The organism is Roseibium sp. SCP15 (assembly GCF_040329435.1).
Classification (GTDB): Bacteria; Pseudomonadota; Alphaproteobacteria; order Rhizobiales; family Stappiaceae; genus Roseibium.
In genome coordinates, this window is the sequence record NZ_JBDZYI010000001.1 from 399,084 (window position 1) to 626,360 (window position 227,277).

209 protein-coding genes, 2 tRNA genes and 1 riboswitch (2 of these 212 running past the window's edge) are annotated in these 227,277 nt (G+C 55.3%); of the genes, 108 read left to right on the plus strand and 103 right to left on the minus strand.

Going from position 1 to position 227,277, the window contains the following annotated elements:
- The 4 genes from ABLO27_RS01800 to hemB form a co-directional block, all read right to left on the minus strand.
- Positions 1-438, minus strand: the 5' portion of a protein-coding gene (locus ABLO27_RS01800; RefSeq protein WP_353030070.1) for an arginyltransferase. The gene continues 333 nt to the left of window position 1, outside the view; the window shows 438 of its 771 coding nt (coding positions 1-438); the start codon lies at positions 436-438; its stop codon lies beyond the left edge, outside the window.
- Between the two features lie 33 nt (positions 439-471).
- On the minus strand, positions 472-2,307 hold the full coding sequence (locus ABLO27_RS01805; protein WP_353030071.1) for an SLC13 family permease: 1,836 nt from the start codon (positions 2,305-2,307) through the stop codon (positions 472-474).
- 162 nt (positions 2,308-2,469) lie between these two features.
- Positions 2,470-2,982, minus strand: coding sequence for an RDD family protein (locus ABLO27_RS01810; RefSeq protein ID WP_353030072.1), 513 nt, complete (start codon positions 2,980-2,982; stop codon positions 2,470-2,472).
- Between the two features lie 245 nt (positions 2,983-3,227).
- Entirely contained in the window at positions 3,228-4,226 is a 999-nt protein-coding gene (gene hemB, locus ABLO27_RS01815) for a porphobilinogen synthase (protein ID WP_353031671.1), read from the minus strand.
- 273 nt (positions 4,227-4,499) lie between these two features.
- Between hemB and ABLO27_RS01820 the strand changes: the two genes are divergently transcribed.
- The 16 genes from ABLO27_RS01820 (at position 4,500) to ABLO27_RS01895 (ending at position 20,752) form a co-directional block, all read left to right on the plus strand.
- Positions 4,500-5,639, plus strand: coding sequence for an isobutyryl-CoA dehydrogenase (locus tag ABLO27_RS01820; RefSeq protein WP_353030073.1), 1,140 nt, complete (start codon positions 4,500-4,502; stop codon positions 5,637-5,639).
- Positions 5,640-5,694: 55 nt separating this feature from the next.
- Positions 5,695-6,729, plus strand: a complete 1,035-nt coding sequence (locus ABLO27_RS01825) for an enoyl-CoA hydratase/isomerase family protein (protein WP_353030074.1) — start codon at positions 5,695-5,697, stop codon at positions 6,727-6,729.
- A 35-nt stretch (positions 6,730-6,764) separates the two neighbouring features.
- Positions 6,765-7,184 carry a DUF6163 family protein gene (locus tag ABLO27_RS01830; RefSeq protein WP_353030075.1) on the plus strand — a complete coding sequence of 140 codons (420 nt, stop codon included), beginning with the start codon at positions 6,765-6,767 and terminating at the stop codon, positions 7,182-7,184.
- A 45-nt stretch (positions 7,185-7,229) separates the two neighbouring features.
- Positions 7,230-8,174: a 3-hydroxyisobutyrate dehydrogenase gene (mmsB, locus tag ABLO27_RS01835; RefSeq protein ID WP_353031673.1), complete on the plus strand. Its 945-nt coding sequence runs from the start codon at positions 7,230-7,232 to the stop codon at positions 8,172-8,174.
- A 157-nt stretch (positions 8,175-8,331) separates the two neighbouring features.
- The gene (ldtR, locus tag ABLO27_RS01840) at positions 8,332-8,847 is read left to right on the plus strand and encodes a transcriptional regulator LdtR (protein WP_352938899.1); all 516 of its coding nucleotides are present in this window, start codon (positions 8,332-8,334) and stop codon (positions 8,845-8,847) included.
- Positions 8,848-9,188: 341 nt separating this feature from the next.
- Positions 9,189-10,496, plus strand: coding sequence for a L,D-transpeptidase family protein (locus ABLO27_RS01845; protein ID WP_353030076.1), 1,308 nt, complete (start codon positions 9,189-9,191; stop codon positions 10,494-10,496).
- A 106-nt stretch (positions 10,497-10,602) separates the two neighbouring features.
- Entirely contained in the window at positions 10,603-10,830 is a 228-nt protein-coding gene (locus ABLO27_RS01850; protein WP_353030077.1) for a DUF6898 family protein, read from the plus strand.
- 523 nt (positions 10,831-11,353) lie between these two features.
- Complete coding sequence (gene glyA, locus ABLO27_RS01855; RefSeq protein WP_417714748.1) at positions 11,354-12,655, plus strand: serine hydroxymethyltransferase; 1,302 nt, start codon at positions 11,354-11,356, stop codon at positions 12,653-12,655.
- Positions 12,656-12,684: 29 nt separating this feature from the next.
- Positions 12,685-13,161 carry a transcriptional regulator NrdR gene (nrdR, locus tag ABLO27_RS01860; protein WP_353030079.1) on the plus strand — a complete coding sequence of 159 codons (477 nt, stop codon included), beginning with the start codon at positions 12,685-12,687 and terminating at the stop codon, positions 13,159-13,161.
- 18 nt (positions 13,162-13,179) lie between these two features.
- Positions 13,180-14,304, plus strand: a complete 1,125-nt coding sequence (gene ribD, locus ABLO27_RS01865) for a bifunctional diaminohydroxyphosphoribosylaminopyrimidine deaminase/5-amino-6-(5-phosphoribosylamino)uracil reductase RibD (RefSeq protein ID WP_353030080.1) — start codon at positions 13,180-13,182, stop codon at positions 14,302-14,304.
- Position 14,305: 1 nt separating this feature from the next.
- The gene (locus tag ABLO27_RS01870) at positions 14,306-14,917 is read left to right on the plus strand and encodes a riboflavin synthase (RefSeq protein ID WP_353030081.1); all 612 of its coding nucleotides are present in this window, start codon (positions 14,306-14,308) and stop codon (positions 14,915-14,917) included.
- Positions 14,918-15,074: 157 nt separating this feature from the next.
- The gene (ribH, locus tag ABLO27_RS01875; RefSeq protein WP_353030082.1) at positions 15,075-15,524 is read left to right on the plus strand and encodes a 6,7-dimethyl-8-ribityllumazine synthase; all 450 of its coding nucleotides are present in this window, start codon (positions 15,075-15,077) and stop codon (positions 15,522-15,524) included.
- A 5-nt stretch (positions 15,525-15,529) separates the two neighbouring features.
- On the plus strand, positions 15,530-16,051 hold the full coding sequence (gene nusB, locus ABLO27_RS01880) for a transcription antitermination factor NusB (protein WP_353030083.1): 522 nt from the start codon (positions 15,530-15,532) through the stop codon (positions 16,049-16,051).
- Positions 16,052-16,053: 2 nt separating this feature from the next.
- The gene (gene thiL / locus ABLO27_RS01885; protein WP_353030084.1) at positions 16,054-17,052 is read left to right on the plus strand and encodes a thiamine-phosphate kinase; all 999 of its coding nucleotides are present in this window, start codon (positions 16,054-16,056) and stop codon (positions 17,050-17,052) included.
- Between the two features lie 118 nt (positions 17,053-17,170).
- Positions 17,171-18,394, plus strand: a complete 1,224-nt coding sequence (locus ABLO27_RS01890; protein ID WP_353030085.1) for an MFS transporter — start codon at positions 17,171-17,173, stop codon at positions 18,392-18,394.
- Positions 18,395-18,613: 219 nt separating this feature from the next.
- A complete protein-coding gene (locus ABLO27_RS01895; RefSeq protein WP_353030086.1) occupies positions 18,614-20,752 on the plus strand; it encodes a sodium-translocating pyrophosphatase in 2,139 nt (712 codons plus the stop codon).
- Between the two features lie 152 nt (positions 20,753-20,904).
- Here the strand turns inward: ABLO27_RS01895 and ABLO27_RS01900 are convergent, their stop codons facing one another.
- The gene (locus ABLO27_RS01900) at positions 20,905-21,777 is read right to left on the minus strand and encodes a CPBP family intramembrane glutamic endopeptidase (RefSeq protein WP_353030087.1); all 873 of its coding nucleotides are present in this window, start codon (positions 21,775-21,777) and stop codon (positions 20,905-20,907) included.
- 92 nt (positions 21,778-21,869) lie between these two features.
- Positions 21,870-22,307, minus strand: a complete 438-nt coding sequence (locus tag ABLO27_RS01905) for an outer membrane protein assembly factor BamE (protein WP_352938863.1) — start codon at positions 22,305-22,307, stop codon at positions 21,870-21,872.
- Between the two features lie 125 nt (positions 22,308-22,432).
- On the opposite strand from ABLO27_RS01905, the gene ABLO27_RS01910 reads away from it, so the two are divergent.
- From ABLO27_RS01910 to ABLO27_RS01935, 6 genes are all read left to right on the plus strand, one after another.
- A complete protein-coding gene (locus tag ABLO27_RS01910; RefSeq protein ID WP_353030088.1) occupies positions 22,433-22,981 on the plus strand; it encodes a ubiquinol-cytochrome C chaperone family protein in 549 nt (182 codons plus the stop codon).
- A gap of 33 nt (positions 22,982-23,014) precedes the next feature.
- Positions 23,015-23,587 carry a YceD family protein gene (locus ABLO27_RS01915; protein WP_353030089.1) on the plus strand — a complete coding sequence of 191 codons (573 nt, stop codon included), beginning with the start codon at positions 23,015-23,017 and terminating at the stop codon, positions 23,585-23,587.
- Between the two features lie 213 nt (positions 23,588-23,800).
- A complete protein-coding gene (gene plsX / locus ABLO27_RS01920) occupies positions 23,801-24,865 on the plus strand; it encodes a phosphate acyltransferase PlsX (RefSeq protein WP_353030090.1) in 1,065 nt (354 codons plus the stop codon).
- The gene (locus ABLO27_RS01925) at positions 24,862-25,839 is read left to right on the plus strand and encodes a beta-ketoacyl-ACP synthase III (protein ID WP_353030091.1); all 978 of its coding nucleotides are present in this window, start codon (positions 24,862-24,864) and stop codon (positions 25,837-25,839) included. Before plsX ends, ABLO27_RS01925 begins: the two co-directional genes overlap by 4 nt.
- Positions 25,840-25,983: 144 nt before the next feature.
- The gene (locus ABLO27_RS01930) at positions 25,984-26,298 is read left to right on the plus strand and encodes an integration host factor subunit alpha (protein WP_023003819.1); all 315 of its coding nucleotides are present in this window, start codon (positions 25,984-25,986) and stop codon (positions 26,296-26,298) included.
- Positions 26,299-26,307: 9 nt separating this feature from the next.
- A complete protein-coding gene (locus ABLO27_RS01935; RefSeq protein WP_353030092.1) occupies positions 26,308-26,913 on the plus strand; it encodes a MerR family transcriptional regulator in 606 nt (201 codons plus the stop codon).
- Between the two features lie 76 nt (positions 26,914-26,989).
- Here the strand turns inward: ABLO27_RS01935 and ABLO27_RS01940 are convergent, their stop codons facing one another.
- Together ABLO27_RS01940 and ABLO27_RS01945 are read right to left on the minus strand one after the other, a co-directional pair.
- Complete coding sequence (locus ABLO27_RS01940; RefSeq protein WP_353030093.1) at positions 26,990-28,183, minus strand: glycerophosphodiester phosphodiesterase family protein; 1,194 nt, start codon at positions 28,181-28,183, stop codon at positions 26,990-26,992.
- An 81-nt stretch (positions 28,184-28,264) separates the two neighbouring features.
- Positions 28,265-29,500, minus strand: coding sequence for a cytochrome P450 (locus ABLO27_RS01945; RefSeq protein ID WP_353030094.1), 1,236 nt, complete (start codon positions 29,498-29,500; stop codon positions 28,265-28,267).
- A 676-nt stretch (positions 29,501-30,176) separates the two neighbouring features.
- On the opposite strand from ABLO27_RS01945, the gene ABLO27_RS01950 reads away from it, so the two are divergent.
- Positions 30,177-30,941: a hypothetical protein gene (locus ABLO27_RS01950; protein ID WP_353030095.1), complete on the plus strand. Its 765-nt coding sequence runs from the start codon at positions 30,177-30,179 to the stop codon at positions 30,939-30,941.
- A 604-nt stretch (positions 30,942-31,545) separates the two neighbouring features.
- On the opposite strand, the gene ABLO27_RS01955 is transcribed toward ABLO27_RS01950, so the two are convergent.
- The 9 genes from ABLO27_RS01955 to ABLO27_RS01995 form a co-directional block, all read right to left on the minus strand.
- Positions 31,546-31,749, minus strand: coding sequence for a hypothetical protein (locus ABLO27_RS01955; protein WP_353030096.1), 204 nt, complete (start codon positions 31,747-31,749; stop codon positions 31,546-31,548).
- A gap of 283 nt (positions 31,750-32,032) precedes the next feature.
- Entirely contained in the window at positions 32,033-32,941 is a 909-nt protein-coding gene (locus tag ABLO27_RS01960; RefSeq protein WP_353030097.1) for a DMT family transporter, read from the minus strand.
- A gap of 92 nt (positions 32,942-33,033) precedes the next feature.
- The gene (locus tag ABLO27_RS01965) at positions 33,034-33,840 is read right to left on the minus strand and encodes a glycosyltransferase family 2 protein (RefSeq protein WP_353030098.1); all 807 of its coding nucleotides are present in this window, start codon (positions 33,838-33,840) and stop codon (positions 33,034-33,036) included.
- Positions 33,837-35,075 (minus strand): oligosaccharide flippase family protein, encoded by a 1,239-nt coding sequence (locus ABLO27_RS01970; protein ID WP_353030099.1) that lies wholly within the window; start codon positions 35,073-35,075, stop codon positions 33,837-33,839. The genes ABLO27_RS01965 and ABLO27_RS01970 overlap by 4 nt, the downstream gene beginning before the upstream one ends.
- A gap of 498 nt (positions 35,076-35,573) precedes the next feature.
- Positions 35,574-35,650: transfer RNA gene (locus ABLO27_RS01975), tRNA-Pro, on the minus strand.
- A gap of 83 nt (positions 35,651-35,733) precedes the next feature.
- On the minus strand, positions 35,734-36,990 hold the full coding sequence (locus ABLO27_RS01980) for an O-antigen ligase family protein (protein WP_353031675.1): 1,257 nt from the start codon (positions 36,988-36,990) through the stop codon (positions 35,734-35,736).
- 5 nt (positions 36,991-36,995) lie between these two features.
- On the minus strand, positions 36,996-38,603 hold the full coding sequence (locus tag ABLO27_RS01985) for an undecaprenyl-phosphate glucose phosphotransferase (protein ID WP_353030100.1): 1,608 nt from the start codon (positions 38,601-38,603) through the stop codon (positions 36,996-36,998).
- On the minus strand, positions 38,603-39,832 hold the full coding sequence (locus ABLO27_RS01990; RefSeq protein WP_353030101.1) for a glycosyltransferase: 1,230 nt from the start codon (positions 39,830-39,832) through the stop codon (positions 38,603-38,605). Before ABLO27_RS01990 ends, ABLO27_RS01985 begins: the two co-directional genes overlap by 1 nt.
- Before the next feature lie 107 nt (positions 39,833-39,939).
- The gene (locus ABLO27_RS01995; protein ID WP_353030102.1) at positions 39,940-40,497 is read right to left on the minus strand and encodes a polysaccharide biosynthesis/export family protein; all 558 of its coding nucleotides are present in this window, start codon (positions 40,495-40,497) and stop codon (positions 39,940-39,942) included.
- Between the two features lie 197 nt (positions 40,498-40,694).
- Between ABLO27_RS01995 and ABLO27_RS02000 the strand changes: the two genes are divergently transcribed.
- Positions 40,695-43,121: an exopolysaccharide transport family protein gene (locus tag ABLO27_RS02000; protein ID WP_353030103.1), complete on the plus strand. Its 2,427-nt coding sequence runs from the start codon at positions 40,695-40,697 to the stop codon at positions 43,119-43,121.
- Between the two features lie 45 nt (positions 43,122-43,166).
- Here ABLO27_RS02000 and ABLO27_RS02005 read toward each other — a convergent pair whose 3' ends face one another.
- Positions 43,167-44,411: a GNAT family N-acetyltransferase gene (locus tag ABLO27_RS02005; RefSeq protein WP_353030104.1), complete on the minus strand. Its 1,245-nt coding sequence runs from the start codon at positions 44,409-44,411 to the stop codon at positions 43,167-43,169.
- Between the two features lie 117 nt (positions 44,412-44,528).
- On the opposite strand from ABLO27_RS02005, the gene ABLO27_RS02010 reads away from it, so the two are divergent.
- On the plus strand, positions 44,529-45,629 hold the full coding sequence (locus tag ABLO27_RS02010; protein ID WP_353030105.1) for a polysaccharide deacetylase family protein: 1,101 nt from the start codon (positions 44,529-44,531) through the stop codon (positions 45,627-45,629).
- Here the strand turns inward: ABLO27_RS02010 and ABLO27_RS02015 are convergent.
- A complete protein-coding gene (locus tag ABLO27_RS02015; protein ID WP_353030106.1) occupies positions 45,589-45,804 on the minus strand; it encodes a DUF2842 domain-containing protein in 216 nt (71 codons plus the stop codon). The genes ABLO27_RS02010 and ABLO27_RS02015 overlap by 41 nt on opposite strands.
- 196 nt (positions 45,805-46,000) lie before the next feature.
- Here ABLO27_RS02015 and ABLO27_RS02020 point away from each other — a divergent pair, with 196 nt between their 5' ends.
- On the plus strand, positions 46,001-47,101 hold the full coding sequence (locus ABLO27_RS02020; RefSeq protein ID WP_353030107.1) for a COX15/CtaA family protein: 1,101 nt from the start codon (positions 46,001-46,003) through the stop codon (positions 47,099-47,101).
- A gap of 55 nt (positions 47,102-47,156) precedes the next feature.
- On the opposite strand, the gene ABLO27_RS02025 is transcribed toward ABLO27_RS02020, so the two are convergent.
- From ABLO27_RS02025 to ABLO27_RS02035, 3 genes are all read right to left on the minus strand, one after another.
- Positions 47,157-48,437 carry an O-acetylhomoserine aminocarboxypropyltransferase gene (locus ABLO27_RS02025; RefSeq protein WP_353030108.1) on the minus strand — a complete coding sequence of 427 codons (1,281 nt, stop codon included), beginning with the start codon at positions 48,435-48,437 and terminating at the stop codon, positions 47,157-47,159.
- Positions 48,438-48,729: 292 nt separating this feature from the next.
- Positions 48,730-48,915: a hypothetical protein gene (locus ABLO27_RS02030; protein ID WP_353030109.1), complete on the minus strand. Its 186-nt coding sequence runs from the start codon at positions 48,913-48,915 to the stop codon at positions 48,730-48,732.
- 119 nt (positions 48,916-49,034) lie between these two features.
- A complete protein-coding gene (locus ABLO27_RS02035) occupies positions 49,035-49,571 on the minus strand; it encodes a CoA-binding protein (RefSeq protein ID WP_353030110.1) in 537 nt (178 codons plus the stop codon).
- A 177-nt stretch (positions 49,572-49,748) separates the two neighbouring features.
- Between ABLO27_RS02035 and ABLO27_RS02040 the strand changes: the two genes are divergently transcribed.
- Entirely contained in the window at positions 49,749-50,621 is an 873-nt protein-coding gene (locus ABLO27_RS02040) for an AraC family transcriptional regulator (protein ID WP_353030111.1), read from the plus strand.
- A gap of 41 nt (positions 50,622-50,662) precedes the next feature.
- Here the strand turns inward: ABLO27_RS02040 and ABLO27_RS02045 are convergent, their stop codons facing one another.
- Both ABLO27_RS02045 and ABLO27_RS02050 read right to left on the minus strand, forming a co-directional pair.
- Positions 50,663-51,127: a hypothetical protein gene (locus tag ABLO27_RS02045; protein WP_353030112.1), complete on the minus strand. Its 465-nt coding sequence runs from the start codon at positions 51,125-51,127 to the stop codon at positions 50,663-50,665.
- A gap of 53 nt (positions 51,128-51,180) precedes the next feature.
- A complete protein-coding gene (locus ABLO27_RS02050) occupies positions 51,181-52,002 on the minus strand; it encodes an enoyl-CoA hydratase (RefSeq protein ID WP_353030113.1) in 822 nt (273 codons plus the stop codon).
- 251 nt (positions 52,003-52,253) lie between these two features.
- Between ABLO27_RS02050 and ABLO27_RS02055 the strand changes: the two genes are divergently transcribed.
- Positions 52,254-52,994 carry a DUF1194 domain-containing protein gene (locus ABLO27_RS02055; RefSeq protein WP_353030114.1) on the plus strand — a complete coding sequence of 247 codons (741 nt, stop codon included), beginning with the start codon at positions 52,254-52,256 and terminating at the stop codon, positions 52,992-52,994.
- 173 nt (positions 52,995-53,167) lie between these two features.
- On the opposite strand, the gene ABLO27_RS02060 is transcribed toward ABLO27_RS02055, so the two are convergent.
- A complete protein-coding gene (locus tag ABLO27_RS02060; protein WP_353030115.1) occupies positions 53,168-53,701 on the minus strand; it encodes a hypothetical protein in 534 nt (177 codons plus the stop codon).
- A gap of 61 nt (positions 53,702-53,762) precedes the next feature.
- On the opposite strand from ABLO27_RS02060, the gene ABLO27_RS02065 reads away from it, so the two are divergent.
- The 4 genes from ABLO27_RS02065 (at position 53,763) to ABLO27_RS02080 (ending at position 56,784) form a co-directional block, all read left to right on the plus strand.
- Entirely contained in the window at positions 53,763-54,653 is an 891-nt protein-coding gene (locus ABLO27_RS02065) for a LysR family transcriptional regulator (RefSeq protein ID WP_353030116.1), read from the plus strand.
- Between the two features lie 943 nt (positions 54,654-55,596).
- Positions 55,597-55,929: an ArsR/SmtB family transcription factor gene (locus ABLO27_RS02070; protein WP_353030117.1), complete on the plus strand. Its 333-nt coding sequence runs from the start codon at positions 55,597-55,599 to the stop codon at positions 55,927-55,929.
- Positions 55,907-56,386, plus strand: a complete 480-nt coding sequence (locus tag ABLO27_RS02075; protein ID WP_353030119.1) for an SRPBCC family protein — start codon at positions 55,907-55,909, stop codon at positions 56,384-56,386. Before ABLO27_RS02070 ends, ABLO27_RS02075 begins: the two co-directional genes overlap by 23 nt.
- On the plus strand, positions 56,383-56,784 hold the full coding sequence (locus ABLO27_RS02080; RefSeq protein ID WP_353030120.1) for a GFA family protein: 402 nt from the start codon (positions 56,383-56,385) through the stop codon (positions 56,782-56,784). The genes ABLO27_RS02075 and ABLO27_RS02080 overlap by 4 nt, the downstream gene beginning before the upstream one ends.
- Before the next feature lie 135 nt (positions 56,785-56,919).
- Here ABLO27_RS02080 and ABLO27_RS02085 read toward each other — a convergent pair whose 3' ends face one another.
- Positions 56,920-58,320: an amidase family protein gene (locus tag ABLO27_RS02085; RefSeq protein WP_353030121.1), complete on the minus strand. Its 1,401-nt coding sequence runs from the start codon at positions 58,318-58,320 to the stop codon at positions 56,920-56,922.
- Positions 58,321-58,487: 167 nt separating this feature from the next.
- Positions 58,488-58,958, minus strand: a complete 471-nt coding sequence (locus tag ABLO27_RS02090) for an Lrp/AsnC family transcriptional regulator (protein WP_353030123.1) — start codon at positions 58,956-58,958, stop codon at positions 58,488-58,490.
- A gap of 91 nt (positions 58,959-59,049) precedes the next feature.
- On the opposite strand from ABLO27_RS02090, the gene ABLO27_RS02095 reads away from it, so the two are divergent.
- From ABLO27_RS02095 to ABLO27_RS02105, 3 genes are all read left to right on the plus strand, one after another.
- Positions 59,050-60,099 (plus strand): diaminopropionate ammonia-lyase, encoded by a 1,050-nt coding sequence (locus tag ABLO27_RS02095; RefSeq protein ID WP_353030124.1) that lies wholly within the window; start codon positions 59,050-59,052, stop codon positions 60,097-60,099.
- A gap of 18 nt (positions 60,100-60,117) precedes the next feature.
- A complete protein-coding gene (locus tag ABLO27_RS02100) occupies positions 60,118-61,335 on the plus strand; it encodes a Zn-dependent hydrolase (protein WP_353030126.1) in 1,218 nt (405 codons plus the stop codon).
- Positions 61,336-61,666: 331 nt separating this feature from the next.
- A complete protein-coding gene (locus ABLO27_RS02105; RefSeq protein WP_353030127.1) occupies positions 61,667-62,764 on the plus strand; it encodes a thioesterase domain-containing protein in 1,098 nt (365 codons plus the stop codon).
- Positions 62,765-62,804: 40 nt separating this feature from the next.
- Here the strand turns inward: ABLO27_RS02105 and ABLO27_RS02110 are convergent, their stop codons facing one another.
- The 6 genes from ABLO27_RS02110 to ABLO27_RS02135 all read right to left on the minus strand — a co-directional run bounded on the left by ABLO27_RS02110 (position 62,805) and on the right by ABLO27_RS02135 (position 68,609).
- Positions 62,805-64,838, minus strand: coding sequence for an ASKHA domain-containing protein (locus ABLO27_RS02110; protein WP_353030128.1), 2,034 nt, complete (start codon positions 64,836-64,838; stop codon positions 62,805-62,807).
- Positions 64,839-64,962: 124 nt separating this feature from the next.
- Complete coding sequence (locus ABLO27_RS02115; protein WP_353030130.1) at positions 64,963-65,919, minus strand: methyltetrahydrofolate cobalamin methyltransferase; 957 nt, start codon at positions 65,917-65,919, stop codon at positions 64,963-64,965.
- Entirely contained in the window at positions 65,920-66,810 is an 891-nt protein-coding gene (locus ABLO27_RS02120) for a methylenetetrahydrofolate reductase (RefSeq protein ID WP_353030131.1), read from the minus strand.
- Positions 66,803-67,105 carry a virulence factor gene (locus ABLO27_RS02125; protein ID WP_353030132.1) on the minus strand — a complete coding sequence of 101 codons (303 nt, stop codon included), beginning with the start codon at positions 67,103-67,105 and terminating at the stop codon, positions 66,803-66,805. Before ABLO27_RS02125 ends, ABLO27_RS02120 begins: the two co-directional genes overlap by 8 nt.
- 131 nt (positions 67,106-67,236) lie before the next feature.
- A complete protein-coding gene (locus ABLO27_RS02130) occupies positions 67,237-67,878 on the minus strand; it encodes a DUF1638 domain-containing protein (protein ID WP_353030133.1) in 642 nt (213 codons plus the stop codon).
- A 26-nt stretch (positions 67,879-67,904) separates the two neighbouring features.
- Entirely contained in the window at positions 67,905-68,609 is a 705-nt protein-coding gene (locus tag ABLO27_RS02135) for a corrinoid protein (RefSeq protein WP_353030134.1), read from the minus strand.
- 205 nt (positions 68,610-68,814) lie between these two features.
- On the opposite strand from ABLO27_RS02135, the gene ABLO27_RS02140 reads away from it, so the two are divergent.
- From ABLO27_RS02140 to tcuA, 5 genes are all read left to right on the plus strand, one after another.
- Positions 68,815-69,303, plus strand: coding sequence for a hypothetical protein (locus ABLO27_RS02140; protein WP_353030135.1), 489 nt, complete (start codon positions 68,815-68,817; stop codon positions 69,301-69,303).
- Between the two features lie 249 nt (positions 69,304-69,552).
- Positions 69,553-70,917: a hypothetical protein gene (locus ABLO27_RS02145; protein ID WP_353030136.1), complete on the plus strand. Its 1,365-nt coding sequence runs from the start codon at positions 69,553-69,555 to the stop codon at positions 70,915-70,917.
- Positions 70,918-71,056: 139 nt separating this feature from the next.
- Positions 71,057-72,436, plus strand: coding sequence for an MFS transporter (locus ABLO27_RS02150; RefSeq protein WP_353030137.1), 1,380 nt, complete (start codon positions 71,057-71,059; stop codon positions 72,434-72,436).
- Between the two features lie 262 nt (positions 72,437-72,698).
- Positions 72,699-73,127 (plus strand): hypothetical protein, encoded by a 429-nt coding sequence (locus ABLO27_RS02155; protein ID WP_353030138.1) that lies wholly within the window; start codon positions 72,699-72,701, stop codon positions 73,125-73,127.
- An 8-nt stretch (positions 73,128-73,135) separates the two neighbouring features.
- The gene (tcuA, locus tag ABLO27_RS02160; RefSeq protein WP_353030139.1) at positions 73,136-74,620 is read left to right on the plus strand and encodes an FAD-dependent tricarballylate dehydrogenase TcuA; all 1,485 of its coding nucleotides are present in this window, start codon (positions 73,136-73,138) and stop codon (positions 74,618-74,620) included.
- Between the two features lie 107 nt (positions 74,621-74,727).
- Here tcuA and ABLO27_RS02165 read toward each other — a convergent pair whose 3' ends face one another.
- Positions 74,728-76,398 (minus strand): formate--tetrahydrofolate ligase, encoded by a 1,671-nt coding sequence (locus ABLO27_RS02165; protein ID WP_353030140.1) that lies wholly within the window; start codon positions 76,396-76,398, stop codon positions 74,728-74,730.
- A gap of 285 nt (positions 76,399-76,683) precedes the next feature.
- Between ABLO27_RS02165 and ABLO27_RS02170 the strand changes: the two genes are divergently transcribed.
- Positions 76,684-77,244 carry a helix-turn-helix domain-containing protein gene (locus ABLO27_RS02170; RefSeq protein WP_353030141.1) on the plus strand — a complete coding sequence of 187 codons (561 nt, stop codon included), beginning with the start codon at positions 76,684-76,686 and terminating at the stop codon, positions 77,242-77,244.
- Between the two features lie 9 nt (positions 77,245-77,253).
- On the opposite strand, the gene ABLO27_RS02175 is transcribed toward ABLO27_RS02170, so the two are convergent.
- Positions 77,254-77,958 (minus strand): Crp/Fnr family transcriptional regulator, encoded by a 705-nt coding sequence (locus tag ABLO27_RS02175; RefSeq protein ID WP_353030142.1) that lies wholly within the window; start codon positions 77,956-77,958, stop codon positions 77,254-77,256.
- Positions 77,959-78,670: 712 nt separating this feature from the next.
- Between ABLO27_RS02175 and ABLO27_RS02180 the strand changes: the two genes are divergently transcribed.
- Both ABLO27_RS02180 and tdh read left to right on the plus strand, forming a co-directional pair.
- Positions 78,671-79,855 (plus strand): glycine C-acetyltransferase, encoded by a 1,185-nt coding sequence (locus ABLO27_RS02180; RefSeq protein ID WP_353030143.1) that lies wholly within the window; start codon positions 78,671-78,673, stop codon positions 79,853-79,855.
- Complete coding sequence (gene tdh / locus ABLO27_RS02185) at positions 79,855-80,895, plus strand: L-threonine 3-dehydrogenase (RefSeq protein ID WP_353030144.1); 1,041 nt, start codon at positions 79,855-79,857, stop codon at positions 80,893-80,895. The genes ABLO27_RS02180 and tdh overlap by 1 nt, the downstream gene beginning before the upstream one ends.
- Before the next feature lie 280 nt (positions 80,896-81,175).
- Here the strand turns inward: tdh and ABLO27_RS02190 are convergent, their stop codons facing one another.
- Positions 81,176-81,379, minus strand: a complete 204-nt coding sequence (locus tag ABLO27_RS02190; RefSeq protein WP_353030145.1) for a YgaP-like transmembrane domain — start codon at positions 81,377-81,379, stop codon at positions 81,176-81,178.
- A gap of 256 nt (positions 81,380-81,635) precedes the next feature.
- Between ABLO27_RS02190 and ABLO27_RS02195 the strand changes: the two genes are divergently transcribed.
- Both ABLO27_RS02195 and ABLO27_RS02200 read left to right on the plus strand, forming a co-directional pair.
- On the plus strand, positions 81,636-82,484 hold the full coding sequence (locus tag ABLO27_RS02195) for an oxidoreductase (RefSeq protein ID WP_353030146.1): 849 nt from the start codon (positions 81,636-81,638) through the stop codon (positions 82,482-82,484).
- Positions 82,485-83,486: an AraC family transcriptional regulator gene (locus tag ABLO27_RS02200; RefSeq protein ID WP_353030147.1), complete on the plus strand. Its 1,002-nt coding sequence runs from the start codon at positions 82,485-82,487 to the stop codon at positions 83,484-83,486. It abuts the gene before it with no gap.
- Positions 83,487-83,564: 78 nt separating this feature from the next.
- On the opposite strand, the gene ABLO27_RS02205 is transcribed toward ABLO27_RS02200, so the two are convergent.
- A complete protein-coding gene (locus tag ABLO27_RS02205) occupies positions 83,565-84,290 on the minus strand; it encodes a hypothetical protein (protein ID WP_353030148.1) in 726 nt (241 codons plus the stop codon).
- 291 nt (positions 84,291-84,581) lie between these two features.
- Between ABLO27_RS02205 and ABLO27_RS02210 the strand changes: the two genes are divergently transcribed.
- Entirely contained in the window at positions 84,582-85,646 is a 1,065-nt protein-coding gene (locus tag ABLO27_RS02210) for an NUDIX domain-containing protein (protein WP_353030149.1), read from the plus strand.
- Positions 85,647-85,705: 59 nt separating this feature from the next.
- Entirely contained in the window at positions 85,706-87,112 is a 1,407-nt protein-coding gene (locus tag ABLO27_RS02215; RefSeq protein ID WP_353030150.1) for a nicotinate phosphoribosyltransferase, read from the plus strand.
- A 26-nt stretch (positions 87,113-87,138) separates the two neighbouring features.
- On the opposite strand, the gene ABLO27_RS02220 is transcribed toward ABLO27_RS02215, so the two are convergent.
- The gene (locus tag ABLO27_RS02220; RefSeq protein WP_353030151.1) at positions 87,139-88,353 is read right to left on the minus strand and encodes a winged helix-turn-helix domain-containing protein; all 1,215 of its coding nucleotides are present in this window, start codon (positions 88,351-88,353) and stop codon (positions 87,139-87,141) included.
- A gap of 240 nt (positions 88,354-88,593) precedes the next feature.
- Here ABLO27_RS02220 and ABLO27_RS02225 point away from each other — a divergent pair, with 240 nt between their 5' ends.
- The gene (locus ABLO27_RS02225) at positions 88,594-89,355 is read left to right on the plus strand and encodes a sulfite exporter TauE/SafE family protein (RefSeq protein ID WP_353031677.1); all 762 of its coding nucleotides are present in this window, start codon (positions 88,594-88,596) and stop codon (positions 89,353-89,355) included.
- A 51-nt stretch (positions 89,356-89,406) separates the two neighbouring features.
- On the opposite strand, the gene ABLO27_RS02230 is transcribed toward ABLO27_RS02225, so the two are convergent.
- Positions 89,407-90,441, minus strand: coding sequence for a GlxA family transcriptional regulator (locus ABLO27_RS02230; RefSeq protein WP_352938715.1), 1,035 nt, complete (start codon positions 90,439-90,441; stop codon positions 89,407-89,409).
- Between the two features lie 618 nt (positions 90,442-91,059).
- On the opposite strand from ABLO27_RS02230, the gene ABLO27_RS02235 reads away from it, so the two are divergent.
- Positions 91,060-91,872 (plus strand): ferredoxin--NADP reductase, encoded by an 813-nt coding sequence (locus ABLO27_RS02235; protein WP_353030152.1) that lies wholly within the window; start codon positions 91,060-91,062, stop codon positions 91,870-91,872.
- A 243-nt stretch (positions 91,873-92,115) separates the two neighbouring features.
- Positions 92,116-93,012: an N-acetylneuraminate synthase family protein gene (locus ABLO27_RS02240; RefSeq protein WP_353030153.1), complete on the plus strand. Its 897-nt coding sequence runs from the start codon at positions 92,116-92,118 to the stop codon at positions 93,010-93,012.
- On the opposite strand, the gene ABLO27_RS02245 is transcribed toward ABLO27_RS02240, so the two are convergent.
- A complete protein-coding gene (locus ABLO27_RS02245) occupies positions 93,009-93,914 on the minus strand; it encodes a class I SAM-dependent methyltransferase (protein WP_353030154.1) in 906 nt (301 codons plus the stop codon). The genes ABLO27_RS02240 and ABLO27_RS02245 overlap by 4 nt on opposite strands.
- A 241-nt stretch (positions 93,915-94,155) precedes the next feature.
- On the opposite strand from ABLO27_RS02245, the gene ABLO27_RS02250 reads away from it, so the two are divergent.
- The gene (locus tag ABLO27_RS02250) at positions 94,156-94,887 is read left to right on the plus strand and encodes an acylneuraminate cytidylyltransferase family protein (RefSeq protein WP_353030156.1); all 732 of its coding nucleotides are present in this window, start codon (positions 94,156-94,158) and stop codon (positions 94,885-94,887) included.
- On the plus strand, positions 94,884-96,020 hold the full coding sequence (locus ABLO27_RS02255; RefSeq protein WP_353030158.1) for a polysaccharide pyruvyl transferase family protein: 1,137 nt from the start codon (positions 94,884-94,886) through the stop codon (positions 96,018-96,020). Before ABLO27_RS02250 ends, ABLO27_RS02255 begins: the two co-directional genes overlap by 4 nt.
- A gap of 54 nt (positions 96,021-96,074) precedes the next feature.
- On the opposite strand, the gene ABLO27_RS02260 is transcribed toward ABLO27_RS02255, so the two are convergent.
- On the minus strand, positions 96,075-97,937 hold the full coding sequence (locus tag ABLO27_RS02260) for a tetratricopeptide repeat protein (protein WP_353030160.1): 1,863 nt from the start codon (positions 97,935-97,937) through the stop codon (positions 96,075-96,077).
- Between the two features lie 392 nt (positions 97,938-98,329).
- Here ABLO27_RS02260 and ABLO27_RS02265 point away from each other — a divergent pair, with 392 nt between their 5' ends.
- On the plus strand, positions 98,330-99,256 hold the full coding sequence (locus tag ABLO27_RS02265; RefSeq protein ID WP_353030161.1) for a heparin lyase I family protein: 927 nt from the start codon (positions 98,330-98,332) through the stop codon (positions 99,254-99,256).
- Positions 99,257-99,467: 211 nt separating this feature from the next.
- Positions 99,468-99,794, plus strand: coding sequence for a GYD domain-containing protein (locus ABLO27_RS02270; RefSeq protein WP_353030163.1), 327 nt, complete (start codon positions 99,468-99,470; stop codon positions 99,792-99,794).
- Positions 99,795-99,939: 145 nt separating this feature from the next.
- Here the strand turns inward: ABLO27_RS02270 and ABLO27_RS02275 are convergent.
- The 3 genes from ABLO27_RS02275 to ABLO27_RS02285 all read right to left on the minus strand — a co-directional run bounded on the left by ABLO27_RS02275 (position 99,940) and on the right by ABLO27_RS02285 (position 102,707).
- Positions 99,940-100,014: transfer RNA gene (locus tag ABLO27_RS02275), tRNA-Val, on the minus strand.
- 82 nt (positions 100,015-100,096) lie between these two features.
- The gene (gene gph / locus ABLO27_RS02280) at positions 100,097-100,783 is read right to left on the minus strand and encodes a phosphoglycolate phosphatase (RefSeq protein ID WP_353030165.1); all 687 of its coding nucleotides are present in this window, start codon (positions 100,781-100,783) and stop codon (positions 100,097-100,099) included.
- 145 nt (positions 100,784-100,928) lie between these two features.
- Complete coding sequence (locus tag ABLO27_RS02285; protein WP_353030167.1) at positions 100,929-102,707, minus strand: methyl-accepting chemotaxis protein; 1,779 nt, start codon at positions 102,705-102,707, stop codon at positions 100,929-100,931.
- 223 nt (positions 102,708-102,930) lie between these two features.
- On the opposite strand from ABLO27_RS02285, the gene rpiA reads away from it, so the two are divergent.
- The 3 genes from rpiA (at position 102,931) to gor (ending at position 105,811) form a co-directional block, all read left to right on the plus strand.
- The gene (gene rpiA / locus ABLO27_RS02290) at positions 102,931-103,623 is read left to right on the plus strand and encodes a ribose-5-phosphate isomerase RpiA (RefSeq protein ID WP_353030169.1); all 693 of its coding nucleotides are present in this window, start codon (positions 102,931-102,933) and stop codon (positions 103,621-103,623) included.
- 54 nt (positions 103,624-103,677) lie between these two features.
- Positions 103,678-104,190, plus strand: a complete 513-nt coding sequence (locus ABLO27_RS02295; RefSeq protein WP_353030170.1) for a DUF2059 domain-containing protein — start codon at positions 103,678-103,680, stop codon at positions 104,188-104,190.
- 244 nt (positions 104,191-104,434) lie between these two features.
- Positions 104,435-105,811, plus strand: coding sequence for a glutathione-disulfide reductase (gor, locus tag ABLO27_RS02300; protein WP_353030172.1), 1,377 nt, complete (start codon positions 104,435-104,437; stop codon positions 105,809-105,811).
- A 65-nt stretch (positions 105,812-105,876) separates the two neighbouring features.
- Here the strand turns inward: gor and ABLO27_RS02305 are convergent, their stop codons facing one another.
- The 3 genes from ABLO27_RS02305 to ABLO27_RS02315 all read right to left on the minus strand — a co-directional run bounded on the left by ABLO27_RS02305 (position 105,877) and on the right by ABLO27_RS02315 (position 110,416).
- Positions 105,877-107,412 (minus strand): sensor domain-containing diguanylate cyclase, encoded by a 1,536-nt coding sequence (locus ABLO27_RS02305; protein ID WP_353030174.1) that lies wholly within the window; start codon positions 107,410-107,412, stop codon positions 105,877-105,879.
- A gap of 204 nt (positions 107,413-107,616) precedes the next feature.
- Complete coding sequence (locus ABLO27_RS02310) at positions 107,617-109,137, minus strand: sensor domain-containing diguanylate cyclase (protein WP_353030175.1); 1,521 nt, start codon at positions 109,135-109,137, stop codon at positions 107,617-107,619.
- 85 nt (positions 109,138-109,222) lie between these two features.
- Complete coding sequence (locus tag ABLO27_RS02315) at positions 109,223-110,416, minus strand: aminotransferase class V-fold PLP-dependent enzyme (protein WP_353030177.1); 1,194 nt, start codon at positions 110,414-110,416, stop codon at positions 109,223-109,225.
- 53 nt (positions 110,417-110,469) lie between these two features.
- Between ABLO27_RS02315 and ABLO27_RS02320 the strand changes: the two genes are divergently transcribed.
- A complete protein-coding gene (locus ABLO27_RS02320) occupies positions 110,470-111,063 on the plus strand; it encodes a gamma-glutamylcyclotransferase family protein (protein ID WP_353030178.1) in 594 nt (197 codons plus the stop codon).
- Positions 111,064-111,091: 28 nt separating this feature from the next.
- Here ABLO27_RS02320 and ABLO27_RS02325 read toward each other — a convergent pair whose 3' ends face one another.
- Positions 111,092-111,823: a VIT1/CCC1 transporter family protein gene (locus tag ABLO27_RS02325; RefSeq protein WP_353030180.1), complete on the minus strand. Its 732-nt coding sequence runs from the start codon at positions 111,821-111,823 to the stop codon at positions 111,092-111,094.
- A gap of 276 nt (positions 111,824-112,099) precedes the next feature.
- On the opposite strand from ABLO27_RS02325, the gene ABLO27_RS02330 reads away from it, so the two are divergent.
- The 5 genes from ABLO27_RS02330 to gltX all read left to right on the plus strand — a co-directional run bounded on the left by ABLO27_RS02330 (position 112,100) and on the right by gltX (position 118,677).
- A complete protein-coding gene (locus ABLO27_RS02330) occupies positions 112,100-113,482 on the plus strand; it encodes a class II 3-deoxy-7-phosphoheptulonate synthase (protein WP_353030181.1) in 1,383 nt (460 codons plus the stop codon).
- A gap of 161 nt (positions 113,483-113,643) precedes the next feature.
- Entirely contained in the window at positions 113,644-114,189 is a 546-nt protein-coding gene (locus ABLO27_RS02335) for a response regulator (protein ID WP_353030183.1), read from the plus strand.
- 132 nt (positions 114,190-114,321) lie between these two features.
- Entirely contained in the window at positions 114,322-115,989 is a 1,668-nt protein-coding gene (locus tag ABLO27_RS02340) for an NAD+ synthase (RefSeq protein ID WP_353030185.1), read from the plus strand.
- A gap of 57 nt (positions 115,990-116,046) precedes the next feature.
- The gene (locus ABLO27_RS02345) at positions 116,047-117,249 is read left to right on the plus strand and encodes an MFS transporter (protein WP_353030187.1); all 1,203 of its coding nucleotides are present in this window, start codon (positions 116,047-116,049) and stop codon (positions 117,247-117,249) included.
- 66 nt (positions 117,250-117,315) lie between these two features.
- The gene (gltX, locus tag ABLO27_RS02350) at positions 117,316-118,677 is read left to right on the plus strand and encodes a glutamate--tRNA ligase (protein ID WP_353030189.1); all 1,362 of its coding nucleotides are present in this window, start codon (positions 117,316-117,318) and stop codon (positions 118,675-118,677) included.
- On the opposite strand, the gene ABLO27_RS02355 is transcribed toward gltX, so the two are convergent.
- A complete protein-coding gene (locus ABLO27_RS02355) occupies positions 118,640-119,986 on the minus strand; it encodes a DUF2865 domain-containing protein (RefSeq protein ID WP_353030191.1) in 1,347 nt (448 codons plus the stop codon). The genes gltX and ABLO27_RS02355 overlap by 38 nt on opposite strands.
- A gap of 132 nt (positions 119,987-120,118) precedes the next feature.
- Positions 120,119-120,619, minus strand: coding sequence for a MarR family winged helix-turn-helix transcriptional regulator (locus ABLO27_RS02360; RefSeq protein ID WP_353030193.1), 501 nt, complete (start codon positions 120,617-120,619; stop codon positions 120,119-120,121).
- 373 nt (positions 120,620-120,992) lie between these two features.
- Between ABLO27_RS02360 and ABLO27_RS02365 the strand changes: the two genes are divergently transcribed.
- Both ABLO27_RS02365 and ABLO27_RS02370 read left to right on the plus strand, forming a co-directional pair.
- Positions 120,993-122,282 (plus strand): MBL fold metallo-hydrolase, encoded by a 1,290-nt coding sequence (locus ABLO27_RS02365; protein ID WP_353030195.1) that lies wholly within the window; start codon positions 120,993-120,995, stop codon positions 122,280-122,282.
- A gap of 143 nt (positions 122,283-122,425) precedes the next feature.
- Positions 122,426-122,941 (plus strand): CreA family protein, encoded by a 516-nt coding sequence (locus tag ABLO27_RS02370; RefSeq protein WP_353031679.1) that lies wholly within the window; start codon positions 122,426-122,428, stop codon positions 122,939-122,941.
- A gap of 59 nt (positions 122,942-123,000) precedes the next feature.
- Here ABLO27_RS02370 and ABLO27_RS02375 read toward each other — a convergent pair whose 3' ends face one another.
- From ABLO27_RS02375 to ABLO27_RS02385, 3 genes are all read right to left on the minus strand, one after another.
- Positions 123,001-123,342 (minus strand): ArsR/SmtB family transcription factor, encoded by a 342-nt coding sequence (locus ABLO27_RS02375; RefSeq protein WP_352938653.1) that lies wholly within the window; start codon positions 123,340-123,342, stop codon positions 123,001-123,003.
- Between the two features lie 68 nt (positions 123,343-123,410).
- Positions 123,411-123,599, minus strand: coding sequence for a sugar transporter (locus ABLO27_RS02380; protein ID WP_352938651.1), 189 nt, complete (start codon positions 123,597-123,599; stop codon positions 123,411-123,413).
- 140 nt (positions 123,600-123,739) lie between these two features.
- Positions 123,740-125,344, minus strand: a complete 1,605-nt coding sequence (locus ABLO27_RS02385) for a L,D-transpeptidase family protein (RefSeq protein ID WP_353030196.1) — start codon at positions 125,342-125,344, stop codon at positions 123,740-123,742.
- A gap of 345 nt (positions 125,345-125,689) precedes the next feature.
- Here ABLO27_RS02385 and cysS point away from each other — a divergent pair, with 345 nt between their 5' ends.
- The 4 genes from cysS to rarD all read left to right on the plus strand — a co-directional run bounded on the left by cysS (position 125,690) and on the right by rarD (position 130,324).
- Entirely contained in the window at positions 125,690-127,105 is a 1,416-nt protein-coding gene (gene cysS / locus ABLO27_RS02390) for a cysteine--tRNA ligase (RefSeq protein ID WP_353030198.1), read from the plus strand.
- Positions 127,106-127,232: 127 nt separating this feature from the next.
- Positions 127,233-127,739, plus strand: coding sequence for a GFA family protein (locus ABLO27_RS02395; RefSeq protein ID WP_353030200.1), 507 nt, complete (start codon positions 127,233-127,235; stop codon positions 127,737-127,739).
- Positions 127,740-127,770: 31 nt separating this feature from the next.
- Positions 127,771-129,375, plus strand: coding sequence for a citramalate synthase (gene cimA, locus ABLO27_RS02400; RefSeq protein WP_353030201.1), 1,605 nt, complete (start codon positions 127,771-127,773; stop codon positions 129,373-129,375).
- A gap of 19 nt (positions 129,376-129,394) precedes the next feature.
- Positions 129,395-130,324, plus strand: coding sequence for an EamA family transporter RarD (gene rarD, locus ABLO27_RS02405; protein WP_353030203.1), 930 nt, complete (start codon positions 129,395-129,397; stop codon positions 130,322-130,324).
- Between the two features lie 6 nt (positions 130,325-130,330).
- Here rarD and ABLO27_RS02410 read toward each other — a convergent pair whose 3' ends face one another.
- Together ABLO27_RS02410 and ABLO27_RS02415 are read right to left on the minus strand one after the other, a co-directional pair.
- Complete coding sequence (locus ABLO27_RS02410; RefSeq protein WP_353030205.1) at positions 130,331-131,584, minus strand: GGDEF domain-containing response regulator; 1,254 nt, start codon at positions 131,582-131,584, stop codon at positions 130,331-130,333.
- A 249-nt stretch (positions 131,585-131,833) separates the two neighbouring features.
- The gene (locus ABLO27_RS02415; protein ID WP_353030207.1) at positions 131,834-132,451 is read right to left on the minus strand and encodes a TIGR00730 family Rossman fold protein; all 618 of its coding nucleotides are present in this window, start codon (positions 132,449-132,451) and stop codon (positions 131,834-131,836) included.
- A 226-nt stretch (positions 132,452-132,677) separates the two neighbouring features.
- On the opposite strand from ABLO27_RS02415, the gene ABLO27_RS02420 reads away from it, so the two are divergent.
- From ABLO27_RS02420 to ABLO27_RS02430, 3 genes are all read left to right on the plus strand, one after another.
- The gene (locus ABLO27_RS02420; protein ID WP_353030209.1) at positions 132,678-134,309 is read left to right on the plus strand and encodes a LysM peptidoglycan-binding domain-containing protein; all 1,632 of its coding nucleotides are present in this window, start codon (positions 132,678-132,680) and stop codon (positions 134,307-134,309) included.
- 138 nt (positions 134,310-134,447) lie between these two features.
- Complete coding sequence (locus ABLO27_RS02425) at positions 134,448-134,873, plus strand: ArsR/SmtB family transcription factor (protein ID WP_353030211.1); 426 nt, start codon at positions 134,448-134,450, stop codon at positions 134,871-134,873.
- Positions 134,874-134,995: 122 nt separating this feature from the next.
- The gene (locus tag ABLO27_RS02430) at positions 134,996-136,834 is read left to right on the plus strand and encodes an ABCB family ABC transporter ATP-binding protein/permease (RefSeq protein WP_353031681.1); all 1,839 of its coding nucleotides are present in this window, start codon (positions 134,996-134,998) and stop codon (positions 136,832-136,834) included.
- Between the two features lie 42 nt (positions 136,835-136,876).
- On the opposite strand, the gene ABLO27_RS02435 is transcribed toward ABLO27_RS02430, so the two are convergent.
- On the minus strand, positions 136,877-137,311 hold the full coding sequence (locus ABLO27_RS02435) for a 6,7-dimethyl-8-ribityllumazine synthase (protein WP_353030212.1): 435 nt from the start codon (positions 137,309-137,311) through the stop codon (positions 136,877-136,879).
- Between the two features lie 73 nt (positions 137,312-137,384).
- Positions 137,385-137,532, minus strand: a riboswitch (FMN riboswitch).
- Positions 137,533-137,951: 419 nt separating this feature from the next.
- On the opposite strand from ABLO27_RS02435, the gene ABLO27_RS02440 reads away from it, so the two are divergent.
- The 5 genes from ABLO27_RS02440 to ABLO27_RS02460 all read left to right on the plus strand — a co-directional run bounded on the left by ABLO27_RS02440 (position 137,952) and on the right by ABLO27_RS02460 (position 142,118).
- A complete protein-coding gene (locus ABLO27_RS02440; RefSeq protein ID WP_353030213.1) occupies positions 137,952-138,902 on the plus strand; it encodes a LysR family transcriptional regulator in 951 nt (316 codons plus the stop codon).
- A 157-nt stretch (positions 138,903-139,059) separates the two neighbouring features.
- A complete protein-coding gene (locus ABLO27_RS02445) occupies positions 139,060-139,764 on the plus strand; it encodes a phosphatidylserine decarboxylase (RefSeq protein ID WP_353030215.1) in 705 nt (234 codons plus the stop codon).
- Positions 139,765-139,781: 17 nt separating this feature from the next.
- On the plus strand, positions 139,782-140,645 hold the full coding sequence (locus tag ABLO27_RS02450) for a CDP-alcohol phosphatidyltransferase family protein (protein WP_353031683.1): 864 nt from the start codon (positions 139,782-139,784) through the stop codon (positions 140,643-140,645).
- 86 nt (positions 140,646-140,731) lie between these two features.
- Positions 140,732-141,481 (plus strand): SDR family oxidoreductase, encoded by a 750-nt coding sequence (locus tag ABLO27_RS02455; protein ID WP_353030217.1) that lies wholly within the window; start codon positions 140,732-140,734, stop codon positions 141,479-141,481.
- 124 nt (positions 141,482-141,605) lie between these two features.
- Positions 141,606-142,118: a GNAT family N-acetyltransferase gene (locus ABLO27_RS02460; protein WP_353030219.1), complete on the plus strand. Its 513-nt coding sequence runs from the start codon at positions 141,606-141,608 to the stop codon at positions 142,116-142,118.
- 10 nt (positions 142,119-142,128) lie between these two features.
- Here the strand turns inward: ABLO27_RS02460 and ABLO27_RS02465 are convergent, their stop codons facing one another.
- The 5 genes from ABLO27_RS02465 to ABLO27_RS02485 form a co-directional block, all read right to left on the minus strand.
- Positions 142,129-143,076 carry a bifunctional helix-turn-helix transcriptional regulator/GNAT family N-acetyltransferase gene (locus tag ABLO27_RS02465; RefSeq protein ID WP_353030220.1) on the minus strand — a complete coding sequence of 316 codons (948 nt, stop codon included), beginning with the start codon at positions 143,074-143,076 and terminating at the stop codon, positions 142,129-142,131.
- Between the two features lie 129 nt (positions 143,077-143,205).
- A complete protein-coding gene (locus tag ABLO27_RS02470) occupies positions 143,206-144,123 on the minus strand; it encodes a fatty acid desaturase (RefSeq protein WP_353030221.1) in 918 nt (305 codons plus the stop codon).
- 148 nt (positions 144,124-144,271) lie between these two features.
- The gene (locus ABLO27_RS02475) at positions 144,272-148,234 is read right to left on the minus strand and encodes an efflux RND transporter permease subunit (protein WP_353030222.1); all 3,963 of its coding nucleotides are present in this window, start codon (positions 148,232-148,234) and stop codon (positions 144,272-144,274) included.
- On the minus strand, positions 148,231-149,334 hold the full coding sequence (locus ABLO27_RS02480) for an efflux RND transporter periplasmic adaptor subunit (RefSeq protein ID WP_353030223.1): 1,104 nt from the start codon (positions 149,332-149,334) through the stop codon (positions 148,231-148,233). The genes ABLO27_RS02475 and ABLO27_RS02480 overlap by 4 nt, the downstream gene beginning before the upstream one ends.
- Before the next feature lie 25 nt (positions 149,335-149,359).
- On the minus strand, positions 149,360-149,920 hold the full coding sequence (locus tag ABLO27_RS02485; protein WP_353030224.1) for a helix-turn-helix transcriptional regulator: 561 nt from the start codon (positions 149,918-149,920) through the stop codon (positions 149,360-149,362).
- 329 nt (positions 149,921-150,249) lie between these two features.
- On the opposite strand from ABLO27_RS02485, the gene ABLO27_RS02490 reads away from it, so the two are divergent.
- Complete coding sequence (locus ABLO27_RS02490; RefSeq protein ID WP_353030225.1) at positions 150,250-150,588, plus strand: hypothetical protein; 339 nt, start codon at positions 150,250-150,252, stop codon at positions 150,586-150,588.
- Positions 150,589-150,630: 42 nt separating this feature from the next.
- Here ABLO27_RS02490 and ABLO27_RS02495 read toward each other — a convergent pair whose 3' ends face one another.
- Positions 150,631-150,780: a hypothetical protein gene (locus ABLO27_RS02495; protein ID WP_353030226.1), complete on the minus strand. Its 150-nt coding sequence runs from the start codon at positions 150,778-150,780 to the stop codon at positions 150,631-150,633.
- A 281-nt stretch (positions 150,781-151,061) separates the two neighbouring features.
- Here ABLO27_RS02495 and ABLO27_RS02500 point away from each other — a divergent pair, with 281 nt between their 5' ends.
- Positions 151,062-151,496: a hypothetical protein gene (locus ABLO27_RS02500; protein WP_353030227.1), complete on the plus strand. Its 435-nt coding sequence runs from the start codon at positions 151,062-151,064 to the stop codon at positions 151,494-151,496.
- 4 nt (positions 151,497-151,500) lie between these two features.
- Here the strand turns inward: ABLO27_RS02500 and pcaF are convergent, their stop codons facing one another.
- On the minus strand, positions 151,501-152,706 hold the full coding sequence (gene pcaF, locus ABLO27_RS02505; protein WP_353030228.1) for a 3-oxoadipyl-CoA thiolase: 1,206 nt from the start codon (positions 152,704-152,706) through the stop codon (positions 151,501-151,503).
- Between the two features lie 129 nt (positions 152,707-152,835).
- Positions 152,836-154,233: a mannose-1-phosphate guanylyltransferase/mannose-6-phosphate isomerase gene (locus ABLO27_RS02510; RefSeq protein WP_353030229.1), complete on the minus strand. Its 1,398-nt coding sequence runs from the start codon at positions 154,231-154,233 to the stop codon at positions 152,836-152,838.
- A gap of 171 nt (positions 154,234-154,404) precedes the next feature.
- On the opposite strand from ABLO27_RS02510, the gene ABLO27_RS02515 reads away from it, so the two are divergent.
- From ABLO27_RS02515 to ABLO27_RS02550, 8 genes are all read left to right on the plus strand, one after another.
- Entirely contained in the window at positions 154,405-155,244 is an 840-nt protein-coding gene (locus ABLO27_RS02515; RefSeq protein ID WP_353030231.1) for a metal ABC transporter ATP-binding protein, read from the plus strand.
- Positions 155,234-156,061, plus strand: coding sequence for a metal ABC transporter permease (locus tag ABLO27_RS02520; protein WP_353030233.1), 828 nt, complete (start codon positions 155,234-155,236; stop codon positions 156,059-156,061). The genes ABLO27_RS02515 and ABLO27_RS02520 overlap by 11 nt, the downstream gene beginning before the upstream one ends.
- Positions 156,058-156,468, plus strand: coding sequence for a Fur family transcriptional regulator (locus tag ABLO27_RS02525; protein ID WP_353030234.1), 411 nt, complete (start codon positions 156,058-156,060; stop codon positions 156,466-156,468). Before ABLO27_RS02520 ends, ABLO27_RS02525 begins: the two co-directional genes overlap by 4 nt.
- 233 nt (positions 156,469-156,701) lie before the next feature.
- Positions 156,702-157,283, plus strand: coding sequence for an NnrU family protein (locus tag ABLO27_RS02530; protein ID WP_353030236.1), 582 nt, complete (start codon positions 156,702-156,704; stop codon positions 157,281-157,283).
- A gap of 199 nt (positions 157,284-157,482) precedes the next feature.
- Positions 157,483-158,166, plus strand: coding sequence for a tetratricopeptide repeat protein (locus ABLO27_RS02535; RefSeq protein WP_353030237.1), 684 nt, complete (start codon positions 157,483-157,485; stop codon positions 158,164-158,166).
- Positions 158,163-159,515 carry a PQQ-binding-like beta-propeller repeat protein gene (locus ABLO27_RS02540; protein WP_353030238.1) on the plus strand — a complete coding sequence of 451 codons (1,353 nt, stop codon included), beginning with the start codon at positions 158,163-158,165 and terminating at the stop codon, positions 159,513-159,515. The genes ABLO27_RS02535 and ABLO27_RS02540 overlap by 4 nt, the downstream gene beginning before the upstream one ends.
- Before the next feature lie 196 nt (positions 159,516-159,711).
- Positions 159,712-161,139, plus strand: a complete 1,428-nt coding sequence (gene der / locus ABLO27_RS02545) for a ribosome biogenesis GTPase Der (RefSeq protein WP_353030239.1) — start codon at positions 159,712-159,714, stop codon at positions 161,137-161,139.
- A gap of 92 nt (positions 161,140-161,231) precedes the next feature.
- Positions 161,232-162,029, plus strand: coding sequence for an inositol monophosphatase family protein (locus ABLO27_RS02550; RefSeq protein WP_353030240.1), 798 nt, complete (start codon positions 161,232-161,234; stop codon positions 162,027-162,029).
- 49 nt (positions 162,030-162,078) lie between these two features.
- On the opposite strand, the gene ABLO27_RS02555 is transcribed toward ABLO27_RS02550, so the two are convergent.
- The 14 genes from ABLO27_RS02555 to ABLO27_RS02620 form a co-directional block, all read right to left on the minus strand.
- Positions 162,079-164,664: a DUF4132 domain-containing protein gene (locus ABLO27_RS02555; protein ID WP_353030242.1), complete on the minus strand. Its 2,586-nt coding sequence runs from the start codon at positions 164,662-164,664 to the stop codon at positions 162,079-162,081.
- Positions 164,665-164,750: 86 nt separating this feature from the next.
- The gene (locus ABLO27_RS02560; protein WP_353030244.1) at positions 164,751-165,224 is read right to left on the minus strand and encodes a hypothetical protein; all 474 of its coding nucleotides are present in this window, start codon (positions 165,222-165,224) and stop codon (positions 164,751-164,753) included.
- 75 nt (positions 165,225-165,299) lie between these two features.
- Positions 165,300-165,671, minus strand: coding sequence for a VOC family protein (locus ABLO27_RS02565; protein WP_353030245.1), 372 nt, complete (start codon positions 165,669-165,671; stop codon positions 165,300-165,302).
- 43 nt (positions 165,672-165,714) lie between these two features.
- Entirely contained in the window at positions 165,715-166,329 is a 615-nt protein-coding gene (locus ABLO27_RS02570; RefSeq protein WP_353030247.1) for an HAD family hydrolase, read from the minus strand.
- Between the two features lie 67 nt (positions 166,330-166,396).
- A complete protein-coding gene (locus ABLO27_RS02575) occupies positions 166,397-167,125 on the minus strand; it encodes an SDR family NAD(P)-dependent oxidoreductase (protein ID WP_353030248.1) in 729 nt (242 codons plus the stop codon).
- A 20-nt stretch (positions 167,126-167,145) separates the two neighbouring features.
- Positions 167,146-168,618 carry an amidophosphoribosyltransferase gene (gene purF, locus ABLO27_RS02580; protein WP_353030249.1) on the minus strand — a complete coding sequence of 491 codons (1,473 nt, stop codon included), beginning with the start codon at positions 168,616-168,618 and terminating at the stop codon, positions 167,146-167,148.
- 178 nt (positions 168,619-168,796) lie between these two features.
- Positions 168,797-169,411 carry a CvpA family protein gene (locus ABLO27_RS02585; RefSeq protein ID WP_353030250.1) on the minus strand — a complete coding sequence of 205 codons (615 nt, stop codon included), beginning with the start codon at positions 169,409-169,411 and terminating at the stop codon, positions 168,797-168,799.
- 72 nt (positions 169,412-169,483) lie between these two features.
- A complete protein-coding gene (radA, locus tag ABLO27_RS02590) occupies positions 169,484-170,878 on the minus strand; it encodes a DNA repair protein RadA (protein WP_353030251.1) in 1,395 nt (464 codons plus the stop codon).
- A gap of 15 nt (positions 170,879-170,893) precedes the next feature.
- The gene (gene alr, locus ABLO27_RS02595) at positions 170,894-172,036 is read right to left on the minus strand and encodes an alanine racemase (RefSeq protein ID WP_353030252.1); all 1,143 of its coding nucleotides are present in this window, start codon (positions 172,034-172,036) and stop codon (positions 170,894-170,896) included.
- 170 nt (positions 172,037-172,206) lie between these two features.
- Entirely contained in the window at positions 172,207-173,691 is a 1,485-nt protein-coding gene (locus ABLO27_RS02600; protein WP_353030253.1) for a replicative DNA helicase, read from the minus strand.
- 365 nt (positions 173,692-174,056) lie between these two features.
- A complete protein-coding gene (gene rplI / locus ABLO27_RS02605; protein WP_353030254.1) occupies positions 174,057-174,659 on the minus strand; it encodes a 50S ribosomal protein L9 in 603 nt (200 codons plus the stop codon).
- Positions 174,660-174,769: 110 nt separating this feature from the next.
- Positions 174,770-175,018, minus strand: a complete 249-nt coding sequence (gene rpsR, locus ABLO27_RS02610) for a 30S ribosomal protein S18 (protein WP_029066450.1) — start codon at positions 175,016-175,018, stop codon at positions 174,770-174,772.
- A gap of 5 nt (positions 175,019-175,023) precedes the next feature.
- On the minus strand, positions 175,024-175,425 hold the full coding sequence (gene rpsF / locus ABLO27_RS02615; protein ID WP_353030255.1) for a 30S ribosomal protein S6: 402 nt from the start codon (positions 175,423-175,425) through the stop codon (positions 175,024-175,026).
- 349 nt (positions 175,426-175,774) lie between these two features.
- On the minus strand, positions 175,775-176,314 hold the full coding sequence (locus ABLO27_RS02620) for a hypothetical protein (protein WP_353030256.1): 540 nt from the start codon (positions 176,312-176,314) through the stop codon (positions 175,775-175,777).
- A 514-nt stretch (positions 176,315-176,828) separates the two neighbouring features.
- Between ABLO27_RS02620 and fabD the strand changes: the two genes are divergently transcribed.
- The 7 genes from fabD to gmk all read left to right on the plus strand — a co-directional run bounded on the left by fabD (position 176,829) and on the right by gmk (position 183,326).
- A complete protein-coding gene (gene fabD, locus ABLO27_RS02625) occupies positions 176,829-177,773 on the plus strand; it encodes an ACP S-malonyltransferase (protein ID WP_353030257.1) in 945 nt (314 codons plus the stop codon).
- Positions 177,774-177,842: 69 nt separating this feature from the next.
- A complete protein-coding gene (gene fabG / locus ABLO27_RS02630) occupies positions 177,843-178,580 on the plus strand; it encodes a 3-oxoacyl-[acyl-carrier-protein] reductase (protein ID WP_352938535.1) in 738 nt (245 codons plus the stop codon).
- 246 nt (positions 178,581-178,826) lie between these two features.
- Positions 178,827-179,060 (plus strand): acyl carrier protein, encoded by a 234-nt coding sequence (locus ABLO27_RS02635; protein WP_008194310.1) that lies wholly within the window; start codon positions 178,827-178,829, stop codon positions 179,058-179,060.
- Positions 179,061-179,148: 88 nt separating this feature from the next.
- On the plus strand, positions 179,149-180,414 hold the full coding sequence (fabF, locus tag ABLO27_RS02640; RefSeq protein ID WP_353030258.1) for a beta-ketoacyl-ACP synthase II: 1,266 nt from the start codon (positions 179,149-179,151) through the stop codon (positions 180,412-180,414).
- A 122-nt stretch (positions 180,415-180,536) separates the two neighbouring features.
- Complete coding sequence (gene mltG, locus ABLO27_RS02645; RefSeq protein ID WP_353030259.1) at positions 180,537-181,667, plus strand: endolytic transglycosylase MltG; 1,131 nt, start codon at positions 180,537-180,539, stop codon at positions 181,665-181,667.
- A 51-nt stretch (positions 181,668-181,718) separates the two neighbouring features.
- Positions 181,719-182,612: a YicC/YloC family endoribonuclease gene (locus tag ABLO27_RS02650; RefSeq protein WP_353030260.1), complete on the plus strand. Its 894-nt coding sequence runs from the start codon at positions 181,719-181,721 to the stop codon at positions 182,610-182,612.
- Between the two features lie 6 nt (positions 182,613-182,618).
- Positions 182,619-183,326 (plus strand): guanylate kinase, encoded by a 708-nt coding sequence (gene gmk, locus ABLO27_RS02655; RefSeq protein ID WP_353030261.1) that lies wholly within the window; start codon positions 182,619-182,621, stop codon positions 183,324-183,326.
- 198 nt (positions 183,327-183,524) lie between these two features.
- Here the strand turns inward: gmk and ABLO27_RS02660 are convergent, their stop codons facing one another.
- Positions 183,525-184,427 carry a LysR family transcriptional regulator gene (locus ABLO27_RS02660; RefSeq protein ID WP_353030262.1) on the minus strand — a complete coding sequence of 301 codons (903 nt, stop codon included), beginning with the start codon at positions 184,425-184,427 and terminating at the stop codon, positions 183,525-183,527.
- A 114-nt stretch (positions 184,428-184,541) separates the two neighbouring features.
- Between ABLO27_RS02660 and ABLO27_RS02665 the strand changes: the two genes are divergently transcribed.
- On the plus strand, positions 184,542-184,775 hold the full coding sequence (locus ABLO27_RS02665) for a hypothetical protein (RefSeq protein ID WP_353030263.1): 234 nt from the start codon (positions 184,542-184,544) through the stop codon (positions 184,773-184,775).
- Here ABLO27_RS02665 and ABLO27_RS02670 read toward each other — a convergent pair.
- The 7 genes from ABLO27_RS02670 to lptF all read right to left on the minus strand — a co-directional run bounded on the left by ABLO27_RS02670 (position 184,772) and on the right by lptF (position 193,576).
- The gene (locus ABLO27_RS02670; protein ID WP_353030264.1) at positions 184,772-185,653 is read right to left on the minus strand and encodes a LysR family transcriptional regulator; all 882 of its coding nucleotides are present in this window, start codon (positions 185,651-185,653) and stop codon (positions 184,772-184,774) included. The genes ABLO27_RS02665 and ABLO27_RS02670 overlap by 4 nt on opposite strands.
- Positions 185,654-185,941: 288 nt before the next feature.
- Positions 185,942-186,793, minus strand: coding sequence for a 16S rRNA (adenine(1518)-N(6)/adenine(1519)-N(6))-dimethyltransferase RsmA (gene rsmA / locus ABLO27_RS02675; protein WP_353030265.1), 852 nt, complete (start codon positions 186,791-186,793; stop codon positions 185,942-185,944).
- Positions 186,794-186,808: 15 nt separating this feature from the next.
- The gene (pdxA, locus tag ABLO27_RS02680) at positions 186,809-187,828 is read right to left on the minus strand and encodes a 4-hydroxythreonine-4-phosphate dehydrogenase PdxA (protein WP_353030266.1); all 1,020 of its coding nucleotides are present in this window, start codon (positions 187,826-187,828) and stop codon (positions 186,809-186,811) included.
- Positions 187,829-187,834: 6 nt separating this feature from the next.
- Complete coding sequence (locus tag ABLO27_RS02685; protein ID WP_353030267.1) at positions 187,835-188,755, minus strand: peptidylprolyl isomerase; 921 nt, start codon at positions 188,753-188,755, stop codon at positions 187,835-187,837.
- A gap of 164 nt (positions 188,756-188,919) precedes the next feature.
- On the minus strand, positions 188,920-191,241 hold the full coding sequence (locus ABLO27_RS02690; protein WP_353030268.1) for an LPS-assembly protein LptD: 2,322 nt from the start codon (positions 191,239-191,241) through the stop codon (positions 188,920-188,922).
- Between the two features lie 59 nt (positions 191,242-191,300).
- Entirely contained in the window at positions 191,301-192,395 is a 1,095-nt protein-coding gene (gene lptG, locus ABLO27_RS02695; protein WP_353030269.1) for an LPS export ABC transporter permease LptG, read from the minus strand.
- Positions 192,392-193,576, minus strand: coding sequence for an LPS export ABC transporter permease LptF (gene lptF / locus ABLO27_RS02700; RefSeq protein ID WP_353030271.1), 1,185 nt, complete (start codon positions 193,574-193,576; stop codon positions 192,392-192,394). Before lptF ends, lptG begins: the two co-directional genes overlap by 4 nt.
- Before the next feature lie 237 nt (positions 193,577-193,813).
- Between lptF and ABLO27_RS02705 the strand changes: the two genes are divergently transcribed.
- The 3 genes from ABLO27_RS02705 to ABLO27_RS02715 all read left to right on the plus strand — a co-directional run bounded on the left by ABLO27_RS02705 (position 193,814) and on the right by ABLO27_RS02715 (position 196,654).
- The gene (locus ABLO27_RS02705; RefSeq protein WP_353030272.1) at positions 193,814-195,313 is read left to right on the plus strand and encodes a leucyl aminopeptidase; all 1,500 of its coding nucleotides are present in this window, start codon (positions 193,814-193,816) and stop codon (positions 195,311-195,313) included.
- Positions 195,314-195,779: 466 nt separating this feature from the next.
- Complete coding sequence (locus ABLO27_RS02710) at positions 195,780-196,232, plus strand: DNA polymerase III subunit chi (protein WP_353030273.1); 453 nt, start codon at positions 195,780-195,782, stop codon at positions 196,230-196,232.
- 29 nt (positions 196,233-196,261) lie between these two features.
- Positions 196,262-196,654 carry a rhodanese-like domain-containing protein gene (locus tag ABLO27_RS02715; RefSeq protein WP_353030274.1) on the plus strand — a complete coding sequence of 131 codons (393 nt, stop codon included), beginning with the start codon at positions 196,262-196,264 and terminating at the stop codon, positions 196,652-196,654.
- Positions 196,655-196,675: 21 nt separating this feature from the next.
- Here ABLO27_RS02715 and ABLO27_RS02720 read toward each other — a convergent pair whose 3' ends face one another.
- The 4 genes from ABLO27_RS02720 to ABLO27_RS02735 form a co-directional block, all read right to left on the minus strand.
- Positions 196,676-197,929: a hypothetical protein gene (locus ABLO27_RS02720; protein ID WP_353030276.1), complete on the minus strand. Its 1,254-nt coding sequence runs from the start codon at positions 197,927-197,929 to the stop codon at positions 196,676-196,678.
- Between the two features lie 121 nt (positions 197,930-198,050).
- Positions 198,051-198,749 (minus strand): HAD family hydrolase, encoded by a 699-nt coding sequence (locus ABLO27_RS02725; RefSeq protein ID WP_353030277.1) that lies wholly within the window; start codon positions 198,747-198,749, stop codon positions 198,051-198,053.
- Positions 198,749-200,635: an ABC-F family ATP-binding cassette domain-containing protein gene (locus ABLO27_RS02730; protein ID WP_353030278.1), complete on the minus strand. Its 1,887-nt coding sequence runs from the start codon at positions 200,633-200,635 to the stop codon at positions 198,749-198,751. The genes ABLO27_RS02725 and ABLO27_RS02730 overlap by 1 nt, the downstream gene beginning before the upstream one ends.
- 112 nt (positions 200,636-200,747) lie before the next feature.
- Positions 200,748-201,833, minus strand: a complete 1,086-nt coding sequence (locus ABLO27_RS02735; protein WP_353030279.1) for an alpha/beta hydrolase family protein — start codon at positions 201,831-201,833, stop codon at positions 200,748-200,750.
- Between the two features lie 140 nt (positions 201,834-201,973).
- On the opposite strand from ABLO27_RS02735, the gene ABLO27_RS02740 reads away from it, so the two are divergent.
- The gene (locus ABLO27_RS02740; protein ID WP_353030280.1) at positions 201,974-203,017 is read left to right on the plus strand and encodes a helix-turn-helix transcriptional regulator; all 1,044 of its coding nucleotides are present in this window, start codon (positions 201,974-201,976) and stop codon (positions 203,015-203,017) included.
- On the opposite strand, the gene ABLO27_RS02745 is transcribed toward ABLO27_RS02740, so the two are convergent.
- Positions 202,987-203,856, minus strand: a complete 870-nt coding sequence (locus ABLO27_RS02745; RefSeq protein WP_353030282.1) for a DUF4344 domain-containing metallopeptidase — start codon at positions 203,854-203,856, stop codon at positions 202,987-202,989. The two genes, ABLO27_RS02740 and ABLO27_RS02745, sit on opposite strands and share 31 nt — an antisense overlap.
- 243 nt (positions 203,857-204,099) lie before the next feature.
- Here ABLO27_RS02745 and ndk point away from each other — a divergent pair, with 243 nt between their 5' ends.
- From ndk to ABLO27_RS02765, 4 genes are all read left to right on the plus strand, one after another.
- Entirely contained in the window at positions 204,100-204,522 is a 423-nt protein-coding gene (gene ndk / locus ABLO27_RS02750) for a nucleoside-diphosphate kinase (RefSeq protein WP_353030284.1), read from the plus strand.
- 170 nt (positions 204,523-204,692) lie between these two features.
- A complete protein-coding gene (locus ABLO27_RS02755; protein ID WP_353030285.1) occupies positions 204,693-205,808 on the plus strand; it encodes a YHYH protein in 1,116 nt (371 codons plus the stop codon).
- A gap of 100 nt (positions 205,809-205,908) precedes the next feature.
- Positions 205,909-208,008, plus strand: a complete 2,100-nt coding sequence (locus ABLO27_RS02760) for a molybdopterin-containing oxidoreductase family protein (RefSeq protein WP_353030287.1) — start codon at positions 205,909-205,911, stop codon at positions 208,006-208,008.
- Positions 208,009-208,100: 92 nt separating this feature from the next.
- The gene (locus tag ABLO27_RS02765; protein WP_353030288.1) at positions 208,101-208,769 is read left to right on the plus strand and encodes a hypothetical protein; all 669 of its coding nucleotides are present in this window, start codon (positions 208,101-208,103) and stop codon (positions 208,767-208,769) included.
- 63 nt (positions 208,770-208,832) lie between these two features.
- On the opposite strand, the gene ABLO27_RS02770 is transcribed toward ABLO27_RS02765, so the two are convergent.
- Complete coding sequence (locus ABLO27_RS02770; RefSeq protein ID WP_353030289.1) at positions 208,833-209,264, minus strand: DUF2000 domain-containing protein; 432 nt, start codon at positions 209,262-209,264, stop codon at positions 208,833-208,835.
- A 146-nt stretch (positions 209,265-209,410) separates the two neighbouring features.
- Here ABLO27_RS02770 and ABLO27_RS02775 point away from each other — a divergent pair, with 146 nt between their 5' ends.
- Positions 209,411-209,878: an Lrp/AsnC family transcriptional regulator gene (locus tag ABLO27_RS02775; RefSeq protein ID WP_353030290.1), complete on the plus strand. Its 468-nt coding sequence runs from the start codon at positions 209,411-209,413 to the stop codon at positions 209,876-209,878.
- 120 nt (positions 209,879-209,998) lie between these two features.
- On the opposite strand, the gene ABLO27_RS02780 is transcribed toward ABLO27_RS02775, so the two are convergent.
- The 3 genes from ABLO27_RS02780 to ABLO27_RS02790 form a co-directional block, all read right to left on the minus strand.
- Positions 209,999-210,406: a DUF983 domain-containing protein gene (locus ABLO27_RS02780; RefSeq protein WP_353030291.1), complete on the minus strand. Its 408-nt coding sequence runs from the start codon at positions 210,404-210,406 to the stop codon at positions 209,999-210,001.
- A 136-nt stretch (positions 210,407-210,542) separates the two neighbouring features.
- Complete coding sequence (locus tag ABLO27_RS02785; RefSeq protein ID WP_353030293.1) at positions 210,543-211,934, minus strand: PLP-dependent aminotransferase family protein; 1,392 nt, start codon at positions 211,932-211,934, stop codon at positions 210,543-210,545.
- Between the two features lie 129 nt (positions 211,935-212,063).
- A complete protein-coding gene (locus tag ABLO27_RS02790; RefSeq protein ID WP_353030294.1) occupies positions 212,064-213,224 on the minus strand; it encodes a WD40/YVTN/BNR-like repeat-containing protein in 1,161 nt (386 codons plus the stop codon).
- A 192-nt stretch (positions 213,225-213,416) separates the two neighbouring features.
- Here ABLO27_RS02790 and ABLO27_RS02795 point away from each other — a divergent pair, with 192 nt between their 5' ends.
- From ABLO27_RS02795 to ABLO27_RS02805, 3 genes are all read left to right on the plus strand, one after another.
- The gene (locus ABLO27_RS02795) at positions 213,417-214,322 is read left to right on the plus strand and encodes an amidohydrolase family protein (RefSeq protein ID WP_353030295.1); all 906 of its coding nucleotides are present in this window, start codon (positions 213,417-213,419) and stop codon (positions 214,320-214,322) included.
- 413 nt (positions 214,323-214,735) lie between these two features.
- Positions 214,736-215,539 (plus strand): DUF2189 domain-containing protein, encoded by an 804-nt coding sequence (locus ABLO27_RS02800; protein ID WP_353030296.1) that lies wholly within the window; start codon positions 214,736-214,738, stop codon positions 215,537-215,539.
- 406 nt (positions 215,540-215,945) lie between these two features.
- Positions 215,946-216,458: a DinB family protein gene (locus ABLO27_RS02805; protein WP_353030297.1), complete on the plus strand. Its 513-nt coding sequence runs from the start codon at positions 215,946-215,948 to the stop codon at positions 216,456-216,458.
- 517 nt (positions 216,459-216,975) lie between these two features.
- Here the strand turns inward: ABLO27_RS02805 and ABLO27_RS02810 are convergent.
- The 7 genes from ABLO27_RS02810 to ABLO27_RS02840 all read right to left on the minus strand — a co-directional run bounded on the left by ABLO27_RS02810 (position 216,976) and on the right by ABLO27_RS02840 (position 225,530).
- Positions 216,976-217,296, minus strand: a complete 321-nt coding sequence (locus ABLO27_RS02810; RefSeq protein ID WP_353031685.1) for a cytochrome C oxidase subunit IV family protein — start codon at positions 217,294-217,296, stop codon at positions 216,976-216,978.
- A 78-nt stretch (positions 217,297-217,374) separates the two neighbouring features.
- Entirely contained in the window at positions 217,375-218,091 is a 717-nt protein-coding gene (locus tag ABLO27_RS02815) for a heme-copper oxidase subunit III family protein (protein ID WP_353030298.1), read from the minus strand.
- A gap of 12 nt (positions 218,092-218,103) precedes the next feature.
- On the minus strand, positions 218,104-218,808 hold the full coding sequence (locus ABLO27_RS02820) for a cytochrome c oxidase subunit 3 (RefSeq protein ID WP_353030300.1): 705 nt from the start codon (positions 218,806-218,808) through the stop codon (positions 218,104-218,106).
- Complete coding sequence (locus ABLO27_RS02825; protein WP_353030302.1) at positions 218,805-220,580, minus strand: cbb3-type cytochrome c oxidase subunit I; 1,776 nt, start codon at positions 220,578-220,580, stop codon at positions 218,805-218,807. Before ABLO27_RS02825 ends, ABLO27_RS02820 begins: the two co-directional genes overlap by 4 nt.
- A 93-nt stretch (positions 220,581-220,673) precedes the next feature.
- On the minus strand, positions 220,674-221,501 hold the full coding sequence (locus tag ABLO27_RS02830; RefSeq protein ID WP_353030303.1) for a cytochrome c oxidase subunit II: 828 nt from the start codon (positions 221,499-221,501) through the stop codon (positions 220,674-220,676).
- 176 nt (positions 221,502-221,677) lie between these two features.
- Positions 221,678-223,381 carry an enterochelin esterase gene (gene fes / locus ABLO27_RS02835; RefSeq protein ID WP_353030304.1) on the minus strand — a complete coding sequence of 568 codons (1,704 nt, stop codon included), beginning with the start codon at positions 223,379-223,381 and terminating at the stop codon, positions 221,678-221,680.
- Between the two features lie 4 nt (positions 223,382-223,385).
- Positions 223,386-225,530 carry a TonB-dependent siderophore receptor gene (locus ABLO27_RS02840; protein WP_353030305.1) on the minus strand — a complete coding sequence of 715 codons (2,145 nt, stop codon included), beginning with the start codon at positions 225,528-225,530 and terminating at the stop codon, positions 223,386-223,388.
- A gap of 193 nt (positions 225,531-225,723) precedes the next feature.
- On the opposite strand from ABLO27_RS02840, the gene ABLO27_RS02845 reads away from it, so the two are divergent.
- A complete protein-coding gene (locus ABLO27_RS02845) occupies positions 225,724-226,623 on the plus strand; it encodes an AraC family transcriptional regulator (protein ID WP_353030306.1) in 900 nt (299 codons plus the stop codon).
- 16 nt (positions 226,624-226,639) lie between these two features.
- On the opposite strand, the gene purN is transcribed toward ABLO27_RS02845, so the two are convergent.
- On the minus strand, positions 226,640-227,277 hold the 3' portion of the coding sequence (gene purN / locus ABLO27_RS02850) for a phosphoribosylglycinamide formyltransferase (protein ID WP_353030307.1). 10 nt of this gene lie beyond the right edge of the window; only the last 638 of its 648 coding nucleotides appear in the window; its start codon lies off the right edge, out of view; the stop codon is at positions 226,640-226,642.

Sequence of the window (227,277 nt, forward strand, 5' to 3'; positions counted from 1 at the left end):
CACAAGGGTCTCCACATGGGTATCCTCAACCATCATCGCATAGTCGAGCACACTCATTTCCGTCATGCCGCCATTTTCATGTCGGGCTTCCAGATAATCCCTGAAGAGGTCGTATTGCTCGGCGGAAGGACTGGCAGGAAGCCGTGCGCCGACGATCTCGGAGCCTGCTTTCCAGACGCGCTTGAATGATTTGCTCCATTTGAAGTCGTCAACTCTGACACGTACGGACACACAGGCCTGGCACTGCTCGCAGGCCGGGCGATATGCAATATTCTGGCTTCTTCTGAAGCCACCCTGCGTGAGTACCTCGTTCAGAGCAGGCGCCCCGTGCCCGACAAGATGCGTGAAAACCTTGCGTTCCTGTTTTCCATCCAAATAAGGGCAGGGCGCTGGCGCCGTGAGATAGAACTGCGGATGATCTGTTGGGTGCCGTGTCACCTTGTTATTTCCCGCGATCCCTCAAAACTTGTCCTACAATCCGTAATACCATGGGGCCACTATCGAGAAGGTCAACCATAAAATAAGCGCGAGCGGTGCGCCAGCCCGCATGAAGTCGATAAATCGATAGTGACCTGGTCCCATGACGATCAGGTTGGTCTGGTAGCCGACCGGGGTCGCAAAGGATGTGTTCGCCGCAATAATCAGACAGACGACAAATGCTTCCGGTTTTTGGCCGATCTGAGTGGCCAGGTTGATCGCAATCGGGGTGAACAGAACCGCCGCTGCATTGTTGGACAGGAAATTGGTCAGGATCATCACGATGAAGAAGAGAGCCGACAGGATAACCGGTGGCGAAGCGCCCTTGAGCATATAGACCAGAGCTGACGCAATCGCTGTTGCGCCGCCGGTCGCCTCCAGCGCTACGGCGCCGGCAAGGGACGCTCCTACCAGCATGAAAATCCGGCTGTCGATTGCGCGCATTGCCTGACGGATGTTGAGGCATCCCGAGGCGATCATCGCGAAAGTACCGGCCACTGCCGCGGACACGATCGGCACAAGCCCGGATGCTGCCAATGCAACGACACATGCGAAAATAGCAAGAGCCCTCGGAGCATAGCGTTTTCGCGGAACCTCGGTTGTGGACCAGTCCAACAGCAGAACATCGCGGTTGCCGCGCAAACGCGCGATCTCGTCTTCGCTTCCTGCGACGAGCAAGACATCGCCGGCTTCAAGGCGGATGTCGTTCATGGCCATGCGCGGCATCCGGCTACGTCTTTGGATACCCATCACCAGACAACCGGTTTCGGTGTAAAAGCCGGATTGCGGCAAGGTTCGCCCCATGAGCCGTGATGCTGGAGCAACCACAACCTCGGCAAGACTGAGAGAACCGGGTTGTGCAGCCTGGTTTTCTCGTCCCGGCGTATTGGCGTCGGACTCCGCTTCCATCAGGGGCTGGCGCCGGGCGAGGGCGTTTGCAAGCGCAGTACGTGTGGCCGCTACAATGACCGTGTCGCCGGGAGACAGAACGACGTTCTCAAATGGAGGGAGAATCGGCTTCTGGCCGCGCTGAACCAGGCGTACCGTCATGTCCTTCAGCTTGGGGAACATGCCGGACACTGCTTCCACTCCGACCAGCGGGTGGCCATAGGTGATTTCAATCTGTGCGATGAACTGCTTGCCGGACGTTGCCTGGAACTCTTCCGCCATGGTTTTGCGGTTCTTCATCAAATGCGGCATGACGAAGAACACGTAAACGGCACCGACGCTCGCAATGATCAGTCCGATTGGCGTGAAGCTGAAAAACGAGAGCTTCAGATCAGAGCTCTGTGCGGCGTAGTTGGCGACGAGCAAGTTGGTGGATGAGCCGATGAGCGTGGTCATGCCGCCCAGGATCGCGATGAACGAAAGCGGCATCAAAACGCGGGCGGGAGCTTGCCCGACTGTCGCGGCAACAGCAGTCAGGATGGGCAGAAACATCACCACAACGGGAGTGTTGTTCAAAAACGCACTGAGAACGGCGACCGCGATGAGAATGGGAATGGTCGCGCGTTGAGAGCGGCCGCGTGTCATCTTGACAATCGATTTGGCAGGCCCTTCCAGGGCATCGGTTTGAAACAGGCCCTGGCCGATAATCAGCAGGCAAATGACGGTGATCAGCGCAGGGTTGGCAAAGCCCGCCAAAAAATCGGCTGTTGTGACCGCTTGCCCGTCGGCGATTGTAACCGGAAAAATCGAGAAGATGACGATAAAAGCGGATACCGATCCGAGTGCGACTGCTTCAATCGAATATCGCTCGAGGGCGTAGAGGACGACTGTCGACGCAATCACAACAAAGGTGAGCGCCATTGCAATATCAATTGAGTGCATTCACCTGCCCAAAGCCACCGTGGCCAATCATACGAAGGCGCACTTTAAAACAGGCGATCGCGTGAATGGAAGAGCTTTAAGGCGAGTTTGCCGTTGATATCGTGCAGCGCGTCAAAACTAACGTGCTGCAATCATTCCTTTTTTGAACAGGTGGTCAGGGAATTACCCCTGGCCGTGCCCATCGATATATTGCCGGTGATAGGCGGAATTGATCACCACAACACCAAGAACGATGTCATGGAGCAGACGTTTGCGGTCCGAAAACAGCGACACCAGCAGGATCAGCGGCGTCAGCAGCGATACTGAGAACCAGAACAGGATCGCATGTACGGCCGCCAGTAGCGGGTATGGCTTGGCCCCGTACCAAAGCCTCATCTCAAGTCCCATTGCGCGCATTCCGAGCGTGGACGCCTGCGGTCCACCAAGTGTGAAGGCGACATAGAGAAGAGCGACGGCAGTCGGCAGGATCGCATAAAGCAGGAACCCGAGGCCGAGCGTGAAAATACCGAGGAAAAACACCAGTATGCCGGCACCGAAAGTCAGCAGCGCGATGACGATCACGTCAATGAAAAAGGCAAAAACCCGCCGGCTGCGAACCCCCTCGAACAGCTCGGGATTGCGCACGGGATCAAAGACATCCTCGCGTGCGTAGTCCGAGGTGGTTTCTGCTGACATGGTCCGGCTCCTGAAATTGTGATGGATCTCATGTGGTGATTGTGAGACCAATTCGCAAATCCCGGTTGCGGGATCAATCCGTTCGCCCGCTGTTGGTTCTGCGCATCGAACGCGTTCATCAGTGTCATGGGAGCATGGATTTGGCGAGCAGGGGCAGTTGATTTGCTGGCGGGGTGCACACCTTAATCCTTGCGGTAGTCGACCGCCCCCGTGAACCTTGTAATTCTGGTATTTGACGAGCGGAGTTACTTCTTGCCGCCTGCCAGCATTTCCGCGACTTTTGGTGCGAAATAGGTCAGGATACCGTCCGCTCCGGCGCGTTTGAATGCGAGCAAGCTTTCCAGCATCGCCTTGTCGCCATCCAGCCAGCCGTTGGCACTTGCTGCCTTGATCATCGCGTACTCGCCGGACACCTGATAGGCGTAGGTCGGTACCTGGAACTCATCTTTGAGGCGGCGGACAATGTCGAGATAAGGCATGCCCGGTTTCACCATGATCATGTCAGCGCCCTCGGTAATGTCGAGTTCAGCTTCACGCAGCGCTTCGTCCGTATTGGCCGGATCCATCTGATAGGTGCGCTTGTCCCCCTTGAGTGTGCCGGAGGAACCAACTGCATCGCGGAACGGGCCATAGAATGCGGAAGCGTATTTGGCGGAGTAGGCCATGATCTGAGTCCCACGGAAACCCTGACTATCGAGAGACTGACGGATTGCTCCAATGCGTCCATCCATCATGTCCGAAGGAGCAATCACATCTGATCCGGCTTCAGCCTGAACAAGAGCCTGACGGCACAGCTGATCGACTGTTTCGTCATTCAGAATCGTATCTCCATCCATCAAACCGTCATGGCCATGACTGGTATAGGGATCGAGTGCGACATCTGTCATCAGGCCGACATTCAAACCTTCCGCCTTGATCGCCCTCAGCGCGCGGCAGGTCAGGTTCTGTGAATTCAGGGCCTCGGTTCCCGATTCATCGCGAAGATCCGGATCCGTGTAGGGGAAGAGCGCAAGAGCGGGAATACCGAGTTCAGCAGCCCGAGCCGCTTCCCGCACAGCTTCGTCAACCGACAGGCGAAACACTTCCGGCATCGATGGAACCGGCTCGCGAACCGAATTGCCATCCACCAGAAAGATCGGCCAGATCAGGTCGTTGGTTGTAAGTGCGTTTTCACGAACAAGGCGACGTGACCAATCCGTCTGACGATTGCGGCGCATTCGAGTGCCGGCCAGCAATGTGTCCATATGGTCTGAGGTGATTTGCGGAAGCTTTGATTTGGACGGCATGGAACGAGCCTGTTCGATATGAATGATGTGGGATTTGCATTCGCACAGAAGTGAGGCGCCAATCTATCACGCAGATTGACGCATTCCAACATTCTGTAAAATAACTGAAATTAAAAACAAAAAAGAGATTGTTTGACGTTTGCGTCAAATATGTTTTAGTGCTGCCGCAATGGCTGAGAGCAGACTTGCGCGACAAGGGAGCAACGAGTCGCCGCAAACGGGAGGACGATTGTGGACTTTTCACTGAATGAAGATCAGCGCGCCTTCAAGGATATGGCAGCAAGCTTTTCGCGTGACGAACTGGCTCCGAATGCCAAGGAATGGGATGAGCAGAGCATTTTTCCGATTCCGACGCTGCGAAAGGCTGCCGAGCTTGGCTTTGGCGGTATCTATGTCAGAGAGGATGTCGGCGGATCGGCATTGACGCGGCTGGATGCCACTTTGATTTTTGAAGAACTGTCCAAGGGCTGCACGTCCACGGCAGCTTACATCTCCATTCACAACATGGTCGCCTGGATCATCGATAACTTTGCATCCGAAGAATTGCGTCAGAAGTATCTGAGCAGGCTTTGCACCATGGAACTGTTGACCAGCTATTGCCTGACCGAGCCAGGTTCGGGCTCCGATGCCGCAAGTTTGCGCACCTCTGCGAAAGACGATGGCGATCATTATATTCTGAATGGTTCCAAGGCGTTTATTTCAGGCGGCGGTGTCAGCGATTTATATGCAGTCATGGTTCGCACCGGTGGCGATGGGCCATCAGGTGTATCTTGCCTGCTCGTTGAAAAAGGAACGCCCGGCCTCAGTTTCGGCGCCAACGAAGTCAAGCTTGGCTGGAAGAGCCAGCCGACAGCGCAGGTGAACTTTCAAGATTGCCGTGTTCCGAAAGCCAACCTGGTCGGTGAAGAAGGGCAGGGTTTCAAGATCGCCATGTCCGCGCTGGACGGCGGTCGTCTCAATATCGGTGCATGCTCCATTGGGGCTGCTCAGGCCTGCCTTGAACACGCCCTTTCTTATGTGCAGGAACGCAAGCAGTTCGGTAAGCCCATCGGCGACTTCCAGGCTCTTCAGTTCCGCATTGCCGATATGGCGACCGAACTGGAAGCTGCCCGTCTGCTCCTGCACAAGGCCGCCGGTGCAGTCGACATGAAATCGCCCGACGCAACCAGGCTGGCAGCTATGGCCAAACGGCTTGCGACGGATACCGGGTTCAAGGTCGTCAATGAAGCACTGCAGCTTCATGGTGGCTACGGCTATCTGCGCGACTATCCGATTGAGCGGTTCTTCCGAGACGTGCGCGTGCACCAGATCCTTGAGGGCACAAATGAAATCATGCGGTTGATCATTGCCCGTCAGTTGTTGAAGGACTGAATGAAGCCTGTCTGTTTATCCGTTGAAACGACTCTTCTTTTGCGAGGCGCCTCCAGTGAGCGACGAAATCCTTTTTGAAAAACGTGGCAAAGCCGGTTTTGTGACCTTGAATCGCCCCAAGGCGTTGAACGCACTGAGCCACGCCATGGTGAAAGAGCTTGAAAATCAGCTGACGATCTGGGCTGGCGATCCTGCGATTGCACACGTCGTGATTACGGGGGCAGGTGACAAGGCGTTTTGTGCAGGCGGCGACATCCGCAGCATCTACGATGCGAGGCTGGAAGGTAAACTGGACGGACTGAGCACTTTCTTTCGGGAAGAATATACGCTGAATGCTCAGATAAAGGCCTTTCCCAAACCGTATGTCGCTCTGATTGACGGCATTGTCATGGGGGGCGGTGTCGGCGTTTCGGTGCATGGCAGTCATCGGGTTGGAACCGAAAGGACCTTGTTCTCAATGCCCGAGACGGGAATTGGCTTCTTCCCGGATGTTGGTGGAACCTTCTTTCTGCCGCTCATGCCGTGGCACAGCGGTGTCTACTGCGCCCTGAGTGCCGGGCGGCTGAAGCAGGGGGATGCGCTTGCTACAGGTGTTCTGACCCACGCGGTTGCTTCCTCGGATCTCGTCGACCTGGAAAGAGCGCTCGAAACTGCTGACGACGTCGATGCCGTTCTTTCTTCCTATCTGGTCGAACCGGATGAAGGTCCACTGGTAAAGAACAAGGACGTGATCGATCATGCTTTCGCAGCAGGATCGGTTTCTGAAATTCTTGAGCACCTCGAGGCATCGACGAACGAGTTCGCCCAAAAAGCGGCGCAGGCCATTCGCCAGAAGTCGCCCACCAGTGTTCTGATCGCTTTTGAGCAGATGAAACAGGGCGGAGAACTCACATTCAATGAATGCATGAAGCTGGAATACAGGATTGTTTCGCGGATTCTTCAGGGTGAAGACTTCTTCGAAGGCATTCGAGCAGTCCTGGTCGACAAGGATCATGCACCGAAATGGAACCCCTCTCAGTTTGGTCAAGTAGACAGCGCGGATCTGGCGTCGTATTTCGAAGAGCCTGCTGACGGAGATCTGCCTCTATAGGTCTTCGTTTAACCGAACGCGAAACCGGACCGATCATGATCACCAGCTTTCAGGACCTTATCGACGCACGACCTCCCTGGAGTACCGTGCTGACCTGGTACTTGCGCGGGATTGCGATCATTCTGATTGGTGGCGGTGTGATCTATTGGGCGCGCATTGTCGGCATTGTTGAATGGCGCGGTTTGTGGTTCTGGGACATGCCAATCTCGCTTCAGGGAGCCATTGTCTTCTTTGCTGTCCTTGACCTGGTTGCCGCCACCGGCCTGTGGCTGACGGTTTCCTGGGGCACTGTGATGTGGCTCTTCCGCTGCTTTTGCCAGATCGTCATGCATACCGCGTTCTCAGACCTGTATGGCCGCAGGCCCTACGAGATTTCGTTCTACCTTCTCACAATCGCGATTTATGCCGTGCTGGCGTATCTGATGGAGAAGGAAAACCGGGCCAAATCACCCTAAGGCCTGTCTGAATCAGTTTCTGAAGCCTTTTCTGCGGTGCTTCAACTGGCACGTTCAACAGATTCAAGATCAACACAAAATTCCACTCGGGAGGTAATCATGACGAGCACTGTTGGGTTCATAGGACTTGGCAACATGGGCGGGCCGATGGCCATCAACCTGGTCAAGGCCGGTCACAAGGTCCTTGGGTTCGATTTGTCCGATGCAGCTGTCGCCGCGCACATCGAAGCAGGCGGTGAGAAAGCCTCCAGCGTCGCTGAACTGGCCGCCGCGGCCGATGTCATCGTTACAATGCTCCCGGCCGGCAAACATGTCCGCCAGATCTATCAGGGTGAGGGGGGCATTCTGGAGAATGCGAAGCCCGGAACGCTTTTCATCGATTCCTCCACGATCGACGTCGACAGTGCGCGCGTCGTCAGCGCTGCTGCAGCCGAACAGGGCATGCAGATGGTCGACGCGCCGGTTTCAGGTGGTGTTGCGGGAGCCGCTGGCGGGACGCTCACTTTCATGGTCGGCGGTCCGGACGAAGCTTTTGCCGCGGCCAAGCCGTTCCTTGATGTCATGGGCAAAACGATTGTTCATGCCGGCGGCGCCGGAAATGGGCAGGCTGCCAAAATCTGTAACAACATGATCCTCGGTATTTCCATGATAGGTGTGTCCGAGGCGTTCGTGCTCGCGGAGAAGCTGGGTCTGGACGCGCAGAAGTTGTATGATATTTCCTCAACGGCATCCGGACAGTGCTGGTCGCTTACTTCCTATTGCCCGGTTCCCGGACCGCTGCCGTCTTCGCCGGCCAACCGAGACTATGCACCAGGATTTGCTGCGGCGATGATGTTGAAGGATCTGAAACTGGCGCAGGAAGCTGCAAATTCTTCCGGTGCGGCGACGCCGCTTGGCGCAGAAGCAGCGGCGCTTTACTCGCTATTCTGTAATTCTGGTGGTGAAGGCCAGGATTTCTCAGGAATTATCAAGTTTCTGCGCGGGTCATGATGAACAAATACTAAACAGCGCCAATAAAACGCCCTTAAAAAGTTTACGGATGATTCAGCGTATCTCTTAAGTGGTTTTTAGAAACACTCGGGTAGATTGCGTATCAAGGCGGGAAAAATATCCGTCGAACGACAGGTACTATAAGAGGCGCAATCAAATGATCACCGCAAGTAGGGCAGTCGACGCTGTAGCACCAAGTGAAGGGGAAGAAGTGGACATCAAGCCACTCTACCTCGAAGCTCTTACGCTCGTTGAGCGGCTGCACCGTCGTCTTCTTGACGTTATCAAGGATGAGTTTGATCGGATGGGACGCTCCGATGTCAACAGCGTGCAGGCTTTGCTGCTGTTCAACATCGGGGACTCCGAGCTGACCGCAGGTGAACTGCGGACCCGTGGCTATTACCTCGGTTCGAACGTTTCCTACAACCTGAAGAAACTGGTTGAAACCGGCTACATTCACCATCAGCGCTCCCGCATGGACCGTCGGTCCGTTCGCGTCAGCCTGACGGACAAGGGCCAGGAAGTGGCAAAGATCGTCAACGATCTTTATGAGCGTCACATCCTGTCTGTTGAACAGGTCGGTGAAATCGGTCCTGAGGACTTTGTTGCTCTCAACAAGTCTCTGCGCCGTCTCGAGCGCTTCTGGACTGACCAGATTCTTTACCGCCTTTAAAGAATTCGCGGTACATCCGGATGACAAGGCACCGCCCAGTGGGCGGTGCTTTCTTTTTGTCTTCACGTAAATTTGCCTTCCGGTTTCTTCCGAATTGCCCGAAACAGGAATGACGCAGATGGGGAGTAATTTCTGGCGACCCGCTGCTGACATCTTGTGGTCACATTGGAATGGCTTTGTGCGCAACTCCAGGCGACATGTTGGTTAAGAAATCGAGCGATTTATTAACTCCCTTCCGTTACGAATGGGAACTGGAACAACTGGTGCGGTAATTTTTGAGTGGCCACACCACAAGTAAAACCAGAATTTTAACGCGTGAAACGCAGCACATGGGGTCGGCAATGAACCTTTTATCCGGACCGTTCGGGAAAAAACTGAACCTGAATTGGACTACTGGAAAAACGCTGAAAAGCGTGTGTGCGTTGGGAATTTCAGCATTTCTTTTTGAAAGCGGCCCGGCAACAGCCCAAACAGCTCTGCAATCTCTGCAGCAAAACCGCCAAAACGTCGAGTGGGCGGACAATTTCGATATCGCGACGGAAAACATCACCGAGGTGAAGTCATCGGCACCAACTCTGTCTCCTCAGACCGCTGATTACATTGCCGTTGCGATTGACCGGTATCAGCGCATCGTCCAGGCAGGCGGCTGGGGAACGGTTTCTGGTGGTGGCAAGGCGCTTCGAATCGGCGCGAAGGATCCACGCGTGGTCGAATTGCGCCGTCGCCTGATTGCTTCAGGTGACCTGGAACAGCACGCCGGCCTGTCAGACACGTTTGATTCTTATGTGGATGCAGCCTTGCGGCGCTTCCAACTCCGGCACGGCCTTATTCCTGACGGTGTCATGGGCGAGGGGACGGTCGCAGCCCTCAATATTCCGGCGGATGTCCGGCTGCGCCAGCTTGAAACCAATATGGTGCGCATGAGGTCCATGTCCGGTTTCCTCGGAGACCGGTATGTGATGGTCAACGTGCCGGCTGCCGAGATTGAGGCCGTGGAAAACGGCCGGGTCCGGTCCCGGCATACGGCTGTGGTCGGCAAGGTTGACCGGCAGACACCGATTTTGAACAGCAAGATCTACGAACTGAACTTCAATCCCTACTGGACGGTTCCTGTTTCCATCATCCGCAAGGATCTGATCCCGAAGATGAAGGAAGATCCTCAATATCTTGCCAAGAACAAAATCCGGATCTTTGACTGGAGCGGCAATGAAATGTCGTGGCAGCAGATCGACTGGAACACCGATGAGGCAACGCAGTATCGCTTCACTCAGGATCCTGGTACGGAAAATTCGCTCGGCTCCGTCCGGATCAACTTCCACAACAAGCATCAGGTCTACCTGCACGACACGCCGTCAAAGACTTTGTTTGGTGAAGGGTACCGGTTCCATTCCTCCGGGTGCGTCCGCGTTCAGAACGTGCGTGAACTTGTGACCTGGCTGCTGCAGTCGACCACGCCGGACTGGAACCGATCCAAGGTCGATTCCGTCATCCGGACTGGCGAACGTGAAGATGTGAAGCTGAAAAAGTCGATCCCACTCTACATGACCTATGTGACGGCCTGGGCCAATGCAGACGGTGTCGTCCATTTCCGGGAAGACATCTACAATCGGGACGACATTTACGGCACGGGAACCCAGGCGCGTCTCTGACCCGTTCCCGCATTCCGCAATACTGATGAGTTCGATGAAACGCCGGCCTTGCTAAGGTCGGCGTTTCGTGTCTTCTACCTAACCGTAGTCAATTGGGAGGTCTGCAATGAGTCGCGAACCGCGGCATGGAGAAATCTATCTCGAATTCCGGTCGGTGGGGCAGCAGGTCAAGGTGACTGCCATCGACGCAGCGACGGGGATAGAGGTCTCTACATTCGGACCGACATCGGCAGCACAGGAAGATCTGAAACGCATCGCGGTTCGAAAACTGCAACGCCGTCTGGAACAGGAAGTTGCCAATACTTCTGCAAGGACCGACACAAACTTGTACTGACGGCTGTTGCATTGTGACCCCAGTGACCGGCTGCCAGTTGTCTTTTCCAAGTTGTCGGCGCAGCAATTCTTGGCAGGCACTCACTAAACGCACTCAGGATTGGCGAATCTCCGCGCTAGAGATCACCTGATGAAACAATCACAGCAAAGTCTGGCAACTTTTGAAACTAAGTAATTAGTTCTTATTTTGTTGAAATAAAATTTTCTCTCGAATTATTTCCGGGAATAAAAATCCCCTTTCAAGGATAGTCCAAGACTGACTTTCATTTGTTCAGTTGAGTGGTGGCGAAAATATTTTCGTTGCTGCTCAGCTTGACGAAATTTGTTTTGCAACACGGAGCCGGTCATAGAGTAAGCATAGAACAAAGTTGTCGCATACACGTATCGGCGCGTCGGTATAGACCTTGGTTCTTCCAAATGGGTGTGTTACTCCCTCGCTCAAATCGGCATGGCGATCAGCCTCGAAACTGCGCGAGATGCCTCAAACTCTTTCATGTGAATACAAGGATAGTGCGATGTCTTTGATGGAAAGCTCCAGTCAGTCCCAGCAGTCTGGTTTCTTTACCCGCAGCCTTGCAGAGGTTGATGCGGATATTTTTGGCACCATCGAGAATGAGCTGGGCCGTCAGCAGCACGAAATCGAGCTGATTGCATCAGAGAACATCGTTTCCCGCGCAGTGCTTGAGGCCCAGGGATCGATCTTCACCAACAAGTACGCCGAAGGCTATCCTGGAAAACGTTACTACGGCGGCTGTGAATTTGCCGATGTTGCCGAAACCCTTGCAATCGAGCGGGCTAAGGAGCTGTTCGGCTGCCAGTTCGCCAACGTTCAGCCGAACTCCGGCAGCCAGATGAACCAGGCGGTGTTCCTGGCACTGCTGCAGCCGGGTGACACTTTCATGGGACTGGACCTGAACTCTGGCGGTCACCTCACTCACGGCTCGCCTGTCAACATGTCCGGCAAGTGGTTCAATGTCGTTTCCTATGGTGTTCGCAAGGAAGACCACCTGCTCGACATGGACGAGGTTGAGCGCCTCGCCAACGAACACAAGCCGAAACTGATCCTGGCCGGTGGTACCGCGTATTCCCGTATCTGGGACTGGCAGCGGTTCCGCGAGATTGCCGACAGCATCGGCGCTTACCTGATGGTCGACATGGCCCACATCGCAGGTCTTGTTGCAGGTGGTGTGCATCCGTCGCCGGTTCCGCATGCGCATGTTGTTACCAGCACGACGCACAAGTCGTTGCGTGGTCCGCGTGGTGGCCTGATCCTGTCCAATGACGAGGCAATTGCCAAGAAGATCAACTCCGCTGTTTTCCCGGGGCTGCAGGGCGGTCCGCTGATGCACGTGATCGCTGCCAAGGCAGTTGCCTTCAAGGAAGCGCTGCAGCCGGAGTTCAAGGCTTATGCACGCGCAGTTACGGACAACGCCAAGGCACTGGCCGAAACCCTCAAGGAGCAAGGTCTTGATATCGTTTCCGGTGGTACCGACAACCACCTGATGCTGGTTGACCTTCGTCCGAAAAACGCGACCGGAAAATCCGCCGAAAAGGCCCTCGGCCGTGCGAACATCACGTGTAACAAGAACGGTATTCCGTTCGACCCTGAAAAACCTTTCGTAACTTCCGGTATCCGCCTTGGTACTCCGGCTGCCACGACACGTGGTTTCGGTATCGCCGAATTCCGCGAAGTCGGGCAGTTGATCACGGAAGTGTTGGACGGTTTGAAGGCCGCAAACAGTGAAGAGGGCAATGCAGCGGTTGAAGCCGCGGTCAAAGCCAAGGTAGAAGCACTGACAGGCCGGTTCCCGATCTACGGGGGATAACACACCGGCTCGATCAGGAGCTTTGAGAAATGAGATGTCCGTTTTGCGGTGGCGAGGAAACACAGGTCAAGGATTCCCGCCCAACCGAGGACAACACCGCCATTCGCCGCCGCAGGATCTGCAACACCTGCGGCGGCCGATTTACGACTTTTGAGCGTGTTCAGCTGCGCGAACTGATGGTTCTGAAGCGCGCGGGCCGCCGGGTTCCCTTCGATCGTGAAAAACTGATGCGTTCGGTCCAGATTGCCGTCCGCAAGCGCCCCGTTGATCCGGATCGGATCGAGCGCATGGTCAGCGGCATCGTGCGCCAGCTTGAAAGCTCCGGTGAGAGTGAAATTACCGCGGAAACCATCGGCAATCACGTCATGGAAGGCCTGAAGGGCATTGACGATGTAGCCTATGTCCGCTTTGCCTCTGTCTATAAAAATTTCAGAGAAGCCAAGGATTTTGAAGCGCTTCTGGATGAGCTGAGCGACACTGAAGGTCAGCCGATTGAAGACAATTGATTTTGTGATTGAGTCCTGATGCCAGCGAATTCCGATCTCGATAAGCGTTTCATGGCGGCTGCCGAGCGCTTGGCCCGGCGCGGCCTCGGGCGTGTGTGGCCAAACCCGTCCGTTGCGGCTTTGATCGTCAAGGATGAGGGGAGTGGTCCGGTTCTTGTGGGGCGAGGAGTTACCTCACGCCCGGGAATGGCTCATGCGGAGGTGAACGCCCTTCGCGAAGCGGGAAAGAAAGCGGAAGGTGCAACCTGTTACGTAACCCTTGAGCCGTGTTCTCATTACGGCCGGACGCCTCCATGCGCTCTCGCACTGACCGACGCCGGTGTCAAACGTGTCGTCGTCGGAATGCTGGACCCGAATCCACGGGTAGCAGGTCGAGGCGTAAAAATGCTTGAAGACGCTGGTATCGAAGTGTCGATCGGCGTCCGTGAAAAGGAAATGCGGGTCCTCTATCACGGGTTCATGCTTCGCCAATTGCGACAGCGCCCGCATGTGTTCCTGAAGCTGGCAGTTTCGAAGGACGGTTTCATTGGCCGTGAAGGCGAGGGGCAGGTGAAGATCTCCGGACCACTCTCGATGCAGAAGGTTCACGGGTTCCGCGCCGAGCATGACGCAATTCTCGTAGGGACCGGGACGGCGCTTGCGGATGATCCTCAACTGACCTGCCGTTTGCCGGGGCTCAGCGAGCGATCGCCGGTCCGCGTCATCATTGACCGGTGCGCGCGTCTCCCATTGGAAACGAAGCTTGTGCGGACATGCGTCGACGTTCCCGTCTGGCTCGTCTGTGGCAATGACGCCGACCCGGAAAAGCTGGAAGTTCTGGCTGCTGCTGGGGTCAAAGTCATCCGTGTTCCGGCAGACGAATGCAGCATAAAACCCTCGGTGATCCTCAGCGCACTGGCAACCCGGGGCATAACACGTGTCATGGTGGAAGGCGGTGCCCGCATGGCATCATCCTTCCTGACGGCGGATCTTGTCGACGACATGTGTGTCGTGACAGGTGACATTGTGATCGGCGAAGAAGGAATACCGGCCCTGCACGATTATGACCTTGCAGATGTGCTGCAAGACCCCAAATTCGAACGGGTTGACGCGGGCAAGTTCGGCCCCGACAGCTATATCTACCTCAGACGGCGTGGAGCCTGACATGTTTACCGGTATTGTGACCGACCTCGGCGAAATTCTTTCCATTGATGACATACCGGCAGGCAAGCGGACCCGGATCCGCACCGCATATGACACGGAGACGTTCGATATCGGCGCTTCAATCGCCTGCGCCGGCGTCTGTCACACGGTGACTTCCAAGGCAAACAGCAGCAACGGGAACTGGTTCGAAGTGGAATCGGCCGCCGAAACGCTCGCGCTGACGACAGTTTCCGATTGGACGGCCGGCCAGCAGATCAACCTGGAACGTTCCCTGACCATGGGAGCCGAACTTGGCGGTCATCTGGTGCTTGGACATGTCGATGGCCTGGCAACCGTCACCAAGCGTGAAGATCATCCCGATTCAGTCTATTTTCAGTTCGAGGCCACGGAAGAGACCGCACCTTTCATCGCCAAGAAAGGATCGATTGCGCTCGACGGCACGTCGTTGACGGTGAATGAAGTGGATGGGTTGCTGTTCTCGGTGTTCCTCATTCCGCACACACTGGAAGTTACCACCTGGTCGGAGCGCCATGTCGGAGACAAGATCAATCTGGAAGTGGATATGATGGCCCGCTATGCGGCGCGTCTTGCGGAATTCTCCAAGACCGGGTAGGGGACGGTCCCAACACCTTCGAAAAGAGCTATCATCACGGATCGCATCTGCCGGGTGGCGCAATTGTCACCGGGTCCTTGTGGTCTCGTACGAATGAGACTGGACAAACCGAGACAGACATGGTTCCTGTCGCGGCCTTGAATAGGATTGAAGACCCATGAGCGCTGCACCGAAACTGCTGATCATCGAAGCCCGCTTCTACGACGACCTGGCTGACGCTCTTGCCGATGGTGCGACCAAAACGCTCGAAGCCGCAGGTGCTACCTATGACCGGATCGCCGTTCCGGGTGTTCTGGAAATTCCTGCGGCACTTTCCATGGCCATGACCGCCATGGAAGGAGAAGGTGTTTTTTATGACGGGTTCGTTCTGCTGGGTGTTGTGATCCGTGGGGAAACCACGCACTACGACATTGTGGCAAATGAATCCAACCGTGTGATCATGGATCTGATTGTTGATGCGGATCTGGCGGTCGGAAATGGTATTCTGACCGTGGAAAACGATGAACAGGCATGGGCCCGGGCAAAAGCCGACGACAAGAACAAGGGTGGAGCGGCAGCTCAGGCAGCCCTTGACATGATCGCGCTGCGCCAACGGCTTGGAGTATAAGAAAAATGACCGGAAAGGCCGACCCGGATAAACCGGCTGCTAAAACTGTGCGTCCTGCAAACAAACGTGGCGTGGCGCGCCTTGCCGCTGTGCAGGCTCTCTATCAGATGGATGTGGGAGATGCACCACTGACAAGCGTTGTCAGCGAATTCACTGCCTTCCGTCTCGGCAAGGAGATCGATGGCGCGCAATATCGCGATGCCGACGAACAGTGGTTCAAGCAGATCCTGGCTGGAGTTGTCGAGGACCAGAAGTTCCTGGACCCGTATATCCACACCGCACTGACCGAAGATTGGCCCCTCAAGCGGATCGACAGCCTGCTCAGGGCAATTCTGCGGTCCGGTTCGTACGAACTTCTGCGTCGCAGGGACGTCCCGGCAAAGGTCATCATTTCCGAATACATCGATGTCGCGAAGGCATTCTTTGAAGATGATGAACCGGGGCTTGTGAACGGCGTGCTCGACCGGCTTGCGCACGAGCTTCGCGACTCGGAGCTTGGCGACAAGAAACCGGGCGGCGCTTCCTGATCATGGGAACGGACCGCCCCGGCGAGTTTGAACTCATCAAGACGTATTTTGCTCCGCTGGCGAAGGACCCGGGCAGTCTCGGACTGACGGACGATGCTGCTGTCCTGTCGCCGCGAGAGGGCTATGACCTTGTCCTGACCAAGGATGTCCTGGCTGCCAACATCCACTTTTTCGCAGACGATGCGCCTGAAGCGATTGCTGCCAAGGCTCTGCGGGTCAATCTCTCTGATCTTGCGGCCAAAGGAGCCAGGCCGAGAGGGTATCTCCTCGGCCTAGCGTTGCACTCCGACTGGACAAGTGAGTGGCTTCGCCGCTTCTGTGACGGACTTGCGGCGGACCAATCCGCCTTTGATGTTCAGCTGCTCGGCGGCGATACGATCCGCTCTGGCAACGGACTTCAAGTTTCCATCACGGCCATTGGTGAGGTCCAGGCAGGTCAGGCGGTGCGCCGGTCCGGAGCCCGGACAGGAGACAAGATCTTTGTTTCGGGAACGATCGGGGATGCTGCTGCGGGTCTCAAAGCCAGACTGGAAACTGGCTTTGTTGCCAAACACGGTTTTTCCCATACCGACGAACGGCATGTTCTCGACCGCTATCTTCTGCCGAGACCGCGAACACGGCTTGCAGACGCCATCTCGGTATCGAGCAATGCCGCAATGGACATTTCCGATGGGTTGATTGCCGATTGCCGCCATATGGCTGGCGCCTCTGGCGTTGACATCATCATTGATCCGGAAAAGATTCCCCTGTCTGACGCCCTGCGACGTCTCAAGGCAACTGCGCCGGATGTTTTTGCTCAGTGCATCAATGGCGGCGACGACTACGAAATCCTGGCCTCCGTTGACGTGGAAAATCAAAGCGACTTCGTCAGGCTGGCTGCAAATGCCGGGTGTCCGGTGGCTGAAATCGGTATTGTCAGGGAAGGTACCGGACAAGTACGTCTTTGCAAGAACGGCAGGCCGGTCGACATGAAACTGGAAGACGGCTTTCGGCATTTTTGAAACTTCTGCAAGAAGGGCTTGAGCTTCCAGCAGCTGTCGGGTTTAAGAAAGCGGCCGACCATGTACCGGACTCGGATTTCCCGACCGGACATTTACCTGCCAAGTATGAGAAACGCCCATGACTGCAGTAACCGCAGATGTCTTTGTTGACGATCGTCTGGCGAGACGGAATGCCCTTCTGCTTGCATTTGCCCAATCGCTTGGCGGAGCTTCGGCATCCATCGTGATCGCGACGGGACCTCTTGTCGGCTACATGATGCTGGAACAGGACAAGTCGCTCGCCACGCTCCCTGTCTCGGCCATGGTTCTGGGGACGGCCTTCGGAACGATCCCGGCAGGTATGATCATGCGGCGGTTCGGCCGAAGGACCGGGTTTGCAGGGGCGGCGATTTTGGGCATGTGCTCAGGACTGCTGGCTTCTTTTGCGGTGTTTCAGGATCAGTTCCTGCTGTTCGCGCTGGCATGTTGCCTTGGCGGATTTGCCGGAGCATTCGTGCAACAGTATCGGTTTGCGGCTGCAGATACCGCAAGTGACGCGTTCAAGCCGAAAGCGATTTCGTGGGTCCTGGCAGGGGGAATTCTGGCGGGGATTGTCGGTCCCCAGACGGTGATTGCCACCAAGGACATGTTCGAGCCGATCCTGTTTGCAGGTACCTATCTGGCCCAGGCCGGTCTGGCCCTGATTTCGTTCTTCCTGCTGCTGTTCATCAAGATTCCCAAGCCTCCTCGTCTCAGCCATGCCAAAGCGGGCGGTCGGCCCCTGCGCCAGATCATGTCCCAGCCGCGGTTCATTGTCGCGGCGGCCTGCGGTATCTGCTCCTACGCCTTGATGAGCCTGGTGATGACCGCAACGCCACTGGCGATGATCGCCTGCGGCTTGAGCGAAACCGATGCGGCGCTTGGAATTCAATGGCACGTCCTTGCCATGTTCGGACCGAGTTTTTTCACCGGAAGTCTGATTGCCCGCTTCGGCAAGGAACGGATCGTTTCGATCGGTCTGGCGCTGCTTGCCGGGTGTTCGATCGTGGCTCTGATGGGTATCGAACTCGCCCATTTCTGGACTGCCCTGGTTCTGCTTGGACTTGGCTGGAACTTTGGGTTTATCGGGGCTACGGCCATGCTGACGGATACGTACAGGCCGGAAGAACGGAATCTTGTGCAGGCCGTCAACGACTTTTTGGTGTTCGGATTCGTTGCTGCCGCATCTTTTTCGTCCGGCGCTCTGTTGAACGTATTTGGCTGGGGAACCGTGAACGTTCTCGTTTTCCCGTTTGTCGTCCTTTGCCTTGGATTGCTCGCCTGGCTCGTGCTGGCTGAAAGGAAAGCAGTTACAACTGCTTAAAGTGAACGCGAGAATCCTATTCGTCGGTGCAGCAAATTTACTGCGCCGCATCATATGATGCCGCTACGGAAGTCTTGAATTAAACAATGTGAGAGCTTGACGAGCTGCTCTGATTTGCTGCTATCGTGTGCTTGCTTCACGCTGCGGAATTGCCGTGACGTGCTCTTTTGGGGGGTAAAACTACAAGAAAATCAGCCCGCCTCAATTTTCGGAGGAAGCATGATCGAACTTGTTGTCATCATTGTTTGTGGCCTCTTGTCCATCGCCTATGGCGCCTGGGCAATTCAATCCGTCATGGCGGCGGATGCGGGCAACGCCCGTATGCAGGAGATCGCCGGGGCGATCCAGGAAGGGGCCAGCGCTTATCTCAACCGTCAGTATACGACTATTGCGATTGTTGGGGCTGTCGTTTTTGTTCTTGCGTGGATTTTGCTTTCCGGTCCTGCCGCAATCGGATTTGCCATCGGGGCCGTCCTCTCGGGAGCGGCCGGTTATATCGGAATGATGGTTTCTGTCCGGGCCAATGTGCGCACTGCACAAGCCGCGAGCCAAAGCCTCGGGGCAGGGTTGGAAATCGCTTTCAAGGCCGGTGCCGTCACCGGCCTTTTGGTTGCCGGGCTCGCGCTGCTCGGTGTTGCCGTCTATTTCTCGATCCTGACAGGAATGATGGGATATGAGCCGACGGACAGGACCGTGATCGACGCATTGGTCGCGCTCGGCTTCGGGGCGTCCCTGATTTCCATCTTCGCCCGTCTGGGCGGCGGTATCTTCACCAAGGGGGCCGATGTTGGTGGTGACCTTGTCGGCAAGGTCGAAGCCGGAATTCCCGAAGACGATCCGCGCAACCCGGCAACGATCGCGGACAATGTCGGCGACAATGTCGGCGATTGTGCCGGCATGGCTGCCGACCTGTTCGAGACCTACGCGGTGACCGTGGTGGCAACCATGGTTCTGTCGTCGATCTTCTTCACGGGAGCGCAGGCACACGAACTCATGATGCTGCCACTTCTGATCGGCGCAAGCTGTGTCGTGACATCCATTATCGGAACGTTCTTCGTCAAGCTTGGCGAGAACAACTCGATCATGGGAGCTCTCTACAAGGGCTTCATCGCAACAGCCGTCCTTTCGGCTGTGGCGCTTGCGGTCATCGTCTTCGGATGGCTCGGGGCCGGAACGGAATACACCACATCGGGTGGGACGACGTTCAGCGGTTTCGATCTGTTCGTCTGCGGCCTTGTTGGTCTTGTCGTGACCGGTTTGATCATCTGGGTGACAGAGTACTACACCGGTACGGAATATCGTCCGGTCAGGTCGATCGCCCAGGCATCTGTGACCGGACACGGCACAAACGTCATCCAGGGTCTTGCGGTTTCTTTGGAAGCAACGGCACTTCCGGCAATCATCATCATCGCTGGCATTCTCGTGACATACAGCTTTGCCGGTCTGTTCGGCATTGCAATCGCGGTCACCACAATGCTCGCGCTGGCTGGGATGGTTGTCGCGCTGGATGCCTTCGGACCGGTTACGGATAATGCCGGGGGGATTGCCGAAATGGCGGACCTGCCGGCAGAAGTGCGCACAACGACAGATGCTCTTGATGCTGTCGGCAACACCACCAAGGCGGTTACCAAGGGCTATGCAATTGGTTCTGCAGGACTTGGCGCTCTTGTCCTGTTTGCGGCCTATACGGAGGATCTGAAATACTTCTCCAGCACTGCGCAGGAAGGTTCGATCTTCGCCGGGATTGACGTGAACACGCTGTTCTCGCTTTCCAATCCCTACGTGGTTGCAGGACTTTTGTTCGGTGGATTGCTGCCTTATCTCTTCGGTGGCATTTCCATGACCGCAGTTGGGCGTGCAGCCGGATCAGTGGTTGAGGAAGTCCGTCGCCAGTTCAAGGAAAAGCCTGGCATCATGCAGGGCACGGAAAAGCCGGACTATGGCAGAGCCGTGGATATGCTGACGAAGGCGGCCATCAAGGAAATGGTTATTCCATCCCTGCTACCGGTGCTGTCGCCGATCGTCGTGTTCTTCGTGGTCCGCGCAGTCGCAACACCTGCCGATGCCTTTGCGGCTCTGGGGGCCATGCTGCTCGGCGTTATCGTGACCGGGCTGTTCGTGGCGATCTCCATGACAGCCGGTGGCGGTGCCTGGGACAACGCGAAGAAGTCCTTTGAAGACGGTTTCACGGACAAGGACGGAGTGACCCACCAGAAAGGTGGAGAAGCTCACAAGGCTTCCGTGACCGGCGATACGGTTGGTGACCCCTACAAGGACACCGCAGGCCCTGCAGTGAACCCGATGATCAAGATCACCAACATCGTGGCTTTGCTGCTGTTGGCAATCCTGGCTCACTGACCAAAAGGTCTCTGGCCGATTATTGGCGGCCCCGTTTCGGGGCCGCTTTTTTGTTCACGGGAACGATTGGATGGCAGACTTTGCTCATCAAAGGCGTCTTGCTTGAGCTTGGCTGATCGGAGAGGAAATGTCTTCGCGACCCGCTGCCTCGGTTACTGGAGGCCAACGGATGTGGCAAGGAATGGGTAGGTGAAAAACAGGATGTGGGTCAGGTTGACCAGAAAGTGGACGAGAATCGCAACCTCGACCCTGTTCGTTCTCAAATAGGCAGCGCCGTAGCAAAGCCCGGCCACAAGTGAAAAACCGGCAAAAAGCAACCCGCCATTCAGATGGTAATAGGCAAAGAAGAGAGAGGAGAGGATCAGGGCGATAGCGTTTCTGATCCGCTCAGAACCGGCGTGTTTCCCTAATTCCGCCAAAACGAAACGGCGAAAGAACGCTTCTTCTGCGACGCAGGTAATCAAAAGGTTCGAAAAGATCCAGACCGGCAGGAACGATGGAATCTTTGGATCGAAAACAACCAATCCGGCGAGATAGGCAAGCAGGATCAGCAAGCCTGCGGTTGGCGCAAACCAGGTCGCTGCAGCTCTGACGCAAGCGTTCAGCTCTGAACGGGACTTCAGTGGTTCGGCTGCAAACAGCACAAGAAAGAAACCAAGCACCGCCTTGTCGAAGTTCAGATACATCGAATAGGGGATGCCATTCGGACTAACCTGAACACCCGAAAGGACCTTGAGATTGTCAAAGCCCGGCAACGCATGGATCATCACCAGGTGCCCGGTGACAAGAAGCAGGACCGTGGAAACCAGGCGCACTTGCCTGTTGGGCGCTTTGCCGAACACAAGAAAGGTGAGGACGCCGATCAGCAGGATTGAGACGGCTGCAGAGACATGCAGCAGCCCGGCCAAAAGACCAAGTGCGCAGGCTATGGAAAATGCCACCAGCGCTATGGGACTGGACCTGAGCGTCAAAGCCAGGACAATTGCAAGCGCAAGAACCGCATATGCTGACGAAGTGAGAAACATGCGCAACCGACCAGCAAAAGATGCCAGCCTCGCCTTCGATCCAAAAAGAAAGCTCCGGCTGGGTCAGCCGGAGCTTTTTGAATGAGGGGGCGCTAGAGGCCGAGGCTTGGGTTTGTTGCACCGCGCAGGATCTGGGTCAGGAAGCCATAGTCGGCGCCGCCCGTCCGGGTCTTGCGAGTGACGATATCGACAATCTTGCCATCTTCGAGGGTGTAGTTGCCGAGATCCTGAACGAATCCGTCCTGATCGAAATAAACGGCAACGACTCGCTGCTCAACGATGTCCGGTGCCAGAAAGGCTGTCGTCGCTGTTTTTTGCGAGATGTAGTAGTAGGCATCACCATTCAGACTGGACGTCGTTGAGGGTGAACCCAGAACCAACTCCACCTGTTCACGGCTGGACCCAACCTGAACCTGGCTGAGCATATCGTTGGTAACAACATGCCCGTGTGTGTAAGTGGTGGTGAAACAGCCGCCGAGCGGTAACGTGGCCAGAAGCGGAATGATCAGGGCGCTTGCCTTGAAGTTCATTTAAGAAGTCCCGTTTCGCCAGATTGTTCTGGCAGCTTTTGAATTTCGTTGCTTGGCAAAGTCAGTATCGTGGGATAGGGCACAAGGCAACACCTGAGTTACTTCTCGTCCCTAAGGAGACGGTCATGATTTTCAGTCTGTTCCGCCGCCGGTCCCGTGATGCCGAGCACAAGGTTTATTGTGAAATCGTGGCTCAAGCGCGGCAACCAGTTTTTTACACGGACTTTCTCGTGCCTGACACGATTGATGGCCGCTTTGATCTCATCGTTGCTCATGCCGTTCTCTATTTTCGGCGAATGCGCAATGAGGGGAGAGAAGTCTCCGAGTTCACGCAGAATGTATTCGACCTGTTCTTTCAGGACATGGACGCTTCATTGAGAGAAATGGGTGTCAGTGACACACGCGTTCCCAAGAAAGTGAAAGTCATGGGCGAAGCCTTTTATGGGCGCGCGGATGTCTATATTCCGGCAATTGACAACAATGATGTCGATGCGCTTGCCGAAGCGATCGGTCGAAACATCTATCCGGAGTCACCCGAACCGGTCGCTCAAACCCGTCTTGCGCACTATATGCTTGCGGCTGCAAAGCTTCTGACCGGGCAATCTGCCGAAGACCTGATGACCGGAAAACTGACCTGGCCGGATCCGGACACCTTCAAGGCAATCGCCGTTTGATACCTGCCGATCAAGAAAAGAAGAAAGAAGATTATGGCAACTGAGAGTTTCCCTTATTCGTTCACGGTCAACGCCGCCAGAGTCATCGACAAGGATGAAAAGATCGTCGTGGAGCCTGATGCTGCGGGTTTGAAGGCAATTGCCGCCACCTACGATCTGGACGGCATCAGCGCGCTCAAGGCCGAATTCACCTTGAAACCCTATCGTAAGGCCGGTGTTCGGGTTGTAGGGCCGATATTCGCGACCATTCAACAGACTTGCGTCGTCTCTCTTGAGCCGTTCGAAAGTGATGTCAGGCTGGACGTGGACAGGACTTTCGAACCACATTCCAGCAAATCGCGCAAGGTCAGGGATCTGAACGAAGATGGGGAGATCGAGATTGATCTGGAATCGCTCGATCCGCCGGATGTCATTCTGGATGGCGTTCTAGACCTGGGGGCTGTCATTTGCGAAGAACTTGCGCTTTCCCTGGATCCGTTTCCTCGCAAACCGGGTGTGGAATTTGAAGGCAGCCCCGAGCAGGAAGACGAAGCTGAAGAAGAACCTGAGGAAAAGCCGTCTCCTTTTGCTGCATTGCAAGCCTTGAAAAACAAGAACGACGACTGAAATAAATGTTCGTCAAAGTCAATTTGAGTGGACGAAAAGTATCTTTCGGGCGAGTTTTCAACGCTCCATCCGTCAACAGATAGGAAAACGGTTGTCAGTCCGTCCAAAACCGTTATGTTCGCGCCCGTTCTGGGCCCCGCTGCAATGGCGGGAAAAGTGTGGGTGCACCATTCGGTGTTGTTCTAGGTAGAGAAACGTCAAAAGACCTTTTAAATGGCGAAAACAATCCCGATTTCCTTGGATGCGATGGGCGGTGATCACGGGGCAGAAGTTGTCATCCCCGGAGCCGAGATTGCGCTGGTCCGTCATCCAGAGATACGTTTCCTTCTTTACGGCAACGAAGAAGTCCTTCGTCCGCTCCTGGAGCAGTATCCGCGAGTGCGGGATGCATCGACCCTGCATCATTGCGAAGTTTCGATCGCAATGGACACCAGGCCTAGTCAGGCTCTGCGCCAGGGCCGGTGGCGCTCAAGCATGTGGCGCGCTATCGAGGCGGTAAAGACGGGCGAAGCCTCTGTTGCGGTGTCTGCCGGCAATACCGGCGCCCTTATGGCGATGTCCAAATTCTGCTTGCGCACGATGGCCAATATCGAACGACCGGCCATCGCGGCGATTTGGCCGACGACACGTGGCGAATCTGTTGTTCTGGATGTCGGTGCAACAATTGGCGCGGATGCCCAACAGTTGATCGACTTTGCCATTCTTGGCGGTGCGATGGCACGTGCGCTGCTGGGCGTACAGCGACCAAGCGTAGGCTTGTTGAATATCGGTGTTGAAGAGGTCAAAGGGCTGGAAGAGGTTCGCACAGCGGGCCGGCTCTTGCGGGAAACGCCGCTGCGTTCACTGGAATATGCCGGTTTCGTCGAAGGCGACGACATCGGAAAGGGCACCGTGGATGTTGTTGTGACAGAAGGTTTCGCAGGCAACATTGCGTTGAAGACGGCCGAAGGAACAGCCAAGCAGATTGGCAGTTACTTGCGCTCCGCAATGAATCGCACCTTTATGTCCAAGATTGGGTATCTCTTTGCCAAAGGAGCCTTTGATCTGCTGCGCGAGAAAATGGATCCGCGCAAGGTCAATGGTGGTGTGTTCCTGGGACTGAACGGCATTGTGATCAAAAGCCATGGCGGAACCGATGCGGAAGGCTATGCCTCTGCGATTGATTTGGCCTATGACATGGTTAAAAACGAACTGACACACAAGATCGCTCAGGATCTTGTGCATTACCATCGTGGCCGCTTCGCCGAAGCCGCGCCGACATCGGAAGGTGATTTGTGAGCGTAATCCGTTCAACTGTGACCGGTAGTGGAAGCTTTCTGCCGGAAAGAATTCTGACCAACGACGATCTTGCAAAGATGGTCGACACGTCTGACGAATGGATCGTTCAGCGCACAGGCATTCAGCAGCGGCACATAGCGGCCAAAGGGCAGGTCACGTCCGATCTGGCCCTGGAAGCGGCAAAACGGGCTCTTGAGAGCGCTGGTCGTGAAGCCTCCGATATCGATACGATTATTCTGGCAACGGCAACCCCGGACAATACTTTTCCGGCTTCCGCTGTCACCGTTCAGGCTAAACTTGGAATCACCCATGGCTGCGCCTTCGATGTGCATGCGGTCTGTTCTGGCTTCGTTTATGCTCTGACCACTGCAGACGCTTACATTCGCGCAGGCATTTCCAAACGGTGCCTTGTCATTGGCGCGGAGACATTCTCCAGGATCCTGGACTGGGAGGACCGTACGACCTGCGTTTTGTTCGGAGATGGAGCCGGCGCTGTTGTTCTGGAAGCCTCGGAGGGCGAGGGCACCAATGACGACAACGGCATTCTGACATCGCATCTGCGCTCAGACGGGCGCCACAAGGAAAAACTCTTCGTCGACGGCGGGCCTTCGGCCACCCAGACGGTCGGTCACTTGCGTATGGAGGGCCGGGAGGTCTTCAAGCACGCGGTTGGTATGATCACCGATGTGATCGAGGATGCCTACAAGGCGACCGGATTTACGTCCGACGACCTCAACTGGTTCATTCCGCATCAAGCGAACAAGCGCATCATCGACGCCAGCGCAAAGAAACTGGGGATCGCTCCAGAGAAGGTCGTGACCACCGTACAGTGGCATGGCAACACGTCTGCTGCTTCCATTCCGTTGGCACTCGATACGGCTGTGCATGACGGCCGGGTCCAGAAAAACGATCTGATAATGCTGGAAGCCATGGGTGGCGGATTTACCTGGGGATCAGTTCTGCTGCGCTGGTGAGAGCCGCTACGGCAATTAGCCCACAAATCTTATCTAGATGGCGAGTACCTGTTGACCGACCCGCAATGAGGCCGTACCGTAGGGTCTTGCATTGGAGTTCTCTTGCAAAATCAGCCAGATCGCTGGCATCGTTGTGGAGGGGTTATGGGCAATCGGACTATTACCCGTGCGGATCTGTGTGAAGCCGTTTATCAAAAAGTAGGCTTGTCGCGGACCGAGTCATCAGAATTGGTCGAACGAGTACTTTCTGAAATTTCTGACTGTCTTGTGACCGGAGAATCGGTAAAATTATCGAGCTTCGGTTCGTTTGTGGTCCGCTCCAAGGGAGAGCGTATCGGACGAAATCCGAAGACCGGCGAGGAAGTACCGATTTCACCGCGCCGTGTGATGGTATTCAAGCCGTCCAATGTGTTGAAGCAGCGGATCAACGATGCGCTCACAGGACAGGCCAGCAAATAACAAGACCGGATGAGCTCGCAGGACAAAAGCCCGGACGCGTTTCGAACAATCAGCGAAGTCGCTGAAGATCTCGACTTGCCTCAACACGTGTTGCGGTTTTGGGAAACACGCTTTTCCCAGATCAAACCACTGAAGAGAGGCGGCGGCCGCCGCTATTACCGTCCGGATGATGTTGAGTTGCTGAAAGGCATTCGTCACCTTCTTTACGGCGAAGGCTACACAATCAAGGGTGTTCAGCGGATCCTGAAAGAGCAGGGGCCACGCTTTGTCATGCAGATCTGGCGTGACGATGCTTCACCTATGCAACCAGCAGGGCATTCAGAACCTGTAGCAGTAGCCCAACCTGCTCCGGAGCCTGTTCCGACAGCTGAGCCCGTTCAAAATGGCCAGCAGGAGCCGTTACCAAGCGGGGTGCTGGCCGACGATGCGCCTGGAAACGCGGCAAGCAGCTCTTCGGGTGGTCTGAATATTCTGAGCAGACTTCGGGGTGAAAAGCCCGGCACTGCACCCGGAACCTCATCGCAGGCCGCAGTCTCCAAAGAAGACATCAGACGGTTGCAGGCGACACTGTTCGAATTGTTGGAATGCAAGAGGACATTGGATCAGGCTCGCTGATCAATTTTGAAGCTGCCAAATTAACAACGCCGCCCGATGAACAGGCGGCGTTTTCGTTTCTTGAGAGTTGAATTTTTCAGTTCAGTCCCATGCAGGAGGCGTAGAAGCTGGTGGTCGCCGGCCAATCCGAGAATATTCCCTTTACGCCGACGTCCTGCGCAAGCACATCGACGACTTCCAGCATTTTGCCATCGCCATCAATGACCGGCCCAACGGTTTGATAGTACCATCCGCCGCCAGTTGTGAGGGGTCCTGAGCGCTCCAAGGTCCAGGTGATGATGTCGAGGCCCGCCTCCTTGGCCGCCTTGGCATAAGCAGAAGGGACGATCTTGCCGTCTTGGACAGCAAGGAGAACCCAAAGCGGTGGAGCGATGAAGTTGACGCCCATTTCCTTAAGCTCAGTCATGGATGGTGAGAACGTTGACGGATCTGCCGGGTCGATGTTGCGCCGTCCGTCCAGGTAAACGGCCTGCTTACCGAATTCGGGTTCATTCTCGATCCAGTAGAGCACGTCTTCCAAACTAAAAGATTGTGGGAAGACGTCGGCGGGAGAAACTCCAGCTTCCTTGTAGTCGTCGATGAGTTTTTGCGCATAGTCCGCCTGAGAAAGTCCATCGTGAGGCATATCGACTTTGGGCGCCTTCAGTTCCGGCGTGAACTTCACTCCAAGATCCTTGAAGAGTGCAATGGACTCCTTGTGGGTCATCAAGGTGCCGGTTCCGCCATATAGCTCTGTGCGCCAGGGAGCCGTGCCGTTCATGTAGGCCTCGACACTTGTCGCCGCCTTGTTCGCGCTGTCCATTTTTCCGCGCAAGGACTTGAATTCTGCGAGAGTAAGATCCGATGTCCGGCATTCTGCCGATGCCGGCGTTTCGCCCTTGGCAGGGGTGAATGCTGTTGTGCACTTTGCGGCAAGGTCCGTTGCCAGAATGTTGGTGGTTGTGTGCAGATCATTCTGCGAATGCCGGCAAACCAGTTCCTTGTCCTTGGTGAACGTCACATCGCATTCCAGAATTCCGGCACCCATGAGGGCGCCAGCGCGATAACCTTCTTCCGTATGTTCAGGAAACTGCAGTGGAGCGCCCCGGTGGGAAATGGAAAAGTCCGTGCGTTTGGTCGGTTGGCCTATGCAGGCAGCAAGCCGGTCTTTCAGGGCGCCCTCGGACATCTGTTGAACCAGATAGGCAGGGCGGGGCCCTAGTTCGACCTCCGTGGCAAGGCTGGCTGTTGAAACTGTGAGCCCCAGTAGGGCAAGAGAGGCAATACGCATGATTGGTTCCCGGATAAGGAAAAACGAGGCGAGGCGAATTTAGATAGCGGATCGGCAATTCAGAGCAAGGGCAGCAGGTCCTTAATTACGCTTCCAGGCAATCTTGAGAGCTTCAGGACCCCTCACTGACAGGCCGCGCTTGTAGGCGGGATATTCTTCTGCGAGTTCGATCGTCTCGAAACGGTCGAGCAGTGTTGAGAAGATGATATCCATATCCAGCCGCGCGAGATGGTTGCCGAGGCAGAAGTGTGCGCCGCGACCGAAAGCAATGTGCCAGTTTGGCGATCGTCCGACATCGAACATGTCGGCATTGGGAAACTGCTTCGGATCCCGGTTGGCCGATCCATATAGAACGCCGAACTTGGTTCCGCTCGGGAATGTCTGGCCGCAAATTTCCACCTCTTCGGTGCAATATCGGTGAAAAAACGGCAGCGGGGACTCGTAGCGGAACATTTCCTGCACCGCGGTTTTCATCAGGCCGGGTTCGGTTCGCAGCCGCGCCAGCTGATCTGGAAACTTGAGCAACGCGTGCATGCCGCTGCCCAGGACATCGATGGTCGATCCGTGCCCTGCCATGAGAATCAGCATCGCTGTCGAGAAGAATTCGTCATGGTTCATGTGCCCCTGACGCTCTGCCTCTATCATCAATGACATCAGATCATCTGTTGGCGCTTTTTCTCTCGTGGCCTTGAGGTCCAGGAGATAGTGATAGAACTCGGTTGTGTTTCTCTCGGCCAATGCCTTGCGTTCGTCCGACCGGTCGATGTCGAAGAACTGAACGATGTTTTCCGACCAGACGCGCAGTTGCGGACAGTCTTCGTCCGGAACCCCTAGAATACGGCCGATGATGTGACCGGGGACATGGGCCGCAAGATCTTCGATGAAGTCTACTTCATCGCGCTCAGCGAGACTGTCGACGAGCGTGTCCACATAGGCCTGAATGCTGTCGCGCAGCTTGTTGACCATCACAGGCGTGAACAGCTTGAAGACCTGCTTGCGCAGTCGGTCATGGACCTCGCCATCACTGTCGAGCAACGAGAACTGAACGAAACGCGAATGATGTGGCATGTCGTGCCAGTTGCCGGCGCGCTTCTGTTGAGCAATTTCTGCATCACTTGCGATGTGCTCCATGGAGCGCACCATCTTCTCGTGCATAACGACCTGGGACACATCATCGAAGCGAGCCGCAAGCCAGACGTCGAAATCCTTGAAATAGGTCAACCCTTCCTTGGCGCGCAATGCAGCGTAGTAAGGGTGTGGGTCCTGTGCGAATGCATCCGAAAGAGGTTCGAAGGGAAGATCGTTGGATAGGCTCATGAAGTGTACTTTTTTTGTTGTCTCATGATGGAAGTGGTGTGCTGTTCGGCAGGGTCGGGGATTTCCCACGTTGAATGCAAGAGGAAAGCAGGTCGAGGATGGTTTTATCGGCATTTTTCCGACAATTCCTCACGACGTTGCTGCGAAGCGAGCGCGCATGACCCATTGAGGCCTTCCTCGCGAGTGGAGATTGGGTTGCGGGAGTTAGATGAGCAATCGGGGGTAAGGTTTTTGTAGGTTAGGATCGAATTTTATCAGCACCAAATAGCAACTACTATTTGATGTGGTTCAAGATATGAGCAACCTGATGTGTAAGGTCACCTGTGTTTGCTAGGCGTCATTATGAATGCGTCAATAAATTCATTAAAATATGACAGAATTAATGGTTGAATAGTTTGCTCTTTTGATTTGATTGATTGTTAAATTCATCAATATTTCTAGGAAAAGGCGCTTGAACTGGCTAGTATCCCAACCGTAGGGCGCTGCTGTCGAAGTGTTAATATCGGCATCTCGTTCAGGCGATCTTCATAGGGTTACCCACTTCACCATGACTTGAATTTGTCTTTAAGCCGGAAGAGAGCACCCATCTGACTGTGTTCGGATTCAGGCGTGTTATGGGTGAAGCGAAATATGCCTTTCTCGGTCGCACAGCTTCACGAACGAATGACCAGGGCCAATGGGGGAATTCTTGGGACCTGAAGACGTTTCAATCCTGTTCAATGCCTATTCAGCGTGCCGTTCGAAGCTTTACGAACTCGGATGTACTGTTCGGGTTCTGCGCGATTTCAATGAAGTGACACCTGCACTCGAAGCCTGCGGCAAGGAAGTGACGCCCTTTTTTCAAGGCAGGTTTTTCGACTTCAATGGCCATAATGGTTTCTGTCACGTGGCAATGGCAAAGGGGGAGCCGGTCTCGTTCTATTGCAGCCAGCTTTTTGACACGGGCGCGTTAAGTTACCTGGAGTTTCATCGTGCGCAGTTGACGAGGATTTACGGACCGGAACACCCCATAGACCGTCAATGGACTTGCCCGCCCATGCAGGAAATTCAGGGCCAGATCATCTATTCCGGGGACGCCTTGAACGTTCCAGGGCAGGGGTCAGTCCGGCAATCACTTGAGCGACTGGCTTTGATCTCGAGAATGAACCTGTACCTGGGGCTGGCAACCTGGAAAGAGGCGACCGCATGTGTCGGGTTGGCGCGAGCGGCAAGGGTCAGGAAAGCACTGGGAGAAGTTTACGGGGCGCTGCACACCTATCCCTACGCCACGAAATGGCACAATCCGCCAATCGACCGGAAGCAGGACGACGTGTTCCTGTTCAATTGGGCCAAAGATGTGCTTTATCTAGCAAGAATTGATGCTCATGAAACTGCGCAGATGTCGGCAGAGTCAGGTTCACTAGAACAGGACTCGGAGTCCCGAGCCATAGACGATCAATAAGACGATAGTAGCTGACAGGAACGCTGGCCAGAGCGCCCGGGGGCGTGACTTCCATCTCGACCAGTTCGAAAACCCTGTCTCCTTGCGCGGCTCGGGCAAAGCCACCGGCAACGACTGTGTCGAATTGCGGATCTTGGTTCCGGATCACCGACGCGAAATCACCGCCATACTGGCCTTCCATCACTTCCTTGATGTAACTGCGACTGCCGACATAGCCAATTTGCGGGATATGGTCGCCGCTTGCTGTTGAAGACGTGAAAACGAGACGGTCGAACACTGGAATGTTCGGCCTGAACACACCATCGGTGTGCCGCAGGAAGGCATCAAGCTCCTGGATGTATTGGCCCGCCAAACCTTTCATGTTTGTCGGATCAATGCGCTTGATGTGCATCAGTCTCTTTCCGCCTCCATCAGGAGTTCAATCATTCTGTGACAGTTCAATATGATTTCGTTTCGTTCGTTCGCAGTAAAGTCCCGCCAGTCAGATTTTCCATCATAACTATCTATCACGGTTCTGACGAACCCTCTTATGACGAACCCTCCCTGGAACAAATCGGCGTAAGTGTCTGCTTCTTTGTTTAAAAAGGCTTGAACATCCATGTTTCTAATTGCCTTCTCTCAACACTCGGAAAGCGCGCAGGACAACAAATGTATAGACTTCCATGGATAGAGAGTCGTCAGCAGCTTCCAGTATTGCATCGAGCTGTTTGCGAAGGTCAGTCAGCAACTCTTCATCGCTGATTGATTTATGCAAACCTGCCCCCATCCTCCGGCAGCTCTCTGTCAGCTCATTGATCATCTCTTCCATGGGCGAGAAAAAGTCCCCATTTCAGTTTCTCCCATTCGCCCAAATTACCCAAGGTGAGAGGTGCTGCAAACAAAACCATCGGAAAAACTAACAATTGTTTTCCGGCCCACTTAGCTTGGCATCGTCAAAGGGATGGTGTTCAAGCGGGCAGGCACCTGGTAACCGGAGTGTGACAAACGCACTCACAAACACATCCAGGTTAAGAATTTGCTTAAACAGTGACCGAATGTCAGGCGCGGTAATCCGGTTTCTGACGTAGCCTTCAAAAAGTGCAGCATAGTCTTCACGCGGAAGACGATATCTCTTTTGCGTTCCTTCCGGAGAAAGCCATGAGGCATCCCGCGGTCAGGATGACGGCAATGCCGGCGACTGCAAGGCTGTTTGTCTGAATGTCCCATAGCAAGACGGACCATAGGCAGGCAAAGATCAGGAACGAATATTCAAACACGGCCACGACGGCTGGTGCACCGACCCGGTAAGCCTGTGCAATCAGTGTAACAGCCACAATTGCTCCGACGGCCTGGAAAAGGGTCAACCACAGAAAGCGCGGCGTCGGGGGCACGTATGGTTGGGAGAGGAAAGTCTCGCCTGGCCAGATCGAGGTGATCGTCAGCATCACGGCGCTGACGGCCCCGATCGTCAGAAAAACGCCGAGGGCGAGAACAAGTGGACTTTCCCGCCCGCACCAGATTCCAGTCAACATCATCCCCAGACCATAAAAAAGACCTGCGGCAAGCGGCATGAGTGAAAGAAAGGAAAGGGTGCTGGGATCCGGTTGCAACAACATCAAAGCACCCGCGAACCCCACGAAAACTGCAACCCAACGAGTTGCGCCGAGTTTCAGACCGAACAATATGATCGATAGAATGGCGACCCAGAGCGGTGCAGAGAACAAACCGGCTCCAGCCTGCGCAACGGGCAGGGTTCCCAGGGCGGCGAAGTAGATCAACAATCCGGCTGAAACCGTGAGACTGCGCACTGCAATTGTCTTGAAATTCTGCGGCCTCAAGCGGGTGCGTGTCACGAGTGCAATCAAAAGAAAAATTGGCACCGCAAATGCTGTGCGGAAAACGTGAAACTGCCAAAGGCCAGCTTCCTGACCGACAGCAGCAACAAAGTTATCGATGAAGCTTAAGATGGCGGAAGCGGCCAGGGCGAGGCCGGCAGCAGCCATGTTGTGACTGGATTGCATTTCGGCAGATGATGTCAATTCGACGGGAACGTCAATATCCTATTGCGGATCGTAAATAGAGAAGGGCGCCGCGGGTTCCACGGGGACATTTGCTACCGGCCCGCAAACATGCCCTGCATGCGCCTGAACACAAATTTCATGAGCGAGAAACTGCTGGCCGCATACAGCTGCGACATTGAAATTCTGTGTTTCTGCCGGAGTTCCCGGAAAATGCCCTGCTTGCTCTTCTCCATTTTTACCACGGCAGAACTCAAACTGTTCGGGGCCTCTTCCGGTCCCGACAGGCTGCTTAGCGGCAAATCCAGGTAAACGAAACTGTTGCCCGCAAACAGTATCTCGAACCAGAGTTGCAGATCCTCGCAGTAACGCATGCCCGGGCGAAACCGGAAACCGGGTTGGTTCTTCAGCATGACCGCAGACGTGACAATCCTGTTTCTGAACAGCAGTTCGCTGGTGCTGATCGATATTTCCTGCGGCGTCCCATTCGCTTCGTCATACAAGCCAGGCAGGTTGGGCGAGCGCCGGTGCGACGAGCCGAAACAATCTTGCTCACGCATCACCGCAACCTGGAACTCGAGCTTCTGCGGATGCCAGAAATCGTCGGAATCGAGGAAGGCGACATAGTCACCCTTGGCAAGATCCCAGCCATGATTGCGCGCGCTGCCGGGTCCGTCATTTTCGGGCATGCGTTCGATCCTGACCGATTGCTGGCTGAACTCGCCGGCGAAAGATTTTATAACTTCAATGGTTCCGTCTTGACTGCAATCGTCCACGCAAATGATTTCAAGCGGCCGCTGACTTTGCTGAACCACAGAAAGCAGGGCATTGCGGATGGTCCGCTCCGAGTTGTAGCAGGGAATGATGACGCTGACAGGCACAGTCATAGAATTACCGGTCACAGCTTACCCTCCCGCGTTTTCAGGGCTCGCAGCATTGCTCCAAAGAAGAGCAGGCACATGCATGCATCGGCAAGGATCATCGAAAGAGCTGCCCCAGATGCTCCGCTTTGAGGGATGAGCACATAACAAAAACCGACATTCACCAAAATTACGGCAGACAGCAATTTGAGCCTGAGGTTGATGTGACCTCCAATGAACAGGACAGAACCGAAACACAGGCTCAGCGACCGCAGCGGTATGGTCCATTTCACTATCTGTAGCGTTTCGGCGAGTTTTTCCGGTGATTCATGAAAAAAGAATGCAGCGATGAAGTCCGCAGCGAACCAGATTACCGCGACGCTGACAAAGCCAAGGGCCGCGAACAGAAGCGCACTCTTCTTGAGGACTGAATGCAACATTGGCCTGTCCTGGTAATACCAGCGGTGCATCTTGGGTATCAGAACCTTTTCGAATGCCATGTTCGGCAGCAGAAGGAAGGCGGTAATTACGAGGAATGCAACATTGTAATAGGCGGCCTGTTCGTCGTTTCCCCAGTACTTCACCAGCACCGTATTCATCTGGACATAGACCAGATAGAAAAACCCGGCGATGCCGAAGGGGAGCGAGGATCGCACCACATCGCCCAGGCCCGCGCGCTCGGTTGTAGTGCTGCTTTCAGGCGACGGGCCATGCCCTTTTAGCTGCAAATTTCCGGACAAACGCGCATTCAGAATGGCAATGCCCACGAGCACGACCACAACTGATACCATGAAATAGGCCGTTAGCGCCGATAGGAGATAGGCATCGAACAGCGGGAAAAACAGAAAGATTACAAGCAGGCTCAACCGGGCCAGGTGCGGTGAAAACTGCCAGAACGAGAAATAGTTATAGTTTTCTTCCAGCTGAAAGACGACACCCACCAGCTCCATGAGGATCTGGCTCAGGACGAACACCGAAAGCGCAAGAATGACCATTTCGGTTCGGGCGTCGTGCGGTCCCCAATGTGCCCAGGCCGCGAGTGCGATCATTACGAACAGGGCTGAGAACAGAACATAGACCAGAGAATTGCGGATCCAGCGGTAGGCGCCCCAGCCTTCCTGGCCAAAGACCCTGAGCCAAAAACTGCCGATCCCGAAACAGGCCATTGGCGCCATGATGGTCACCAAGCTGAGACCCGCGGAAAACCGGCCATAGTCGGCCGCGCTCATCTGTCTTGCGAGCAGCGTTTGTACAAGAAACGCCAGCAAGGCAGCCATTGCCGATGCGGATCCCAGTTTCAGAAACGGTGAGATTTTCCGGATCAGGGGACTGAGCGTATTTAATGCGATTTGCGACACGATCGGGACTTTGGTGACCTCAAAAGCATAGCTTCATATCTGTGTTGCACTTAAACAAAAGAAAATTGAAAAAGCATAACCAAAGGAAGGAGCTATTCGTTCCAGGTATCACTTTTTCAAGTTGTGCCGATGGAGAAATATCGCTGTGCAACTAATGATTTGCAATGAATACTTGTGAAAATGCCGTTTGCGCAGAGCTCTAACAAGAGGCTGTGTGGAGGCGCCTCCGGGAGTTGGAGGGAGCAGAGATTGCAGCCCGCTTCGAACGTTCGCCCACCAAGTCTCAGCCCGATCGACAAAGTCATACCTGCCTGTGAGCAGTTACGGCCGCTCGATCCGACGCAGTTGCGCAGGAAGGTTTCGCGGTGATTTCCAGAGAAGTTAGTCGGAAGTGTTCGAGACCGACCATGATAGTCATGGTCGGGCAGGCCGGATTTGAACCGACGACCCCTTCACCCCCAGTGAAGTGCGCTACCAGGCTGCGCTACTGCCCGAACGGACCCTACCTAGCTTGTTCGCTTTCCAAGCGCAAGCGGCTTGTTGCGTTGAGGCTGATAGTTTGCCCAGGCTTTTCCGGTCAGAAAACGGATTGCCCGTTGACTGGCGAAGCTCGGCGCTTGCGCTCTATCTTGTCGGTGGCAATCAATCCCCAGGCAAGGCCATATAGCAGATACATGTGCCGCCAGTGATCGGTGTCGATGATAACTGACAGGATCAAATGCGCGATGAAGACCGCAAAGACACAATGTGTGAAAGCTGTCCATGGCCGGTGTTTGAAAAGCAGGGGAACCAGCGCGCAGATTGTCCAGACCACCAGAACCAGATAAACGGTGCCGCCCAGCCAGCCATAGGTCGTGAAACCCTTGAGATAGACGTTATGCTCGTCTTCCGGGAAGTACTTGTTGAACTCCAGCGGGCCGATGCCAAGCGGGTACTCCATGACCATCTGGAAACCGAGTGAATAGCGTGCAAAGCGTCCCAGCCGCGAACCGTCATAGTCCTGCACCAGTTTGGCGCGCTGAGCGAACATGTCGGAAACGGTGTCGATGGAAAGGGCAATGGCCAGCATCGCGACAACCGCAAGGAGGCCGCCGACGCCGAGCAGGACAAGCCGACCGCGCCTTCTTGCGTTTCGCTCCGTAATCAGTGCCAGAAAATAGACAATGAGAACCGAGGCGAACAGCACTCCCCAGGCCCCGCGAGAAAAGCTCAGGAAAACCCCGAGCAACAAAATTGCAAGCGGCACAAGAACATGCAGGTTTTTCAGAACCGAGTTCTTGAAGAAGACCTGTATCAACAACAAGGTAGGCAGGACCAGAAAGGGACCGAAGACGTTTGGATCCTGAAACGTCCCGCGTGCGCGTCCATACCGCATGAAGTATTCCGATGAAGGAATAAGATTGAAATAGGCTGCAACCCCGATTGCCGACACCAGAACGGCGCTGATCGTGTATCCGTTCTGAATGATCCGGAACCGGTTTGGATTATCGGCCAGGATAGCTGCGTAGAAGATAGCCGTCATGGCGAGAAAGCCAGTGACGGCGATGTACATGACGGCATCACCGAACTTCTGCGCCAACGGAATGGAAGCCAGCCCTCCGGCAACATAAAGGATCATGCAGATGATCAGGGGACCGAATTCCGGCCGGAGTTTCAGCCCGCATGCAAACCAGACAAGGGCGAGAAGCGCCATATAGAGTTCGTAAGGTGCAGGCTCCTCGATGACGAAGCCGGAGAGAAAGGCCGCAAGCCAAAGGGCGCCATCGCCCAGGCTTTTCACTGAGAGACCGTGTGGCCGGCGCGTAAAGGTAGCGCCGCCATATGGTTCACTCATGACGGTCAATAGGCGTTCTCCGTATTGAGCAGCCGGAAAGGGGTCAGGAACAGGATCTTGAGATCAAACAGGATCGACCAGTTCTCAATGTAGTAGACATCGCATTCGACACGGTTCTGAATTTTCTCCGGAGTGTCGACTTCACCGCGCCAGCCGTTGATCTGGGCCCAACCGGTAACCCCAGGCTTCACCTTGTGGCGGGCAAAATAACCGTCAACCACATCGTCCCAGGTCTTGTTGTCGGTATGAGCGTTTACAGCGTGTGGGCGCGGACCCACCAGTGACAGGCTTCCTGCAAGCACGTTGAACAGCTGAGGCAGTTCATCAATGGAGGTCTTGCGGATAAATTTTCCGACTTTCGTGACGCGCGGGTCTCCCTTGGTCACGACCTGTTTTGCGTCCGGATCAGCCATTTCCGTGTACATGGAACGGAACTTCAAAATCTCAATGACTTCATTGTTGAAGCCGTAGCGTTTCTGTCTGAACAGAACAGGGCCCTTGCTGTCGAGCTTGATGGCGATCGCTGCCGCGATCATGACCGGAAACAATCCAATGATGGCGAGTGATGCAAACACCAGATCGAAGATCCGTTTTGCAACCATGTCCCAATCCGCAATCGGCTTTTCAATGACATCGACGAAGGGAACCGTACCGATAAAGGAGGCCCCACGGTCGCGGAACCGAACCTTGTCCGTATGCGCCGAAAGGCGGATGTCTACCGGGAGGACCCAGAGTTTCTTGAGAAGTTCCAGAACCCGCTTTTCCGCCCGCAAAGGAATGCTGACGATCAGCATGTCGATACGCGCAAGCCGGGCGAACTCGACCAGGGCATTGATGTTGCCCAACTTGGGATATCCGGCGACAACTGGGGGAGAACGGTCGTTGGATCGATCATCGAAAATGCCGCAGATCCGAATGTCGTTGTCCGGTTGGGCTTCCAGGTCATGGATCAGCTCCGCAGCAGCCGTACCGCCGCCGACGATGATTGCGCGTCGCTCCAGGCTTCCGGACTTCATCCAGCGACGAACGAGCCCATAGACGACCAGGCGTACAGCGCAAAGTCCGGTCAATCCGAGCGCATACCACGGGCCAATCCAGCCATCGGACAATCCTGTTCCAATGTTCGTCGTCGACAAAAGAACAACGAAAATGGCGAAGACCATTGTCCAGCCAGCCGCAACCCGGCCAAGTTGAGACAATCCCCGCCGCATGACGGAGACCTGATAGACATCAGCGGCCTGAAGGAACGCGAGTGTAAAAAGGATTGCCGCGGCGGTGGTAAATATCTGGGTGAGCGAAATTCCGGCTGTTTCCGGGCCGGCAATCGCGGCAAAAAGTGCGGCACCTGCAATCACCAAAACGTCTGCCAAACGAACAAAGCCGGCCAGGACGGTCGCGGAAACACCCTTGCCGCCAAGATTGCGCGCTATTTCCAGAGCGCCTGCGGAAAGGCCGTTCTGTCCGGGAACGAGGGTTTCGACCACTGGTTGACCCGTCGCACTTTGAACCGTCTGCTTGAACTGTTTCTCCAGTTTCTGGCGAATACCGGAGTCGTCTTCAGCAAGCGGTTTCGGATCAAATTGCTCGTTTTGCTTGAAGGCAGGATTGCTCATTATCGGTTACTCGATCTGGCAAAAATGGATTGTGCCCGCGAGGCGGCAGAAGCTTTGCTCGCTGTTCCCGGAGCCGATGCCTCACTTGGTGCAAGGCCTCTCAGCTCCTGGTAGAGAGTGGTAATACGGTCGCCCATGAGCTCCACCGAAAAGGTTTCTGCCAGACAACCACGCAGTTCCTCGGCCTGCCGGTCCATCGTGGCGGGCGCTTCGAGTGCCGCTTCCATGGCAAGGGTCAGTTTGCCGATGTGTCCCGGCTCGACAAGGCGGTGAGCATACCGGCCAAAGATTTCCGGAATGCCTCCGACGCGGGTCGCGATGAGGGGGCGCTGAGCGGCCACCGTTTCCAGAATGATGTAAGGCATCGCTTCCGCCCGTGATGGAACCACCACGTTCTTGGCCAGTTTGAATGCCTCGCGTGCGGGAAGGGCGCCATGGAATGTTATGGCGTTTTCCATGTCGAGCTTCTTGACCATGTTGCGGTAGCGCTCTTCGTCCGGGCCCTCTCCAACGATATGGGCCGTCGGTGCAACACCGTTCTTCAGGCGTATGTTGTAAAGTGCCTCGATGAAGAGGTCCGGTCCCTTCAGGTCGCGCAGCATTCCAATATACAGGAAGTCTGCAGCGTCTTCGTTCGCCGAAACCGGAGTGAATTCCTCTGGCGTCAACCCGTTATAGACGATCCGGGTCACCGCCCTCGGATGTCCGATCTTGCTTTCATACGCAGCGGATTCGTAATCGGAGACGAAAATGAGACCGTCCGTCAGGCGCCCGAGAAACGCCTCCAGCTGGTGATAGATGCGGCCTTCTATCCTGTTCGGGTCGTAGTGAAGGCTCCCGCCATGAGGGCAATAGACCCGCGAAACCTTTTGTCCGGTCACGTTCAGGACCGTGCCTATCAGGCGCGCATACGCGCCGCCCTTCGCCCCATGCCCGTGAAGAATGTCAGGCTTCAGATCACGCATGTGACGATAAAGGGCAAAGGTCGCGGACAAATCCTTGAAGGTCAGCTGCCGCTGCATGGGAAAGCGTGCCACGCCAAGTGCGAGCTTCGGCTCGAGCTCGGCCACGAGCTCGTTGTCGAAAGCGCTGCCCGTGCTGCTGTCGCAGATTAGTCCAACATCGTGTCCCGCTTCCGCCTGGGTTGTCGCCAAGTCCCGGATATGACGGAATATCCCGCCGATAGGCGAGCGGACACAATGTACGATCCGCATGGGAGTCGTAGTCATGGTGCAGTTTCCCTGTTACTGCCCCCCGGTTTCTTTATTGAACCAGTGAAGCACTGAAACAGCACACTAACAAAGGGAGATGAGTCCGCAGTTAACTCAGCGGCGGTCTAAAAGTAGCGTTCCCGGACGTAAATCGTGTCTCCAGGTCGAATCGGGTCCGAAATGGGCACACGGCCGTTTAGAATTTCACCATTGATCTGACGGGTGATATCGACGTCGATTTGTTGGGCTCTGGAGCTGAAGCCGCCCGCGGTCGCGATGGCATTCTGCACGGTCATGCCTGCTACGTAGTTGTATTGGCCTGCATTTTGCACTTCACCCATGATGAAGATTGGACGGTAGGTGTCCACTTCCACCGAAACATCTGGATCGCGGATGTATCCCTGCTTCAGTTTGGTGGCAATCTCCGAAGCCAGACCTTGTTGGGTTTTGCCGCGTGCCGCAACACTGCCGATCAGAGGAAACGAAATATACCCTGCTTGATCAACTACATAGGTGTTAGAGAGATCGTCCTGACCAAAAACGATGATACGCAGTCTGTCGCTTGAATCCAAGCGATATGGCTGCGTTAGCGTTTCATGAAATGCTGTGGGCGGCTGTCTGTACCCGCTGCATGCAGCAAGGCCCAGGCATAGGCCCAGGACAACAAGCGCTCTCATTCGCATCAACGACTCTCCTACAATTCGGAGACAGCATCGCGTGTTATGGTTAATTGAGGGTGAAGAGCTCACAAGGTAGGAATTGGGGGGGCTGTCAAATCCGTGTATGCAATGATTAACGGACGCCGCGTCACGTTTGGAGGTAATTTAACCGATCGCTTACCCTAATTCGACATAGTTTGCCGGAACTGGAGTTTCGAACGATGAATGCTGAGCGGCAGACGCACACTGATGAGGACATGGCACTGGACCTTGGAGGTCTCTTGCGCGCAATCGGGCGGTCCCTTGGGTGGTTGCTACCACTCACGCTGATCGTGACTGTCGGCGTCTTTCTTGGGCTGCAATTTGTGGCGCCAAAGTACAGAGCCGAAGCGCGCGTCCTTATCGAAAGCACGGACAACAAGTTTCCGGGGGCGACGCGAGGTGCCGAGGGGGAGAGAGCGCTTCTCGATTCCGAAGGTGTTGCCAGCCAGGTGCAATTGCTGATGTCGGCGGATCTTGCGCGGCGGGTTGCAAATAAACTCAACCTGGCATCCATTCCCGAATTTGACGCCGAAGGTGGCGGCTCTTTGGTAGGCAGCCTTCTGTCCCTGATTGGATTGGGAGAGAGCACACCCGACAACAGTGCCGAAGAACGTGTCCTCAAGCACTTTTACAAGAATCTGGACATCTATCGACTGGAAGGGTCCCGCGTTATCGCGGTTGACTATACCGCCGAGCATCCGGTTCTGGCTGCTGAAGTGGCAAACACCATCGTAGATGAATATCTGGCTGTGCAATCGAGCGCCAAGCGGCAGACGACGGAACAGGCTTCCGCCGTTCTGGAGCCACAGATCCAGGAGCTGCGTAAGGAAGTGCAGGCTGCCCGCCAGGCCGTCGCGGATTTTCGGGCGCGTGCGGATCTGCTGATTGGCGCGGACAACATCCCGCTGAACCAACAGCAGTTGGCGGAAACCAGCAGCGACTATTCAGCTGCGCAGGCCGCAAAGGCTGAATCGCAGGCCAAGGCTGATCTGATCAGGGAACTGCTCCAGTCCGGAGGGTCGCTGGAAACAGCCAGTGACGTTTTGAACTCCACTCTCATACAAAGGCTTCGTGAGCGTCAGGTCGAGATCCAGTCGAATATAGCCGAACTCTCCATTACGTTGCTGCCGAGCCATCCTCAGCTGAAGGCGCTTCAGTCGCAGCTCGGTGACTATGACCGGCAGATCAGGACTGAGGCCCGCAAGATCCTTCAGGGACTGGAAAACGATGCGAAAGTTGCTAACCAACAGGCGCTCGCATTGGAAAAGCGCCTTGAAGATTTGAAGACCGCCGCAGCCAAGTCCAATGCCGATCAGGCACGACTGAGCGAGCTTGAAAGGGAAGCCAATGCCAAAGCAGCGCAGCTCGACCAACTGCTCCTGAGTTATCAGGAAGCCGACTCCAGACTTCGCGCACAGGTTCTACCGGCCGACGCCCGGATCATTTCACGCGCTTCTGTGCCGGCGGAACCCTTTTCACCCAAGATCATTTCCAGCACGATCATTGCAGCGCTGGTCACTTTTCTTTTGGGATGCGCTTTTGTGATTATGCGCGAATTCCTGAGCGGCAATGCGCTGACCCGGATCGAAGACAACCAGATGGACTACCCGCTCACCGGAGCCGGGACAGACCGAGCGACGGTTGAAGGTGGTCGCTCATATGCTTCTGCAGGGTTAGGACACCAGATCTCAGCCGGTTCGTTCGACCAGAAAGATACATTGGGTTGGGAGAGAGGCTATAATCCTCGGGTCACCAGCTACCGCATGGATGCCGATTTCGCGGAAGATGAGCCGGAAGCGCAGGACTTTATCGAAAGAGCAAGCTCAGTTGAAAATGAAGATGCGGTTGCTAATCCTGACGCGCGCGTTTCCGAGAGCCAGGATCAGGATAGTGACACGAAGCCCCGATACGATCAGGACTTTGCGCCGGACTGGGTCGGAGACTTGCGTGGCCCGGGAAGTGATCGTGAGCCGGAGTATGTTGCTGAAGAACCGCAAGTGGAAGAGGCTGCAGAAGAAAATTCGTATGCTGCAACTGCAACGACATACGCGCAGGATATTGAAGCCAGAGGCCGCATTGTCGTTTTGAGCGTCGATGATGAAGCCCTGTCTCATGATTTGACATTCGACCTGGCACGCAAGGCCGCCGAGGCCGGAAAATCAGCTCTGATCATGGAAGTCTTTCCTGAACAGTCAGACAGCAAGGCCGCGGAAGGGTTTTCCGACGTTGTTGCCGGACAGGCTCCATTTGCGAAAGTCGTCTACCGCGATGCTGGTTCCAAAGCGCACATTATTGAAGCAGGGCGCATTACCATCACCGACGATATGGCGGATGGGGAACGTTTCAAACATGCCCTGGATGCGATCAAGTCTACATATGACACTATCGTCGTGGACCTCGGTGCGATCGATGGAACGCTGGCAAGTGCTCGCATGCTAAGTTTTGCCGATCGGGTGTTGATCGCGGCAAGTGCACCAGATCACAGTCATGAACTGCAAAGCGCCGCAAATCTCCTTGCTCACAACACCGGAGCCAAAGTTGAAGTGGTCATCGCAGGTGACGACGGACCGGGCCCACGGCAAAGCGACGATGGACACGCCGCGTAAAGATCAATCTGAGATATGGTGTGACTTGAAACTCGGTTCGATCCGTCAGGTTGAACTGCCCAGTCCTGCCTTCCATTTCCGCAGTTTTCGAACCAGTGGCCAAAGGGTCTTGGAATTGCGGATGGCGGCTTTCACCTGTGTCCGCGCATTATCAACGCGCATCTTCAAACTGCCCTTCCAGGAATGAGCCAGGGAACAATCGACCAGGGGTACAGGCTCCGTCCATGCGGTCTTGTACCGTTCTTCTCCCAATCCGAGATCCAGTGTCTCGATTGTTGGCGAAGAACACGCATAGTCGATGATTTCCTTGATCAGGACCAGGCCAGGACTGTTGGGCAGCATTTCGTCATGAGCGACACTATTGCTGTAGGCGTATAGGGTCCGGCTCTGTTCAACACAAAGATAGGTGGATCGGATGACGCCTCCGGCCTCCAGATACCAGAGCTCCATCGGGCATGTTTTGCTGTCCGTGTTGTCGGGGTCAAGGCCAAGAAGGCGGGAAAGAAACTCGCGAGAAGGTGCATTGGAAAAGACGTTTGGGATTCCCGCGGCTTCGGATCGCCTTGCACGCTGATCCAGAAATGCCAACAGGCCTCGCTCGATTTCGGCGTTTGTCAGCGCTTTGGCGACCTTGTAGCCTTCTGCGGACTGCAGATGGCGTTGTTTGCGCAACAAGTTCTTGCGCGCGGATTTGTTATGGGTCCGCTTGAACAACTCGTCGAAATCGTCAGGCAGGACTTGGGTAAAAATCGGGCTGGGGCTGGATGTTGATTCCGTTAAGGCAAGAGGATGCCGGCGGCCATTCCAGGTTTCAGGAATGTTCGTCAAGCTGATAACATCTGCGCCGGATTTTCGGCAGATCTCCATCAGAAACGCGCGGATCTGATCTTGTGCCGCTTTTTCGTAGTATGATGGGTCCCAAAGGCCTGTGTTCTGATTGCCGTTTTGGTGTCCCAGAAAAGAGAGTGTTCGGATTCCCGAAAGGCGCTGCAGCCCTAAAGGCAGCAGGACCATTGGGGTGCAGTTGACCCGGCCGACGGCAACAAGCGCTTCCACTTGAAGGGAAGCGCCCAGAGTATCTTGCCAGGCCTTGAGCCAATCGAATGACTGATAGGGATTGCTGTTGCTTGCTCGCTCCAGTTGCTGCCAATCGTTGCCTGCTTCCTCCAGACTGGAGAAAACAGTGACGTCCAGAGCATCGGCGCCCATTTTGGCAGCAGCGGTATCCATCGGTCCCGTTACGGTCTGAGCCGTGGTGTGAACATCAGATAAACCATTTTCGATGATCATTGCGAAAAGACCCGGAGAGGCGCTGGCAGATCGGAACAAGTCTCGATAGATTTAGCAGCAATTATTAAAGAAACCGTGCGTTACTGGTACTTTCTTAAAGAGTAGGCGTTCAGCCATATGGGCATTCGGCAAAAGGCAGTCACACGTGCATTCAGCGTTCTGAAAGGAACGGGACTGGGCCGATTGATGGCGCCGATCACCCAGGGCTGCGGGGCCATTTTCATGATGCATCACGTTCGCCCTGCCAGAGCGGACGCGTTTCAGCCCAACCGACATCTTGAAATCACCCCCGAGTTTCTGCGCCTGGCGGTTGAGCGGATCAGGGCCAATGGCTATGAAATCATAGCCTTGGATGAAGCCGTTGATCTGCTCAAATCCGGCTATGGCCACCATCGATATGCCGTTCTCACATTTGACGACGGCTATAGAGATAACCTCGAAGTTGCCTATCCGATCCTGAAAGAGCTTGGAGCGCCATTCACCGTTTTCGTTTCTACGGGCCTGGTAGATCGTACGAGCGAGCTCTGGTGGCTGGCTCTGGAAAGGGTGATCGCGCAAAACGATGAAGTCATCTTCACAAGATCCGGTGCTTCCGATGGCATCAGCAGCAAGTCTGTAGCGGAAAAGATCGCCTGCTTCGAAAAGATTGTCGATTACCTGACATTGGAAGTTGGCGAGTTGGATCAGCGCAAGATAGTCCGAGCTCTTGCGGAAAAATATGGCATTGATCTCAAAGAGCTCGCGGATGAGCTCGTAATGAGCTGGGACGAACTGCGGCAGCTTGCGGCCGATCCGCTGGTGACGGTCGGTGCACATACTCATGATCACTACGCCATGGCGCGGCTGGATGCCTCAGCAGCACGGGTAGATGTTACCCATGGCTTGAAGCGTCTGGAAGAAGAGCTTGATCGCCGGCCCAAGCATTTCGCCTATCCTTATGGAAAGTCCCATGCTGTCAGCATGCGCGATGCTGAGATTTTGCGTGATATCGGGTTTGCTTCCTCGGTGACGACATTGCCGGGCGTGCTGCAGTCGGCCAACGCGCGGGATCCGATGATGCTTCCACGTGTGTCTCTGAACGGTCGCTTTCAGGACCCGGCCGTGGTCGATCAATATCTGACCGGAGCGCCGTTTGCCCTTTATCGAGTTGCCCGGTGGGCTGCATCCGGATTTGGCGTCAGGTCCGGTTTTTCCCGCCTCTTTCCATCCACCAAATGATGGCTCCAGCCGGGATTACCCAGATCAGTCCTGCAATCGCAAAGTAGATAAGCCGCACGATCGTAGAGGATTGCTGCAACGTCATGTCACCGATCACCATGGCGGTGAATGCGTAGACAACCACGAAGATCACCAATGCGATCATGCCGATAAATTTGCGGAAGGAAGGAACCATTTTCAGTTGATGTCCGTTGACTGTTTTTGAGCGACAGCAGAATTCGAAGTGGCCGGGCACATAAGCCCGTGGTTCGAAAGTCCTAATTCACTTTTTCCGAACCAGCCTCTTTTCACTGCTTGCCGTATTGTCCTTGCACCTATATCTCCCCAAGCCAAAGGTCAAATCCAAGAAGTGCGAATTCCGGTATCGGTCCATGACAGCATCCGCAGACATTGCAAAAGGAACGCAAAACCCAATTCTGCCGGCCAGGCTGGAGAGAATCAGGCGCAGCAGAACCCTGATCCGCTGGTGGCTCTATTTTGTGTGTGCCTTGATCCTGGCAATGGTTGTTGTTGGCGGGGCGACTCGACTGACGGAGTCCGGCCTTTCGATCACCGAATGGAAACCCATCCACGGCGTGATTCCCCCGCTGAACGAAGCGGAATGGGAGGAGGAGCTGGAAAAGTACCGGCAGATTCCCGAATACCAGCTCATCAACAAAGGCATGAGCCTTGATGAGTTCAAGTTCATCTTCTGGTGGGAGTGGGGACACAGGCTGCTTGGCCGGTTCATCGGGGTCGCGTTTTTCGTTCCCATGGTTGCCTTCTGGGCAGCAGGACGGATCGAACCCTGGCTCAAACCCAAATTGCTGATCGGTCTGGCGCTCGGTGGTCTGCAGGGCTTTGTCGGCTGGTGGATGGTTGCATCAGGACTGGTCGACAGGGTCGATGTCAGTCAGTACCGGCTTGCAACACACCTGACACTTGCGCTGATAATTTTTGCGTATCTGTTCTGGATAGCCCGCCGATTGACGCCCCTGACGGAGCCATTGCCAGCTGAGCAGGCCAAGTTGACAGGATTGAGCGTTCTGTTGCTGGTTCTTGTTTTTGTTCAGATTTTCCTGGGTGGCCTTGTTGCTGGTCTGAACGCCGGTCTCACATTCAATACCTGGCCACTGATGGATGGTCAGCTCATCCCTGGTGGTCTGCTTGTCATGGAACCAGCCTGGCTGAACTTCTTTGAGAACGTTCTGACCGTGCAGTTTCAGCATCGCATGACGGCCTACCTTCTGGTTGTTGTTGCGCTCATTCTCATGATGACCACGTTCAAGGTCAGTCAGCGCAAGGAGCTTCGTCGGGCAGGGGGCCATGTCGGGGCATTTGTGCTGCTTCAGGCAGTCTTTGGCGTATTGACGCTGATCTGGCATGTGCCGTTGTCCGTCGCGCTCGTGCATCAGGGATTTGCCGTGGTTGTTCTGGCAGCGTCTGTGGATCACCTCGCAGTGCTGAAAGGGGCTTATCCGATACGAGGATAGGCCACAAAAAAAGCCCGCCATTCGGCGGGCTTCTTACTATCTCTGGAAGCTGATCTTAACCGGCGAGCGCCTGGTCGAGATCTGCAATGATGTCTTCGACATCTTCAATGCCGACAGAAATCCGCACGACATCAGGGCCGGCTCCAGCTGCAGTTTTTTGCTCGTCTGAGAGCTGGCGGTGCGTGGTGGATGCCGGGTGAATGATCAGACTTCTCGTGTCGCCGATATTCGCCAGGTGCGAGAACAACTGCACCTTGGAAACAAGATCGACGCCGGCGTCATAACCGCCTTCGACACCGAAGGTGAAGACTGCGCCTGCACCCTTGGGCATATATTTCTGCTGAAGCGCGTGATGCTTGTCTTCCGGCAGAGCCGCGTAGGACACCCATTTGACCTTGTCGTGCCCAGAAAGGTGCAAGGCAACCTTCTTGGCATTGTCGGAGTGCCGTTGCATGCGTAGGGGCAGGGTTTCCGTCCCGGTCAGGATCATGAATGCGTTGAACGGCGAGATGGCCGGGCCGAGGTCGCGCAGCCCCAGAACACGGCAGGCAATCGCAAAGGCAAAGTTGCCGAAAGTCTCATGCAGCACGATGCCCTGGTATTCGGGACGAGGCTCGGAGAGGAGCGGGTAGTTGCCGCTTGCGGACCAGTCGAAGCTGCCACCATCCACGATGATGCCACCCATGGAATTGCCGTGACCGCCCATGAACTTGGTCAGTGAATGCAGGACGATATCGGCGCCATGTTCGATCGGACGGCACAGATACGGCGTTGCCATCGTGTTGTCGACGACGAGCGGAATGCCCTTTGCTTTTGCCAGCGCGGCGATGGCTTCGATGTCCATCACGATGCCACCTGGATTGGCGAGGCTTTCGATGAAGATCGCGCGGGTCTTGTCGTCTATTGCAGCTTCAAAGGAATTGATGTCGGAAGGGTCAGCCCACTTCACGCCCCAGCCAAAGCTCTTGAAGGAATGATTGAGCTGGTTGATCGAGCCGCCATAAAGCTTGTTTGCCGCAACGATGTTATCGCCGGGCTGCATCAGAGTATGGAAGCACAGGAGCTGGGCCGAGTGCCCGGAAGCAGTTGCCAGCGCAGCCGTACCGCCTTCAAGTGCGGCAACGCGCTCTTCAAGCACGGCGGTCGTCGGGTTGGTGATACGAGTGTAGATGTTGCCAAAGGCCTGAAGGCCAAAAAGGGAGGCGGCGTGATCGACATCGTCAAAGACGAACGATGTGGTTTGGTAAATCGGCGTTGCCCTCGCACCGGTTGAAGGGTCAGGTGACGCACCCGCATGAATGGCAAGGGTGGAAAAACCCGGAATATTTTCGCTCATAAAAGAACCTCCCGTTTGGAATGGCGGCCAGTTTGGCCGATGGGACTGAGGAGGTCAAAGCAGGATTTTCCTGATTTGGCAATGGGAGGAAAAATTTTTGATGTCAGGGGCTTAGGTCGAAGTCGTCGATTTCAGATCGGTGAAGATACCGGCAACAAGCCACATGCAGCAGCACGTTTTTGCAAGTGCCGCTGGCCCGATCCCGTCATGAACCGGTCAAGCGGGCATTCTGCGCCTTGCTAAAAGCACCGAAGGATTGGTCGTTCTTCGAGAAAGGCTTCGGAATGAAATCCTAGTGTTTTTCGGGTGACCGCTGCTTGGCGGTGACATCGTCCGGATACCAGTTTTCGTCCCGTTCCGAAAAAGGCGAACCTGGCTCCGCGCGATGAACCACCGCGAACAAAACAAGGCAAATCAACACAGCCATGGCCAACAACACCCACTCAAACGCGGTAAACAGGGTCGGGTCCTGGGTCATCTTACTCTCTGCACTACTCTCAACCGGACGGGTACAACGTCATTTAACACTCGGTTAACGAACTAGCAGGAGAGCATTGTGTGAAGCTGGTGTGAAGTAAAAAAATCTCTCAACACATTTCAGTCGCTGTTTGCGGGGTCTTTTGTCAGGCCGCGGTGTTGAAAACCACTCTTGAGGGCAGGGCGTTTGGAAGAAAGTGTCCTGGAATTGACCCCCGCCCAACCGATTTCACCCGATAACCGGCCGTACTCGATCTTGGGACAGCGATCCATGACCATCTTGATACCGGCATCTTCAGCGCGTTTTGCCGCCGCGTCGTGCCGGACGGTCAATTGCATCCAGATTACTTTGGGCAAATTGCCGCTCGCGATGACTTCATCGACAATTTTCCCGGCAGCATCCGAATTCCGGAAAATGTCGATCATGTCAGGTGTTCCCGGCAGATCGTCCAGCGAGGCATAGACCGTCTGTCCAAGAATTTCCTTGCCGGCCTGTCCGGGGTTGATCGGCCAGACTTCATAACCTTTGGAAAGAAGATATTTCAGTACGAAATAGGACGGGCGCACATTGTTGGCACTGGCACCGACCATGGCGACGGTTTTTACCTCGTCCAGAATGCCCTTGATGTAAGTATCGGAATAGGTGTCGTGATTCATGCTTTGAAAATCCTTGCCCTTGCCGCGCTATCCAAGGCGAAACGGGTTTCGGCTGCAAGTGCTTCCTTTGCCCAATTCGGTCACAAACGAAAAAGAGCACATACGGTCAGGCAATCGATGCGAGACTTTCCTAGACAGGAGCTGCCAGACGGATTTCTTCATGAAAGGAAACAGTGCATGAACAGGTTACGCCAGCGCTTCGCAAGGGTTCTCGAAAGGATCGAAATCACTTTGGAGGAGCCGTTGGACATGGCGGCGCTTGCTTCGTCGGCCTCCTGTTCAATGTTTCATTTTCAACGCCAGTTCTCCGCATTCGCGGGCTTGAGTGTTTCGGACTACAGCCGTTTGCTCCGGTTGAAGCGCGCCGGGCAGCAGCTCGCATTCCGCCAGAACCTTCCCATCACGGGAATTGCTTTCGATGCGGGCTACGAAAATCTGGAGAGTTTTTCCCGGGCCTTCAAGCGCACATTTGGTCAAAGCCCTTCGGAATTTCGCAAAGCTGCGGACTGGTCCCTCTGGCATCAAACCTATGATCCGCTCATCGAGCTGAAAGGAAGTTTCATGCCTGAACACAGAATTGCCCCCGACAGTGTTCAGATTGTCGAGTTTCCCAAAACCCTCATTGCTGTCCTGGAGCACAAGGGTCCTCAGGCCGGGCTGACGGCAAGTGCCCGGAAATTCATCGCCTGGCGTAAGGAGTTGGGGCTCTCACCCGCGAAAAGCGCCACCTTCAACATTCTTTATGATGATCCCAAAACGACGGCCCCGGAAGAGTTCCGCTTCGATTTTTGCTGTGAAGTTACTGCCCCGGTATCGCAGAACGCTGCAGGTGTGGTGACGAAAACCATTCCGGGTGGCCCCTGCGCCGTTTTGCGTCACCAGGGTTCCCTGGATTTTGCCGAAGGAAAAATCCGTTCGCTTTACAGGGACTGGCAGCCGGAGAGTGGCCGCGAGCTGCGCGACTTTCCTCTGTTCGTCAAGAGATTGACGTTTTATCCGGATGTTCCGGAGCATGAGGCCGAAGCTGAGATTTTCCTGCCATTGCGGTAGAACCTGCCGTCCTGGCCTGGACCGCGCCTGACAATATCGCGTTACTGGTCTCTTAGGTCCGCAAGGTCGAGGACTTTGAGACGGCTCTCATGCTCTTTCCTCAATTCCTTGCGGATCACCAGTTTTAACCCTGACCACACTGAATCAACGGCACATACCTTCACATCCACCAGACCCATTGGCAGGCAGATTTCCCGCACAACGTCTTCCGTGACCGTCGTCGGCACTTTGCTGGATTTCTTCGGCCATGAAACCCAGATCATTCCATCCGAAGCCAGAAGGCCGCGGAGCCGCTCCAACAGAATGGAAAGGTCTTCGCGTTCTTTGATGAATATGTGCGCAAAACCCAATCCGGCGGCCGGGGTGGGCTGAAGCAACTGACCCGGCTCTTGCAGGTCGAGCAAAGCAGCAATGTCCTCAGGCATTTCATGACGCCAGCAAGTCATGCCCGGTTTCAGCCCGAGTTTTGCCGACAATGGACGGCCGGAGTAGCCTGCTTGCGCCAATTCTCCCTCCAGGTCTTTGTTGTTGGACTTGATTGCTCAAGCGAGAGGCAAGGTCAGCTGTCGGTCCATTCCGGCTTGCGTTTTTGCAGGAAGGCCGAAATGCCTTCTTCCGCGTCTTTTGCCATCATGTTCTCGACCATTGTCTGGGCCGCGAAGTCGTAGGCCTCGGACAGAGGCATCTCAAGCTGGCGATAGAATGCCTCTTTGCCGATCTTGAGGGTTTTTGCAGACTTGGAGGCAATGCTCTCTGCATATTTCTGGACGACCTGTTCCAGGTAATCGCGCGGAACGATGCGGTTTATGAGACCGAATTCCTTTGCGGTCGATGCATCGATGCTTTCACCCGTCAAAAGCATCTCCATCGCCTGTTTCGGCGCAACGTTTCGGGAAAGGGCAACCATGGGAGTGGAGCAGAAAAGACCAATATTGACGCCAGGCGTACAGAAGGTTGCCGTGTCGGTGGCAATCGCGAGGTCACATGAGGCCACCAGCTGGCACCCGGCAGCCGTCGCAACACCTGTGACCACGGCGATAACGGGTTTCGGAAGTCGAACGATCTGCTGCATCAGATCGGAACAATGCCGCATGACCCGTTCATAGGTCGCCTTGCCTCCATCGGCTTCGGCACGGGCTGAAGTCAGTTCCTTCAGATCGTGGCCGGCACAGAAAACCTTGCCTTCGGCCCCCAGAAGGACAACCCGGATGTTCGGGTCTTCTGCAGCTCTTTCAAGTTGCTTAGAGAGCGCCGTCATCATCTCTGTCGAGAGGGCATTCATGCGGTCCGGGCGCTGCATCACGATCCGGTAGACACCTTCATGCAGGAGAGTGGCGAGCAGTGGTTTTTGAGCATCATCGTTGGCAGCGGTGTCGGACATGAACCATTTCCTGAATTGTCAGCTTTGGCGCTGTTATAGCTGATGAAGTGGGGGATGCGATAGACCGCAAGAAGTGCTCCTGAGTGCATCGCTCACAGATCGTTTATCTATCCATTTGCGCGCTTTGCTGGCGCAATTGAAGATTTCAGCTATCCTTTTTCGCTATGTGGAGGCTCATTCATCTTCGGTGTCTGATTTTCACAGTGCTCGCGGCGCTGGTGCCTGCGTCAATCTCGGCCGCAGAAACGAAGGTGGATGTTGCACTTGTTCTCGCGGTTGACGTTTCGCGATCAATGTCACCTGAAGAACTTCAGATCCAGCGCAAGGGATATGCAGCGGCTATTTCCAGTCCGGAAGTTGTGCAGGCCATCGAACTCGGTGCCCACGGACGCATCGCCTTGATGATGTTCGAGTGGGCGAACGACACGCACGCCCGCCTCATCGTTGACTGGTCTCTTATCGAAGATCAGTCAGATGCTGAAAGGTTTGCGGAACAGGTCCTGGAGGACAGTTCCTTTGGTCAGCGCAGGACATCTATTTCCGGCGCAATCCGTCGGGCAGCATCCTTGCTGGCGGAAGTTCCTTACGATGCCGGCCGCCGGGTGATTGATATTTCAGGCGATGGACCCAACAACCACGGTTCCCCAGTGACATTCGCCAGGGATGAGGCTGTTGCAAATGGCATCGTCATCAACGGTCTCCCTCTGATGACGAGAGGAGGCGTCGGTTTTCAGTTCAATATACCGGATCTGGACGTCTACTACCGGCGCTGTGTTACCGGTGGTCCTACAAGTTTCGTCATTCCGGTCACCGATTGGGAGCAGTTTCCAGATGCTGTCCGGCGAAAACTGATACTGGAAATTGGTGGCAGAACACCACCCGCCCAACCCAGGATCATCCCGGCACAGATCACCTTCGAAGAGCCCTATGATTGCCTGGTCGGCGAGAAAATCTGGCGACGCATGCGAGACCAGTACTTCTGGGATCCTTAGAACCTTCTGATATTGAAGTAATTCTCTCAACCAGTTGGATTATGTCTCCTCGCAAGGGATTGGGGCGATTAGTGGAGTTTGTTGCCCGCTTCAAATGACTTGTTGTTCAAGCGAGGGCGTGAGTTCGAACAACACATAAGTGGTTTCGTGCCCGGTAGGCGAGCGCTTCCTTCCTAGAATGCGAAGCGGAAAACCATGGTTGCCAGTGCAAGAACCCACAGGATCTGAATCACCCGATCCCAGCGTCCAATTTGAGTGGCAATTGCTTCCAGCTCACATTGTTTTCCCCCGGCTGCTCTCCTTTTTGCGAGTCGGTCCCAACCGCGTCCAACCAAGAGGGCTCCGATCAGAACAATCGCAATGGCAAGGCCGAAGCCAGCGGAGATGGTCCAAGGCACGGCTTCGAACCCGCCGGTCAGCGAAATCAACCAAAGCCCGGAGGCGATGGTCGAGAGACCCACGAAGGACCCGACCACTGAAGCCCTCCTGAGATAGATCTCTGGCCGAGCAGCCTTCTGAAGATCCTCACGTGCAAACCAGATTGCTTTCTGACGACCGCTTACAGTCAGGCCGAACCAAGTTGCTGCAAGGAGGATGTGTAAAAATCGTGCTGTCAGATAGAGATCCATGAGTGCCTCTCGATAGGTGAGGGATCCACCGCTTTGGAGTCCGACGGTGGAGACCCTGTTTCGAGAGTGGTCTATCATTGCTTATTTTCTGCACGAACTGATAATGTTGAACACTGGATGTCAAAAAAATGGACGTATCATGTCGCGTTTCCCTAGCGCAGACCGATTGCTCGAGTTCAAGGCAATCGTCGAATGCGGAAGCATCAACGCAGCTGCGGAACACCTTCAGTTGACAAGACCCACGCTCAGCCGCCGGCTGGCTGAACTTGAAACTCAGCTGAGCGTTCGTTTGCTGCAAAGAACCACCCGGGAACTGTTTCCGACACCGGCAGGAAACGAGCTCTATCTTCGGGCTGTTCGTATCGCTGCAGATGTGGAGGCGACATGGTGTGCGTTGCAACAGCTTGACGACGAGCCGAGTGGCCCGTTGAGAATCTCGGTGCCGGAAAGCGAATTGGCGGCGGTGCCTTTGTTCACCGACTACGCTGCAGAGTTTCCAAAGGTCGATCTTGACGTCGTGGTGACAAACAACAAATCAGATTTGCGTGCAGCAGGTGTGGATGTTGCGTTGGTGTTTGGAGAAATCCGGGATCCATCGCTGATTGCCAAGCGCATTTACACAAGTCGAAACATTGCTATGGCAACTCAAGCCTATCTCGACCAACACGGGATGCCAGAGACACTCGAGCAGCTTGGACAGCATGAGTGCATTGTGCTCAGGAACTCCGATGGAGTACCTGAAACCCGGTGGCCAAGATCCGACGGTGGCCACGTTGAAGTGCAACCTCGGCTGCTTACTTCGGGATTTCGCCTGATGGTTCAGGCCGTTCATGCGGGTCTTGGAATCGGCCTCCTGCCTGAGCGAGAGCTTCTGAAGAACTCCGATTTGGTCAGCCTGTTTCCAAACATCGTTCAAAGAGACGATCAGTTCAGTCTGGTCTATGTCGAGCGTGAATTTCAGTTACCGCACGTTCGCGCCTTTATTGAACGATCAAACGTTTTCTGGCGACACTGGCTGATGAACTGGTGAAACCGTTCAGACAAGAGGCCTTTGTTCGTTGTGTTGACAGGTCAGCGCGTTATCTGGACCCGCCGACCAGAGTCAGGGGAGGGGGAGCAACTTGACCTGAATTTCCAACTACTGTCGCCTGCGGTTGTTGGATCGAGGAGGGTGTGGTTCTCGATAGATTGCTCCACGAGACGGTGCGGGTGCCAAATTCTCGTGCAAGTTTCCGAGAAAACTTGTGAGCGATACGTTGAGAAATGCGTCCGAAACTGCGCTCGGGACTATAATAACTTGCCAGATCAAAGGCTTCACCGAGACCAGGCGAACCATCATCAGATCCAGAGAATCTGAATTTCCACGGTCCTGCCTGCATTTTTCCTTTGAGACTACTGCGCCCCAACAAGAAGGGGCCGTTTGGTGCTACGTATTTTACCGTGTCGAGCCGTACGACCAGATCATAGGCAGGAGCCGCTGGATCGACCTGCTGGTTTATGTCGGCGGCAATAACCTGAAGCCTGGATCTGAGCTGCATGGCGGCAACAGATCCGTAACTGTTGTTGCCCGGGTCAACAACGACCCGATTAATTCGGTACGCGGAGCTGCCTGTCTGTTGGTGTTGACAGGCAGAAAACAACACCAAGAGAAAAAAGCTCAACCAAATTTTACACATACTAACCCCGGAAGAACGAGCAGGCCTCAAATCGGGAAGAACCTAAAGACGCAGCGGTTGCGAGGCGGTTAATTGACAACTTTAATTCGTTTCCGAAAATCGAGATATCTTCTGATCTTCAAGCATTTTTGTGTCTTGCCCTGCGAGGTGCTTGAAGTTTGATCGTGTATGCGGCGGTAGCGGTGGTTTCTTGCGAAAGTTGAGTTCTCCAGTTCGCAACCCTGTACCAACGCCGATCTTGACAAGGTAAGGTCATTTTATTTAGAAAAATCTAAATAGTATAGGATATTCTAAACAATGACTGATCTCAACTCGACCTTCACGGCTCTCGCCAACCCGGTTCGTCGACAGATGCTGGACGAGCTGCTTCGTGGCAGCAGGACAGTCAAGGAACTGGGGGCTCATCATGACATGACACCGGGCGCGATTTCTCAGCACCTCAAAGTTCTGGAGGATGCCCAACTGATCAAGCGGACGGTCAAAGGTCGGGAACATCATTGCGAATTGTCACCGGCAGGTTTGGATCCGGCTCTTGAATGGGTTGAGCGACATCGGGCGTTCTGGCGACAGAAATTGGCGTCATTCGGTGCGTTTGTTGAAGGTCGCAATGATGGTGATCGAAATGATTGAGGTTACTGGCACCGGCTACGTTGTCCGCGAAAGCATGTGGTTTGCCACGGACCTTGAGACGGCATTTGCCGGTTGGACAAACTCAGAGGCCATTGCCAGCTGGTTTGGACCACCTGGCTACAGGGCCGAAGTTCTGGAACTCGATCTTGTGCCGGGAGGTCGTTGGCGTTTTCGGATGGTTCCTGAAGTGGGGCAGCCGTCACATCATGGCGGGCTGTATGTGGAAATCTGCCGGCCGGAGAGACTGGTCTTCACCTGGGAAAGTGAAGAAGACAAGCATCTGACAAACGGACGCGAAACTCTGGTCACCGTGACATTCACAGAAGAAGCCGATGGTGTCCGGGTCGGTATTCTGCACGAGCGACTGCCCACGCAAGGTGCAGTCGATGCCCTGTCCCAAGGATGGGGAAGAGGGATTAAACGTTTCAATGACTGGCTAGGGGGGCTGGAGGCATGACAGATCAGATTTCCGGTGGATGCGCGTGTGGAGCAGTGCGATACGAAGCGGCAGCAGAAATTGAGTTTTCGTTCAATTGCCACTGCCGCAAGTGCCAGCGATCCACCGGGACCGGGCATTCCAGCGCTTTCGCCCTGCCGAAAACGAGGCTGCAAATTCAAGGAGAAATAAGGGAGTACAAAGGTGGAAGCGATGCTGGTGCAGAAACCTACTCAGGCTTCTGTCCCGTTTGCGGCTCGCCTTTGACCAGTCGCACCGCAAGGTTTCCAGAGCGGATCTATGTGCATGCTGCGACACTAGACGATCCCGGCATGTTCGCCCCGACGTTCAACGTCTTTGAGGAGTGTGCCCAACCGTGGGATCCCCCGCGCAGTGATCTTGCAACAGCTCCACGCTAACAGTCTGCTGCACGGCCGACTATCCTCTCGTTGGTGGCGGAAAGAGAAGGGGCAACACCCGCATACACCGGAAACGCTGCAAGGATTGGAGTTCCTCGCTGAAACGGTGTCATGACAGGATATCGTTCTGGTACTTCAGTTCCAATCAGGATCGGCAACTGAAATCGGCTCGCTTGCCTTTTCAAGGTCTTTGCCTGCGGCCAACAGGATGTCTTCGCGAAATCTCGAAGCGACAAGCTGAACTCCGACAGGGCGATCGCGTACTTCACCTGTGGCAACCGACAGCGAAGGTACACCAATCACTGGCAGCGCTCTTTGCGTCAGTTGTGCTTCGAACACGTTAGCGAATGCTTCTTTCGAACTGACATCCAGTTGTTGGGAAAACGGCAGCTCGCCCGACACAGGGCAGATAAACAGCGGATAGTTCTGCAAAAACAGTTCCCATTGCCTGATCAGCCCCACACGTTCCTGCAGCGCGCCCATGAGGCTCTCAAGTCCAACGGTTCCAGCATCTAGCGACATTTGCTCGAAGACAAATTGGGAGTCGGGTTCTGCTTCGCGTTCGATCAGGTCTTTCTGGCCGAACTGGGTGTCTGCCATCCAAAGCCTCGCATTGACATTGGCGGCACGGCGCATGGGCGGGCAGTCTACTTCTTCAATCGTCCAGCCGGCGGATTTCAGTTTGTCCGCCGCTTCGACCAAGGCTGTGCGCACGTCCGGATCGATTGACATTCCGTCCGGCGCGAGTGTCAGTGCCGCCCGTTTTGGAAAGTCATCTCCGTTCATGGGAGAAGCCCGATACCACGGGTCTCTCATTTCCGTTGCTGACATGGCTGCAAGAGAGATTTCCAGGTCGGAAATGCTTCTGGCAATCGGTCCGGAAACTGCCATCAATTGTGCGCCGATATATCGATCGGGCGCACTGGCATTATAGGCCGGAATCCTCCCGAATGTCGTACGCAGGCCATGCAGACCGCAGGCATAAGCGGGGTAACGAATGGACCCTGCGATGTCCGTGCCATGACCCATTGCACAAATGCCCGCTGCAACGGCTGCCGAGGCGCCCCCCGACGACCCTCCCGGGGTGATATTTTTGTTTCGTGGGTTCAGAGTTTGCCCGTGCAGGCTGTTTTTGGTGAACCAGCGGAGCGAGAATGCGGGCGTGTTCGTACGCCCGACAATGACGCCACCGGCCTTGCGAATGTTGGTAACGACCGGGCTGTCGTCCTGCGCCACAAGGTCTTTCAGCAAACGAACACCATTGGTGGAGGCGTGTCCCTTTTGGTCGACATTCACCTTGACGGTTACCGGCACACCGCAAAGAACCCCGGGATCTTCTCCTCGCGCAATCGCATCATCAACCTGTTGCGCCGCCAGCAGTGCTTCTTCAGGAAATTCCTGTACGACCGCGTTTATCTTCGGATTGACCTCATCCATGCGTGCCAGATGGGCTTTGGTAACTTCGGTTGCGGATAACTTCTTAGAACGAACTGCATCGGATATTTCGCTTGCAGTCATTTTCCAGAATTCTTGCATCACTTGCGTCCCGTCGAATCCACCTTTGAGTGGAGGTTCGCACCGCTTTCTCCGAAAGTCGAGCAAGGTGTTGAAATCAGAAGACCGAATTCGCTTGGGACGACAATCCTTGGTCCGATTAACTTGCTACCAGCCTGCAATTGCTCTGCGGTAGCGAGACATTCTTTTCACTCTTTGCATGGGATCGACAGACCAACCTTGGAGCGATCCATCACCACTGAAGTCCGGAACCTTCGTACATTGCCGTCGTTGAAGAACAGCCGATGCGTCAGTTGTTCAAAATCCTGCATGTCACGGGCTGTGCAGATAAGAGTGAAATCTGCTTCGCCGGTCACATAGTAACATTGCTGGACTTGGAGTTCTGCCTGCGCACGTTTGCGAAAGGCATCAAGCTGATGCAGTGTTTCGCGCTCAAGCTCGACCATAACGATGAAAGTCATGCCAAAGCCCAGGCTTGTGGGATCGACAAGCGCAATTTCCTTGCTGATCACGCCCGTATCTCGCAACCGTTTCAAACGTCTTTGAACGGATGGAACCGAGAGGCCGCATTTATCCGCAAGAATATCCAGCCCGATACGGCTGTTGTCCTGGACCAGGTCGAGGATCAGTCGATCCGCATTATCAATTTGCGCTGCCATTTATCGAGTTTTCGAACTTTTTTGAGAAAAGTAATCGCGGTTGGAGTGTATCACGAAAATTAGCCTTATCCATTTCTGTTATGCTCAAGGCATGAAAACGACAGATGAACTGACCTTCGAGCCGGACTTCCTGCGCGCCATCGAATATTTTCGAGAGCAAGAGGTCTACCGTCCCTCACCATTGCGAGAGGTGCCTGGTCCTGGTGGCGTGACAGTCTGGGCAAAGGATGAAACCTCCCGGATGGGACTTGGTGCCTTCAAGGCGCTCGGTGGACCATACGCTGTTGCCCGGCTGCTTATGCGGAGTTGGAAGGCGGAGACCGGCGAGGACATTGACGCTGCCCGTTTGAAGGATGCGGATCTGCGCGCCTTTGCTTCCAGGCAGACATTCGTGTGTGCCAGTGCCGGCAATCATGGCCTGGGAGTGGCCGCCGGGGCACAGGCTCTTGGCGCCAGCGCGCGGATCTTTCTGGCAAAAACGGTTCCGCACAGTTTTGATGACCGTCTGGCTGAACGCGGGGCCGAAGTCGTCCGGGCTGGCGAAACCTATGATGACAGCGTCGCTGAAGCTATTGCCGATGCCGACCGCACAGGGGCAACCCTTCTGGCTGACGGGACGTGGCCCGGATACACGGACATCCCGAAACTGGTGATGGAAGGCTACACGGTCATTGCCGAAGAGTTGCGTTCGAGGTTTGAAGAGACCGGTATCTGGCCCAGCCATGTCTACCTGCAGGCCGGTGTTGGCGGACTTGCTGCCGCAATGGCTCACATGATCCGTAAGAACTGGGCGGAGCAGCCGGAAATCATCGTCGTTGAACCCGAAGCCGCACCTTGTCTGATTGAAAGTCACAAGGCAGGCAAGCCGGTTCGGGCAGACGGTCCTGACAGCAACATGGGCCGTCTTGATTGCAAGGAACCTTCGATTGTTGCCTGGAATACGCTGGAAAAGTGCGACGTCCGCTTCGTGACCCTGACAGAGAACGAAGGAGAGGCCGCAGCACGAGCTGTGACGGAGCTGGGCATTGCCACGACCCCGTCTGGAGCCGCCGGATATGCCGCACTTTGTAGGCAAATTCAGGAAGGTGTTTCAGGAGCCGGGTTCCGGCCGTTGGTGATCGTTTCCGAAGGTCCTGCCTGAGTGATGAAAGAGAACAAGATGACTGTGACGATCGACGCTGAACGGTTGCTCTCACGCCTGAACGTGCTTGGCAACATTGGGCGGGAAGAGGGGCGTCTGACGCGTCTTGCCGCCTCTGACGCGGATAAGGCGGGGCGCGATCAGTTGGTCGACTGGTTTGAAGAGGCAGGGCTTGAAGTCCGCATTGACAGGATTGGCAATGTCTTTGGTATCTGGAATGTTCCCGGAGACACCTCTCCGTTGATGATGGGCAGTCACATCGACACCGTGATCAACGCCGGAATACTTGATGGCTGTTATGGCGTTTTGTCGGCCCTTTCGGTCATTGAGGCCATGCGCTCAGCCGACGTTGAGCCGGATCGATCAGTGATTGTCGGTGCATTCACGAATGAAGAAGGGGTGCGCTATGCCCCTGATATGATGGGCTCCCTGGTTTATGCAGGCGGCATGGACACTGATGCCGCATTGGCAGTGACCGGCCATGACGACACCGTTCTAGGTGAAGAACTGGCGCGTATCGGATATGCCGGTGACATGGAGCCCGGCAGCATCGTGCCCTCAGCCTTTATTGAGGCGCATATTGAGCAGGGACCGGTGCTGGAGGCGGAAAACAAGCTGATGGGCGCTGTCGCCAACCTGCAGGGCATCTCCTGGCAGAAGGTGACAATCAGAGGAGAGGCCAACCACGCCGGAACAACGCCCACCTATTTACGCAAGGATGCGGGTCTGGCAGCCGCCAGGGTCATCACCTATCTCCGCCAGTTGGTCGAGGGCTCTGACAGCGTTGCCACGGTCGGAACAATCAGGTTCGAGCCAAATGCGATCAATGTCATTCCCGATTTTGCGGAGTTCACGATTGACCTGCGTGACCCGGATGAAGCGACATTGAAGGCACGAGAGGCAGCGCTGGCTGACTATCTGGCTGAGTTGGAGACGCAAGACGGTGTCAGGATAGAGACGGAGCCGTTGGCGCGTTTTGAACCCGTGGTCTTTGACCCGGAGATTGTCGGCTTAATTGAAGATTGTGCTGCAGCCCGGCAGCTGTCCTGCAGGAAAATGACATCCGGGGCAGGTCACGATGCTCAAATGATGGCACGGATCTGCCCGACCGCGATGATCTTCGTTCCAAGCCGCAAGGGCATAAGCCATAATCCGCTGGAGCACACGGACGACGCATCTCTTGTTGCTGGCGCTCAGGTGTTGCTGGATACGGCGGTGCGCATCGTGGTGCGGTAGTTTTGCCGATTTCCCGCCCAACCGTGTGCGGTTGCCATGGAAAGAGGTGGGATCTTCTCAATCGCGGCCGAAGTTTCTGTGTGATGCTTGCGGCAGAAACATCTGAGGTCTCTGCGGATTCGTCGGCGATCCCGCGAGCCACGCGACATGACCAGGGACATGTCACCTTCATCCGTTCAATCCGCACGCATCGACCTTCCGAAATATTCAGAAACCATGAAGTCTGGTTCACATGGACTAGATGTTTTCTTTACCCATTGCAGCTATCAATTGGATCAGGTTTTGCGGAAGCAGTAATTTCTTTGCCGGACGCACTGATTAAGGTGGCTAGATGTCAGTCCACATTGAAACGCTGTTATTGGACGAAGCTTCGGCTATTGCAGGTCGCGAAATTTCCAGTGACGAAGAGCTGCATGAATATTTCAACATCAATAAGCTTCTGACATTTATACAGAAAATTCATCAGAAGCTGGGTGCCGAACTTAACGTCAACAGTCTTTATATTTGCCAGACAGTTGGAACGCTCGCCAAGGCGATCGAGCAGCAACGCCACAACAACGTGCCAAAGTTGCTGCAGATCAAGGAAGGCGATAGCCGCCGACCGTTGATCATTTTCGCTGGAGGAGTGAGCTGCTTTCTTGAGATCAAGCATATTCTGAATGGCCTGAGCGAAAACTGTGCGGTCTTTGGCATGAACTTGACCAAGTTCGACAGACCTCGGACGGACCCGGCTGTTGTGGCGGATGAAGTCAGGTCCTGCATGGAAGAGCTCGAGAGTCAGGGAATTTCAGGCCCGGTCAGCCTGCTTGGATACTCGTTCGGCGGTATATTTGCGTTGGAACTGGCAAGAGCACTTCGATCGAATGGGAAAGAGGTCGAGTTTCTCGGTCTGATAGACACTCCGCAAAGCGAACATGCCTGGCCATTGCCGACATGGGTCGGCTTTCTGCTGCACCGCATCCGCCGTAAATCACGAAGGATCGTGTCCGGATTGCGCGCTGCAAGGTCCATGTCATCAGATGCTGACAAATCGCCTTGCAAAACAAGGCAGCGCCCGCTGCTCTATAGCTTACGCCCGCTCCTGTTTCGATTTTGCCACCCTTCAATGGAGGGGTATCCGGAACTTGCACCTGAATGGGTGGACGGCAACACACCGGATTACGAACGTGCGGGACGACAGCTTCTGCGTATGAAAGGTCTGTATAGGCCGAGCATGTATGATGGCGACCTGGTCTTCTACCGCGCGATGGGAGGATCTCCCAATGATTGCGATCCGCGGAAAGTCTGGACGCGCCATTTGCCCAACGCGGAATGGGTCGACGTCCGTGGCAACCATCTGAGCGTTATTGTCGGCAAAAACGGCGAAGCCATCGGGCGTGACATCAGCCGACGCATGAATGAACTCAGCCCTGAAGTGTGTTCAGGCTGATAAAAGGCAGCTGCAAGATTTCAGGCAGCTGCTTCGTGCATCAACCGCGGCGGCGTCTGCGTCGTCGCTCGCCTCCGGAGCTGTCCTGATCGGCAAGCTGCTTCGGTTCGGGTAGTTCCACCTTCGAGCGCAGGTTCGGGAACGGGTCGACCTTGTTGGGCAGAGCCATCGCATTGACGAAATGCTCCTGAAACTTCGGCTCCAGAGCAGTTTCTATTTTCTCAATGTCCCGGACCGTCTGTTCGATCTCGCGCCGGTAGCCCCTGTTGAGAAGGGCCATGCGCGCACCGGTTCCCGCCGCATTGCCGACGCCTGAAACGCCATCGAGCGGACAATCGGGAATAAGGCCGAGAATCATTGCGTATTTGGGATCGATGTAACTGCCGAAGGCTCCGGCAAGCCGGATCCGGTCCAGTTCATAGGTGCCCAGCTTGTCCTGAAGCAGTTTGACACCGGCATATAGCGCGCCCTTGGCGAGCTGGATTGCGCGGATGTCCGTTTGCAGAATGGAAATTTCCACCCCGTCGTCTGCAATCAGATAGGAAAATGTCCGCCCCTGAGACTGTATGCGCGACGTGCGGTTCGCCATCGAGCCGTCGATGACACCGTCTTCGGTGATCAGTCCCGCAAGATACATCTCGGCGACTGCTTCAATGATGCCGGAGCCGCAAATGCCGGTAACCCCGACACTCTCGACCTTTTCCGCAAAGCCGTCTTCGTCTGACCATTCATCGACGCCAATGACCTTGAAGCGCGGTTCAAGCGTTTCCTTGTCGACACGGATGCGCTCGATTGCACCAGGTGCTGCTCGCTGACCGGAGGAAATTTCCGCGCCCTCAAATGCGGGACCGGTCGGGGATGAGGCTGCCAGAAGACGGTTCTTGTTGCCGAGCACGATTTCTGCATTGGTGCCGACATCCACCAGCAGCGTGATCTCATCATGAGAGTAGGGGCTTTCGGAAAGTGTTGCGGCTGCAGCGTCTGCGCCGACATGTCCCGCAATGCATGGCAGCATGTAGACCCTAGCCCCCGGATTGAGCTCCAGGTCCAGATCTCGCGCATGCAATTCCATCGCATCGGAAACCGCCAACGCAAAGGGAGCGCCGCCAAGCTCGATCGGGTCAATCCCGAGGAACAGGTGATGCATCACCGGGTTGCCGACGAAAGTGGCGTCCAGAACATCGCTGCGCTCAGCTCCGACATCCGCAACGAGTTTTCCGATCAATGCGTTGATCGCATCGCGTACGGCCTTGGTCAGGTCGGGCAGTTTCGAAGGGTTCATCTGTACATAGGACACCCGCGACATCAGATCTTCGCCGAAGCGGATCTGTGGGTTGGATGTGCCGGCAGAAGAGACGGTTCGCCCGTTTCTGAGGTTGCACAGATGTGCAGCGATCGTTGTTGAGCCGATGTCAACGGCCAGACCATAGGCCACTTTCTTTTCGCCCGGCCATAGGGCGACGAGAGCAGGCGTCTGGAGGGCATCATTGTAAATTGCTGCGGTGACTGTCCACTGACCTTTGCGCAAGATCGCCTGAACCCGAGGCAGCAGGACCGGGTCGACCGCGAGGTCCGGCAGCCCGGTCTCCTGGCTCAAGGCCTCACGCAGACGATCAACATCGCCGCGCGGAGTTTCCATGTCGGGTTCGGTCAAGGTGAGTGTGATCAGAGAGACAGCGCTGTCCGCGTCGATATGCTTGGCTTCTGCTCGCTTGCGCACGACCTGGCGGTTGGTTTGCGCGTCCGTTGGCACGTCCACGACCAAATCGCCCAGGATCCTGGCCTGACAGGAAAGTCGCCGGTCAGCAGACAGCTTGCGCAATGTCGCATAGCGCGTTTCGGCCTCGGTCGCCTCTTCCAGATTTTCGGCGGCGCTGGTCAGGTTCTCCTTGGCAAAATTGCCTTCAGAAACGGAGATTTGACAACGCCCGCAGATACCGCGTCCGCCACAGACCGATTCCACATAGACGCCAAGCGACCGGGCCGCATCAAGCAGCGGCGTTCCGACCGCGAAAGTGCCCCTTCGTCCGCTGGGCTGAAAAACGACTTTGGCGAGTTTGGTCTCTTCGGTCATCTGGTCCGGTAGCTCGGTTTAAATGTCGCTTCCTGAAGCGCAAAACCCCTCCCCAACGGGGAGGGGATCGCGTTTGAGAGTTCATGCCCGGGCAGGGAGGATGCCCGTCACTTTCTCTCAGTTTTTATCCTGCAGATCTTCTTGCGGCACGTCCACCACGTCGGCGCCCGCCAGCCGCGGCCGCACCATCTGCCGGGGCAGCGGTCGAACCGGCCGCCGCAGGCTGATGATCACGGTAAGTCATGATCCATTCCTGGCAGTTCGGGTCGGTTCCGTTGAGGACATTGGCCGCCCGCACAGCTTCCATTTCCTGCGGCCGGCACGGGTTCATGATCGCCGAGGTCATGCCAGCGCCGATCACCATCGGAATGAAGCCGGCATTGATGCCGTGACGGTGTGGCAGACCGAAGGAAATGTTGGAAAGACCGCAGGTTGTGTTGACCTTCAGTTCTTCACGCAACCGACGCAGCAGCTGAAACACCTGCTGGCCGGCCGTGCCCATTGCGCCGATCGGCATGACAAGCGGATCCACGACAATATCGTGCGCGGGGATGCCGTAGTCGGCGGCACGCTCAACAATTTTCTTGGCAACCGCAAACCGGACATCGGGATCTTCCGAAATACCGGTTTCGTCATTTGAGATCGCGACCACAGGCACGTCGTATTTCTTGACCAATGGCAGAATGGCTTCGAGTTTTTCTTCTTCGCCCGTTACCGAGTTGACCAGAGGGCGGCCCTTGGCAACCTCAAGACCTGCCTTGATCGCTTCGGAGACAGATGAATCGATTGCTAATGGAACGTCCGTAAGCTCTTGAACAATCTCAAGAGTTTTGACCATGAGCGGCGGTTCGGTTTCGTTCGGATTAACAGCGGTGACACCGGCGTTGATGTCGAGCATGGTCGCGCCTGCGGCAACCTGAGCGATTGCATCGGCCTTGACGGTTTCGAAGTTGCCTTCAACCATTTCGGCTGCAAGTTTCTTGCGGCCGGTCGGGTTGATCCGCTCACCGATGACGCAGAACGGCTGGTCAAAACCGATTACGATTTCCTTGGTTGCGGATGCGACGACAGTACGGGTCATTTATGCGCTCTCGTTGGCGGTCATTGTTGATTGGGTTTGAAAGGACCAGCTCCCACGGCTATGCAGCCAGTCCGCAGTCTTTTGGATGCCACCGAACGGGTAGACATGGATTTGCTCGAGCTGCGATGTCGGCTGGCTGGTCACACGGGTTTCCAGAGGCTCCACCATCGTGTTCGGGTCATAGCCGGACAACATGGAGACCACCGCACCGCCGCGCTTCTTCAGGAAGTTCAGCGAATTCTCGACACCAGCAAAGGCTGCATATTTCAACAGCGTTGTCATTTTCGCGGGACCGGCAACACCGATGTGAACGGGGAACTGATTGCCCCATTCGCGCAGCTCATCGAGCCACAGGCTGACCCGGTGCGGATCAAAGCCGAACTGTGTGACAAGCCGGAATTCGGCGTCGCTGTTGGCTGCGATTTCGTGCTTGCGCTGAAGAAAGGCCTTGATCACATCCGGTTTGATATCCGGGGCACCTTCCGGGTGGCCGGCAACGGCTATCTTGTTGATGCCGAGCTTGTCGAAAAGACCGGTTTCCAAGAGTGCAACGGAAGAGGTGAGTGGGCCTGCCTTCTCCGCTTCACCGGCAATGGTAAGCACTTCGGTCACACCAGCTTCCTGAACAAGGCGGGTAATGCGGCGCTCAAACGCTTCCATGGAAGGATAACGACGCGCGGCCATATGGGGCACTGCCGTGAGTTTTGCGTCTCTCAAAACTCGCGCCGCCGAGACAATCGTGTCTTCGGAGGCATTTCCGAGATCGGTCACGTAAACCTGCGTGCCAGCCGGAATATTGGCCAGCAGTTCGGTCTTTTCGACCACCTGCTTTGGCGACATTTCGGTAGAGGCGGCCAGCCGCCCATTCGCCAACAGGCGTTGTTCAGTCATTCTCCGTGCCTCCACTTGCAAGCAGCGTTTTCAGTCTTTCCTTCGGATATGCGGCAACGAGTTCTTCAAGTGCCGCTTCCGCTTCCGTTTCCAGGTCGTCCGAAACCTCTATAGGGTCGGCACGGCGCCACTCCGCCATATAGGCGTCGCTGTCCTTTGCCCCGACCCGCATGGCACATGCGTCAATTGCTTCCATGAACACGGGCGGCATTTCCCTGCGTGCGGACTTGCGTCCTTTCTTCACCAGGATCTGTGCCGGAATATCCCGCCAGTACACGATGATCTTTTGAGCCATGGTTTCTCGCTCCTCTTGAAAACCATGATTGCCGGATAAGCCCGAATTCAAGTCGCCTGATAGCGGCATCGGCAAGTGAAATTCCGACCTGTCCGAAGGCGATTTCGAGGCACGTGATCCCGAAAGCTGATTCAGGTTTTGCTTTCCAGGAACGGGTCGAGCATTCCGTACCCCGTACGCCGCATTTCAAATGGCAGATCGAGCCGTTTCGCAGCCTCGCGTGCGGCTTCTTCAAGCTTTGGATCGTCCGTCTGCGCCAGGTAAAGCAGCCGCGTATAATGTTCAAAATACATGTCCCGCAAATGCGGGTGCCAATCGAGGCCAAGCGGTTCTATGACCATCGTTTGAAAATGACGGGCAAGGAAATCGGTCAGGTAGAAAGTCCCCAGCTGATCATCTTCCAGCTTATCAAATTCCTCAAGGCCTGTGAAAAAGGCATAGCAATGAGCGCCTTCGATCCGCCTTGCTCCGGTTTCTTCCAGAACCTTGTCCAGGAGGCCACCGGTTCCGCAGTCGCCATAGGCAACCAGGATATCGGAATAGACATCCCGGTGCAGCATGATCGTGCGGCGAACTTCTTCGGGAATCTTGTCGGGAGTGTTGTGGAGTTTGGCCGGCAGGCAGGTGAGGTCGATGTGATCGAGGCCGTTCTGGTCGCGAAGTGCGACGATTTCCCGTGCCAGTGCACCGCAGGCAATGACAAGAACGCGACCGATTTTGTCGTTCGCGTTCTCATCCGTTTCAATCGGAAAAAGAGGTTCGCCCGCCTGCATGTCGGCAGCCCCCTCCCACACTTGTATCAGCCTTTGCCGGCCAGCTGGTTGTGACGGCGGGCAATCAGATCCTTCGCCATCTCAACCGCAACAGCCGCATCCCGGCAGTATCCATCAGCACCGACCGCTTCACCAAATTCTTCGTTCAGCGGTGCGCCGCCGACAAGAACGATGTAGTCGTCACGGATACCCTTTGCCTTCATCTCGTCGATGACGACCTTCATGTAAGGCATGGTCGTGGTCAGAAGGGCAGACATGCCGAGGATCTCTGGCTGGTGCTCTTCGAGGGCCGCCAGATAGTTTTCGACCGGATTGTTGATACCGATGTCGATCACTTCGAAGCCAGCACCTTCCATCATCATGGAAACGAGGTTCTTGCCGATGTCGTGAATGTCACCTTTCACGGTGCCGATCACCATCTTGCCGACCTTTGGTGCGCCGGTTTCGGCAAGCAGCGGACGCAGGATGCCCATGCCGGCCTTCATGGCGTTTGCAGAGAGCAGCACTTCCGGCACGAACAGGATGCCATCACGGAAGTCGACACCGACGATCCGCATGCCTTCAACCAATGCCTTGGTCAGGACATCGTAAGGGACCCAGCCGCGCTCCAGCAGGATATTAACGGCATCTTCGATTTCTTCCTGAAGACCGTCATAGAGGTCATCATGCATCTGCTCGACAAGTTCGTCGTCGGAGAGGGAGGCGAGATCGATATCTTCTTCATCGGACATTGGCAGCTCCAACAGGCGCAAAGAGAGTTCAACTTAGTGAAAAACCTTATGCCTCAAGCGGGATTTGCCGATATCTTCAAAGCGACACCGCCAGTCGTTTACGCGACAGGGAGGTAACGCTTGCGGGAGATGGATCAGGAATCGTTTATTGCATGCAGAAATCAGGTGTAATTAGATCGACTTGTACCATAGATGGAAAACAGCAATGACGGGTCGGGTTTCAATCGCCGCATGTTTGGTCTCGGCCTTTGCCCTGAGCGCCTGCCAGTCGCTGGGCGGCAGCGTCGAGGTGGTTCACAAGACCGGATCGACCCTCGCACAGCGGCAGGGGGTGATAGACGCATGCCAGGTTGCAGCTCTCAAGGATGTGCCGCCGGCATACGAGACGCGCATTGTTGGAGGTTATGGCGGCGGTTTTGGCCCGCGCTATTGTGCCGGCTGGGCGTGTTACGGTTATCGCGGTTACGCCGGACCTCCGACAACAGTCAGCTTTGATCCGAATGATCCCTTGAGGGCAAGGCAGTTTCAGCTCTGTTTGCGCAACAAGGGTTACAGCCTGATAACGCGTCCGGTTTGCACGACCGAACAGGAAACAAGCGCCTACCTCAATGAGAAACGGCAAGCGCCTGCCGCCGGAATTTCCTGCGTCGCAGGCGAGCCCCGGCTGCAGCGCAGGTGGGTCAGAACCCAGTAGATGGCGTTGAATGGAAATGGGCTATGGATCCTGGGAACAGCCCTGAACACATGTAGGCAGTCAGATGCGCAGGATGAGCAAGATCAGAAATCGTTCATCGTCAATTGGGTATACTGAAATGTGACAAGCAGAGAATGAAGCCAAAAGACAAGCATGCGGCAGCAGATTTCTGGGGTTGTGCACGCTAAGATGCTGTTTTGGTTTCAGTTTTGAGCAAACTTGATTCTGGCCTCCTATCGGGAGACGCGTATGGACTTTCGTTCGATTTTCGACGTCGCGGCAAATATGTCCGAGCTTGCCGTTGCAACGCCTGATAAATACTCTCACCTGAAAACGTCGTTTGCCCGGGATCTGGAGCAAATTGATCCGTTTTTTGGCAAAGCAGGAACACAACCTTGTCCGATCTGTTTTCGTGTCGACCAAGTGGTGCAGCTGAAAAAACTTGCTGAGACTCTTCACGGAATCATCGAAACCGTTACGCAGATGTACGTGAACGGAAATGCCGAACTTCTTGAGTTGTTTTCTCAATACGCGATCTACAAACCCTTCATGATCCGGCAACTCGAGCATTTCCAGGTCTATGGACGGTATGATTTTCTGGTGAATACCCAGGGGAACATTGTTTTTCTTGAAACCAATTCAGCGATGCCTGGTGGTTTTATTCCTGTCGGGATCACAAATGATCGATTTGCCAACCGTATTTCGGGAGAGTTCGAAGTTCCCCACTGTCGAGGCGAGTACAGCGATCCTGGGGCAGAGCTGGGAGGCAGCATCAAGCGTATGATGCGCAAGTTCTCAACCGCTTCAGGCGCGATTGCAATCGTTACAGATGAAAATCAAAAATATAATGAAATCAATCTAATAAGGGGCGCACTGGAAGGGGCTGGTTTAACCGTCTACGTCGGTCCGGTCGATGAATTGCAACATCGAATTGGCTATCGGATGTCCGGTGAAGGAGAAGCCGTGACAGCGCTTTACAACAAGATGCGGCTGTTCGGAAGCAAGCACAGCTGGAAAGCTGGCGCACTTTCACACCATCACGGGTTTCTGGAAGCCGTATCTGACAACAATGTTCTGTTGATCAACAACGTCGCTGCCATGACCATCACTGAAGACAAGGCGATATTTGCTGCCTTCCGGTTGCCGTCCGTCCGGGCGGCACTTTCAGATGAAGAAAATGCATTCATCGACGCGCACACACCAGAGTCTTTCCTGTTGGATCAACATTCGTTCGATGGCGAATACCGGGGAATTTTTGAGGAAGTCCTGTCTGACCCGGAAGAGTGGATTGTGAAACCGCGCAATGATTACCAGGGGCTTGGTGCATCCAGTGGCCGCGACCACACGAAGGATAGTTGGACAGACCTGGTCCGGTCGCTCGCCAAAGGGGACGTTCCGTACCTTGCGCAAAGGCGTGTCGATTCATTCCTGTACAACTCTGCTCAAGTCGGCTCCACAGGCGCTGTTTCAATAGATCAAGCCAGGTTGGCTGGCGGGATTTATTATCGAAACGGCAAATTCGGAAACATTGTTGGCCGCGCGTCGACGGCAGAAATCGCGAATGTGAGTTCAGGTGCGGCTTATCTTGTGCCTGTAGTCTACGAGGTGACTTGATTGACGGGCCTCAATGGATTGCGGTTCAAAAAGCGCACGGCTCAGGTGAAACGTGTTTGAAGACGTGCGGCAATCACAAAGTCACAAAAGCGCTCACCCGGTGAAATTGGAACGGACGACAATCTTTGTTGTGGCGGCGATGAGCCTCGCGCAAGGGATGGTCTTTTATGATATTTCGGCAATCGGCATTGCGCTGCCGGAAATGCGGAGCGCCCTGGATCTGAGTTCGGCAACGCTTCCCTGGGTGGTTAACGCTTACATCGTCTCTTATGCGGCCTGCGTCGCGGTTGCAGGTCGGCTTGGAGACGCTATCGGCACGCGTGCAACATTCTGTATGGGGGTCGGTTTTTTTCTGCTTGGTTCCGCGCTGGCAGGTGCAACGCCTCATCTTGAGCATCAATCAGCCAGTTGGATCTTGACTGCGCGGGTCATCCAGGGAGTTGGCGGTGCATTGATCATGCCCACGTCACTGGCAATCGTTCTGAAGCTTGTACCCAGGGAAAGGCGTGGGCGTATTGTCGGATATGTCGTGAGCGGCGCCCAGGCAATTTTTGTCATGGGGCCGTTGTTGGGTGGAATTCTGGCACAGCATGTTTCCTGGCGCAGTGTATTTTACCTGGCTCTTCCTGCCGGGATTGCGGCATTGGTCATTGTCGGTAGTATCTCTTGGTCGGAGCAACGATCCGGAAAAAGCAAAGCCGAATTGTCCGGCTACGTCGGATTAAGTGCTGTACTGGCATCCGGGCTCGCCCTGCTTGTATTTGGTCTTCAAGACACAAGCGGAGCTTCCCATATCGGTGTTTTGCCTCTCGCGGCCATCGCAATCGGCGTCAGTCTTCTTTTCGTATTCGCTGTGCTGAACCGACAGGCACAACACCAGCTTCTGCCACTGAAATTGTTTGGAGCATCCAGGTACCGGCATTTTTCCTTTGCGGTTGCCTGCACGCAGATGTTTGCAGTCGCAGTTTGTGTTTTCGTTCCTCAAGCTCTGCAGATTGAATTTCAACTCTCTCCTTCGGTCGCCGGGTTTGTTTTGCTTGCCTTTGTCGGTGGATGGATTGTTGTCGTACCGGTGACGGGGCGAGTGTTCGACAGGTTCGGCCCTTATCACCTCCTCCTTTTGGGGCCTTCGATCACATTGGCCGGGTTTGTTGTGTTCGACGCGGGGTCCTATCGCGGCAGTCTGTTCTATTCCGTTTTGGGGCTGTTCATGGCGGGGGTGGGGACAGGATTGACGGTTCTGCCCTCTTACGTGAGCGCCGTGGCTGTTGGAGATGACAGCGAACGCGGCAGCGTTGTTGGGCTCACCCAGACAATACGTCAGGTCGCCGGAAGCCTTTCAATCGCGCTGCTATCAGGTGTGTTTGTCTTTTCCGCGCATACGGCACCGAAGGGATATGCAGCTGTCGGGCCAGGCTATCGCTGGATGATCCTGCTACTTCTGTTCAGTGTTGTTATGAACGCAGTCTTTTACCTGGTGCACCGCAGAGAAACAAAAAAGGGGGCCGAAAAAGAATGATGAGTGGGATCTGTGTTTGATTGTTCGAAACTCACCCGCCAGCAGACTGGGCAATTTGTCGAAAGCTGCGATGAATTTCGAGTTGGTACTCCAGCATTTTCATGCTGCGTTGAGAATGAGGCACCGCCAAAACCTTGCCGACTAGAGGTATCTTATGACTGATGATTTGCTTCCGATTGAACGTTACGAGCCACCGCACTCTCCACAGCTTCTTGACGATTTGGGCAGGCTTCGCGTGAGAGCCTGGAGCCAGGAGAGCGGCGTGAGCGAGAAAATCAGAACCTCAGGAAAATGGCTCGACGAAAAGGACGAAAACGCCTTCCACTACGTGTTGAAAGACGCTTCCTCATCTTTGGTTGGCGCGGCACGGATGAACTTGTTCGAAACCAAGGACAAGGCAGACTACGTTTCGAATTTTACCTTCCGAAGACCTGTTGTCGGCCGTGTCGCCGTTGTTTCCAGACTGGTGCTATTACGTGAATTTCATCACCGGGGACTTTGGCACGATTTCGATATGATCCGTATCAGAGAAATCAAGGCCATGGATGTCAACGCTATCCTGGCGATCTGCGGAACTTACCGCCTGGAAAAACTCAAGGGGGAGGGTTTTGAGCAAGCCGGTGAGCCGTTCACGGAAAAGGAGCTGCCCGATCATGTCGCGTATCCGATCTGTCATTATTTGGAAACGTGAGGTGATCCATGGACGATTTGTCGAAAGAGTTTGATGTCGTCGTAGTGGGGGGTGGCAACGCAGGCTACTCGGCTGCAAGTGCGGCGGCCGAGGCAGGAGCGAATGTGCTGCTGTTGGAAAAAGCTCCCGAGCAATGGGAAGGGGGCAATAGTGGTTTCATTGCAGGGTTTTTGTTTGCCTACGACACCGTCGATGATCTGAAGGCCATTGTAGATTTCTCACCTGAAGATGAGAGTTCTGTCATTTCTCCGTATCCCAAGGAAAGTTTTCGTCAGGATATGTTGAATGCCAGCGACGGGCGCTCTGATCCGGAGTTGCTCGAAATCCTCGTGGATGAATCTTTGGACGCGATGAATTGGTTGAGACGTCGCGGATTTAGTTTCCGTCTGAACCGGGAACGCATGGCTCACAAGATTGACGGACGTCACGTCTATTGGGGCGGTGCGCTTGTCGGCCCTGCAGAACGTGGCCGTGGATTGATGCGCGAGCACAGGCAATCCGCGCAAAGGGCTGGCGTTACAATTTGTCTCGGCGCTCCGGCAACCGGACTTGTTTCGCAAGCCGGGCGCATTTGTGGTGTTACCGTTGACCGGAACGGTGAAACATCTGAAATTCGTGCGACCAGTGTCATTCTTGCATGCGGCGGATTTGAAGCCAGCAGTTCACTTCGGGCACGCTTTCTCGGAGAAATCTGGCGGGATGTGAAGGTGCGCGGCACCCCGTACAACACCGGAGACGGATTTCACTTCGGTGAATCAGTCAAAGCTGCGTTCAAAGGGGATCTGGCAGGGTGTCATGCAACCGGATGGGCCTATGAAGCTCCAGATATCGGAGATCTCGAACTCACCAATCGTCACAGCCGTAACTTTTACGTTTTCGGGGTCGTGGTCAACAATGAGGGCGAACGGTTCATTGACGAGGGAAAGGATATTCGAACCCACACCTATGTCGAGATGGGTCATAGCATTGCAGCGCAACCGGATCAGATTGCTTATCAGGTGTTCGATGCCAAATCCTTTGAGCTCCTCAATCCGCTGGAATACGGGGAACCCGCCAAGTTCGTAGAGGCGGAAACCCTGGAAGAGCTTGCGCGGAAAGCCGATCTCCCAGTTGAAAGTTTTCTCAAAACGATATCCAGATACAATGATGCGATCGTGGATGGTTCCTTTAATCCCTCTGCGCTGGACGATTGTAAAACAAAGGATCTGGATCCGCCCAAGAGCCACTGGGCGCGCAAAATCGACACGCCCCCATACAAGCTTTTCAAGCTCACTGCAGGGATAACTTTCACCTTTGGGGGGCTCAGTGTAGACACCGACATGCGAGTGAAATCGGAAGCCGGGCCTCCCATTGAGGGGCTCTATGCGGTCGGCGAAATGGTCGGTGGTCTGCACTATGGCAACTATGCAGGCGGGAGCGGCATAACCTTTGGTGTCGTGTCGGGACGACGAGCCGGGACACATGCTGCGGGCCGCGCACGAGGTGTCGTTTGACAGAAACCGTGCGCGGCAACTTCTTTATGTGTCAATCGCTGCGTCAGCAACGACCGATTGGTGTTTCGTGCTCACCACGGTGAGCACGAAAATCACTCATCCAGCAATTAGAACAGTCCTTCGATCTGACCGTTTTCGTCCAGCTTGATGTGGTTTGCGGACGGGACACGCGGCAGACCCGGCATGGTCATGATCTCACCGCAGATCACCACGATGAACCCGGCACCAGCCGACAGGCGAACTTCACGAACCGGCAGGCTGTGGCCAGTCGGCGCGCCGCGAAGTTGCGGATCGGTGGTGAAGGAGTACTGCGTCTTGGCCATGCAGACCGGAAGATCGCCAAAGCCATCGGCTTCCCAGCGCTTCAGCTGGTCCCGGACGGACTTGTCCGCCAGAACTTCGTCTGCGCGGTAAATCCGCTTGGCAACAGTTTCGATCTTTTCGAACAACGACAGGCCGTCTTCGTAGAGCGGAGCAAACTGTGCAGCGCCGCTTTCGGCAAGCTCAACAACGCGGTTTGCCAGTTCCTCGGTTCCGGCAGAGCCGTTGGCCCAGTGTGTTGCCAGGATCGCGTCGACGCCGAGCTCTGCGCAGTAGTCCTTGACTGCCTGTACTTCAGCTTCGGTGTCAGCAGTGAAGTGGTTGATCGCGACAACAGCCGGAACACCGAACTGCTTGACGTTCTCGATGTGACGGCCAAGGTTGGCACAACCGCTCACGACCGCTTCGACGTTTTCGCTGCCCAGGTCTTCCTTCGCCACTCCACCGTTCATCTTCAGCGCCTTGATGGTGGCGACGATGACAACGGCATCAGGGGACAGCCCGGCCTTGCGGCACTTGATGTCGAAGAACTTCTCAGCGCCAAGGTCGGCACCGAAACCGGCTTCGGTGACCACATAGTCCGACAGTTTCAATGCGGTCTGGGTGGCCACAACCGAGTTACAGCCGTGCGCAATGTTGGCGAACGGGCCGCCATGAATGAACGCCGGGTTGTTTTCCAGGGTCTGGACCAGGTTCGGCTGCAGCGCTTCTTTGAGGAGAACGGTCATTGCGCCGTCTGCTTCCAGATCACGTGCCCGGATCGGGGAACGGTCGCGGCGATAGGCAACGATGATGTCACCGAGGCGCTTCTGCAGGTCTTCCAGATCGGTCGCCAGGCAGAGGATCGCCATGATTTCGGAGGCAACGGTGATGTCAAATCCGCCTTCGCGCGGGAAGCCGTTGGCAACGCCACCGAGCGAGCAGACAATCGAACGCAGGGCACGGTCGTTCATGTCGAGCACGCGGCGCCAGGTCACGCGGCGCTGGTCGATGCCAAGCTCGTTGCCCCAGTAGATGTGGTTCTCGATCAGGGCGGACAGAAGGTTATGAGCGGAGGTGATTGCGTGGAAGTCGCCTGTGAAGTGCAGGTTGATGTCTTCCATCGGAACGACCTGGGCGTAACCGCCACCGGCAGCACCACCCTTCATGCCGAAGCAAGGGCCAAGGGACGGTTCCCGCAAACAGATCATTGCGTTCTTGCCGATACGGTTTAGGCCGTCACCCAGGCCAACGGTTGTGGTCGTCTTGCCTTCACCTGCCGGGGTCGGGTTGATCGCTGTTACGAGGATCAGTTTGCCGTTGTTCTTGCCGTCGAGGCTTTCGATGAAGTCGGCAGAGATTTTGGCTTTGGTGCGGCCGTAAGGCAGCAGAGATTCGTCTGAAATGTTCAGTTTGGCACCGATTTCCTGAATCGGTTTCATCTTCGCTGCGCGAGCAATTTCAATATCGCTTGCCATTTGCTTTCTCCGGGGCGTTTCCAAAAAATAGGGCGTCAAACCAGCGGGATTGCACCGTCTCGACGTTGGCGAAACGCTATTTGAGAAGGCGGTGCAACAAGTGTTCCGAATACGACAGGATGCGCCTAGGAAGCGACGGGCGGGGCCAACAAGGGAAACCGGCTGATCCGATTGCCGAATTTGTGAAATTATTGCTTTTCAAATCGGGCGGTTCACAATTGTCGGAATTCACATCTGGACAAAAGAAAAATTGCAAAATCCGAGCAAACGGATTTTAGTTCCGTGATGACAGATTCAGATATCCTTTCCCGTCTCCCTGAGCGTTTGAAGAAAGCGCGTCGCGCACAAGGCCTCTCCCTGGAGGCTGTTGAAAAGCTTTCTGGCGTTTCTCGGTCCATGGTCAGCCAGATCGAGCGAGGTGAATCCAACCCAACCGTGGCAACGCTGCTCAATCTCACAAGAGCGCTCAACGTCGACTTTGCCGGATTGCTGGGAGAGGAGACTGCGGAGGATCGGGTCGAAATTCTGCATGAACATCAGACGCCGACACTCGACCGCGCCGGAGATGGCTGCAAGATCCGTATCCTGTCGCCTCCTCAGGACACTGGGCGCCTGGAAGTTTATGAGCTGATCTTCTCGGAAGGCGGCAAACTGGAGAGCAAGCCGCATGAACGCGGGACGCGCGAGCAACTGATCGCAGAAGACGGGCGATTGCAGGTTACATCCGGCGTTGCAAAAGGCGTCATCAGCAAGGGAGACACTGCCAGATATGCGGCCGACGTCCCGCATTGCATTGAAGCGATCGACGGGCCGGCAAAGGCGGTGCTGATGGTGGTGAAACTCTGACCAGACCTTTCAGACACTCTCACAGTGAGCCAGCAATGCTGCCCGGTTGATGACACGCATCCGTCCGTTTGCGGCTTCGACCCATCCGTTGTCCAAAAAGGGGCGTATCACGCGGCGTACGGTCGGGTAAGAGATTCCGGTCATTTCGGCCAGTGACTTCTGCGTCAGGACAAACCAGGGCGCTGGGTCGCTGCCGTCGTCGTGAATGAGCAATCGCATGACGATCGCACGTGTGTTCTGGCTCGCCGACAGGGAGCTGATCAGGCGAAGAGCCAATCGGACATTCTGGTAGGTCAGGCGATAAAAGTCGGTGATCAGCGTCGGATGCTGTTTGAGCAGATAGTAGATGGCAGAAGCGTCCAGATGCAGCAGGACGGCATCTGTGACGGTGCTGATCGTAATCAGTCTTTCCTTCTGGGCAAGGTGGGCCAGGTCACCGATCCAGTATCCGGGCTCAACCTGGTGAAAGGCGACCATCTCGCCCAGTTCATTGGGATGGGTGAGTTCAACCACGCCCTGCAGGACACCATACAAACCGTCAGACATCTCTCCGGCGCTATAGACCGCAGACTTGGCCTTGAAGGTTTTGATCTTGCCGAAATTCAGAATCGCTTCCCGCTTGTCTTCGCGGATTTCGGATGCCCAGCCGGATTGGCGGAAAATATCAAGTTGATCGTGTTTACGGGAAAAGTTTTTTTGGCGTTCAGTGCTCATATGATCAATCGTGGTCAGCATATAACGTTTAGGTAAATATGCATGAGTGTACACGTATTCCAAGGGAGGAGCCTTCTGAATCGTGTTTAGTTTCAGGCGGCATTTTTCTTTGCTTCCTTTAGGTTTTCAATTGTTGATTTGAATTATGGCCAGCCGCGTGGGGCAGCGCGGAAAATTGTTGAGTTTGCAAGCGTATCCGGAAAAGAAAGCGTCACCGCTTCTAAGTGAAGTGTCTGACGGGATGGGTTCGGGCTGATGTTGCGCAGAACACATGTGTAACGGGTCCTGATCGATGTCAGAGACGAGCCGGATGTCGACGTGCAGATACAGATAAACAGCTGCGGTTTCGATTGATAGATCGCTTATCCGGACAGGATTTGCCTCTCTGTGAGGTGAAGGTTTCCCAGCGTCGCAGCGCCATAGCAAAAGAACCTAAGCTGCCGGTCGCCCGATCCGGCGCTTGCTCGGGCAGAGGTTGGACCCCACTCCAATCCAGCCCGAGTTTTTTGCCTTGGCGCGTCTGCGGCTCCAGTGCAGCGGCCTTCACGGGCCGCTGCACTGGCCAAATGTCATCGCCCGGGTAAGGCCATCGACTTGGGTAAGGTATTGCTGGTCGAATTATAATTTTCCGTAATGTTGGATGAGTGTTCTTTTATCGTGAACAAAAATCCAGTATAGTGGAGTGAGTTTCCATTTTGCTGGAGAGAACCACTTGTCCGACGCTTTTTTGTCCCACATTTCGAATACGCTGAAAGAGATCGAAGCCGAAGGGCTATACAAACGCGAGCGCCTGATCACTTCACCCCAAGGCGGTCTGATCACCGTTGGCGGACGGGAAGTCATCAATCTGTGCGCCAACAATTATCTCGGGTTGGCCGATCATCCTGCGCTGATAGAGGCGGCAAGAAACGCACTGGAGCCGAAAGGCTACGGTATGGCCTCCGTGAGGTTCATCTGCGGGACGCAAGACATTCACAGAGTGCTTGAGAAGCGTATCGCAAAGTTCCTCGGCAAGGACGACTCGATCCTGTTTGCTGCATGTTTTGATGCAAATGGCGGGCTTTTCGAGCCGCTCCTTGGGCCTGAGGATGCGATTATATCGGATGCGCTTAATCATGCCTCGATCATTGACGGCATCCGTCTTTGCAAGGCCAAACGGTTTCGCTACGCCAATTCCGATATGACGGATCTGGAAGCCAAGCTGAAGGAAGCGCGCGAGGCGGGAAGCCGCCACATCATGATCGCGACCGACGGTGTTTTTTCAATGGATGGCTATCTCGCCAAACTGCCGGAGATTACCGCTCTGGCGAAGAAATACGATGCGATCGTCATGGTGGATGATTGCCATGCAACCGGCTTCATGGGGCCGAAGGGGGAGGGAACTCCGGCGCACTTCGGTGTAGATGTCGATATTCTGACCGGTACGCTGGGCAAGGCACTGGGCGGCGGTATCGGCGGCTACATCGCCGGACCGCAACCGGTCATCGACCTGCTGCGCCAACGTGCACGACCTTATCTCTTCTCCAATTCGCTGCCACCGGCAGTGGTCATGAGCGGTCTTGAAGCGATCCGGTTGGCTGAGGAAGGTGACGAACTGCGCCGGAATCTTTTTGAGAACACCAAATACTGGCGGAGCGGACTGGAAAGCCTCGGCTTCACCCTCTTGCCGGGAGAACATCCGATTGTTCCGGTCATGCTTGGTGAAGCCAAGTTGGCGCAGTCGATGGCAGCCCAGTTGTTCGAAGAAGGTGTTTACGTATCCGGTTTCTTTTTCCCGGTCGTTCCGCGCGGGCAGGCACGTATCAGAACCCAAATGAACGCTGCTTTGACCAGAAACGACCTGGATCGTGCGCTGGAGGCCTTTGAGAAAGCAGGCAAGGTGACGGGAGTTTTGTGATGGCCAGCAATCAGATGAAAGCACTCTGCAAGTCCGAGCCGAGAGAGGGGCTCTGGATGACCCGCGCGCCCGTGCCTGAAATCGGACCGGACGATGTTCTGGTCAAGATCAACAAGACAGGTATCTGCGGGACGGATATTCACATCTGGAACTGGGATGACTGGGCCGCAAAAACGGTGCCGGTCCCCTTGATCACCGGTCACGAGTTCGCAGGCGAGATTGTCGAGGTCGGCAAGAATGTCTCTGAGTTTGAAATCGGCCAGCGATGCTCCGGCGAGGGGCATCTGATCGGCAAACAGTCCCGCCAGTCTCGGGCAGGCAAGTTTCACCTGGACCCTGAAACGAGAGGCATCGGTGTCAACGAGCAAGGTGCCTTTGCCGAATATCTGCGCCTGCCGGCTTTCAACGTCGTTCCCCTTCCGGATGAAATCGATGATGAAATCGGTGCCATTCTCGATCCACTGGGCAATGCGGTTCACACAGCCCTCAGCTTCGATCTGGTTGGTGAAGATGTTCTGATAACCGGTGCCGGTCCGATCGGTATCATGGCCGCTGCCGTTGCTCGTCATGTTGGTGCGCGCAATGTGGTCATCACGGACGTCAATCAGGCACGCCTGGATCTGGCAACAAAGGTTGCTGACGTTGTACCGGTTAACGTTGCAAAGGAAGATCTTGAAGGCATCGAGCAGAAGCTGGGGATGCAGGAAGGATTTGACGTCGGCCTGGAAATGTCCGGAAATCAGATCGCGCTCGACCAGATGGTCGAAAACCTTGTCATGGGTGGGCGGATCGCTCTTCTTGGAATTCCGCCCGGCAAATCTCCCGTCGACTGGTCCCGCATTGTGTTCAAGGCGATCACGATCAAGGGTGTCTATGGCCGTGAGATTTTTGAAACCTGGTACAAGATGATTGCCATGCTTCAAAATGGCCTGGATGTGCGCAACGTCATCACCCATCGCTTCGACGTTGATGAGTTTGAAGACGGATTTGCGGCCATGAAGTCGGGAGAAGCCGGAAAAGTTGTGCTCAACTGGACCTGAGCGATCCAAAATGATCGAGACCCATCGATATGGCTGAAACGGCTGCCTTTCAGACAGTGCGCTGTAAGGAGACGCGTAGGCTTTCGAGCATTGCGCGCGGCGGCCAACGTACAGAACGCTGCAGATAAGGTGTCCGGAACGGATAAGACCAGGCAGCTCTGTGGCAGCTGAGCGGGCTGGTCCGCACCATTTCAACCAAATGAATGGGTCTCGAACTCACCTCAGGCGCGTCTCTCGCGCGCCGGGAAGATCGGAAGAGGTTTCCGACAAATGGTCGGCGTCAGGCAAAACCGGATTTCTGTGGCAGTCCCATCTTCTTGAGGATCATGACCACTGGGCAAAGCCCGGTGATCGAAGCCTGGACGAGCTGGGCTCCCAAAAGACCGGTCAGCCAGAGCCAGTTGAGATTGACGTAGACCGCAAGTAGCACCGAAACAACGATCACAGCGCCGACGACAAGAAGCATAGCTCGTTCGACAGTCATGTTCGTACCTTTGTTTGTTATTTTCGAAATAATGAAACTATTACGCGTTCGATCAAAAAATCCAGACCACTTGTCGATGAAAGTGATCTGTACACCTGCGGCATTTTCGCATGATGGAGACGCGCTGATGCTGAGGAGATGACGCCTATTGCGATAGATTGGCGTCATTTGCGCCGGTTTGTCGCGATCTGCCAGCGTGATTGAGCAACAAGTTACCTATTCTCCAACTCAAATGAGTGGATTGGAGACAAGAAACATGGCTTCCCGTTTTCGCAAGACGGCTTTGGTTACAGGTGCTTCCTCCGGAATGGGAAAGGATACCGCCTTCAGGCTGATCAACGAGGGATACACGGTTTTTGCCGCTGCCCGGCGGGTGGAAAAGATGCGGGATCTGGAAGAAGCGGGTGCCACGCTGATCGAGATGGACATATCCCGCAAGGAGAACATCAGATCAGCTGTTGAAAGGATCATGAACGAGAGCGGCGGTGTTGGCGTCCTGATCAACAACGCCGGCTTTGGCATGTTCGGCGCCATAGAAGAAACGGAGATTGATGACGCGCGCTACCACTTTGAAGTGAATCTCTTTGGGCTTGCGCATTTGACACAACTGCTCTTGCCGGCAATGCGCTCCCATAAGTTCGGAAAGATCATCAATTTCAGCTCTGTGGGCGGCAAGATCTATTCTCCCATGGGAGCGTGGTATCACGCGACCAAACATGCCCTTGAAGGCTGGTCCGACTGTTTGCGTATCGAAGTCGAGCAATTCGGCATTGATGTTGTCATCATCGAGCCGGGTCTGATCCAGACCGAGTTTGGTGATGTTATGAGTGGTCCAATGCTTGAACGCTCAGGGACAGGTCCGTATGCAGCCATGGCTAAGGCAAGTGCGGATGCAGTTGGCAATGCCTATGAAGATGGTGTTGGATCTCACCCGCGGGTGATCACCAAGCTGGTGATCAAGGCTCTCAAATCGTCAAAACCAAGGACGCGCTATCACGGCGGCAAGATGGCCAGTATGTTGTTGCTCTGCCGGCGCTGGCTATCGGACCGTGCTTTTGACGGTTTGATCATGAGCCAGGTCAGGCGGATGGTGAAAGGGGTATAGATGAAGCAACCTGCGGCCAAATTCACAATCGACATTGCGTGGACCGGCCTGATGGAAACCATCGGAGTGAGTGCCGAGGACCTGTTGCGCCATGCAGAATTGCCTCTGGGCCTATTTTCCCAGACTTCGCCGGAACTCGACATCGATTCATACTTCCGTCTCTGGCACAGCCTGGAAGTGTTGATTGGCGATCCGTTGTTCCCTCTGACTTTGGGAAAGGCCCTGACACCCGATGCGTTCAGCCCACCGCTTTTTGCCGCGTATTGCAGTCCCAATCTCAAGATCGCATTGGAACGCTTGAGCGCCTACAAGCCGATCATTTGCCCGATGACCATGGAACTGGACCAGGTGGACGAAGGATTGGCACTGACCCTGAAGATGCCGAGACACTGGGAATTACCGACCACCTTTGTGTTGATGGAGATGGTGTTCATCGTAAATCTTGCCAGAACGGCAACGAGACAGAACATCAATCCTGTGAAGGTGATATCAAAGTGTCCGCCAAACGAGATTACGGCGTATCGCAGTTTCTTCGGCATTCCGGTCGCCACTGGTGACGAAAACAGGATCATCTTCAGCAGGGCCGACACCGATATTCCGTTCCTGTCGGTCAACAACGCAATGTTTCAGGTCTTTGAGCCGGTCTTGAAAAAGAGGTTGGCAGAGCTTGAAAGAGACTCAACGCTGAGCGACCGGGTCAGAACATGTCTGGCGGAGATGATGGCAAGTGGCCTGACCGGAATTGGCGACGTTGCTGACAGGCTGGCCATGAGCCCGCGCACATTGCAGCGAAAACTTGCCCAGGAAGACACCAGTTTTCAGACCATCCTCAATCAGGTGCGCACGGACATCGCCAAGGTCTACCTGCAGAAAACCCACTACTCGAATGCGGAGATCGCGTTTTTGCTCGGCTACGATGACCCGAATTCATTCATTCGTGCCTACCATTCCTGGACCGGCGCAACGCCGGAGGCCAGCCGCCAGGCAATGCTTGCATCGTGAAGGGGGAGTGGTGTTCGCGCAGCAGGTGGCGTTCCGCCGTCCAGGAAAACCGACCTTGGAAGAAAGTTCTGGTTGCGCCTAGTGGAGGATCATCTGGCGGAAGTAGTTGCGGTTCTCCGGGCATCTGAGGGCTTCAAAAAACTGTTCCACTACGGGCTCTGAAACCTTGATGGGCGAAGGGCCGTAGGTTTCGTATTTGTCGGAGAGTCTTTTGTTGACCGCATTCGAGAAGTTCACGAAATCGATATGCTCTGAAGGAAAAGCAGCGCAGGCCCGTTTGACGATTTCCTGAATGGATTTGTCATTGGCAATCGTGATCGCGGTGATCGCATTGCCCTTCGATTTGGCGAGTTTCCGATACGCGCCGGACAAGTCTTCCGTAAAGCCGGCGTAGGATGAGCGGCAAATATAGGTGCCGAACGCGTGCAGGAACTCTATTTCCCAGCTTGCGTCGGTGCGTTTGATCTGAGGGTCAAACACCTTGCGAAGAATGTCGAAGCTCAAGAAACGCAGCACCGACATTGCAAAGAAGTCTTTGTTGGCGCCGACAAAGGGCTGCTTCTTGTGTATCCGTCCGCAGGCCTCATAATTGCTGCGGTAGATGTCAAACAGATCCGGCGATTCAGACAGAAAGTCGAACACGGCGGCAATGTCGGCCTTGCAGAGCTTGCCATTGCGCAGGTCCGCCGCACTGAGAAGGCTTTTGCGGGCGAGCTCAAGCGCCTGCTGCCCAGCGCCGACACAAATATGCGGTCCACTGAGCTTGGGCCAGGAAACAGCCTTGTTCTTGTCGGTGGGACGCATAGCCAACCTCGTTGCTCAAGCACTCAGAATGCGGCGGATTGGTTAGAATTTTTTAAACGCAACAAGATGTTTTGGACGATTTTTCAAGCGACCTGTCAGGATTCACGATACCGCGCCCACCCCCGAAAATACCTGCATGAGCAGTCATTGCAGCACTGATTGGAGAGAGAATACCTTAACCAAAAGAACGTCTTCGGTTACTTCATGGGTTGAAAATGCTCAAAGTGAGTATTAGTGTCTTCTTCAGCCGAGGAGTTCGGCTTTCATTCCAACAATTCGGGGGAGCCTCGAATGTCCCGTTACGACTATGGCGTTTTTATCGGCCGTTTTCAGCCGCTGCACATCGGACATGAAGCTGTTGTTCGCGCGGCCCTGGAGGAAGTCGATACACTGATCGTCTTGATCGGATCAGCAGCGAAAGCGCGCGATCCGCGAAACCCATTTACCTATTCAGAGCGAGCCGACATGTTCGGCAAGGTCTTCAAGCACGAGCTTGCAACGGGTCGCCTGATTCTCAAGCCAATTGCTGACCATCCCTATTCGGACACCGCCTGGTGCGCCGACGTTCAACGCGCGGTAAATGAGATCGTTCTTGAGCATTTCAACAAGGGCGGAGTGGTTCTGCACGGCCTGAAGGATATCAGGATCGCACTTGCCGGTTACGGCAAGGACCATACCAGCTATTACCTCAAGCTCTTCCCAGAATGGGGAAATGTGCAGCTCGCCAGTCAATATGGCACTTTCTCGTCGGCCGACGTGCGAAAGCAGCTGTTCCAGCGCATTCCAGTCATCTCACGCACCGTCCTGTCAGAGGAGGTCGCCGATTGGCTGAACGTCTTTGCTCTGAGCGAAACTTTCCGCAGTCTGCTGGATGAGGCTGAATATCTTCAAGCTTACCCGAAAGAGTGGGGCCAGGGGCCATTCGTGACCGTTGATGCGGTCGTGATTCAGTCAGGCAACATTCTCCTGGTCGAGCGCGGGCGCGCTCCCGGAAAGGGACTACTGGCGCTGCCTGGTGGATTTCTGGACCCGCGTGAAAGCATTCGAGACGCGGCGATACGTGAATTGAAGGAAGAAACAGCCATCAGTGACCATAGAGGAGAAATCCCGCCCGCGATGCTTGGATCCTTCATCGATAGCGCAAAGACCCGGGTGTTCGATCACCCGGATCGGTCGTTGCGGGGGCGTGTCATCACGCATGCATTCCTGTTCCGGTTGCCGGAGCGGCGCGAGCTGTTTTCGGTAACGGGTGGAGACGATGCGAGAACCGCCAACTGGTACCGGCTCGGCGATTTGCAACCGGAGCAGTTTTTCGAAGATCACTGGTCCATCATCGATGTCATGGCTGACCTGTGACATTACCCCGCAAGGGAGCCTTGCGGGAAAAGTAAGTCCTGTCGCGTGAGGAGTTCACAATGACAAATCCGCTTTTGGCGACTGACAGTTACAAGCAGTCGCACTTCAAACAGTATCCTCCTGAAGCAAGAAAGGTGTCCGCCTACGTCGAGGCGAGAAAAAACTCCTTTTCGGATGATGTTCTGTTTTTCGGTCTTCAGGCTTATCTGAAAAACGTTCTGTTGAAGCCGATCACAGCTGAAGATATCGAGCAGGCAGAAAGGATCTGTCTCGCCCATGGTGTCCCTTTCAACCGGTTAGGCTGGTTCCAGATCCTCGACGAACATGGCGGATTGTTTCCGCTGGAAATCAAGGCCTTGCCCGAGGGAACTCTGGCTCCGAGCGGAGTTGCCCTTGTTCAGGTGAACAACACGGATGAACGCATGCCCTGGCTGACGACCTGGGTGGAAACGGCATTGCTGCGTGCTGTCTGGTATCCGTCAACGGTTGCGACCCTGTCCTTCAAGTGCAAGCAGGTGATCTATCGCGGATTGCTTGAAACATCCGATGATCCAGACGCACAGGTTCCCTTCAAGCTGCATGATTTCGGCGCGCGAGGTGTTTCTTCCGCGGAAAGTGCGGCGCTTGGCGGATTGGCGCATCTGGTCAATTTTGCCGGAACGGACACAATGGAAGCCCTGGAAGCCGGTATGGATTTCTATAATGCTGATGTGGCCGGATTTTCGATCCCGGCGGCAGAGCACTCTACAATGACCAGCTGGGGCCCTGACCGGGAACGCGAAGCGTTCTCGAACATGCTCACGCAGTTTGCTGGTGAAGGAAAACTGGTTGCCGTTGTTTCCGACAGTTACGACCTCGACAATGCGGTAGAAAACCTCTGGGGCAACCAGCTGAAGGAGCAGGTCTTGCAGTCTGGGGCAACCGTTGTCGTCCGGCCTGATTCAGGTGACCCGGTCGCAACGCCCCTGCGCGTCCTTGCCACACTTTGGGATCATTACGGCGGCAGCCGAAACAGCAAGGGAGCGAAGGTGCTCAACCCGGCTATCCGGATCATTCAGGGTGACGGAATGACGTTGGAAGCGATCGGACAGCTGGTCGGCCAGATGATCGAAGGCGAGTGGTCTCTCGACAATATTGCCTTTGGCATGGGGGCAGGCCTGTTGCAAAAGGTCAACCGGGACACGATGGGATTTGCCATGAAAGCAAACGCCATGAAAACCTCGGAAGGTGTCTGGCAGGACATTTACAAGAAGCCTGCCACCGATCCCGCCAAAGCATCCAAGGCAGGCCGGCAGGCCGTCATACTGGACAACGGACGCCTGTGTGCGAAACGACTGGACGAAATCGATCCAGACGAGGACCAGCTTCAGGTGGTTTATCGGAACGGCGAACTGCTTGTTGACTGGAGCCTGGAAGATGTGCGAGCGCGCGCTGCAAATCATCTGCAGGAAACGCTCCAGCGTTAGAAATGAGAATTGAGGACGGCCACCCGCTAGGCCGTCTTCAGCCAGTCGGTTTCGAACGTGACGTCTGAACAGCCCGAAAAGCGGGCCATGCGGTCGAGTTCCGCCTGCAACTTGGTCAGACGCCCTTTTGATGGCTTAACGCCATTTTCCGGCCAGAAGGCGCGGACATGCAGGCGGCTTTCGTTTCTGAGCGACTTCATATCGATCCGGCCGATCAACCTGTTACCCTCCATCACCGGAAAAACGTAATAGCCGTATTGCCGTTTGGGTTCGGGGACAAAGATCTCGATCCTGTAAAAGAAGCCGAACAGTCTCTCCGCCCGTTTGCGGTCACGAAGCGCCGGATCAAACGGGGACAGGATTCGGACCCTGGAAGGTGGAGCCGGTAGCGCTTCCAGTGTGTCGAGCGTATCGGGATACAGAAAAACCTTGCGACAGGCGCCGCCAACACATTCGATTTCGACCTCGAGGATTTCTCCGGAGGCAAGTGCTCTTTGACACCAGTCCTTTGCTTCCTGTGGTGTGATCAGATCCCAGAACGCAGCAATTTCCCCTGAAGTTGCAAAGCCCAGGCGGTCAAGGGCGGAGCGGGCGGCCCAATCAATGGTTTCTGCATCATCAGGGGATTGGTCCCGTTGGAGCGCGGGAATGACACGCTCTGTCAGGTCGTAGACCTTTTGAAAGCCCTCACGTCTACAAACCGAGAGTTTTCCCGTACGCCAAAGAAACTCCAGTGCGGTTTTTGATGGATGCCAGTCCCACCAGCCACCGTTGGAGCGTTTCTCGTCTTCACCGACGGTCGCCGATGTAACGGGGCCATGATCGCTGATCTGCTTCAGCACGTCTTCAAACTTTTGCTCAAAGCCGTTGCGGCGCCAATCGCGCCAACGGCCAATGAGCCGGTCCCGATCCCGTTTGAAACGAAGCTGCCAGTGCGGGAAAAACTCGGTCGGTATGACCGAGGCATCATGTGTCCAGTGTTCGAACAGGAGACGATCCCGCTCCAGATGATGCTTGAGGTTCTTTTCCTTGTAGGCCGGGCGCCTTGCGGCCAGAATCATGTGATGTGCACGCGCGACCGTGTTGATGCTGTCCACCTGGACGAATCCAAGCTGGTCGATCACATCCGACAGGTCTGCACCTTTGCCGCTTCCTTTCGGAGCCGCGCAAAGGCCATGTTTTTGCAGAAACAGGTGTCGCGCTTGAACGTTCGACAACCTGGGCAGGGCGGGTTTCGTCATGACCGGACGTTACCATCTTCACCGCGCACGTAAAATGCGAATTGAAGGGCAACTGACAGTTCCTGCAAGGCAGGGTTTTGTCATCAGGAAGTGCAATGGTGTTTGCAAGGGGGCGAGGAAAGTCTTTTACGGCTCTTCAAAAAAGGCGTATTCAGGCCGTTCGTCCTTGGCGATCTGAAACGGGTCGCACTTTCACGCCGGAAGCGGCAAGCCAGGGGGCAAGGCAACGATTTGACGGAGATGTTGGCAGTTGGGCCTGGCCTGATTCTGATTTCGATTCTCGTGTTTCTGATTGCCGGGTTTGTCAAAGGCCTGGTCGGCCTTGGCTTGCCGACAATCGGACTGGGGTTGATGACCGTATTTGTCGGAGTGGAAAAGGCGATGGTGCTGATCCTGTGGCCTGCCTTTCTCACCAATCTCTGGCAGGCGCTATCAGGCGGCTACCTGAAAGCACTCGTTCAACGCCTCTGGCCGTTTCTGACCGCCGCTGTGCTGATGCTTGCCCTTGGTACTTTCATCCTGACTCAACTGCCGGAAGGGGCTGCTGACTTGCTCCTCGGGCTCCTTATGGTGGCATATGCCACGCCTATGCTGGTTGGCGTGTCGCTCTCCATTCCGGATCAGATGGTTACGCCAATCGGCATTATTGTAGGGCTCATCAACGGCGTCATGTCCGGACTGACAGGGTCATATAGCGTGCCCGGAGTTATGTACCTTCAGGCACTCGGACTGCCGAGAGACCAGCTGATCCAAGCCATGGGGCTGCTGTTCCTGTTGTCGACAATTGCGCTGGGCGCTTCTCTTGGCGGATTTGGCCTGATGGGCGGACGTGAGGCTCTCGCGTCGCTGCTTCTTCTGGTTCCTGCACTGTCCGGCGTCTGGATTGGTCAGTCGATCCGCAAGAATGTATCGGAAGCAGCTTTCCGCCGCTTGATCCTGGCCGCCATTCTGGCCCTCGGCCTCTATCTGATTCCCTTGGGAATCTGGCGCCTGATACAATAAAAGCGCCGCGAAAGTTCGCGGCGCTTTCGGCTCATTTCTGATGTTATGGAGTTATTTGGCCACCAGCCGCATCGGGGTTGCTGTGCCAACGCCCGAAGTCGGCTTGGTGTTAGCCCATTGGTACGACTGGCGTTCCTCTGTCGGCGTACACAGGAAGCGCTCGCGATAGCACTTGGTGAAGTGCGAAGTGGAGGCAAACCCGCATGCAAGTGCAACATCCAGCACCGGCCGGCTGGTGCGGCGCAGTAGGTCGCGCGCGGTCTCAAGACGCAAACGCAGATAGTACTGGCCCGGCGTGCAATTGAAATGGCGGCGGAACAGCCGCTCAAGCTGGCGCGGTGACAGGTTGACCGTCATGGCCAGCTGCTGGCAGCTGAGCGGGTCTTCAATGTGAAGATCCATGATCCGGATCGCATCGAGGATCTTGGCATTCGAAATTCCCGTGCGGGCTTCGATGTCATGTCGCTGTGCAGATTCGCCGGAACGCATGTTCTGATACAGCGCCACTTCAGCGACTTCATGGGCCAGGTAGGCGCCATGCTGGATCGCAATGAGTCTCAGCATCATGTCGAGCGATGCCATGCCACCTGCGCAGGTGATGCAGTTCCGATCGATTGCAAAGATATCCGATGTGACTTCTACGTCCGGGAACTCCTCGCGCAGTGAACGCAGGTTTTCCCAATGGATGGTGCAGCGGCGGCCATCAAGGAGATTGTACCGGGCAAGCAGGTAAGCACCCGTGCAGATGGCTCCAAAGGTGCGTCCCATCGCATTCAGGCGGCGCAGCTTGTTTCCAAGGTCCGGATCCAGCGGCAGACGCTCAACGTCTATACCAGTACAAAGAAGTGTTACATCCGCGTCTATCAGTTCACGAATAGACTTATTCACCAGAACTTCGCAGCCGTTGCTGGCGACAACTGAATTTCCGTCAAGGGAGTAAGTTGTCCAAACGTAATACTCACGGCCAAGAAGCCGATTTGCTAATCGCAACGGCTCTATCACGCTGGTAAATGCATTCATGGAAAACCGGTCCATCAATACAAATGCTATGGATTGGCCTGTTTCTTCGTGCGCGCGTCCGGACATTTACTTTGCCTCATTGGAAGGTTTTATTACGCGTTTTTCCGCTTTGTCAGTAATTGTTGCAAACTGTATTTATCTGTCAAATAAAAAAAATTAGATCGAAGATAATTCTTGAAATTGTCACAATTGAACAGCGCTGAAGGCTCAACCCCACATATTGGTCGCAGGTGAGAGGGCAAATGGAAGTTGCGGCTTTTATTGCGATGCACAAATAGTTTGGGTTTTGCCGGTGGAAAAGAATGGAGGTGTGAGCGCGAGTGGCGCATCAGGGGAGGGCAGTGCAGAAATGCAGTGCGCTGGCAATCAATCTTCAACCGTATTTCTGCCGGATGCTGCAAGGGCTGACAGCTCAGGAGAATGCAGGTGCAGTTTGGCTCACGACCCAAGGTCTGAACCTCTGTAAATGACCTGTGCGGTGATGGCGTTCTACCTATCGGCAATAGACGCGGCGCATCTTTCAGGTACAGTTTGCTGCTGTCACCCTTTAAACTTGACCATTTTTAGAAAGATTTTTTTGCAATTTCACGGTTTCGTGGTTCTGAGTTGCTTCAAGTCAAGGCGGAAGTGGTGATACATGAGGCACAACTCAAATTGTGCGATGACCTACGGACTTCGATTCAAATGAACGTACTTGCCAAACCTGCCGATCTGGAAGCCGCTGCGCCGGCCAATGTTTTCGTTGAAGAAGTGAAAACCGTCCAGCATTACACGGACCGCTTGTTCCGTTTCCGCATGACGCGTCCGACGAGCTTCCGTTTCCGCTCTGGTGAATTTGTCATGATCGGCCTGATGGTCGACGGCAAACCAATCTACAGAGCCTATTCGATTGCAAGCCCGGCCTGGGATGAAGAGCTCGAGTTCTTCTCCATTAAGGTGCCGGACGGCCCGCTGACGTCCCACCTCCAGAAGATCCAGCCAGGTGACGCGGTCCTGATGAAGAAAAAGCCGACGGGCACGCTGGTGAACGATGCTCTCGTTCCCGGCAAACGCGTCTACATGTTCTCCACCGGCACGGGCATTGCTCCCTTTGCCAGCCTGATCCGTGATCCGGACACATACGAGAAGTTCGATCAGGTCATCCTGACCCACACCTGCCGCGAAGTGGCCGAGCTGAAATACGGTGAAGATCTCGTCCAGGAAACGATCAACGACCCGCTGATCGGCGAATTCGCGAAAGACAAGCTGGTTCACTACACTTCCGTGACCCGTGAAGACTTCCCGCGCCAGGGCCGGATCACCGACCTGATCAAGTCGGGCAAGCTGTTCGAAGATCTCGGCGTACCGCCTCTCGATCCTGCGATTGACCGTGGCATGATTTGCGGTTCCATGGACATGATCCGTGACACCAAGGCCCTTCTCGAAGAAGCCGGTCTCAATGAAGGCGCCAACAACAAGCCGGCCGAGTTCGTCGTTGAACGGGCGTTTGTGGGTTAGATCCACCAAAACAACAGGGTGTCCGGTTTTACCGAACAGACAATCAGGGCTCGCGAGGTTGCGGGCCCTGTTTGATTCGGCGAAACGTTTTTGGGTTTTCCAAAGAAAGCACACAACAAGTGCACTGGATGTCTGCTGTCGGGTGGACAGGCTTTGTCTCCAGTGGCAAGAGAGTGGTTAGACAACGAGAACAAACGAGAAGCGTTGAATGCGCGGTCTCAAAGGGAAGCTAAGGGATTGGCCATGATCTCCGACAACGGAATTTACGTGATCGCCGAAATCGGTATCAATCACAACGGTGACATCGAAAAAGCCCTGGAGATGATCCGCAGCGCAAAAGCTTCAGGCTGCGACGCGGTCAAATTTCAGAAACGAACGATCGATGTCGTCTATTCCGAAGTCGAGCTGGCCAAGCCACGTGACAACGTTTTCGGCCCGACCAACGGCGATCTCAAGCGTGGCCTAGAATTCGGCAAGGTTGAATATGATGCGATCGATGCACTCGCAAAAGACCTGAAGATCGATTGGTTCGCGTCTCCCTGGGATGAAGCCTCAACTGATTTCCTGATGCAGTACGATTCGCCTTATCTGAAAGTCGCATCCGCCATGGTCATGGATCGCGACTTCTTGATTCATTGCGCGAAGACACAAAGGCCGCTTCTTGTTTCAACCGGTATGTGTGACTTGCCGATGATAACGCGTGCAGTTGATGCGATTGAAAGTGCGGGCGGGAAAATAGCCTGCCTTTACCACTGCACTTCTACCTATCCGACGGTAGATGAAGAGATCAATCTCCAGGGAATAAGAACCTTACAACGAACTTTTCCGCATCTACGAATTGGTTTTTCCGGTCACGAGACGGGAATCATGCCAAGTGTCTGTGCTGCCGCAATGGGAGCTGTTTCCGTTGAGCGTCATCTAACATTGGACCGGTCCGACTGGGGGTCGGATCAGAAGGCGTCTTTGGAAGTTGACGAATTGGCCGAACTCATCGAGCAGTTGCGGCGTTTCGAAATTGTTCAGGGTGATGGCAATCTTCGCTTCTATGAGGATGAAAAGCCCATTGCGCAAAAACTGAGGCGCAATGATACACTTGAGACAGGAAGCTTCGATTTTGCAACTAAACTGGCTTCGGCCTAAGGGCGCACAGCAACTGCAACAAGCGTATCGGTTTTGTCGCGATTGATAAGATTCTGCCTGTAGGCCGCATCGGTTTTTTCATCGACCAGATGGGAATAGTGTTCATGGCCGCCCGGTTTGCCGTGCTGTAACCAGTACATGTGGTTTGCCAAACCGTATCGCTGAAATCCCGTGACCGAGACATCGACAAAACCTGCGTGCCGCAAAAAAGTTTCAAGGCTTTTTTTGGTATGTAATACCAAGTGTTCGCTCCAATAGGTAAAGTCGCAATAAGCAGCCGATTGCACTTCTTCTGTCAGGAAGTCGCGTGCGTGCGGTACTTCCACAAACACACGTCCTCCCGGAGCTAGCTGGCTGAGGATCGACTTTAGTACTCCGATTTGATCTGGAATGTGCTCAAGCACATGGAACAGAGTAACGATATCAAATGGATTGGAAGCTAACGATATGTCGGAGTAAACAGGTACGCTGGAACCGAGCCGGTTCAGGATCAAGTCACGCAGGTCCTGACGTATTTCAACACCACTTACTTGGTCAGCAATTGAAACTGCTTTATCCAAATACAATCCACGACCTGTTCCGAAATCGCAGACGCTTCGACCGTTGATATAGTCCTTTGTCTGTTCGAAGCGTCTATCAAGGTCGTCGTTTCGCCTGAGGGTGAGTAGACCTTCTCTGGTTTGGACCTCTGCTTCTGTTTTTTTGCTGAATGTCTTGCTTTCGTAGTGAGCTTGTAGGTCAGGCATATGCTCAAGAAAAACGACGCCGCTTTGCTCGTCGCGCATCACCTTGATTTCGCTATCGCGGGTGCGTGGCCAGTGAATGGTCGTTGTCTCTTTTGAAGTAAGCTCAAGTTCCCTTAACTGCTGCTGGTGAATGGGAAGTGAGGAGAGCTCTGGCATAAGTTCGACCTTTTGAGCTTGGGGTTGATCAAGTGCCACCCAACATAGCTAGGCGTTTCAGAGTTGAATCGACTAATTGAGTGATATTTATGCTTGGAAGTATTTTTCGATAACTTGTTGAAAATCTAGTATTCCCTGGTTGGTTTGTTGATAGTTGATCACCTTTAGTTGAAGAGTGGAGGGGAGTTGAAAATGCAGGGGGATTGACTTTGATAAAGCATTATCACGCAACTGGTGCAGTATGAACTGCATTGCGGTGATCCCTGCACGTGGAGGGTCCAAAGCCGTCCCGGGAAAAAACTTGAAGGAACTGGCAGGCAAACCTCTGATTGCTTGGACCCTTGAGGAAACCTCGAAGGTTTCCGCAGTGAGCGAAGTTGTGGTTTCCACAGATGATCGGAGAATCGCGGATGTTGCAGCCGATTACGGAGCTGCTGTTCCCTTTATGCGTCCGGCAGAATTTGCAAACGACAATGTTCATGCCATCCATGTCATTCTGCATTTCATTTCCTGGCTAGAAGAACAGGGACGTCAACTTCCCGATGCAATAGCCATGCTTCTTCCTACCTCTCCCTTGAGGCGTAACTGGCACGTGGAAAAGGCGCTAGCAAAATTTGCAGAAGATCCCTCGCGACCGGTGATTTCTGTCTATCGAAGCCTGACGCCACTGATTAGCCTGCGTTGGGTGGAGGACGACACGCTTCAGCCAGTTTTGGAGGGTGTTAATCCGAATACACAACGGCAGAACATCAAGCCTGTCTTTGGTGTGAACGGCAGTATATACATAGCATCCCCGGCTGTTCTTAAAGAAAAGAAGACGTTCCACACAGAGGACGCGCGCCCGTTTGTGATGGACAGGCTGCACTCTTTGGACATCAATTCACTCGACGACTTTGCAATGGCCGAACATTTTTTGAAAGCACCGGGTTTTGATTTGGACGTAAGCTTGGTGAACGGAGGTATGGAGCAGTGATCCGTATAGCGCATGTTGGCGGTTGGAGCCGGAATTACGGCGATCTTGCTCTTCAGCAAGGACAGATGCGGGTTCTGCGCGAAGATTCTTCCAAGCCTCTGGACTTTCTTCCAATCCATTGCCAGCAAACGGTTTTTCACACGGATCTGATTGATAGGATCAATGAAACCTGCGATTTGCTTGTTCTGGGCGGCGGCGGAATGATCTTCCATCGACCGGAAGACAGCAGCCAGTCAGGATGGCAATTCAACATTAGCCGTGAAAATCTGGACCGCCTCAAGATACCCGTTGCAACCTACGGAATTGGTTACAACGCCTTTCATTTCGATCAAATGAAACTGTTGCCCGTAGCAATGGAACACTTGAAAGCGACACAAGATAAAGCCTCGCTTTTCAGCGTACGGAATCAGGGAAGCAAGGATGCTCTTGTCGCAGGTGGTCTGGATGAAGGCAGGATAGATGTAATTCCCGATCCTGGTATGTATGTGTCCCCTTACCGTTTCAAGCTTCCGGGAGCTGACGACGCCGGGCTCAAAATTGGGTTGAACTGGGCAGGAGATCGGCCTCACTTTCGTTTTTCTGAACCTTGGGAAAAGAACAGACAGGCACTCATCGAGGCATTGTGCGATGCGTTCGAAGAGATGAAAGCAGCCTCTCCGAGTTTGAAAGTGTTTTTCATACCGCATTTGGTGGATCGGATTGATAGCGATGTGTGGCAGCTTTTCTCCGATCGTCTTGGAGAGACCATTGTAAACTTGGAGGACAGTGCATCTCACATTTACCCTCCGTCGTTTGCTCAAGCAGCCTTTCTGGCGGATACCTATCGACAGATGGACATAACCGTCGGAATGCGCGGGCATGCCAACATCATCCCTTTCGGAATGAATACTGTTACGGTGGGCTTGGGAAGTCACGACAAGGTCGGCTTTTTCCTCAAAGAAGCGGGACTGGAAAGCAATTGGCTTTCAACCCAACACGAACCGGATGCCGGCGGAGGCGCCAAAATTGCGGAAAAACTTCAGAAACTGCTCGATAGAAAAGAAAAGGAAGAGGCTTTGATGGCTGAGCGATTGTCTGAGTTCCGCGAAGTAACACGCTCGTATAACCAGAGACTGTTGGCTCTCGTCGACTGATTCAATCAGATCCACGTCGATAGCAGATCAATTTTTGTTGTTGACGGCTAGCGATTAGATGCTGAGCCCCAGTCGTTCCAGTCTCGGTGTCATATCCACGTTCTTTGCCCAGTCAGACAGGTCACTTTGAAGTGTCGGCACAACATCAGTTGCACGTTGATCGGGTTGAATTCTGTAGTAATTGGTCGACGGATACCAAGGCGGATTCTGTTGCCCGAGCAGTATGACCGTGGATACTGATCCAAAGCGCCAACATGGGATGTCCAGTGCACCAGCCAGGTCGCCGACGCTGGTATTTGCTGTTATCACCAAATCCACACAGGCCGTAGCCGCGGCCGCACTTTCCAAGTCGTCCCGCAAGTCCACATCTTCCCATGTATGCAAATCGAGCTTTTTTTCATGTTGCAGCCAATCGAGCTCCTTCTCGAGTGCCCCGTACTGCAAGTTAACAAACGTAATATCGGGAGTTTCCAGGATCGGGCTGAAGTCTGGAAGGCTTAGATACCAGCGCGCGCGCCAGGGAGCGAGGTTGCTTGACCTCCATGAAACGCCAACGATTGGTTTTTTCGCTTTATCTCCAAGGCGATTGTGCAACTGGACAGCCTTGGTCTTGTCAAAGCTTAAAAACGGCGCTCGACCTTTCTTGAAATCGGAAGGGGTTTTGCGGAAAAATCGGACCAAATCCGTAACGCAGCAATGAACGTCGTAATCAGAAACAGTAGGTTCGAAGGTCTCGGTGTCGAATTGACTGGTTCTGACGAATGCATCAGGAAAACTACGTTTGAAAAGTGGATAAAGTTTCACAGGAGCTTCGAAAATTACATCTTCATGATTTTCCAGAACGCAGTGAACGAGCGAAGCATTTTTGATTGCGTCGCCAATTCCCTGGTCGTTCCAGATCATGATTTTTTTTCCGTCCAGAGGTTCTCCATTCCATTCAGGAACTTCGAATTTTCTACAAACCACTGTGGAAAGCGTATCTTCAAAGCGCGCGCCGTGAAGGGCCCAGGCTTCTTCCAGTCGCCCCATCGCCATGTAGCTCAAAGATAGGTTCCATTCTGCGGTTGGAAGTGGCGCCGAAGATAAGTTTTTCGCAGTCTCAAGGGCATTGATTGCTTCTTCAAAGTTTCCCACACTGTATTGAATTACTCCGAGAGTAATTCTGCGATGTGGATTAGACGGAAGATCTTCAATTGCCTTCGATGCATATTCAAGTCCATCTTGTATTTCACCCACCTTGAAGCAAAGCCTTGCATATTCGTGGCACAACTCACCATTGTCAGGAAATTTATGAAGAGCGTTTCTCAGTTCCTTTAACGAGGTCTTGAAGTCTTCGAGTTCGAGCCTGCAGCGGGCGCGCTCTACATAGTTTACCGCATTCTCCGGCAGTTCCTGGATTGCCCGATTTAGAAAAACCAATGCCTTTTCGTAGTCTTTGTTCTTTCTGAGAAGCAGTCCAAAATTCTGAAAAGCGTCCGGAAAACTTGGATGGCTTACCAGAAGGTTTTTAAATACCTCCTCTGCCTCTTCCAGTTTTTCCTGATTGGTTAGCGCAATTCCTTTGATGTTCAGCGCTTCTCTTTCTTTCGGATTGAGTTGCAGGGCTTTGTTGCAGACTGCCAGAAGACTCTCTGGATCAGTGCCGACATCCAACATTGCTCGCGCTAGATTGGCATAAAACGGTGATTGATTTGCGTTCGAGGCAATGGCCTTCTGGATGTATTCGATCGCTCGTTTCGGAAAACCCATTTGTCTGTAAGTGACGCCCAGCAGGTTAAGTGCATCTGGATTGTTCGGAGCTTTCTTCAGAACCTGTTTGTAACAGCGCTGTGCTTTCTCGATCTCACCGGATTGCTGGTAGGAGAGGCCCTTCAGGAGCTTTTCGCGGACCGGATTTTGCGCGGTTTGCGTTGTCATCTTTGTCTCAACGTTCAAGGAATCACACAAGAAAGATTAGCAGGACTGCATTCAGTTCGCAGGCACAGCAGACGCATCCGACAATTCCCTTGGGGATTGCACAAGATTTAGTGAATTCGAAGCCCGGGATGATCGATCAGTGCAGCGACACGGACTTGATCACTTATCTCACAGTAAACGGATTTTTGGGTAGTGATCGTTGTTTAACTGTGGTGTCATCAACTTGCGCCGATTATTGAAGAGTTGCGATTTGTTAAATCTACAACTACCAAAGAGTGTCGTCGCAAACCTGTTCATTGAACAAGCGTAACAGTTGCCGGTATGTGAGTTGTCTCCAGCTGCACCGATTGTTAGGCTCTGCCTGAAAAACGCTCAGGTGTGGAGGGAAACGGATGCGACACAGCAACGGATCGACCACAGAAAACGCGGTGTCGGTTTTCGCCAGAAATGGAAAAGCCGCCGTCGGCATTATTGCTGGTCTGATGGTGTTCGCCGGAAGTTCCTCTTCCGCTCAGACCGCGGGCGAAATCGAGATCGATGGCAAGATGCTGGTGGTTGAAGAAAGGTCCATCAAGTGTGATGGAAAGTCCGATGATTTTCCCGATTACATAAGTACCGAGCGGTTGGTGAACTGCGACTCCGGCAAGATTGTTACCTTTGACGGCAAACCGGACCTCGGACGGCTGATCCAGTTCACTATCAAACCCGGCGACAAGAAGCTGTTCGGTGGAACACGGGCAGAACTGGCTGATACTCGCATTGTAAAGAACGGGGAGGAGGCTTGGTATCGGATCTCAACTCTGATCCCGAATGATTTCCCTATCGACTCTCCGCACCGACTTGTTCTGGCCCAATGGCACGAGTTGGACCAGCCAGGCAAACCGTTCCACCGGCCGCCGCTGTCCCATCGCTTGTGGGGGAAGAAGTTTGCCGTGGAACTGTTCAACAGGCAGATTATAGAAAAGCTCGGAGACGAGCACGATGGTGAGATCCTGTACTCGGCTCCGCAGCTGGAACCGGGGCTTTTGCATGAGTTCGTCTACAAAATCGGTTGGGCTCCGGACGAGAGTGGGGCAATTCAGGCCTGGCGGCGAAAATGCGATGAGCTGAAACCCGATGACTGTACGGCCGAATGGACACAATTCATTCAGTACAAAGGATCCACCGGTTACGAGAACGATGCGATCCAGGGTTATTATTTCAAGTTCGGGCTCTATACGACGACGAAATTCGAAGCGGCGTTTACGGCCTATCATACGGGTTATCGCAGTGGAAAGTCGGCCGCCGATCTCGGACTGAATGACCCTTTGTTCAAGTGACACCGTTCAGTTGACGTTGCGGCCGGGCTGAATGAGAGCCCGAGAGCTTTTCGAAAACCGGTCAGATCTGCGTCAGGGGCTTTGCGCACAATGACAAGTAGTATTGAGGCGGAAACTTGCGTACAGTTTACGTGGGGGAAATGCTGGCCACTTTGCCGGGCATTATCTCGCCTGGGGTGGCTCATGTTTTAGCACCCTCAGGGAGGTTTCTATGCCAAGATATATCGTTACCGGAAATTATACTGCTTCTGCCATGCAGGCGATGGTTGCCAATCCCAGCGACCGGGAATCTGCCGTTCGCGCCATTGTTGAAGCTGTCGGAGGGAAGTTGGAGAGCTTTCATCTGACAACAGGCGATACTGATTTTTTAGTTCACGTTACCGCAAACAACACCACGGACCTGATTGCCGGATTGATGGCAACAGGGGCTAGTGGCGCGGTATGCAATCTCAAGACCGTCCAGGCTTTCACATCCGAAGAATTTGTCGCGATGCAAAGAAAAGCGGGAGAGGTCGCGAAATCCTTCAAGGCCCCCTGAGTATCATCAATGAGGGCGTCAAGGCGGAACTCCTGTCGCTTTGACGCCCGATGCAGTGACCATGCTGGTTCGCTGGATGCATTCAGACATCCGGCCACGGAAAGGCTTGGCCTGTGAGGTGCAAGATACTGAGTTCAAAGGAAAATGGTGGGCGATACTGGGATTGAACCAGTGACCCCTCCCGTGTGAAGGGAGTGCTCTCCCGCTGAGCTAATCGCCCGATAATTCGGATTGCGGCTGTCTAGAAGATTGGACTTCTGTTGACAAGGGGAATTGAGATTTATCCCCTTGTCTGGTACCGGTCACGCAATGGCTTTGTTGACCTCGTTGATGGCAGCCGCCAGTTCGTCAAAATGCGAGATAATCTTGTCCGGGCCAAGCTCTGTTACCGGAACGGGCGTGTAGCCGAAATCCACGGCGATTACCGGAATGCCTGCATTGCGGGCCGCGTCGATATCGGTGCCACTGTCTCCGATCATGATGGAGCCGGCGACCGTTCCTCCAGCGCGCTGAATGGCGCCATGGATCGGATCTGCATGCGGTTTGGAAACCGCAAAAGTATCCCCACCAACAATTGAATCGAAGTGTCTGGTCAGATCCAGTTCTGCCAGCAGCGGCAAGGTAAGACGTTCCGCCTTGTTTGTGCAGACCGCTAGCTTCCAGCCTTCCTTCCGGAACATTTCCAGAGCAGACACAACACCATCAAAGGGTTTGGTGTGAACTGCTATATTGGCCGCATAATGTTCCAGAAAGCGCTCAAAGAGGGGGGCGATGGTTTCTTCCGTCCAGTCGATTCCGTTGAAGTCCAGTGCGCGCTGAATGAGCACCTTGGCGCCCATGCCAACCATGTGTGCAATATCCTTCTCAGGTATTGCTGCATATCCTGCTTCGGTCATCACCACGTTGAGTGTGGCAACCAGATCTTCCATCGAAGACACAAGCGTGCCGTCCAGATCAAAAACGAGAACCGACATTGAACCCTCAGCCATTGGCATATTCAGGAAAGGTGAACCCGGCCTTCATTCGTGAATTCCGGTTTTCCGCAAACCCCAGAGCTCCCCTGCCTAAACATTTAAAAAGGAAGCTGCAAGCTTTGCGAAAGCAAATGAATCCTAATTTTACGGCAAACACACGTCAGAGTTTGTAAGCCGTTCGCAGTCCTCCCCAGTGACGCCCCTGAACAATGATCGGGGCATCAACTTCCTTCATCCAGACAATGTTCCCACCGCCCATGTCGCGAGCGTAAGACTGGATCAGGAAGGGACGCGTGTTTCGCGCGGCGCTAAGTCCGGCCCGGTCGTCGAAGATCCTCTTGTTCCGGCAATTGGCCGTGTTCCATGCTGGATCATCCGGCCGCTGGGTTTGGGAATAAATCAGGTTGTGAACAGGCAGGTAGCCGTTCCGGTCGACAGTCGCGCAAAATGCCATGCCCTCGGACTGGCAGTTCGAAAGTACTTCTTCCTGTATCTCCGGCAGGATCTTCTCCAGCTCCTGCAAAGCCCGGGTCGAAACCTGTTGAGGGTTTGTGCCCGGGAGCGATTGATAGTCGGTGTCGAACAGGTCATCGGGTGAAAGCCGTCCTTCGGCAATCAAACGCTCCATAGCTGCTGAAACTCGTTCCGCGGCGTTTTGCGCGCGATCAACCTCCTGCGCGTGGGAGGAATGGATCGAAGCGATTTTCCTCAAGAGAGCGTCACGGAAGGCGTCGCTTTGGTTGACGAAACAGCAGTGAAAGCCGAAGTCGGAGACTGCCACGACCTTGATTTCGCAAGAGCCGATCCCTTGCAGATCGAGCACCGCGTTGCGTCCTGGTCCAAGAGAGCTTTCATTCTCAGGCTTGAGCAGCAGACCGCCTTCGGAAATGTCATGGGTTTCAAACCGGGTGGTGACAGATCCGGCGGAAACGGATCCCGTCAGTTTAGCGGGCAGACGGTCATGTCTGCGCCGGTCACCCAGTTCCGTTTGCCGTATCATCATCGTGAAGCGCGCCTGCAGCGACCTGGTTGCAGCGCTCATCTCAGCTCCGGTCTCGCGTGCCAGCGTTCCACCTTCTTCAGCAGCAACAGCAGACTGTGAAATGGTCTGTGCACATTGAACCACTTGTTGAACGAAGCTGGCGGTCTGATTGGCCTGGTCGCCGATACGGCTTGTCGTTTCGACCTGGGCCTGAACGGCATCCTCAACAGCGGCAAAGCTAGGTCTGACCTTGCCAATAACATCAATGATTTTGGCAACGGAACCAAGGTTCTGTTCGGCGGACCGATTGAGCCGGTCAATATTGGCAACGATCTGTTCGGTTGCCGACTGAGTTTCCACCGAAAGCGCTTTCACTTCACTGGCGACAACCGAAAAACCCTTTCCTGCTTCGCCTGCTCTTGCCGCCTCAATCGTGGCATTCAAGGCCAGAAGGTTCGTCTGCTTGGCGATATCCGATATGAGACTGACCACATTGGCAATGTCATCGATTGCGCCTTTGAGTTCCAGAACGCCATTATTGACCTGGTCCGCGACGTCACGGGCTTCCAGCGCCAGTTCATTGGATATGCCAACCTGTTTGCCGATTTCGCTGCTGGAAGAGGACAGTTCCCGTATGGACGTTGCTAGGTCGGTGGCATTTTCATCCGCCAGTGCAGCCTGATCTGCTATGGAGCGACTGTCGTCCCGGATCTTTTCCAACCTTTGCAGTTGGGTTTCGAGACGGTCCTGAACCTTTTCCGCATCGAGGTTGATGGACTTGGCTGCAACCTGAAGATCGTCTTCAAGGCTGTCCAGTACAAAGCTCATACGATCTTGCGACGGAGGTTCGTCCGCCAGTGCCCGTCCCGGGATACTGTCTTCCTCAAGGGGAGGAGAGTTGTCGTCGATGGTGGGCGTTGTTTTTTCTTGCCAGGTATTAAGTCGAAAAAGGTTCATCGGATTTTGCGCTTTCCAAACCTTGGGCAACTTCTAGAATTATCGAGCTGCAATCTAAAATGATGGTTAACGAATTCCTGAAACCTGAGGGAAGCTCTGGTTTCCAACTGCGAATGAGGAATGTCACTGGACCGGCGGTCACTGCCCATGTTAAGCACCCGGCTGCTGAAACGAGATGACCGGTCCTGTCTGTCCGATCGGGTGGTGACTGGAGGAATGAGCGATGAGCGATCAATTCAAAAAAGAAGCCGCAGAACGCGCCGCTGACGATGTCTCATCTGGTATGCGTCTTGGGATCGGTACGGGTTCAACGGCCGAATTTTTCGTGCATGCGCTCGCCAATCGCGTCAAGGACGGCCTCGATGTGATCGGGGTTCCGACCTCCGAGCGCACAAGGGAACTTGCATCTGAACTCGGCATTCGCCTCACGACACTCGATGAATTGCCGAAACTCGACCTGACCGTCGATGGAGCGGACGAGCTGGATCCCAGCCTGGCGCTCATCAAGGGTGGCGGCGGAGCGCTTCTGCGCGAAAAGATCGTCGCTTGCGCCTCCGAACGCATGATCGTGATTGCCGATGGCAGCAAGGAAGTGGCAACGCTCGGACGGTTTCCACTGCCAATCGAAGTTAATCCATTCGGACTGGAGGCAACCAGGCTTGCGATCCTGGATCTCCTGAGTGAGCTGAGCCTCCCTCAGAAACTGGTCTTGAGAGGCGGTGCTGAGGCGCCGTTCGTCACCGATGGCGGCCATTACATATTGGACGCACATCTGGAGGCGATTGCCGACGTCAAAACCCTTGGCTCGCGCCTGGTCGCAATTCCAGGTGTTGTCGAGCATGGTCTTTTCATCGAAATCGCAACAAAAGCTTACGTGGCCGGCGCGGATGGGGTAAAGACCGTTTTGCCCATCTAAGTGGTGTGAATTTGGCTTTCCAGGCATCAATGGAAGCCGCCTAGGAGTAGAAAAATGAAACTTATCAAAACGTTCCAGCGGGCAGCTGTATTGGGCGCAGCCATGATTACCGCAGGTTTCCTGACGACGGCCGCAATGGCACAGGACATTTCTGAAAGCCACCTTGCAGCAGCAAAGAAGGTTGCGGTGGCAACGAAAGTGCTTGAGCCTTTCGACGATATTCTTCCGATCCTTGCCGAGCAGACCCGGACCGCTTTCATTCAGTCCGATCCGACCCGTGCCGAAGAAGTCATCGAAATCACTCAGAATGTTGCACTGAAGCTGGCACCACGCCGCTCGGAGTTGAACAATCTGGTTTACAATGCCTGGGCGCAGGGCTTCTCGGAAGCTGAACTCAACCAGCTTGCTGATTTCTACAACACAGAGCTCGGCCAGAAACTGACCAGCACCATTCCGGCAATCACCCAGTTCTCCGTTGGTGCGGCGCGCGAATGGCAGGACAAGATCTCCACCGAGATGGTGACGATGGTTCAGGAAGAACTTGCCAAGAAAAACGACGCTCAGTGAGTTAGATCGGTTCCGCGGGCGCGCAATTGCTTGGGAACACGAACTGAACACAAACATTTGAGGCCGGTAAACCACCGGCTTCGGGGCCGCATCAGCGGCCCAATTCATTTGCGGAGGCGGATTCCCGCGGGAACCGCCGGCCACATTCTTGTTGCTGATGGGCTTGCATGAAACCCGAGACAGCTTATGTCGGGGCTGGTTCACATCACCATCGGGCAAATACGAGGCAGAGATAGAGGCGACAATGGCGGATTTTGACTACGATCTTTTTGTGATTGGCGGTGGCTCCGGTGGTGTCCGTGCAGCGCGGATTGCGGCAACACACGGCGCACGCGTCGGTATTGCCGAGGAATACAGATACGGCGGTACCTGTGTCATTCGGGGTTGCGTACCGAAGAAACTCTTTGTCTATGCCTCCAAATTTTCGGAAGAATTTGAGGATGCGGAAGGCTTCGGTTGGTCAGTAGGTGAGCGTAACTTCAACTGGCAGAAGCTTGTGGCGGCAAAGGATCAGGAGATCACCCGCCTTGAAGGCCTTTACCGGCGGAACCTTGAGCGGACCGATGTCGAGGCATTCGACAGCCGCGCCGTGATTGAAGATGCTCACACAGTACGACTGCTCTCCACCGGACAGACAATTTCCGCCAAATACATTCTGGTGGCTGTGGGCGCATCGCCGAATGTGGACACTTCCATTCCGGGCATTGAGCACGTCGTCACCTCCAACGAGGCGTTCCATATGGAGGAGCTGCCGAACAGTGTAGTGGTGGCCGGCGGTGGATACATCGCGGTAGAATTTGCGGGGATCTTCAACGGACTTGGTGTCGACACCACGCTGATTTATCGCGGCGAAGAAATCCTGCGCGGGTTCGACATGGATCTGCGGACGACGGTGCGCCAGGAAATGGAGAAAAAGGGCATCAAGGTTATTCTTGGCGATACCTTCACGGAGATCGAGAAGAAGTCCGACGGTGCGGTGGTTGGTCATACCAAGGGCGGCAAGGCACTCGCTGCAGACCAGATCATGTTCGCAATCGGCAGAAATCCCCACACCAAGGATCTCGGGTTGGAAAATGCCGGTGTCGAAATGGACAGATCAGGCGCTATCAAGGTCAGTGCCGATTCCCGGACCAGTGTGGATTCCATCTATGCCGTCGGCGACGTGACCAACCGGGCAAATCTGACGCCGGTTGCGATCCGGGAAGGTCATGCGTTTGCCGATACCGTGTTCGGAAACAAGCCATGGACTGTAGACCACAGCCTGATCGCGACTGCGGTGTTTTCACAGCCGGAGATGGGCACCGTTGGCCTGACGCAGGAGCAGGCGCTTGAAAGGACCCCAAATCTCGACATTTACAAATCCGCTTTCAGGCCCATGAAGCACACCTTGTCCGGAAGGGACGAGAAGATGCTCATGAAAATGATCGTGGATGCCGATACCCAAAAGGTACTTGGGGTGCACGTCGTGGGACCGGACGCTGGTGAGCTTGCTCAGATCCTCGGCGTCACGTTGCAGATGGGGGCGACCAAGGCCGACTTCGACCGGACAATTGCGGTTCACCCGACTGCCGCCGAGGAATTGGTAACAATGCGCGAACCGACCGAACAGCTGCGCGGATAACTGCGAGTTTGAAAAGTCAGTAGATCGAGCCGCCGGACGCCAGAACCGCGTTCGGCGGCTTTGCTTTAACCTCCGCGTGCCTGGCGCTGAAAATGCCCGGGCATTTGTGCGAGCAACTTTGGTTCGGATGAGGACTCTTGAAGGTCCGAATAGAAGGACACCTGTCCACGTCCCATGATCTTGGACTGATATAGCGCCTGATCGGAACGCCCCACTAGGATCTCGGCTGTTGCCCCGTCGCCTGGTGCTCGTGCAATGCCAACACTAAGTCCAACGTTGACCGTGTCCTTCTCGGACACAGCGATCGGGCCGCAGACGCTGGCGATCAGGGTTGTGCCCAATCTTGTCAGGTGCGCCTTGTTGATTGGTCCATGATAGATGATCATGAACTCATCGCCACCGACGCGGCTGACCAGACCTTTCTCTCCAACTGCATCCTTCAGTCGCGTGGCCACATTCCTGATCACCAGATCGCCTGTTGCGTGACCAAATGTGTCGTTCACCGGTTTGAAGTTGTCCAGGTCGCAATGCAGAACCGCAAAGGGACTTGCCGGAAGCGAACTGACAGCATTTTCCAGCATCCTGTTGAAATGCAGTCTGTTTGAAAGGCCGGAGAGACTGTCATGCAGTGCAAGATAGCGGTTCTGCCGCTCACTTGATTGAAGCGAGGTCGTCAGCTGGCCAATCCTCCAGGCAATGCCGAATGCAAGGGCCGCCAACGCTATGCTCAATACGGCAATGACAGGGATAATGGTTGGCCAGATCGACGTGCTGATAGTCTTGCTGTCCCACTGGAAAATGCCGATCGGGTCTCCAAATTGATCGAGGACCGGATGGAAAGGCCCGTTTTCCCGGTCCCTTGGTCCACTTACAAAGGCGAGTGAAGAAAAATTGAGCTGTCTGTTGAGGCGCTTGAGCAGCTTGCCTTCGATGTATCTTGCTGAAAGCAGAATTGTGGGAGGCCCGTCCGGCTGGGTGACCGCGTGATCGTCGGGTACTATCGGCATGGCGCCGAAGAGAGCAGGCCTTCCGTCAATTTGAAGAAAGCCCATGATTGCATATTCACTCTGGTCAATGCCACGCAAGGATCGGTGACCAAATCCGCCTGGGACGCGGACGCGGTTTCGCCGGTACATGACCTTCAGTTTTTCGACAATAACTTCCAGCCCGGGGGTTTCTGCCACCGGCCTCTCAATGATGTGGGTGTAGTCCTCGAAAGTTTCGGCAAGTACCCGATCGCCTCCCGATATCAGCATGACTTTGCTGAGGCGGTGTTCAGACCAAAGGTCTTCAAAACTCTTGCGGACGAATTCCGGATTGAATTGGCGGACCAGATTTTGAACCGACCGGTCTGAAGACGTCAGGCTGATCTGATCTCGAACAATCGCGCGCAGGCGGTCGGAAAGCGTGCTGCGAAACAGACGCTCTTCGTTGGCGACGGCCTGCTGCGTTGAGGCTCGGGAGGCGATGAAACCAACAAACACCAGTGAAACGGAGGTAACGGCTATCAGAAGTCCAGCAAGTAGAAACGCAAGGCGAGAGATATGTTGCCGCGGTCTTTTCGCGTTTTCGTCAATATATCCCTGCTTCTTATCGTTCAAGTTGAGTTCTCTTGCGGTTCGTCGAATCGAAAATAAAGATAAGTAAATAGTGTTTCGAGAATATTAGGGGGGTAAAACTTAATGGATTGTATTTTTATTACAAAATGTGAAGTGATTGTTTGGGTGTTATCGAATTAACAAGTTGGAAACTGTATTTCTTGCGATGGTTGATTGAATGGCACGGCGCAATGCCATGTTCGTTGTTCAATAGGTGGCAGTGCCTGCCAGCTCGGGTTGAGAACTCGAGCTTTCAGCAAACTCGAAGGCATTGCGTCCATTTTCCTTGGCGCGGTAAAGAGCTAAGTCTGCCTTTCGGATCAGCTCCCGTTCGGTTGAACCACAATCCGGAGCTGCCGCAATCCCGATGCTGACACCGATTGTCACTTCCGCTTCGTCGCCGGTGTCGATGGGGCGGGAAGCGCCGATCTGAATCTGCTCCGCAAGCCGTTCCAATTCGAAGAGTTCGTCAAAATTAGTTACCAGTATGAGGAACTCATCACCACCAATCCGGCTGACTGTTCCGGATTTGCCAACAATCGTTCGAAGCCGGTCACCCACACAGCACAGCACCCTGTCACCGACTTCGTGGCCATAGGTGTCGTTCACCGGTTTGAACCTGTCCAGGTCGCAAGCGAAAATCGCAAACCTTTTGTGGGGCAGATTGTCGAGACAATACGAAAGACTGTCGTGGAAGTGATGTCGGTTTGGAAGACCGGTCAATGGGTCATGGCGAGCGAAATGGCGGTTCTTTCGTTCACTTTCCTCCAGCGAAGCAGACAATCGGCTGATCCTGTTGGCAGCTGCGAAGGCGACCACGGCAATGATTGTCGCCATCAGGATGACAAGGGGGAGGGCGGTGATCCAGATCTCCCGGCCGGGTTTTGCATGGTCCCAACGGAAATAGCCAAAAACCTCACCATCTTCAGACCTGACTAGATGATTTGTCGGATGCTCCCGTTCCGGCGCGCCTTGATAGAAACGAAAGTCCCCGAAGGACAGTTGATCGTTGAGTTCGGCAGTCCAGTCATCGTTGAAATAGATCGCGCTGACCATGATCGCCGGATACTCCTGATCCAGCGAAACCTGTCCTTCATCGGGCAGGATGGGTACGGCACTCAGGAATGCATGTGTGCCGTCGATGATTGCGAAGTCGAAAACGGCGATATCAAGCAGGGAGGACTGCGGCATGTACCAGCGTGCAAAGGCCGAGGTTGAATTTTCCTGCCGTTTGTTGAACGCGTTGCGCGATTTTTTCGCAATGCGCCTGATCGGGTGCATTGGAGCCAGTTGTCGGGAACCGAAATGAGTTTCGTCTTCGATTGCCTGAGCAATCAGGTTTCCGCTGGGGTCAATTATGAAGGTTCTGTCCAGTCCGAATTCTTCCCAGATGACTTCCATAAGTTCGGTATCGATGAAAGTTTCGTCAATCGGCCTCTGGACGGCCTCGAATGTCTGGTCCCATTGAGACATCGAAATCTGGTCGCGAGCAATCTCGCGATGCGCATCATTGAGTGTCCTTGCAAGACGCAGTTGCTCGCTCTCCAATGCGCGCCGGTCGCCTTCGCGCCAGGCCATATAGGCAATGAACGTCAGTGAGGCAGTGGATAGAACGATTAGAAGCGCAGCAAGTCCATAGACCCACAAGGTAATGCGGCGGCCGGTACCTGATCCCGGCACGTCCGGACCGTTCCCATTCGCTTCGCTGTTCTTTTCTCCGCGCAACATGCAACCCGCTTCTGCAAAAACAAAACGGTGGTAAGCCCGGGAGGCTTAACACCGTGTTCTTGTCGGGTTGGATGTAAGCCGAACGCTAGTTCAATTTGCCGAGAGCCTTAACAAACAGTTCTATTTCTTCTTCAGTATTGAACGCATGAAGAGATGCACGCACGATGGCGTCCAGTCCGCGATGTGGCAGATCGATGCGTGCAGACCCGGCGTTGCTGATCGACACGTTTATCCGGGCTGCCGCCAAACGTTCTTTGGTTTGCTCCGGACGTTCACCTTCAACGGTAAAGGTGACGATCCCGCCCTTGCGAGCACCTTTGTCATGCAAGATGACCCCTGAAAGACCTGAAAGTTCGGATCTCATCTGGGCACCCAGCGCGCAGACCCGGTTGCCGATCCGCTCCATCCCGAAACCGATCGCGTAGGTCACCGCAACTCCAAGGCCGATCTGGCCCGCCACATATCGCTCCCAGGTTTCAAACCTTTGTGCATGCGGCACAAGCTCATATGAGTTCTCGTCTATCCAGTTTGCCGACTGGAGGTCGATAAACGGCGGATCGAGCTGGTCCAGAACTTCATCGCCCACATAAAGAAACCCGGTTCCGCGGGGACCGCGCAGATACTTGCGGCCCGTACCGGACAGCATGTGACATCCGATGTCATTTACATTGACTGGGATTTGCCCCGCTGACTGGCAGGCGTCCAGAAGATAAAGAACACCGGCCGCGCGCGCGATTTCTCCGACATCTTCCGCCGGATTGATCAGTCCGGAGAACGTTGGAACATGTGTCAGTGCGACCAGGCGCGTCCTGGGCGTGATTGCCGCCTTGAGCGCCTTGAGGTCGATCTGTCCGCTCTCGTCATCCTCAACAATATCGATCTCAATGCCTTTGCGGCGTTTCATCTGCAGGAAGGCGACATAGTTGGAAACATATTCCGCCCGACCGGTCACGATGCGGTCGCCCTCGCGGAAATCAATTCCGTAAAAGGCCATGTCCCAGGCACGCGTGGCATTCTCGATATAGGCAATCTCGTGAGGCTTGCAGCCGATGAGCGCTCCAAGTCCGCTGTAGAAGGCGTCCATTTCTGGCTTGGCCGCCGCCGCAGCTTCGTAGCCGCCCAGTTGTGCCTCCAGGTCGAGATGGTTTTTCACCGCGTCCAGGACGGGCGTTGGTGCCAGACCCGTTCCGGCATTGTTAAAGTGCACCACCTGGCTTACACCGGGAGTATCCTCCCGCAAGAGTGAGACGTCTTGTTGTGAGAGGGAAGGGACAATCATGGCAACTCCCGGTTTTCAATACGTCAAATCTACAGAATCAAGATCTGCTCCCAATGACGATCACTTATTTTGGTTACGGCTCCCTCGTCAACGTTGACACTGTTCCGGCGAACACGCAGGTGACGCCCGGAAAGCTCCATGGGTGGATGAGGGAATGGCGCGTCTGTGGAACCGGAAGCGATGGCCAGGGGCGGTGTGCGCTCACCGTGCGTGAGAACAAGGGCTCCGAGATCTGGGGTGTGCTGGCAACGGAACCCCGTGCGCGGCTGGGCGAGCTGGAGCAGCGAGAAAAACGGTATCGCAAGGTGGAAAGGATCGGGGCCGCGTTTCGCTGTGAAGCCAGAGGCGGTCAGGGACCGGATGGATTGTTTCTCTTCAAGGCGTCACCTGAACATCACCGTTGGGGGTCAGAGACACATCCGATCCTGCAGAGCTATCTCGACTGCGTGCTGGCGGGATTCTTCCAGGTCTGGGGAGAGCAGGGGGTCGACCATTTTCTTGAAACAACGGATGGCTGGCACGTTCCGGTTCTGAAGGACAGGAGCAGGCCCCACTATCCACGCAGGATTGAATTGACGTCAGATCTTGCCGATCTGATCGACGGGAAGTTGTCTGCCTTTGGTATTACCTACATAGAGCAGAAATAACGTTGATCCGGTTCGTCCGGATTTCACTTCAGGCAAGCAGGGTCTGCAGCCCGTGGCCGGCCAGATAGGCAATCCCGGCAGCTGCCATGCCGATCGCCGTTGTTTCCATCCCGCATGCGAACCAGTTCCTTTGTGACCAGATCGACCGGAAGGACCCGATCGCGAAAAAAGCGACAGCCGTGAACGCTGTTGCCAGTACCGCGCTGGAGGGAAAGGAAAAAACGAAGGGGAAGAGGGGTACAGCACCGAACAGCAAGAATGCCGCGAAAGTATAGAACGCCGCTTTCAACGGTGCTCTGCCTGCATCGGACATGCCGTATTCCCCTTGCATCATCGTATCGATCCAGGCTGCCTTGTTGGACGTGATCAGGCGAACGAGTGTTTCAAGGTCGTCGCCTTCAAACCCTTTGGATTTGAAGATCTGGCGGATTTCTTCCGCTTCACCAGTCGGTTCCAGTCTGATGTGTTTCTCTTCGACTGCCCTGAGGCGGGCGAAGTCCTCGTTTTCCGATTTCGAGCCGCTATAGTTGGCGGCAGCCATAGAAAAGCCGTCCGCCAGAAGGTTGGCGACACCCAGGATCAGGATAATCTTGGGAGAAAGGGCGGCGCCGACAGATCCCGCGACGATGGCGAAAGTTGTCACTGCGCCGTCAATTCCGCCGTAAATCCAATCCCTCAGGTAACTGGCATCGGGGCCGGACGCCAGCCTTGAGGCGATGTCCTGCGGCTTGTGGCTGTGTTCCAATCCGTGCATGGGCATAGAAAATTCCTGTCATCTGTTCGACAGCATCTTATGCTTTGGCAGGTGCTGCCATGACCGGGGTCAAGCACCATATTCCCTGCAGACGCGACTGCCGGCAAATGCGATCCTTCTTTCAGGGAATATTTGGCAGAATGACCTGTGGCATTGCCAGCAATTGGCGTGTATAAGGCCGCACGTTTGCTCTAATCGCGCAGGCGTAAACGAACGAAAATGTCGCGGACCGCGCAGTTGGCGATGTAAAATGAACTTGCGGGTCCAGTAGGAGTAGGAAGAATGGCGGAGAAGTGGAGCCCGGACAGCTGGAGATCGAAACCGATCTTGCAGGTGCCGGAATACCCGGATCAAGAGGCTTTGGCGAGTGTTGAGCAGCGCCTTGCAACTTATCCGCCGCTGGTTTTTGCAGGTGAAGCACGCGCGCTGAAAGCTCAGCTTGCCGACGTCGCGGCCGGAAACGGTTTCCTCCTTCAGGGAGGCGACTGCGCAGAGAGTTTCGCAGAACATCATCCGGATCACATTCGTGACTTTTTCCGGGTATTTCTGCAGATGGCTGTTGTTCTGACATACGCTGCAAGCCAGCCTGTGGTGAAGGTTGGCCGTATTGCCGGTCAGTTCGCCAAGCCTCGCTCGTCCAACATCGAGAAGAAGGATGATGTCGCTCTGCCGAGCTACCGCGGTGACATCATCAACGACATCAATTTCACCTCGGACAGCCGGATTCCGGACCCGAACCGCATGGCGATGGCCTATCGGCAGTCTGCTGCCACGCTGAACCTGCTGCGCGCGTTCGCTCAGGGCGGTTTCGCAAATCTTGACCAGGTTCACCAGTGGATGCTCGGTTTCATCACCGACAGTCCTCAGGGTCACCGTTACAAGGAACTGGCCGACCGTATCACCGAAGCGCTGAACTTCATGCGTGCCTGCGGTGTTGAAGCCGACAGCGTGCCGCAGTTGCGGTCCACCGATTTCTTCACCAGCCATGAAGCGCTGCTTCTGGGTTATGAAGAGGCGCTGACACGTGTGGATTCCACGTCTGGTGACTGGTACGCAACATCCGGTCACATGATCTGGATCGGCGACCGTACGCGCCAGCCGGACCATGCGCATGTTGAGTTCTTCCGCGGCATCAAAAACCCGATCGGATTGAAGTGCGGTCCGTCGCTTTCACCGGATGGTTTGCTTGAACTGATCGATGCTCTCAACCCGGACAATGAGCCGGGACGCCTGACCCTGATTGCCCGTTTTGGTGCAGACAAGGTTTTCGACCACCTGCCGCAGCTGGTTCGTGCTGTTGAGCGCGAAGGAAAGAGCGTTGTCTGGTCCTGCGACCCGATGCATGGCAATACGATCACGGCCGGGGGCTACAAGACCCGCCCGTTCGATCGGATCCTGAAGGAAGTCGAAGCGTTCTTCGCGGTACACCGCGCAGAAGGCACCCACGCAGGCGGCATCCATGTCGAAATGACCGGCCGGAACGTCACGGAGTGCACCGGCGGTGCACGGGCCCTGACAGCCGAGCAGCTCGGGGACCGTTACCACACCCATTGCGATCCGCGTCTCAACGCTGACCAGGCGCTGGAACTGGCTTTCCTGATCGCTGAAAATCTGAAGAAAGAGCGTGACGGTCGTCGGTCGGAACCGGTTGCTGCCAGCGCGTAAAATTGAGCGCACTTACCTTGCGTTAACTTAAAGGGCGGCTTTTGCCGCCCTTTTTGCTTCTTCGGTTCGTAATTCTTGAAAAACGTGGCGTCTGGTAAGCCTCGTTTAACGCTCCTTGCCTATGTCAAAACCATAGGCAATTTGACGGAGGAGTTGGAGCGTTGCGCCAGAAGTGGGATCTTTCGAAGGTTTCCTGCCTGATTGCGGAAGACAATCCACATATGCGTGCGATCTTGCGGTCCGTCCTGTCCGGGTTCGGCATTCGCTCGATCTATGAAGCGAGCGACGGTGCGGAAGCGCTTGAACTCGTGGTCGACCGAAAGCCGGACATCGTGTTGTGCGACTGGGTCATGAATCCCTTCGGTGGCAACGAGTTTCTCAGGATCCTGCGCGGTGACCGGGATCTCGTGATCAGCACGACACCGGTTCTGGTCGTAACGGCACATGCCAAGCGGGCGACGATCCTTGAGGCGATGGAAATCGGCATCCATGGTTTTGTTGCGAAACCCATTGCCCCGGCCATTCTTTACCGGCATATCGGTGAAGTCCTCGAACGTCAGGAACTGCAGGGCAGGTCAAAGGGCATCATGGGGCCCGGGCAGCCAACAACGGTTCGCAAGCTCAACATCACAGACGTCTCCGGCATGATGCCGGATCAGGGACCTGGAGAACCGGAAGCCGACGACAGCGCGCTCGCACTGCTTTAGGCCAGATCATCAAACTTGAGGATTGTCACCGGGGTACCGTCTCTCGGGCCTGTTGTCATCGATTTGTGCGATTGCAACATCCATGTCATGCCGCTACATCATGTGACAATGACATTTCCAGGTTCTGCTTCCATGATAACTGATCGTTTTAGACTGGCTGTTGCACAGCTCAATCCGACCGTTGGCGACGTTGCCGGAAACGCGGAGCTCGTCCGCAAGGCTCGGCAGGAGGCCGCAGCGAAGGGGGCAGATCTGGTTCTGACCTCCGAACTGGTTCTTGCAGGGTATCTTCCTGAGGACCTGGTTCTGAAGCCTGCCTTCGTTCGTCGTTGCATGGAAGCAGCTCAGGCACTCGCCGCTGAAACCGCCGATGGTGGACCGGGTCTCGTGATCGGAACGCCCTGGAAGGGAGACACCGGCGAGGTCTATAACGCGGCTTTGTTGCTCGATCAGGGTGAAATCCGTTCCATCCGCTACAAGTACGATCTGCCCAACTACAGCGTTTTCGACGAAAAGCGTGTATTTGCCGCCGGTCCTTTGCCGGGCCCGGTCGATTTCCGGGGTGTGCGCATTGGACTGCCCATCTGCGAAGATATCTGGAACGATGAAGTCTGCGAGTGCCTTGAGGAAACGGGCGCCGAACTGCTTCTCGTTCCGAACGGATCGCCCTACTGGGAGAACCGCGCCGAGGAACGGCTGCAGGTGGTTGTCTCCCGAGTCGTCCAGACAGGTCTGCCGCTTGTCTACTGCAACCAGCTGGGTGGCCAGGACGAACTGGTCTTCGACGGCGGCTCATTCGCCTTGCAGTCGGACCGGAAACTGGCATTCCAGCTGCCACAGTTTGAAACGGCTCTCGGCATCAGTGACTGGAAGCGGGACGGTGATACCTGGGTCTGCGAAAACGGAGAGGTCGCCAAACTGCCGGATCTGGACGAAGCCAACTGGCGTGCCTGTGTCATGGGACTAGGTGACTACGTCACGAAGAACGGTTTCCCCGGTGTGGTGCTGGGCCTGTCCGGGGGCATTGATTCTGCGATTTGTGCTGCCATGGCTGTTGACGCGCTTGGTTCGGACAAGGTGCATGCCATAATGCTGCCCTTCCGTTATACGTCCAAGGAAAGCATCAAGGATGCAGCAGAATGCGCCGAAGCGCTCGGCATTCGCTATGACACGGTTCCCATCTCTGAGCCGGTTGAAGGCTTTACCAGCGCCCTTGGCAAGCTCTTCGAGGGAACAAAGGAGGACACCACCGAGGAGAACCTGCAATCGCGTGCGCGCGGCGTGATCCTGATGGCGGTATCAAACAAGTTCGGCCGCATGGTCATGACAACCGGAAACAAGTCCGAAATGTCGGTCGGCTATGCCACGCTTTACGGGGATATGAACGGTGGCTTCAATCCGATCAAGGATCTCTACAAGACGCAGGTCTACCATTTGGCCGAATGGCGAAATGCCAACAGACCCGAAGGCCTGCTCGGACCAGTCGGAGAAGTGATCCCCTCAAACATCATCACCAAGGTCCCGACGGCGGAGTTGCGCGAGAACCAGACCGACCAGGATTCCTTACCGCCCTATGACGTGCTCGACGATATTCTCAGATGCCTCGTCGAAGAGGAGATGTCTGTCAGCGAGATCGAAAAACGCGGTCATGACAGAACATTGATTCACAGGATCGAACATCTTCTATATATTGCCGAATACAAACGCCGGCAGGCACCTCCAGGCGTGAAAATTACAGAACGAAATTTCGGCAAGGACCGCCGATATCCCATTACAAACCGGTTCCGGGATCGTTCCTGACGCCCTCGCGGAGCCGTTTCCTCTCCATTCCCGTTCCGGGTAAACGGCTTCGTCCGCATGAGCTATTTTGTATTCTTGCGCGAAAACGCGCGCTGGCTTGCCGCCAGCTATCTGCTGTCGGTTTTTTCCGGTTTCGGCCAGACCTTTTTCATCTCGCTTTCCGCCGGTGATCTTCGGGCGGAGTTCGGCCTCAGTCATGGTGAACTGGGGATGCTGTATATGCTGGCAACGCTCGGCAGTGCCCTGACCTTGCCCTATGTCGGCAGGAGCCTGGACCATTTCCCGGTCCAGCGGATTGCCGCTGTGGTCATGTTCGGACTGGCACTCTTCTGCCTTGCCATGGCCAACACGTTTTCGGTCTGGATGATTGCCATAGCCTTTTATGGGCTTCGGCTGTGCGGTCAGGGCATGATGGGGCACACCTCCTTGACCGCCGCCGGCCGCTGGTTCTCCGCGCAGCGGGGAAGGGCGGTCTCGATTGCGATTTTGGGTTTCCCGACCGCGGAAGCCTTGTTTCCCCTGGCGTTTGTAACACTCAGCGCGGCATATGGCTGGCGCGGCGCCTGGAACATTTCGGCACTGGTGTTGATTGTTGTTGCCATGCCCGTTCTGTTGACTTTGTTGGCAAAGGATCGGGTGCCAAGTGCAACGGAAGTGGCAGCGGAAAAGACCGAAGGTCGCCAATGGACCCGCGGGGAAGTCCTGCGGGATCCTCGTTTCTGGCTGGTTTCGCTTGGCGTCAATGCCCCGGCCTTCATCGGAACCGCAATCTTCTTTCACCAGGTTTATCTGGTGGAACTGCGTGGTTGGTCACTGGAGGTTTTCGCCAGCGGGTTTGTGGTCATGGCTGCAGGGGTCGTGTGCGCTTCGTTGGTAATCGGTCCTCTGATAGACCGTTTCTCGGCTCGCCACCTGCTTCCATTTGCGATCCTGCCGCTGTCCCTCGGGTGTCTGGTTCTGGCGACGTATCATGCGCAATTTGCTGCGTTCGTATTCATGGCACTGGTCGGCATTTCCAACGGGTTCAACGGAACGCTGGTGGGGGCCCTGTGGCCTGAGGTTTACGGCACCAGGTACATGGGCGCGATCCGCGCGGTCGCGTTTGCCTTCATGGTCTTTGCCTCGGCCGCCGGACCGGGCCTGATCGGCTGGCTGATCGATCTCGGCGTGTCCTTTGATATCCAGGTGCTGGTGATGGGCGGGTATTGCCTGTTGTTCAGCGGTGTGTTGATGCTGACAGCGCGTGCGTATCGCGCCTGACAACAAACTTTGGCTTGTGCGCAGTTTGGGGTTGCCGTGCAGCCGATCCCCGGCTAACTCAACCCCATGACTGTTACTGTTCGCTTCGCGCCGTCGCCGACCGGCCATATTCACATCGGCAACAGCCGTCCTGCACTTTACAACTGGCTTTTCGCACAGAAGTCGGGCGGGCGGTTCATCTTGCGTTTCGATGACACCGATCTGGAGCGCTCGAAACAAGAATTTGCCGAGTCGATTGAACGCGACCTGCGCTGGCTCGGTATTGAACCGGATGTTATCGAGCGTCAGTCGGCGCGCGTTGCAAGTTACGATGCGGCTGCGCAGAAGCTGAAGGACGCCGGTCTTCTCTATCCTTGTTACGAAACACCCGAAGAACTGGAGCGTCGCCGCTCCCGTCAGCGGGCATTGGGACGTCCCCCGGTCTATGACCGCGCTGGTCTCAAGCAAACGGCGGAAGAGCGTGCCGCATTCGAAGCTGAGGGCCGCAAAGCCCATTGGCGCTTTGTGCTGCCAAATCACGATGGCGATCCCTTCGAAACCAAAAGAACGGACGTGACATGGACGGATCTGTGCAGGGGGGATCAGGCTGTTGATCTGGCTTCGCTGTCCGATCCGGTGCTCATTCGTGCAGACGGCACTTACCTCTACACGCTGCCGTCAATCGTCGATGACATCGACATGGGCGTTTCGCACGTGATCCGGGGTGAGGATCATGTAGCCAATACCGGTGTGCAAATCGCGATCTTTGAGGCGCTTGGTGCGACGGCCCCGATCTTTGGTCACCACAATCTCCTGACCACGCGTGATGGGGAAGGGTTGTCCAAGCGCAAGGGGGCACTGTCCATCGGCTCGCTGCGGGAAGCGGGGCTTGAGCCGATGTCCGTTGCATCATTGGCGGTCCTGACGGGTACAAGTCAGGCTGTTGAGCCGATGCCAACGATGGCTGCGCTGATTGAAAAGTTCGATCTGACGAGCGTTTCTAAGTCTTCCGCAAAATTCGATCCGGAGGAACTGAAGACGCTGAACGCGCGTCTGGTTCATGACCTGTCCTTTGACGCGGTCCAGGAGCGCCTCGAGGAGCAGGGGATTACTGCAGGAGCTGAGTTCTGGGAAACGGTTCGTGGCAACTGCGAGACGGTTACCGATGCCAATGGCTATTGGCAAGTGATCGCTGGCCCCGTTGAAGGGCGCATTGAAGATGAAGACCGGGAGTTCGTCTTAAAAGCGCGTAACTTCCTGCCGGATGGCGACGTTACAACGGAAACCTGGGGTGCCTGGACATCCGCGCTCAAGTCGGAGACCGGTCGCAAGGGACGTGGACTTTTCATGCCCCTGCGCCGTGTTCTGACCGGCATGGATCACGGCCCGGACATGAAGGCAATGCTGCCCCTTATTGGGCGACAAAAAATTCTGGACCGACTACCCTGACCGGAGTTTCGCGGGAAGGAGCGGGACGAAATCCCTGACCATCCCGTTTGAACAGGGGCGACGTGGAGGCAGATTCCACTTCGCCCGATTTTGTGAGTTCACGCGTTGTCAGCAGCGGGAAGCCATCTTCGGACAACCGTTCTTGCTTGAGGCCGTCAGGATACTGACCAAGCCGTTTGGACACAGCGCTCAATTCTGCCGTTACATCAAATCCCTTTTCAAGGTTCAGCAGAGTGTCCGGGTCCGCGAAGAACGGCAGTTGTGCTTTGTGGAGTGGCGATCTGGACAGCGGTGAAGGCGTGTTGGTCTCCTCCTGGAAGGTGCCTCCACGGCTGGGCTGCAGCGAGCTACGGGGAAGGCCGGCGCTGATATCCGAAAAGAAAACGCGATCTCCTGAAGCCGTGCCCAGTTCAGACCAGGCAGAACGGGTTCTGGACTGCTGTGTCAGGCGGCAACTACATCCTTCAACATATTCCGATTTGTAGCGGTAGGCGTAGGGCTGCTCGGAATAAACGTTGCCGGCAAGCGACATCATCTGCGACTGGTCGCCGCCCGGATTTCTGTAGACAAAAAGCTCCGTGGGTGCTGCCGGGCAGATTTCGGAACATCGGGCTTCGTCGTTGACGAACTGATTTTTGCCCGCCTTGAAACTGACTGGAAAGAAGTAACCGTCGCATGTGCGCACACACACGGTTCTGAAGGTGCCTCCTGAGGGAATCCTCAGCCGCCGGGTGGCGGTGGTCGACCTTGAGCGAACGGTTGCGATTTCCCGATCGCCTGTCCTTGCTGAAACCTGCTCGACATTCTGTTGAGGTGTGAAAAGGCGCTGAAAGAAGGAACGAGGCTTTTCACCGGTATCACTGCTGTTTGCCTTGGCCTGGCGCGATTGGGCCGGGGCATTGCATTTCTTCTTTTCAATCGCGCGCCTGACCTGACGGATCCGTTTGGTATTCTTCGCAGATCCCCCGCCTGCCTTGGCCAATTGACGGTCAATCTTAGCCAGATTGGACTTCATGCGTTTGATTTTGCTGTTAAGGCCCTGGCATTTTGGCGAACTGGTGGCTGAGCAATTGAAATATTTTGCATCGCGAGCGGCTGCGGAAATGGCCTTCTGCTGCTGTTTCTTGGCAGTAGACCACTTCTTCGCAGCGGGGGATTGCGAGCCTGAACCGGCTTCAAGCTTGCGCAGCTCGGCCTTGAGCGCAGAACAACTTGCAGCCTGAGCCGTTGCCGCCGGCAGCAGGATCGCTGCACACACGCCAACGGTACGCAAAAAACTGACAGACTTGCTGGACTTGCCAAGCCTCATCACTCAACCCCCACAGCGCATACCCCACGCCGCTCCGGCAATCAGCCGGTATTCGTACTATTGCTGTTGGCTCCATCCTTAGCAATGAAAGCTCTGACGTTAGGTTAATACTGCGCGTGATCCTCGGGACGTTCAATCAGGCCGGAAGTTGCTTGCAGCCTTGTCCAGCCGCTCAAAAATCTCTGAAAGCGCCTTGCTCTGGCCATCAGTGAGAGCGTTTTCCAGTTCTTTGCTGTAGGCGAGAGCCTTTGGAACCAGCTCCAAGTAGACCTCATTGCCCTTAGGGCTCAGCTTCAGCACCTGTTCCCTCAGGTCTTCGGGGTTTTTCTCCCGCACCACGAAGCCTCTGTTTTCCAGCGCTGCGACTGCGCGGCTGACCTTCGTCTTGTGCATTGAAGTGGCTGTCCCAATGTCCCGCGCCGTCATGGCTTCATGCTCGCCCAGCGTCGCGATCAATCTCCATTCAGGAATTCCGATTCCATATTGATCTGCATAGATTTGTGAAAAAGAGCGACTGACTGTTTCCGCCAGGTGAACAAGCCTGTATGGCAGAAACTGGTTCAGCTTCAGGACCGTTCTGTCATCTTCCGGCGTAAGCGTTTGAAGGGGTTGGGAAACTGGGTCATTCGACATGTTTGATGTGTTGCCTCGATAGATTCTTGGGTCCGAAAGGGGACGCAGATGAAAGCTGCCGTGATCCGGCCATTTTCTAAGTCTAACAAGTATAGCTTATTGAAATTCTCTTGAAAGATGGCATGTGCTGCTTGAGAAGATTGACGTGTGAACAATCAAGATTATCAGAGAGCTTGTTGTCGAAAAGACGTCTACTCGCGAAAATTGACGACCTATCTGTTGATAAGGAAGCAATAGTTAAGGAATTGCAGACAGTGCGTTTGCGAATCACCGATGGAAGCTGAGACGCTGGCGCCAACAGAATGTTGGCGTGAAACCGGTCAGGAAAGACCGCCAAAAGCAAGCTGGGAGCTTGCGCGAAAGCGAGGCCGCTATGGTTGAGATCTTAAACACCTCCGAGGCCGTGCCGGGAGAAAACGAACGGTTCGAGGAGCTGGGTCGCGGCTGTTATGCCTACAGCGCCGACGGGTGTTCGAACACGGGCGTGATCATTGGTGAGCGAGGCATCCTGATTGTAGACGGTCAGGCAACGCCTTCCCATGCGGAGAAAGTGCTCAAGAAAATCCGGGATATCACCGACAAACCGGTTAAGCAGGTGGTCCTGACGCACTTCCATGCGGAAAACACCCTGGGTTCCTGGGCGTTTGAACCCGGCGAGGTGATCTCCTCGGACCTGACCCGTCGGATGATCGAAACACGGGGCATTGAAGATATTCATGTCTCGAGGGAACGTTTCAAGGCGCTCTTTGCCGACTTGTCCGCGATCCCGGCTGTGTGCGCACCGACCATGACAATTGCGTCTTCCATGACCATTGATCTGGGTGGTCGGGAAGTCCGGCTGATGCATCTTGGACGGGGGCACACTATGGGTGACCTGGTTGTGTGGGTGCCAGACAGTTCGGTTATTTTTGCCGGTGATCTGGTCCAGAGCACAACGGCTCCCTATTGCGGAGACGCGCATCTTGCCGACTGGCCTCGCGCGCTGGACCGCATTTCCGCGTTTCGTCCGAATGCCTTGATGCCGGGCAAGGGGCATTCCGTCGTCGGCGTTCCTGCTGTTACGACGGCAATCGAGAATACCAGAGACTTCGTAACGACATTGCGGGATGCCGCAGCCGCCTGTGTCGAGCAGAGCCTCGGTTTGAAGGACACGTTCAATGCGGTTGGAGACGCTCTGGCGTCTCAATTCGGATCGAAAGTGGACTTCGAATTCCATCTCCCGTTCAATGTGGCGCGCGCTTATGACGAGGCGCTGGGGCTGGATCAGCCTCAGGTCTGGACCCGGGAGCGGTGTGCAGACCTGCTGGACGCACTGGCCGGCATCGGTGCAGCGAGTGTCCCGGTTGAAGAGATTGCCGATGAAGCAATTGAGGAAATGGAGCCAGTCGAAGAGGCGTTGCAGGACGATGTAGAGCCGGAAGCTGGAGAGGCGGAAGGTGAGGGGCAGGAGGTTTCGATTGAAACAAGCGACCTCGTCTCTGACAGCGATTTTGCAGCATCTCTGGGAATGCCGATGGAAGGCGAAGAGGCAGAAGACGATGCGCTCGACCTCTCGACTGACGATATCGTTGAATCCGAAGACGACGAGAGTGAAGAAGAGCCCGTGGATGAAGACGGCGACAAACAGACGGATGATGAAAAGGTGCTTGAAGACGTCAGGTAACCCTGGGACTGCAAGCAAACATTGACAGAAATGTCGTAGCGCGCGCCATTCCGGCGCGCGTTTTGTTTTGTCGATTGCTTGATCACGAAACCGGAATGCCCCACATGTCAATCGTTTCAAACACTCCGAAAGGCCCTGACCTTATGCGTTTTTTGACCGCCGCCACACTTACCCTGCTATTGAGCCTTCAAGGGGCGGGGGCAGCATTGTCGGCAGACGAACCCGACCTGATCTTCAAGAAATCGACCGTTTGGAAGTTTTTGACGCCGGATCACAAGCTGGCGACCTACGCGATCGATGACCCACTGGTAGAAGGCGTTTCCTGCCATTTCACGGTGCCGGAAAAAGGTGGTGTGTCCGGTTGGCTTGGTGTCGCGGAAGAAGTTTCCGATGTTTCCCTGGCCTGCCGTCAGGTGGGACCTGTCATCATCAAGGAAAAATTCGAGCAAGGCGAAGAAATGTTCCGGCAGCGCCGGTCGTTCATGTTCAAGAAGATGCAGATCGTGCGTGGCTGTGATGCCAAGCGCAACGTTCTGGTTTATCTCGTTTATTCGGACAAGCTGATTGAAGGCAGCCCCAAGAACTCAACATCCACGGTGCCGCTTATGCCTTGGGGCGATCAGCTGCCACCCAGGTGCGGTGATTTTGTTGAGGAATAGCCTTTAGGATTTCAGGAAGTCGGCGTCGCTGATTGGTCCACATTGAGGGGCGCGGAGATTTATTCCGCGTCCAGAGTTTCCAGATGCTTTGCGACCGGAAGGTCCTCTCCTGCACAAAAGTGCTTGTAGAGCATGGCCATGATGTCCTTAACCGGCTCACTGGCGAGACGATAATAGATTGTCGTTCCTTCGCGCCTGGTCGATACGAGCCCCTGAGCGCGCAACAATGCGAGTTGCTGAGAAACCGTTGGCATGCGCATTCCGGTTGCTTCGGCAAGTTCGCTGACGCAGCGTTCCTCTTCGAGCACCAGGCACATCAGCAGAAGGCGCGGCGCGGATGCCATCATCTTCAAGAATTCCGCTGCGGATTCTGCTTTGTCTTCAAGTGCTTTATAGTCCATTTGGAAACCTTGCCAAACTAACCCGGAAACTGCAAGCTTGAGCCTTGACCTCAGCTTTCAAGTTCCATTTATATCCGGCTGGCCACTGTGACAATGATATTTCCGTTGCCACATCCGGTTCCGGTCAACAGGCACACGCTTTTTTGCTGCATTTCCTGGCCGAAGGCCTTGGTTCCATCAGTGATGGCGATGAGTGCTGCAAACGGGCCGCCAAGAACGATGGCGAGAAAGATAAGAACAAAAATGCGGTTCAACATGGGGCTCTCCTGATGGCAATCCGTATCGATTGCCTGGAGATTACGGCTGGCGCCTTGAACCCATGCTGAGCACCACGTTCAGCTAACGTTCAGTTATCTAAACAAGCTGAAAAGATATTTTTTTTCAGATAGTTGCTGGTTTAAAGATTTTCAGTCATCGCCGTTCTGAGGGCTTTCAGAAGCACTTTATCACGCTCGTAGATGTCCTTTCTGAAATGCGTTGAACCGTCCTTGTTCATCCACGCGGTCAGATAGGTGAGGTGCACCTCGATCGGAACCTTCGGCTTGATGACCTTCCGATCGCCGCTGTCCCGCATCTGTTCCCATTGTCCGGGGGCTGGGCTCAGATGCTCCAGCAGAACGTCAGCCAGCGCAAACGGATCGGATGCCCGAATACAGCCATGACTGAACGCGCGCTCTGAGCGTGCAAACAGCGATTTGGAAGGAGTGTCATGAATGTAAATGTTGAACTCGTTCGGGAACATGAACTTGATCCGGCCCAAGGCATTGCTTTTTCCCGGGTCTTGGCGCAAGCGGAACGGAAAGTTCTTTCCTGAATAGCTGTTCCAGGCAATCCGAGTGGCGGCAATCTCGTTGCCATCCTGAAAAACTCTGATGTTCTGGCTGCTGAGCGCCGACGGATTGTTCTTGAGTTTCGGCAGATATTCCTTCGTGGCGATGGAGTAGGGCACGTTCCAGTAAGGATTGATTTCCACGTATTCCATCTGGTCGGAAAAAACCGGCGTTGCGTGATAAGGTTTTCCGACAACGACGCGAGTGGTGTGAATCGTCTTGCCGTCCCGCACGACCTTCAGGTTCTGATCGGCAAGGTTCACGAACACGTAGAAGTCGCCAAGATTGTCGCGCATCCAGCGACGGCGCTCCATGTTGAGTTCCATCTGGATGAGTTTTTCTTCAATCGGCATGTTCAGCCGGGCAAGCGTGTTCTTGCCGATCACGCCATCCGTTTCCAGGCCGTGATATTCCTGAAAGAGCTTGACCGCTTCGACAAGAGTTCCGTCGTAGATTTCGCCGGTATGATCCGCAGCTCCCGGGATATCTTCCTCGATCAGGCGTTCGCGCAAAACAGCGATTCTCGGATCGGTCATGTCCGGTTTGAGAACTTCACCATCCGGGACCGTTGTGAACCCGCCTTCACCTGCCTTGGTCCTGTATTGAGCCAATCGCCTCTTCAGACGAGCATAGTTGTCCGAGCGAGGTGCAAGTGCTTCCAGGAACGCGCTGAAATCAGTCGACAGTTCAGCGTTCTCAAACAGCATTTCAGGGGCAGGTCGATTGGGGAAAAGGTTCAGGGCCTTGTTGATCTTGTTCGGCTGCACGCGGCCGGAAGAAAGATGTGTTGCATATCGCAGAAACTGAAGTGAAAGCTCCAGATCGAATTGCGCCCATTCTTCCGGCGTCTGAGCAGTCTCCGAGAGTTGAACCAGCCGTATCGGCCCGTAGTTGCTTGGATTGAGGGCATGATCGTTGGCTTCAGCCATGGCGGCAATCGCCAGATGCGCATTTTCTCTCAGTCCGCTCTCATCGAACCAGATCGGGGCGTAGGCACGCTCGCCGTAGTAGCGCTCCAGTCCTGATGGAACATCGGGAGACATCGAAGCCTGGATAGCTTGTCCGATGAGCGTTTGAGGTGCAGGGTAGCCACCGTCGGGGCCAGTTTGCGTTTCGCTGCTTTCAGCTGTCGCTGTTTGAGCAACTGCAGACTGAAGGTCTGCAACTGCCATTGGTCCAGCCAAGGAGAGCAGGACAGCAACAGCGGATGTATAACTGATCGACCGAATTTTCCTCACTCGAAAATCCCCCCAAATGATTCCCAGCACTGCAAGTGTAGTGCATGCAATGCGTCGCGCAAACGCAGCGCTTTCGGGCTTTCACGCGCTCGCAGCAATTGCAGCCTTGACCGCATTCCATTTTCCGGTCCATAAAGCGGCCATGATGACGGCCACACGGAACATCATTTCGATCACCATTATTTGCAGCTAGCGACACCGCTGGCTGTGGCCGTTCCCTCTTGGCAAAATTTCCTCTGAGACGGATCGCCCGGCCAGCCGGCCAGGAGACCGTTTGACATGAGCGCCGCTGAGACTGAGAAATCCGGCACGAACAAGGGCTTGAAGTTCACCAACACATTGACCCGTGAGAAGGAAGACTTCCGCGCGATCGATGACGAGAATGTGCGCCTCTATGTCTGCGGACCGACAGTTTATGACTTCGCGCATATCGGCAACGCGCGCCCGGTTATCGTCTTTGACGTTCTCTATCGCCTTCTGAGCCACCTGTATGGCAAGGAGCACGTGACCTATGTGCGCAACATCACGGATGTGGATGACAAGATCAACGCGCGCGCGCTCAGAGACTATCCGGACCTGCCTCTCAATGAGGCCATCGCGAAGGTGACACAAAAGACCGCGGATCAGTTCCACAAGGACATCAGGTCTCTTGGTGTTCTTGAGCCGAGCCACGAGCCGAGGGCGACCCAGCATATCGAAGGCATGATCGAGATGATCAAGGTCCTGATCGAAAAGGGTCATGCCTATGTTGCCGGAGGGGAAGTTCTTTTCGACACCGTCTCCATGCCCGATTATGGCGGTCTGTCGAAGCGCAAGCTCGACGAGCAGAAGGCCGGAGCGCGCATCGCGGTCGAAGACCACAAGAAAAATCCCGGAGATTTCGTTCTCTGGAAGCTGTCTTCGGAGGAGGAGCCAGGGTGGGAAAGCCCTTGGGGACGCGGCCGTCCCGGCTGGCATATCGAATGCTCCGTCATGAGCGAGCATCATCTGGGCAAGATCTTCGACATTCATGGCGGCGGTTTGGATCTGATCTTTCCGCATCATGAAAACGAAATTGCCCAGTCACGTTGCGCACACGGCACATCCACCATGGCCAACTACTGGCTTCACAACGGATTTCTGCAGGTTGAAGGCAAGAAGATGTCCAAGTCCGAGGGCAACTTCTTCACCATTCAGGAGCTTCTGGAAAAAGAGAGTTTCGGTGGTCGCAAATGGCCGGGTGAAGTACTCCGGATGGCCATGTTGATGACCAATTACCGAGAGCCGATCGACTTTTCCAAACGCAAACTGGAAGAGGCGGAGAACCTGCTGGCCAAGTGGCCGGAGCCGGTCAAGACGGATTCGGAGCCGTCAGGCGAAGTTGTTGAAGCGTTGAAGGATGATCTCAACACCGCTGGGGCCATTCAGGCGCTTCATGCACTTGCAGGGGAAGCCGCCAAGGATCCGGCACAGCTGCCGCTCTATTCCGCGTCGGCGGCGCTTCTGGGGCTGCATCCGGTCGTCGCGGATCTCTCAGATGTGGACGAAGGAGATATCGAGGCAGCCATCATCCGCCGCCTTGAAGCACTGAAAGCCAAGGATTGGACACAAGCCGATGAAATCCGGGCTGAACTGACGTCTCAAGGAATCCTTCTAAAGGATTCAAAAGACTCAGAAACAGGTGAGCGCATCACCACGTGGGAGCTCAAACGCTGATGAAACAGGCTGCGGCACAGCCAAATGACCTTTCATTGTCAGGCGGAGAGGGAAGTCTCTCTGCCGGATGCTGGAAGCATCTGACGTGCGGCAGCCTGTAGACCTGAAAGCGAGGGGAGGACGCGAAATGTCGAAACTGGAATCTCACACAGGCGGATGCCAATGCGGAGCCGTGCGTTTTCGCGTCGAAGGTGAACTCGGCACCGCTTCGATCTGTCATTGCAGAATGTGCCAGAAGGCATTCGGCGCACTTTACGCGCCGCTCGTAGGCATTCGTGGTGACACCAGACTTGTCTGGACCAGGGGTGAACCGAAACGGTTTCAAAGCTCGAACCACGTTGCCCGGGGTTTTTGCGCAGATTGCGGGACGCCCCTGACCTACGAAGCTCCTGATGACGACACGGCGATCGCTATCGGAGCCTTTGATAATCCGGCTTCGATTGATCCGGTTATTCAATACGGTGTCGAAGGCAAACTGCCTTTCACGGACAAGATGTCTGAAATTCCGGCAAGACGAACGGAAGAGGACAGTGAGACCGCCGTATTTCTGGCGTCGATCGTTTCCAACCAGCATCCAGATCACGATACCGAAACCTGGCCGCCTGTTCGGTCCGGCAATCCAGACAACGACTAAGCCCAGCTAAGGCGCTAGGTAGGAAAGACGCATGAGCAAGGAACGCCTCTATCTTTACGACACAACGCTCCGAGACGGCGCGCAGACCAGTGGAATCGACTTTTCGCTGAACGAAAAGATTGTCATTGCTGAGTTGCTGGAGCGTCTGGGCGTCGACTATGTTGAAGGGGGATATCCCGGGGCGAACCCGACTGACACTGAATTCTTCACCGAAACGCGCACGGAAACCGCGACCTTCACGGCCTTTGGCATGACCAAGCGGGCAGGGAGATCTGCCGCCAATGATCCGGGGCTGCAGCAGATCATTTCCTGCAAGTCTTCCGCATGTTGCTTTGTTGCCAAGACCTGGGACTATCATGTCGAGATTGCGCTTGGCTGCACCAACGATGAGAACTTGGATTCGATCCGCGATACGGTTGAAACGACCGTGGCGGCCGGCAAGGAAGCGATGATCGACTGCGAGCATTTCTTCGACGGCTTCAAGGCAAATCCAGAATATGCGCTCGACTGCGCCCGTACCGCCTATCAGGCGGGCGCCCGGTGGATTGTTCTTTGCGACACCAATGGTGGCACACTGCCAGACGAAATCTACGATATCGTCACCAAGGTGCAGGAAGTGGTGCCCGGGTCTCACCTGGGAATTCACACCCATGACGACACAGGTCAGGCCGTTGCCAATTCTTTGGCTGCGATTGACGCAGGTGTGCGCCAGATCCAGGGAACACTGAACGGATTGGGAGAGCGCTGCGGCAACGCCAACCTGATCACATTGATCCCGACCCTGAAGCTGAAATCCGCCTATTCGGACCGGTTTGAGATCGGAGTTTCCGACGAGCAGCTGAAGGACATCACCGCGATTTCTCACGCGTTCGATGAAATACTGAACCGCTCCCCTGACAGGCAGGCGCCTTATGTTGGTGAGACCGCCTTTGCCACAAAGGCCGGCATCCATGCCTCCGCGATCCTGAAAGATCCGAAGACATATGAACATATCACCCCTGATAGTGTCGGCAATCAGCGCCGGGTCCTCGTGTCCGATCAGGCCGGGAAGAGCAATCTTCTGGGCGAGTTGTCACGCCTCGGCATTGAGCTCGACAAGGCTGATCCACGGCTCGACCGGTTGCTGGCACTGGTGAAGGAACGGGAATCCGAAGGCTATGCCTACGAGGCGGCAGACGCTTCGTTTGAACTGATGGCCCGCCGCGAGCTGGGAGAAGTTCCACGCTATTTCGATGTCAATTCGTTCCGGGTCATGGTTGAGCGTCGCTTTAATGCGATAGGTGATCTGATCACGGTGTCCGAGGCGGTTGTCAAAGTGGACATCGATGGCGAAACCCGAATGTCTGTCGCGGAAGGAAATGGTCCGGTCAACGCCCTCGACATGGCACTTCGCAAGGACCTTGGTAAGTATCAGTCGGCGATTGAAGGGCTGGAGCTGATCGACTATAAGGTGAGAATTCTCAACGGTGGTACGGGCGCAGTAACGCGTGTTCTGATCGAAAGCCACGATACCAAATCTCATCGTCGCTGGTTTACGATCGGAGTGTCCTCCAACATTGTCGATGCCTCCTTCCAGGCTTTGGTCGACTCCATCACATTTGCGCTGCTGAAAGCCGAGACGGCTTCGGCCGGATAGCGCCAGAAAGGCTTGTTCCATGTCGCAGTCGGTTTCCAATGCCGAAGCGAATGCCGAGTTCCGTCAGGGGCTTTTATTTGGCTTGGCCGCCTACGGCATGTGGGGCTTTTTCCCGGCGTACTACAAGCTGACAGACACGGTTCCAGCCGATCTGGTTGTCTCCCATCGGATCTTGTGGTCCGTGCTGTTCGTTGGCCTGTTTCTCTATCTGCGCGGCCGCTGGCAGGAAGTCGTTGATGTCTTCCACCAGCCGAAGGTCTTGAAGGGGCTGATGACATCGGCTGCGTTCATCGCGGTCAATTGGCTCGTATTTGTCTGGGCAATCGCCAACAACCACGTTCTTGATATTTCGCTTGGCTATTTCATCAACCCGCTCGTCAGCATTCTTGTCGGGCTCGTGGTTTTGCATGAAAGGTTATCTCTCGGGCAGGGCATTGCCGTGGCGATCGCGAGCATTGCGGTTCTCCTTCAGGCCATACTCGCCGGTGGTTTGCCCTGGATCTCCCTTGTTCTTGCCTTCTCCTTCGCCGGGTATGGCTACGTGAGAAAGGTAACGCCGGTAAAGGCCACTCCGGGCCTGTTTGTAGAGACGGTGCTGCTGTTTCCGCTGGCTGCGGGCTATGTTCTATTGAGCCTGAGTTGGGGAAATGACGCGCTTGTTCTCAATGACCCACCTGTGCTGATGGCTTTGATCGGAACAGGCATCGTTACGGCCTTGCCGCTGATCTGCTTCTCGTCCGCCGCGCGCCGTTTGCCGCTCTTCATGGTCGGATTGATGCAGTACATCGCCCCTTCGATGCACTTTGTGATGGCGGTGTACATCTGGGGCGAGCCCCTGGATCAGACGAGATTGATGACGTTCTTGATGATCTGGGGCGCGTTGGTGATTTTCACCTATGACAGCTGGCGACGTTATCGGCCGGTGAACCGTGTCGCCGGTCCGCAGTAGGCAGTATCAATCGCCAGAGACCAGCTGCCCGCGACCTGTACGCTTTGCGGAATAGAGGCGCAGGTCTGCTTCTTTCAACGCTTGGGCAAGATTGCCGTCGAGCAGAGGCGCAAGGCCGATACTGGCCTTGATCTTCTGGTTCTCTCCACTGTGAGAGACCGGAGAGGATTGAATGGTTTGCAGCAATTCTTCAAGGCTGCGCACGACGTCGTCTTCGCTGCGGTTTCGCAACACCAGGCAGAACTCGTCGCCTCCAAGGCGGGAAACGATATCCTTGTCACCGGCAAGCTCCGTCAGGTGCTTGGCAAAACTCTTCAGTACGGCGTCGCCGAAATCGTGGCCGAGACTGTCATTGATATCCTTGAAGGAATCGAGATCCAGCAGAGCAAGCCAATGCTTGCTTTCGGTGGATGAGGGCCAGGATTTCACTTCGTTGGAAACTTCGTCCAGAAGGAAGCGGCGATTGTAGAGCCCTGTCAACGAGTCCCGCATTGCCAGGTTGTTCAGTTCCTCGATGCGGTAGATGTAGTCCAGGTTCTGGGAAATCCGAAGCAGCAGTTCTTCCGGCGAGCAGTTCTTGTCGACGAAATCAGCAGCGCCGTATTTCAGGAACCTGACCCGGTTGTCGGAATTGGCGTAGGAAGACATTCCGATCACGCCGACTTCTTCCGAGCTGTGATGGCGCCGAATGGTCTTCAGAAAAGCGAAGCCATCCTTTCCCGGCATGAAGTAGTCAGCAAGGACGAGCTTGATGTCCTTGTTTTCCTTGAGGCATTTCAACGCTTCATCGGTAGAGGAAGCCTGATACACTTTATAAAGATGTTTGGAGACGATTTGCGAAATCGCTTCACGTTCCACCGTGGCATCATCGACCACGAGGATGCCGATATCGGGGTTCTGCGCAAGTTTTCTGATCAGTTCAGCGACATAGTCCAGGCTACCGGGGGAATCCTTCAGAACATAATCGATGACGCCTTTGCTGAGCATCTTGCTGCGCGTTCTTGGATCGAAACGGCTGGTGAAGACAATCGTCGGAATGTTCCACTTTGCACACAGATCCACGATCTCGCCGTTTGAAGCGTCCGGCAAGGTCAGGTCAACGAGCGCCAGGTCCGGCTCGCCGATGGGCAAATTCAGGCAGTTTTCCGCTTCATCATAGCTGCGTGCAACCATGATCTGGTGTCTGCCGACTTCATGCAATTTCTTGACGATCGCCTTTTCAAAGAACGAAGCGTCTTCAACCAGGAGAGTTGTTTGCATGGAACTGCCTGTAACTGCTGTTTCTTTTGGCGACGTTACTATCCAATTCAAGAGACTTCAAATTGATGCACGGGACTATATACATCTGACGACATTGCGCGAGCCTATCGTTATTTGCATAACGTAAGGTAAAATACGTTTTCCAGAAAACTGTATCACTTTGCCGAAACTGCACTGAAGTCGCAGTGATCACGGCTTTGTCTTTTCAGAATGTGCCGTGATCCAGCAATTTCCCAACCGGATTTTGCGCTACAGGTCGGACATGGAAGCAAAGTCACCCGGCGGTTTGGGTGATGCGCCCGAGACTGCCTGCGAGAGCATCGGCAGGATGTCCTCGATTTGATTTGCCACCAGATACGGCACTTCGGTCTCCGGCCGGATATAGCCTTGTGCCCGCATGTGATCGAACAATTCGAGCAATGGTGACCAGAAACCGTGGATGTTTGCCAGAAGTACCGGCTTTTTGTGCTGACCGAGCTGTGCCCAGGTCATCATTTCGACCGCTTCTTCCAATGTCCCGATACCACCCGGCAGGGCGATGAACGCGTCGGACTTTTGAAACATCAGGTGTTTGCGCTCATGCATGTCCTTGGTGACGATGAGGTCTTCCAGGGTGTCGAGCATGACTTCCCGTTTTTCCAGGAAGTGTGGGATAATGCCTGTAACGTCACCGCCAGATTCAAGCGCCGAATTGGCGACAGTACCCATGAGGCCTACAGAGCCGCCGCCGTAAACGAGACGCAGGCCGGCTTCCGCTATGAGCTGGCCGAGACGCGTCGCCGCTGCTTCGTGAGATGGATCTGAGCCGAAGCTAGAGCCACAGTAAACACAGACGCTTTTGAGCTGATTTTGTGAAACCGTATTCATAACGCAAGATGTGCATTGTGACTGTCCGCAGGTCAAGCATTCTGTTTGAAAGACCTTGGTTCACAAGCAGGTTTTCTTGCCGAGCCTTCAAAGAAGAGCTATGCATGGGGCCGAATAAAGAATTTGTGACGGCAAGGGGGAACGCCCCTGAATGCCGCAACTTACAGACCGAAGAGATACAGAAATGCCAGCCAGGGTTTGCCGGCTTTTCTGGTTGGGATGAGCAATGAATAAACAGACATTGATCTGGACTTTGATCGTGGCGGTGCCTGTGGGACTGGCCGCGCTGGCAACGGGCTATGTCTACCGGGATACAGGACGTCTTCCATTCCAGACCGCTGAAGACACACAGTCCGCCCCGGCCAAAGCGGTTGAGGAAACGCAGGAAAAGACCGCCGAAGCTGCGAAGCCTGCAGATAGTCCGGCAGAGAACGTCACATCCCAGTCTACTGCAGAGCAAACCGCAGAAGCGCCTGTCCCTGATTCAGCGGTGAAAGGGCCCAGCTTCGATGTTGTTGGCGTCGAGCCCACAGGTGAGACCGTTGTGGCCGGCCGTTCGGATGCTGGAGCGATCGTTGCCTTGACGGCAAATGGTGAAGTGGTTGGAAAGAGCATTGCCAACGAAGCAGGTGAGTGGACCATCATCCTTGATGAGCCGCTGAAGCCCGGTGACTACGACGTTGGCCTTGAAGTGCACGATGGAGAAGGCAAGTCGATTGAGCAGTCCGGGCAGCGCTTGGCTGTCTCAGTTCCTGAAGACGGCAAGGAACAGCCCCTTGTCGTCCTGAACTCGCCAGAAGGTCCTTCTGACATCTTGCAGAAACCTGAAACCGAGGTAGTGGTTGCGCAGTCCGGCGCCCAAGGCGCACGGCAAAGCGAAGCGGTTGTCACCGCGAAAACGGATGCACCATCGGAAGGCAAGCCTGCTGTATCAACCGGGACCGACCAGGCAAGTGGTACCCCGGCCGATGAGGAACAGGGTGGAACCGAAACCGAGGTAGCCTCTTTGCCGAAAGACGCTTCTTCGACCGCTCAGGATGAACCTTCATCTGGCAGCACAGCAGCAGCCAACAGCAGTTCAGCTGACGAAACTGCAACTTCCACATCCGTTGCCGACACAGCTACAACAACCGCTTCTCAGGCCCAATCAGCGCAGACCGCATCTTCGACTGATACCCAGCCTGCATCGTCTGAAGCTTCACAGGCAGGGGGCTCCGAAGCCAGCACCAACACCCAGGTTGCTGCAACTTCGACAGGTTCTACGCAGGTGGGATCGGATGCGCAGGATTCGCTTCAAACGTCCGGGAGAACCGTCACCGTTGAGGCCGTGGAGTCGGAAAAAGACAAGGTCTACGTCGCCGGCACCGGTGAGCCGGGCTCGTCCGTCCGGGTTTATGTCGGTGAAGAGTTCCAGGGCGAGGCGCAGGTCAATGCCAGCGGCAAGTGGCTTGTCGAGGGGACCAAGAACGTTGCTGAGGGTAACGTGGAAGTCCGGGCCGATCTGATTTCCAAGGATGGTGGCAAGGTTGATGCACGCGCGGCAGTGACTTTCGAAAAGGAACAGGATCAACAGGTCGTGTTGACAAAAGTTGTGGCGTCCGGGGCAAGTGGCAGTGGAAACAGCCAGGAAGCTGCGGTTCAAAAGGCTCTTCCGGTCGTGATCATTCGCAAGGGTGACAACCTCTGGCGCATCTCCCGTCGTCTTTACGGTGACGGGGTGCGTTACACCACGATCTATCAGGCCAACCAGGACCAGATCCGCGATCCGGATCTCATTTATCCGGGGCAGGTGTTCCTGACACCCGAAGGTGACCTGAACTGGCCAAAACCTGCCGAGGATACAGAGCAGAACGGCTGAAGCCAGTCCTTGGGAAATGCATCAGAAGGCTGAAGATCGGAGACGGTCTTCAGCCTTTTTGTTTCCGCCTCTTGTTTTTTGGTCAATTCATCGCATATCACCGATGAGACAAATTGATGTGAGCGAGGGAGTGGCCGAATGAGCGGGACGAAGGCTCCGCATGCAGGAGCTTGCGCGGATTCGAAGGAAGGTCTGGCGAGTTGTGAAGAGCTCGCTGCGATTTTTCGGGCGCTGGGACATCCGGCGCGATTGGCCATTATCAAGCAGTTGGCCGCACAGGAAGAAGCCTGTTGCGGTGAAATCGTGAACCACCTTCCACTGGCTCAGTCGACTGTTTCTCAGCATTTGCAGGTGCTGAAGGAAGCAGGCCTCCTGACTTGTGACACACGTGGGCGAAACTGCCACTACCTCTTGAATCGTGAGATTCTCGGCAAAGCGGCTCATTGCTCTCAAGAATTCTGGACCCACCTGAACTCACTCGGCGTTGACACATCCACCGCACATAGCCCGGTTGCCGAGACCAATCAGCAGATAGACGGCTGCAAACAGCAGTCTGGAGAATAGTATTGTCCGATCATTCAGCCACCTCGCCGCGAAAGCCTTCGGCCGCGGCTTCAGGCAGCCAATCCAGCCAGGCACAGGGCCGAAAGGCAGTCAGTGCCGACGAAGGCAATACGCTCACGACACTGGCAAACCTTTGGCCCTACATCTGGCCGTCTGACCGCCCGGATCTGAAGAACAGGGTCCTTCTGGCGATATTCGCGCTTGTGATTGCGAAAATCGTGACTGTCCTGTCTCCGTATTTCTTTGCCTGGGCAACCGACGCGCTGACCGGAGAAGTAGCCGATCTTCCCGCCTTTATTGTCGCTCCAGTCATGCTGGTTCTGGCCTACAACGCAGCGCGCGTTCTGGCTGTCGCCTTCAACCAGCTTCGCGATGCACTCTTTGCTCGTGTCGGTCAGCATGCCGTCCGCCAGTTGGGATATTTGACGTTCCAGCATCTGCACCGTCTTTCCCTGAGATTTCATCTGGCGCGACGGACGGGTGGGCTCAGCCGTGTGATCGAACGTGGCGTGAAGGGCATTGAGTCCATTGTCCGCTTCACGGTTCTGAATGGCTTCCCGACCATCCTGGAATTCGCCATTATGGCAGCGGTGATCTGGTACCAATTCGGATTCTTCTATGTGGTCATCGTCGCGGTGATGATCGTGATCTATGTCTGGTTCACCATCAAGACCTCGAATTGGCGCATCAATATCCGCCGGGAAATGAATGACAGCGATACGGATGCGAATTCAAAAGCCATCGACAGTCTGCTGAACTTCGAAACCGTCAAGTATTTCGGCAATGAGAAGATGGAGGCTGAAAGGTTCGATGTCTCCATGGCCAAATACGAGAAGGCGGCAACAAGAACCTGGACGTCGCTGGCCTGGTTGAACCTCGGTCAGGCAGTGATCCTGGGCGTTGGCATGGCTGCCTGCATGGGGCTGTCTGCCAAAGCGGTCATGGCTGGTGAACAGAATATCGGCGATTTCGTGCTCATCAATGCGCTTTTGATGCAGCTTTCTATCCCTCTGAACTTCATTGGCTACCTTTACCGGGAAATCCGTCAGGGCCTCGCCGATATCGAAGCGATGTTTGATCTGCTGCTCGTACCAGCAGAAATCCAGGACAAGCCGGATGCCGAGCCACTGAGGGCCGTGGAAGGCAAGATTGCCTTCAAGGATGTCCGCTTTCACTACGATCCGGACAGGCCGATCCTGAAAGGCATCGATTTCGAGGTTCCTGCAGGCAAGACCATCGCAATCGTCGGGCCTTCAGGAGCGGGCAAGTCCACCATTTCCAGACTGCTTTTTCGGTTTTACGATGTCACAGGTGGATCTGTCGAAATCGACGGACAAGACGTCCGCGACGTTACCCAGGATAGCGTGCGTCACGCCATAGGCATGGTTCCGCAGGATACGGTGCTCTTCAACGACACGATTGCCTACAATATCCGCTACGGCCGGCCGGAGGCGACCGATGAGGAGGTTGTCGAAGCTGCTCGTATGGCACAGATCCATGATTTCATCGAAAGGCTGCCTCAAGGCTACGCGTCCGAAGTCGGTGAACGCGGGTTAAAGCTTTCCGGTGGCGAGAAGCAACGCGTGGCGATTGCACGAACCATCTTGAAATCACCACCGATCCTCATTCTGGACGAAGCGACATCCGCGCTCGACACACATACGGAGCGGGAGATCCAGTCGGCTCTCGACGAAGTCTCCCAGAACCGGACCACGCTTGTCATCGCGCACCGCCTGTCGACCGTCGTCAATGCGGATCAGATTATTGTTCTGGAAGCGGGGCAGATTGCAGAACGTGGCAAGCACATGGAGCTCTTGGAAAAAGGTGGGCTGTATGCCTCCATGTGGGCCCGCCAGCGCGAAGCTGATGAGGCCGAAGAGCGTCTGCGTGCAGCCCGGGAAAACGACGATCTTGGGATTGTCACGCGCGGTCAGACTGCAGATTACGTTCCGGCAAAGTGATGTGAGGGCGAAGGAGGGGAGACCCTCCTTCGCGGTCCCCGATCAGGCTTTGATCTGGGCGCGGAAATCGCCTATGCGAAGCGCAGCTTCCGCAGCTTCACGGCCCTTGAGAACGAAGTGTTCCCGATAAATCTTCTTGTGGTGATCGGTTTCCTGGAAGTGATGCGGTGTCAGGGAAACGGACAGTACCGGTACGCCTGTATCAAGTCCGGCCTGCATCAGGCCGCTGACGACAGCCTGGGCAACGAAATCATGGCGGTAGATGCCACCGTCAACGACGAGCGCAGCGGCCGCGATCGCAGCATATTTTCCAGTCTGGGCCAGGTCACGTGCGGCGAGAGGCATCTCGAATGCGCCGGGAACGTCGAAGACGTCAATGTTGTCGGACGGGATTACATGCTGAAAACCGACAAGGGCCTGGTCAACAATATCTGAGTGCCAGCCGGCTTTGATAAAGGCGTAGCGGGTGTGTGTCATTTTGATCTCCGTAGTTAGTGACACGTCACCCAAGGCGATCACATGCACACCGAGCCACCTTTGATGGCCTGGCCGCAGTTTCTCTTTCATCCGGACTATGACCGTCGGCCCAGGAATCGCACCTGGTCTGCATGACCCTTCCAAAAAGGAAGGCGCTCGCGGGCTTGCGGCACTTGCCGCTTACCGCCGGTGGGGAATTTCACCCCGCCCTGAGAACAGCGTGTTTCTGGCAGGCGTCTCTTCTCAAGGCAAGATGAGAATTTGCAAAATGAGCTTACAAATTGTTTATCGAACTCCACGGAGGCGAGATGTCGTCGGTATCGTTAACCACGCCTTTGCCGGGCCGATCTCACGCAGCATGGTCTTTATCGTGCACCCTCTGGTCATTGACGGGATAGAGGGCCCGGCTTGCAGGGATTTGTCCCACGGCTCGACCCGTCATCGGGCGGAAAAGAAAACCCGATAAGGCTCGTGCCAGCGCACGCAGCTCACGATGACGGGCGGCTCGGGCGCGCTGCTCAAAAATATCTCCGGTATGCATCATGCTCGGCTCCTTTCAATCTTTGAGCCGGTTATCCCATATTGAGTTCTTTCGAAGAATTGGGCTAATCTCGAACATATCTTTCGAAAGTTTCGAATAATGCGTCTGGACGATCTCAAGTTTTTCAAAAGAGTGGCCGAGCTGGGAAGCCTTTCGGCCGCGGGTCGGGAATTCGGTTTGTCGCCGTCGGCGGCAAGCAGCAGGTTGAGCAATCTGGAGAAGGAGCTCGGATCTCAACTTGTCGCCAGAACCACTCGGCGTACAGGTTTGACTGAGGCCGGTCAGGTCTTCTTGCGCCACGCGTGCAATGCTCTGGGAGAAATGGACCGGGCCAAGGCCTTGATCGACGCCTCGGAGGATACGCCGCGCGGCACTTTGAGGATCTCGTTGAACGTTTTTTTCGGGCGCAAGCACATTCTGCCTTACCTTCTGGAATATCGGCAGCTTTATCCCGATCTAAGATTGGACGTGGACATGACGGATCGCATCGTGGATCTCGTTGATGAGGGCTACGATATGGCAATCCGCGGAGCTCCGCTGCCCGATTCAAGCCTGATCGCGCGCAAACTGGGGGGCAATCAAAGGGTCTTGTGCGCCAGTCCCGAGTACATCTCGCGCAAGGGAATGCCGAAATCGCCCGACGACTTGCGATCTCACGACTGTATCGGGTTCGAGCCGATGCCGGTCTGGTACTTTCAGGGGCCGGAGGGAGAGATCGCCTATCACATTACAAACCCGGTGATCTCGGGAGACAGCGGCGACTTTGCTTATGACGCAGCCATTTTCGGACTGGGTCTGACCGTCAAGTCATTGGCGCATGTCTGGGAAGATCTTCGAGATGGCCGGCTTGTTGAAGTCATGCCGGATTTTCCGATTGCTCGGACAGGAAACATCTATGCGGTCTATCCGCCAGCGAAGTTTATTCCACCCAAAATCACAACATTTGTGGACTTTCTTCTTTCCAAATACGGCAGGCCTGCCTACTGGGAAACAGACTATCGCTTGCCTAGCGCATCGAAGTTAGGGGAAAGGCAGCGGCAAACAACATGATTTTCCTTAAAAGCCGGTTCTCATTGACTGAAAAAGCCTCTAGAAGCGGTGGGAAAGATAAGCGCATCAGGTGCATATTCGGCACTCGGCAATTTCAGGGTCGCAGACCGCCGGAATTAAAAGCAGACCGCACCTGGTCTGAAATCGGAAGATTTTGATGTCGATTGTAGATTCAGTCACCAAAGCCATGGTCCCGATCCACAGGGAGGGCTGGCCGTTCATTGCCATAGCGTTGGTGGCAACGCTTGTCGTCGGCTGGTTCATTGATCCGCTGTTCTGGATCGGTCTCATTTTGACCGGTTGGGTCTGTTACTTCTTCCGGGATCCGAAACGAGTGACTCCGGTTGCAGAAGGACTGGTCATCTCTCCGGCTGATGGTGTCGTCAGCCATGTCGGACTGGCACGTCCGCCGGAAGAGCTGGAGCTGGGTAGCGAACCGTTGATGCGGGTCTCGATCTTCATGAACGTGTTCAACTGCCACGTGAACCGTGCACCGGTCAGCGGCAGGATCCTGCGTGTGGCCTACAGGGCCGGCAAGTTCCTGAATGCTGAACTCGACAAGGCAAGTGACGACAACGAGCGGAACGGTCTGGTGATCGACACGGGCGACACGCAGATCGGCGTAGTTCAGATCGCCGGACTGGTAGCGCGCCGTATCGTCTGTTTCGTGCGGGAAGGGGAGTCCATTTCCGCAGGCGACAGGTTTGGGCTGATCCGGTTCGGCTCACGTCTGGATGTGTATTTCCCGGTCGGAACGCAGCCGAAGGTCGCGCTTGGTCAAACAATGATCGCGGGTGAGACGGTACTGGCCGATCTCAAGCAGGCCGAAGCGGCCGGTCAAGTCCTGACGCGTGTGAGCTGAGGTTACGCGTGAACCAGATGCCGGATACCGACAACAGCAATATGCAGCAAACGCCTCGGTTCAGGCGCGTTCCACTGCGCTTGATCCTGCCGAACATGGTGACCCTACTGGCGCTTTGCTCGGGACTGACTGCCGTTCGAATGGCTTTCGAAGGGCGTTGGGAGTTTGCGGTCGGTGCCGTGCTGCTTGCAGCTGTTCTGGATGGACTGGACGGTCGCGTCGCCCGGATGTTGAAGGGCACTTCAAGGTTCGGTGCCGAGCTGGACTCACTCTCCGACTTCGTCAATTTCGGCGTAACGCCGGCCTTGATGCTCTATCTGTGGATCCTGAAGGATGCAGGCAATCTCGGTTGGATCGCGGCGCTGATATTTGCAATTTCGTCTGCCTTGAGATTGGCCCGGTTCAACGTTGCTCTGGATGATCCTGACAAACCGGCCTGGGCTTCCCGTTTTTTCACCGGGGTGCCGGCGCCGGCTGGGGCTCTGACTGTTCTTTTGCCGCTTTACCTGGATTTTCTCGGACTGTTTCCACACTGGTTTGCCGAAGCGGCTTTCGTTGCCGCCTATACAATTGGCATTGCCTATCTGTTGATCAGCCGATTGCCAACCTACTCCGGCAAGACGCTCGGAACTCGTGTTCGCCGCGACTTTGTCTTGCCACTGTTCGTGTTCGCGGTTCTGGTCGTTGCTCTGACCGTCAGTTATCCGTTCCGAATGCTGGCTGGTGGCGCCGTTCTTTATCTGCTGACCATTCCATTCTCATGGCAGGCGCATCGCAAGCTCGTTCTTGCCGATGAGAACCTTGCGCTGGGCGGTGATGGCGATGAATGCGACACTGATCTCGACAACATTGCCGACCGGGACAAGGATCACGGCGGTTGAGATTTCGGGCCGATACTCGCAAATCGGGTTTCTGAACGCGAATATCTGCTTCAAATAGGCATCCTCAATCAAATGAGGAGCCAGAAATGTTACACGGAAAAACCATTCTGATTACCGGAGCCAGCAGCGGAATTGGCGCTGCAGCTGCGAAGCTTTTTGCCGAGGCCGGGGCGAACCTGGTACTCGCAGCTCGGCGAAAGGCCCGGTTGGAAGAGGTCAGGGCCTCCTTGCCAGATGCCGCGGGCCGGATTGCGATCTTTGCAGGTGATGTGACCGATCCGGAATTCTCAAAAGCTTCGGTCGACGTTGCGATTGAGACCTTCGGCGGGCTGGACGGTGCATTCAACAATGCGGGAACCCTCGGAGACTTGGGGCCTGTTTCGGACATGGATCTCGACACTTGGAACCATGTGGTCACCACCAATCTCACCAGCGCCTTTCTGGCGGCAAAACACCAGATACCGGCAATGAAAACCGTCGGCGGAGGGGCGATTGTTTTCACATCGACTTTTGTCGGTCACACGATCGGTTTGCCTGGAATGGCCGCCTATGCAGCCGCAAAGGCCGGGTTGATCGGGTTGACGCAGGTGCTCGCCGTGGAACATGGCACAGAGAACATCAGGGTGAATGCGCTTTTGCCTGGTGGTACAAAGACAGAGATGGCCGGAGATGATGCTGCCTTCCACGAATATATTGCCGGGCTGCATGCGCTCAAGCGAATGGCTCAGCCGGAAGAAATTGCCCGAGCTGCACTGTTTTTGCTGTCTGACGCCGGTTCATTTGTGACCGGGTCCGCAATGCTGTGTGATGGTGGCAACTCGATCACCAAGGCCTGATTGCAAGCAGCGACCTGACGAGATCGAATTGCAGACCAAATTGACCGAAGAACGATGTTCCGGACATAGTCTTTCCAGAGCTTTACATGGATTGAATGCGAGGTGAGACGTGAGCGGAGAACATATGTTGCGAGCATGCTCCATTTCCGATTTGCCGGTCTTGGAGGTTCTCTATCGAGCAGCTTTTCCGGATGAGGACTTGATGCCGCTGGTTCGCAGTCTTTTGGAATGTGAAGACCGCGTCTGTTCCGAGGTCGCTGTCATCAATGGTGACATCGTGGGGCATATTGCATTCACGATGTGCACCGTCGAAACGAGCTCACTACCTGTTGCGCTGCTTGGTCCGCTTTGTGTGCTCCCTGAATACCAGAAACAGGGAGTTGGAAGCAGGCTTGTCCGCAGCGGGTTGGAAAAGTGCAGGGAACTGGGGGCGGTCAGCAGTCTGGTCTTGGGCGATCCGCTCTACTACAGCCGGTTTGGCTTCAGGCCGGAAACGGGCGTGTCAGCACCATTTCCGTTGCCCGAAGAATGGCAGGAGGCTTGGCAGTCAGTGGAGTTGAATGAATACGGCGCCGGGTTGAAAGGAAAACTGGTGGTTCCGGTCCCCTGGCAGGAACCTGCGCTATGGGGACCGTGAATGTGGAACGTCAGGGTTTGCGCCGAATAAACATCTGTTCGGTTACGGATTTGCCCCACTGATCTCCGACATATTCGTCAGCCAGTTCAAAGCCGTTTCTTTCATAAAGGCTGCGGGCCGCATCCAGGCCCTTCAGGGTCCAAAGATGGATTTCTTCAAAGCCGTGTTCATCGCAGTGCACAAGGGCCTTGAGCAGGAGATCTTTGCCCAGTCCCAGGCCTCGAAGCCGCTCTGAAAGAATGAACCAGCGCAAATGCGCAATGTTGTTTCCAAGGTCTTCGCCATCAATGCTGATGGATCCGATGATCTCGCCGTTTTCCACCACGCACCAGCTGTTGTTTACAGGATTGCCGATCCGGGGCATGAATTCGGCCATCGCGTTTGAAACAACGCTTTCAAAGGTCGGCCCCATGCCAATGATGGGACCGTGGGTTCGGGCGTGAAGCGCGGCGACATCTCCGATCATACCGGTCTGGTAGCCTTCGACAATCTCGTATGTGTGCGCCGTGTCGGCATTGCTTTCCTGGTCCGGTGAAAGGGCGTCCGCATAGGCTGCAAGGGTTTCAGCCACAGCCTGCGCATTGCTTCCCCGAATGCGTGAGAGCGCCCCATGTACCTGGTCATCGCCGAACCGGTCGATGGCTTCAAGTGTCTCTTTCCCGACGTCTGTCAGGCTCAGACCAAAAGCCCTGCCATCGGTATCTGATCTGGTCTGTTGGATTTCCCCTCGATTTTCCAGTGACTTCAGAAGGCGGCTGATGGTCGATTTCTCGAGTTTGAGTTTCGCTGCAAGGTCCTTTGCGGTCAGGCCCGGATTGAGGCCGATTTCAAGAACGGCGTGCACACCGGAGGCGGACAGATCCGTTCCAGCGATCGTCTTGTCGAGAAACCCAAGTTCACGCACCAGCTGTCGCGAGGCGGCGCGGATATCGTTGACGAGAATGGGGGAGGCAGACATCGTGTAAATTCCATATAGTTGTATTAAGCAACTATATTCCTTGTCGGTACCGATTGGCAAGATGTTTCGGGTCCTCATCGACGCTCTTTCGATGTGGGGAGGGGCGCCAAGTGGCGTTCGAACCTGCGTTCAGGAGTTGGGATGGGAGGTTTCTTTACCTCTGAAGCCGGAAACGTAGTCCCGGTGAAACTGCCGGTAACCGTCCGACGTGGAAGCCAGATGACTTTCGATGAGTTTGTGCAATATCGGCAATTTGAAGAATGGAACAGCCGGATAGCTGTGGTGCTCCGCGTGATAAGGCATGTTCCAGGCCAACCTGCGCACAAGAACATTTGTGGCCGTTGTCCGGCTGTTTTCCAGCATGTTGGCGACGAATGGGCAGCGGCCGTGTTCGGCAAGCAGGTAGAGACGCAGGAACGGCTGGCCAAGGAGACAGGGAATAATCCAGACGTAAAGAAGAAGATCGGACCGGACGGCGACCGAGAAGAGCGCGAGCGCACAGTAAAGAGCCAGAGAGACAATTGCCTCACGCTGAACTTTCTTGCGTCCCGAAGAGGGAACAAAGCCGTCGCGGCACCCTCCCATGGCGTTGCTTGCCAGGGTGCGTATCTCACTTGCCCAGGTCGGAAGACCGCTCACATGAACGATGTATTGCCGCCAGCTTTCAGGTTTGCCTCCGGCAAGTTCCGGATCGTTATCCGGATCCTGAGTATGTCTGTGATGGGCAAAGTGAAAGTATCTGAACCAGTTCGATGGAAGAAGGATCAGGAAGCCACAAAGCTTGGCCACCCAGTCATTGATCCAGACTGTCTTGAAGGCCGTGCGATGGATGGTTTCGTGAAGCAACGTGAACAAAAACATGATCAGGATGCCTTGAAGCACCATGAACAAGGGCCAGCCCGGAACGCCGTAAGCGATCATGCCGCCGAAGATTAGAATGCCGCCCAAATGCAAGCCGAGGGCAAGAAGCCCCTTGCTGTCTGATTTTTCTGTCAGGTCAGCACGCTCTTTTGCCGATAGTCCAGCTATGAACTGGCGATGGTCCATGTCGTACTTTCTTCTCGATCCCTGGCAAGGGTGTCCTTTTGAAAACAGTCTTGCAAGGCTGATTGAAAGGAAACGATGTCAGGAGCTCAAACAGGAAGGGGCTGCGCAATGCGCAGCCCCTTCGGATCTTAATCGGAATGTAGACGCTCTACTCCGCCGCGTGCGGCAGTTCCTCCTGTTGCGGAACCTTGGGCGGCGCAGGTTTGGGCATGGAGACGACTTTGGCAGCAGGGCGTTCTTTTTCCTGCTCCGGATCTGTCCATTCCACGTCCTGATCCACATTTGGCTCGCCGCCTTCGCTTGACGGAACGGTTTCGGCCGTTTCGGCGTCTTTCTTCTTGAACCAATTCCAGATTGCCCAGAACGCCCTGACCCAGGTGCTCGGAACGGCAATCATGACCGGGATCATGATCAGCGTCAGGATCGTTGAGAAAGCGAGCCCCGAAATCACCGCCGTGGACAGCTGGATCCACCAGATTGCGGTGATACCACCCACTGCAACGGTTTGGGTGAAGAAGTCCAGGTTGACGGCGGTTGCCATCGGGATCAGGCCGATGATCGTCGTTACTGTTGTCAGCAGAATCGGACGGATACGCTGACCGGACGTCTTCAGGATTGCATCCAGCGGTTCAAAGCCATCGTGGCGGAAGCGGTTATAGGTATCGATCAGAACGATGGCGTTGTTCACCACGATACCGGCAAGCGCCACGACCCCGGTGCCTGTCATGATGATCGAGAACTTCTGTCCCGTCAGCATCATGCCCAGAAGCACACCCATCACAGACATGACGACAGTCGAGAGCGTCAGGAACGTCTGGTAGAACGAGTTGAACTGGGTCAGCAGGATCAGGAACATCAGGAACAGGGAGGCGACCATCGCCTTCATCAGGAACTCGCCCGATTCCTTCTGGTCCTCATCGGCGCCACGGAACTGCAGGAAGACATTGTCAGGGAAGACCTGAGCCTCCAGCCATTCGTTCAGTTCCTGCACCTTGGCATCGACCGTAACCGGCTTGCCGTCCTCGTCCGTTGCGCTCTGGTCGACAGTCGCTTTCACCATCATCGAGTAGAGACCGTCACGCCGGGTGATCGAAGACACCTTCTGTTCCGGTGACCGGTCGATGAAGTTGGCAATCGGCACCAGGCCGAGCGGCGTCTGCAAACGCAGCTGGTCGAACCGGTCGAGCGTGCGCTCGTCGGCTGGCAAGCGGACGCGAATGTCGACTTCGTCTTCCGAGTCCGTCGGACGATACTTGCCGATCAGGACGCCATTGGTCACAAGCTGAACCATGTTGCCGACGGAACCGATGCCCGCCTGGTAGCGGCCAGCCTGTTCGCGGTCGATGGTGATCTGCCATTCGATGCCGGGCAGGGGACGTCCGTCTTCCTGATCGAGCAGGTTCTCCATCTGGTCCAGGTGAGAGCGGATGCGGGCAACCTGCTCCACCATGGTGTCGTAGTCGGTCGACTTGACTTCCAGCTGGATGTCCTTGCCGGTCGGGGGGCCGCCTTCGATCTTCCGGGTCTCAACCTTGATGCCCGGAATGTCTGCGGTCCTGTCACGGATTTCAGCGAAAATGTCTACAGCTTTTCGGCGGCAGCAATATTTCGCCAGCTCCAGTGACATTTCGCCGATCACGTCAGCCGGCTTGTCCTGTACGCCGCCGATGAACTGCGGACCACTGCCACCTCCCGGAGGGAAGGCAGAGGTGATGACATTCTGAATACCGGCAACCTGAAGCACCTGAGCTTCAACCTGTTCGACAATCTTGAGCGATTCCGCGGCGGACATGTTGCCACGGGCGGAAACCATAACCACTGCCTGGTCCGGCTCCTCATCAACGAAGAACTCGACACCCGTCGGGTTCGACGCAAATGTGAAGAGAATCCCGACGCAGGCGCCGAGAACGACGACAATTGTCAGGATGTTTCCAAATGGGTTACCTGCCAGAAGCTTTAGGTGACGCACATACAAGCCTGTAAAGCCTTGAACTGTGCTTGCATCAAACTGAAGCTCTTCAGGTTTGTCGCTGACAGATCCGCCATTGCGGCTTCCAAAGCTGAGTTTTTGGCGGATACCGTCAAAGACCCATTCGAGCAGGTGAACCAGCGGGGAGATAGTCTTGTAAGCTGCCCAGATCGCAATCAGAGTCAATGCACACAGAACAAGATAGAAACCGACATTCAGCGCAATCGGGTGCGTGAGCACCGCAAGTGGCTTCGCCAAGCCTGCCAAGGAAGCAAACAAAGACCCAATTGAGTCTGTAATGATCGCCGGACGACTCGTTGCCAGGAAATAGGCAAAGTAAGCTGCAAATCCGATCGCGACTGCTTCGAAAACTAGCGACACGAACGTCACAGAACGATGCCGCTTAACGGGCTTCTGCTTTTCTTTGGCGACTCTGGACGTGATCAGTCGTCTGTACCACCGAACGAAAGGCCGAACCGTAAAATACGACGCGACCGTCACTGCGGCAAAAACCGCTAACGCAGTCAATCCAGCGAGCAGATAGGTAACGAAACTTTCGCCAAATGTACTTGAAGGGTCAATGCCAGAGATAAAGTACAGCACGGTCATTACTGCCGCGACGACTCCAAACACGAATGCCAGCACACCTGCGGCGTTTCTTGCAATAAAGTGTGTGGTTACCGCAAAGATGCCACCGGTTACCGGCAGGAACACCATGGCGGTCAGCAGAGCGGCCGTCAGGACGATAATGACCATGATCGGCAGGTAGCTCATGAACTCGCCGGCAACGCCTGGCCACAACAACATGGGCAGGAACGCCACGAGGGTGGTCGCGGTCGAGGAGACAATCGGCCAGAACATCAGCTTGGCGGCGCGGATGTAAGCCTCGCGGTCCTCCATGCCTTCATGCACCTTGCGGTCGGCATATTCGACCATGACGATGGCGCCATCAACGAGCATACCGACGGTCAGCACGAGACCGAACATCACCATGATGTTCACCGTGTAGCCCATGCCTGACAGGATCAGGAAGCCGACCATGAACGAGGTCGGGATAGCAAGGCCGACAAGCAGAGCAGAACGCAGCCCAAGCGCCGCCAGAACCAGGATCATCACGAGGAAGATCGCCGTCATGATCGAAGACTGGAGCGACCCCAGAACCTCGAAGATGTTCGACGACATGTCGATCATGTAGTCGACCTGGATCGTTTCCGGCCAGTCCTTGGACGCTTCGTCAACAACCGCGCGAATGGCAAGGTTGTTCTCGATGATGTTGGTGCCGATACGCTTGGTGACATCAAGAGCGATTGCCGGCTTGCCGTTCACGCGCGTGTAGCTGTCAGCATCCTTGAAGGTGCGGCGGATTTCAGCCACGTCGCTAAGGGTTACAACACCTTCGCCAGACTGCTTGATCGGCAGAGAGTAGACATCAAGCGCGGTCTCTACGAGGCCGGGAACCTTGACGTTGAAGCGGCCCTGTCCGCCGTCGATGTAACCTGCAGGAACCAGCTGGTTGTTATTGGCAAGCGAGGTCAACAATTCCTGCTGGGTGATCGCGTAGGATTCGAGCTTTTCGGAATCGATCAGGACTTCAAGCAGCTCCTCGCGGTGTCCCTTGAGGTCCGCGGAGCGTACCGTGTCGATGGCCTCGACCTGATCCTTCAGCCGCCGGGCATGCTGGTAAAGCGTGCGTTCGGGTACGTTGCCTGAAAGCGCAATCGTGATCGTCGGAACCAGCGCAAAGTTGGTTTCCGAGATTGTCGGTTCTTCAGCGTCGGCAGGAAGCTCACCCTTGGCGGCATCCACCTTGTCGCGAACATCTGCAAGCGCTTCGTCCTTGTCGAACGAAATGTCGAATTCAAGGACAATACCCGCGTGACCTTCGGAGGCGATCGCGGTGATTTCCTTCAACCCGTCAAGACCGCGCAATTCCGTTTCCATCGGACGGATGAGCAGGCGCTCGGCGTCTTCTGGGGAAATGCCCTGTTGCTGGATGGAGACATAGAACACCGGAACGTCAATGTCCGGGCTGTCTTCCTTCGGAATGTTGATATAGCTGAAAACCCCTGCGATCAGGAGCGCCAGCATAAGCACGAATACCGTCTTGGGACGCCGCAGGACGCCTTCGAGCATGTTTATCATTGGCTGACCTCAGCGGTTTCAAGAACAGGTTCCACAGTTTCGCCGTCGCCGACATATTCCTGGCCAACAACAATGACGGAAACCTTTTCAGGAAGTCCGCCGACCCACAGACCGTCGTTCTCTCCACCCAGAACTTTCACCGGGTAGAAGGCGGTCTTGTTGTCTTTGCCAACGGCACGAATGCCGACCTGACCGTCGTCGTTCAGCGTCAGGATTGCGGGAGAAATCTTGTGTGCTTTCTCTACCGGCAGCGGCAAACGTGTAACAGCGGTGACACCGTCACGCGCACGCCCATCCGGGTTCGGCAACTCCACCTCTACACGGAAGGTCCGGGTATCAGGGTTGGCGGACGGGGAGACGTAGCGAACCTTGCCGTGAAGCGTTTCACCCGTGACCAGCTGCACATCGGCGGGCATGTCGAGCGAGATCTGGCCAATGTTGAGTTCGGAAACCTGTCCGATTGCAATCATCGGGTCCGAATTCACAACGGTTGCGCAAATACCGCCATTGGAAAGCTGAGCCCCGATTTCCGCCATCGGGCTTTCGATGACACCGTCAATCGGTGACCGGATAATTGTGCGCTCGAGCTCAAGTTCGGCCTCTTTCACCCGAGCTGTTGCCGCATCGAGCAAAGCCTGTGTGGCCGCCGCGCGTGTCTGCGCGGTGAAGCCCTTGTTCGCAAGCTGTGTTGCCGCGGTGTGATCAAGTTCAGCCTGAGCAAGTGCCGCCTTAGCTTCGAGAATTCGGGCCTCACGGGTACCTGCATCCAACTCACACAATATGTCGCCGGCAGAAACCCGCGCACCTTCGCGTACTGGACGTCTGACGACATCGTCGGTCGTTTCGGACCGCACAGCCACCTTGGCTTCAGCTTCGGTCCGCCCGCGAACCTCCAGAACAGCCTGCCGGTCTTGAGCCGTCAGTTCCAGAACCTTCACCCGGAAAATGCTGTCAGTCCCTTCGGCAATTCGGTCTGCCGGAGCCGGCGTCGCATTTTCACCGTCGCCAACACCACCGACAACGACTGACCCGCTTGACATCCAGATGCCGATACCAACGGCAAGACCCGCCGCCAAAATATATGAAAACTTCACGTGCATTCTCTCGTTACTCCGAAACTCTGGCTTACTCGGCCGCCGTTGCAACAGGCTTGGCGGCGTCTTCAGCAATCTTGATCAAGGCCTCGCCGTGCTCTTCCAGATAGGCGAGGGTAAAATTCATGCAGGCAATGCCGTAATTCTGCGTCCAGCTGGACCCCGGGTGACTGCACCCTTCCTTTTGCTGGCTGCATTCGGTCAAAAGCCGCAATTCTTCCTGAACTTGTGCCTTGCGCCGCTCCAGGGCGCGCCGGATGACATCGGGCGGCAGTTGCGCTGCGTTCAGCGCAATCAGGAGAAAGGGAGACTTGAAGGTATCCTTCGCCTGTGGCTCGCACAGGGAACTGATGAATTCGGTCCGGCCTGCCTCGGTGATCGAGTAGACCTTTCTGGCAGGTTTGCCCGCTTGGGGTTCTTCACGAACCGTCACTAGACCTTCCGATTCCAGCCTCGCAAGCGCCGGATAGATGGAACCAAAGCTCGCATCTTCGAAATAGCTGAACCGGCCGTCGGTGGATTCCTTCCGGATTTCATATCCGGTCGCATCCCCGAAGGACAGAATTGCAAGGCACAAGCTGCGTACGCTCATTTGCTTCTCCGTGCACGGGAGCGTCCTCCCGGCGTGGCGGGCTTCTCTGTGGTTGCAATTCGAATCAGAACACCAATTCGAATTGCAGGAAGCTGCATATGTTGGCTCGATATATCGGTCTAATATATATCATTTCGCAAGCAATCAAGGGTGCGATGCACAAAAACTGAGAAGGGTAAATGGAGCGTAAGGACTGTCAGACTGCAGTACACTGTCCTATTTTACAGGTTGTAGACTTGGTGGAGGACCGACTACGCTTTTCGTTGGGTTTGCCCCGGCCGTGAGGTGTGTCGCGGAAAAAGCCAAACGGAAAGAAGGAGTTCCCTTTCATGAGACTGCCGAAGGACCCTCTGTTCAGGCTCTTGTTTGTCAATGGAATAGCTGGTGTCGCGATAGCAATTCTCGTGCTCGTCGGAATTTTCTGGGCGAATATCGGAAATCTGCGCACTTTGGTGGCAGCTGCGGAGGATCCCGTTCTTCCTGTTCTCATGCTTGGTTTCGGTCTGGTGATAACGCTCGGGTCCGTGGTTATCGGATCTGCAATCATGTTGCTCGGTGACAACAGCGGGGGAGGCGGTACTCGCCGAATAGCTCCGCGTTTCAAGTTTGAAAACGAGCTTCGGGCTGTCCCGGTCGCAGCTGCCAGCAGACGGAGAAGCCCGCGCTAGCCGGCAACTGTCTTGAAGAGGTCGGGAAGCTTTCGCAATTACTCATTCAACGAATCCGCGATAGATCGCATTGGATTGGGCGCTGCTTGGGTGAGGTGGCCCCGCATCCGCGAAAAGGAGCATCGTGGCAGCCAGCAAGAGAAGCAATAATCCGGTCGCGGAAAGCTTCAAATCTCCTGAATTGTCGGTCACGCCAATCTCCGTTCCAATTGCACGGAAGGTACCCCAAAAGGCGCTAAAAACGCGGTAACTCAGCAATTAAAAATTTAGATTTCCTTGCGCTGGAGAGCGTGAATTCTCGGAATTGTGCGCTGTATGGAAGGGCACCATCTGCGGCTATGACGCCCCTGCAGACGTTAACTATACTACTTAAAATACAACTTAAAACTGAAGAATGGCAGTTGCCTATATCAAACACATCAAATACGACCATAGATAGCTTAACGGTTTGTTAACCTGTGCTTGGGGTTGTGATGCGTTTTCTAGTCAGAAATTTGCATGTATTTGTATTTGCTTTCTTTTCCCTGCTTGCAGCAATTGTGGTGTCCGGTGACCCGCAGCAAGCAGTAAAGGTTGTGCGTCCTTTGGTTGAAGACGCCGTCGAATTGAAGAATCTGGCGCACGGTGCCTACACAGAGGTCAGGCAGGTCAGCTGGCGCAAGGCGGCTGACGAAGCGGTCTCTCTTTACGTTGCAACGATGCGCATGCCGACGATGTTGTTCGAACGGCTTGCTGAGAGATTGCAGGAAGTTGAAAAAAAGATGTCTCACCAGGCAAAAGGCGACACGCTCGCACTTGCAGCAGAAAGTCTGCAACTGCGCAAGGTGAGCTTTGAACCTGTGGGGCCGTCAGGTGGCCGAAACCAGTTTCCGGGTGTTGCGCGCGCTTCCGCTGGCCCTCATCTTTGAAAGCTTAAACTGAAGCCAGGGCGACGGAGATCCCCTGGCCGACGCCAATGCACATGGTTGCAAGGGCCAATTTTCCCCCGCGTTTTTTCAGCTCGAGTGCCGCTGACCCGGTGATCCGTGCTCCCGACATTCCCAAAGGATGACCGAGTGCAATCGCACCGCCGTTCGGATTGATGTTTTCGCTATCTTCGGCAAGTCCAAGATCGCGCATCACGGCAACCGCCTGAGCTGCAAAGGCTTCGTTGAGTTCAATCACGTCGAATTCGGAAACGGCGATTCCCAGGCGAGCACAAAGTTTGCGCGTGGCAGGAGCCGGACCGATGCCCATAATCCTGGGAGGCACGCCGGCGGTTGCACCACCGACAAGTCGGGCAATCGGCTTCAGATTGTGTTTTTGCACCGCTGCTTCCGACGCAATCAGCAGGGCTGCTGCGCCGTCATTGACACCGGATGCGTTACCTGCGGTCACCGTGCCGTTTTCACGAAATGGCGTCTTGAGGCCTGCAAGGGACTCAAGAGTTGTACCGGCTCGTGGGTGTTCGTCCTTGTCGACCAGCATCGGATCCCCTTTGCGCTTGGGGATCATGACCGGAACAATTTCTTCAGCAAAACGTCCGGACTCCTGCGCAATGGCAGCCCGTTGCTGGCTTCTAAGCGCGAAGGCGTCCTGATCCTGACGGGAGATGGAGAATTCCTCGGCCACATTTTCTGCCGTTTCCGGCATGGAATCGATACCGTATTGGCTTTTCATCAATGGGTTTACAAAGCGCCACCCGATCGTTGTATCGAAGATTTCTGTGCTTCGGGAAAAGGCCGTTTCTGCCTTGGGCATGACGAAGGGCGCGCGCGACATGCTTTCCACGCCGCCCGCAATCGCCAGATCCATTTCTCCGCTTTTGATTGCTCTTGCGGCAGTCATCACGGCGTCCATGCCCGATCCGCACAGCCGGTTGAGCGTCAGCCCCGGAACGGTATCCGGCAAACCGGCAAGCAGAGACGACATTCGTGCAACGTTCCGGTTGTCTTCGCCTGCTTGGTTGGCGCACCCGAAAAAGACATCATCGACATCGGCCCAATCAGTGTCGGGGTTGCGTTCCATCAGGGCTTCGATCGGAATGGCACCCAAATCGTCTGCACGCACCGAAGAAAGCAAGCCGCCGAACCTGCCAATCGGAGTCCGGACATAGTCGCAGATAAAGACGTGGTGCATAAATTTGTTCCTGATCGTTGCGCGCATCGCGATAGTTCAATGGACCAAAAGCGGTAATGTGCGCCAAGTCTTGCCGGAAATCCGTCTGGAAGGCAAGAACGTGTCACACCTGCGACGGGTTGGTTGTTCTTATTGTGATGTGTCCGAGTGGCGAAGGATGTCGTCTTCGTCAAGATAGGTGCCGGACTGCACTTCAATCATCTGAACCGGAATTTTGCCGGGATTGTGCAGGGTATGCTGCGCTCCGAGAGGTACGTAGGCCGATTGATTTTCGGTCAGCAGTCTTTTCTCGCCATTGATGGTGATTTCGACCGTACCGGAAACGACCACCCAGTGTTCCGCACGGTGCAGGTGGCTCTGCAGGCTGAGGCGCTTGCCCGGTTTGATCATCATTGATTGGACCGCGAAACGATCTCCCGCATTGATGCGCTCGGTGTAGCCCCAAGGCTTGTATGCTCGCGGATGCCGGTTAACTTCGTCACGGCCTTCCGCTTTCAGTTGCTCGACAATCGTCTTGACGTCCTGGGCCTTGTCCTTGTGCGCAACGAGAACGCTGTCCCCGGTGGCAATAACCATCACGTCGTCAAGGCCGATAACGGACACCAAGCCCTGTTCTGCATAGGCCAGGCAATCCTTGCTATCCAGAAAACGGGCGTCTCCCAAGCCTGAATTGCCGTTTTCGTCTTTCTCAAGCACGGTCCAGATGGCCGACCAGGATCCAAGGTCATCCCAATCCGGAGCAACTGGAGCACAAACGACATTCTGCGCGTTTTCCATGATCGCATAGTCTATGGATATGTTCTCAAGCTGCTCAAATCCAGCCGCATCGAGCCTGGTGAAATCCAGGTCACTGTGGCGGGATTTCATGACTGCGACGATATCCTGATAGAGCTTTGGCTGATATTTCTTGAAAGCATCAATCATCGTCTTCGCGCTATAGAGGAAAATGCCTGCATTCCAGACATAGCCACCATCTTTTACAAATGATTCAGCCCGGGCGAGATTTGGCTTTTCAACGAAGGCATCAACCTTGCGCACGGGCGCATCACCGGCGGCGACCTTGATGTATCCGTAGCCGGTGTTCGGTTCTGTCGGAGTTATGCCGAAGGTGACGATTTCTCCAGCCCGCGCTGCAACTTCAGCGGCCGTTACAGCCTCCAGAAAGACATCTTCCTTGCCGATAAGGTGGTCTGACGGCAGCAGGAGAATTAGGGCCTCCGGATCGGTTTCGGCAGCAATCAGGGCGGCCATGAGTGCCGGTGGTGCCGTGTTTCTTCCGACCGGCTCCAGAACAATCGCATTGGCGGCGATGTCAAGTTCCGAGAGCTGTTCTCCAATAAGGAACCGGTGGTTGTTGCTGCCGATTACGATTGGCGCGCTGAACCCCGGATGATTGACCCTTCTGCATGTTTTCTGAAAAAGACTCATGCCGTCAAACAGAGGCAGAAACTGTTTCGGCCGGTCGGTCCGGGAAAGTGGCCACAGTCTGGAACCTACGCCACCAGAGAGTATGCACGGAAATATCATCGGCCGATCCTGAATCAGATGTGAGATTGAAAGAATACTGCAACCACTAATGCTTTGGGACTGTTAAACATCGCTGAATCATGGTGCAAGCTGTGGGCTTGACTGTTACTTGTGTAATAATATAACGCCAAAGTTTGGTGCCGCAGCTCAGCAGGACGGATTACTTCAACTATGACAGGTTCAAAAAACCAGCTGGTTCGATTGGAACGGGCAGGGGTCCGCAAGGGGGGCGATTGGCTCGTTCGCGGTGTTGATCTGTCTGTTTCCAAACGTGAAATCGTCACTCTGATCGGGCCCAACGGCTCCGGCAAGTCGACAACTGCCAAAATGGCACTCGGGATTTTGAATCCTTCCGAGGGTAAATCATTTCGCAACAAGGGACTGAAGGTTGGATATGTCCCTCAAAAACTGACGATTGACTGGACATTGCCGCTGAGTGTCGGGCGGTTCATGCGACTGACGAACCCCTTGTCGGACGCAGACTGTCGAAGAGCCCTGGCGCAAACAGGTGCTGAACGGTTGCTCAATGCGGAAATGCGAACATTGTCCGGCGGCGAGACGCAACGCGTGATGCTTGCGCGAGCTATTGCCCGTTCTCCCGACCTTCTTGTATTGGACGAACCCGTCCAGGGAGTGGATTATGCCGGTGAAATCGCGATCTATGATCTGATTTCCGAGATCCGAAACTCGCTCGGGTGCGGCATTTTGATGATCTCGCACGATCTGCACGTCGTCATGGCGGCCGCTGACCAGGTCATCTGTCTGAACGGCCATGTGTGTTGTCGCGGAACACCTTCGGATGTAAGCAAGAGCGATCAATATCATGCTCTGTTTGGTGCACGAGCCGGAGCAGGACTTGCAGTCTATCAGCACCATCACGACCATGTGCATTTGCCGGATGGTCAGGTTCGTCACGCTGATGGGACGATGTGTTCGGATTGCCCGGGGGAGCACCATGATCACGCCCATGACGGCCAGCCGGCAAAAACTGGAATGACCGATGCTCGATGATTTTTTTACCCGTGCACTCGTTGCAGGCGTCGGTGTCGCTCTTGTGGCGGGCCCGCTGGGCTGTTTCATAATCTGGCGGCGCATGGCCTATTTCGGCGACACTCTGTCCCATGCGGCGCTGTTGGGTGTCGCACTCTCTTTGCTGCTTGAGGTGAACACGACGCTGGCTGTCGGTGCGGTATCCGTCGTGATTGCCGTGATGCTGTTATCCCTGCGCCGCAGTGACACCTTGTCATCCGATGCGATCCTGGGATTGCTCTCCCACTCAGCCCTTGCGCTTGGTCTGGTCAGCCTCGCATTCATGACCTGGGTACGTGTCGATCTTCTCGGGCTGCTGTTCGGGGACATTCTGGCTGTTACCAGACTGGATATCGCGATGATCTACGCTGGTGGCGGGTTGGTTCTGCTGGTGTTGGTGTTGGTGTGGCGCCGGCTTTTTGCCGCGACCGTCAGCCCTGATCTTGCTGCTGGAGAAGGACTTAAGCCGGAACGTGCGGAACTGATTTTCATGCTCCTCACCGCGGTGGTCATCGCAATTTCACTGAAGATTATCGGCGCTTTGCTGATCACGGCCTTGTTGATCATTCCGGCCGCGGCGGCGCGCAGACTGTCGGCCACACCCGAGCAGATGGCTGTTCTTGCGGCTATCGCCGGGGCGGTGTCTGTTGTCGCAGGCCTCTATTCGTCTCTCAATTACGACACCCCTTCCGGACCTTCCATTGTGGTTGCCGCGATGGTGCTGTTCATAGTCAGTCTTGTCCCCGGGGGGATTCTTGTGAGAAGGAATAGAACGAAGATACAAGGAGATCGTTCGTGACAGCCCATGCATCGCATCCTGAATTGACGAAAAACCAGGCTCTGGTGTTCGGCTCCCTGTCAGATGCAGGAGGGCCGTTGACAGCCTACGCGATTCTCGACCTGCTGCGTGAAAATGGGTTCCGGGCTCCATTGCAGGTCTATCGGGCGCTCGACAAGCTGGTCGAATATGGGATGGTGCATCGCCTTGAGAGCCTGAATGCCTTTGTCGCTTGCAGTCACAAGGGCTGCTCCGGCCATGGAACGGCTGCGTTCGCGATTTGCGAGAAATGCGGCGATGTCAGAGAGTTCACGCCGGATGAAGCGATCAGCTTGCTGAGAAACTGGACTGAGTCGCGCGGTTTTCAATTGTCCAGAACGACGATTGAGTTGCGTGGAACCTGCAAGAACTGCTCGGTGGCAAATTGAAGGAACGCGTCCGTTCCAGAAAAAGTATCTATTTTCCAGCGCGATAGGTGACTGAAAGTCTCTTCTTCCAAGGTCACAGTATCCAACATTTCGCAAGTTCTGAAGTGTGTCGAAAACCCCGGTTGCAGCTGTCCGGTACGCCTCCTATGTTCCCGAAGCGGTTGAGATGAGAGGACCGCAACGGCTGCAATCCCTCTGTTCGGATCTTGCAGGCGGGAAGAGGGAGAGCATGCATGGCTTTGTTGATTGCCGGACTGATTTTGTTTTTGGGTGTTCACACCTTGCCGATGTTTTCGGCTGTGCGCGGATCGTTAACTGAAAAACTCGGTGAAAACGGTTACAAGGGGCTGTTTACGCTTGTTTCAGTGGTCGGTCTCGGCCTGATTATCTACGGTTATGGCGCCGCCCGCGCTGAAGGTCCCCTGCTTGTTTACGATCCGCCGTTCTGGTTGCGGCACGTCACCATGCTGCTGATGGTGCCGGTGTTCATCTTCCTTGTCGCAGCCTATGTACCTTGCAAGATCAGACGTGCGCTGAAACATCCGATGCTTGTTGCAATCAAGCTTTGGGCCTTTTCGCATTTGCTCGCGAATGGTGACCTTGCATCGGTGTTGTTGTTTGGCGGTTTCTTTGTATGGGCGATTGCAGACCGTATTTCGGTCAAGCGGCGAGGACTGGGAGTGCCTCAGGCGGCAGGTGCCGTGGCAGTGCCGGGAAAATACTCGGATATCGGAGTGATTCTAGCCGGACTGGTCCTCTACGGATTGTTCGTCTGGAAGCTGCACGTGCTTCTGATCGGTGTTCCGGTGGGGTAATTGGAATTTTGAGGCAAAAATTCCCCGGATTTGTGTCTTTTCGTGTGTGTTTGCCCCACTTGCGCCACGAAGGGTAGCTTTAAGCCCGATCAGGGAATTGCCCGATACGTATCAAATGGATAATGTGCGCCACTCAAACAGGGGTGACGATCCGGCCCTCGTGCCGGAACGATAGAGTGAATGCAGGAACAAGACACGCATGTCTGACATTTTTCGTGAAGTCGATGAAGACATCCGCCAGGAGAAATACCGTCGGCTTTGGGATCGTTTCGGTCCATGGGTAATCGGCGTTGCGGTTTTGATCGTGATTGGCACAGGTGGTTATCGCGGTTGGCTCTATTGGCAGGAACAGCAATCCCAAAGCGCTGGTGACAGGTTCTTTGAAGCGGTTCGCCTGTCTGAAGACCAGAACTATCAGGAAGCTGCGGCGATTTACGGCGAGCTGGAAAGCTCGATCGGTGGCTATCCGGCCCTTGCAAGGCTGCGGCAGGCAACGGATCTTGCCAATGCCGGAAAGAGCGCTGAAGCGCTTGCAGAATTTGATGGCCTTTCCAATGACAGCAGCCTGATGGACGCATTGCGCGATGTCGCGGCGTTGCGTGCGGGATACCTTGCTGTTGACCTTGAAGATTACACCGCTGTGGCTGACCGCGTTGAGAGATTGACCGGAGACACCGGTCCGTTTCGTGCAGCAGCACGTGAGCTTCTTGCTTTAAGTGCTTGGAAAAACGGTGACGCCGCAACCGCCCAAAAGTGGATCGCCGCACTGGAAGAAGACCAGCAGACCCCGGTCGACGTGAACCGGAGAGTCTCGCTGCTGGCTGATGTAATTCGTGCTGGCGACGGCAGCGCGACGACAGATGGCGAAGGAAGCAATCAGTGATTTTTGCGACAGTTTCTCCCGGCGCGCGAGGCATGTTTGGGGTCCTTGCGTTGTCTTTGGTTCTGACCGGGTGTGGATCGGTAAGTGAGTTCGCCAGCAACGTGAATCCGTTTGGCAACGAAAAGACGTTGCCGGGTGAACGCCAGCCGGTGTTCGATGGGGCGGATCCAGCGACCGAAGCGCTTGGTTACACTGCCAAGGTTGGTCCGGCGACTGGCGGGCAGACCTGGCCGACGGCCGGTGGCGGGTTGACGAACGATCCGGGGAATGTCGCGGTATCCGTGTCCGGCAACAGGGCCTGGCGGTCGCAGGTAGGCGCAGCTGGACGGGGACTGACATCATCCGCACTACGCGTGTCGGCTCGTCCTGTCAGCGATGGCAGCCGGATTTACGTCTATAAGCCCAATGGTGAAGTCGTTGCGCTGTCGACCGGTGGTGCCCGGCAATGGACACAGAACCTGCGCCCTGAAGGTGAGCGTGACATCGGCCCTGGCGGCGGGGTGACGGTCTCCGATGGCGTGGTCTATGCAGCGACCAGCTATCGGGAAGTTGCAGCCCTTGAGGCCGGATCCGGACGTGTGATCTGGAAAGCGGATATCGACACGCCGGCACGTGGTGCTCCGGTTGCAGGTGGGGGGCATGTTTTCGTGGTGTCCCAGTCGAACGAAGTTTACGCCCTGTCACAGTCTGACGGCTCGATTGCCTGGACCTATGCAGGTATCGAAGAGACCGCGGGTCTTTTGTCGGCCGCCAATCCGGCGATTTCCGGAAACCGCGTGATCGTTCCGTTCTCTTCCGGTGAAATCATGGCCATCAACATCAAAACCGGTGAACCGGAATGGATTGATGGTGTGTCGAGAGGCTTCAGAACGCTTGCGCTGTCAGGCCTTGCTGATGTATCAGCCAGCCCAGTTGTTGCGGGCAACACGGTGTATGCCACCGGCGTGGCCGGACGGACTGTGGCTGTAGACACGCGTACGGGCCAGCGCCGCTGGGAACAGGATCTGGGCAGTGTTCACACGCCTGTTGTCTCGGGCAGCGCGGTCTTCATGGTCGATCTGGATGACCGCATGGTGGCGCTGGATCAGAAGAACGGCGAAACCCTGTGGGCAACTTCACTGCCTCGTCCGGAGAAAAAGAAGCGCCGCCGGAATTGGGCCGGACCGATTTTGGCCAATGGAACGCTTGTTGCTTTCTCCAGCGATGGCCAGATCGCAATGGTTGATGCCGCTTCCGGCAAGATCATGATGACGGAGCGGACCAACACGGATGTCTTCGTGACGCCAATTGTTGCGGGTGGGCGCGTTGTTGTGCTTGCTGGCAACGACGGTGTTGCAGCGTTCAACTAGGTCGGGGACCTGGAGCAGCATCCATCGGATTGAGACGCATGTGCGCTCGATCCGGTTGGATAATGTTGCTCAATCACATTATTAATGCGGACAAAACCGTCTCGTCAGGCAAGGGCTCATGGCTCTGCGTGACGAGACTTTGTCATAGCTATCAAGGACAGGCCACAGGCTGGCCTGCCTGTCAGGAGTAACTGCCGTGGGCGCAACTGTCGCCATTATCGGACGGCCGAATGTCGGCAAGTCCACCCTGTTCAATCGCCTGGTCGGAAAGCGACTGGCGCTGGTTGACGACACTCCCGGTGTAACGCGCGACAGACGCCCTGGTGAGGCACGTCTTGGCGATCTGCGTTTTACGATCGTCGATACCGCCGGACTGGAGGAAGCGGACAAGAGCACCCTGGAAGGCCGCATGCGGCGGCAGACCGAGGAAGCCATTGAAACCGCCGATGCCGTGTTGTTCATCATCGATGCTCGCGCCGGCGTAACGCCACTTGATGCTCATTTTGCTGAAGTGGCACGCAAGACCACCCGTCCGGTCATCCTTCTTGCCAACAAGGCTGAGGGTCGGGCGGGAGAAAGCGGGCTTTACGAATCCTATTCACTCGGGCTTGGTGATCCGATTGCGATTTCCGCTGAGCATGGTGAAGGCCTTGCAGACCTCTATGACGCCCTCAAGCCTCACGTTGACCGTGTTGACGAAGAGGAAGAGGCCAAGCGCGAAGAAGCCATCACCAATGTCGATGTCGACGAAGATGGCGAAATCATTGACGAGGAAGATCCGGCGGGTACGAAAGAACGCCCGCTGCGGGTTGCCATCGTGGGTCGCCCCAATGCCGGAAAATCAACCCTGATCAACAAGATGCTGGGTGAGGACCGGATGCTGACCGGACCTGAGGCCGGTATCACGCGCGATTCCATTTCAGTCGACTGGACCTGGCGTGATCGCCATATCAAGCTTTTCGACACGGCGGGTATTCGCAAGAAGGCTCGCGTTCAGGAGAAGCTGGAGAAGTTGTCTGTCGCCGATGCACTGCGCGCAATCAAGTTTGCCGAAGTGGTCGTCGTGACGCTGGACGCCACCATGTCCTTTGAGAAGCAGGACCTGCAGATCATCGACCTGGTTGCACGCGAGGGCCGGGCGCTTGTCATCGCGATCAACAAGTGGGACTTGATCGAGGACCGGGAAGCGGCCTGGAAAAAGATCCGCGACGCCAACGAGCGCTATTTCAATCAGATCCGTGGGGTGCAGATTGCGACCTTGTCCGGCATTCAGGGGCAGGGACTTGATCGGCTGGTAGAGAGCGTTTTCACGGCCTATGAGGCCTGGAATTCGCGCGTTTCCACTTCGAAACTGAACCGCTGGCTTGATCGGGTGACGGTAAACCATCCGCCTCCCGCTGTTGCCGGTCGCCGGGTCCGTTTGCGCTACATGACCCAGCCAAAGACCAGACCACCGCATTTTGTGGCCTTTTGCTCCCGTCCGGAGCAGCTGCCAGAAAGCTATACCCGCTATCTCGTCAATTCGTTGCGCGAGACCTTCAAAATCCAGGGTACACCAATTCGCTTGACTTACCGAAAGGGTGAAAACCCCTATGCGGTTAAGAAAAAGCGCAAAATTCAATAGCCGATTTCCGGTCGATATGGGCTGCGACTGGAAGTGTAACTGCTCCCAGCCCGTTTCGACTGCGTTGTTTCTGTCCCTAGAGGAGATAATTTATGGTTTCCGAACGGCTCGCTTTCGCGGAAGAACTGGCTCAAAAGGCCGGTGAACTTGGTCTGGAGTATTTTCAGAAGCTGGACACTCTGACGATTACGCAAAAGGGCCATCAGGACCTTGTCTCCGAAGCCGACCAGAACGTGGAAACGCTCATTCGCAAGGAACTTGCCGAACATTATCCGGAAGACGGCATTCTTGGCGAAGAACATGGCATGGAGGAAGGGTCCTCAGGATATACCTGGGTTACCGACCCGATCGATGGAACCGCAAATTTCGTTGCCGGCATTCCGCAGTGGTGCGTGATCATTGCATGCGTGCATCAGGGGCAGGTCATTGTCGGTGTCATTCATGATCCGGTTTCCAAGGAAACGTTCACGGCAGCTGCCGGGCACGGTGCGTTCCTGAATGGCAAGCCGATCAAGGCCTCTGACAGCCAGAGCCTGACAAACGGCTCCGTCGGCGTAGGGTTCAACGGTCGCACCGCTGTGACCGATGCGGTCAATGCGGTCGGCGCGCTCGTCTCCAAGGGCGGTGTTTTCTTCCGCAATGCCTCTGGCGGCCTGATGCTGGCCTATGCCGCAGCGGGCCGCCTAATCGGCTATGTGGAGTCCCACATGAATGCCTGGGACTGCCTCGCCGGCATGTTGATCACCAAGGAAGCCGGCGGTGAGATCCTCGAGCAGGACATCAATCACGCACTCTACCATGGAGCCCGAGTAGTCGTCGGCGCTCCGGGCGTGTTTGACGATATCAAGGATATTGCCGAAAGCTCATTCGCGCCATTTGAAACGGCCTGACTGCGAACGTCACCGGACAGGACACAGACGCGTCCTGTCCGTTTGAGCATTACTGGCTCAGCTGACTGACGATATCAGGTGCCGTAATCTTGTCATCGGCTGCAAGCATGATCGCCTTCGACAGGATCACCGACAGTCTCGTATCACCTTCAAAGGGCAGCGGCACTTTGCTCCCTTTGCTCCCTTTGGTCTCTGGCGCCTTTATGATGCAGAGGAAACGGTTGCCGGGGTCCATCTGGATATTCGAAGACTTCAGGTGGATCCTGTAGGTGTTGAGTTTGCCCTGAACGTGGAGGAAGTTGCCCTCAACCTTGGCGACCTTGCCAATTTTCAAGCGGGGCAGCAGGCTTTCGAGAATGCGTTTGCGGGTTTCCGCAAACGAATCCAGATCCCCAAACGCAAATGAATCCCAGTATTCGCGTGCCTCCGGCGTCGGACCCTGATCGTACCACGCAGGATCGTTGCCAACGCTTGCAACGCCGACAAACAAATCCGCATCGCGCATGGTTTCTGAAAACAGCCTGGCAGGTACCCCTTCCAGCGGAACCGGTTCGCCTTCCGTACCGAAAAAGCGCAACTGGTCTGTCGCCACATAATTGAATATGCCGGCATCGTTCAAAAAATCTTCCGCGGACTCGTCCGCGTGCATCAGAAATTCTGCTTTCAACGGCGAAGTGGAAAAATCCCGTGTGGCGAATTGGGAGCGATCGGAATAAGTGAAACTGCCCAGGAGCTTGTAGGCCCAATGACGCTTCGCCATCAGGCTGGATAGCTGATGCTGTTTGACAATATGGGCCGCCATGCGGTTCGAATAGACGCTGGTTTCGCGCTCTGCATCTGTTAGGGAATAGACCTCCCGATGGGCCTGCTTGAACGGCTGGGTGATGCCAAGGACCTCCAGGCGCTTCTGCCAGGCTTCCCTGTCCACGATACCGTAGTCGACAGGATGCCATAGCCGTACCATCGTTCCAGATTCCGTCGAAACCTCTCGTCCGGTCACGTCCTGCCACGCGCCTTCATGATAAACGGCAGGAGTCGTCGTCGAGCCGGTCGTCAAGTCCCAGATGAGTTTGCCTGCCAGCACACCGACAAGTCCGTGGTGAAGGTAAAACTGCTCAATGTCTGCGAGTGGCCAACAGAGATCTTCCGCAAAGAGCCGGTCCATCAAATCTCTTTGGGCAGAATGCGACTTTCTCATCGCATCCAGATCGCCCTTCACAGTCTTGTAGAGCGCTTTCAGGTCGGCATCGCTTGTCACGGCACTCGGCTTGGATTTCTGCGGTGTGCCATCCGGCTTCAGCCAGGTTTGCGTCACCTCGCCAGGACCGGGCACTGATATGCGCAGGCTGTAATCCGCGAACGGAACGGTTTTGCTGCCCTCAACCAGTCCGAAATCGCCAAGTGAGCGTTCTCGCAATTGCAGAGGCGTGAGGCCGGCTTCGACTGCCTTGGCGGCGACGATATCCTCGATCTTCTTGCGCATGCTTTTTTGTTTAATGGCCGTGGTGAGCTGGGCCAGTCGTGTCGTCGCAACAGCTCCTTTTGCCTCGGCCAGATAAGAAAGGCAGGCATTTGCAATTGCCTGCGAGGCTGCGCCCGCGCCGGGTTGGGTTTTCATAGCTCTGACCGAAAGATCTGCAATCAGGTTCACCGTGGTCGGATCTTGCAGATCCGAACACATCCACACCAATCCCTTGATAAGGTTGCTATTGTCTTCGGTGAAGACCGGCTCGTCAGCGTCCTTTGCCTTGGCCTTCAATGCCAGATGCAGCCAGCGGCGCAGCAGTTCACCAAATTGATCAGTGCCTTTCTCTTCGAGCAGCTTACGGGTCGCGGTGTTGAATTTTTTGGTTGGTTTGCTTCCCTTCGCGCTCGTGGCATGGCGTATGAGCTGATTGCTGGTTGGGGCCTTGCTGCGGTCCGCGCTGCGCAAGTCGTTGAGCAGGTGAGGACCGAAATCGTCTATCCGGTTCAAGTACCAGTCACCAAGAAGGTTTCCTCGGAAGGGCAGCTCTTCTTCTCTGAGACCTGTGTTGGTGACAAGCAGCGTGGTTATGCGTTCTGCCACCGGCTCGAACTCAGGCCCGCGGTCGAGCTGATGTCGCTTGAAATAGTCTTCATCGCTGTCCTGAGCGAAATAGAGAATGTCCAGGAGCCATGACAGAGACCGGTCTGATGGTGCGTGGTTCTTCGAATGCCTGTTGACGATCCTGAAAATGCGCACGAAGGGCACGTCGCAGAGCATGAAATTGTCGTCGGTTTCTGCCGCTTCATTGTCTCTGTGCAGTTTGAAGATGTGGTAGGCCCAGCCGATCAGCTCGTCGATGGGGATGGGTTCATTGCACTTCAGCACCTCGGAAAAGAACAGTTCCTCGCGAAAATCATAATCCTCTGGTAGGTGCGCGAGTTTTTGTGCCGGATAGATGTCGCTTATCAGCCGTCCGTACAGGAACCTGGCAAAGGCGATGCGCGTGTCGGACGATGCTTTGGTGAAGTTCTCCCATGTTGCGCTTTGCTGGGGCGAGAGGGTCTGGTTTGGGTCTTTGCGCGCCGCCTCCATTTCAGACACGACCGTCTGCATGAGCGCATCGTAGTCGACATCAGTGAATTGGTTGTCGAATTCAGCATGAGGCATATTTGTTCTCTTGATTATGGTTGTCTCGGAGTAGTTGAAGGTCCGGCACTGGAAAACAGCACGGTTGAGCGATGGGAGGGCTGCATTCAGCCGCCAACCAGCGGAGTGAGTTGAACGAATGTCACAACGCTACCGGAATTCAGATGCACTTCTTCCTCCAGGTCCTCGACCTGGGTTTCATCAACAAGCAATAGGAAGCCGTTGGTCTCAAAGGACTCAAATGCGCGCTGGATCTGAAGGGTGACGGTTTCGTCGGAGATGTCCAGCAATGCCTGGAAATTCGCTTGCTCAGCCTCGCTCAAAGCGTCGAGCCCGAGCAGGCGAGACGCCATCTTGGCTGGCAGACGATTGTCGCATTCGGCGCGCACGCGTTCTGCGATCAGCTCTCGCGCCGTAACGATGGATGAAGAGAAGGGCAGGACAGCGTCAACCACGCCCGTCTGGGGCAGGTCTGCGTCCCTGAAGACAATTCTAAAATCTTTATCGGCCGTGCCGACCATGGGCGTAATGCCTTTGAGTTTTCTGGCGCCACCCTGCGCCTGAAACCCCCGACTGGCCAAGCATAAAACCCTGGTTGGAATTCGCAATGGTAATCATGGCAGGGCGCTTGTTTTCAGCAGAATTTTGGCGAACGATCAAACATGCTGATCGACCAAAATCGGGTTTCCATCCGGATCGATCAGCATGAAGCTCGCAGGACCGGTGGTTGTCTCATCTGCTTCTGAAACGAAGGTGTATCCCTTCGATTTCAGCTCTTTCTGCAAGGTTCGAATATCTTCAAAATCGTCAATCTTTTGCGCGCTTTGATCCCAGCCGGGATTGAAGGTCAGCATGTTCTTGTCGAACATACCTTGAAAAAGACCGATGACGGTGTCGCCGTTTTTCAGGATCGCCCAGCCATCGGACCCGCTGCCTCCCATATCGGAAAAGCCGAGTCCCTTGTAAAATTCTATCGATTTTTCAATGTCTTTGACCGTCAGGCTGACGGAAAATGCGCCGAGTTTCATGAAATGTCCTCCTGGCCGTCGAATGCGGGCCGACAAGAGGGTGTCAAAGACCAAGGTAAGGTGCAAGCTGATCGCGGCTTTCATCGGTGAAGTGAAACGTATCCCAGCCCAGGGCCTTGGCAGCTCTGGTGTTTGTTTCGCTGTCGTCGATCAGGAGAATGTTTTGAGGCGGCAGGCACAGCGCGTCACTCACGTGAACGAAGAACCCCGGGGCAGGCTTGGCCAATCCCATTCTTCCGGCCGCGAAGACCGCGCTGACCCGTTCGCCGTATCCTGCCTTGTGTTCGATATAACTGGCGCGGCGGTGTTCGTTGTTGGTGGCTATGACCTGGACAATACCCAGTTGGTTCAATCTGTCGAGGAGACTGCCAGTGAGCGGATCGGACAGATCGTCCTTGACGAACCAATAATCAAGGAGCGCATTTGCATCGATGTGGCTGTGGTTCAGATCCAGCCATGACTGGACATGCTCCAGAAGATCACGTTTTCCGGCAATCACGTCGATAAAACGGCTGTCGAACACGCCTTCCTGAAAGGCTCGGGCGGGAATACCAAGATCTTCTTCAATCGTATCTGACCAGACAAAGCGGCCATCTACGACGTTTCGATTGAGCACCCCGTCAAAGTCCCAGGCGATTGCCTTGATATCGCTGCGCATTTCCTTCGCCTCGTTCCGAATTGCTTGCTCCGCAATCCGGAATTGGCGATCCGAACGAATGCGGGCCCTAAAAAGTCATCCACTCCCGGCTGCAGCGGTCATAGAGCTTGCCGGTTTCCAGTACCTCCGGCTTGGTCAGCTCAATGAGATCGGCTGCAACAGTTCCAGGCGAAGGGAGGTTCTCAGCAACTTCTCCGGGCATCGCCTTTGCCCGCAATCCTGTGCGAGTCGGACCAGGATCCGCAAGGTTGATCTTCATCGAAGTTTGAAGGCTTTCCTGCGCCCAGGTTCTTGCCATGGCTTCGACGGCCGCTTTGCTGACCGATTGAAGGCCCCAGAAGGCCGTGCAGGTTTGCGCCTGAACGGAAGTAAGGAAGAGCGCGCGCCCGGCTTCGGATTGGCGCAACAGGGGATCCAGCGACCGGATCAGACGCCAATTCGCCGTTACGTTGACAGCCATGACTTTCTCGAAATCCTTCGGGCTGATGTGCCCAAGCGGCGACAGAACACCCAGCATGCCGGCGTTGCCCACCAGAATGTCGAGTTTCTTCCAGCGTTCGAATATGGCTGCGCCCAATCGATCCAGAGCATCGAAATCTGTCAGGTCGAGCGGAACAAGAGTGGTCTGGCCACCTGCCGCCGTGATCTCGTCATCCAGCTCCTCCAGACCGCCAACAGTGCGGGCGAGGGCGATGACATGTGCACCACGCTCACCGAGCTGTTTTGCGATCTGGTAGCCAATACCACGGGAGGCGCCGGTCACGAGCGCGACCCGGCCTTCAAAGTCTTTTTGCATCTTGGGTCTCTAAGAGCGCTTTAGCCGACCTCCACCAGACGCGGCGCGCTGACGAAATCCTGGTCTTCAGACAGGTCCGTCAGTGGCGTCGGATAGTCGCCGGTAAATCCATGATCGGTAAATTGCGGGTTTTCGTTGTCGCGGCCTTCATACCCCATGGATTTGTACATGCCATCCACGGACAGGAACGCCAGACTGTCGGCGCCGATGTAGGAGCGCATTTCCTCCAGGCTGTATTTCGCCGCAAGGAGCTTCTCACGCACAGGCGTGTCGATGCCGTAATAGTCGGAATACTTGATTGGTGGGCTCGCAAGGCGGAAGTGCACTTCCTTTGCACCGGCTTCGCGGATCATCTGCACGATCTTCACGGACGTGGTGCCACGCACAAGGCTGTCGTCCACCAGGACGACCCGCTTACCCTCGATCTGCGACCGGTTGGCCGAGTGTTTCATCTTGACGCCGAGCGCGCGGATCTGCTGCGTCGGTTCGATGAAGGTCCGTCCCACATAGTGGTTCCTGATGATGCCCAGCTCGAACGGAATGTCGCATTCCTGGCTGTATCCGATCGCGGCAGGTACACCGCTGTCGGGAACCGGAACGATAACGTCCGCATCGACATGGGTTTCACGGGCCAGCTGCTTGCCCATTTCGCGGCGCACGTCATAGACGCTGCGGCCACCCACGATGGAGTCGGGACGGGAGAAATATATGTATTCGAAGATACAGGGGCGAGCTGGCTGCTTGCCGAACGGGAAGTAGGACTGGATGCCCGTCGAGGTGCAGACGATGACTTCGCCGTTCTCTACTTCACGGATGAATTTCGCGCCAATGATGTCGAGTGCGCAAGTCTCGGAGGCGAGGATCGGGGCACCATTCAGATCTCCGAGAACCAGCGGACGAATACCGCGCGGATCGCGTGCACCGATCAGTTTCTTGGATGTCAGCGCAACCAGCGAGTAGGCGCCTTCCATTTGGGTGATGGCATCGATGAAACGGTCCACGATCTTGCCCTTGCGGGACCTGGCGACCAGCTGCAGGACAACTTCGGAGTCGGAAGTCGACTGACAGATCGCACCGTCGCGGATCAACTGGTGGCGCAAGGTGAGGGCGTTGGTGAAGTTGCCATTGTGGCATACGGCAATGCCACCGCCGTCCAGTTCGGCAAAAAGCGGCTGGACGTTCCGCAGGATGGTCTCGCCGGTCGTCGAATAGCGAACGTGGCCGACAGCAGCCCTGCCGGTCAGGCGGCCAATCGTATCTGCGTCCGAGAAGTGGTCACCAACCAGCCCCAGATGCCGCTCTGCGCGGAACTGGTCATTGTCGAACGTGACGATGCCTGCTGCTTCCTGGCCGCGGTGCTGCAAGGCATGCAGTCCGAGCGCGGTCAGCGCGCTGGCGTCCTCATGCCCCAGAATACCAAACACACCGCATTCTTCGCGCAGCGTGTCCGCGTCCCAATCAAACGGCTCATGCACCTCGGTTCCGCCAGCCATGGCGAACACTCCTTTTTCTGGCCGGTTGAGGCCGGCCCTGGTCTTGAGATCAACCTGCCTACCTGCGGAAGCGCGTGCAAACAGAAGTGTTGATCGATCTAAGATGTAAGAACATCGTCATCGCCGACATCTGGCCGACGGATGCTCAGGATTCAAGGGGCTGCGCCAATGACTGGCGTCAGTTGTTATCGGACGTCAGCTGCTCCAGGCCCTGACGCTCGGAATCGCTGTATGTCGGCTCTTCTGCCGGTGCGCTTGCGCTGCTGCCACCTGTAAGGTTGTTGTCGCGGATCCTGTCGAGAATGGCCTTTTCCGGATCTTCCGGCAGCACTGCAACCAATCGCTCACCTATAGATAGCAGGATTGGCCTGGATTTGGCATTCAAAACCCATTGAGGCTGCTGTTCCGGCTGCACAAACCAATTGAAGAACATCATCGCCACAACAACCAGAAGCAAGCCGCGCACCGCGCCGAAGACGAAACCAAGCGTCCGGTCCAGCGCTCCGATCCGGCTGTCCAGCACGAAATCGGAAATTCTCATGGTAATGTAGCTGACGATGACCAGGGTGACCAGAAAAACGGCCGCGGCCGAAGCGCCCATGGCGACAAGGTCGTGTGAGATATATTGCTTGGCGTAGGGAAGAACGCGCTCATAGAGCAAAAAGGCTGCGGCGGCAGCTGCAACCCAGGAAACGATGGAAAGGACTTCCCGGACAAACCCTCGGATCATTGCAAGGATTGCCGAAATGAACATAATGGCCAAGAGCAGTCCGTCCAGCAGCGTAATCGGCATGTTCTTGAAAAATCCTCTGTCTGGCGCTCAAAAGCGCTGAAATCTTTAGTTCGAACCCAGGCGCATCTTGCTTCAAGCACCCCCTGAAGCACCAGCCTGCGCCGAGAGTTTGGCAACAAAGTCCCCAAGTTCCGGCAGTCCGGTAGCCTTGAATGTCGATGCGGCGCCGTCCTTGAGATTTCCTTCCGGACAATATGCCTGATCGAATCCGAGTTTCTCCGCTTCTTTCAGCCTGGACTGGGCCTGAGCAACTGGCCGGATGGCCCCGGACAGGCTGACCTCGCCGAAATAGACGCAATTTGCCGGAAGGGCAAGCCCGCTGAGCGATGAGATCAGGGCGGCGGCAACCGCCAGATCCGCTCCCGGTTCATTGATTTTCAGTCCGCCTGCCACATTCAGGTAGACATCGTGCTGAGAGAAGCGCACTCCACAACGCGCTTCAAGCACTGCAAGTATCATCGACAGGCGCGCGCTGTCCCAGCCGATCACGGCTCTGCGCGGTGTTCCAAGCGAAGACTGGGCGACAAGAGCCTGGATTTCGATGAGCAGCGGACGGGAGCCCTCAAGCCCCGCAAAAACAGCAGCCCCTGGTGCCGATGTCGTCCTGTCACCGAGAAAGAGAGCAGAGGGGTTGGCGACCTCCACAAGCCCTTTGCCGGTCATCTCGAAGACGCCGATCTCGTCGGTCGCGCCGAAACGGTTTTTGACCGAACGCAGGATCCGGTACTGGTGCGCGCCGTCCCCTTCGAAATAGAGCACGGCGTCCACCATATGTTCGACCACCCGCGGACCGGCAATCTGGCCATCCTTGGTCACATGGCCGACGAGCACGAGCGTGGTGCCGTTCTTCTTGGCATAGCGCACCATCGCCTGGGCGGAGGCGCGTACCTGCGTGACCGTGCCAGGAGGTGAGTCCACCTGGTCGGTCCAGAGCGTCTGAACCGAATCCAGGATCAGCATCGCCGGAGCCTTGTCCGATTCCAGTGTCGCCAGAATGTCTTCCACACTGGTCTCGGCAGCAAGAGCAACTGGGGCGTCCGCCAGTCCGAGCCTTTCGGCACGCAAGCGAACCTGACCTATGGCTTCCTCGCCGGAAATGTAGACAGTCTTGTGGCCGAGATGGGCTAGTTGCGCAGCGGCCTGAATGAGCAGCGTGGATTTGCCGATGCCGGGGTCACCGCCGACAAGAAGCGCGGAGCCGCGCACGAAACCGCCACCTGTAACGCGGTCGAGTTCCGCAACATTGGTCTGGATGCGGGGCGCTTCCTTGGTGTCGCCGGACAGCCCGACGAGAGGAACGACGCGGCCCTTGCTGCGGCTCGCGCGGCCCGGACCGCCACCGATCCCGCCTCCGGTCTGTTCTTCAACGATCGTATTCCACTCGCCACAGGACTCGCACCGTCCAACCCATTTGGCTGTGATTGCGCCACAAGACTGGCAGACAAAGGAAGTGGACCGCCGCGCCATGGAATACTGCTCCGATCAGATAAGAGGGCCGTAGACGCGCTCAAAGCGCTGACCGAGACTTGTCAGGTACTCGTAATCGATGGTTTCGGCATAAGCTGCTATATCGGCAGCCGCAACATTCGGTCCCAACATTTCCACAAACGCGCCGCGTTGAAGCAGTTCTTCAGGAACATCCGTGACGTCGAGCGTGATCATGTCCATCGATATGCGCCCGAGTATCGGAGCCTTGTGGCCTCCGATGATACCGAATCCGCCTGCGCGTTCGTCCGTTGAGCTGGCCCGGCGCAAAAGCCCGTCCGCATATCCGGCGGCGACGACCGCGTTCCTGAGCGGTCTATTCGCGGTTTGTCTTGCTCCGTAGCCGATGGTGTCGCCCTGAGGAACATCGCGCACGATCATGATGCGGGCTTCAACCTTTGCAACGGGCTTCATCGGATTGGGTTTGGTCTCGATCGCCTGCCCGCCATAAAGCGCGATGCCGGGCCGCACCAGATCGAAATGGTATTCCGGTCCCATCAAAACACCTGCCGAGTTGGCAAATGACCTTGGAAATTCGGAACAGGGAGCGGTGAGTTCTTGGAAGAGATCCAGCTGTTTCCGGTTCATCGGATGCTCTGGTGTCGACCCGCACGCAAGGTGGCTCATGACCAGAGACGGCTTGAACGGACCCATGAGATCCGGGTTGCTTATCGTGGCGGCAAACTCCGCAGGTGACAGCCCAAGCCGGTGGATGCCGGTATCGACATGAACGGCTGCATCAAGAGACTTGCCGGTTGACTTGCAGATCTCTGCCCATTCAAGAAGTTCTTCCAGAGAACCAAGGACGGGGCGGATATCGCTGTTTATGAAATGGTCGGCCGTTCCGGGAAACAATCCATCAAGCGCGTAAATGACGGCCTGCGGAAGAGTTTTGCGCAGCTCGAGCGCTTCAGTTGGAACAGCGACGAAAAACGTTTTGCAACCCGCATCGAAGAGGGCCTGTCCGGCCTTCTCCTGGCCAGTGCCATAGGCATCGGCCTTGAGCGCTGCTGCACACTCCGTCTCACGTCCCAGCTTGTTGTTCAGAAACGCCCAGTTGTCCGCAATTGCGCCAAGGTCAATGGTCAGACGGCCACCATAAAGATCTGATGGGTGCGGATTTCTAAACGAGGATGACACGATCTGTGTGATGCTCCGGTCTGAAACGTGTATTTCAGGATTCGACGCGGAGCTTATCGCATCGCGCCAGGCCTCTGCCAATCCCAAGTACGAACGCGGCCGCGACCATTGGGCGCGCAACCGGTTTTTGACTGTATATTGCGGTCAGCATTGTTTGGGTAGGCGAAAGTCTACTCGTACCGTTCAGGCAGGTGATCGTCTTCGGCAAGATCGGAGAAGCGGGTGTACTGGCCTTCGAAGTGAAGGTTGGCGGTACCTGTCGGACCGTGGCGCTGTTTGGCGATAATCACTTCAGCCTTGCCCTTTGCAGCTTCGTGCTTTGCTTCCCAGGCTGCATACTCTGGCGATCCGATTTCAGGCTCGGTTTTGGATAGGTAGTACTCTTCGCGATAAACGAACAGGATCACGTCGGCGTCCTGCTCGATCGAGCCGGATTCACGCAGGTCCGACATCATCGGGCGTTTGTCGTCACGCGATTCCACCTGACGCGAAAGCTGTGACAAGGCGATGATCGGAACCATGAGTTCTTTCGCGAGCGCCTTCAAACCGGTCGTAATCTCGGTGATTTCCTGCACGCGGTTGCCGGAATTCTTGGCCGAGCCGGACAGCAGCTGAATATAGTCGACTACCAGCAGGTCAAGACCACGCTGACGCTTCAAGCGGCGGGCCTTGGCAACCAGGGACGCAATGGAAATACCACCTGTCTGATCCACATGGAGCGGTGTCGATTGCATGAGCTGCGCACACGCCGCAAGCTTTTCAAATTCGGCTTCGGAGATGTCACCGCGCCTGATCTTGGAAGAGGAAATCTCTGCCTGCTCGGAAATAATACGGGTAGCGAGCTGTTCTGCTGACATTTCAAGCGAGAAAAATCCGACGACCCCGCCGTTCATGGTCTTGATTGACCCGTCCGGCTGTTCTTCGGATTTGTAGGCTTGCGCAATATTATAGGCAATGTTGGTGGCAAGCGATGTCTTGCCCATTGCCGGTCGTCCCGCGAGCACGATCAAGTCGGAGTGCTGCAGGCCACCCATGAGCCGGTCGAGATCACGAAGGCCCGTGGATATTCCGGACAGAGCGCCTTCGCGGTTCCATGCCGCATGCGCCATTTCGATTGTTTCGCTCAGGGCATCGCCGAACGACACAAAACCGCCTTCGCTGCGGCCGGTTTCCGCAAGTTCGAACAGGCGGCGTTCCGCATCATCGATCTGCTGGGTCGGCGGAACGTCAATCGGAGCGTCAAAGGCGATGTTGACCATGTCTTCGCCGATGCGGATCAGGTTGCGGCGAATGGCCAGGTCGTAGATTGTGCGGCCATAGTCTTCGGCGTTGATGATCGAAGCCGCATCCCCCGCAAGACGCAGCAGGAACTGGGTTGCTGAAAGATCCGCAATTTTCGCATCTGCCGGATAGAAGGTCTTGAGCGTGATCGGGGAGGCGGTTTTGCCGGCCCGGATCAGGTGGCTGATCTTCTCGTAGATGTCCTGATGCGGCGGCACAAAGAAATGATGCGGCTCGAGAAAGTCGGAAACCCGATAGAAGGTCTCGTTGTTCACCAGAATTGCGCCCAACAGCTGCCGTTCAGCCTCCGCATTGTGCGGAGCCAGGCGCTGGACGTCCTCTTCCGTTTCGACCTTCTGCAAAGTGCCCTTCATATCTTCCCCCGATGACCCAAGTTCATTCGGAATACTCCCAGTTGAGGGAGGGCTCAAGGATCAAAACCGGCAGAATTCGATTCCCACCGTCAATCACAGATCAGCGGGGAAAGAATCGAATCTCGCTTGACTCAAAAGCCGTTTGGAGACTCAGGGGGATAGCTCTTAGTTATTGAAAACAAATATTTTTTTGTAAAGATTAATGGGCAGTTAACGAAATGGCAAGCTGAATCAAGGCCTTGCTGTAAGCTCTGAACACTCAGCTTGAAGCCCATGCGGGTGACCGGGAAGCAAGAAGCCGGCAAAAGAAAAACGGCGCTGCAAGCAGCGCCGTTCGATTCGAACCTGTGAAGGATTGAAAGCCCTTAGGCTTCTTCTTCGGCCGGAGCTTCTTCGGAAGCCTCAGCACCTTCTTCGGTGCCTTCTTCGTCTTCACCTTCAGCTTCGTCGTCTTCTTCGAATTCGAAGACATCCTGTTCCGGAGCGGTGAGGTCTTCACCGGCTGCCTGACGAACGGCTTCGTCTTCAGAACGAGCGACGTTGACGGAGATGGAAACTTCGACTTCCGGGTGCAGCTGGATCAGAACGCTGTGCAGGCCGATCGTCTTGATCGGAGTGCGCAGTTCAACCTGGCCACGGGAAACGGTGAAGCCTGCTGCCGTCAGACCTTCCGCGATGTCACGGGTGGAGACGGAACCGTAGAGCTGACCGGTTTCACCAGCGGAGCGGATCATGACCAGAGCTTCGCCGTCGAGCTTGGATGCGACAGCTTCAGCTTCGCTCTTGCGCTCCAGGTTGCGTGCCTCGAGCTGAGCGCGTTCACGCTCGAAACGCTCCAGATTTGCCTTGTTGGCGCGCAATGCCTTGCCTTGCGGCAGCAGGAAGTTACGGGCATAGCCGTCACGTACTTTGACGGTGTCGCCCATCTGGCCGAGTCTGGCGATACGCTCAAGAAGGATAACTTGCATTATATTTCTCCTACTGTCCCACCAATCGGTGGTTAGAGACCGTATGTCCGCGGTCCCAATACGGATCTCCCGGGCGGACCCGGGAGAAGGGCTCTCTTGAAGAGAGTTGCTTAGCTGATCACGAACGGCAGCAGGCCGAGCAGACGGGCACGCTTGATGGCGCGGGCCAGCTCACGCTGCTTCTTCGCGGAAACCGCGGTGATGCGGCTCGGTACGATCTTGCCGCGCTCGGAGATGTAGCGCTGCAGCAGACGGATGTCCTTGTAGTCGATCTTCGGTGCGTTGGAACCGGAGAACGGGCAGGTCTTCCGGCGACGGAAGAACGGACGACGGCTCGGAAGCTGTGCAATATCAACCATTATTCTTACTCCCCTTCAGCCCGACGCGGAGGACGACCGCCACCCGGGCGTTCGCCACGTCCACCGCCACGGCGGTCGTCACGGTCACGCTTCTGCATCATTGCGGACTGTTCTTCGTCCAGCTCGTCAACGCGGAAGGTCATGAAGCGCAGAACGTCTTCGTTCAGGCCCATCTGACGTTCCATCTCGGCAACAGCTGCATGCGGTGCGTCGATGTTCATCAGAGTGTAGTGAGCCTTGCGGTTCTTCTTGATGCGGTATGCAAGGGTACGCAGTCCCCAGCTTTCCACTTTGCCGACAGAACCACCAGCGCCTTCGATGAGGCCCTTGAACTGTTCGACGAGTTGTTCGACCTGCTGGGTCGAAACGTCCTGGCGAGCCAGGAATACGTGCTCGTAAAGAGGCATGGAAACAAGCCTTTCTTCGGGTTAACAACACGGGCGCCGGCGCAAAGCCTCCTCGTAGCCCCGGAAAGGCACGAGAATTCTAACGAGAGCGGGAACACGGGAAGTCGGATCCTTTTTAGTTGATCCTGGCAAATGCCCTTCCGTTCAGCCCCCGGCCAAATCCCGGATGAAGCGCGCTCTATACTCTCTTTTGCAGGAAAAGCAAGCCTCAACCTGCCGTGTGCATGCTCAAATTGGAAAGTAACTCTTCGAGCACGTGATGAGATTGCAGATTACCACGGCATAAACTCTCCCTGTACGCTGCAGTTTTCTTGTTGAAAACAGGCGTCGGTAGGGGCAATTTTCAAGACTAGTTGCTGGCTCTCTTCCAGCGTTGAACTCCCGCTAGGCCGGCGAATGCCGAAATCAGAAGCAAACCTCCTGACGGAAGAGGAATAGGGGTGAATTTGAGGCCGAAGTCTCCCGACGTGGTTGAAACACCGTGGGGAGTATTGCCCAACACACCCTCAGCTTCGCCAAATGCAGAATAGTAGAACAAAGCCAACGTGCAGCAAGTAACGGCAGGACTTTGGGAAACGGTTCCTAGTGAAACAAAGTCAGCAAACGTAACTTCGCCGTTTTCAACCCTCCATACGTTTATGTTGGGGTTTCCTACAAATTCGCCAATACCGAAACCGTTCTCATTGCTGATGATTTCCACGCTTGTCGCGCTTGAAGTGCCCTCCTGCAGTCCTCGGACTATCCCAGAGACCAAGTTGCCGCCATATAAGTCGCTGTTTGTGAAAGAGAATCTAAAGTCCATGGTTGCTGCCGTCGCCGAATTGATTGCGACGATAAGCGAGGCCGCCAGCGTAGCTGTTTGTAGTATCTTTCGTTTCGAAGTTTTCATGGGCCTGACCGCAAATGACAATGTAAGAATTGACGAGAAATATTTTTGTGCGCGCATTGCGTCAATGTGAAAACTATTGGTTGAGCAGTGTCGGCGTTACCGTTTCCACACTTTTCTTGATTGCCTCAACATTGCGGTACAAGGAAGCCTTGGAGGTGAAACTGATGGCTTCTCTTCCCGGAGTATGACACTACAGATGCCGGCTAGAGTCGAAGAGATGTTCTCCGTGATGTCGTGTTTGGAAAGGGGAAGACATCTGGCTTAACGGGCCAGTCGAGCGATGCTTCCAGCCTGTAATCAATATTCAAGAAGAATTGGATACGTCAAAAAAGATCTCGATTTTGGGAAATGTTTGACTGCTGGGCCTTGACAGTACGGTCAAAGGCGTATCATAGCCTCGCGCCAAGTTCGATCTTCAATCCCTGTCGGGGTTGAAACACCGCTTTCTCAAAAAGTCGAGGGCCTGCCGCCAGATGCGCGCGGCCTGCGCACGTGTCACGGAGGCGTTTTCCAGATGACTATAGCATTCACATTTCCAGGCCAGGGCAGCCAGAGCGTTGGGATGGGCAAGGTTCTTGCCGATGCATTCCCTGAAGCAAAGGCCGTCTTCGATGAAGTGGATGAGGCTCTGGGTCAAAAGCTCTCCGACGTCATGTGGAACGGTCCGGAAGACACCCTCACGCTGACTGCAAATGCGCAACCGGCGCTGATGGCCGTCAGCCTCGCGACCATGCGCGTCCTGGAAGCAAAAGGTCTGGATCTCAAATCAAGCGCTTCTTTTGTCGCCGGTCATTCGCTCGGTGAGTATTCTGCGCTTGCAGCAGCGGGCAGCCTTAAAATTGCGACCGCCGCACGCCTTCTGCGGGTACGCGGTGATGCCATGCAGAATGCGGTTCCTGTCGGTCAGGGCGCTATGGCTGCTCTTCTGGGGCTTGATTTTGACGTTGTCGCCGAAATTGCGCAGGAAGCGGCTCAGGGCGAAGTCTGTCAGGCTGCAAACGACAACGCACCGGGACAGGTTGTCGTATCCGGGCACCTCGCTGCCGTTGAGCGCGCCGTTGAAATTGCCAAGGCTAAAGGCGCGCGCCGCGCCGTGATGCTGCCGGTCAGCGCACCATTCCACTGTTCGCTCATGGCACCTGCTGCAGACGCAATGGCAGAGGCTCTTGCAAATGCGGAGATCACGGAACCTGTCGTCCCGCTTGTTGCCAACGTTCTGGCAGCTCCAATCTCGGACCCGGCTGAAATTCGCGACCGTCTGGTTGAGCAGGTGACGGGAACCGTGCGTTGGCGCGAAAGCATCTCCTGGCTTGCCGGCAATGGCGTCGACACCTTTGTTGAAGTCGGAACCGGCAAGGTTCTCACCGGGATGGTGAAGCGCATCAGCAAGGAGTCTGTGGGTCTCGCGGTGAATACCCCGGAAGACATTGACGCTCTTCTTGAAAAGATTTCCGGATAACGCACCTTATAGCCAGCAATTGTTCACAGCCCTGGCAAAGGGCGGAATATAACGAGGGAAGGACCCCAGATGTTCAGCTTGGAAGGGAAAAACGCACTCGTCACCGGCGCGACCGGCGGTATCGGCGAGGCGATCGCCCGCGCGCTGCATGCGCAGGGCGCGACGGTATCTCTGTCTGGCACGCGGGCTGAAAAACTGGAGGCGCTTGCGGCGGATCTCGGCGAGCGGGCATTTGTCACTCCTGCCAATCTGTCCGACCGTGAAGCGGTCAACGCGCTGCTTCCTGCCGCTGAAGAGAAAATGGGATCGGTCGATATCCTGGTGAACAACGCCGGGATCACCCGCGACAACATCTTCATGCGCATGAAGGATGAAGAGTGGGATCAGGTGCTTGAAGTCAATCTGACGTCGGGCTTCCATCTCTGCCGCGCTGCGATCAAGGGCATGATGAAGAGGCGTTCCGGCCGTATCATCGGCATCACGTCCGTGGTCGGCGTTACGGGGAACCCGGGCCAGGTCAACTATGCCGCGGCCAAAGCGGGCATGATCGGCATGTACAAGTCGCTTGCCAGAGAAGTTGCCAGCCGCAACATTACTGTCAACACCATCGCTCCAGGCTTCATTGAAACAGCCATGACCGATGCACTGAATGACAAGCAAAAAGAATCAATTTTGACGAGCGTTCCGGCAGGGCGTTTGGGCACTTCTGCCGAGATCGCTTCCGCCGCGCTTTATCTTGCAAGCGACGAAGCGGCCTACGTGACCGGGCAGACACTGCACGTCAACGGCGGCATGGCTATGATTTAAAAGAGAGTTTCGCCGAGTAGGCGAAAAGAATCCGGGCTGTTCGGAAGCGGTCTGGACCGGCTGGTAATGGTCAACAAAGTGTGTTACCAACCCGCCGATTGTTACGAATTGTGCAGCTGGGTCCGAATGTAAGGCTGGGTGCACTGCGACATCTTGAAGACAGCGATTTCGCACCGCCGCTTGTTAGCAATCCGGTCTGGGGCAGTTTCGCGAGAGATGAATAGACGAAAACTAAGGAAGTGAAAGATGAGCGATATCGCGGATCGGGTAAAGAAAATCGTCGTTGAACACCTCGGTGTCGATGCAGAGAAGGTTGTGGAAGGCGCAAGCTTCATCGACGATCTGGGTGCAGACAGCCTCGACACCGTTGAGCTGGTCATGGCATTTGAAGAAGAATTCGGCGTAGAAATCCCGGATACCGCAGCTGAAACCATCCTGACTGTTGGCGATGCTGTTAAATTCCTGGAAGCCAACAAGTAAGGTCGGTAACGTCCTTATCGGAATTTTTTGATGTTCGGGCCGGCGGGGTAGTTTCTCCGCCTGGCCCTTCAAACGTAAGTGCGGGTGTATGAGGCGAGTTGTCGTAACTGGGCTAGGCATGGTGTCACCACTTGGTGGTAGCGCTGATGTCTCTTGGAAGAAGATCCTCGAAGGAAAGAGCGGGGCCAACAAGGTCACGAATTTCAAAGTTGACGATCTGGCCTGCCAGATCGCCTGTCAGATCCCGCGCGATTCCGCTGAAGAAGGAGCGTTCAATCCGGACGACTGGATGGACGTGAAAGAGCAGCGCAAGGTCGATGATTTCATCGTCTATGCGATGGCCGCAGCCGATCAGGCTATGGCCGACTCTGGCTACAAGGCGGAAACATACGAACAGCAGACCCGCTCCGGCGTGCTGATCGGCTCCGGTATCGGTGGCCTGCAGGGCATCGAACAGGGGGCGCATCTGCTGGCCGAAAAGGGACCGCGGCGCATCAGCCCGTTCTTCATTCCAGGCCGCCTGATCAACCTGGCTGGTGGCTACGTTTCCATCCGTCACGGGTTGAAGGGGCCGAACCACGCTGTCGTGACGGCGTGTTCGACTGGCGCCCACGCCATTGGTGACGCTTCCCGGCTGATTGCATTCGGTGATGCCGATGTCATGGTTGCTGGTGGCGCTGAATCGCCGGTGTGCCGCCTGGCTCTGGCCGGATTTGCTGCCTGCCGCGCATTGTCCACAGGATTCAACGATGCACCGGAAAAAGGATCGCGTCCCTATGACGAAGCCCGCGATGGCTTTGTGATGGGTGAGGGCGCCGGTGTCGTCGTTCTTGAAGAATATGAGCATGCGGTTCGCCGCGGCGCAAAAATTTACGCTGAAGTGATCGGCTACGGCCTGTCTGGCGACGCTTTCCATATCACTGCTCCTTCTTCGGACGGTGACGGCGCTTACCGTTGCATGGAAGCTGCCCTGAAGCGGGCAAACATCACTCCGGCAGATATTGACTATGTCAACGCTCACGGCACCTCGACACCTCTCGGTGATGAGATTGAGCTGGGAGCGGTGACGAGACTGGCAGGTGAACATGCGTCCAAGCTGACCATGTCTTCCACCAAGTCTTCTATCGGCCATCTGCTGGGTGCAGCAGGAGCTGTTGAAGCGATCTTCTCCGTATTGGCAATTCGGGACAGCATGGCGCCGCCGACAATCAATCTCGACAATCCTTCCGTCGAGACCGAGATCGACCTGGTTCCGCACAAACCGAAGAGCATGGACATCAATGTTGCACTGTCCAACTCCTTTGGTTTCGGGGGCACCAACGCGTCGCTCGTCTTCCGCAAAGTTGCCGCATAACCCATTCAAGTTCTCTCAAGCCGGGCACGATTCTCTCCCGGCTTGAGACTTTGATTGTGACAACTTGCCCGCTTGAGCCAGGCGACTGATGCCGGGGCTCATTCTTGGAGGTGCGACCCAATATGCGCATTAAGCCCAAAAGCCCGCGTGAAGCCTTGCAGCCTGAGCCGGCGCCTGCACCGCCACAAAGATCCCGCCATGTCCGCAATCCGCTGGTCATTCTGATCAACATGGTCATTACGCTGGCCGTCTTCGGACTGGCCGCACTTGGCGCAGCGCTTTACTTCGGCAAACAGAAGTTTGAGGAAGCCGGTCCGCTTCAGCAAGAGGCAACCGTGGTCATTTCCTCAGGGGCTGGCTTGTCCGGCATCACCGACCGGCTCGCGGGCAAGGGCGTCATCAACGACAGCATGTTTGACGAATGGGTCTTCAATCTGGGCATTCGTTTCTACAAGAATGCGACCAGGCTGAAGGCCGGAGAATATGCCTTTGCTCCCGGCGTCTCCATGCAAGAGATCATGACAGACCTTGTCGAAGGCAAAGCAGTTACCCATTCGGTCACGATCCCTGAAGGCTGGACGACAGCACAAATCATCGAAAGAGTGCGGGAGCACCCGATTTTGGTCGGTGAAATCACGGAAGTGCCGGTGGAAGGTGCCCTGTTGCCTGAGACCTACACATTTGCCCGTGGTACGAGCCGCCAGGAAGTTCTCGACCAGATGAAGAGCGCGCAGGAGAAACTGCTGTCGGAAATCTGGGAGCGCCGCACGGAAGGCCTGCCGGTTGGCTCGCCGGAAGAGCTCGTGGTCCTGGCATCGATCGTTGAAAAGGAAACCGCACTTGCAGACGAGCGTCCGCGGGTCGCAGGAGTTTTCGTCAACCGGTTGAACAAGAACATGCGCCTCCAGTCCGACCCGACCATTCTTTATGGCCTTTACGGCGGAGAAGCCTGGTTGAAGGACCGTTCTGCGATCAAACAGTCAGAGCTGAAGGCTGAGAACAAATACAACACCTACCAGATTGATGGTTTGCCGCCCGGTCCGATTGGCAATCCGGGACGCGCTGCCATGGAGGCCGTCGCCAATCCCTCGCGAACACAGGACCTGTTCTTCGTCGCTGACGGGACCGGCGGTCATATCTTTGCTGAAACATACGAGCAGCATCAGGAAAACGTTCGCAAGTGGCGCCGCATTGAGCGGGAGCGTCGCGAAGCGGAGAAAAACCAGGAAGCGAAGCCGACCACATCAAACTGATTTGTTTCTGGCGCGCGGCGCAGGCAGATCAGCATATTTCCGGAGGGGCAAATGGCACTTGCCAGCATGACAGGATTTGCGCGTGCTTTGGGGGAAGCGGGACCGGTCCGCTGGACCTGGGAACTGAGGTCTGTCAATGGCAAGTCCCTGGACTTGAGGATCCGAATTCCGACTGGCCTGGAGACCCTAGAACCCAGGATCCGGGAGCGTTGCAGCAAGGTTTTGCGCAGAGGGAACGTCTCCATCGGTCTGGCAATGCAACGGGATCAATCGGAGCAGCAGTTACAGGTCAATGAATCCGCGCTTGAAGCCGTTCTTTCAACGATTGATCTCCTGAAAAGGCGTGTGCCGGATTTGGCGCCACCATCGCTCGATGGCATTCTGGCACAAAAAGGCGTGTTCGAGCTGAAAGAGCCAGAAGAAGATGAAGAGGCTCAGGAAGCCCTGCACAAGGCTCTGCTGACGTCCCTTGATGTTGCTCTGATCGACCTGGTCGATATGCGTCATAAGGAAGGACAGGCGATTGGGAATGTGGTGCGCGGTCAGATTGACAGGATCGCGGAACTGACCCAGGCCGCTGAAGATCTTCCTGCCCGCAAGCCCGAAGCAATCAAGGCCCGGCTGCAGAAGCAGGTCGCAGATCTTCTGGACGCTTCGGATGGACAGCTTGACCCGCAGAGATTGCATCAGGAAGCGGTGTTCCTGGCGACCAAGGCCGATATCCGGGAAGAACTGGACAGGCTCCACGCGCATGTTGCCGCTGTCCGCGAACTGATGGACTCAGGTGGGGCTATTGGCCGGCGGCTGGATTTCCTTGCGCAGGAATTCAACCGGGAAGCAAACACCTTGTGTTCGAAATCCAATGACGTGGATCTGACGGCAATCGGGCTGGACTTGAAAGCAGTTATCGATCAAATGCGTGAGCAGATACAGAATCTGGAGTAAGCCACAATGACCGACGCGCCTTCGGGAGCTCACACCGGCACCACCGTCAGTGCAGATCAGGCCGAACAGCAACGGCGTGGACTGATGCTTGTATTGTCGTCACCATCGGGTGCAGGCAAGTCAACCATCGCGCGCCTGCTCCTTGACCAGGAAGAAAATCTGGCACTCTCGATTTCCGTGACCACGCGCCCCCGACGCTCCAGTGAGGTGGACGGAGTTCACTATCATTTCATCGATGCCAAGCGCTTCGAACAAATGCGAGAGCATGACGAGCTGCTCGAATGGGCAGAAGTGCACGGCAACTACTACGCAACGCCGCGCGGTCCTGTGGAAGACTCTATCGAAAACGGACGGGACATTCTGTTCGACATCGATATTCAGGGCACATTTCAGCTCTATGAAAAAATGCGTTCCGACGTGGTTTCCATCTTCATATTGCCTCCGTCGATCGCTGAGATGAAATCGCGGCTCAACAGACGTGCCGAAGACGCCGACCAAGTCATTGCCAAGCGGATGAAAACCGCTGTTGGAGAAATGCGGCACTGGTCCGAATATGATTATGTGGTGGTCAATGACGACCTGGAACGCGCTTACCAGAACGTGCGAGCGATCCTGAAGGCCGAGCGACTGAAACAGTTTCGGTCTCCGAAAATCGGTCCGCTTATTCAAGGAATGGTCGATGACCTGAAGTCCGATCTTGGGGAAACCGACTGACATCCAAGCACAGTCGGGAGATCGCCTCCCGGCGGGAGCGGGGCTGCTTTCAAGGCAGGTTCGCGTCGCGTGGACGAATTTGCCGTGTTATGTGGTTTTCTCTGTAGGGCCTGCAGAAACCTTGCGAGGTGCAGCAACGTAAGTGATGGCTGCTATCGGCAACGCACCCGCAACCCGCTTCAGTTCCCAGAGTTCCGATCAGGCCACCTGCAAAACCGCATGGAGGTTTACTCCGTTGGATATTTCGCGAGCGAGGGACAGAACCGGCGTTGATCGAGACTTTTCTCCGACCCGCAAAACGTAGGCAAGTTCGGCTGTCTCCGGAAATTGCTCGTCAATGATCTGCATTTCATCGGTTAAGTATCGACCAGGAAGCAATGCTACCCCCAGGCCAGCGCGGACTGCGGATGCAATTCCGGCGGAACTCGCGCATTGCAGAACCGTTTCAAGACCTGGAGCTGGCACTTCTGCCAGTTCCAGTGCCCAGTTCTTGTAAAAACAATCGTCATCATATGCGAGAAACGGTACGCAAGAGTTGAAGTTCACTTCCGTGTCGACGCTCTTTACCCAGTGCAGGCTGTCACGGAACAGAACCGTGTCTGTCTGCTGTACGTCTTCGGCAAAAAGCTGCATCAACGCGATGTCGATTTTTCCCGTCTCAAGTTCGCGTTGAAGCACCAGACTTTGACGGACATTGGTGCGCACCGCCACTTCCGGATGCCGACGTGTAAATCGCCCCAACATACGCGACAAGTCGCTGCTGGTGATGTCTTCGGTCATGCCGAGGCGTATTCGACCCGATAGAGGCATCTTGCTCAGGCTTTGCACCGCCTCGTCATGAAGCATGCAAATGCGACGCGCATATGTGAGTAGCTGTTCGCCATCATCGGAGAGCAGTGGAGCGCCTGCACGTCGGGTCAGCAATTGGCAGCCAATACTTGCTTCAAGGCGCTTGATCTTGTGGCTCACCGCAGATTGCGAAAGGGACAAGACCTCCGCTGCGCGGGTTATACCGCCCTGATCGGCGATTGTGCACAGGGCACGCAATGCTTCAACGTCCAACCGTTTCACTCGGGTATCCTCAGTAGTCAAGCATGACATATTTCGATCATTTTCGGAAAAAATGCCATTTGTGTCATGTTGTAGCGCATGGCATTGGATTGGGAAAGAAACGCATGCGACTTGCGCTTCATGACCTTTAAGATCGGTGAGTTGATGAGCCACAGTAAGTTGATAACTTTGTTCGAGGTGACCGGGTCTGCATTGGCGATTGCTTACGCGCTGTTGATCGCGTCCAACACAGGAAACGAAATCCTGGGCTTCGCGCTGTTGCTGGCCTCTGCCGGTCTTTTTGCAGCCTGGGGTGTTCTGGACAAACGCTGGGCGTTTCTGTCGCTTCAGTTTTTCTATGCCGCATCTGCGGTCATAGGTCTGGTCCGTTGGGCTTAGTCCTCGGCGTAGCGCCGGCGGTAAATGCCAACGATCCGGTCCTTGACCCGCGACAATCCGGGATGATGCCGAAGCCGTTCGTGGAAACTCAGCCAGGATTGGTTCTTGGCAAGTGGCTCCTTTGAAAGACGTATCAGGTCTTCATTGTCACCGATCCAATCCGGCAGAATGCCCATCGCTTGTCCGTTTTTGACGAGCTGAAGAAGAGAAACCGAGCTGCTGACTGCATATTTGCAAGGATGGTCTTGCAGAATACTGGCCAGTAACTGCGAAGATTTCAGCCGAGCGCGGTTTCCGCAATATCCGGCCCAGATCTGGTCTTGCCAGGATTCTGGGTCGTCCGCATTGGCGTGTCGATCACAATATTCACGTGAGGCATAGACGTGAAAACCACGTTCACCGAGTTTCTGCGCGATCAGATATGTCTGTTTCGGGGATCTGTTGCCGATGGCGATATCGGCGGAGTTTCGGCCCAGGTCCCAAAAAGTGTCGTCGGCGTAAAACTCCAACCGGATACCACCCAGCCCTTCAACAATTTCATCGGCATGCTGGGATAGAAAGTACTGACCCCATTCGCCCGTCGTTACCCGGCAAACCTGGTCTGGTGAATGGATTTTCTGAAGATCGACGCTGCGTTTGAAGTCTGCCGCCTTCCGGGCCATTTCTTTGGCAACTTCCGTCAGCCGGACACCTGCATCTGTGAGAAAAAAGCCTGTCTGCCGTCTCTCGAACAGTCTCAGATTCAGCTGTTCCTCCAGCCTGGTGATTTGCCTGCCCAGAGTTGGTTGCGAAAGGGAAAGCTCGCCAGCGGCGCTGCTTAGGCTCTGGTGCTCCGCGACCGCAAGAAATATCCGGATTGCATCCCAGTCAAAATCCATATCATTCATAATTGAATAATAGCATGCTTTATTATTCAGTTACACATGAGAAGAGGTTGGGCACATTTCCGATACGAAACGGAGGTGCCCTCATGAAAGTACACTTATCTTGGCTCAGTAATCGCAACAGGAAAAACGAAGCCCCTGCAAAGCTTTATCTCTCTTCAGAGTATGAGACGTGGCCTGGCTGGATCCATCGGGACCTTGGACTGAATGATCCCGAACATGCCATGTCGCGGCTGGAAGAAGCGGCACAACAGAAGAAAAGTCAGCGGAAAGGCAGCTTCCTCAAATGGCCCCGGTGGATTTGAATGTTGTTGCCAATTCGACGAAACCGGCAACGTCGATTTCTTCGGCGCGCGCTGTCGGCTTAAGTCTGGCCTGAACGATCAGATCTTCAGCGTTTGGAGAGAGTGTCTTGAGGCTGGCACGCAGCATTTTGCGGCGTTGGCCGAACGCGGCCGCGGTTACCCTTTCCAATGCCTTCAGGTCGCAGGGAAGGGGGGTGGTGTTCGGTGTCAGGTGAACGACCGCCGAGGTTACCTTTGGCGGCGGAGTAAAGGCCTTGGGGCTTATATCGAACAATATGCCTCCCTTGCATCTCCAGCCAGCCAGCACACCAAGCCGGCCGTAAGCCTTGGAGCCCTGCTCAGCAGTGATGCGTTCACCAACTTCCTTCTGGAACATCAACGTCAATGACGACCAGAAGGGTGGCCATTCGGGCGTTGTGATCCAGTTCAGCAGAAGCTGGGTGCCAACGTTATAGGGAAGATTTGCCGCAATTCTGACCTTGTCTCCTCCTGTCAATTCGACAGGATCGAGCTCAAGCGCATCGCCTTCGATGACTTCCAGACGGCCTGGATAGTGCGCCGAGATTTCTGCGAGTGCCGGCAGGCAGCGACTGTCTTTTTCAACCGCCACGACTTTCTTGGCACCGGCAGCAAGAAGAGCTCTGGTCAGACCTCCCGGTCCGGGGCCGATTTCGAGCACGGTGCAGTCTTCAAGATTGCCGGCGGATCGGGCGATCCGCGAGGTCAGGTTCAGGTCCAGTAGAAAGTTTTGTCCCAATGACTTCTTGGCATTCAGACCATGCGTTGCGATCACTTCTCGCAAGGGGGGCAGAGTGTCGATTTGTGCCATTTAAAGTAACCGCGCCTAATACTGGTCTGGATTGGCCAGCGCATATGCCATGCGTAGTGCCGCCGCGAAGCTGTCGATACGGGCTTCCCCGGTTCCGGCAAGACTGTAGGCGGTACCATGATCCGGCGAGGTTCGGACAAATGGCAGTCCCAAGGTCACATTCACGCTGTCATCAAATCCGATCGTCTTGGCTGGAACCAGAACCTGGTCGTGATACATGCCGATCACACAGTCATATTGGGTCCTGGCAGGAGGATGAAACAGCGTGTCGGCCGGATGAGGTCCGGTTGCGGCAATGCCCATCTCATTCAGCCGTTTGATCGCAGGGGCAATGACGTCTCTGTCTTCGGTTCCCATCGTGCCATTTTCGCCGGCATGTGGATTGAGGCCGCACAAAGCAAGTCTCGGATTGCTGTAGCCGAAGCGGTTCTTGAGATCCGCGGCAGTGATTTCTGCCGTTTCCACAATGAGATTTTCAGTCAACGCAGTCGGCACATCCTTGAGCGGAATGTGAATGGTCGCGGGCACGACCATCAGCTCAGGTCCGGCAATCATCATCACCGGTCTTGCCCTTTCCTGCGGCCAATGCACAGCTGCAAGACTTCCGAGAAACTCTGTATGTCCTGGAAAGTTGAACCCGGTCTTGTAAAGAGCGGCCTTGTTGATCGGGTTGGTTACCAGCCCGCCCGCGACACCGTTGGCAACATCCTCGACGCAGGTTTCGATGGAAGCGACAACGGACGGCGCCGTGTCGGGATGCTCTTCACCCGGTCGATCTTCCAGGGCCGGACCGGTCTGTACAACTGGCAATGCTTTTGAAAACAGTCCGCATGCGTCTTCGGGAGTAGAGGCATCGATGCGAACGTTTAACCCGAGCTTTGCAGCACGCTCCGAAAGAAGATGTTGGTCCCCGCGAAGATAGAAGGGAGGGAGGCCGAGAGCCTTTCGATTGGACCACGCCAGCAAGGCAAGGTCGGGACCAATGCCAGCGGGTTCTCCCATGCTGACAGCGATCGGTGTCTGAGCGGCCCCCATGACAGCTTATCGGTAAATGATGGTTGCGCGCCGGCGGATATCCATCAGGTAACGACGGGACTGGCTCTCGCCTTCCTTTGCCCTCAACTCGTTTTCCAGCTCGGTGCGCACGGCTATATCGGAAGCGATTTCCCGTTTGCCGCAAATGGCGATCATTTCATAGCCGACTTCGGTTGCTGACGGTTTTGTCAGCTTGCCTGATCCGAGTGCCTGGATCTCTTCGCGCATGTCGACCGGCAACTCGGTTTCGAGGCGGCGACCGATCGGACGCACCACAACTTCGCTGTACTGCCCGAGGACGCTGCCCATGTTTTCGCATCCGTTGAAGGCGGAACGGATCTTGTTGCTTTCCTGCTTGCGCTTGGACTTGAAGCCGCCCGAAGAGCTCTTTGGAACGACAACGATCACACGCTTCAGATCATATTCGACGGACTTTTGACGGTCCGCTTCATCGGTCTTCTGCAGGGCGGCGATAATGTCGGATTCATTGACTTCGATCCGGCCACTGAACCGGCGGCGAAGCACTTGGTTCCAGGCCAGTTGTGCCTTTAGGCGCGATTTCAGGGTTTCCGGTTTTACACCACCGTTCCGCAGCGCCTTTGACAGCTGCGACGGCGACATCTTCACATTACGTGCAATGTTGTTGTAGGCGCTGTCGACTTCCGACTGGCTGATCTCGACACCGACGCGTTCAGCTTCTGCAAGTTTGATCTGATCATCAATCAGCTCTTGCTCGGCCTGCCGCTTGGCGGCGGCGCCGGACTTACGCTGTGTCATCGTGATCAGGCGCGAGCGCTGACTGATGTCGTAGTCGGTGATTGGGGTGTCGTTGACGATGACCTTGATCGCAGCATTGGCCGGAGTTGAAAGCGGCACGGCCACGATGAGGGCGAGGCCAAGGAATATCGAAACGAAACGAAGTCGCATTGAATAACCATCCGTGCTGGCCCGGGGCCGAACCGAAGTTTAGTTTTGTTGTGCCATGTTGTTTCGCATATCACGGCAGCAAATTCAAAGTTTCAAAGGCATGTTGCCCGAATTCATGGCGGTATGATGACTTGAAGCAAGCCTCATGAGCACAAAAACTTGATTTAGTTCAGAACGCCGCTTGAGACCTGGGTATTGCCGATGGTTCTCAGGCCGATTCTGAAATAGAGAGTGCGATTGACGCTATCGCCGTCATTCCGGCTGCGGTCTTCAGCATAAGATACTGACAGAGAAAAACCCTCGTCGTCATAGCCGATACCGAAACCGTCCTGAACGATGTTGCTGTTTTCCAGATCGTAACGCATGGAGCCGAACACGCGCCAGTTTTCCTCAAGCCTCAAGCTTGCTGACCCCAGAAGTTCTTCCCTAGGTGAATCGATACCAACGTCAGGCTGAGCATTCAGGAAGGCGTAGGCGAGGGACGAAACAACTGGTCCATAGATCGCACTTGCCTGTGCCTGGACGCGGTTGAAAGAAAAATCGTCCTTGTCGAACCGAGCCTGTGCCCCGACCTTCACGCCGTATTGTGTGTCCAAGTAAAGGCTGCCGACATAGTCGGAGAGATCCGAAGCCAGACCGGAATCCTGAGTGGCTCCGAGAATGTCCGGAACCGCGTACGAGTTTTCACCGGCCAAGTGGTAAGACCGGCCGAACAGTCCGCTCAGGTAGTAACCACTGTCGAGTTGAAGCTTGTAGTTCAAGCCAAGGTTCAGTCGTGTGCCACCTTCAACGCGGTCAAACCCGGAGAATTTGTCATAATCGAAAAGCGTCGTCGTATCGAAGACGATACTCTGCGCGTCATCATTGGGCAGCTCACCGATCCGCTGCTCGTTTGGTCGGGCAACGATCTGTGCAACGGGCTCCAGGATCTGGTTACCGCCATCGAACGTGGCGATGAACGGGTACCGGTATTCCATACCCACAGCAGGCATTGCACGACCGACAAAGCTTTCGCCGGAGAGCGCAGTCACATCTGCATCAGGAGAGGCCAGGAAGAAGAGGTCGCCGCGCATGTAGGCAAAGGGCGTGAACGACTGACCAAGCGGATCGATGAAGGTCCGGCGCCAGTTTCCTTTGAGCGAGAGGCGCGAGAAAGTGCCGTCCACACCGCGGAACCTTGCTGTCGAGCCACCGTCGATCGAAAACGCGTCGGTCTCGTCCCTAGTCAGGGACGTGAAGTTTGCCGTCAGTGCAAGCTCACCAGCCAGTACAGGATCGGCAAAAACATAGTCATAGTCGATGACCGGCAGAACCAGGGGCTGTTTGTCCTGCAAGGAGCTGCCGACCGGAGAGAACCCGTTGGCGTTGAACTGACTGTCCGTATAGTCTTCCTGAGAAATCTGGTAGGCGTAGGCCTTTACGGACAAGGCGTTACGTTCGGTTTTGCCTTCCAGATAGATTTCCGAGGTCTCACCATTGTCACCAAAGCTGGTGAACGAATAATCGCTGAAGAACTGCCGGTCGCTCTTGTAGGTCAGATTCCAGCCAAGCGTCCAATCTCTTGCAATGCTCAAGGAGCCCGTCGAGTTGACTGCTCCGCGCCAGCGCTCGTCAGCACGAGATGTCGAAAACTGGCTTGGCTGGGCTTGGAAGAGACCCGCAGCGGAAAATGAGACCTGGCCAGGCGCAAACCGGTGACGATATTGGACGTCACCGAACAGTCCCTGTTTGGTTAAGGGTGTCAGCGCGGTTGTCAGGTCGTAGTGCGGATTTAGCGCCCAGTAATAGGGTACGGTCACACCATACCCAAGCTTGTCATTGATGATGCCGGTGGGAATCAGGAAACCTGATTTCCGCTTGATGGTCGGGTCCGGCATGCTCAGATAGGGCAGGTAGGCGATCGGCTTGCCATACACCTCGAAAGCAGCGTTTTCAAACCGGATGATCTTTTCCTGCTGATTGTGAATGATCTTCTCGGCCCGAACGCGCCAGAGCGGAGGCCTGTTCGGTGGAATGGTCGGCTTTGTGTAAACCGTGTAGATGCCGTTTTCGATGCTCGTGACGTTGTTGCCTTCGCGCCGGGCCGTTTCAGCCAGGAAACGTGTGCGTCGCGTCGTATCGATCTGCAGCGCTCTGGCAAAACCCTCTGAGAAGTCTTCCGACAGCGTCATTTCCGAGGTTCGGGCGACGTTGCCGTCGGCCTCGATCAGGATGACATTGCCGCGCGCAGTCAGCTGGCCACTTTTGCGATCGAAAACAATTTCATGAGCCTGAACCGTATTGCCGTCGTAGTAAACCTGCACGTTGCCGGTGGCAACAATCAGGTCCTTGTCGAAATCGTAGGTGATCTCGTTGGATTCAAGCAGCAGGTTCGCGTCAGGATCGATGCCGGAAGCAAGATCGCCGGCAAGGTCCTGCGCAGCGGCCGGAGTAGAGGCGTCATGGCAAAGGGAAACCGCGATGGCAAATACGCTTGCCGCCGCCATTAGCTTGCCCTTATTGGCCCAAATCTCTGTGTTCAGGGAAACTGGAAAAGACATAAATCTTACCCGTCTTCCTGATGCAAGAGAATTGTCAAACCCATGAGTACTCCAAAAATTCCAGGGGCCCACGCAGCCACCAAGGGAGGGACGATACCCGCGCCCCCGAAGTCCTTGGCAAGCTCGGTTAGAACGTAAAGCACGAACCCGGACAGGATTCCACCCAGAATCATACTTCCCAATCCGCCAAACCTCGAAACTTTAAGGGAAACTGCCGCCGCAATCAAAATCATCGCGACCAAAAGAAGCGGTCGCGCGAGCAGTGTTTGATACTGCAAATTGTACCGATACGCGGGTAACCCTGCGTTTCTCGCCAATTCAATGAACCGTGGCAGGTTCCAGAACGAAATTGATTCGGGTGAGCCAATGCTCTCGCGCACTTCGGTCGCGGTCAAAAAGGTGCTCACCTGATAGCGGCCATAAGGTTGTGGATCTTGTTCTGTCGTATAGACGATCGCATCGTCCAAATACCAGATTTCATCTCCAAGGGTCGCCTCTGCAGCCTCGATACGTTCGCGGAAGGTGCCATCCTTGTCGAAAGTGAAGACCGTCACGCCGAGAAGACGGGTGCCGCCATCGAGCAATTGTTTGGCCAGCAACACAGATTCACCATCAAGACCGTCCTGCCGGACCCAGACATCATTCGAAGATTGCAGGAGAAAACTCTGCTCTGTTCCGAAAAGCCCGGAGGCAACTTCGTCTGACTTGTGTTGAAACCAAACCGCAGCGGGATTGTAGACCGTCACGGACAGGATGCCGAGGACAATGCCGACAACAATTGCAGGCATGGAAAATTGCCAGACCGAAATGCCGGAAGCTCGGGTGACAACCAGTTCCAGTGCCCGGCTCAATGTGACGAACGCCGCGATGGAGCCGAACAGAACCGTGAATGGGATGACCTGTTCAAGAAGCAGGGGAACTCGCAGTGCGGAGATCAGCGCTACCCGCAGCACCGAAAATCCTTCGCGATCACCGCCGCGCCGCACCAGTTCCAGAACATCAAACAGGTAGATCAGCACCGCGGCAAACAGAAACAGGCCGAGAATAGCCTTCAAAAACCTGCCGGAAAAATAAAGTGTAAGCGTGCGTCCGAGGATCATGAAGCCCCTCCGGCGCGCCTGTTGTTCAGCCAGTTGGCGAACGCTTCCATCCGGTCGTGAAGAGACAGCTGAAGTTCGCTCACCCACTTGGATTGGGCGCCCTGATCGCGGAAAATCGACACGAGCGCAAGTACTGAACCAAGGATCGGGACTGCGTAGAGCAGAACCAGAATAGCGGTAGAACCGCCTGAAATCGCAGTAACGCCAAACCCGCTGGTTCTCAAGAGGACACAGGACCCGATTGCTCCGACAACAGCAAGGCCGCGGCCCTGACGTGTTGTTCGTGCCTTGCCAAGAAACGCAAAGACAATAAGTCCGAAGGCAATGCAGTAGAGCGGTTGGCTGAAACGCTCATGCAATTCTGCTGTCAACTTGTCCGGATTTTTGAGCGCATAGGCATCATTGCGGCCGGGCGACATCAGGTTGGCGGTTGTCCGCTCGCTCGCCTTGAACACCGGTTCGCCTGCCTCGGGAATAAGGTTGGACAGATCGAACGCGTATGACTGGAAGCGGACAATCGAGATGTCACCTTCCTGTTTCGGACGCCGTTGGATCGTGCCGTTCTGCATGACAAGGAGCGTACGGTCCGCTGCCTCGACGATCTGCCCGGTATCGGCTTGATAGGTAAAGGCCGTCTCTTCATCACGCGTATCATGCATAAGAAGGCCGTCCAGCGTGCCCTTGCCGGATCTGTTGCGGATGTGAAACGTCAAACCGCTTTCGACCGTGATGAAGCGACCGGGCTTGACGATGTTGGCCACAAGGTCGGCCCGGACACGAGTAATCTCCGTCCTCAGTTGGGCCAGTCCCATCGGTGCGAAATAGAGCGACATGCTGCCGGTGATCACCATGACAACCGCTGAAAACAACATGACCGGTTTCAGCACCAGAAACCGCGAGCCGCCGCTGGCGTCGATCACGATCAGTTCGCTGTCACCCGAAAGGGCGTTCAGTACAAGGATGAGGGCGATCATGAGAGCGAACGGCGCAACAATCACGATAAGAAAGGGAAGGGCCAGCATCGTGATGCCGATGAACTGGACAATCGTTTGCCCTTTGGACGTCACGAGATCGAGCTGACGAAGTGCCTGGGTTGCCCAGACAACACCCGTCATGGCTGCAATCGTAAGGGTGAATGCATAGGCAGTCCGGCGAATTATGTAACGTTCGAGCGTTTTCATGGCTGTGCCGGAAAGAGACCCTTGCAATTAGACGAAATTTCAGCCCAGGACCGAATAACACGTAATGTGGTGAATGGCCCATGAATAAGAATGGTTAATATACATTAATTTTCGCCTCTCTTGCCGAAAAGCTGTTGAAACCCCATGATTTGGCGGCAAATAGGCATGCCTAGAGATGTAGGGCCCCTCCGCTCAACCGTCTGCTTAAAAAATTTGGAAACCGACAAGGACCGAAGAATGACTAAACTTGCGAAAATTTCCTTTTCAAAAGCCGAAGCTCCGAAAGGGGGCGTGGCCGTAATTTTGGCCGGTGAGGACCTGAACCTGGGGACGATTGCCAACGAGTTTGTATCGGGTCTTGAAGGCGGGCTGAAACGTGCGGCCGATATTGCAGGATTTTCGGGAAAGAAGAAGACCAGTCTTGATCTCGTGGCACCTGCCGGATTGGCGGTGGATCGTCTTATCGTTTTCGGGCTGGGCAAGTCCGAAGAGCTGACCCAGGACGACTGGCGCGCCTTTGGCGGTGCGGTGTTTGCCGAATTGCAGAAGGCAAAGACGGATGCGGCCTCGGTTCTGCTGGAAGTTCCGGAAGGGGTGGACCTGACTGACCTGGCGACAGCCGAGTTTGCCATGGGGGTAAAGCTGCGGGCCTATGCCTTTGACAACTACAAGACCAAGGCTAAGGACGATGCAAACTCAAAGGACTTGAAACTGACGTTGAAAGTCGTGGATGCGAAGGCTGCCAGGAAGGCCTGGAGCGTGTCGGAAGCCGTGGCGGATGGTGTGATCGTGGCGCGAAATCTCGTCAACGAACCTGCCAATGTTCTCGGCCCCGTGGAGTTCGCCAAGAAGGCGCAAGAGCTGGAAAAACTCGGCGTCGAAGTTGAAGTCCTCGGCGAAAAGGAAATGAAGAAGCTGAAGATGGCTGCATTGCTCGGCGTGGCGCAGGGATCGGTTCGCCCGCCGCGTTTGGCCGTCATGCGCTGGAATGGCGGCAAGAAGGGCGTTGCACCGGTTGCTCTCGTCGGCAAGGGTGTTGTGTTCGACACGGGCGGCATTTCCATCAAGCCGGCTGGTGGCATGGAAGAAATGAAAGGCGACATGGGCGGCGCTGCTGCGGTCGTCGGTGCCATGCACGCGATTGCAGGGCGAAAAGCCAAGGCAAATGTTGTCGGTGTCATCGGTCTTGTCGAAAACATGCCGGATGGCAACGCGCAGCGGCCCGGCGATATCGTCACTGCCATGTCGGGCACGACCATCGAAATCCTCAACACGGATGCCGAGGGCCGTCTGGTTCTGGCCGATGCGCTTTGGTACACGCAGGAAAAATACAATCCCGCCATCATGATCGATCTTGCAACCCTGACCGGCGCGGTCCTGGTTGCTCTCGGCAATCTCAACGCGGGGCTTTTCTCGAACAATGACGAGCTTGCTGACAATCTGCTGGCTTCGGCAAAGGCGAGTGGCGAGCCGCTCTGGCGCCTGCCTCTGTCCAAGGAATACGACAAGATCATCGACACGCCGAATGCAGACGTGAAAAACACTGGTGGCCGCTGGGCAGGATCCATCACCGCCGCTCAGTTCCTGCAACGGTTTGCCAATGACAAACCATGGGCCCACCTGGATATTGCTGGTACGGCCTTCGGTGCTCCGAAAGACGATATCTGCCAGAGCTGGGCTTCGGGTTATGGCGTACGTTTGCTCAACCAGCTTGTGGCTGATCACTACGAAGGCTGACCGGTTACGCAGACCGGCTTTGCAAAAAACGAAAAACCCGCCAATCTGGCGGGTTTTTTTGAATTCTGTTTGGATATCTCAGCAGGTTTTGTAAGCCTGGCAGGCGGTTGCCGGTTCGACCAAAAGTCCCATACCAAGCGTTGCACCAGCAACAACCCCCACAAGTGCACAAAACACAACTACACGTGCAAGCATACAAGTTTCCCCGTTTGGGCTGGGTCGGGATACCGGTCACCAGCCACGAATAAATGATCCTTGGATCGTCCCCTGGAACGAAGCCTAGTCAATCGACATTTGCGAAGGGTTAATGATACGAGTCTTGTGGCCTGTCTATGTTGGCTTTGCGGCAATTTGAATTTGTCCGCAACGCTGTTGCACATGGGCATCACTTTTCGGCAGCACCTCTGGAAAACCCTTTGGCAAGGCGAGGGTGCAACGGGATCAAGATGGCGCGCAGGGAGCGACAATGAGCGTTGAAGTTGTTTTCTATCACCTTTTGCACAAGCCGCTTGAAACTGCGCTGCCTCAATTGCTGCACAAGTGCCTTGAACGTGACTGGAAAGTGGTGGTGCAGACCGGAACAGCGGAGCGGTGCAATGCACTGGATGCGCATCTTTGGACATTTGCCGACGACAGTTTTCTGCCCCACGGCACAAAAGCCGACGGGTATGCAGAACATCAACCGATCTACCTGACGCCCGAGCAGGACAACCCGAACGAAGCCGATGTCCGCTTCCTGGTCGACAGGGCATCTCCTCCTCCGCTTGGGGAATACAAAAGAGCCATCTACATGTTTGATGGCAATGACCAGGAAGCTGTTCTGGAAGCGCGCCAGCGCTGGAAAGAAGCCAAGTCTGAAGGCTTCGAAATCGCCTACTGGCAGCAGACCCAGGCCGGAGGTTGGGAGCGGAAAGCCTGATATTGCCTGGTCAAAAGGGGGAAGAGCTTATGCAGAAACTGAAAATGTCTTCGGCGGAAATGGTAGCCAGGGCGCGGTCCCGGATCGAGGAAATCGAGACCGTGGACGCAATCGCAATGATCGAGGATCCCCGCGTTCAGTTTGTCGACCTCAGAGACATCCGTGAGCGTCAGCGGTCGGGTTTCATCCCCGGAAGCTTTCACTGCCCACGCGGCATGACCGAGTTCTGGGTTGATCCGGAAAGCCCTTACTTCAAGGACATTTTTGCCGAAGACAGACGTTTCATTTTTCACTGTGCCTCAGGCTGGCGGTCAGCATTGACGGTGGCGACCCTCAACGAAATGGGATTTGAAACCGCCCATTTGAAAGACGGCTTCAATGATTGGGCAAAGCAAGGAGGGCCAGTGGAGAGCGAAACCTGAGAAGCGAATTCCCTGAGCTTTTTACTCAGCTGCTTGAGTCAGACGGAGTTCGTCGGCGTCCGGATCTGAGGTGTCATCCGCGATGTCTTCGTCTGTGTCGCTGTCGTCAGAGGGTTCTTCCGCAATCTCACTCGCTTCGCGAATTTCGTCGATTTTGCCATAGTGGTCGCCGACCCCGAGAACCTGCTTCGCCCAATCCAGCATTTCCTCATCTACATATTCGTCGCCATATTGCCGAACTCGGTTGTCATTGGCCATGTCAATAAGCGCCTGAGTGAGGCTCTCATCAGAAACGGACTCGGCAAGCGTGTCGAATTCATCTTGCTGCTCTTGAAGGGCGACTTCGGCATCTTTGAATGAGTTGAATTCCTCACTTCCCAATGCTTCGCTTAGAGCGAGCTTTTCAGCTTCGATTGCCGCCAGCTGATCTTCCGTGAACTCCGAAGTGTCTGTTTCCTCCAGATCTGCAAGACGCGCTTCGAGATCTTCCGAAGCAAGATCACCGTAGGAAAAATCATCATACGCAACGATGTCTTTCAGGATTTCGTTGAACGTTTCCTTTGCAATCGCCAGATTTTCCTCAGTCTTGGCAAATTCCTCCGAGAACTGTTCGTAGGCCAGCGATGCCTCGATATATTCCTTCACGCTTGCCAGTTTCGGGTCATTGGAATTCAGGTAAGCACGGTAGTTGCGTTTCAAGGAGTTCAAGCGAGCAAGTTTCGCGTTGAAGTTCTTTTGTTTTGAAACCGGGCTGACTTCGGGAACCGCAGACACAGATGCCAATGTTGCTCTTTCGGCCTTTGGAAGCCTGTGAGAGCTGGCTTTCGAAGTGATGGAAGCATTGTTGCGATGCTTCGGTCGCGTGGACGCCGCCGACTTGTCGTTGCCGAACACCGAATTCAGAAATTTGTTTATTCCGTTTCCGTTTCCGTGTTTTGCCTGCTTGTTTCCGCCCCAATTCTTGAAGAGGTTTCCACCCTTGTTCGAATTGGCTTTCGAGGAAGACCTGCTTGCGTTGGAGCCATTTCCTTTACCGCCGGATTTATCTGCCCCGTTACCGCCTCCGTTTCCTCCACCGTTGCCATTGCCTCCACCATTCCCATTCCCATTTCCGTTTTTCGCAAAAGCCTGGTCGATGGCAAATGGATGGTCGTTCGTGTCTGTTGTGAGCGGTGGAGCGAGAACGAATGCGGCTGTGCCGAGAAATAGAGCAACGGACTTGGCGAGGTGCATGTTTTTACCTTGGGTCGCGAGCAAGTATTTGGTTTGAACCACGTCTCATCCTTAACGCGGCCGACCGCGAAGGAGATATTAGTGTGATCCAGGAAACCGAATGTTTCCTTGGCACAACCCGTCAGTATTTATTCAATTCCGATGAAAATGGACTTTTCCCGCGTTACCTCAACCGGGCAAGCAGATGCGGAACCTTGCCGATGTGGTCGAGACGGTGAAACCGGTCAGCGCCGAGTGGATCTTCTGCCTGTTCCAGGGCCCAGGTGAAGTCGTAGGGGACGTGCGCACCGAACGCACCAGCTTCCAGAGCCGGAAGAATGTCGGACTTCAGCGAATTGCCGATCATCATTGCTTCCCGGGGGCCACTGCCATGGCGAGCAAACAGGGTTTCGTAAGTGGCTACAGACTTTTCCGAGACGATTTCAATGCCGTCGAAGTGAATGTCCAGACCTGAGGCGGTGATTTTTCTTTCCTGGTCGAACAGGTCTCCCTTGGTGATCAGAACAAGCCGGTAATCACCTTTTACGGCCTGGAGCGTCTCTTCGACACAGGGAAGGGGCTCGACGGGATGGTTGAGCATGTCCCGTCCGGTTTCCAGAATTTCGGCGATGACATCGGCATGAACCTCTCCGCCGGTGACTTCAATGGCGGTCTCGATCATGGACAGCGTAAACCCCTTCACGCCATATCCGTAGTGAAGCACATTGCGCCGTTCGGCGGCCAGAAGCCGTTCGTTCAACCGGTCCTTGTCGGTGTAGTTGCTCAGAAGGCCGGCAAAGCGTTCTTCTGTCAGGCGGAAGACCCGCTCACTATGCCAGAGCGTGTCATCCGCGTCGAAACCGAGCGTCGTGATGGTGGCCATCAACTGGCTTCCTCAAATTCGGCTGAAAGTTCCAGCCATTCCTCTTCCGTCTTCACAAGTTTCTTTTCGCAATAGGCACGCTCCTTGGCGAACTTGGTTGCCCGCTCCGGTTCCTTGACGAAAAACTCGGGATCCGCCAGCGCTTCATCCAGTTTGCCGATCTTGTCCTGCAAGCGCGCCATTTCCTTTTCGGCCGCATCGATTTTCTGCTTCAGCGGTTTCAGCTGGCTGCGTTTCTGGGCAGCTTCGCGGCGCTTGTTCTGCGCTGAGGCTTTCTCGCTTTCAGCCGCAGCAGCCCGTTCCCTTGCCTTTTGCGCGGCGTCCGGCCCCTGCAGGATCAGACGGCGGTAATCCTCCATATCTCCATCATAGGGTTCAACCCTGCCGTCGGCGACCAGCCAGAGCCTGTCGGCGCAGGCTTCGACCAGATGCCGGTCATGGCTGATAAGCACAACTGCACCCTGAAAGTCGTTGAGTGCCATAACCAGAGCTTCCCGGCTGTCGATATCCAGGTGGTTTGTCGGCTCATCGAGGATCAGAAGATGCGGACCGTCAAAAGTGGCCAGACCCAACAGCAATCGCGCTTTCTCACCACCGGAAAGGTCCTTGGCCGGGGTTTCCATGCGGTCGGTCGGCAAGCCGAAACGGGCAACTCTGGCACGCACCTTTGCTTCCGGGGCCTCCGGCATGAGCGCGCGCACATGTGCAACCGCACTCTCGGAAGGCTTCAGTTCGTCCAGCTGATGTTGCGCGAAAAAGGCAATCTTCAGTTTTGTCGCCTTGGTGATGGTGCCATCCATGGCTCCCAGACGATCCGAAATCAGCTTGGCGAAGGTCGATTTGCCGTTTCCGTTGGCACCAAGAAGGGCGATCCGGTCATCGGTGTCGATGTTCAGGTTGATCCGGGAAAGGATTTTGGTGTCGCCATATCCGGTGGAAACACCTTCCAGCTTGATGATCGGCGGTGCCAGCTGGTTTTCAGGATCAGGAAAATGTATTGGCCGGCTGCTTTCCTCGGTGAGCGCTGCAATCGGCTGCATCTTCTCCAGCATCTTCAGCCGCGACTGTGCCTGCCGGGCCTTGCTGGCCTTGTAACGAAACCGGTCTACAAAAGCCTGCATGTGTTTGCGTTGGGCGTCCTGCTTTTCACGGGCTTTTTCAGCCAGGATCATGGCTTCGCGCCGTTGCCTGTCGAAACTGTCATAGCCTCCGGAATAGTAGGTCAGCTTGCCACGATCCAGATGCACGATACTGTCGACCGCGTTGTTGAGCAGATCGCGGTCATGCGAGATCAACAGCACCTGATGCGGGTAGCGCGCAACATAGTTTTCCAGCCACAGCGTGCCTTCCAGGTCGAGGTAGTTCGTCGGCTCGTCAAGCAAAAGAAGATCCGGCTCGGAAAAAAGCACCGCTGCAAGCGCGACACGCATGCGCCAGCCCCCGGAGAACGACGAACACGGCCGCTGTTGCGCCGCCGCGTCGAAGCCGAGGCCGGACAGGATGGCACCGGCTCGCGCCTCCGCCGTATGAGCTCCGATGTCAGCCAGCCGTGTGTGTATTTCGGCAATCCGGTCCGGGTCTGTTTGGATTTCTGCCTCCGCCAGAAGACGGCTGCGTTCCTTGTCCGCTGCAAGAACCACTTCCATCAAGGTGTCTTCCGTGCCTGGCGCTTCCTGGGCAACCTGGCCAATACGTGCACGCTTGGGGATCTGCACCGAGCCTGTCTCTGTGGCCAGATCACCGGTTATGATCTTGAACAGCGTCGATTTGCCAGCACCGTTGCGCCCCACGAGCCCGGTCTTGGCTTTTCCGGGAAGGGTCACGTTTGCTTTGTTGATCAGGAGGCGGTCCCCGATCCGATAGGTGAGATCTGAAATCTGTAACATGGCCGGATGTTTGGCGAACCCGAACTCAGGATGCAAGCGGAAAGCGGAGCCAAGCAACGTTCGATCGTGAAGCTGTGGCAAAGCTGCACGCCCTTTGCCACAGCCGGGACAATCAGGGAGCGAGAAAATTCAGGAGTTCTTCCAGGATGATCCGGTGCTGACGCTCTCTCTCGGTGGTTCCCTTGATGCAGACGATTTCATCTCCCGGTTCATGAACCTTCAGGATCTCGTATCCTTCCGGTTTGCAAACCCCCATGAAGTCAAAATGCCCGGCATCGGTCAGTTCCAGATGGCGAACCTTGTCGCTGGGAAGCGCCGCGGCGAGGGCCCGGGATTCAACGTCCTGGTTCAACATGTCAGCGCGCTCTGAGCCGAGTACGAGCACTGACGTGTCGACGGAGGCGAGGCTTTCTCGCGACAGGACCGGTGTGCCGCCGAGGTCCAGACTGACGACTTTCAATACGCGCGGGTCCTTGCGCGAAGTCTCCATCTCGTTCCGGTCGCTCTGCGTCTCAGCGACGGACCACCCGGCGAGCACTTCGCAGGCAACCGGTGCATTCTCCACTGCGCAGGAAGACCGGTAGAGGTCGTCGTCGAATTCTGCCCCGGCAATGAGCATAACCGTGAACCCGCCAAGCGAGTGACCAGCTGCATAGATGCGGGAACTGTCAATCAGGTCTTTGAATGGGCTGTCTTCGGTCAGGTAGGTGATCAACCGTGAAAGGTCTCGCGGTCTTTCCCATAACTCGCGTGCCTGGTCGGGATCTCGCAGGAATGTGCTGGTTCCAGGGTGGTTGATCATTGCCACCACAAACCCGCGCCTTGCGAGTTCAGACCCGAGCCAGGCTTGATTGAAAGTGTTGCCATACATGCCATGCGACACCACCAGCAGCGGATAGGAGCCGTTAGCGGCCGGACCTCCCGGATCGGCGAGCGCCATCTGCCAGACTTTGCTTTTGTCTGCACGACTGAATTTTTCCGGAGTTGATGTTGGATACCAGATGTCACCGGAAAGCGGTCGATCGCGCCTCTCGTCCTCGACTGTCAACTTGGTGACGCCCGGACCGAAGCTTGTGTTTTCAACATCTCCTGCCTGCGCAGGAGTCAAGCCGACAACGCAAGTCGCAGATATTGTAAAAAGTGCAGAAGCGACAATTCCGAGAAGGCTCGTTCGCAGAGAATATTCATTTAAGCGCATTGGCATGCTCCAGAATGTAGTTGGGTCTGTCTTGAGATGCGAATGCTGCTATTGATTTGGCAATGAGACAGGGGCCTCACCTCTGTCCTCAAACGTGATAAAGGACAGGAAAGACAGCATATTTTCCAGTTCGGACTGAAATGATCAGCATTCCCGTTTCCTTTTTGCTTGCCGCAATATTCTTCTGCCTCGGTCTGGCAGTGTTGATGTGGAAGCGACTGCCGTTGTTGTCCCGGCAGCTGTTTTTGGCGCTTTTCTGCCTGATGGCTTTCGAGGCAGTTCTGGTTGGGATGCGCTTTGCGCTGGGCAGTCTGGAGTTTCTGGCCGTCCAGCGTGTGCTTCCGGTCTGGATTGCCCCGGCTGCATACCTTTCTTTCGCGGTCATGACGGTACCGGAAAAGAAGGCCCATCGGTTGATCATCCTCAATGGCACCATCGCTGTTTTGCTATCGGGGGCAATGTTCCTGCCGGTTGGATTTATCGGTTTCATCGATGTCCTGATTGCCGCAAGTTTCGCTGCATATTCCGCCCTTCTATTTCGTCAATGGCGGCTCGGACCGGACCAGTTCTCCGAGGCTCCGACAAATCTTCATGAGCTCTTGCGGAAACTGTCGGGGCTCACGGTCCTCGTTCTAGCGGCAACCTTGTTGATCGATGCGATCATCGCGTTCTTGTTTGCGCGCGAGATGACCGATGCCGCAGCAAAGACAATCTCGGTAGCGAGCCTGTTGTTCCTAATCGTTGCGTTTGCACTCGTTTTTATCTCCTTGAAAGGGAACGCAAGGACCGCAAACAGACCGGAAACCAGTACCGAAGAGGACCTGGAGAAGCAGCGGGAGCTGGTCGCAAAGGCGCATACCATTCTGATCGACAAGGCGCATTACAGAGATCCCGGACTAACTCTGACGCGATTGGCGCGCCGGGTCGGGGTGCCGGACCGGGATCTGTCGCGAGCGATAAACCAGCAAACCGGGGAAAATGTCAGCCAGTTTGTCAACCAGATACGATTGAGCGAGGCGGCGCGGTTTCTGTCGACCACAGATGACCCGGTAACAAATATTCAGGAGCAGGTGGGATTTCTCACCCGCTCGAATTTTTACAAGGAATTTCAGAAACGTTTCGGGGTAACGCCTGGTGCCTACCGCAAGGCGGCTCAATCGTCGCCCCTCAGCACTTCAAGATAGATTTCCGCAAATCCGCCAAGCAACTCATGGCACAGCGTGACTTCACGCAAGTCCGGGTCCCAGAAAGCGTTTTCCATGTCGCAGACCGCCGCACGGAAAGTGACTTCTTCAGGCAAATCGTAAAGCGTATCGAGCTCATCTGCGACTTGCTCGATCAGCCTGCTTTCCTTCAGGAACAAGGCCATGGGTTTCAGATCGGCAGGCGCCTCATCGTGAACGACTTTGATCTTGCCGGCGGGCGTTTCGCTGTCACGGACAAAGGGGTCGGTGACATATTCCCAGGAATCGGCGGATTGCTCGTAGTCGAAAGCACATGTCTCGATGCGTTCTTCGGGCAGGCCTAGATCCCTGGCGAGTTCCAGAAAAGCATCTTCGTCGGCGCCGACCATGAGACACAGCATCCGAAATCCGCGTTGCTGATCGAGGTCATGTTCGTCGTAAAAAATCAGATCTTCGTAGTTTTCCTTAGCTATCAGGAACCAGCCGATCATGGCGTTGGTGAGCAACACATCCATGTCATCGGAATCGGTCGCCAGCATCGACAGAGTTGCCAGGTTGTCGACCGCATCTTCTTCCTGGGCGAGAACCGGTAGTTCCAGCTCGCTGACCAGCATATGCCCGCCTTCATGGTAGAGCGTGAAAAGGGCATTTCCGGCAACAAAGACGAACAGTTCTTCTCGCTCTTCGGATGTCAGGCCAGCCAAACGCTGTTCGAGCGAAGGCCCGCTTTGACCATCGGTCTGCGCCAGCGCGTCGGTCGGTGCGGCTGCAAGATTTAGCCAGACCGCGGTCACCACGTTGAACAGCAGTGGTGGAAACAGTGCAAGGATTGCGGTCAATGTATCTTTCCTCAACAGGAAGGCCTGCCTGTCACGACAGGTATTTCCAAGTCTGTCTGCCGGAATTTATTCATCTTATCGTGTTTTACCAGCTGCAATTCAGCTTTTGCGGGCAGGTGACATGGAAATGTCATGCGTGCGCCCCCTTGCAGGCGCAGCAGTGCCCCGTTATTAAGGCCGCGAAATTTTGTGAATTACGGACTGGCAGCCTGCCGGCCGCTTCTAAAACAGAAAGATGAAACCATGGCGATTGAACGCACGTTTTCCATGATCAAGCCGGACGCAACCAAGCGCAACCTGACCGGTGCCATCACCGCAAAGCTGGAAGAAGCTGGCCTGCGTGTTGTTGCTTCCAGACGCGTGTGGATGTCCCTGCGCGAAGCTGAGGCATTCTACGCTGTTCACAAAGAACGTCCGTTCTTCGGGGAACTGACCGAATTCATGTCTTCCGGCCCGACCGTTGTACAGGTTCTGGAAGGCGAAGACGCGATTGCAAAGAACCGTGAAGTCATGGGCGCAACCAACCCGGCTGAAGCTGCTGACGGCACCATCCGCAAGGAATTTGCCCTGTCCATCGGTGAAAACTCCGTTCACGGCTCCGACGCTCCGGAAACTGCTGCTGAAGAAATCGCATTCTGGTTCTCCGGCACCGAAATCGTTGGCTAATCTGCACGGCAGTTAGTTTCTTGAAGGCCGGCCCGGTTGGGCCGGCTTTTTTGTTTCCAAAACTCCATGCTTGTTACAAGCCGTTACATTTTCATACCAAACGGCGACAGCGTCCCTACAATCGATCGGCCATACTGGAGAAGTCGGGGTGATTTGTTGGGAGATGGAGAATGCGTTTTTTTGTTGCGCTCGCGGGGCTGCTGATAGCCTCACCCGCAATTGCGCACGACAGTTCTGCGCAGCTTGGCGGCGAACAACCGGTTGAACATGATCACATAAGCGAAGAAGTCTGGGAATTGCTGATACCGCAGGCCGAAGCATCAGCTGACATCACGGTGAACGGAAACAAGCGGCGCATCCGTGCCAACGGCTACCCGATAAAGCCCCCCGGTCAATTTCCCAATCGCAACAATCCTCACGGCATTTCGAAGAAAAACTACAATCTGAAGGTTCCTCTCAATCCCAGAAAGAACAATCGGGCGACCAGGGCGGAACGCGCTGTCTTCGGGATCGCCATCAACGGCGTGGTGATGGACCCCGCAACTGCCGAGTTCTGGCAGAACGATCGCCGGTCCGGCTGGAACTACGAAGCGATGGGTGGCGCATGCAAGCTTGGCCTGGACCGCTACAACGCCCATGTGCAGCCGGACGGCACTTATCACTACCACGGCATCCCGACAGGCCTTGTGGCGTCGAGCGGAGGCAATTCCGTTCCGGTGATGATCGGATATGCCGCTGACGGCTTCCCGATCTATGGTCAGTTTGGCTATTCGGATCCGGGTGGAAAGTCAGCGATGAAAAAGCTGAAGAGCAGCTACCGCATCAAAAATGGAAATCGGCCGAACGGCCCAGGTGGCCGGTATGACGGCAAGTTCACGCGGGATTGGGCCTATGTTAGCGGATCTGGCGACCTGGACCAGTGCAACGGCCGCTTTGCCGCAACGCCCGAATATCCCGGCGGCACCTATCACTACGTGCTGACAGACACATTCCCCTTCATTCCACGCTGTTGGATGGGGAGTCCCGATTCCAGTTTCCTTCGGTTGAAGGGACGCGGGCAACGCGCGGAGAGTGATATTGAGGACAATCGAGCCACCGTCGACTTTACCGCAATGAGCGACAACAGCGCTGCGATCGTTCAACTCATTCAATCTCAGGGTGGACACCCACCGCGTCTTCATCCCGGAGGACGGCCGCCACCTGGCGCTGGACGAGGTCCGGGCAGGGGACGGGGGCCTCAGTCTGGAGGTCGGCCGGGCGGCAGATCCCCTTGTAGTGGCAACTGAGGACCTCTTGGGAAACCAGAGTTTATTGAGAGGCGCTTGACGGCGCCTCTTTTTGGTCTTCATAAGGCATGACAATAGCCAGTCTGCAGAATGGACCATAATGAACCAGCAGCCGCCAAAAAGTACCTTTTCTGCCTGTCCGCACGATTGCCCGTCATCTTGCGCGCTCGAGGTGCATTTTTATCCTCACGGTGATGTCCGCCGCCTGAATGGCGCGAAGGACAACGACTACACGGCAGGGGTCATCTGTGCCAAGGTTGCGCGTTATCCCGAGCGTCTTTACCACCCCGAGCGCTTGCTGAAGCCACTACGGCGTGTCGGCAGTAAAGGAGAAGCAAAGTTCGAGGAAATTTCCTGGGATGCCGCTCTCGATCTGATAGCGGAAAAATTCCAGGAAGCGGAGGCAGCGTTCGGTGCGGAGAGCGTCTGGCCGTATCACTATGCAGGTACCATGGGGCTGGTGCAGCGTGACAGCATTCATCGGTTGCGCCACGTCAAGGGATATTCGCGCCAGTTCGACAGCTTCTGCACCAACATGGCCTGGACCGGATATGTTGCTGGCACCGGAAGTCTCACCGGTCCCGATCCGCGCGAAATGGCCAAGTCGGACCAGGTCATCATCTGGGGTACAAACCCCGTCGCGACCCAGGTCAACGTGATGACCCACGCTATCGCCGCCAGAAAGAAGCGCGGCGCCAGGATCATCGTTGTCGATGTCTATGAGACGGAGACGATGAAGCAGGCTGATGTCGGTCTGGTCCTGAAACCCGGCACGGATGCGGCACTTGCCTGTGCGATCATGCATGTTCTCTTCCGCGACGGCTACGCTGACTGGGATTACCTTGAAAAGTACACGGATTGCCCGAAGGAACTGGAAGCGCACCTTCAAACGCGAACGCCTGAATGGGCGGCCGGCATCACCGGACTGGAAGTGCCACAGATCGAGGAAGTGGCAAAGCTGATTGGCGAGGTCAAAAAGACCTTTTTCCGGCTTGGTTATGGCTTCACCCGGTCCCGGAATGGTGCGGTCGGCATGCATGCGGCATGTTCCATTGCGGCAATCACCGGCAGTTACAAATACGAAGGCGGCGGCGCGTTCCACAACAATGGCGGTCTCTTCAAGTTCAACAAGGAGATGATCGAAGCATCTTCTTTGAAGGATGTTTCCAGGCGTGCGCTTGACCAGAGCCTGATCGGGCGGATCCTGACCGGTGACGAAGCGGCGCTTTTTGGTGGCCCGCCCGTAAAGGCCATGCTGATCCAGAACACGAACCCGATGTCGGTCGCTCCGGAACAGGAGATGGTGCGACAAGGTTTTGCCCGGGAAGATCTGTTCACAGTGGTCCACGAACAGTTCATGACCGATACTGCGAAAATGGCCGATATCGTCCTGCCGGCAACCCAATTTCTGGAGCATGACGATATCTACAAAGGTGGCGGACACCAGTATTTTCTCCTGGGGCCAAAGGCTGTGGAACCGCCAGAAGGGCCAAAGGAAAACATCTTTGTAATCAACGAGATTGCGAAACGTCTTGAATCGAATTCTCATGATGGGTTCGATATGAGCGCGCGCGATCATATCGATTGGATGCTCAAGAACTCCGGGTTCGGCACGTTGGCGGAACTAGAGGCGAACAAGTGGCGTGACATTCAGCCTGACTTCGATACGTCTCACTATCTGAACGGGTTTGGTCACTCCGACGGCAAATTCCATTTCAGGCCTGATTGGGGACGGTCGGGTGCACCCAACAAGCCTGATGGCGACACGGTGTTCGGTCCTTCTGGTGAAATGCCGGAGCTACCGGATCAGTGGGACAGCATCGAACTTGCCGACGAGCAACACCCGTTCCGTCTGGTGACGGCGCCGGCCAGGTCCTTCCTCAATTCCTCTTTTGCCGAGACGGAAAGTTCGAAAAAGAAGGAAGGCCGTCCGGAAGTCTGGCTGCGTCCGGAGGAAGCCGCGTGTTTCGGGATTGAAGACGGCGCAAAGGTGAAGATGGGCAACGGGCGCGGAGTGGTGACACTGCACGCACGCCATGTGGCAACAGTGGCACCCGGTACCGTTATCTCGGAGGGGATATGGCCCAATGATGCATTTGAAGACGGTCGCGGTATCAACACGCTTACAGGCGCCGACCCCGTCGCACCTTATGGCGGCGCGGCCTTCCACGACACCGCAGTCTGGGTGAGGGCGGTTTAACTCCAAGCCCCGGTCAGTTCCAGTATTGGTGGAACTGAACAACATTGAATCAACCTCCGGGCGTATCTACATGGTGCGCCTTGGAGGGTTGCATGATGTTTCGCGTTTTTTTCTTTTTTCTTTTTCTTTTAGCGCCTTTGCCGGTTGCATTCGCTTCAGAGCATTACAGCTTGGCGCCCACCAAGGTGAGCGATGCTGAAATTTCGATGAAATTCACTGATTTCAATTTGGTATTCAGAAATGGCTCAAATTTGCGCAAAGAAGAATTGAAAGTATTTCCAAAAGAATTGCAAAATTACCTACTGGTACGGTCAGATTGGCACAAGGAAGAAATACGAGCTTCGTCTATTGGTATTAGTAGAGGTCGTTTTCTAGTTTCTGTCACGTTCCCCAGCATTGATGGCTACTGGTCGAAAGCGGCACTTTTGACCCTTAAAGGGAAAACTGTGTCACCAACCCAAGGTTTATCCTGGAGACCTTTGTTTCTGCCAAAACTCGAAGAATGGGGCGAAGGCTGGGCTATTTCGGTCAGTGGTAGTCATCCGAATCTTGAATGGAAAGAGGATCTTGAAGCAGTTCAAACCACCTATTGCAGTGATGTGGTCAATGACTCGTGCATTCGGCACACAACGAAGCTGTTCCGCAACAGGCATGTGTTAGTACTGGTGGAAGTTGACACTTCCCGCCGCGGCCACAACTGGCAAGTTTTCTGGGAAAAAGGTCGTTGGTTGCCTAAGGCTCCCGAAGCGGATTTGCCTTAGTTGGGGTTAGTAGCCGATGTCCCCAAGGTCGGTCATTGCCTGCAAGTGCCAGGAACGTGCGGTTTAGCGCAGCAGCTTCAGGCTGCCGGTCAACGATTTTACCCATTTGGTCGGGCCGAACAGCCCTATGCCGTCAATCTTTTCTTCGGTGAGATCACGCATCGGGATCGCATTCTTGTAGTCGTTGAAGTCATGCAGAAGCCGCGCGAATGATGGGAAAAGGATCAGCTCACCCGCGTCCGGTTTCGAAATGTGAGCTTTCGCCATCAGGTCCTGCATTTTTTCCTCAGCTGCCTGCAGGACAGGAACTGGGCGGTCCGCGCTTGCCAAAAACGCAAGGCCGGGCCGGTCGCAGAGTTTGACATCGCCGAACCCCGGTTGTCCGGCGCCCAGGCCAATTCCGATCGTGGCGACAGTGTTGGCCAGTTGACCAGAAGGCAGGGTCGGGTCAACCACGATGGCGACTTTGAGGTCACCCTTTCCATGCAGGCTCATTTGTGGGTCTCTTCTTTCAGTTCAATCGAAAAATCGAACCAAAATTGCCTGCGTTCTCTGGAAAGGTGTTGTCTATCTCGCTTGAGATTTGAAGGATTTCAGGTCAAATCTACCTACCAAGTACAAAAAGAAGAAAGAGACTGCCAATGAAGAGGCTTGATCGGGAAGATGTCAAGATACTGGAAAAGCTGCAGTCGGACGGCCGCATAACCAACTCTGCACTGGCAGACGCTGTCTCCATGTCCGCATCGCCTTGTTGGCGCCGCGTCCGGCAGCTTGAAGAAGAGGGTGTCATACAAGGGTACAGCGCCAATCTGGATCGGCGGCAGATCGGCCTGGGTGTGCTGGTTTACGTAACCATCCAGATCGACAATCATTCAGAAGAGGATGCGACCCGGTTTGAGCGACAGGTTCAGGAGCTTCCGGAGGTTATCTCGTGTCATTCGGTTTCCGGTGGCGCCGATTTCATGCTGATGGTCGTCTCCCGTGATCTGGATTCCTACGCTGAGTTCTCAATGAACACTTTGCGCAGGCTACCCGGCATCAAAACCATGACCACCAACTTTGCTCTAAAGGAAATCAAGCCGTTCAAAGGGTTGCCGCTTGGCTTGTGAATGAACCGGATCGGCAGCATGGCGTGCGACGGCAAAAGAAAGGGCGGCGTATCGCCCGTCCGATAGCACCGCCCGCCTCAGGTGACGATCAGATCTGTGCCAGGTTGGGGCACCCGGGAGTCAGGTCTGATTTTCTGAGGTATCCGTTTCTGGCGTTTCCAGCCTGCCTTCTTCCGCCTTGTAAAAGTACTGGCTTGAGACGAGCCAACCCTTGAGGGGCCGCAGCATGGGTATGCATGTCAGCAAGATCAGGGGCAGGGTTGTGACAAGGTGAACCCAATAGGGGGCCGTGAAGGCGACCTCGAGCCAGATCGCAAATGCAACCGCCGGAATGCAGCCGAAGCAGATGACAAAGAATGCGGGGCCATCCGCCGGGTCGGCGAAGCTGTAGTCGAGGCCGCAATTGCTGCATCCCTTCTTCAGCGTCAGGAAGCCGTCGAAAATCTTGCCTTCCCCGCATCTTGGGCACCGGCCTCGGAGGCCGGTCTGGATCGGCGGAAGTTTGGGCCAATCATGCGTCGTGCTCATGGGGCACCCTTTCTCAGGTGTTTTGTGTTCCTGTCATTTTCAAAATGATAGGAAGTGATTGCAGTCAAAATATGGAACCGTACGATCAAATCAAGAAATTTGTCTGCGGCAAATTGGCTGTCCAGGCCTGGTCTTTCTAGAAATATGCCGATGCGCGCAGCGGCGAGGCGTTCAAGGTGTGGGCCATGACATCGAATGCATTTGCCAACTGATCTCGAGAAATGGGTCCTCCCAGACTCAGCCGAACCGCTTCAGGAACGGCGCCCCGCACTGTAAAGGCGTCACTCTCGACCACGCCGATCTGCAGGCTTCTCGTCTGGGCGACAAAGGTGGACCTGTTCCAGCCTTCAGGTAGGTGCAGCCAGATATGAAACCCGTCCGGATCAGTCGAGCACTTCTGGTTTTTGAGATACCTGGCGGCGAGTGTCTGGCGGTCGGAGCTTTCAATCCTGATGCGGTTGAGAAGCTCATGAGCGGTGCCGGTTTCAATCCAGTGCGTTGCAAGGGCGATGGAAAGCGGGGAGGTCATGACTTGCGAGGTACGTACCGCGCGTGAGAACTGCCAGGCAGCTCCCTTGTTTGGGGCAAGAACGTAGGCAAGTCGCAGGCCAGCGCCAAGGCACTTGGAAAGCGAGCCGATGTACCAGGTGACGTCAGGAGCGATCGCCGCAAATGGCAAGGGGGCTTTCCTGCTCAACTGACCATAGGCATCGTCTTCCAGGATGGGGACGCCAAACCGCTGCGCTATCGCTGCCAGGTCCTTGCGACGCTGGTAGGGAACTGTCCGTGCTGTCGGATTGTGCAGTGTCGGATTGACGTAGAGCGCCTTGATGTATCCGGATTGGCAGGCGTCCGAAAAGGCATCCGGGTCAATGCCGTCCTCGTCCATTTTCAGGCCGATCAGCTCCAGATTTAGCTGAGCACAAATCGAGCGGATACCCGGATATGTGATTTCCTCGCACGCGATCCTGTCGCCCGGCGAGGTGAGTGCCGCCAGGGCGTTCACAAGGGCGGCCTGTGCGCCGGGTGAAAACAGGATTGTCTCTGGTTCGGGTGCAAGATTGACCCCTTCCAGCCAAAGCCGGGCCCCATGCAGGTCCAGTTCCGATGTTTCAAAGGTCTGATAGCGCAGAAGAGAAGCGAGGTCGGCGGAAAGGTTGGCGAAACCTTCCTGCATTTTGGTCGCCAGAGACGGATCAACGGGTTCGGGGGGCAGATTCATCGAGAAATCAGGAACACAGACGCGTCTCGGGTCCCCTGCCGGTACCGCCGCGTTCGGGGTTCCGGGCCTGGTTACGAATGTTCCGCTTCCGACCTGAGATGAGATGATGCCACGCCGGCGTGCTTCGGCGTATCCCCGTGCGACCGTGGTGAAATCCAGGCCCAGTTGACCGGCAAGTTGCCGCTGCGCCGGAAGTCTGTCGCCAGCGTTCAGTCGGCCTGAAGTTATGTCGTCTTCGATACAATCGGCGATGGCGATGTAGCGCGGCGCATTGCTTTCAGAGAGGTTCGGGCACCAGTCGGTCATGCTGCTTGCGATCTTTCGATAATTGACTGCATAATGACTGTATAGATGCTTGAAGAATGAATGTCATCCGTTTTCGAGGGGAGCAGCAATCAGCTGCGCCGCTGCGCTCTCGCGACCATGTTGAAGGTTTTATGCCCTGTCCATAACCTCAACCGACAGCACGGTCGGCAGATGACTGGCGATCTCCTGCCAGCTTTCTCCTTCATCGAGGCTCGCAAAGACTGATCCGGAATTCGTGCCGAAGTAGAGCCCGGCCGGGTCCCTGGCATCACCTGCCATCGCCTGACGCAACACCGTGAAGAAACAGGCCTTTTGCGGCAGTCCCTCTCGCTTTGCCTGCCAGGTCTGTCCAGCGTCGGACGATTTCCAGACCGCGGCTGCCGCGTCCGGCGGATATCGGCCACCCGCGTCGCTGTTCAAGGGCAAGGTCCAGATGGTGTCCGGATCTCGCGGATGAACCCGGATCGGAAAACCGAAGGTGGAGGGGAGGCCGGCATTGATATCGTCCCAGCTTCTCCCGCCGTCGGCGGAGCGCCAGACACCATGGTGGTTCTGTTGGTAAAGAAGGTCACCATTGCCCGGAGCGCGCATCATGTTGTGAACGCAATGTCCGGTTTCACCGTCCCGCGGTGCAGCCGGGTGGTCGTGTCCCTCGCAGGCCGCCGCATTGGAAAGCCGGTTGCGCCTGTCCCAGGTTTTTCCGCCATCTTCGGTGGCAAAGACACCTGCCGCGGATATGCCGATCCAGACCTTTTCTGGGCTGTCAGGGTCGAAGACAATCGTGTGCAGCACGAGCCCGGCAGCGCCGGGGTTCCAGTCCTCCGCTGACGAGTGGTTTGTCAGGCTTTCGATATGCGAAAAGCTCTCTCCTCCGTCGGTGCTTGCCAGAAGTCTTGCAGGTTTTGTTCCCGCATAAAGTTTCCCGTTTGAAAAACCGAGTGACCAGATTTGCGAAAACGCGTCACCATGGGGCAGGGGCTGCTCGCTCCAGCCGATCAGTGCAGCAAAATCCGGGTCGTTCGCCGCCCAGTCGTCCATGGAGCCTTTGGTCAGTCTTGATAGGTCCCAACTCTCTCCGCCGTCTTCTGAGCGCCAGATGCCTGCGCCATGCCAATCTCCTCCGCCGCCGGCCCAGATCCTTCCGGTCTCTGCATCAGCAATGACGTGGTTGATCGGCCAGCCGTCGCAAAGCGGGCCTTTTACCTCCCAGCCCGACCTGTTCTGGCCTCCTGAAATCAGAAAGGCGCCCTTGGTCGTGCCCACAAGAATGGTAAGTTCTCCAGCGTTCATCGCCTTGCCTCCTCCCGTTTGACGAGAAGTGTAACATGTCTGGCTGGTTGGAGAGAGCGGCGCGGAGGGCGCAGCGACCTGTCCCCTCGTCAATGCCAAAAGGCTGATCCCAGCTGGAGTTTTCTGACTGAGCGAGTTTAAGATCCCACAAGGGACGCAATCGAGTGGTTCTGACCAGAGCGGGAGGGGACGTTGAAACCTACAGCGATATGCAGAGCCATCCCCGTCGTAAGTCTGCTTCTCGGAGTGCAACTTTCAACTGCTGTTGGTCACGCTGATGAGTCCGGGGAGCCGATCGGGGATGCGGTTTTCGATCTGCCGCTCTTCGACGCCCATATGCACTACAAAGAACCGGCCTGGGACCGGTATCCGGTTCAAAGTGTCATCGAGCTCATGGACAGGAGCGGTGTTGCAATGGCGCTGGTGTCGTCGACACCGGATGAGGGGACGATCAGGCTTTGGGAATACGCCCCTGGGCGCGTCGTGCCGGAGTTGCGGCCGTATCACGGAGCTGCCGGTTCTTCAAACTGGACCAAGATGGAAGGCATGGCGGACTATCTGGAAGGACGGCTGCAGGCATATCCACATGAGGGAATTGGCGAGTTTCATATCCACCGGCTGGACACGGCGGACGCGCAGTTGTTTCGCAAGATCATCAAAATGGCAAGGGACCGGGATATCTACCTCCATGTTCATTCAGGGGCAGAGCCCGTCCGTTGGCTCTACAGCCTCGACCCGGACGTTAAAATTATCTGGGCGCATGCAGGATTGAACACGCCTGCCGATCGCGTTCATGCCTTGATGGAGGAGTTTCCGGCGCTGCTTGCAGACACCTCCCTGCGTGAATACGACATTCTGGGAGATGGCGAAAACCTTGACCCGCAATGGCTGGAGATCATTTTCGACTTTCAGGATCGCCTGATGATTGGCAGCGATACCTGGATCAACAATCAGTGGGACAACTATTCCCAAATCATGTCAAGCAACCGTCTCTGGCTGTCGAGGCTGCCGCGCCCGGTTGCCGAGAAGATTGCGTTCAAGAACGCTCAGCGTTTCTTCGATCGGGACATCTCGGTGGAACAGATCGGTTCGCGATAAGCTCGTTGCAGTTTGTGTCTGTCCGGTCAGTTGGAGAGTTCGTGGCGGGGTTTGGTTCATGCACTTCGTGATGGCTGTGCCGTGTAACGATTTTGCTTCGCTTCCTGGCTGGGCAGTAGCAACGTCTTCCGTAACAGATTAGTTGAATCTGGTTTCACAATTATCGATTGTTTGAAAAAATCAACTCAACAACACTTGAGAGAAAGCAAAGTTGTAAGGATTTCATACGATTTATTTGTCGTCTGACGAGAAGGTTATTGGCGAGTGTTTAGAGTTTATTGCTTGTCTGCGCGACAAGTTCGTCATTTCAGCGTATAGTTATTTGATACAGGTCGCGGCGTGGGGTCGAAAGATTCGACAAAGTGCAGCGCCCGCAGCCGCTACCCGTTCCGACCGACGTTGGAGGGAAAACTATGGCTCATTTTCATGTATTTGCCGACGTTCACGACACCGCCGAGCATATCAAGATCCGGCACGTGGACATTCAGGACATTATTGAAGCGCTCAGGATGGGTGTTGATGACTTCATGGAGAAGCCGTCTCACTACGTTTTCCTGTGCGTGATCTATCCGATTGTCGGCTTTATTTTGTTCAGGTGGGCATTCGGCCAGAATTATCTGCAATTGATTTATCCGCTGGTTACCGGATTTGCATTGATCGGGCCGTTTGCTGCATTGGGGTTCTACGAGATCAGTCGAAGGCGCGAGCTCAAGATGGATACATCCTGGAAGCACGCTCTGACGGTATGGAAAACACCGGCCCTGCCTGCAATCGCTGTCGTGGGCGGAATGCTGATCGTGCTCTTCCTGGCATGGCTGTTCGTGGCGCAGATGCTTTACGTGGGAATCTACAGCACGACGCCTCCTGAAGCGCTTGGATCGTTTCTTTGGAACGTTCTGACCTCGCAAAACGGCTGGGCGCTGATCATTGTCGGCAATGCAGTCGGTTTTCTGTTTGCGTTGGCCGCACTTGTAACGTCGGTTATTTCCCTGCCGTTGCTGCTTGATCAGGATGTCGGAGCTTATATGGCCATCAAGACATCTGTCATGGCTTGCCTGATGAACCCTGTTCCAATGCTGGCCTGGGGCGCCATTGTAGCCGGAGGCTTGATCTTGGGGTCATTGCCTTTGCTGCTTGGCCTTGCCGTGGTGCTTCCGATCCTCGCGCATGCAACGTGGCACGTGTATCGCAAGGTTATTGATACGTCTGGACACTGAACCTCGGCCTTCAACAGGTTGGGGTCTGACAAGCGCCTGCGATCTTCATGATCGCAGGCGCTGTTTTGGTTGCAGTCCACGTCCTGATGTGCCCGGACAATGATGCGGTCGTTCCATTCGTTCTTCAGCAATTTCTCGATGAGAGTTGGAATGCAGGATACGATACCGGGTGCCCGCACGGTGCCATCGCCCTCAATAGCCGGAAGTTGCGTTCAGGACCCGTCCGTAAATCACACGTGGGACGCACCGAGACTCGCGGGTCGGAATGGGTGAAATCAGCTGATGCATCGCGCTCAGGCTTCCCAAGTTGTTTCACCCTGCAGGCAACGGTATCAATGGTTGCAATTTGAGCATGATGGCGTTGTCTGGCGCCGGTACCCTCCGGGCAGATTTGGGGAAGTGGGCAATGATCACAAATGACTATATCGACGAGATGGCAACTTACGCGCGCTGGCAGAACGACAATGTCTATCAGCGTTGCGAAGAGATTGGGCCAGAAGAACGCATTCGGGATCGCGGGATGTTTTTCGGCTCGATCCACAACACGCTGGACCATATCTGTGTGGTCAATCGCGCTATCCTGACGTTTCTCAATGGCACTTTGCCAGAACGGAACTCACCAGGTCACGCGGTATGGCCTGATTGGAATGAACTGAAGTCTGTGCGTATTGAACAAGACGATCTCTTATCGACAGGCGCTCGCGAATGGACTGAGGCCTGGCTGGCCAATAACACCACCAAGCGCGATCCTGAGGGCGATGACTTGCCCGCTGTCCCGCGCTGGGTGATGGTGGTGCAGCTCTTCAACCATCAGACCCACCATCGCAGTCAGGTCACCAGTGCATTGCACGCAATGGGGATTGATTATGGCGCTACAGACATCCCTTGGCGTCCCGGTGCAGGTTACTTCGCCGGATAGAGCATTGGTTTGAGAGAATGCCTCTTTCGCATCACGTGCGCGCGGTCGATTGAACAGTCGTGGCGGATTTGCAGAAAGCGATCATCCATCCCGATCGTTTGTGAGTACATGCTTCAAGTTGGTTGAGGTGAATTGCTCATGGATGTGAGGTTAAACTTACGTAATTAAATGTAATATCCCTAAAAATCGCAAGCAAAATCACCAAATCATCTTCAAGGATACACTAACTTGGAGATGTGAAATGTTGAAGAGATACGCAGAAAATCGACGAAATGCCATCAATGCCCGGATAGAACCTCTCGTTCGGCAGGAGCGCAGTTTGAGCCGGCAGCAGGAGGATGCGTTACTGAGGCTTGATCGGGCTTACAAGTTTTGGGGCCGGTTTACATAACAAGATCAATGAAACCGGTTCTGTAGGGGCGGTCAGGGTTGATCGCCCCTTGACTGCGTCTTGGGTGGCGTTCACATCCAACCACCAAAATCTCGTCAAAGGGGGCAGGGATATGGTGACCTGATTTCATTCCCCGGTGGCAAAGAAGATGGTGCGCGTCAGCAATGTGTAGTCGGACTCCATGGCCATGATCCAGACAAAGACGAGCAGGGCAGCCGGTGGAAGTATGATCGCATAGGAGAAGGCCAGACGTTCCCAGGCCATGTGCATGAAATACGCAATGATAAGTCCTGCCTTCAACAGCATGAAGAACAGGATAAGTGTCCATCTGAGATAGCCTTCCAGCCCGGCATAATCGACCAGATAGGAAGCCAGACTCAGTACGAAGAGCCACCCCCAAACGACAAGATAAACCCTGATCGGGTGCTGTTGACCCTCGGCATGCATGTCGGTGCCCGCCTCATCGGTTTGAGGTTGTCCGGTTGATAGCTGTGTCTGAGTTTCTGACTGCGTCATTGGTTCCCCCTACCAAAGATAGAAGAATGCAAAGATGAACACCCACACCAGGTCGACGAAGTGCCAGTAAAGGCCCATGATCTCGACGCATTCGTAGCGCCCCTTGCGACTGGTGAAGAACCCGGGTTTGCCTGTGTCATAGTCGCCCCGCAAAACCTTTCGCACGACAATCAGAAGAAAGATCACGCCGAAGGTGACATGAGTTCCGTGAAAACCGGTGATCATGAAAAAGGATGCACCGAATTGCGAAGCGCCCCATGGATTCGACCAGGGGCGAACACCTTGTGAAATCAAGGTTGCCCATTCAAATGCCTGCATTCCAACGAAGAGTGCACCGAGCGCCGCAGTCGCAAGCATGAGCAATGCTGTTTTCTTGCGGTCCCGCCGGTAGGCGAAATTGACGGCCATCGCCATCGTGCCGCTGCTGGAAATCAACACGAATGTCATGATCGCGATCAAAAGCAGTGGCATTTCCACGCCGCCAATGTGAAGGGCAAAAACTTCGCTGGGATTGGGCCAGGGGACGACTGTCGACATTCGGGCCGTCATGTAGGCAACCAGGAAGCTGCCGAACACGAAGGTGTCGCTCAGGAGGAAGATCCACATCATGGCCTTGCCCCAGGAGACGTTCTTGAAAGCCGTCTGGTCGGACGCCCAATCGGTCGTGATGCCGCTCAGGCCTGCGGGCCGTTCCGGTGCTGCATTCGTGTGCGGCAGGTCAGTCATTGAACCGGTCCTTCAGCTGAAAAGTTGGCTGCATGTCACGACGATCTCTTCCGCCCAGCCCGCAATCACGACCAGGATTGCCAACCAGATGACCAGCAGGAAATGCCAATAGATCGTGCAAAGTTCCAGTCTGGGAATCAGCGGACGCAGGTCAGTGCTGTGAAAGGCGCTGGAGACTGCGAAAGCCAGGGCGATCAGCCCGCCCAGGATGTGCAGTCCGTGCAGACCCGTCAGCAGATAGAAAAAGGTGACGGCCGGATTGGCGGCAACACCAAGTCCGACGGAGACAAGCTGAAGCCAGACCGCCAGCTGTCCGAACACAAAGGCCATGCCTGCCAGGGACGCAATCACCAGGCCGCTTCTGGCCGGTTTCAAGGCTCCGTTTCGCGCGTCAATCAGAGCGCAATGCAAAGCGGCGCTGCAGGCGACCAGCATTCCGGTATTCACCCAGAGTAGACGTGGCAAGGGGAAATCGCGCCAGTCGGGGAGACCCATTCGCTCGAAATAGGCGCTGGCAAGCAGCGCAAACAGTGCGCCGATAACTGCAAGAAAAACACCGAGCCCGACTTTCGCGATTCTGTTGACCGGAGCTGCTCCCTTGGCGGCGCTTGCCGGAACGCCGTGCTCGAGCCAGGGCTTGGACAAGAGATGGTGGCGGGCCAGCCACCAGCCGGAAATGCATAGGATGAGGAAGATAAAGCTCAGGATGACGCTCATACCGGAGCCCTCTCAGGTTCCTCGGGCCAGGGATCGTTTTGCGCTATAAAATCCTCCTTGGCTCCGGGAACGCTGTAATCGTAGGCCCAGCGGTACACCACGGGCAGAGACTTGCCCCAATTGCCATGCTCCGGCGGTGTGACTGGTGTCTGCCATTCAAGGGATGCGGCCCGCCAGGGATTTCCACCGGCTTCCTTACCGTGACGCAGGCTCCAAAGCAGGTTGAAGAGGAAGACCATCTGCGCGGCGCCGACGATCAGGGCGGCAATTGATATGAAAGCATTCAGATCCGCGATTGATGGAGGCACGAACAACAGGTCTCCCAATTCATTGTACCGGCGAGGGACTCCAACCAGTCCGACATAATGCATCGGGAAAAAGATCGCGTACGACCCGACAAAGGTGACCCAGAAATGGATCCGGCCCATCGTTTCGTCCAGCATCCTGCCGGTGATCTTCGGATACCAGTGATAGATAGCGCCGAATATCACCATGATCGGGGCAACGCCCATCACCATATGAAAATGCGCGACCACGAACATGGTGTCGGAAAGCGGGACGTCGACGACGACATTGCCGAGGAAAAGCCCGCTCAGTCCGCCATTGAGGAAGGTAACGATGAAAGCCAGTGCGAACAACATGGGCAGGGTGAAGTGGATATCACCACGCCAGAGGGTCAGGACCCAGTTATAGACCTTGATGGCGGTTGGTATGGCGATGATCAGTGTGGTCGTTGCAAAGAAGAAGCCGAACCAGGGGTTCATGCCGCTGACATACATGTGGTGTGCCCACACGATAAAGCTGAGACCACCAATGATTACGATGGCCCAGACCATCATGCGGTAGCCAAAGATGTTCTTGCGGGCATGGACGCTGATCAGGTCAGAGACGATGCCGAAAGCCGGAAGGGCGACAATATAGACCTCCGGGTGCCCAAAGAACCAGAACAGGTGCTGGAACAGGATCGGGCTGCCGCCGCCATATTCCAGGCGCTCTCCCAGTTCAACAAGCGACGGCATGAAGAAGCTGCTTCCCACCAAGCGGTCGAACAGCATCATGACGCCGGCGACAAAAAGGGCAGGGAAGGCCAGCAAAGCCATGACGGTTGCGGTGAAAATGCCCCAGATTGTCAGGGGCATGCGCATCAGTGTCATGCCGCGCGTGCGGCATTGCAGAACTGTGACCGCATAGTTGAGGCCGCCCATCGTGAAACCGATGATGAACAGAACCAGTGAAGAAAGCATCAGCAAAATGCCTGCTTCCTGGCCTCCTGGCGTGCCCGATAAGATCGCTTGCGGTGGATAAAGTGTCCATCCGGCACCGGTCGGGCCACCGGGGGCGAAGAAGCTAGCGACCAGCACCAGCACCGCGACCAGGTAGATCCAGAAGCTCAGCATGTTCACGTACGGGAAAGCCATGTCGCGAGCACCGATCATCAGCGGGATCAGGTAGTTCCCGAAACCGCCCAGGAAGAGCGCAGTAAGCAGGTAGATCACCATGATCATGCCGTGCATGGTGATGAACTGATAATAGGCCTCGACGGTGATGAAGGAGAATGTGTCGGGAAAGCCGAGCTGAAGGCGCATAAGCCAGGACAGGACCAGGGCAACAAGGCCGATCAGTATTGCCGTGCCGGAATACTGAATGGCGATGATCTTGGCATCCTGCGAGAAGACGTATTTCGTCCACCAGCTTTTGGGATGGTAAAGCTCAACGTCAGGGACCTCCGCGGGTGGCACGGGGCCAGCCGCCTTGGGCGTGAACTCGACCATTGCGCTCTCCTTTGTTTCTGAAGCGCCGGCCGACAGATCCCGCCGGAACTTCCAGTTTTCTTTCCTCTTTTGTCTGCGTCGTTTCGTTAGTTTTCAGGGCCCGGATCTGGAAGCCGTCTTGATGCTGCCAGCTCCAGTCAATTCCGCAAAGGTGGACTGTTCTTCCAGCCAGGTCTGATAGTCTTCTGCCGTGTCGACAAGCACGAGGCCCCGCATGAAGGCGTGGCCGACACCGCAAAGCTCTGCGCACAGGATCTCGAACTCGCCGGTCCTTATCGGCGTGATCCAGAAATAGGTTACGGTTCCCGGTATGAGATCCATTTTTGCCCTGAATTCAGGGACATAGAAATCATGCAGGACATCAATGGACCTCAGCAGGATCTTGACCGGCTTGCCAATCTCAAGATGCAGATCATCGGCTTCGATGATGACATCATCTGCACTGTTGGGATCGTCCGGGTTCAGGCCGAGAGGATTGTCACTCGTGATCAAATGAGTGTCCGAAGTGCCAAGGACGCCATCTTCTCCCGGCAGGCGGAAGTTCCATTGCCATTGCAGGCCGACGACTTCAATCTCACCGGCATCGTCAGGTACGTTGATGAACTGTGACCACACGTAAAGCCCCGGCGCCAGCAAAGCAGCAACGCCAACGGTCGTTGCGGCGGTCAGCCAGATTTCCAGCTTTTTGTTTTCCGGCTCGTAAGCCGCTTTCGAGCCTTCCTTGTGCCGGAAGCGGAAGAGGCAATAGGCCATGAACAGCGTCACAGCCGCAAAGACCGCACCCGTGATCCAGAAAGTGATGACGAGTGTGTCGTCAATGTAGCCCCAGTTAGATGCAATCGGCGTCATCCACCACGGGCTTAGCAGGTGAAATGCCACCGAACCCAGCACAAGGATTACAAGTATAACTGCGAAATACATGCTCAATCTCCCCTAGGGGAATGGTTGAGTGTAGCTCATTTTGCACCAATTGCTCAAGCAAATTGAAAGTTGTGTCTTGGTTGATTCAATTGTTCTTGGCGTAATTTTGCCTTGATGAGCCCCTTTTGATACTTGAGCTTTCCTGATGTTTTCGACGTCGTTACCTTCTTGAAACTTCAGTCCTTTGGGATTGAATTGCGTTCAATGCCAAACAACGAAATCAAGCCGTCGGACAAGGCTCCCTGCCAGACCAGATAGTCGTGTGCACCGGCATATTCGCGAAGCTCCACGTCGTAGCCCTTGGCTGCCAATACGGTTTTCAGATGCCGGTTCGTCTGTAGAATGTCCAATCCATCGGCACGTCCCGTCTCGAACAGTCCGGCCGAAAGAAAGAACCGGACATCGACCGCGTTGAGTGCGGCAACACGACTGGCTGTGTATTCCCACTCATTGGTCGACTTGCTGTCGGGAGACCACCAGTAGGAACCGGACATTGAAACGACATTGCCAAAGAGTGTCGGAAACTCCAGGGCAAGTCTGGTTGCTGCCAGACCGCCGAAACTGGATCCGGCAATGACTGTCCGGTCACGGGGAATGGAGGTGCCGAGTTTCTCTTGCACAAGCGGCATGATCTCGTTGGCGACCATCTCGGCAAAGCCACTGTCTCCGGGCAACTCGCGACTGCGGGCGTCCAAATCCGGGTTGTCGATGAGAACAGCGGCTGTTTGCGGCAGAGCTTCTGACGCCTGCATGTTGTCCAGTATCGTCGGTACCGAAACGACTGATTGATAGGCAGCGCCGTCGAACAGAACCAGCAGAACGGTTTCAGGGTCATTCGGGTCGAAGTCTGCAGGGGTATAGATGCTGATATTGCGCGTGTTCTTCAGGGTTTTGCTGGTGAAGGAGAGATGGTCCACCGTCCCGCAATGTGCTTTCTGAACGCCGACAAACGGCTGTTTCGGTGCTCCGGGCAGCTCAACAACCGATTTTTGATTGTAAGGGTCTATCGCGGATTTTGGCCAAGGTGACTTGTTCAGCGGATCGGACTGCGCGGTCGCAAGGATTGCCACCCTGCGGTCCCAATACGTGCCGGGAATGTCCGGCACATCCGGAGCCAGCCGGTAGGAGAGGCGTGTCGAAGCAGGAAGGCGGTAGCTGCGGTACCAGATGTCGGTGCCTTTCAGCCGGAACATTGGATCGTGGTCCGCGGACGGAGACCCAAGAATGCGCACACCGGACCGAGCTCCACGATAGAAAAAGGTGACGATTGCAGCGTCATCGTCAAGCGGTTCTACAAGGGGAGTGCCTTTGCTTTCGAGCGCAGACCAGAATTCTTCGATTTCGCTGTCTGTAAGGCTTCTTGCCGCGAGCTGGCGCAGCGCTGGGCTCAGAAGAGCTGTGCTGAGATCCGTAGTCTCTTCTTCTGTAAGTGGCTGAGAAACTTTAGTGAATTCAACTCGGAAATCTGTCTTGCGATCTTCAGCAGCGGCGGTTGCTTGCACTTTCAGATAGGTCGTCTCCGATGGAACAACGAAGTGAAACTCGTCAACATATCCGTCCGCAGCCACCAGCCGCCTGATGTGGACACCGGTTTCGGAAACGAGATCCAGATGGAGCGGATCTCCAGCGGCAGAAAACTTACCTGCAACATAGGTTCCGGACGCGAACTCAAGGCGCAGTTGTTGAACTGCGCCTTCCGGGTCGAGTGTGTCCTGCCACGGCATGCTCTCGGTTCGCGAACCTGGCTTGATGCTTTGAGGGGCGGCCGAGACCTGGAGAGGAGCATCCGTTTCAGCAGCCAGAATCTCGTTCGCCGGTGCATGCAAAACTGAAAGCATCAGGACCACACTCAGAAAAGGGTTCATCTGTGACAGGCTCATGGCGCTACCACGTGTATTTGAGCTTGGCGGTCACCGTCCGGCCCGGGCCGTACCAGCAGGCGTATTGGGAAGCGCAACTGGCGGTGTAACGCTTGTCCAGAAGGTTGCTCGCGTTGACCTGCAACTTGACGCCTTCAAGCGTGTTCGATACCGCCCCGAAATCGTAGCTCGCCATGGCGTCGAGCAAGGTTGTCGAGGGCACCTCGATCTCGTTGGTCCGGTCCGTGCTGGGACCGATATATCGAACCCCGAGGCCAAGCCCGAGACCGTTCAGTCTTCCCTCGGTAAACTCGTATCGACCCCAGAGATTTGCCAAATGCTCCGGCAGACGATCAACCGTCAGTCCGATCTTGCTGGCGTCTTCGTCATTCGTGATTTCAGCATTCACGTATGTGTAGGACCCAACGAGGGAGAAGTTGTCGGAGATCTGTGCATGACCTTCAACTTCAAAGCCCTGACTGCGAATTTCTCCGGTCTGGTAGACTTCCCTGGTAATTGGATCCGTCGAGGATTTGTTCTGCTGCATGATGTGGAAGGCCGCAGCGTAGATTTGGAACCTGCCGTCATCCGTTGCGTATTTGACGCCAGCTTCCCACTGCTGTGCGGTTACCGGGTCTAACGCGTTGTTGTTATGATCTGTTTCAAGGGACGGCTCAAACGAAGTGGAGTAGCTCGCATAGGGAGAAATTCCGCTGTCGAAGTTGTAAATCGCCCCGACTCGACCCGAAAATGCACCATCGTAGTAAGAGGAGCCGTCTCCGGAATACTGGTCGACTTCCGTGCCTGCCCAGTCATAGCGGCCACCCAGGCTGACGGTCAGGTTATCAAGTTCGATCTGATCCTGCATATACAGTCCCAGTTGCCAGGCCGTCGTCACCTCGTCACTCGTCCACATGTCCAGGGAGATATCAGGCAAGTTGCCGTAGCTGGGGTTCATCCAGTTTATGTCGAGGCCTGTCGTGTCGCCAAACCCCCACTGGTAATTGCGTTTTGAGTGTTTGAAATCGAGACCGGTCAGAAGTGTGTGATTGAGGGAACCGGTCTGAAAGTCGCTTTGCAGCTGGTTGTCGATCACAAACTGGTTCAGGTCGGTCGACCCGCCGCTCGGTCGGCGGCTGATGTTTCCTGTCGCATCGTCAAGCGATCCCCACGTGAGAGTTTGATGATAGGTATCGAAGATGTTGTAGGCGGCCTTTTGGCGAAACTGGAAAGTCTCGTTGAACCTGTGTTCGAATTCGTAACCGATCTGAACCTGCGTTCGTCTGAACTCCTCGAAATCCGGATCGCTGATGTTGAAGTCGTTCGGAATGAAGCCATGAGACGTGGCATAAAGCGTACCGTTCGCTTCCCTGAAGTTTCTGAAACCGGCCTTGGGCTCATGGCTGATCAAGGACGTCAGTGTCAGTGACGTATCGTCGGTCGGCGCCCACCGAATACTCGGTGCGAGGGTCATGCCTTCCTGACTGAGCCCGTCTTCCTCCAGATCGAACCGTTCTGCGATTCCAGCAACGCGATAACTCCAGACGCCTTCCTTGTCGAAAGTGCCCTGAATATCAAAGGCGCCGCCGATCCGCGCGTCAATTCCCGTCGTCAGCTCAATTTCCCTGCGGGTTTCGCCGGTCGGCTTCTTGGTGACAAGGTTGACGATACCACCAGGATTGGCCTGACCGTAGAGAATGGACGCCGGGCCTTTCAGGACCTCGATTCGTTCCAGCACGTAAGGATTGATTTGCCCGAGGGAACTCCAGCCGAACTGAAGACCGTTGACATAGCGTGGAACGTAACCGAAGCCGCGAATGTACATTTCGTCGCGCAGATTGGACGAGCCACGATATTCGGTGGCAACGCCTGCGGTGTAGCGCAATGCCTGGGATACCGATCTGGCATCCTGGTCTTCAATCTGCTGGCTCGGAACAACACTGACAGCCTGAGGTGTCTTGATCAGTGGCGTATCGGTCTTTGTTCCCGCGCGGCTTCTATTGGCAACATACCCTTCCACCGGACCATCGGCCGTTTCTTGTGGCTCGCGAATTTCGATCTTGTCCAGATCGATTGGGTTGGCATTTTGAGCCGTGGCAGCCGAAATGGCCAGAAAACTGACGGTTGCCGCCAGATTCAAGGCAGCAATTGGGGAAGGGAGGCGAAGCATCTTGTACCTGTTCGGGATGAGCTATCACGGGTGCCTTGTTTGCATCCGGTGATCGCTTAAACTTGACTTTATTATTCAGGTATTAGAAGAGCATTGAAAATGAGTCCATCCGGCAGCTTGTGCGCAAATGCCAAAAGTCTTTTCCAAAGCGCCAAACCGGTTAGGGCACAGACACGCTTAAGAAGTTTTGCTCATGACAGACGTCAATCCTCCTCGAAAACTCAGAAACGGCCAGATCGTTCGTGTTGACAGTGCTGTCTGGCCGAAAACGTCAATCGACACGGTTCTGACGTCGTTCGTCCGCGAGAAGTTTCAGACGTTTATTTTTCTGGAAGGTGAGCAGAGCTTTTGGCTGGACGAGAAATTCTTCCACGTTGATGCAGGTCACGGCCCGGCGCGGCGGCCCAAGGCTCTGACATTCGCCTTGAAGCGAAATACCGAAATTCGATTGCTCAGGGGAACAAGCAGTCCCTTGAACAAGGTTTCGATCACGTCACCGATCGGTTGGATGGACCAAATGGAAATTTCAGGAGGGTCCCGTTCAACTAGCGTCGTCGATTTCATGAGTGGTCATCTGAACCACTTGGTGTGGGAGCCGGGGCCTGATGTGGTTACGCTTGCCGAACAGGTATCCGCTCCGCCTCGGTGGCTCGGTGCGGACATGTTGCCCCTTTACCGGACTGCTCGCGGTTTTGATCTGATGATTTCGGTGTGTCAGAAACTGGGAGGGGACGGCGAAAACCAGGGACCTCTGCATTCGCGCACATCAACCGCTCGGATGGAGCGGATCAGGGATTTCATCATGGACAACCTCCATGAGGACTTCCACATCGAAGACATAGCGCGCCAGACCGGAACAAGCGTCCGTTCATTGCAGCGCAAGTTCAAGGACTTCTTTGGAGAAACCGTCTTTGAATTTGTTCGCAATGCCCGACTGGAGCGGGCGCGTGAAGCGCTGCTGCGTGATCACATCAGCGTTTCGGAGGCATCGATCGTTGCCGGATACACATCGCCAGCCGCTTTTGCCACTGCCTTCCGAAAGCGTTTCGGTGAAGTTCCTCGCCGATTGAGAGCCGCAATTCGCGAAACCTAAGTTGAGTAGTGCTGCCTTAGGGCCAGATGAGGTCGGACGGTTCTTCGGCGTCCCCAGCACAAGTGACACGAGACCCTTTCACCTTGGCTTTGCCACAGGCAACAAGTTCAAGCGCCTTTGGATAGATCTTGTGTTCCACTTCCAGAACACGGGCAGCCAGAGCATCGGGCGTGTCGTCATCGAGAACCGGAACAGCTCCTTGAATGATGATCGGGCCATCATCCATTTCCGGCGAAACATAGTGGACCGTTGCACCGTGGAGCTTCACACCTTCTTCAAGCGCGCGTTCGTGGGTCGCAAGGCCCTTGAATGCCGGTAGAAGAGCAGGGTGGATGTTGATCATCCGGCCTTTCCAGGAGTTGACCAGGAATGGGGTCAATATGCGCATGAAACCGGCGAGGGCCACCAGCTCGATTTTCAATTCCCTCAAGACGTCGTCGACAGCTTTCTCAAAAGCCTGCCGGTCGCCTGAAAAGTCCCGGTGATCGACGACCGCAGTCGGAATGCCGAAATCCTGGGCCCTTTCCAGACCCTTGGCGTCTGGCCGGTTGGACAGAACCAACGCGATTTCCGCAGGATAGGACGGATCCATCGCTGCGGAAATCAGGGCTCCCATATTGGTGCCGCGTCCGGAAATCAGGATGGCTGTACGCT

Excerpts from the sequence above, each read along its gene's own strand:
- ABLO27_RS02105 (WP_353030127.1), top strand. The coding sequence starts at position 61,667 with ATGTCAGTCCACATTGAAACGCTGTTATTGGACGAAGCTTCGGCTATT.
- ABLO27_RS02485 (WP_353030224.1), bottom strand. The coding sequence starts at position 149,920 with ATGAGCGTACGCAGCTTGTGCCTTGCAATTCTGTCCTTCGGGGATGCG.
- ABLO27_RS02175 (WP_353030142.1), bottom strand. The coding sequence starts at position 77,958 with ATGAGCACTGAACGCCAAAAAAACTTTTCCCGTAAACACGATCAACTT.
- ABLO27_RS02660 (WP_353030262.1), bottom strand. The coding sequence starts at position 184,427 with ATGTCATGCTTGACTACTGAGGATACCCGAGTGAAACGGTTGGACGTT.
- ABLO27_RS02635 (WP_008194310.1), top strand. The coding sequence starts at position 178,827 with ATGAGCGATATCGCGGATCGGGTAAAGAAAATCGTCGTTGAACACCTC.
- mltG (WP_353030259.1), top strand. The coding sequence starts at position 180,537 with ATGCGCATTAAGCCCAAAAGCCCGCGTGAAGCCTTGCAGCCTGAGCCG.
- tdh (WP_353030144.1), top strand. The coding sequence starts at position 79,855 with ATGGCCAGCAATCAGATGAAAGCACTCTGCAAGTCCGAGCCGAGAGAG.
- ABLO27_RS01950 (WP_353030095.1), top strand. The coding sequence starts at position 30,177 with ATGGGGGAATTCTTGGGACCTGAAGACGTTTCAATCCTGTTCAATGCC.
- ABLO27_RS02440 (WP_353030213.1), top strand. The coding sequence starts at position 137,952 with ATGCGTCTGGACGATCTCAAGTTTTTCAAAAGAGTGGCCGAGCTGGGA.
- ABLO27_RS02565 (WP_353030245.1), bottom strand. The coding sequence starts at position 165,671 with ATGAAACTCGGCGCATTTTCCGTCAGCCTGACGGTCAAAGACATTGAA.
- fabD (WP_353030257.1), top strand. The coding sequence starts at position 176,829 with ATGACTATAGCATTCACATTTCCAGGCCAGGGCAGCCAGAGCGTTGGG.
- ABLO27_RS02195 (WP_353030146.1), top strand. The coding sequence starts at position 81,636 with ATGGCTTCCCGTTTTCGCAAGACGGCTTTGGTTACAGGTGCTTCCTCC.
- ABLO27_RS02320 (WP_353030178.1), top strand. The coding sequence starts at position 110,470 with ATGACGATCACTTATTTTGGTTACGGCTCCCTCGTCAACGTTGACACT.
- fes (WP_353030304.1), bottom strand. The coding sequence starts at position 223,381 with ATGAGCCTGTCACAGATGAACCCTTTTCTGAGTGTGGTCCTGATGCTT.
- ABLO27_RS01905 (WP_352938863.1), bottom strand. The coding sequence starts at position 22,307 with ATGAACTTCAAGGCAAGCGCCCTGATCATTCCGCTTCTGGCCACGTTA.
- ABLO27_RS02520 (WP_353030233.1), top strand. The coding sequence starts at position 155,234 with ATGCTCGATGATTTTTTTACCCGTGCACTCGTTGCAGGCGTCGGTGTC.
- lptF (WP_353030271.1), bottom strand. The coding sequence starts at position 193,576 with ATGAAAACGCTCGAACGTTACATAATTCGCCGGACTGCCTATGCATTC.
- ABLO27_RS02820 (WP_353030300.1), bottom strand. The coding sequence starts at position 218,808 with ATGAGCGTCATCCTGAGCTTTATCTTCCTCATCCTATGCATTTCCGGC.
- ABLO27_RS02815 (WP_353030298.1), bottom strand. The coding sequence starts at position 218,091 with ATGACTGACCTGCCGCACACGAATGCAGCACCGGAACGGCCCGCAGGC.
- ABLO27_RS01810 (WP_353030072.1), bottom strand. The coding sequence starts at position 2,982 with ATGTCAGCAGAAACCACCTCGGACTACGCACGCGAGGATGTCTTTGAT.
- ribH (WP_353030082.1), top strand. The coding sequence starts at position 15,075 with ATGAGCGCTGCACCGAAACTGCTGATCATCGAAGCCCGCTTCTACGAC.
- cimA (WP_353030201.1), top strand. The coding sequence starts at position 127,771 with ATGAGCAAGGAACGCCTCTATCTTTACGACACAACGCTCCGAGACGGC.
- ABLO27_RS02190 (WP_353030145.1), bottom strand. The coding sequence starts at position 81,379 with ATGACTGTCGAACGAGCTATGCTTCTTGTCGTCGGCGCTGTGATCGTT.
- ABLO27_RS02535 (WP_353030237.1), top strand. The coding sequence starts at position 157,483 with ATGTCTGACATTTTTCGTGAAGTCGATGAAGACATCCGCCAGGAGAAA.
- ABLO27_RS02365 (WP_353030195.1), top strand. The coding sequence starts at position 120,993 with ATGGTTGAGATCTTAAACACCTCCGAGGCCGTGCCGGGAGAAAACGAA.
- ABLO27_RS02500 (WP_353030227.1), top strand. The coding sequence starts at position 151,062 with ATGCGTTTTCTAGTCAGAAATTTGCATGTATTTGTATTTGCTTTCTTT.
- ABLO27_RS02475 (WP_353030222.1), bottom strand. The coding sequence starts at position 148,234 with ATGATAAACATGCTCGAAGGCGTCCTGCGGCGTCCCAAGACGGTATTC.
- plsX (WP_353030090.1), top strand. The coding sequence starts at position 23,801 with ATGGCGAAAACAATCCCGATTTCCTTGGATGCGATGGGCGGTGATCAC.
- ABLO27_RS01995 (WP_353030102.1), bottom strand. The coding sequence starts at position 40,497 with ATGCGAATGAGAGCGCTTGTTGTCCTGGGCCTATGCCTGGGCCTTGCT.
- ABLO27_RS02740 (WP_353030280.1), top strand. The coding sequence starts at position 201,974 with ATGATCAGCATTCCCGTTTCCTTTTTGCTTGCCGCAATATTCTTCTGC.
- nrdR (WP_353030079.1), top strand. The coding sequence starts at position 12,685 with ATGAGATGTCCGTTTTGCGGTGGCGAGGAAACACAGGTCAAGGATTCC.
- ABLO27_RS02735 (WP_353030279.1), bottom strand. The coding sequence starts at position 201,833 with ATGCGCTTAAATGAATATTCTCTGCGAACGAGCCTTCTCGGAATTGTC.
- ABLO27_RS02260 (WP_353030160.1), bottom strand. The coding sequence starts at position 97,937 with ATGACAACGCAAACCGCGCAAAATCCGGTCCGCGAAAAGCTCCTGAAG.
- ABLO27_RS02515 (WP_353030231.1), top strand. The coding sequence starts at position 154,405 with ATGACAGGTTCAAAAAACCAGCTGGTTCGATTGGAACGGGCAGGGGTC.
- ABLO27_RS02765 (WP_353030288.1), top strand. The coding sequence starts at position 208,101 with ATGATGTTTCGCGTTTTTTTCTTTTTTCTTTTTCTTTTAGCGCCTTTG.
- ABLO27_RS02145 (WP_353030136.1), top strand. The coding sequence starts at position 69,553 with ATGGACTTTCGTTCGATTTTCGACGTCGCGGCAAATATGTCCGAGCTT.
- ABLO27_RS02340 (WP_353030185.1), top strand. The coding sequence starts at position 114,322 with ATGATAACTGATCGTTTTAGACTGGCTGTTGCACAGCTCAATCCGACC.
- ABLO27_RS02005 (WP_353030104.1), bottom strand. The coding sequence starts at position 44,411 with ATGATCATCGAAAATGGTTTATCTGATGTTCACACCACGGCTCAGACC.
- fabF (WP_353030258.1), top strand. The coding sequence starts at position 179,149 with ATGAGGCGAGTTGTCGTAACTGGGCTAGGCATGGTGTCACCACTTGGT.
- ABLO27_RS02470 (WP_353030221.1), bottom strand. The coding sequence starts at position 144,123 with ATGGACCATCGCCAGTTCATAGCTGGACTATCGGCAAAAGAGCGTGCT.
- ABLO27_RS02370 (WP_353031679.1), top strand. The coding sequence starts at position 122,426 with ATGCGTTTTTTGACCGCCGCCACACTTACCCTGCTATTGAGCCTTCAA.
- ABLO27_RS02095 (WP_353030124.1), top strand. The coding sequence starts at position 59,050 with ATGAAAACGACAGATGAACTGACCTTCGAGCCGGACTTCCTGCGCGCC.
- gmk (WP_353030261.1), top strand. The coding sequence starts at position 182,619 with ATGACCGACGCGCCTTCGGGAGCTCACACCGGCACCACCGTCAGTGCA.
- ABLO27_RS01915 (WP_353030089.1), top strand. The coding sequence starts at position 23,015 with ATGGCAACTGAGAGTTTCCCTTATTCGTTCACGGTCAACGCCGCCAGA.
- ABLO27_RS02080 (WP_353030120.1), top strand. The coding sequence starts at position 56,383 with ATGACAGATCAGATTTCCGGTGGATGCGCGTGTGGAGCAGTGCGATAC.
- ABLO27_RS02170 (WP_353030141.1), top strand. The coding sequence starts at position 76,684 with ATGACAGATTCAGATATCCTTTCCCGTCTCCCTGAGCGTTTGAAGAAA.
- ABLO27_RS02600 (WP_353030253.1), bottom strand. The coding sequence starts at position 173,691 with ATGAAGGGCACTTTGCAGAAGGTCGAAACGGAAGAGGACGTCCAGCGC.
- ABLO27_RS01945 (WP_353030094.1), bottom strand. The coding sequence starts at position 29,500 with ATGAGCCTATCCAACGATCTTCCCTTCGAACCTCTTTCGGATGCATTC.
- ABLO27_RS02000 (WP_353030103.1), top strand. The coding sequence starts at position 40,695 with ATGAATGCTGAGCGGCAGACGCACACTGATGAGGACATGGCACTGGAC.
- ABLO27_RS02200 (WP_353030147.1), top strand. The coding sequence starts at position 82,485 with ATGAAGCAACCTGCGGCCAAATTCACAATCGACATTGCGTGGACCGGC.
- ABLO27_RS02755 (WP_353030285.1), top strand. The coding sequence starts at position 204,693 with ATGCGTTTTTTTGTTGCGCTCGCGGGGCTGCTGATAGCCTCACCCGCA.
- ABLO27_RS02840 (WP_353030305.1), bottom strand. The coding sequence starts at position 225,530 with ATGCTTCGCCTCCCTTCCCCAATTGCTGCCTTGAATCTGGCGGCAACC.
- ABLO27_RS02530 (WP_353030236.1), top strand. The coding sequence starts at position 156,702 with ATGGCTTTGTTGATTGCCGGACTGATTTTGTTTTTGGGTGTTCACACC.
- ABLO27_RS01940 (WP_353030093.1), bottom strand. The coding sequence starts at position 28,183 with ATGCGTATTGCCTCTCTTGCCCTACTGGGGCTCACAGTTTCAACAGCC.
- ABLO27_RS02215 (WP_353030150.1), top strand. The coding sequence starts at position 85,706 with ATGACAAATCCGCTTTTGGCGACTGACAGTTACAAGCAGTCGCACTTC.
- ABLO27_RS02325 (WP_353030180.1), bottom strand. The coding sequence starts at position 111,823 with ATGCCCATGCACGGATTGGAACACAGCCACAAGCCGCAGGACATCGCC.
- ABLO27_RS01870 (WP_353030081.1), top strand. The coding sequence starts at position 14,306 with ATGTTTACCGGTATTGTGACCGACCTCGGCGAAATTCTTTCCATTGAT.
- ABLO27_RS02435 (WP_353030212.1), bottom strand. The coding sequence starts at position 137,311 with ATGACACACACCCGCTACGCCTTTATCAAAGCCGGCTGGCACTCAGAT.
- ABLO27_RS02685 (WP_353030267.1), bottom strand. The coding sequence starts at position 188,755 with ATGCGACTTCGTTTCGTTTCGATATTCCTTGGCCTCGCCCTCATCGTG.
- ABLO27_RS02010 (WP_353030105.1), top strand. The coding sequence starts at position 44,529 with ATGGGCATTCGGCAAAAGGCAGTCACACGTGCATTCAGCGTTCTGAAA.
- ABLO27_RS02210 (WP_353030149.1), top strand. The coding sequence starts at position 84,582 with ATGTCCCGTTACGACTATGGCGTTTTTATCGGCCGTTTTCAGCCGCTG.
- ABLO27_RS02490 (WP_353030225.1), top strand. The coding sequence starts at position 150,250 with ATGAGACTGCCGAAGGACCCTCTGTTCAGGCTCTTGTTTGTCAATGGA.
- ABLO27_RS01960 (WP_353030097.1), bottom strand. The coding sequence starts at position 32,941 with ATGCAATCCAGTCACAACATGGCTGCTGCCGGCCTCGCCCTGGCCGCT.
- ABLO27_RS02245 (WP_353030154.1), bottom strand. The coding sequence starts at position 93,914 with ATGCCAGAGCTCTCCTCACTTCCCATTCACCAGCAGCAGTTAAGGGAA.
- rarD (WP_353030203.1), top strand. The coding sequence starts at position 129,395 with ATGTCGCAGTCGGTTTCCAATGCCGAAGCGAATGCCGAGTTCCGTCAG.
- ABLO27_RS02125 (WP_353030132.1), bottom strand. The coding sequence starts at position 67,105 with ATGGCTCAAAAGATCATCGTGTACTGGCGGGATATTCCGGCACAGATC.
- ABLO27_RS02050 (WP_353030113.1), bottom strand. The coding sequence starts at position 52,002 with ATGTCCGACACCGCTGCCAACGATGATGCTCAAAAACCACTGCTCGCC.
- radA (WP_353030251.1), bottom strand. The coding sequence starts at position 170,878 with ATGGCGCGGCGGTCCACTTCCTTTGTCTGCCAGTCTTGTGGCGCAATC.
- lptG (WP_353030269.1), bottom strand. The coding sequence starts at position 192,395 with ATGATCCTCGGACGCACGCTTACACTTTATTTTTCCGGCAGGTTTTTG.
- ABLO27_RS02065 (WP_353030116.1), top strand. The coding sequence starts at position 53,763 with ATGTCGCGTTTCCCTAGCGCAGACCGATTGCTCGAGTTCAAGGCAATC.
- ABLO27_RS02150 (WP_353030137.1), top strand. The coding sequence starts at position 71,057 with ATGAGCCTCGCGCAAGGGATGGTCTTTTATGATATTTCGGCAATCGGC.
- ABLO27_RS02415 (WP_353030207.1), bottom strand. The coding sequence starts at position 132,451 with ATGAATACGGTTTCACAAAATCAGCTCAAAAGCGTCTGTGTTTACTGT.
- ABLO27_RS01850 (WP_353030077.1), top strand. The coding sequence starts at position 10,603 with ATGAGTCGCGAACCGCGGCATGGAGAAATCTATCTCGAATTCCGGTCG.
- ABLO27_RS02130 (WP_353030133.1), bottom strand. The coding sequence starts at position 67,878 with ATGCAGGCGGGCGAACCTCTTTTTCCGATTGAAACGGATGAGAACGCG.
- ABLO27_RS02235 (WP_353030152.1), top strand. The coding sequence starts at position 91,060 with ATGAACGTACTTGCCAAACCTGCCGATCTGGAAGCCGCTGCGCCGGCC.
- ABLO27_RS02205 (WP_353030148.1), bottom strand. The coding sequence starts at position 84,290 with ATGCGTCCCACCGACAAGAACAAGGCTGTTTCCTGGCCCAAGCTCAGT.
- ABLO27_RS01910 (WP_353030088.1), top strand. The coding sequence starts at position 22,433 with ATGATTTTCAGTCTGTTCCGCCGCCGGTCCCGTGATGCCGAGCACAAG.
- ABLO27_RS02040 (WP_353030111.1), top strand. The coding sequence starts at position 49,749 with ATGAACAGGTTACGCCAGCGCTTCGCAAGGGTTCTCGAAAGGATCGAA.
- ABLO27_RS02240 (WP_353030153.1), top strand. The coding sequence starts at position 92,116 with ATGATCTCCGACAACGGAATTTACGTGATCGCCGAAATCGGTATCAAT.
- ABLO27_RS02810 (WP_353031685.1), bottom strand. The coding sequence starts at position 217,296 with ATGCATGCCGAGGGTCAACAGCACCCGATCAGGGTTTATCTTGTCGTT.
- ABLO27_RS02355 (WP_353030191.1), bottom strand. The coding sequence starts at position 119,986 with ATGAGGCTTGGCAAGTCCAGCAAGTCTGTCAGTTTTTTGCGTACCGTT.
- ABLO27_RS02770 (WP_353030289.1), bottom strand. The coding sequence starts at position 209,264 with ATGAGCCTGCATGGAAAGGGTGACCTCAAAGTCGCCATCGTGGTTGAC.
- ABLO27_RS01805 (WP_353030071.1), bottom strand. The coding sequence starts at position 2,307 with ATGCACTCAATTGATATTGCAATGGCGCTCACCTTTGTTGTGATTGCG.
- ABLO27_RS02220 (WP_353030151.1), bottom strand. The coding sequence starts at position 88,353 with ATGACGAAACCCGCCCTGCCCAGGTTGTCGAACGTTCAAGCGCGACAC.
- ABLO27_RS02725 (WP_353030277.1), bottom strand. The coding sequence starts at position 198,749 with ATGGCCACCATCACGACGCTCGGTTTCGACGCGGATGACACGCTCTGG.
- ABLO27_RS02845 (WP_353030306.1), top strand. The coding sequence starts at position 225,724 with ATGACAGACGTCAATCCTCCTCGAAAACTCAGAAACGGCCAGATCGTT.
- ABLO27_RS02715 (WP_353030274.1), top strand. The coding sequence starts at position 196,262 with ATGCAGAAACTGAAAATGTCTTCGGCGGAAATGGTAGCCAGGGCGCGG.
- ABLO27_RS02570 (WP_353030247.1), bottom strand. The coding sequence starts at position 166,329 with ATGCGCAGCGATATCAAGGCAATCGCCTGGGACTTTGACGGGGTGCTC.
- ABLO27_RS02825 (WP_353030302.1), bottom strand. The coding sequence starts at position 220,580 with ATGGTCGAGTTCACGCCCAAGGCGGCTGGCCCCGTGCCACCCGCGGAG.
- ABLO27_RS02465 (WP_353030220.1), bottom strand. The coding sequence starts at position 143,076 with ATGTCTGCCTCCCCCATTCTCGTCAACGATATCCGCGCCGCCTCGCGA.
- ABLO27_RS02035 (WP_353030110.1), bottom strand. The coding sequence starts at position 49,571 with ATGAATCACGACACCTATTCCGATACTTACATCAAGGGCATTCTGGAC.
- rpsF (WP_353030255.1), bottom strand. The coding sequence starts at position 175,425 with ATGCCTCTTTACGAGCACGTATTCCTGGCTCGCCAGGACGTTTCGACC.
- ABLO27_RS02690 (WP_353030268.1), bottom strand. The coding sequence starts at position 191,241 with ATGGCGGCGGCAAGCGTATTTGCCATCGCGGTTTCCCTTTGCCATGAC.
- ABLO27_RS02480 (WP_353030223.1), bottom strand. The coding sequence starts at position 149,334 with ATGCACGTGAAGTTTTCATATATTTTGGCGGCGGGTCTTGCCGTTGGT.
- ABLO27_RS02310 (WP_353030175.1), bottom strand. The coding sequence starts at position 109,137 with ATGTTGCGCGGAGAAAAGAACAGCGAAGCGAATGGGAACGGTCCGGAC.
- ABLO27_RS02360 (WP_353030193.1), bottom strand. The coding sequence starts at position 120,619 with ATGTCGAATGACCCAGTTTCCCAACCCCTTCAAACGCTTACGCCGGAA.
- ABLO27_RS02270 (WP_353030163.1), top strand. The coding sequence starts at position 99,468 with ATGCCAAGATATATCGTTACCGGAAATTATACTGCTTCTGCCATGCAG.
- ABLO27_RS02385 (WP_353030196.1), bottom strand. The coding sequence starts at position 125,344 with ATGGCAGTTGCAGACCTTCAGTCTGCAGTTGCTCAAACAGCGACAGCT.
- glyA (WP_417714748.1), top strand. The coding sequence starts at position 11,354 with ATGGAAAGCTCCAGTCAGTCCCAGCAGTCTGGTTTCTTTACCCGCAGC.
- ldtR (WP_352938899.1), top strand. The coding sequence starts at position 8,332 with ATGATCACCGCAAGTAGGGCAGTCGACGCTGTAGCACCAAGTGAAGGG.
- ABLO27_RS02070 (WP_353030117.1), top strand. The coding sequence starts at position 55,597 with ATGACTGATCTCAACTCGACCTTCACGGCTCTCGCCAACCCGGTTCGT.
- ABLO27_RS02780 (WP_353030291.1), bottom strand. The coding sequence starts at position 210,406 with ATGAGCACGACGCATGATTGGCCCAAACTTCCGCCGATCCAGACCGGC.
- tcuA (WP_353030139.1), top strand. The coding sequence starts at position 73,136 with ATGGACGATTTGTCGAAAGAGTTTGATGTCGTCGTAGTGGGGGGTGGC.
- rplI (WP_353030254.1), bottom strand. The coding sequence starts at position 174,659 with ATGCAAGTTATCCTTCTTGAGCGTATCGCCAGACTCGGCCAGATGGGC.
- ABLO27_RS02510 (WP_353030229.1), bottom strand. The coding sequence starts at position 154,233 with ATGATATTTCCGTGCATACTCTCTGGTGGCGTAGGTTCCAGACTGTGG.
- ABLO27_RS02165 (WP_353030140.1), bottom strand. The coding sequence starts at position 76,398 with ATGGCAAGCGATATTGAAATTGCTCGCGCAGCGAAGATGAAACCGATT.
- pcaF (WP_353030228.1), bottom strand. The coding sequence starts at position 152,706 with ATGCACCACGTCTTTATCTGCGACTATGTCCGGACTCCGATTGGCAGG.
- ABLO27_RS02410 (WP_353030205.1), bottom strand. The coding sequence starts at position 131,584 with ATGCAAACAACTCTCCTGGTTGAAGACGCTTCGTTCTTTGAAAAGGCG.
- ABLO27_RS02670 (WP_353030264.1), bottom strand. The coding sequence starts at position 185,653 with ATGGATTTTGACTGGGATGCAATCCGGATATTTCTTGCGGTCGCGGAG.
- ABLO27_RS02800 (WP_353030296.1), top strand. The coding sequence starts at position 214,736 with ATGGCTCATTTTCATGTATTTGCCGACGTTCACGACACCGCCGAGCAT.
- cysS (WP_353030198.1), top strand. The coding sequence starts at position 125,690 with ATGAGCGCCGCTGAGACTGAGAAATCCGGCACGAACAAGGGCTTGAAG.
- ABLO27_RS02025 (WP_353030108.1), bottom strand. The coding sequence starts at position 48,437 with ATGAGCGAAAATATTCCGGGTTTTTCCACCCTTGCCATTCATGCGGGT.
- ABLO27_RS02830 (WP_353030303.1), bottom strand. The coding sequence starts at position 221,501 with ATGTATTTCGCAGTTATACTTGTAATCCTTGTGCTGGGTTCGGTGGCA.
- ABLO27_RS02020 (WP_353030107.1), top strand. The coding sequence starts at position 46,001 with ATGACAGCATCCGCAGACATTGCAAAAGGAACGCAAAACCCAATTCTG.
- ABLO27_RS02555 (WP_353030242.1), bottom strand. The coding sequence starts at position 164,664 with ATGCCTCATGCTGAATTCGACAACCAATTCACTGATGTCGACTACGAT.
- ABLO27_RS02375 (WP_352938653.1), bottom strand. The coding sequence starts at position 123,342 with ATGGACTATAAAGCACTTGAAGACAAAGCAGAATCCGCAGCGGAATTC.
- ABLO27_RS02395 (WP_353030200.1), top strand. The coding sequence starts at position 127,233 with ATGTCGAAACTGGAATCTCACACAGGCGGATGCCAATGCGGAGCCGTG.
- ndk (WP_353030284.1), top strand. The coding sequence starts at position 204,100 with ATGGCGATTGAACGCACGTTTTCCATGATCAAGCCGGACGCAACCAAG.
- ABLO27_RS02575 (WP_353030248.1), bottom strand. The coding sequence starts at position 167,125 with ATGCAAAAAGACTTTGAAGGCCGGGTCGCGCTCGTGACCGGCGCCTCC.
- ABLO27_RS02120 (WP_353030131.1), bottom strand. The coding sequence starts at position 66,810 with ATGACTGAACAACGCCTGTTGGCGAATGGGCGGCTGGCCGCCTCTACC.
- hemB (WP_353031671.1), bottom strand. The coding sequence starts at position 4,226 with ATGGACACATTGCTGGCCGGCACTCGAATGCGCCGCAATCGTCAGACG.
- gor (WP_353030172.1), top strand. The coding sequence starts at position 104,435 with ATGGCGGATTTTGACTACGATCTTTTTGTGATTGGCGGTGGCTCCGGT.
- ABLO27_RS01970 (WP_353030099.1), bottom strand. The coding sequence starts at position 35,075 with ATGGCTGCCTTGCTGGCGTTTCTTGTACAAACGCTGCTCGCAAGACAG.
- ABLO27_RS02115 (WP_353030130.1), bottom strand. The coding sequence starts at position 65,919 with ATGACCCGTACTGTCGTCGCATCCGCAACCAAGGAAATCGTAATCGGT.
- rpsR (WP_029066450.1), bottom strand. The coding sequence starts at position 175,018 with ATGGTTGATATTGCACAGCTTCCGAGCCGTCGTCCGTTCTTCCGTCGC.
- ABLO27_RS02650 (WP_353030260.1), top strand. The coding sequence starts at position 181,719 with ATGGCACTTGCCAGCATGACAGGATTTGCGCGTGCTTTGGGGGAAGCG.
- ABLO27_RS02090 (WP_353030123.1), bottom strand. The coding sequence starts at position 58,958 with ATGGCAGCGCAAATTGATAATGCGGATCGACTGATCCTCGACCTGGTC.
- gltX (WP_353030189.1), top strand. The coding sequence starts at position 117,316 with ATGACTGTTACTGTTCGCTTCGCGCCGTCGCCGACCGGCCATATTCAC.
- ABLO27_RS02100 (WP_353030126.1), top strand. The coding sequence starts at position 60,118 with ATGACTGTGACGATCGACGCTGAACGGTTGCTCTCACGCCTGAACGTG.
- pdxA (WP_353030266.1), bottom strand. The coding sequence starts at position 187,828 with ATGGGGGCCGCTCAGACACCGATCGCTGTCAGCATGGGAGAACCCGCT.
- thiL (WP_353030084.1), top strand. The coding sequence starts at position 16,054 with ATGGGAACGGACCGCCCCGGCGAGTTTGAACTCATCAAGACGTATTTT.
- ABLO27_RS01930 (WP_023003819.1), top strand. The coding sequence starts at position 25,984 with ATGGGCAATCGGACTATTACCCGTGCGGATCTGTGTGAAGCCGTTTAT.
- ABLO27_RS02445 (WP_353030215.1), top strand. The coding sequence starts at position 139,060 with ATGTCGATTGTAGATTCAGTCACCAAAGCCATGGTCCCGATCCACAGG.
- purF (WP_353030249.1), bottom strand. The coding sequence starts at position 168,618 with ATGGCTGGCGGAACCGAGGTGCATGAGCCGTTTGATTGGGACGCGGAC.
- ABLO27_RS02135 (WP_353030134.1), bottom strand. The coding sequence starts at position 68,609 with ATGTCCGATGAAGAAGATATCGATCTCGCCTCCCTCTCCGACGACGAA.
- ABLO27_RS02705 (WP_353030272.1), top strand. The coding sequence starts at position 193,814 with ATGACTAAACTTGCGAAAATTTCCTTTTCAAAAGCCGAAGCTCCGAAA.
- ABLO27_RS02140 (WP_353030135.1), top strand. The coding sequence starts at position 68,815 with ATGACGGGTCGGGTTTCAATCGCCGCATGTTTGGTCTCGGCCTTTGCC.
- ABLO27_RS02420 (WP_353030209.1), top strand. The coding sequence starts at position 132,678 with ATGAATAAACAGACATTGATCTGGACTTTGATCGTGGCGGTGCCTGTG.
- ABLO27_RS02665 (WP_353030263.1), top strand. The coding sequence starts at position 184,542 with ATGAGCCACAGTAAGTTGATAACTTTGTTCGAGGTGACCGGGTCTGCA.
- gph (WP_353030165.1), bottom strand. The coding sequence starts at position 100,783 with ATGGCTGAGGGTTCAATGTCGGTTCTCGTTTTTGATCTGGACGGCACG.
- ABLO27_RS02730 (WP_353030278.1), bottom strand. The coding sequence starts at position 200,635 with ATGTTACAGATTTCAGATCTCACCTATCGGATCGGGGACCGCCTCCTG.
- ABLO27_RS02760 (WP_353030287.1), top strand. The coding sequence starts at position 205,909 with ATGAACCAGCAGCCGCCAAAAAGTACCTTTTCTGCCTGTCCGCACGAT.
- ABLO27_RS02790 (WP_353030294.1), bottom strand. The coding sequence starts at position 213,224 with ATGAACGCTGGAGAACTTACCATTCTTGTGGGCACGACCAAGGGCGCC.
- ABLO27_RS01895 (WP_353030086.1), top strand. The coding sequence starts at position 18,614 with ATGATCGAACTTGTTGTCATCATTGTTTGTGGCCTCTTGTCCATCGCC.
- ABLO27_RS02775 (WP_353030290.1), top strand. The coding sequence starts at position 209,411 with ATGAAGAGGCTTGATCGGGAAGATGTCAAGATACTGGAAAAGCTGCAG.
- ABLO27_RS02225 (WP_353031677.1), top strand. The coding sequence starts at position 88,594 with ATGTTGGCAGTTGGGCCTGGCCTGATTCTGATTTCGATTCTCGTGTTT.
- ABLO27_RS01990 (WP_353030101.1), bottom strand. The coding sequence starts at position 39,832 with ATGACTACGACTCCCATGCGGATCGTACATTGTGTCCGCTCGCCTATC.
- rsmA (WP_353030265.1), bottom strand. The coding sequence starts at position 186,793 with ATGGCACAAATCGACACTCTGCCCCCCTTGCGAGAAGTGATCGCAACG.
- ABLO27_RS02030 (WP_353030109.1), bottom strand. The coding sequence starts at position 48,915 with ATGACCCAGGACCCGACCCTGTTTACCGCGTTTGAGTGGGTGTTGTTG.
- ABLO27_RS02345 (WP_353030187.1), top strand. The coding sequence starts at position 116,047 with ATGAGCTATTTTGTATTCTTGCGCGAAAACGCGCGCTGGCTTGCCGCC.
- ABLO27_RS02075 (WP_353030119.1), top strand. The coding sequence starts at position 55,907 with ATGATGGTGATCGAAATGATTGAGGTTACTGGCACCGGCTACGTTGTC.
- ABLO27_RS02265 (WP_353030161.1), top strand. The coding sequence starts at position 98,330 with ATGCGACACAGCAACGGATCGACCACAGAAAACGCGGTGTCGGTTTTC.
- ABLO27_RS01845 (WP_353030076.1), top strand. The coding sequence starts at position 9,189 with ATGAACCTTTTATCCGGACCGTTCGGGAAAAAACTGAACCTGAATTGG.
- ABLO27_RS02620 (WP_353030256.1), bottom strand. The coding sequence starts at position 176,314 with ATGAAAACTTCGAAACGAAAGATACTACAAACAGCTACGCTGGCGGCC.
- fabG (WP_352938535.1), top strand. The coding sequence starts at position 177,843 with ATGTTCAGCTTGGAAGGGAAAAACGCACTCGTCACCGGCGCGACCGGC.
- ABLO27_RS02460 (WP_353030219.1), top strand. The coding sequence starts at position 141,606 with ATGTTGCGAGCATGCTCCATTTCCGATTTGCCGGTCTTGGAGGTTCTC.
- ABLO27_RS02550 (WP_353030240.1), top strand. The coding sequence starts at position 161,232 with ATGGTTTCCGAACGGCTCGCTTTCGCGGAAGAACTGGCTCAAAAGGCC.
- ABLO27_RS01900 (WP_353030087.1), bottom strand. The coding sequence starts at position 21,777 with ATGTTTCTCACTTCGTCAGCATATGCGGTTCTTGCGCTTGCAATTGTC.
- nusB (WP_353030083.1), top strand. The coding sequence starts at position 15,530 with ATGACCGGAAAGGCCGACCCGGATAAACCGGCTGCTAAAACTGTGCGT.
- ABLO27_RS02805 (WP_353030297.1), top strand. The coding sequence starts at position 215,946 with ATGATCACAAATGACTATATCGACGAGATGGCAACTTACGCGCGCTGG.
- ABLO27_RS02710 (WP_353030273.1), top strand. The coding sequence starts at position 195,780 with ATGAGCGTTGAAGTTGTTTTCTATCACCTTTTGCACAAGCCGCTTGAA.
- ABLO27_RS01955 (WP_353030096.1), bottom strand. The coding sequence starts at position 31,749 with ATGGAAGAGATGATCAATGAGCTGACAGAGAGCTGCCGGAGGATGGGG.
- ABLO27_RS02060 (WP_353030115.1), bottom strand. The coding sequence starts at position 53,701 with ATGATAGACCACTCTCGAAACAGGGTCTCCACCGTCGGACTCCAAAGC.
- ABLO27_RS02110 (WP_353030128.1), bottom strand. The coding sequence starts at position 64,838 with ATGACCGAAGAGACCAAACTCGCCAAAGTCGTTTTTCAGCCCAGCGGA.
- ABLO27_RS02585 (WP_353030250.1), bottom strand. The coding sequence starts at position 169,411 with ATGCCGATTACGCTGCTGGACGGACTGCTCTTGGCCATTATGTTCATT.
- ribD (WP_353030080.1), top strand. The coding sequence starts at position 13,180 with ATGCCAGCGAATTCCGATCTCGATAAGCGTTTCATGGCGGCTGCCGAG.
- ABLO27_RS02085 (WP_353030121.1), bottom strand. The coding sequence starts at position 58,320 with ATGCAAGAATTCTGGAAAATGACTGCAAGCGAAATATCCGATGCAGTT.
- ABLO27_RS02015 (WP_353030106.1), bottom strand. The coding sequence starts at position 45,804 with ATGGTTCCTTCCTTCCGCAAATTTATCGGCATGATCGCATTGGTGATC.
- ABLO27_RS01890 (WP_353030085.1), top strand. The coding sequence starts at position 17,171 with ATGACTGCAGTAACCGCAGATGTCTTTGTTGACGATCGTCTGGCGAGA.
- ABLO27_RS01830 (WP_353030075.1), top strand. The coding sequence starts at position 6,765 with ATGATCACCAGCTTTCAGGACCTTATCGACGCACGACCTCCCTGGAGT.
- ABLO27_RS02230 (WP_352938715.1), bottom strand. The coding sequence starts at position 90,441 with ATGTCCGGACGCGCGCACGAAGAAACAGGCCAATCCATAGCATTTGTA.
- rpiA (WP_353030169.1), top strand. The coding sequence starts at position 102,931 with ATGAGCGATCAATTCAAAAAAGAAGCCGCAGAACGCGCCGCTGACGAT.
- ABLO27_RS02450 (WP_353031683.1), top strand. The coding sequence starts at position 139,782 with ATGCCGGATACCGACAACAGCAATATGCAGCAAACGCCTCGGTTCAGG.
- ABLO27_RS02455 (WP_353030217.1), top strand. The coding sequence starts at position 140,732 with ATGTTACACGGAAAAACCATTCTGATTACCGGAGCCAGCAGCGGAATT.
- ABLO27_RS02315 (WP_353030177.1), bottom strand. The coding sequence starts at position 110,416 with ATGATTGTCCCTTCCCTCTCACAACAAGACGTCTCACTCTTGCGGGAG.
- ABLO27_RS02330 (WP_353030181.1), top strand. The coding sequence starts at position 112,100 with ATGGCGGAGAAGTGGAGCCCGGACAGCTGGAGATCGAAACCGATCTTG.
- ABLO27_RS02295 (WP_353030170.1), top strand. The coding sequence starts at position 103,678 with ATGAAACTTATCAAAACGTTCCAGCGGGCAGCTGTATTGGGCGCAGCC.
- ABLO27_RS01985 (WP_353030100.1), bottom strand. The coding sequence starts at position 38,603 with ATGAGCAATCCTGCCTTCAAGCAAAACGAGCAATTTGATCCGAAACCG.
- ABLO27_RS02380 (WP_352938651.1), bottom strand. The coding sequence starts at position 123,599 with ATGTTGAACCGCATTTTTGTTCTTATCTTTCTCGCCATCGTTCTTGGC.
- ABLO27_RS02425 (WP_353030211.1), top strand. The coding sequence starts at position 134,448 with ATGAGCGGGACGAAGGCTCCGCATGCAGGAGCTTGCGCGGATTCGAAG.
- ABLO27_RS02285 (WP_353030167.1), bottom strand. The coding sequence starts at position 102,707 with ATGAACCTTTTTCGACTTAATACCTGGCAAGAAAAAACAACGCCCACC.
- ABLO27_RS01980 (WP_353031675.1), bottom strand. The coding sequence starts at position 36,990 with ATGAGTGAACCATATGGCGGCGCTACCTTTACGCGCCGGCCACACGGT.
- ABLO27_RS01935 (WP_353030092.1), top strand. The coding sequence starts at position 26,308 with ATGAGCTCGCAGGACAAAAGCCCGGACGCGTTTCGAACAATCAGCGAA.
- ABLO27_RS02785 (WP_353030293.1), bottom strand. The coding sequence starts at position 211,934 with ATGACCGACTGGTGCCCGAACCTCTCTGAAAGCAATGCGCCGCGCTAC.
- ABLO27_RS02250 (WP_353030156.1), top strand. The coding sequence starts at position 94,156 with ATGAACTGCATTGCGGTGATCCCTGCACGTGGAGGGTCCAAAGCCGTC.